Consider the following 228446-nt stretch of genomic DNA (forward strand, 5'->3'; position numbering starts at 1 on the left):
TTTGCGTGCGGTTTTCGCGGGTCTGCGCGGGTTCCCGGGCCAGGGCGTACGCCTGAGCCTCACCGGCCGCATTGAAGACGCGTAGATCGCTGAGATCGGTCTGTCGCGCTTTCAATTGCACGCCCAAGGGCAATTCCAGGCGATACCACGGGCCCTCGCCACTCACGGACAACGGCACCTGTGCGGCAAAGTCCGCCGGTTTCTCCTGAGCGCCGGCCGACAGCGTCACACCCAGCACCACAGCACCCCACCAGCCCAGGTTCAGCTTCTGACTCAAGATGACACTCCTTCGGTTTCAGGGGCCGGTTTTTCAGCTTCCGGCACAGCCTCGGTGCGCTTGGGTGGCAACGGGGCGAAATAGCCCACCACCAGCAGCAATACGCCAACGCCGATAAACGACACGATCCGCGCCAGCCCGCCGCGGTTACTCAATTCAACGAAGAACAACTTGGCAACCACCAGTGCGATCAACGCCGCGCCAATCAGCCAGACTTCGCGACGATGACGCAGATGCCCACCGATCATCAGACTCAAGGCCATCAGGGTCCAGACGATGGACAGGCCCGCCTGCACCAGCATCGATTCAAGCAGCAGATCCAGCGCGAACGGCACGCCGCCCCAATGGTGAGCCGCGCGCATCACCAGCGCGGTGAAGAAGGCGAACAGCGATACACCGGCAATCACTTGCGTGGCGTTATCGGCGTAATCCTTGCGGATCGCCAATTGCGTGACCGCGTTGCGGGACCACACGTACACCCCGAACAGGGCAAACAACAGACCCAGCTCCAGAGGGTTGATCAGCGGCACATACGGCAACGGCTCGGCGGTGCCGTCACTGGCGATGTTCGCCAGCCAGAACCAGCCGAGCATCAACAACGCCAGAGGCGCAGCGGCATAGACCCGGTACTCGCGGGAATAAGCCGACACCGGCCATGGCCACGCGCGCGGTGCAGCCATCAGCACCAGATACAGGCTCGGCAGAATCGCCCAGCCCAACCAGCGCCAGGCGTTGTACTGTTCCGACAACAGCAGCAAGCCGTAACGCAACTCCAGGGCCAGCACGCCGATCAACAGCCAGCTGCCGAGCACATGGGCGGTGCTCAGGGCGCTTGCAGGCAGCATCGGCGCCAGACGCCGCAGGGAGAAGAAATGCACGACGAACACCGCAGCCCAAACCAGCCAGCCGAAGTTGCCTGCCGGGTGATATCGCGAATGCCAAGCGGCGAGTAATACCAGACCGGCAGCGGGAATCAGCAAGGTGCAGAGCAAGCCCAGCGACGACCACTTCAGGCGCAGCGCCAATACCGCCCACAACGCAACACTCACGGCTGCGACTGCCAGCAACAACGTCGCTTGCAGATTCACCGGCGCAAAGCGCAGCACTTCGCTGACCCACGCCAGTGCCCACCAACCCGTGCCCCACACCAGCAACACTTCGGACAAGCGCTGCAAGCTCAACCTATCGAAGGCCGAAGCATGATTACCGAGCTGCAAACGCCAGGCGCCGACGAATGCGGCCAGACCCAGCACCAGCGGCGTCCAGAAACCGCTATGCGCCAGCGGTCGCAGCCCTTCGCTGAGCAGCGGCCCGAGCAAGTCCGGCCCGGCGAACAGGAACGCTACGCCGCCAATCACCTGCAACAGCAGACCAAAGACAAAACTCACGCGCTGCTTCAGGTACAGACTCAGCCAGATGATGAACAAACCACTGGCCGCCCATACCGCACTCGCGGTTTGCCACGGCAACACGAACAGCACGGCAAGGTTGATCAGTACCAGACCGGCCAGTAACACCACCGACAAGCCGCGCAGCAAGCGCACATCACTGCGCACCATTTCGTCCCGGGCTGCCAGCAACATACCGGCGATCAACGCCAGCCCGATCAGGGATGCGCTGAGCAAACCGCTCCAACCAGCGCTGAACACGGCGGCAGAATCACCGTTGGCCCCTTGCAGCCGCAACAGGAACAACACACCACCGAGCAACTGCACAGCGAACGCGGTGAACAGGAACGCCCGCGATTGCAGGCGCAGGCCAATGAACAGCGTCGCCAACCCGGCCAGCGCCCAACTGATCGCCGTGCCGTGGGTGAAGAAGAACAGCGGCGCCAGCAAATAGAGAAAAGTCAGCCCCAGGCAGGCCAGCACTGGCAACCCTTGGCGCTCCCACTTTGATGCCTGTTCGGGCAACGCTTTGCGCAATTGGTAGAAGCTGAACAACAGCGCCACGCCGAGCATCAACGCCCCCAGCGGCGCGCCATCGAGCAGGCTGCTCTCGCCGCTGCGCAGCTCACTGAGGAAGGCCAGGGCCGAGCCCAGTTGCAGCAGCAAGGCGAAGGCTCGCGCCAGCGGTCGCTGTTGACGCAGGCCGAGCCAGAAAATCCCCGCGCCTTCCACCGCCCAGGCTGCGGCGGTCCAACGTGCGTCGAGCCCCAAGGGGATCGCCAGGCTGGCGAAGATCACCCCCAGCGCCAGACAGGTTTCCGCCAACAACAGCGCTCGACCGCCCATCAACAACCGGGCCAGGCCCATGTAAATCATGCCCAGTGCCAAGGCGCTGAAGGCGGCGGCAAACTCCAGATGCTCCACCAACGCGAACTGCAAACCGAAGCCCACCAGCGGTGGCGCGAACAGCATCGTGCCATCGACGTAATCGCCCTTGCGCGCCGACCAGCGCAACAGTGCATCGCGGCTGTCGTCCTCGGGCGCGTCGCTCATTTCCAGCAGCTTGCGCCGGGCGAACAACAGGCCGATGGCCAGGTACATCAGGAAAAACAGAATCAGGAACGGCTCGGTGCTCCACAGCAATTCGGGCTTGTAGGAACGCAGGCCCCAAGCCAACCCGATGCCGAAGGTGCCGACAAAACCGATCAGGTTGAGTAGCCGCCAGGCCTTGAACCATGCGATGGCGAGGATGCCGGCGTTGAGCAGGGCGAAATAGCTGAACAGCGCGACATGATTGCCAGCCCCGGTGGAGGTCAGGATCGGCGCGGCGAAACCGCCGAGCGCGGCAGCGGCGGCCAGGCCCATCGCGTTTTGGGTAATGGCGAGAATCGCCGAGAACACCGTCACCACCACCAGCAAGCCCAGCGCCGCCGTGGGGTCGAGCAATGGATGCAGACGCATCGCGGCAAATACCGTGAGGTACAACACCGCAATCCCGGTGCCTTGCAGCATCAAGGCGTAATTGCTGTTGCGCAATCGCAGCCACCAGCCCAGAGCGAGCAAGCCCAAGGCCGTCGCCGCGACACCGGCGTAACGCAGCTCGACCGGCACCACCATGCCTTCAGTGGCATAGCGCAACAGGAAGGCCAGGCCGAGGAACAACAGCACCACGCCGACCCGCAGCACGGTATTGCCGCCGAACAACCAGTTGCGCGCGCCGCTGATGGCCCGCTCGATGAAGTTCGGACCGCGAGGCGCCGCCGGTTGCTGTGGTTCGCGGGCGATCGGTTCGGGTTTCCACGCATCATCGGGCAGAGGACGACTAGCTTCGGTAGCGGCCGCCGTGATGGGTTCGAGTTCGGGCGGTAGTTCCCAGATCAGCTCCGGGGCTACGACAGGGGCTTGCTCGAGAATGATTTCAGGGGACGGAACGGGCTCGCTGGTCGCAGGTTCACTGGTTTCGGGCGTTTTGACGCCAGACACCTCCAGCAACGCCAGACGTTGCTGCACCGCGTTCAGCGCAACCTGCGTCTGCTCCAGCAGAAGGTGCTGTTCGGCAGCTTTTGAACCCAAACGGGCAATGCCAATGGCCTGGCCAATACCTAACCCAAGCAACGCACCCAACAGCGCATCGCTGAACGACTCGTCGAGTATCCAGCCCAGCACCAGCCCAATCAGCATGAAAATCCATTGCATGGTCGATATCCCTAAGCGGCCCATTGCCTTGTGGCGCCTGCACGGACGTCATCGCGGGCAAGCCACGCTCCCACAGGATTTACATGCGCCGTAAGAACGACATATGACCTGTGGGAGCGTGGCTTGCCCGCGATGGCGTCCGTGAAGCGCTCACAGAAACTGGCGCTTAGTATATCGGTCCGGCCCAACAACCGTCGGGCCTGACTCGCAATTATTGCTAAAAGTTACTCCAACGCCTTCCAAATATCCGTGGCGTACTCGCGAATGGTCCGGTCGGACGAGAACCAGCCCATCCGCGCACTGCTCAATACCGCTGAGCGCCACCACTCTTTCGAGTCGTGCCAGTGGGCCTCGACCCGCATCTGCGCGTTCCAGTAAGCGTCGAAATCGGCGCAGACCAGGAAGCGGTCGTAGTCCACCAGCGAATCGATCAGAGCGGTGTAACGGGACGGATCGTCTGGCGAGAACACCCCGCCGCGAATCGCTTGCAGCACGTCGTTGAGTCGATGGGAGGCGGCAATGTCCGGCGCCGCGCTGAATTCATGGTTGCGCTTGCGCGCTTCCACTTGCTCGGCGCTGAGACCGAAGATGAACATGTGCTCTGCGCCGATGCGCTCGCACATTTCCACGTTGGCGCCGTCCAGGGTGCCAATGGTCAGCGCGCCGTTGAGGCCGAATTTCATGTTGCTGGTGCCCGAAGCTTCAAAGCCTGCGGTGGAAATCTGCTCCGACAAATCCGCCGCCGGAATGATGCTTTCGGCCAGGCTCACGTTGTAGTTGGGCAGGAACACCACTTTGAGCAAACCACGCACGGTCGGGTCGTTGTTGACCACCCGGGCGATGTCGTTGGTCAGTTTGATGATCAGCTTGGCCTGGTGATAACTGGCCGCCGCCTTGCCGGCGAAGATTTTCACCCGTGGTACCCAGTCGATTTCCGGTTCGGCACGAATCGCCTGATACAGTGCGACGGTGTGCAGCAGGTTGAGCAACTGACGTTTGTATTCGTGGATCCGCTTGACCTGCACGTCGAACATCGCCGCCGGGTTGATCGCGATCCCCAGCCGCTCATGAATCAGGTACGCCAGGGCTTTCTTGCTGTGCAGCCGCTGTTCGGCGAACTGTTTGTGGAATGCAGTCTTCTCGGCAAACGGCTCCAGAGCCAGCAAACGCTCCTCGGGGTTGTCCAGCACACCCTGGCCGAGGGCGTCGACCAGCATGGAGGTCAGCTCGGGGTTGGCCTGGTAGAGCCAGCGGCGGAAGGTAATGCCGTTGGTTTTGTTGTTGATCCGCTCCGGGTAGAGCTTGTGCAGTTCGGAGAACACCGTGCTGCGCATCAGTTGCGTGTGCAGACCGGACACACCATTGACGCTATGGGAGCCAAGGAATGCCAGGTTGCCCATACGCACACGACGACCGTTGTCTTCCTCGATCAGCGACACCGCACGCAGCACGTCAAAATCGTGAATGCCCTTGGCCCGCAGCGAGTCGATGTGCTGGGCGTTGATCAAATAAATGATCTGCATGTGCCGTGGCAGCATTCGCTCCATCAAACCGACCGGCCAGGTCTCCAGCGCTTCCGGCAACAGCGTGTGGTTGGTGTACGACAGCGTGTCGACGGTGACCTGCCACGCCGCATCCCACGCCACGTCATAGACGTCGACCAACTGACGCATCAGCTCGGCCACGGCAATCGAGGGATGGGTGTCGTTCAGTTGAATGGCCGCGTGATCACCCAGGGTCAGCACCGAGGTGTGCATGTTGCGATGGCGACGCAGCAAATCCTGCAGGGACGCGGCGACGAAGAAGTATTCCTGGCGCAAACGCAGTTCCTGGCCGGCCTCGGTGCTGTCCGCCGGGTAGAGCACCCGGGAGATACTTTCGGCCCGGGCCACTTCAGCTACCGCGCCCAGGTGGTCGCCAGCGTTGAAGCGTTCCAGGTGCAACTCTTCCATGGCCCGGGCACGCCACAGTCGCAGCGTGTTGACACTCGCACCTTTCCAACCGACCACCGGGGTGTCATAGGCAATGGCCCGCACGGTTTCCGCCGGGGACCAGACTTGCCTGGACTTGCCGCTTTCATCGGTCACGGTTTCAACACTGCCGCCAAAACCGATCGGGTAGGCGACCTCCGGCCGTTCGAACTCCCAGGGGTTGCCGAAATCCAGCCAGTGTTCGGTCTGCTCCTGCTGCCAACCATCGACGATGGCCTGGCGGAACAAACCGTGTTCGTAACGAATGCCGTAACCATGGCCGGCGATGCCCAGGGTCGACATGCTTTCCATGAAGCACGCCGCCAGACGCCCGAGGCCTCCGTTACCCAGTGCCGCATCGGGTTCCAGCAGACGGATGCGTTCCATGTCGACGCCAAGTTCGGTCATGGCCTCGCGGGCCACATCGAGCAGGCCGAGGTTGCTCAGGCTGTCGTAGAGCAAGCGGCCGATGAGGAATTCAAGGGAGAGGTAATAGACCCGTTTCTGGCCTTTGCGGTAAATCTGCCGGGTGTGGTCCATCCAGTGCTCGACCATGTGATCGCGCGCCGCCAGGGCAATGGCTTCGAACCAGTCGTGGTCGAAGGCGTGATCCGGGTCTTTGCCCACCGCGTAGGTGAGCTTGGTCAAGACGGCGTCGCGGAATGCGGCCACCTCTGCTTCGCGAACAAGTGGTTCTTGAGTCATCGATAGGACCTCGAGCGAGCGTGAAGTTGTCTGAGCCTAGTCGGTCTGACAGACCTTAGAGACTCTGGTTCGGCAGTTTTCCCTGTTAGTGCGAGATAGATCGACATTAGGTTATCGCGTGCCTGAAACAATGCAGGGGCCGTGCCGGACACAGTGCCTATTTTGCGACAAGCAAAAAAATCTGGCGAAAGGTTGTTCAAAAATCCACCAGTCCCGGTATGATCGCGCGCCCTGATGCACACGCTGGTAACAACCGATGATGAAGCCCAACCTGATTGCCGCCGCGGAGATCGATCGCCTCGATACCTGGGCCAAGTACTCTGCCCCGATGTGCGGCGCCTGCGTGTCCAGCTGCTGCACCTTGCCGGTCGAGGTCAAGATCAAGGATCTGATCCGTATCGGCATCGTCGACGAATTCGAGCGTGGCGACCCGCCGAAGAACATCGCCAAGCGTTTGCAAAAGGAAGGGATCGTCGAGCGCTATAACCAGAAGTCCGAGATCTTCACCCTCCAGCGCATGAGCAACAACGATTGCCTCTACCTGGATCGTAAAAGCCGTCTGTGCACTATTTATGATAAGCGCCCGGACACCTGCCGCAACCACCCGAAGATCGGACCGCGGCCGGGGTATTGCGCGTACAAGCCCAAAGAAGTGGTGCGCGAGAACAATCCGCGGACGCTGGACAAGTTCTGATCCAGAATCCCGCTGTCTGACGGGGCCTCATCGCGGGCAAGCCCGCTCCCACAGGGTTCGGCGCTGAACACAGATTATGTGAACACCACAAATCCCTGTGGGAGCGGGCTTGCCCGCGATGGGGCCCGAACTGACACCGCAAAAAAACCCAGACAAACAAAAACGCCCCCGACCTTGCGGTCGGGGGCGTTTTTTTAGCTGCTAACTAAGTCGAAACTCAGTTACCGCTTTTCTTGGCAGCGCGGGTACGCTCGCTTTCGCCCAGGATCTTCTTGCGAAGACGGATGGACTTAGGAGTGACTTCACACAGCTCGTCTTCCTGTACGAACTCCAGAGCTTGCTCCAGAGTGAACTTGACAGGCGGAACCAGAGCGATGGTTTCGTCTTTACCCGAAGCACGCATGTTGTCGAGCTTCTTGCCTTTAGTCGGGTTAACACCCAGGTCGTTGTCGCGGCTGTTCAGACCAACGATTTGACCTTCATAGATGTCCTGGCCGTGTTCTACGAACAGCTTGCCACGCGCCTGCAGGGTTTCCAGCGAGTAAGTCAGTGCCTTACCGGTCGCTACCGACACCAGTACACCGTTCTGACGGCCGGACATGTCGCCGGACTTCATCACGTCGTAACGGTCGAAGATCGAGGTCAGGATGCCGCCACCGGAAGTGAGGGTCAGGAACTCGTTACGGAAACCGATCAGGCCACGTGCCGGGATGTTGTACTCAAGGCGCACACGGCCCTTGCCATCCGGAACCATGTTGGTCAGGTCGCCTTTACGCAGGCCCATTTGCTCCATGATCGCGCCCTGGGATTCTTCTGGCAGGTCGATGGTCACGTTTTCGTACGGTTCGTGCTTGACGCCGTCAACCATGCGGATGATCACTTCCGGACGACCAACACCCATTTCGAAGCCTTCGCGACGCATGGTTTCGATCAGTACCGAGAGGTGCAGCTCACCACGGCCGGAGACTTTGAACTTGTCAGCCGAGTCGCCTTCTTCAACACGCAGAGCAACGTTGTACAGCAGCTCTTTGTCCAGACGTTCCTTGATGTTACGGCTGGTCACGAACTTGCCTTCTTTACCGCAGAAAGGCGAGTCGTTTACCTGGAAGGTCATGGAAACGGTTGGCTCGTCGACGGTCAACGGCTTCATCGCTTCAACGTTCAGTGGGTCGCACAGCGTGTCGGAGATGAACAGTTGCTCGAAGCCGCTGATGCAGACGATGTCGCCGGCAGCTGCTTCTTCAACGTCGATACGGTGCAGACCGTGGTGACCCATCAGCTTCAGGATACGACCGTTGCGTTTTTTGCCGTCGGCGTCGATAGCGACAACCGGAGTGTTCGGCTTGATGCGGCCACGAGCGATACGGCCAACACCGATAACACCCAGGAAGCTGTTGTAGTCCAGAGCGGAGATCTGCATCTGGAACGGACCGTCACGGTCAACAGCCGGAGCTGGAACGTTGTCGACGATCGACTGGTACAGCGGGGTCATGTCTTCAGCCATGTCGGTGTGGTCCAGACCGGCAATACCGTTCAGGGCCGAGGCGTAGACGACTTTGAAGTCCAGCTGTTCTTCGGTGGCACCCAGGTTGTCGAACAGGTCGAAGATCTGGTCCAGAACCCAGTCCGGACGCGCGCCTGGACGGTCAACCTTGTTGATCACCACGATTGGACGCAGGCCGGCTTCGAAAGCCTTCTTGGTCACGAAACGGGTTTGCGGCATAGGGCCGTCTTGAGCGTCAACCAGCAGCAGAACGGAGTCGACCATCGACATAACGCGTTCAACTTCGCCGCCGAAGTCGGCGTGGCCCGGGGTGTCCACGATGTTGATGTGGTAGCCGTTCCAGTTGATGGCGGTGTTTTTCGCCAGAATGGTAATACCGCGCTCTTTCTCCTGGTCGTTGGAGTCCATCACGCGCTCGTCGTTGAGCTCGTTGCGCTCCAGGGTGCCGGATTGACGCAAGAGTTTGTCTACCAGGGTGGTTTTACCATGGTCAACGTGAGCAATGATGGCGATGTTGCGTAGATTTTCGATCACTTGTGTATCTCGATCAGAGGATTCGGTGTGCTGACAAGTCTTGGCAGCGATTTACAGTAGAGTCAGGCCTTGCCGTTACAGCTTGACGGCAGAGTCGGGGGGCCGGTGACGCAGGCCACAGGCAAACAGCCCCGGGCTCTTAGCTCGGTCGATAAACGCGCACATTGGCATGCCCCTCACTGAGCAAATGGTGAGCATGCAGGCGACTCATCACGCCTTTGTCGCAATACAGCAGGTACTGGCGAGTAGGGTCCAGTTCCTTGAAACGAGCGTTCAGTGCATAAAACGGCATCGCTTGTACCTCGATGCCAGCAAGCACCAGCGGGTCGTCTTCGGCGGCATCCGGGTGACGGATGTCAATGATGATCTGGCCCGCCAGCGCTTCGCTGACTTCTTCAATCTGCAAGTCCTGGCCCAATTCGTCGATCACGCGATCGATCGGCACCAGCTTGGCGTTCTCGAGCGCACGCTCGAGCACCGCCATGTCGAACTCTTTCTCTTCATGCTCCACGCGCGGACGCTTGGCGTGGGTCTTGGGGTTCACCGAGATGACCCCGCAGTATTCCGGCATGTGCTTGGCAAAGTCGGCGGTGCCGATTTCGTTGGCCAGGTCGATGATGTCCTGCTTGTGACTGGCGATCAGCGGACGCAACACCAGCTTGTCGGTCACACAGTCGATCACGGACAGGTTCGGCAGTGTCTGGCTCGACACCTGGGAAATCGCTTCGCCGGTGACCAGCGCTTCGATGTCCAGCCGATCGGCAATACGGGAAGCAGCGCGCAACATCATACGCTTCAAAACTACACCCATATGACTGTTATCGACTTTCCCGAGAATTTCTCCCAGTACTTCCTCGAACGGCACACTGACAAATAACACGCGTTGGGAGCTGCCGTACTTCTTCCAGATGAAGTGCGCGACTTCCATCACGCCCAGTTCGTGGGCACGTCCGCCCAGATTGAAGAAGCAGAAATGGCTCATCAGCCCGCGGCGCATGATCTGGTAGGCGGCGACGGTGGAATCGAAGCCGCCGGACATCAGCACAAGTGTCTGCTCCAGGGCACCCAGCGGATAACCACCGATGCTGTTGTGCTGGCTGTGGATCACGAACAACCGTTTGTCGCGAATTTCGATGCGAACTTCGATTTCAGGCTCTTTCAGGGAGATTCCGGCGGCGCCGCACTGACGACGCAACTGGCTGCCGACGTATTTCTCCACGTCCATGGAGCTGAATTCGTGCTTGCCGGCGCGCTTGCAGCGCACCGAAAAAATCTTCCCGGCCAGCGCATCGCCGAAGTGCAGCTTGCACTTCTCGACGATGTCGTCGAAGTCGCCCAACGGGTATTCATCCACCTGCAGGAAATGCGCGATGCCCGGCATGCAGCTCAGGCGCTCGGTCATCTCCTTCAGGGCTTTCGGGTCGCTGACGCGGGTTTCCAGCTCGAGATTGTCCCACACACCGTTCACCACCACGGCCGGGTCCAGATCGCGGAGCACGGTGCGGATGTTTTTGGCCAACTGGCGGATGAAACGCATCCGTACCGGGCGGCTCTTGATGGTGATCTCGGGGAAGACTTTTACGATTAGTTTCATGAAAACAGCGCGCGCAGGGCCAGCCGAAAAAGGGGGGCGCGGATTATAGCGGAAATTGCTCAAGGTTTAACCAGTTAATGTGCAGAAGGTTTTGCTCGCACCAAAACAGGTCATTTACGGAGTTAGACGCTACATTACAGGGCGATATTTTGCGCTTTCTGGCGCCTTGCACCGTTATAAGCGCGATATAGGGGCAAAAAACCCATGGTGGGGCACTGGCATGCAATTTGCTCCCTTGTGAGGCAGGTTGCCATGGCAGAGTATTCGCGCCGGCATCACCCACATTCTAAGGGCATCCATTACTAAGCCCGAAGCCACCCGGAGGACACTATGTCGAAGTCGGTTCAACTCATCAAAGATCATGACGTCAAGTGGATTGATCTGCGCTTCACGGACACCAAAGGCACTCAGCACCACGTGACCATGCCGGCTCGCGATGCGCTGGATGAAGCTTTCTTCGAAGAAGGCAAAATGTTCGACGGTTCCTCCATCGCAGGCTGGAAAGGCATCGAAGCTTCCGACATGATCCTGATGCCGGACGACAGCACTGCCGTTCTCGACCCGTTCACCGAAGAGCCGACCCTGATCCTGGTTTGCGACGTGATCGAACCTTCGACCATGCAAGGCTACGACCGTGACCCACGTGCGATCGCCAAGCGTGCCGAGGAATACCTGAAGTCGACCGGTATTGGCGACACCGTATTTGTGGGCCCGGAGCCTGAGTTCTTCATCTTCGACGAAGTGAAGTTCAAGTCCGACATCTCCGGCTCGATGTTCAAAATCTACTCCGAACAAGGTTCGTGGATGTCCGACCAGGACGTGGAAGGCGGCAACAAAGGCCACCGTCCAGGCGTCAAAGGCGGCTACTTCCCTGTTCCGCCGTTCGATCACGACCACGAAATCCGTACCTCCATGTGCAACGCCATGGAAGAAATGGGCCTGACCATCGAAGTTCACCACCACGAAGTGGCGACTGCCGGTCAGAACGAAATCGGCGTGAAGTTCAACACCCTGGTTGCCAAGGCTGACGAAGTTCAGACCCTCAAGTACTGCGTACACAACGTTGCTGACGCCTACGGCCGCACCGCGACCTTCATGCCCAAGCCTCTGTACGGCGACAACGGCTCGGGTATGCACGTTCACCTGTCCATCGCCAAAGATGGCAAGAACACCTTCGCTGGCGAAGGCTATGCCGGCCTGTCCGACACCGCTCTGTACTTCATCGGCGGCATCATCAAGCACGGTAAGGCCCTGAACGGCTTCACCAACCCGTCGACCAACTCCTACAAGCGTCTGGTCCCAGGTTTCGAAGCGCCAGTGATGCTGGCCTACTCGGCTCGCAACCGTTCCGCTTCGATCCGTATTCCTTACGTGTCCAGCCCTCGCGCTCGCCGTATCGAAGCCCGCTTCCCGGATCCGGCAGCCAACCCGTACCTGGGCTTCGCTGCACTGCTGATGGCTGGCCTGGACGGCATCCAGAACAAGATCCACCCAGGCGACGCGGCTGACAAAAACCTGTACGACCTGCCGCCTGAAGAGGCGAAAGAGATCCCACAAGTTTGCGGCAGCCTGAAAGAAGCCCTGGAAGAGCTGGACAAAGGTCGTGCGTTCCTGACCAAAGGCGGCGTTTTCAGCGACGACTTCATCGACGCTTACATCGCCCTGAAAAGCGAAGAAGAAATCAAGGTTCGCACCTTCGTACACCCACTGGAATATGAGCTGTACTACAGCTGCTGATCCGGTAGCGCCGCGGTACGCGGCGTGACAAAAGAGAGGCCTCCTTCGGGAGGCCTTTTTTGTGGGCGAACGTCTGTCATCGGATACCCGGTTGCGTGCATCATGCCCTTCATCCGATAAAGCCGAGATCCCCCATGCGCCTACGCCCATGCCTTGCCTTGCTCACTGCCTTACTGACCAACAGCGCTTTTGCCGACCCGGCACCTGCCGCCCTCGCCCCATTACTTGGCACCATCGAGGAGCGCCTGGCGATTGCCGATCAGGTCGCGTTGAGCAAATGGGACAGCGGCAAACCCGTCGAGGACCGTCAGCGCGAGCGCGAGGTGATTGCCGGTGCCGTCACCCTGGCACCTGCCTATAAATTGAGCAACGAAGCTGTCGAGCAATTTTTCTCGGCGCAGATCGAGGCCAATAAACTGGTGCAGTACGCGCACCTGTCTGACTGGCATGCCCAAGGCAAGGCACCCGACGCCCCTCGCCCCGATCTCGTCGGGCAGATCCGCCCACAACTTGATCGGTTACAAAAACGCCTGCTGCAACAACTGGCCGACTTCAGCCCTTATCGCAACGACCCGCAGTGCCCCTCCTGGCTGGCCAAGGCCAATAAAACCGGCGCCCAAGTGTCGCTGCGCGAACTCGCCAAGGTGCGCGCCACCGCTGAGTTGTGCAGCACCAGCCGCTGAGCCGGCCTGCCGACATGCGCTGATGTGCTCTATGCTCAGCGCTTAGTCGCCATGAACGGAACAGGGCCGGACACTTGCCCAACGGCCAATGGAAGCCTGCAATGCGCTCATTGTTGTTATGCCTGCTCGTACTGATCGCCCTGCCCGCCGCCGCGCAGATCTATAAGTACACCGATGCCAACGGCAACACTGCCTACAGCAATCAACCGCCCGATGGCGTTAAAGCTCAACCGGTCGAATTGCCACCGCTCAACAGTGTCGAGCGTCAGTCGCCAAGCGAGCCGGTAGCACCTGTACAAGCCAGTAGCCGCGACCAGCCCCACAGCGCCTATCAAGTGTTGGAGCTGACTGGCCTGCCCACCGAAGAAGCCTTGCGCGCCAACAACGGCACGTTCACCGTCAGCGTATTGATCAATCCGCGCCTGCAAGGCTCTCACCGATTGAGGCTGTTACTGGACGATCAACCCTACGGCCAGCCGAGCAACGTACCGATTCTGCAATTGGTGAACATCGACCGCGGCGAACACCGCTTTGCGGTTCAGGTGATCGATGGGCAAAACGTCGTACAGCAGAGCCCCACCGTGACTCTCACCGTACAACGGGTGCATAAGCCTTGAGGGCCTGGTTGTTGGCCGCGTGCCTGATCAGCCTGCCGGCAATAGCCGAGGTCTTCACCTACATCGACGCCCAGGGCAATCGGGTCTTCACCGATCAACCGGGCACCCGTAACGCCAAGCGTGTGCCACTGGCAACGAGCAATCGAATGTCGGCCAACCCGAGCGGCGCGGTGCCCATGACCGCCGCGAAACAGAACCCGGCCAAACCACTGTTTCATTACGACATGCTCCGTGTGCTGGTGCCAGAGCCGGATGCCACGATCCGTAGCAATGCCGGTGAACTGATCGCCAGCGTTACCAGCGAACCCGCCCTGCAACGGGGCCATCGTTACCGTTTGCTGCTGGACGGCCAGCCCACCGCCGAACCCGGTCCGAGCCCGGTGTTCGCCCTGAGCAACATCGACCGTGGCACCCATAACCTGTCGGTGGAAATCCTCGACGAACAGGGCCGTATCGTCGAACGCACGGCCAATCAACCGTTCCACATGCTGCGCATTTCCCTGGCACAGAAACGCCAGGCCAAACCCTGCGTGCTCACCGACTACGGCCAACGGCCGGAATGCCCTCTCAAAGACAAACCCGAAGAAGAAAAGAGCTTCTTTTAACTTCGTTCAGGCTCACGCACTATATTGGTGCAAATATCCGCACCGCACTCATGCCTTCAACCCATTTTGGTTCGAAAGCACGTGCAAAAACTGGCAGAGCGCCACGCAAACGAGCGTAAAACGCCTATTTCAGGCTCTAAACGCTTCTTTTCGGAGCCTTGGTTTGGTTTTTGCATTTTCCTCGTATCAGCGCGTTATCCACGCGCATGCCCTGCTCCAAAAGAGGTCCTGATGACCATTAGCGACGCACTACACCGCTTGCTACTCGACAACCTGACCACCGCAACCATTTTGCTCGACGCCGAACTGCGCCTCGAGTACATGAACCCCGCGGCGGAGATGCTCTTGGCCATCAGCGGCCAGCGAAGCCATGGGCAGTTCATCAGTGAGTTGTTCACCGAATCCACAGAAGCGCTGAACTCCCTGCGCCAGGCGGTCGAGCAGGCGCATCCGTTCACCAAGCGCGAAGCGATGCTCACCGCCCTCACCGGCCAGACCCTGACCGTCGATTACGCGGTGACGCCGATCCTGAGCAATGGCGACACGATGCTGCTGCTGGAGGTTCACCCTCGTGACCGCTTGCTGCGAATCACCAAGGAAGAGGCGCAGCTGTCGAAGCAGGAAACCAGCAAGATGCTGGTGCGCGGCCTCGCTCACGAGATCAAGAACCCTCTCGGAGGGATTCGCGGCGCAGCTCAGTTGCTCGCCCGTGAATTGCCGGAAGAAAGCCTGCGCGATTACACCAACGTGATCATTGAAGAGGCCGACCGCCTGCGCAATCTGGTGGATCGCATGCTCGGCTCCAACAAACTGCCGTCGCTGGCCATGTGCAACGTCCACGAAGTGCTGGAGCGCGTCTGTCATCTGGTGGAGGCCGAAAGCCAGGGCTGCATCACTTTGGTGCGCGACTACGACCCAAGCATTCCCGACGTGTTGATCGACCGCGAACAAATGATTCAGGCGGTGCTGAACATTGTGCGCAACGCGATGCAGGCCATCAGCAGCCAGAACGAGCTGCGCCTTGGCCGCATCAGCCTGCGCACCCGCGCCATGCGCCAGTTCACCATCGGCCATGTGCGCCATCGCCTGGTGACCAAGATCGAAATCATCGACAACGGCCCGGGAATCCCCGCCGAGCTGCAGGAAACCATCTTCTTCCCCATGGTCAGCGGCCGCCCGGACGGTACCGGGCTGGGCCTGGCCATTACCCAGAACATCATCAGCCAGCACCAGGGCCTGATCGAATGTGACAGCCATCCAGGCCACACCACGTTCTCGATCTTTCTGCCACTGGAACAAGGAGCCACATCGACATGAGCCGTAGTGAAACCGTGTGGATCGTCGATGACGACCGTTCTATCCGTTGGGTCCTGGAAAAAGCCTTACAGCAGGAAGGCATGACCACGCAAAGCTTCGACAGCGCCGATGGCGTGATGAGCCGCCTGGCGCGCCAGCAGCCGGACGTGATCATCTCCGACATCCGCATGCCGGGTGCCAGCGGTCTGGACCTTCTGGCGCGGATTCGCGAACAACACCCACGGCTGCCGGTCATCATCATGACTGCCCACTCTGACCTGGATAGCGCTGTCGCGTCCTATCAGGGCGGCGCATTCGAATACCTGCCCAAGCCGTTCGATGTCGACGAGGCTGTGTCTCTGGTCAAGCGCGCCAACCAGCACGCTCAGGAACAGCAAGGCCTGGAAGTCGTCCCGACGCTGACCCGCACCCCGGAAATCATCGGCGAAGCGCCGGCGATGCAGGAAGTGTTTCGCGCTATCGGGCGTTTGAGTCACTCCAACATCACCGTGCTGATCAACGGCGAATCCGGTACCGGTAAAGAACTGGTAGCCCACGCCCTGCACCGCCACAGCCCACGGGCGGCGTCGCCGTTCATTGCGTTGAACATGGCAGCGATCCCCAAGGATCTGATGGAGTCCGAGCTGTTCGGCCATGAGAAAGGCGCGTTCACCGGCGCGGCCAACCTGCGTCGCGGGCGTTTTGAACAGGCCGACGGCGGCACGCTGTTCCTCGATGAAATCGGCGACATGCCGGCGGATACTCAGACGCGCTTGCTGCGGGTACTGGCGGACGGTGAGTTTTACCGCGTCGGCGGTCATACGCCGGTGAAAGTCGATGTGCGCATCATCGCAGCGACTCACCAGAACCTGGAAACCCTGGTCCATGCCGGAAAATTCCGTGAGGACTTGTTCCATCGCCTCAACGTGATCCGCATCCACATTCCACGGATGTCTGACCGTCGCGAAGACATCCCGACCCTGGCCAAGCACTTCCTCAGCCGCGCCGCGCAAGAACTGGCGGTGGAACCGAAGCTGCTGAAAAGCGAAACCGAGGAATACCTGAAAAACCTGCCGTGGCCGGGCAACGTGCGTCAGTTGGAGAACACCTGCCGCTGGATCACCGTAATGGCTTCGGGTCGCGAAGTGCACATCAGCGACCTGCCACCCGAGCTGCTGAGCCTGCCGCAGGATTCGGCACCGGTGACCAACTGGGAGCAAGCGCTACGTCAGTGGGCCGATCAGGCGTTGGCGCGCGGTCAATCGAGCCTGCTCGACAGCGCCGTGCCGGCCTTCGAGCGGATCATGATCGAAACCGCCCTCAAACACACCGCCGGCCGCCGCCGCGACGCCGCCGTGTTGCTGGGTTGGGGCCGTAATACCTTGACGCGCAAGATCAAGGAATTGGGGATGAAGGTAGATGGTGGGGATGATGATGAGGGGGATGAGGGTTAAACACCCTTTAGCTCTTCGTTGACCGCAAGATCCAATCGCGGGCAAGCCCGCTCCCACAGGATTTGTGCCAAGCCCATCTTTTGTGGCTGACCGAACCCATGTGGGAGCGGGCTTGCCCGCGATGCTTTTAAGGGCTGAATGCACCGCCGCAATGCACCATGACCCGCAATCGCGCACGACAACCGATCCAAAATTCGGCCTTCACCTGCAAAAAAAACATATCGCACAAACACCAAAGCCCCGGATCACGGGGCTTTCAGCGCTGCTCGACGGCTTTCTGTTGCAACTTGTTAAAAACTGGCACGCACCCTGCATCAGTCCAATCAGTGATTCGATTCACTACCCAGTTTCGGGGACCTTGGTACAGGCAGGCCGGGGATTCCCCTCTTTACACCGGGCTCATACCGCAACAGCGACGAGCCCATCCCGTTTTGGGGTCCTTGGTACAGGCAGGCCGGGGATTCCCTCTTTACACCGGGCTCACGACGCAATGCGCGAGCCCTCCCGTTTCGGGAACCTTGGTACAGGCAGGCCGGGGATTCCCTCTTTTATTGCTCTCGGAGATGGATCTCCAGCCGCCAGCGGTCATCGACCTCGCTACCGGCCCACTCGCCCTGCAGTGGCCGGGCCGCCACCACCGTCAGTAACAACCCCCCATCACTCAGCCGCGTTCGCCAGTTCACGTCCTTGCCGTTGAGCTTGAGCTGACCTTTCTGCGCACGGCCTTCAGCCTCGAACAACAGTGCGAGGCTACCGTCGACGAACTCGCCGTGGGTCTTGGGTTCGTTGTTGAACCACACCACCAGCCCGTTATTCGTCACCTCGACCTGCTGCAATTCGCTGGGGTCGGGGGTGGTCAGGCGACCGATCATCAGGCCCACCATCACCCCGACGATCGCCAATGAAGCCATCACCCGCGGGAATAGTTTCGAACGGGGGTCCGCTTGCGGCGTAGAATGCCCGTCATCTTTACCTTCGGAGCCGTGCATGTTTCACGTCATCCTTTTCCAACCAGAAATTCCGCCGAATACCGGCAACGTTATCAGGCTGTGCGCCAACAGTGGCTGCCACCTGCATTTGATCGAACCGCTGGGCTTCGAGATGGACGACAAGCGCCTGCGCCGGGCCGGCCTCGATTACCATGAGTATGCCACCCTGCAACGCCACGCAGACCTTGCCAGCTGCCTGGAAAGCCTCGGCCATCCTCGGCTGTTCGCCTTTACCACCAAGGGCTCGCGGCCATTTCACGAGGCCAGCTTCGCCGAAGGCGATGCGTTCCTGTTCGGCCCGGAAAGCCGTGGCTTGCCGGCCGAAGTGCTCGAGGCCCTGCCCGGCGAACAGCGTCTGCGCTTGCCGATGCGCGAAGGTTGCCGCAGCCTGAACCTGTCCAACACCGTGGCCATCGCCGTGTACGAAGCCTGGCGTCAGCTCGGGTTCAAGTAATCTCGAGACCTGATCGTTCCCACGCTCTGCGTGGGAACGATCACCCAAGAAAAAAGCGCCTGTTACGGCGCTTTTTTCGTTACTGCATCGAACACTTACTGAACAGTTGGAGTCTCGCCAGCCGCCTGCATGCGTTGCAGCTCTTGTGCGTACAGCGCGTCGAAGTTCACCGGGGCCAGCATCAGAGCCGGGAACGAACCGCGGGTGACCAGGCTGTCCAGGGTTTCGCGAGCGTACGGGAACAGGATGTTCGGGCAGAACGCGCCCAGGGTGTGGCTCATCGAAGCGTCATCCAGGTTCTTGATCAGGAAGATCCCGGCCTGTTGCACTTCAGCAATGAACGCCACTTCTTCACCGTTTTTCACGGTAACCGACAGGGTCAGCACGACTTCGTGGAAGTCGCCTTCCAGAGCCTTCTGGCGGGTGTTCAGATCCAGACCGACGCTCGGCTCCCACTGCTGGCGGAAGATCGCCGGGCTTTTCGGGGCCTCGAAGGACAAGTCACGTACGTAGATGCGCTGCAAGGAGAATTGCGGTGCGGTTTCTTCTTCGCTAGCTGCAGTGTTCTGTTGGTCAGTCATCTCAGATCCTTTCTGATCTCGGGTCTTGTAGGGTATGGCTATTTTCAAGTAAGGCAGTCAGGCCTTGAGCATGGCGTCGAGCTTACCGGCGCGCTCCAGGGCAAACAAATCATCACAGCCGCCAACGTGGGTGCTGCCGATCCAGATCTGCGGCACGGACGTACGCCCGGCCTTCTGAGCCATCGCGGCACGCACCTGCGGCTTGCCATCGACCTTGATCTCTTCGAAGGCTACGCCTTTGTTCTCGAGCAGGTACTTGGCTCGCGAGCAATAAGGGCAGTAATCGCTGGAATAGACGACGACGTTGTTCATGTCACTTCACCAGCGGCAGATTGTCGGCCTTCCAGCTGGAAATACCGCCGGACAGCTTGGCGGCGGTGAAACCGGATTTCATCAGTTCGCGGGCATGAGTGCCGGCAGTCTGGCCCATGGCGTCGACCAGGATAATGGTCTTGGCCTTGTGCTTTTCCAGTTCGCCGACGCGAGCGGTCAGTTTGTCCTGAGGAATGTTCAACGCGCCAACGATGTGACCGGCGGCAAAATCCTTGGTCGGACGAATGTCGACCACCACGCCTGCGTCCTTGTTGACCAGCCCGGTCAGTTCACCGGTGCTCAGGCTGCGGCCGCCGCCTTGCATCTGATAGGCCAATAGCAGGGCCGCCAGTACAACGAAGATACCCACGAGAATGTAGTGGTTGGTGGCGAATTGAATCAGGTGATCAACCATCGAAGGAGGTTCCAGGGCGTTAAAATGTCGGCCAGTATACACAGCCACTATGGTGGGCCAAACCCCGTCCGGCGGTGACGCGGTCGGAACTTCGCTTTAAACTGCCACTCCCTTTTCCATCGCCCTCTTTTTAACTCAGCCACGAGTGGAATCTATGACTACCACGCCTAAACCTTTGGTCCTGATGATTCTCGACGGCTTCGGTCACAGTGACAGCCAGGAATCCAACGCCATCTATGCGGCGAAGAAGCCCGTACTGGACCGCCTGTGGGCCACCGTGCCGAACGGCCTGATCTCGGGCAGCGGCATGGACGTCGGCTTGCCGGACGGCCAGATGGGTAACTCCGAAGTCGGCCACATGAACCTCGGCGCCGGCCGGGTGGTGTATCAGGACTTCACCCGCGTGACCAAAGCGATCCGCGACGGCGAGTTCTTCGAGAACCCGACCATCTGCGCCGCGGTGGATAAAGCCGTTGCTGCCGGCAAAGCCGTGCACTTCATGGGTTTGCTGTCCGATGGCGGCGTTCACAGCCACCAGGACCACCTGATCGCCATGGCTGAACTGGCCTACAAGCGCGGCGCCGAAAAAATCTACCTGCACGCCTTCCTCGACGGCCGCGACACGCCGCCGAAAAGCGCCCAGTCGTCGATCGAACTGCTGGACGCGACCTTCGAGGCCCTCGGCAAAGGCCGGATCGCCAGCATCATTGGCCGTTACTACGCCATGGACCGCGACAACCGTTGGGATCGTGTGTCCCAGGCCTACAACCTGATTGTCGATGGCGCCAGCGAATTCAACGCTGCCACCGCCCAGGAAGGCCTGCAAGCCGCTTATGAGCGGGGCGAGAGCGACGAATTTGTCAAAGCCACCAGCATCGGTGAGCCGGTCAAGGTTGAAGACGGCGACGCCGTGGTCTTCATGAACTTCCGCGCCGACCGGGCTCGCGAACTGACCCGCGTATTCGTCGAGGACGATTTCAAGGAATTCGAACGCGCTCGCAAGCCGAAGCTTGCCGGCTTCGTCATGCTGACCCAATACGCCGCCAGCATCCCCGCGCCGTCGGCCTTCGCCGCGGGCAGCCTGGACAACGTGCTGGGCGATTACCTGGCGAAAAACGGCAAGACGCAGCTGCGCATCGCCGAAACCGAGAAATACGCCCACGTGACTTTCTTCTTCTCCGGCGGTCGCGAAGAACCGTTCCCGGGCGAAGAACGCATCCTGATCCCGTCGCCGAAAGTCGCCACCTATGACTTGCAGCCCGAGATGAGTGCCCCGGAAGTCACCGACCGCATCGTCGACGCCATTGCAAACCAGCGTTACGACGTGATCGTGGTCAACTACGCCAACGGCGACATGGTCGGCCACAGCGGTGTGTTCGAGGCAGCAGTCAAAGCGGTCGAGTGCCTGGACCTGTGCGTCGGCCGCATCGTCGATGCGCTGGAAAAAGTCGGCGGCGAAGCGTTGATTACTGCCGACCATGGCAACGTCGAGCAAATGTCCGACGCCTCCACCGGCCAGGCCCACACTGCCCACACCACCGAGCCGGTGCCGTTCATCTATGTCGGCAAGCGTGACTTGAAGGTTCGCGAAGGCGGCGTGCTGGCCGACGTGGCGCCGACCATGCTGATGTTGTTGGGGCTTGAGAAGCCGGCCGAGATGACGGGCACTTCGATTCTGGTGTAACTCGGTTACCCTGAACACCGAAAAACCCTGTGGGAGCGAGCTTGCTCGCGATAGCAATCTGACAGCCAACATCCATGTTGAATGTCAGGACGCCATCGCGGGCAAGTCGAATCGTCGCACCGCCGCTCCCACAGTGGTTTGTGGTGGTTTCGAAGACTAATTGCCCCTGAACCCCACTCCAGTTATCACACAGCCCCAATTGGGCATTTTTTTTGCTGCGCATGGCGGGCATACTAGGCCGTCCCTTTCCCTGGTGTCGCCCGCCTCTATGCTTCGCGTCCTGATAGCCCTTGCCCTGACTTGCCTGCTCCAACCGGCCTTTGCCGACGAGCGCACGCAAACCCAACAACAGTTGGACGCCACGCGTCAGGACATTGCCGAGCTGAAAAAACTGCTGGGCAAGCTCCAGGAAGAAAAGTCCGGGGTGCAGAAAGATCTCAAAGGCACCGAAACCGAGATGGGCAAGCTCGAGAAGCAGGTCGAGGCGCTGCAAAAAGAGCTGAAGAAAAGCGAATCCGAGCTGCAGCGACTCGATGGTGAGAAAAAAAAACTCCAGAGCGCGCGCATTGAACAGCAACGACTGATCGCCATCCAGGCCCGCGCGGCCTATCAGAATGGCCGCCAGGAGTACCTGAAACTGCTGCTCAACCAGCAGAACCCGGAAAAATTCGCCCGCACCCTTACCTATTACGACTACCTGAGCCAGGCCCGCCTGGAGCAGCTGAAGAATTTCAACGAAACCCTGCGCCAACTGGCCAATGTCGAAAAAGACATCGGCCTGCAGCAAGCGCAATTGCTGGTGCAGAAAAGCAGCCTCGACAGCCAGCGCGACGAACTCGACAAGGTCCGCAAAGAGCGTCAGCAAGTCCTGGCCAAGCTCAACGACGACGTAAAGGCTCGCGATCAGAAACTGGCGACCCGCGAGCAGGATCAGGCAGACCTGTCTAAAGTCCTTAAAACCATTGAAGAAACCTTGGCCCGTCAGGCCCGAGAGGCAGAAGAAGCGCGGCAAAAAGCGCTGATCGCCCAGCAGGAAGCCGAAAAAAAGCGGTTACGTGAGGCTCAGGCTGAAGCAGATGCCACCGACGCCCCACGCAAACCCGCCAAATCGACACCCGGCGCACTGGTTTCAAGTTCAGGCGAGACCTTTGGCGGCCCCTTCGCTTCCACCCGCGGCAGACTTCCGTGGCCGGTTGATGGTCGACTGCTGGCGCGCTTCGGTGAAACCCGTGGCGACGATGCCCGCACCAAGTGGGATGGCGTGATGATCAGCGCCTCCGCCGGCAGCCAGGTGCATGCCGTTCACGGCGGCCGGGTAGTGTTTGCCGACTGGCTGCGTGGCGCCGGGTTGCTGGTGATTCTCGACCACGGCAACGGTTTTTTGAGCCTTTACGGTCACAACCAGACGCTGCTCAAGTCTGCGGGTGACGTGGTAAAAGCCGGTGAGTCCATCTCCACTGTCGGTAACAGTGGCGGGCAGGACACACCAGCGCTGTATTTCGCTATTCGTCAGCAGGGTCACCCGAGTGATCCAGCGCAATGGTGTCGTGCGCAAGGATAAGTACGCCATCTACTTCAGGAGTTCGTTCGACATGCTGTATTTGTCCCGCCTTACCTCGCTGGCCCTGACGATTGCCCTGGTGATCGGCGCGCCGCTGGCGTTTGCTGCTCAACCGACCCCGGCGGTCGCACCTGCCGGCACCGCCGCGACCACCAAGGCGCCATTGCCGCTGGACGAGTTGCGCACCTTTGCCGAGGTCATGGACCGGATCAAGGCAGCCTATGTAGAGCCGGTGGACGACAAGATCCTGCTGGAAAACGCTATCAAAGGCATGCTCAGCAACCTCGACCCGCACTCCGCCTACCTGGGCCCGGAAGACTTCGCTGAATTGCAGGAAAGCACCAGCGGCGAATTCGGCGGCCTGGGCATCGAAGTCGGCGCCGAAGACGGTTTCATCAAAGTGGTTTCGCCCATCGATGACACCCCGGCCTCCAAGGCTGGCATTCAGGCCGGCGACTTCATCGTCAAGATCAACGGCCAGCCGACTCGCGGCCAGAGCATGACCGAAGCCGTGGACAAGATGCGCGGCAAGATCGGCCAGAAAATCACCCTGACCCTGGTGCGCGACGGCGGCGCGCCGTTCGACGTGACCCTGGTCCGCGCCATCATTCAGGTGAAGAGCGTGAAGAGCCAACTGCTGGAGTCCGGCTACGGCTACATCCGCATCACCCAGTTCCAGGTCAAGACCGGCGAAGAAGTCTCCAAGGCCCTGGCCAAGTTGCGCAAGGACAACGGCAAGAAGCTCAGCGGCATCGTTCTCGACCTGCGTAACAACCCGGGCGGCGTGCTGCAATCGGCGGTGGAAGTGGTCGACCACTTCATCACCAAGGGCCTGATCGTCTACACCAAGGGCCGCATCGCCAACTCCGAACTGCGCTTCTCCGCCACCGGCAAGGACGAAAGCGAAGCCGTGCCAATGGTCGTGCTGATCAACGGTGGCAGCGCCTCGGCCTCGGAAATTGTCGCCGGCGCCCTGCAGGATCAGAAACGCGCGGTCGTCATGGGCACCACCAGTTTCGGCAAAGGCTCGGTCCAGACCGTGTTGCCACTGAACAACGAGCGCGCACTGAAAATCACCACGGCGCTGTACTACACGCCGAATGGCCGCTCGATTCAGGCTCAAGGCATCGTCCCGGACATCGAAGTGCGCAAGGCCAAGATCACCAACGAGCAGGACGGCGAGTACTTCAAGGAAGCCGACCTGCAAGGTCACCTGGGCAATGGCAACGGCGGCGCCGACAAACCGACTGGTTCTGCTGGCAAAGCCAAGGCCATGCCGCAGGATGACGATTACCAGTTGGCCCAGGCCCTGAGCCTACTCAAAGGACTGAGCATTACCCGCGGCCACTGAGATGCGCCTGCGGTTGCTCCTCGGTCTGTTGTGCAGCCTGGCGGGTGTTGCTCACGCGGCACCCTTCACGACAGCGACCACACCTCACAAGGCTTACCTGAGCCTGATCATCGATGACCTGGGGCAGAACCTGCCCCGGGATCGACGCGTACTGGCCCTGCCCGGCCCGGTCACCACGGCCATCATGCCGGATACGCCCCACGCCACCGAATTCGCCCGCGAAGCCCATCGTGCCGGCAAGACCGTCATCCTGCACATGCCCATGGACCCGGCCACCGGGCCGTTCGCCTGGCATCCCGAGTTGCCCATCGAAGAACTCGAAAAGCGCCTGAACGCGGCGTTCCAGGCTGTGCCGTATACCGCGGGCATCAACAACCACATGGGCAGCCGCATGACCGTTCAGCAACCGGCCATGGCCTGGCTGATGGCGGACTTGCAGCGGCGGCACAAGTTCTTTGTCGACAGTCGTACCAGCGCGCAAACCGTGGCAGCTGCCGAGGCGCAAAAAATTGGTCTGGCGAGCGTTTCGCGGGATGTGTTCCTGGATGACGAGCCCACTGAAGCCGCGATCTTCGCTCAGCTACAAACGGCTATCAGCCTGGCGCGCAAGCAGGGCTCGGCGGTGATGATCGGCCACCCTTATCCACAAACCCTGGCGGTGCTTGAGCGTGAATTGCCCAGGCTCAAGGCTCAAGGCATTGACTGGATCGATATCAAACAAATGATCAGCGTGCGCGGCAATCGTGCAACGGCAGCGCACGGCAAGGATGGCCAGTACCGCCTCCCGCTCGCCCGGTAATTCCTCGTAGCCCACTCCCTTTCGCGATAACTATTTATACCTGCCGGTACGCCGACCCGTGCCACGATATCGCTCACCCTGAATTTCATCACCAAGGAATGGATATGAAATACCTCAGCTTCTTTTGCTTCGCAGGCCTGATTGGCCTGCTGGCTATTTCCACAGTGCAGGCCCGCGACCTGGGCGAAGGCGCCGTCAACGACTCCCCTTCAAGAGCCCTGCAAAACAGTGAGCATCTTTATGAAATCTGGAGCGGTGTGGGACGACTCAGTCTCCAATCGGGCGAGACCTGCAGCGCCGTTCTACTGAATACGCGAAACAGGCAAGGCCGAGCCACTGGCCCTGCTTACCTGCTCACCAGCGGGCATTGCGTGTTCTTTCAGTACGGTTCGGCGCGGACCAATCTGCCTTTGAACGCCAGCGTCACCTTCCACTACTTTCATGACATGCCACAGCGTAAGCGCCGATACGCCATCCGCACTGCCCGATGGAGCAGCCTGGTCGGAACCGATCTTGCAGTACTGGAGGTCGACGCAACATTGGCGTCGCTGATACAGGCCGGGGTCAACCCGCTCAAGCTGGCGGCCCATCAAACCAACGAAAGTCATGATGCGCTTAACATTAGCGCGCCGAACGGCTTTACCGAACAAGGGCTTCGATTGAGCGCCTGCGCTGAACAAACCGCCGGAACGTTCATCGATCATCCCGGGGTGTTCCCTTTGGCCATGAAAAACAGCTGCGACCTTCACGCTGGCGGCTCCGGTAGCCCGATGCTGAACCGCCGCACCAATGAAATCACCGGCATCGTCAGTAAAATCGCGGTCTCGCGCAATACACCAGCGCCGCCCGACTGTGAGCACTCGACGTCTTGCAAGGCCGCCCGTTTCAACTACAGCTACTCAGCCAACTTTCTGCACAAGTGCTTTATAGACGGTGTATTCACCAGCAATGGATCGGACTGTTCGTTGGAGCCAGTCGAGCTGACTGTCACAGAGCCCTGGAAGCTCAAGTCATACGTTCATAGAACGCAAAACGCGGATGGACAAATCGTATTGCCTACGTGGGACTTCAGGTTCTCCCTCGAGGCGCCCTTCTATCGCTACAAAACGGTCCATAACGCCAGGGACTGCAAGGCTCCAAACAATTACAGTACCGCCATCAGCACTGAAGGTGCTTACATCAATACTGAAATCGGGCCACAAAGCGGCGCACATGCGCTCTGTATTATCGGTGTCGCCTCAGGGGAACAGCACCTGATAAGGGCGGCATTGAATAACGTATTTACAAGTGCCGTGTACTTGAGCGCGACACCGGACGCTACGCGTCAGACAACATTGAGGTAATTGCTACAAATAGCGCCCCATGATGTCGTCAACGACGCCTTCCTTGCGCAGTTGATCCAGCGCGGCTTGCAACTTGGCGACGGTTTCATCCGAAACGTCTTTATTCAACGCCAGGTACAACTCGGCGCTATTAAAGCGCAACACGGTCTTGAGCCCGTTCACGCCTTCCTGACGCGCCAGATAGCGACCTGCCGGGTCACCGGTGGCCCACAGGTCGATCTGGCCGTTAACCAGTTTTTTTGCGTTGTCCTGATCTCGCAGCACTACAATCGGTTTCAGCCCTTGCTTGGCCAGTGTCTCGGCAATTGCGTCGCCCTTGTAGGCACCAATCTTGTATTTGCGCGCCTGCGACAGCGACTCGAGGGTGATCTTGCTATCGGCCCTGGCCAGCATGATCCAGTCGTCTGGACCGATCGGACCGACCCACTTGAAGAGTTTCTCGCGGTCCGGCAACCGCGCCATCACGAACACGCCATAACCGGGGTTTTCCAGGGCGAGTTTGTAGATTCGCTCCCAAGGGAAGCGCAGCGTCAGGCTGTAAGTGATGTCGGCGCGCTTGAACATCTCGCGGACGATGTCCGCGGCAATGCCGTTGATGTTCTCGTCCTGAGCGAAGTTCTTGCCGTTTTTCGCCATGTTGTACGGCGGAAAATTTTCCGTCAGCAACACCAGGTCGGTGGCGGGACTTTCTTCGGCGCGGGCTCCATTGATGAGCAACAGAGAAGCGCTGGCGAGGACAAGAAGAAGAAGACGTTTAAGCATGTCGGGCTACCGGAATCCGTGGCGTGCTCAAGAGTGCCTTGAGCCCGCCATACTGTCCACTGGCCCGTACTGTTTAACGCATCACGATGCCGCGATGAGCCATGTAAGCCTTGGCTTCCTGCACGGTGTATTCGCCGAAGTGGAAAATACTCGCCGCCAACACCGCGCTGGCGTGGCCTTCGAGAATGCCGTCGGCCAAGTGCTGCAAGTTGCCGACACCGCCGGAAGCAATCACCGGAATCCCCAGCGCATCACTGATGGCGCGGGTGACGCCCAGGTCGAAGCCGTTTTTCATGCCGTCCTGGTCCATGCTGGTCAGCAGGATTTCACCGGCACCGAGGCCTTCCATCTTCTTTGCCCATTCAACAGCGTCGAGACCGGTAGGCTTGCGACCGCCATGGGTGAAGATTTCCCAGCGCGGTGGTTCGCCCGGACCAGAGACCTTCTTCGCGTCGATGGCGACGACGATGCACTGCGAGCCAAAATGCTGAGCCGCTTCGCCGACGAATTCCGGATTGAACACCGCAGCGGTGTTGATCGAGACCTTGTCCGCACCGGCATTGAGCAAGTTGCGAATATCCTGCACGGTACGCACGCCACCGCCCACGGTCAGCGGAATGAACACCTGGCTGGCCATGCGTTCGACGGTATGCAGCGTGGTGTCGCGGCCGTCGACGCTGGCGGTGATGTCGAGAAAGGTAATTTCGTCGGCACCCTGCTCGTCGTAACGACGGGCGATTTCCACCGGGTCGCCGGCGTCGCGAATGTTCTCGAACTTGACGCCCTTGACCACCCGGCCGTTATCCACGTCCAGGCAAGGGATGATGCGTTTGGCCAGCGCCATGGTCAGTCCTCAGCCTTTGTACGAATCGCAGAAAGCTTGCGCTTGCGCAACATCGAGGGTGCCTTCGTAAATCGCCCGCCCGGTGATCGCGCCGATGATGCCTGGCGCCTTGGCGTCGAGCAGCGACTTGATGTCACCCAGATTGTGGATACCGCCGGAAGCGATCACCGGGATCTTCGTCGCAGCGGCCAGGGCGGCGGTGTACGAAACGTTGCAGCCCTGCATCATGCCGTCTTTGGCGATGTCGGTATAAACGATCGCGGACACGCCGTCAGCTTCGAATTGCCTGGCCAGGTCGATCACCTGAACGGTGCTGATTTCAGCCCAGCCGTCGGTGGCGACAAAACCGTCTTTGGCGTCCAGACCGACAATAACCTTGCCCGGAAACGCACGGCAGGCTTCAGCCACGAAGGCCGGATCTTTCACGGCTTTGGTGCCGATGATCACGTAGCTCACGCCCGCTTTTACGTAGTGTTCAATGGTTTCCAGCGAGCGGATACCGCCGCCGATCTGAATCGGCAGGTTCGGGTAGCGTTTGGCGATGGCGGTGACCACTTCGCCGTTGACCGGCTGGCCTTCGAAGGCACCGTTCAGGTCGACCAGATGCAGACGGCGGCAACCGCCCTCCACCCACTTGGCAGCCATGCTCACCGGGTCATCGGAGAACACCGTGGAATCTTCCATGCGGCCCTGGCGCAGACGAACACAGGCACCGTCTTTGAGATCGATAGCGGGAATAATCAGCATCTGGCAAACCTTCAAATTCGAGTGTTCAGCTTCGCTCGGAAATCAGTTTTTCTCGAGCGCCCACAAGTCGCTTTCGATGCTTTCGAACCTCTCTTTGAGGTGCGTCTGCACATCGAAAATCGCCCTGTTGTAATAATGCGGAGCAATTTCGCGGGTAAACAGCTCAAGGATTTCAGCCGCTTCGAACGAACCCAGGTCCAGTTCGAAGCGGTCTTCCATGAAGCGTTTGATCTTGTGATTGGCCTCGCTCTCCTGTTCGGGAGTGAGGGTCAGGATCGGCGGCTTGCCCTTCTTGACGGCCATTTACCAGCGACCATCCCACGCGGCGAAGTTCTGCAGCAATTGCAGGCCATGGGTGTGGCTCTTCTCCGGGTGGAACTGCACGGCGAAACGCGAACCGTCGGCCAGCGCGGCGGCGAAATCGACCCCGTAGTGACCACTACCCACCACCTGCCGCGCATTGCCGGCAGCGATGTAGTAGCTGTGCACGAAGTAGAAACGCGCCAGGTCCGGAATGTTGTGCCACAGCGGGTGAGCCACCGTCTGCTTCACTTCGTTCCAGCCCATGTGCGGCACTTTCAGGTGCTCGCCGTCTTCGTGCAGATCCTTGCCAAAGAACTTCACCTGGCCTGGAAACAGGCCGATGCAATCGACGCCGTCGTTTTCTTCGCTGCTGTCGAGCAAGGCTTGCATGCCCACGCAAATGCCGAGGAACGGACGGTCCTGGCTGACTTCACGCACCAGCGAGTCGAAGCCCAGGCGACGGATCTCCGCCATGCAATCGCGAATCGCGCCGACGCCGGGGAATACCACCCGGTCGGCTTCGCGAATCACATCGGCATCGCTGGTGATCAGCACCTTGCCGGCACCGACGTGCTCGAGGGCCTTGGCCACCGAGTGCAGGTTGCCCATGCCGTAATCGATAACCGCGACCGTCTGCATTACAGAACGCCTTTGGTCGACGGCATCTGACCGGCCATGCGGTCATCCAGCTCTACCGCCATGCGCAGTGCGCGGCCGAAAGCCTTGAACACGGTTTCGATCTGGTGGTGAGTGTTGGTGCCGCGCAGGTTGTCGATGTGCAGGCTGACGAGCGCGTGGTTGACGAAGCCCTGGAAGAATTCCTGGAACAGGTCAACGTCGAAGCCGCCAACGGTGGCACGGGTGTAGGGGACGTGCATCTGCAGGCCAGGACGGCCGGAGAAGTCAATCACCACACGCGACAGCGCTTCATCGAGCGGCACGTAGGCGTGGCCGTAGCGACGGATGCCTTTCTTGTCGCCGATTGCTTTGGCGAAGGCTTGACCCAGGGTAATACCGACGTCTTCCACCGTGTGGTGGTCGTCGATATGCAGGTCGCCCTTGCTGACAATATCCAGGTCGATCAGCCCGTGACGGGCGATCTGGTCCAGCATGTGCTCAAGAAAAGGTACGCCGATATCAAATCGGGCCTTTCCGGTGCCATCCAGGTTGATCGAGGCTTTGATCTGGGTTTCCAGAGTGTCGCGCTCGACAGACGCCATACGTTCGGCCATCACCAGCTCCGCAAAATCATTGGGGCGAAAAAGGCAGCCATTATAGGGGCGCGGGCGCTAAACAGAAACATGAGAGGTGATATCACTGACGGAGTGAACCCCTGCTGTTGGGGATATACATGTCAGTACAAGCGTGCGAATCAAATTCTGCGGTCGCGGAAAACAAATGTGGGAGCGAGCCTGCTCGCGATAGGGCCATCACATTCAACATCTATGTTGACTGTCAGACCGCTATCGCGAGCAGGCTCGCTCCCACAGGGATGATGCGTTTACTTAATGAAACAGGACCGCTGTTTTCTGCAGGGTCACCCAAACACCCCACGCCAACGGAATACCCACCACCAGCCATGCCGCCACTGCCAAAGGCTTGGTGCCTGCATCCGCTTTCCACTCCAGCACGGTGCTAGCGTCAGCACCTTTGTCGTGGCCCAGCGCCTGTTCGGCAGCCAGTTCAGCGTCGGTCATGAAGTACTTGTCGGCCACCGGACGCACCAGCAGGTTGCAGATGAAACCCAGCACCAGCAGGCCCGCGAGGATGTACAAGGTGATGTCGTAAGCCGCTGCGCGCTCAACACCGATGCTCAGCTGATATTCTCGCAGGTAGTTCACCAACACCGGACCCAATACACCCGCTGCCGCCCAGGCCGTCAGCAGACGACCGTGGATCGCGCCGACCATTTGCGTACCGAACAGGTCCGCCAGATAAGCCGGCACCGTCGCAAAACCACCGCCGTACATCGACAGAATGATGCAGAACGCCGCCACGAACAGCGCAACGCTGCCCAAGTGACCGAGGTTCGGAATCAGCGAGTACAAGGCGAAACCCAGGGCGAAGAACACAAAGTAGGTGTTTTTGCGGCCCAGGTAGTCCGAGAACGAAGCCCAGAAGAACCGGCCACCGATGTTGAACAGGCTCAGCAAACCGGTGAAGCCGGCAGCGATTGCAGCGATCGAAGCCAGTTGCGAAGCGTCCAACTGACCGAACTTCAGGTCGTTGCCGAGCAGTTTACCGGCGAACACTTCCTGCAACAGCGGCGAAGCCATGCCGAGGATGCCGATACCTGCCGAAACGTTCAGGCACAGCACCAGCCACACCAGACGGAATTGCGGGGTCTTCCACGCCACATTCACATGGACGTGACGGTGAGTGATCATCGCGTTCGAGGCTTTTTTCGCCGGCGCCGTCCAGCCTTCAGGCTTCCAGCCGGTTGGCGGGACGCGGTAGGACAGCGCGCCACCGATCATGAACACGAAGTAGATCGCGGCCATCACCAGGAAGCTCTGCCATACGCCCACGCTGGTTGGCGAAGCGAAGTGGCCCATCAGTGCAGTAGCCAGCGGAGCACCGACCATCGCCCCGCCACCGAAACCCATGATTGCCATGCCGGTTGCCATGCCGCGCTTGTCCGGGAACCACTTGATCAGGGTCGAGACCGGCGAGATGTAACCCAGGCCCAGGCCGATACCGCCAATGACCCCGGAGCCGATCCACATCAGCCAGATCTGGTGGGTATAAACCCCCAGCGCTGAAATCAACAGACCGCCACACCAGCACAGAGCCGATACAACACCGGCCTTGCGAGGACCTGCGTGCTCCAGCCAGCCGCCCCAGATCGCTGCCGAGCAGCCGAGGAAGATGAAGAACAGAGTGTAGATCCAGCCGAGCATCGAGATCGGCCAGTCGCATTGAGACGAAAAGACCTGAGCGATAAAGCTCATGTCCGGCGCGCAAGTCACGGCTTTGGTGACGCCCAGGGCTTTGGACAGTGGCAACCAGAACACCGAAAATCCGTAGGCCATGCCGATGCACAGGTGGATGGCCAGAGCGGCCGGTGGAACCAGCCAACGGTTAAAACCGGGCTTGGCGATGATGCGTTCCTTGGACAGGAACGCGGGCTGGCCGGCAAAGCCGTCCGCCGTGATGCTCGTAGTCATGGTGTATCCCCCAATTTTTAGTATGGTTCGCCAGCCGCTCTTCGCCCCCAGCCTTTATGCACGCAGGCATGACTGTTTTTTAGGTGAAGCTCCATTTTGGTGCGACATCACGTCGCAGTAAGGACGGACGAACGGGCAGAGGTTACCATTTGCACGTGACAGAAAAACCAAAGTGATATCACCTTTTTGTAAGTCGTCTGTTCTCGTACAACTGCAACAATTTGTTTTCACGCGATTACTTTCAAGGGAGGCACCATGCCGATCATTGTCGAGCTGCTGAACCAGGCCACTTATCAGGATCAGCAAGATCTTCAGAAGATCTACCGCGACGCCCCGGACTGGCTGTTCGCGCCCTTCACAGGGGATACCGAGCTGATCGAAAGCTGCCTGCGGGACGGTTCGCTGATCGCCGGACGCTTCAACGATCGGTTGCTGGGCGCGGCACGTTTGCAACGGCACCACGACGTCTGGCATTTGTCCCAATTATGCGTACGAAAAATCACCCGTCGTCGTGGTGTTGCCGAGCGCCTGGTGAACGAAGCGCAAAAAATGGCGTCGCAATCGGGCGCGACGTTGCACCTGCTGGCACCCGCCGGGCACCTGGAAGCCCAAGCGCTGGCGGCTAAGCTGAACGTGCCGCTGGATGTGCTCCCAACGTGATCGCTGACCGGTCAGCCACTTCGGAGCGCTATACTCCCCGGCTAAATTTCGAATTCGACTAATACAAGGACTCGCCCATGAAAGCGTTCGGCAAAATCCTGGGTCTGGTACTTCTCGGGCTGTTGCTGATCATTGTGGCGCTGGGCTTTGCCCTGACCCACCTCTTCGATCCCAACGACTATAAAGACGAGATTCGCCAGATTGCCCGCGACAAGGCCCACATCGAGCTGACGCTCAATGGCGATATCGGCTGGAGCCTGTTTCCGTGGCTGGGCCTGGAATTGCACGAAGCCAGTGTGGCGACCCTCGCCAAGCCCACCGAACCGTTCGCAGACTTGCAGATGCTCGGCCTATCGGTTCGCGTGATTCCGCTGCTGCGCCGTGAAGTGCAGATGAGCGATGTACGCGTCGAAGGCCTTAACCTGCGCCTGAACCGTGACAAGGACGGCCACGGTAACTGGGAAGACATCGGCAAGATTCCGGCACCTGCCACTGCGACGACCTCAGCCACGCCAGGCGCCACTACCGGCGAACCTGCGCCAACGACTACCGCACAGGCAGAAAAGCCGACTCAGCCGATCCGCCTGGACATCGACAGCCTGACCGTCAACAACGCCCGCGTTGAATACAGTGACGAGAAAACCGGCAAGCAGTTCAGCGCCGAAAGTATCCAGCTGAGTACTGGCCCGGTACATGACTCGACCAACATCCCGATCAAACTCACCGCGTTTCTGGGCACCAACCAACCGGTTCTGCGGGTGCGGACCGAACTGGCCGGCGAGTTGCGTTTCGAGCGTGCGCTGCAGCGCTACAAATTCGAAGACATGAAACTCTCCGGTGAAGTCTCCGGCGATCCGCTGCAGGGCAAAACCATGACCTTCGCCGCTCAAGGTCAGCTGCTGCTGGACAAGGCTGCCAACGTCGCCGAATGGACCGGCATCAAGATCTCCGCCAACCAGCTGCGCGCCTTGGGTGAACTGAAGGCCAACGACCTCGACAAGATTCCGCAAATCAGCGGTGGCCTGTCGATTGCCCAATTCGATCTGGCGAAATTCGTCGACAGCATCGGCCAGAAACTCCCGGCGATGGCCGAGGGCAGCCTGAGCAAAGTCGAGCTGTCCAGCCATATCGCTGCCACGCCGACCAGTTTGTCGCTCGATAACATCAACCTGAAACTCGACGACAGCAACTTCAGCGGCCGTATCGCGGTTGAAGACTTTTCCAAGCAATCGCTGCGGGCAAACCTCAAGGCTGACACCTTCAATGTCGACCGTTACCTGCCGCCAAAATCCGCCGAAGCCAACAGCGCGACGCAGGTGCGCAAAGCCGAAGTGGCCAGCACCGAGGCCGATGCCCTGGCCGGCGCCGGCAGCACACCGCTGCCGCCATCACCGACCAAAGGCCCGTGGAGCACCGAACGCCTGTTGCCGGTTGAGCGCCTGAGCAAACTCGACGTGGACGTCGACCTGACCTTCGGCCAACTGACCCTCGACAAATTGCCGATTCAGAACGCAGTGCTGAAGGCTACTGGCCAGGACGGCCTGCTGACCCTGAAGAACCTGCGCGGCGATCTGTACGACGGCAACTTCGAAGCCAAGGGCACCCTGGACGTGCGCCAGCCAGTGCCGGCACTGAACATGCAGACACGCATCAGCAAAGTACCCTTGGAAAAAATCCTCGAAAGTCAGGGGAAAAATCCACCGGTCAAAGGCCTGGTTACGCTCGACAGCGCCCTGACAGGCAGCGGCAATAGCCAGAGCGCGCTGGTCGACAGCCTCAACGGCAACGCCAGTTTCGTCATCAGTAACGGCGTGTTGCTCAATGCCAACCTCGAACAGCAACTGTGCAAGGGTATCGCCACCCTGAATCGCAAAACCCTCAGCGGCGAACCGCGGGGCAAGGACACACCGTTCGAGGAGCTCAAGGGCAACCTGACGTTCCGCAACGGCGTGGCCAGCAACCCGGACCTGAAAGTGCGCATCCCGGGCATGACCGTCAACGGCAACGGCGACATCGACCTGCGGGTGCTGGGCATGGATTACCGCGTCGGCATCATCGTCGAAGGCGACAAGAGCGATATGCCGGACCCGGCCTGCCAGGTCGGCGAGCGCTACGTCGGCATCGAGTGGCCGCTGCGCTGCCGTGGCCCGCTGGAACTGGGCGCCAAGGCTTGCCGCCTCGACAACGAACGCATGGGACAAGTCGCCAGCAAACTGGCCGGCGAGCGGATCAGCGAAAAAATCGACGAGAAGCTTGGCGATAAAGTCAGCCCGGAACTGAAAAACGCGCTCAAGGGGCTGTTCAAGCGATGAGAGCCGAGCAGTTTTCAACGGCGGTGCTGGATTGGTACGACCGCCACGGTCGCCATGACTTACCGTGGCAACAGGGCATCACTCCCTACCGGGTGTGGGTCTCGGAAATCATGTTGCAGCAGACCCAGGTCAGCACTGTGCTGAACTACTTCGACCGCTTCATGGCCTCGCTGCCAACCGTCGAAGCCTTGGCCGCCGCGCCGGAAGACGAAGTGCTGCACTTGTGGACCGGCCTCGGTTACTACACCCGCGCGCGCAATTTGCAGAAGACCGCGAAGATTGTCGTCGCTGAATATGGCGGCGAGTTTCCCCGTGATGTGGAAAAACTCACCGATCTGCCGGGTATTGGCCTGTCCACGGCCGGCGCGATTGCCAGCCTGAGCATGGGCATCCGCGCACCGATCCTCGACGGCAACGTCAAACGGGTGCTGGCGCGCTTTACCGCACAAGAGGGTTATCCAGGCGAGCCGAAGGTCGCCAAACAGCTGTGGGCCAACGCTGAGCGCTTTACACCGTACGATCGGGTCAACGCCTACACCCAGGCGATGATGGACCTGGGCGCCACGCTCTGCACCCGCAGCAAACCGAGCTGCCTGCTCTGCCCACTGGAAAAGGGCTGCGAAGCGCACATGCTTGGCCTGGAAACCCGCTACCCGATCCCCAAGCCGCGCAAAGCCGTGCCACAGAAGCGCACGCTGATGCCGATGCTCGCCAATGGCGAAGGCGCGATTCTGCTTTACCGTCGCCCTTCCACGGGCCTGTGGGGCGGTCTCTGGAGCCTGCCGGAACTCGATGACCTCGACGACCTGCAACACCTGGCTTCGCAGCACTCGCTGGAACTGGGCAGCCAACAGGCGTTGCCGAGCCTGGTGCATACCTTCAGCCACTTTCAGTTATCCATCGAACCCTGGCTGGTCCAGGTCCAGGAGGTCGGCCATCACGTGGCCGAGGCCGACTGGCTCTGGTATAACCTCGCCACCCCGCCGCGCCTGGGCCTTGCCGCCCCGGTCAAAACCTTGCTCGAACGCGCGGCCGCCGTATTGAACGCAGGAGAGTCGTCATGACCCGCACCATCATGTGCCGCAAGTACAAAGAAGAATTGCCCGCCCTGGAGCGCGCTCCATTTCCGGGAGCAAAAGGTCAGGACATTTTTGACCACGTTTCGGCCAAGGCCTGGGCCGACTGGCAAAAACACCAGACCCTGCTGATCAACGAAAAACGCCTGAACATGATGAACGCCGAAGACCGCAAATATCTTCAGGGCGAGATGGACAAGTTCTTTTCCGGCGAGGAATACGCCAAGGCCGAAGGCTACGTTCCACCTGCTCAATAATTGATCAAAATCCGGGGTCGGCGCGTAAGCGACGGTAATAATTAAATATTTTTTGAAAACTTGCTTGACGACCCCCTGAAAAACCCGTTTAATGCGCCCCGTTGCCCAGATAGCTCAGTCGGTAGAGCAGGGGATTGAAAATCCCCGTGTCGGCGGTTCGATTCCGTCTCTGGGCACCAAATACCGAAAACCCTGAATCGCAAGATTCAGGGTTTTTTTATGCCTGCGATTTGATCAGACATCGCGCAAGCCACCTCTCCTGACTAGTTTTCGCCGCCCCAGTGGAAAACCAGGTTGCGAGCAGCACCACTGCCTACATCCGTTGTATCACGCCGCACCTCACCCTTGTGCGTGGCGACGACAGTGTACTTGCCGGCAGGCAGCTGAACGTATAACAACGGCCCAGCCCCACTCAGTGTCAGCACTGTTTGCCCTGCGGCTTTCTGGATGACCACTTCCACATCCGGGATGTATTCATCCTGAGGCCCGGTGGAGAAGGTCATGTGCAGGTTGTAACCCTTGGTTTGCTGAATGGCTTTAGCCTCGTCCTCTCCGATCCCACCGGATACGTAGGCAATCCCGTTTTGCTGTTGCTGCTGGACTTGCACGGCTGAGCTGTCGATCGGTTCAAGACTGGCGGCGTTAAGCACGGCTGGAAACATCAGTACGCCGACAGCGGCGATGGGCAGCATGAATGAATGGACGTACTTCATGGTGGCGACTCCCGGGTTGCACAGAACCCAATCGTTACTCCTTTTAGATTTGTTGCTGAATGCTCAAGTTTTAGATCGATTCGAACTTGGGCTCACTGCGAATCGGACTACACGATGTACTCCTCAAGCATGGGCAGCGGTCGGCCCGGTCCTGCAAGATGAGTCCGATATTTCCTTCCGGTTTACCAGCTGCGCCCGGCATCGCCGACTAATGCTCTCTTGCCATCCTCTTGCACCTGTTTCCTTCAGCCGCGGAAGATGTCATGAACCCTCTCAAACCCGATAACACCCAAGATCCACAAATAACTTCACTGCTCGGCAATCTTGGCGAGTTGATCCGTGAGGCACGTCAGAAGGTGCTGCGGGCGGTCGATACCGTTCAGGTGCAAACCTGCTGGCAGATCGGGCGGCATATTGTGGAGTTCGAGCAGGAAGGTGCTCGTCGGGCAGCTTATGGCAAGCAGCTGCTATCGACGCTGGCCAAAGTCCTTACTTCCGAATTTGGAAAAGGTTTTGATGAACGCAACCTGCGATACATGCGGGACTTTTATCAGACCTTTCCAATTTGGAACGCAGTGCGTTCCGAATTGAGCTGGACCCACTACCGCAGACTGCTGCGAGTCGACAACGAGAACGCTCGTCACTGGTACATGAACGAATCAGCTATTCAGAACTGGTCAAGCCGCGCCCTTGAGCGTCAGATCAACACCCTCTACTACGAACGCCTGCTGGCGAGCCGCGACCGGGCTGCCGTCAAGCAGGAAGCCGCCACCAACATCCAGCAAATGAACGCCAACCCTCGGGATTTCATCCGGGACCCCATGCTACTGGAGTTTCTCGGCCTGCCCAATGCAGGCCTGGTTCAGGAAAGCGAACTCGAACAAGCGCTGATTGATCAGCTTCAGGGCTTCCTGCTCGAACTGGGCAAAGGCTTCGCCTTCATCGCTCGCCAGCAACGCATCAGTACCGAGAGCAAAGACTTCTACATCGATCTGGTGTTCTACAACTACCTGCTCAAATGCTTCGTCATCTTCGACCTCAAGCGCGGCGTACTGACCCACCAGGATGTCGGCCAGATGGACATGTACGTGCGCATGTACGACGACCTCAAGCGCGGACCGGCGGATGGTCCCACCGTCGGCCTCATTCTCTGCGCGCAAAAAGATGAATCGGTGGTGCGCTATTCAGTGCTGCAAGGCAACGAACAACTGTTCGCCAGTACCTACAGACTGGTGCTGCCGAGCGAGGAGGAACTTCGCACAGAGCTGGATCGGGAATGGGCGGTGCTTGAGGAGCGGTTACTCAAGCAGAGGCCTCGATAAGCACGGGTGGATTGTTCATGAACGGCGTGAAGACTATGGTGGTTGGCTAGTCGCAAAGGTTCAAAGCCGATGAATTTGCAGGACATGCCCTCACTGGCCCCGACTCAACTCGAGTTGCCGTTACCCACCCGCACACCCGGTGAATCTTTCAAGGAGCCCGCCGCCGACGGCTTCCTCCTCGGCGGCTTCACCTGGCGGCATGTCCATCAAGACCCAACCCGTGCGGTGGTGATCATCAACGCCGCTACCTCAGTCCGCTGCCGGCATTACTCGCGCTTCGCCGATTACCTGTTCGCCAATGGCTTCGACGTGATCACTTATGACTACCGCGGCATCGGCGAGTCGCGTCCCGCATCGCTGAAAGGGCTTGAGGCCTCATGGTCCGACTGGGGCGCGCTGGATTTCGAGGCGATGCTGCAAAGGGCGCAACGCGAGTTTGCGGAACAACCCGTCGATGTTGTCGGCCACAGCTTCGGCGGTTGCGCGGCCGGGCTGGGAGCCTCTGGGCATGTGATCCGACGCCTGGTGACGGTGGGCGCGCAGTTCGCTTACTGGCGAGACTATGCCCCCGCCCATCGTTGGCGGATGTTTGCCAAGTGGCACGTGGCGATGCCGTTGATGACCATGATTTACGGCTACTTCCCCGGCAAACGTCTGGGCTGGCTCGAAGACACGCCAGCGGGTGTCGTCCGCGACTGGAGCATGCCCGCCGCCCGATATGAGAAACGCCCCAGCGGTCGCGTCATCCACGCCAAAAGCGGCCAGCTGCCGTTCGGGAATGTCACTGCACAAACCCTGGCCATCAGCCTCAGCGACGATCCCTATGGCACGATTGCGGCCATCGAACGCCTGCTCGACTACTTCACCGGCAGTACAAACACCCACCTGCGAATCGCCCCCGAAGACATCGGCGAAGAAGAAGTCGGACATTTCGCCTTTTTTCGCAGCGCATGCCAAGCCACACTATGGCCCATTGCATTGTCCTGGCTGCAAACCGGCGAGCTGGCCCCCGATACTCCCGGGCGGCGAGTGCCACGCAGTTGATTGATGCGCCCTCCCAACGAATTACGGAACGACGCCCATGGCCTCCGCCAACAAGCAGAACAAACGCGCCTCCCGCGCCAAAGCCAAGGCCAAGCAGAACCGCACCCAGCGGGCCGCCGCACCGGTCGAGCTGGACCCGAACGACGATCGCATCGACTTCGAATCGGTGGACCTGACCGAGCTGTTCAAAAAAATGATCGACGCCGAAAAAACCAGCCAGCAAGCGATGTGCGCAACCTTCCTCGAAGACCCGCTGCTGGAACTGGTGTATGAGCAGGAAGGCGAAGAAGGCGCGATGGACTTCATCCTCGCGGCACTGATCGAATACCGCCAATGGTCCACCGAGACCGACGAAGCCGGCGCCCTGGCGTGGATCGAATCCCCGGCCTTCCAGGCTGATTACGTGGCGGCGTCCGACGCCATCGCGGCCCAAACCCAACAGAAAACCAACTGAGCTCCCATGGCATCCCTGAACAAGCAACAGAAACGCGCCAAACGCGCAAAGGCCAAAGCCAAGCAAATCAATATCCACGGCAGAAAACCCGCCGCACTGGACGATGATCTGGGCGAACCCGGCGAGCCGATCCCGGAATACACCCTGGCGATGTTCAGCAAAATGCGGGACGCCGAAGCCACCAGCCGCAACGACATGCTGCTGACCCTGCTGTCGAACCTTGCCGGGATCATCAGCGACCACCCAGAACTGCTGGACATGGAAAACGCCGACAACGAAGCCATGGCCGCCACGCACCTGGCCGCCGACATGCTGATCGACTACCGCATGTGGGCCGATGGCATGGACCGCGACGCCGCCCAGGCCTGGCTGACCGATCCGCAATTCATCACCGACTTTGGCGATGCGCTGGACAGCTATCGTCAGTCGCTGGATGCGCAGGAAGAAAAGAGCGAGTAAACACCCCCTTCAGAAACAAAAACGGCCGCTTGTCATCACTGACAGCGGCCGTTTTGCGTCACGCGGTATGAATCAGTTCAGCACCACCGCGCCCACTTTCTGCAGCTTGCGACGGCGAGCCACAAACAACCCGGCAGCCACTACCAACACACTCAGCAAGCCAGTTGCGAGAATTTCCACGCGATGGGCGTCCTGGAACAGCATGATGGTCAGGGCCGCGACGATGAATACGATCACCGCATAGGTCAGGCCCGGGAACAGCCACATGCTGAAGGCGATTTTTTCACCGCGAGCCATACGCTGTTTGCGCATACGCAGCTGCGAAATCGCGATCACCAGGTACACCAGCAACGCGATGGCGCCGGAGCTGGCCAGCAGGAATTCGAATACAGCGGCCGGGGCCACGTAGTTGGCGAACACTGCAAGGAACGCAGCTGCGGTCGACAGCATCACGGCCCAGTAAGGTGTGCCGCTGCTGTTGGTGCGCTGGGAAACAGCCGGCGCATCGCCGCGTTTGCCCAACGAGAACATCATGCGCGAAGCGGTGTAGAGCGCCGAGTTCAAGCAGCTGGTTACCGCAACCAGAACCACGATATCGACGATCAGCTTGGCATTCGGGATGCCCATGCGCTCCAGCACAGTCTGGTAGGAACCGACGCTGGCAAGAATCGGGTCATTCCATGGCACCAAGGCCACAACGATGAAGATGGACACGAGGTAGAACAATCCAATCCGCCAGATGACCGAGTTGGTCGCCTTGGAAATCTGCTGGCCAGGGTTCTTCGATTCCGCGGCCGCGATGGTCACGATCTCGGTGCCCATGAAGGAAAACATGGTGGTCAGGATGGCACCCAACACCGCGCCCATGCCGTTTGGCAGGAAGCCTTGAGTGTCAAACAGGTGCGACACGCCGCTGACCTGGCTGGTTGGCAGCAAGCCAAAGATCGCCAGAATGCCAAGACCGATAAAGCCGATGATCGCCACGACTTTGACCAGGGCGAACCAGAACTCGAACTCTCCATAGTTCTTCACGCTGAACAGGTTGGTCACCGTTAGCAGCAACGTGATGACCAAGGTGAAAGCCCAGATCGCCACATTCGGGAACCAGGCATGCAGAATAGTCGCGGCGGCGTTAGCCTCCAGCGGAATGACCAAAACCCAGAACCACCAGTAAAGCCAGCCGATGGTGAAACCGGCCCAGTGACCGATCGCGCGATCGGCGTACGTCGAGAAGGAGCCGGTGTCTGGCGATGCAACAGCCATCTCGCCGAGCATTCGCATGACCAGAACTACCAAAGCACCGGCGGCGGCGTAGGCCAACAGCACAGCCGGGCCTGCAGCAGCGATGGCATGACCGGAGCCAACGAACAGCCCGGCGCCGATAACCCCGGCGATCGACAGCATGGTCACATGACGCGGTTTGAGCCCCTGTTCGAGGCCATTGGAGGAGCTTTGGCTACTACTCATTAAGACTACCTTTGCAAGGAAAGCGATGACGTCGGCCCGGTCTGACATTCCTTCTCGTAAAAAGAATCCAACAGGGCGTTTCTTATTCTGCACGCAATAATTGCGCCAAAATGTTTCATTCGCCCGGAAAACGGGGCCTGCGCATTGATCGAGCAGCCTTCGCAAGTCATTGAGATTAATGGCATTTCGCCAGAGCGTTACCCTGCCACCCACCTTAAGAACGAATCAGCACACCGGAAACACACCAAAAAATGCAGACACGCACAATAAAAGTGCAGATCAGGAACGTTTGGCCGGTTAGCGCTTCCAACACCCCGCCAAAGCTGGCAACATCGCGCCTTTTTTTACGCGACAGTCGCGCCAAAGCTTGTTCAAACGGCTGTTCGGTTGTTGATGGGGCGACAGTCTGCTGTACCGATGCGACAACCTGCCACAGGCCATCCGTTTACTGTCCGTAGCGCTGTTGGCTGCCATCCGAACGCTATGCTAGCTTGGCCGCCTCGCCAGGAAGGCCGCCAACAGCAGGAGCGCAACACACTATGAGGAACGCACATGGCCGAGGCCACGCCCGCGCTTGAAATCCGCAACTTGCACAAACGCTACGGACAGCTTGAGGTGCTCAAAGGCATCTCGTTGACCGCCCGCGACGGCGACGTGATCTCGATCCTGGGTTCCTCCGGTTCCGGCAAGTCCACGTTCCTGCGTTGCATCAACCTGTTGGAAAACCCGCATCAGGGTCAGATCCTGGTGGCCGGCGAAGAACTCAAACTCAAAGCCGCCAAGAATGGCGAACTGGTCGCTGCCGACGGCAAACAGATCAATCGCCTGCGCAGCGAGATCGGTTTTGTATTTCAAAACTTTAATCTCTGGCCGCACATGAGCGTGCTCGACAACATCATCGAAGCTCCGCGCCGCGTGCTCGGCCAGAGCAAGGCCGAAGCCATTGAAGTTGCCGAAGCCCTGCTGGCCAAGGTCGGCATCGCTGACAAGCGCCACGCCTACCCCGCGCAACTCTCCGGCGGCCAACAGCAGCGCGCGGCCATCGCCCGCACCCTGGCGATGCAGCCCAAGGTGATCCTGTTCGACGAGCCCACCTCCGCCCTTGACCCGGAAATGGTTCAGGAAGTACTTAATGTCATCCGCGCATTGGCCGAAGAAGGCCGCACCATGCTGCTCGTGACCCATGAAATGGGCTTCGCCCGTCAGGTTTCCAGCGAAGTGGTGTTCCTCCACCAGGGCCTGGTAGAAGAACAAGGATCGCCGCAGCAGGTGTTTGAAAACCCGCTTTCTGCGCGCTGCAAACAATTCATGTCCAGCAACCGCTAACGGAGCTACCCGCATGCAGAACTACAAAAAAATCTTCCTGGCCGCTGCTGTCACCCTGGCCTTCAGCGCCGGCGCCGTCGCCGAGACCTTGAAGATGGGCATCGAAGCGGCCTACCCGCCGTTCAACAACAAAGATGCCAGTGGCAATGTCGTCGGCTTCGACAAAGATATCGGCGATGCCCTGTGCGCCAAGATGAAAGTCGAGTGCAGCGTGGTTACGTCCGACTGGGACGGCATCATCCCGGCGCTGAACGCCAAGAAGTTCGACTTCCTGATCTCCTCGATGTCGATCACCGACGAGCGCAAGCAAGCGGTGGACTTCACCGCACCGTACTACTCCAACAAGCTGCAGTTCATCGCGCCGAAAAACGTCGACTTCAAAACCGACAAGGCTTCGTTGCAAGGCAAGGTGATCGGCGCCCAACGCGCGACCCTGGCCGGCACCTGGCTGGAAGACAACATGGAAGGCGTTGAAGTCAAACTCTACGACACCCAGGAAAACGCCTACCTGGACCTGACTTCAGGTCGTCTGGACGGCATCCTGGCCGACAAGTACGTCAACTATGAGTGGCTGAAAAGCGACGCCGGCCGGGCTTACGAATTCAAGGGCGACCCGGTGGAAGAAAGCGACAAGATCGGTATCGCCGTTCGCAAGAACGACCCTATCCGCGAGAAGCTGGACGCTGCGCTAAAAGAAATCGTCGCTGACGGCACCTACAAAAAGATCAACGACAAGTACTTCCCGTTCAGCATCTATTGATTCTGACCTGCCTGACCGGCGCCGTTCGCTGACGGCGCCAGTCCTTGGCATTGCCTGCCGCGATTTGAAAAGAAATCCATGATTATCGATCTCTACGGATTCGGCCCGGCGCTCGCCGCTGGTGCGCTGATGACTGTGAAACTGGCACTCTCGGCCTTGTGCCTGGGGCTGGTGCTCGGTCTGCTCGGCGCCTTGGCCAAGACTTCCCCGTACAAGCCGTTGCAATGGCTTGGCGGCACTTATTCAACGCTGGTTCGCGGTATCCCGGAATTGCTCTGGGTGCTGTTGATCTACTTCGGCACAGTCAACCTGATGCGTGCGCTGGGTGAGTTCTTCGGCAATCCCGACCTCGAACTCAACGCCTTCGCCGCCGGCGTGATTGCGCTGGGGCTGTGCTTCGGCGCCTACGCCACAGAAGTGTTTCGCGGTGCGATTCTGGCGATCCCCAAAGGTCATCGTGAAGCCGGCGTGGCCTTGGGTCTGTCGAAATTTCGCATCTTCACCCGGTTGATCATGCCGCAGATGTGGCGCATCGCCCTGCCCGGCTTGGGCAACCTGTTCATGATTCTGATGAAAGACACCGCGCTGGTGTCGGTCATCGGCCTGGAAGAAATCATGCGTCACGCGCAAATCGGCGTGACCGTGTCCAAGCAACCGTTCACCTTCTATATGGTGGCCGCCTTCATGTACCTGGGCCTGACCATTCTGGCCATGACCGGCATGCACTTTATGGAGCGACGCGCCGCTCGCGGCTTCGCAAGGAGCACCCAATGAACTGGGAAGTCATCATCAAGTGGCTGCCGAAACTGGCTCAGGGCGCGACGCTGACCCTGGAACTGGTGGCCATCGCCGTGATCGCCGGGTTGCTGCTGGCAATTCCGCTGGGCATCGCTCGCTCGTCGCGACTCTGGTACGTGCGAGCATTCCCCTACGGCTACATCTTCTTTTTCCGTGGCACGCCGTTGCTGGTTCAGCTGTTCCTGGTCTATTACGGCCTGGCGCAGTTCGACGCGGTGCGAAACAGCTCGATGTGGCCGTACCTGCGCGATCCGTTCTGGTGCGCCACCGCGACCATGACCCTGCACACCGCAGCCTACATCGCCGAGATCCTGCGCGGCGCGATCCAGGCGATTCCACCGGGCGAGATCGAAGCGGCCCGAGCGCTGGGCATGTCCAGGGCTAAAGCGCTGTTCTACATCATGCTGCCCCGTGCTGCGCGCATCGGCCTGCCGGCGTACAGCAACGAAGTGATCCTGATGCTCAAGGCCAGCGCCCTGGCCAGCACCGTGACCCTGCTGGAACTGACCGGCATGGCCCGCACCATCATTGCCCGCACCTACCTGCCGGTGGAGATTTTCTTCGCCGCGGGCATGTTCTATCTGTTGATGGCTTACGTGCTGGTACGCGGCTTCAAGCTGCTGGAACGCTGGCTGCGCGTCGATGCCTGCCAAGGGCGTTGATGCCTCCTACGTGCTGACGGGCGAGGCCCTGCCCGCCCGTTTCACTGCGCTGGATGCTTTTCTGACCGAGCATCAGGCGCTGTGGAAACCCCGACCGTTTACTCATCTGCAATTGCCCTGGGAAGCGTCCTACCCGGAATTGGCTCAATGGCTACGCGGGCGGTCGCTGGAGGATGCGGAAAACAGTCATAACCAACCGTGTTTGCTCGATGCGCCGGAGCCGTTTGCTTCATTGGCGGCGATGTCTCTTGAGCTGAGCGCAGTGGCTGAATTGCCGGCTCATGCACTCGAAGCGGCGGGCCATCGGTTGAATGTCGATGTACCAGGGCGCAAATGGCAGCAAATTGAAGCGTTTTCCGCTTGTTTGCAGTTTGCTCACGCGCCGACACATTGGCTGGATTGGTGTTCGGGCAAAGGCCATTTGGGGCGACGCCTGCTGCAAGCCGGGCAACAACTGACCTGCCTGGAATACGACCCGGCGCTGGTCGCCAGCGGCCAGGCACTCAGCCAGCGTCATCAGTTGCATGCACTGCATGTCGAGCAGGATGTACTCGCGCCTGGCGCAGCCTCTTTATTGAACGCCAATCACACGCCGGTCGCGCTGCACGCCTGCGGTGATCTGCATGTGCGGCTGATCCAGCTCGCCAGCGCCGTCGGTTGCAAACAACTGGCCATCGCACCGTGCTGCTACAACCGGATCAGTCTGAACACCTATCAGCCGCTTTCCGGTGCGGCTGAGCGCTCCGACCTACACCTTTCCCTCGATGATCTTGCGCTGCCAATGAGCGAAACCGTCACCGCCGGCGCTCGTGTCCGACGCCAGCGCGACACCTCCATGGCCCGGCGCCTGGCGTTCGACCTGCTGCAACGGCAACTGCGTGGCGTCGACGAATACCTGCCGACCCCTTCCCTGCCCAGCGCCTGGCTGGACAAACCTTTCGCCGATTACTGCTGCGATCTGGCCGCACTCAAAGACTTATCCACAGTCGGCACGCCAGATTGGGCCTCGCTGGAAGCCGCCGGGTGGCAGCGATTGGCCGAAGTACGCAATCTGGAGCTGCTGCGAGGCCTTTTCCGACGGCCGCTGGAGCTGTGGCTGGTACTTGATCGAGCACTTTTCCTCATTCAGCAGGGTTACACCGTTCGTCTCGGCACCTTCTGTGAAACTCCACTCACGCCGCGCAATTTCCTACTCCTTGCAGAACGTCCTTAAACAGCCACGACCTGTGGATAACTCTGTTGATGGAATTATCATGGATCCAATATCCACGCTGTTTTATGCCCTAAACACTGCTGGTCATTTTTTGTTCACACAAATAAAAAACCCGCAAAACAGGCATTTGCGGACAAATGAGAACGAGTCTACAAAATCGTAATGAACAGGTAGTCGCCCCTAGTCCATTGTGCATAAGCATTTCATCAAAACGACATAACCGCCGAATACCGGACACCCATAGCGGAAAATTGCGCCTTGTAGTGCGGCTATGAAAAAGAAAAATCTGACCAACAGGATCCGTGCAACCTGGACGACTTCCAGCTCTGCAAAGGCCACAACTTCAGCCACCCCATTACCAACACCCGAAAAACACCTCGCCACCGCCCTGCAACGCGCCGAACAAGCAGAAACGCAACTGCGAGCCATGCAAAACAGCCGAGCCTGACGCACCGCTCAGAAACTCAAGAAAGTGCTGGTTCGCGCCAGACCAAACGCCTGCGCAAAAATAGTCTGAATTCAGGGGTTTACAGAACCAACCCAATCGCTATAATCGTCGCCCAACACGCCGGTATAGCTCAGTTGGTAGAGCAACTGACTTGTAATCAGTAGGTCCCGGGTTCGACTCCTGGTGCCGGCACCACATTAGGCTCCATTGCATTCTACTGAATGCTCTGGAAGCCCCGAAAACCCGCCCTTTGGCGGGTTTTTTTCGTTCCAGGACCCTCTGTCGGGATCCAACAAAATCCCCCTTCCCCGAGGGTATGTTAGGGGTACTGCGATTTCCCGGTCAGGAGCGCGTACCCCTATGCCACGTCTTGCGATCCCTCTCAGCGACCTGCAATGCCGCACCGCCAAAACCCGCGAACGCGCCTACAAACTGTTCGACGGCGGAGGCATGTACCTTTTCGTCAAACCCAATGGCGTGAAGACCTGGCGCTTGAAGTACACCAAGCCCAGCGGCAAGGAAGGTACGCTCATCATCGGCAATTACCCCATCGTTACCCTTTCCGTCGCACGACGTAAGCGAGACGAAGCCAAGGCGTTGCTGCTCGACAACCTCGACCCAATGGAAGAAAAAAAGAAGGCCAAGATCGTAGCCCAGCGGGCGGCACTCCTTTTCGAAACCGTTGCCCTGGAGTGGCACGCCGACATGTCCCGTCGCTGGACCGAAGGCCATGCCAAAACCGTAATGAGCCGACTGCGCACCCACGTCTTCCCGCTAATCGGCCAACGACCCATCGCTGAACTCGATACCCATGACCTGCTAGAGATCACCCAGCGCATCAAGGAACGCGGCACCATGGATGTGGCGTTACGGGTACAGAACTACTTATCCACCATCATGCGCGGGGCCAAAAGGGCTCGGCAGATCACCATGAATCCTGCACTGGATCTGGCAGGCTCGATTCACGCGCCGCGCACAGTCCATCGCCCAGCCCTCTCCCCAAACCGCCTACCCGAACTGCTACACCGTATCGACAACTACAACGGCCGCGAGCTGACGCGCCTCGCCGTCCTGCTGACGTTGCATGTATTCGTCCGCTCCAGCGAACTGCGCTTCGCGCGATGGAGTGAGTTCGACCTCCAACGCGCCATGTGGGAAATCCCCGATACACGCGCACCGATTGAAGGGGTACGCAACTCCACACGAGGGACCAAGATGAACGGCGACATTCAAATGGTTCCGCTCTCGCCGCAGGTCATCGAAATACTGGAGCGCCTGCGCAGCCTCAGCCGCTTTTCAGAGTTGGTGCTACCGGGCGACCACAAGTACTGGAAACCCATGTCCGAGAACACGGTGAACACCATGCTCCGCAACGTCGGCTATGACACCAGCAAGGACGTGTGCGGCCACGGCTTCAGGACCATGGCCTGTAGCGCTCTGCTGGAGTCCGGGTTATGGACCGACGCTGCCATCGAAAGACAAATGAGCCACAAGGAACGCAACCGCGTGCGCGCCGCGTATATCCACAAGGCCGAATTCCTCGAACAGCGCAGGCTGATCATGGCGTGGTGGAGCAACTACATCGACGCCAACCGCCATGGGCATGTGACTCCCCACGAATTCGCTCACCCGGTCGGCGACAACATTACCGCCCTACAAAATAGCCATGGCGCATCCAAACGTGGGTAAGCCAATGAGATCACCGCAGTCCGCCCTTCAACGCGGGTCCATCCAAGCGGGGCTGCAAAGCCGCCCTGCTTGGACGGACCTCACTTAAAAAATCTAAAGCCCACGCAACTGTCTGTGGAAAACCACTGATTTCCACCGGTGGATAATTTCATCCACAGCCGCAGAACTCCCGAAAATTCGAGCCTTGACCCGAATTATCCACAGGCGTAGAAAAGATCGGGCAAAGCGCTGTCGTTGACAGCAACCCAGGTAGCCAGAACCTTTAAGGCTACGCCACACCGTGGTGGTTCTCCCAAAGTGCGATTAGCGTCCGGCGGCTCGCACGGTCACAGCGATGTGATGGATGCCTACTTCTACCAGAGTGCCACTGCGGCAACTCATACCCCTTTTTAGCTGCCCTGCAGCAACCTATCCGCTTGGCCATTTCCTTGCGCCAACCTGCGCCCGTCTCTTTCTTCCGGAAAGAGACGGGCGCTCCTACCGCTGCTGCAGCCCAGCTCGTACAAGGCTTTGCGGCATTCCCCCTCGTGACAATCGGCGTGACAAACACCGAAGTCACCATCAACAGCGATGCAGATGATGGTGCCGCAGCCCACGGAATGGACTGCACCTGACTGACAGTCAGGCACGCCCCGGTCATCGCTTCACTGCCTTCACCTGACTCAGGATCTCGCGGCGCCGGTCTCGTCAGCCAGCGCAGCCTCCACCCGCCCACTTCTTCGGAAGTGTTCAGGAGGCCAGATCATGAGATGCCCAAGCTCCCGGTCGTAAAGAGCCGCCAGTCCCGCGTTAGTGGACAGCCCTCACAGGTCGCAGGGGCCTTGATCCCTGATAACACTCAACATTCTTGGCGGGATGACGTGGGGAAGGTTTTAAAAGTTTTGGCTTCGAGAGGAGTTTGATCATGGCATTGGTCGGTAGACGGGATGGGCGGAATTTTGGCTATGGCCGGCAACTGAGTTATGCCGGACCGCAAGCGCTGCGCGACCTGTTTGGCGGCGGGCATTACGGCACGGTCAAGGCGCACAGTGATCGTTGGCAGGCGTTTGTACGCTGGTGTCGGTCGCAGGATGGACCAGGGTTTAACGATGCACGACAAATTGATCGGCAGACCTTGCTGGACTACGCCGGACATCTGCGTCAGCAAGTTGAACGTGGTGAGCTGGCCATCGCGACTGCGCAAAACCGGTTGTCCAGTGTGAATCGGACCATGGCCGCGCTTCGCGGTGATCAGTATGTGAAAGTGCCGAGCCCGAGCAAGGCACTGGGAATGCGGCGCACCAGTGTTCGTCGTTCAGTGCCGCAAGTCCAGGACCACGAACAGGTGAAGCGGATCGTAGAGGTGCTTTGCGAAGACCAGCAGCCACGCGCCGCGGCCATCGCTCAGTTAGCGCGAGCCACCGGTATGCGCTTGCGCGAGGCGATTTTGGCCGACCTTCCCCGTCTAAAACGTGAAGCCAAGCAATTCGGAAAGATCAACATCCAGGACGGCACCAAAGGTGGCCGTTCAGGCGTATCAGCACCTCGTTGGATTACGGTAAATGATCATATTCGTGACGCACTGAGGTTTGCCGAACAGGTCTCGCCCGACGGTAGCCGCAACCTACTTGCACCGAACGAACGCTACCTCGATTTCTTGCAGGGAATCGTCAGCCCCGCACGGAACATCATCCATAAGCACGACCTCAAAGGCTTCCACGAATTGCGGGCAGCCTATGCTTGCGAACGCTATGAGCAAATCACCCATCATCTCGCCCCCATCAACGGAGGCAATTGCTATCAACTCGACCGGCGCCTAGATCAGGATGCCCGAGTACAAATCAGCTATGAGCTGGGGCACGGCCGTATCGTCGTGGTGGCCGCTTACATTGGTGGTCGAGCGTGAGCACGGCATTCGATATGGATCTGTTCCTGGTGAGCGTCCTGACCGGGTCGTATACCACGCGTCAACGCCACCTGCGTCAGGCGAAGGCTATCCAAACAGCAATCGCTGAGCGCTGGCAACGCGACAATCCATGGACTTGGCAGAGAAAACACCTTGCGTGGTTTTTGAATCACCACCTAAACCAGCACACTGAATCGACGCGCTATTACTATTTGCTGACCATGCAATTACTCACTCATCGCTTAGGAAAACCCTGGCAGTTCAACCGCTAGACGAAGGTCAGAAAACAGCCAAAAGCAGCCTCTTTGGCGCGCCCACGCGCAGCCGAAAACACGTCAGTTCAATCAAGAATGGGACGAAGGAAACTGCGCTCGTAGCTCAGGATGAATTTTTGCTCGGTAGCCTGCGTCACCAATTGAACGCACTCAAGATCTACTCCGGCCTCCCTACGGTACTGCTCATAATCTGCCAGGCTGGAAAAGCTGAATAGACAGTAAGCGATGTTGTTGGCGCCTTCGGCTGGTAGAAAGTAGCCGTGGTGGTTTCCTCCCATACGGTTCACCACACGAATCCAATGACGAGAATAGCTTTCGAAAGCAGGGATCTGGTAGGGATCGATTACATACCTGACGTGGCAAGTGATCACTGGATCATTCCTTTGAAAATGAGGAAACCGCTATTCTACATATGCCATAAACTGAGTCGTCGATGGCAGTTTTGGGTCGATTTCAGCCCATATCAACAGGCAGCAATCGGCCCAGGAGCAGACCTACGGAATAATGTGCTGAACTCTGCACCACCCAGACTACAAATGCGAGAAAGCCTTGGAACCTAATTCAACGCCTGACCCGGTCGAAACGGCTGGACAACTAAGGGCACGTCGAGAGGCGATGCAAGCTGAGGCTGCATCGTTGCTCGGACAGATGCTCTTCGCGTTCTCGTGCGTCGATGTGAATTTAGGGCTCTGTTTGGCGTGGTTGGACAAGGGCACAAAATTGGAAACCTTATCGAATTCGATCGAAGGGCAGAGCATCCATACGAAACTCGAAATGCTTTCGACGCGAGTCGCAGAGAGCTTACCGGCCGACTCCAAACGCCGTGCGGCCTATGAACGCTGGATTGAGCGTGTGCATGCCGCTCGGGTACAGCGCAATCAGATGGTCCACGGTCGATGGGGCGTCGAGGCGCACCGTCACAAGATCGTCAATGTCATTGGACTTCCCTCCGGTGCGCAGCAATGCTTTGAATACAGCCTTGCGGAGTTGGCCGCGTTCAACAAAGAGTTGTGTGCATTAGAGCGAGAGCTAGCCAGGCTACGAACACACTGGCCCTTCTAGGCGGCTCGCCTGAAAGAGGCGGAATCACCGACTTCAATGTCTAGCGAAAACAGAGGATCCAGCACCAACACGGACACGTTAGCCACCGCCGAGTCTACAGGCTTTCTCAACGTCTGCTATCGGGATACAGCTACTTGCGCTTTGGGTCGAATGCGGTCATTGGCATGACCTTCGAGTAAAGCGAAGATAGGGATTCGAACCCCTTCCTACGTACGTCTAGCCCGCTTTATGCCAGAAAAATCGGCATTTTAGTTCTGTGTCGATGGCGTCTAGCGGACAACGGCGGCCTGGAATATGCCCTAATTTTGCCCTAAACGTCTCCGTGTGATTGGCGGCATTCGGCCGATCGTGACAGGCAGAAAACGGCCGATTCTGTTGAAAAAATCGGCCATGGTTTGCGCATCAAAAAAGTACGTGCCCGAGATTGAAATCTTTACTTTTGGCAGAGGCTTCCGGACTCGGATTTCACGTAGCTGCGTGCAAACAAGGCGTTTTCACCAGTCAATGATCAGGCCGTTTGGGCAGACCGACTTTTTCAACAGAATCGGCCAACAGCAGCCTCTCAAATGGGATCTACGAGGGTCGATTCACATCGTTGAGCCCAAGACGCCTAGTGATCTCGTCCAAGTTGCCTTCGGCCAGTAACATGTCATGGGCAAACTGAGCGGTTTGAGCCTTATATCGCTCCCATAGCTTCTGCTGCAGTGGTGTAGTCTGCTCGATTCCGGCCTCAATGAAGTCGATTGCCGTGGCTAGCTCCTCAAAAGCAACTGCACACCAAGCGGTGGACATTTTGCGCGGGAAGATCACTTCTGGTAACAGAGCAGCCTTACCAATCTTCGTCTCATTCATTTGCGTTTTCCTTAGTTTCAAAGCTGCATTGGTAAAGCCTTCAGTGAGTGCCCCGGCCAGTTTGACTGGGCAATGAACGCTTTCCGATTCAGCCCCGCAGGGCTGGTCGGATTGTCCGCGATCAGTCCGCCTTTTACCGGCTAGATGATCGGCCAACGGTCTGCTTCCGACCGAGGCTGTGTAAAAACGTTTTTGAGCGCGGCAGGTACTCAAAAACGGACTGGAAATCGCGACTTAACGTAGACGTGCACACTTCAATTTTGGCGAAGCGCTTTTACACACTCAGGACCAGAAGTGGACGCTCGCTACAGGTCAGAAGCAGAGCGGCCCACCTGTCACTCTTAACAAAATCACAAAACTATATCGCAACATTGGAGTCACACCTCCAGCATCAATTCCAAGCTTCTAATCCATTCATCGGATGCAGAGTATCTAGCGTAATAATCGCTTCTTTCAGCCGAAGTTAAATTTACAAAAAACGAAAAGAAATAATTGTCATTGTAGTAACCTTGGGCGCCCTGCATGTCACCTCCCCACCAAGATGGCTGGTAGCCTTCGAAGGCAATCCATGGTGGAGGTACTGCGAGTTTTTGTTTCTGCACCAGACTTAAAAACTCGATGCTGTTCGTGATCAGCCGAATCGTTGTGACATTAAATTCCTTGTATGATATTGAAGCTATGAGCGCTTCATCCTTAGGCTTGGCCTGATAACGCGTTGCGACGAGCTCATTGAAAATTTTTTCGTTAATAGCCGAAAATCTTTCATCGATGATTTTTTGAAACGCATCAACATCAGCCTTGTCTATAACGAACATAGAGTAATAAGCCGATATCCCAACAGAAGCTAATGATGTTGCAGTGGGGAAGCTGGGTATCTCGTGGGTAGCGTTATTTAAAGCCTTTACAAAAATTGATTTTAGTTCTGAAACGGAATACCCGACAATCTGTTCCTGTGGAGCAGGTTTAAGGAAGTCTTTCATGCGGCTAAATAAACTCATATCGTTCTCACTCTTGGAGATACTCAGTAAGCCAAGTGGCTCCTAAGTAACCTGCAGAGCCAAATATGATTCCGCCGACTGCACCACTCACAAAAGCACCTGGCCCCGTCTCTATTCCAACCGCGGCTCCGGCGACAAAACCTATCCTTGCCCCAGCCATCGCGCCCCCCCAACCGCCGGCCTGCTTGACAACCTCGACGGAAATAGGTTTCACGCTGTTCTGCTTAATTGATTCTTCTGCGGCCAATTTCAAATCGTATGCGGTAAAACCAATCGCAAAAACCCTTACGACTCTAGCGCCCTTAATCAATGTGTTGGTTGTTTGATAAGACTTCGGGGTAAATATTGCCCGGGCAGGGACTTTCTCAGCCTGAACCAATACTTCCTTGTCGATATCCTTCACCCAGCTTGCGATCTGGTCAATCCTGGTTGCGTTCTTTGGGGCTATTTTTTTGTAATCCTCTAGCGACTTAAGGATTTCTTCTGTCGTCACTAGTTTTGCACCGGCAGCTTTCGCTTTTTCTATATCAATATATACTACTTTTCCATCGAACCTAGGAGAGCCATTTGGAAATTCTGAGCTAGTAGAAAGATAACTTGATGGGTGTTTTCTACTACTAAAAACGTGTTCGGCCACTGTGGCGCTAGAGCTCGGAGCGACAGGACGCATGCCATATTTTTCGGGCCAGACTTCGTGTTTCATTTGGAATTCTGGTAAGTTTTTGGCGACCAGATGAGGGTTGTCCGGAGACGAATAAATTTTCCGTACTAAAAAACCATCCTTGCCTATTTCGTCCACAGCAACGAACATGTGAATATTTGCCGGCATTGCATAGCCCGGCACATTACTTACCGAACCGCTTTCCTTGTTTGTGGGTACTTTGCAAGAAAACTCTGTCACGCATCACCCCACTTTTCGAGCGCAGCAACACCCGTAGTAATTTCCAACGTTTCTTGCTTGCTCGTTGCAATTCTTGGTGTGCGTCCCGACTCATCTGAAAAGCCGGTATATACCATGCCCGACTCATCTTTGATGTGGTATGGAACATTAGCTAATGGCTGACCGTCACTGCCAACGATACGAAACTGTTCGTCGAATACCAACGCCCATAGTGGCATAGCGGACGGCGGTATGAATTCTGCGGGAGTATGTGAATTCCCTATGATTACAGTGCTGGAGCCACTGATGACATTGTTTCCGTGAGCGCCGGTGCTCCCAACAATTGCCGCAGACATACCATTGATAAGAACGGTAGAGGCTACGTCCCCCACAATAGGGCTGCCACAGGCACTCTTGTCGTTTTGACGCGCGGCAGCCAAGCCATCGAAAAAGACATCGGGAGAACCCGAAGCAATAGGATTGACACCATGGCCAGGTAGTGGGCAGGAAGTAGGATCGGTAACTCGAGCGGCAGGTTTGCCTGACATGTGGAACATCCTTGTAAAAGTAACATCTGGATGAAGTGTGACATAAAAGACCGGTCGCCAACTATGCAAGCCCGATCGAGCGCTCGCTCTGCCGGATGCCGATCGGGAGCAAACGTCCGCTTCTGGTCGAGGCTGTGTAAAACCGGTTTAGAGCAGGTTTGACAGTCAGAATCAGAACGAAAATCGCGTTCCTATGCAAATTTCAGGTCCGGCTGATTCACCAATCATTGGCAGATTTTACGTAGCGACGCAGACTTCAAAATAGTTTTTGCGTTTTTACACAGTCTGGGCCGTGGATTTCCAGACCTTTGTAATAGCCTCGGTCGGCCACCACCGTTAGCGATTCAGCCTCGATTTCTTCACGCGCTTGGTTCGCCATATTGCTCAGTTGCCCACGATCATTACCAACGTTGGTCACCTCATGGGCGATGATCAGATGGTGTTTGTCGTCGACCGCTGTTTGTACGTTGTAGCCAACCGTTCCGGTGCCTCGGCCGCTCGTGGCCATTGAGCGTGCATCTGGATCGGTAAGAGAGATCTGCTGATCTGGACTGTCGTGGAGCGGCGCCTCAATGTCCTTGAGTTTCTGCATCTGCTGTTTCAGTGTTTCGATTTTTTCTTTCAGTCGCTCGGCCTTGGCCTCGGCCACTTCTGGCGTTGCCCGATCCGCCGAATCCATCGCCGCAAGATAACGGTCAATGCTCTGCTCGATCTGTTGCATGCGCGCCTTCACTTTGCCCTGGGTGAAGTTACGGTCGCGGTTGTTGACGGCTTTGAATTTGCTGCCGTCGATGGCGATGATCGATTGGGAGAAGAGATTGAGGTTGCGGCAAAGCACTACGAACTGGCGGCAGACACTACGAATGGCTTTACCGTTGTCCTTGCGAAAGTCGGCAATGGTTCTAAAGTCCGGGGCCAAACGTCCCGTGAGCCACATCAGCTCGACGTTGCGCTCGGCTTCACGTTCAAGCCGGCGACTGGACTGAATCCGATTGAGATAGCCATAGATATAGATCTTCAGCAAGACCGCTGGGTGGTAGGCCGGACGACCCGTTGCAGCAGGATCGACACCCTCAAACCCAAGTACCCCGAGGTCGAGTTCATCGACGAAAACGTCGACCACTCGCACTGGATTTTCTTCGGCTACGTAATCGTCCAAGCACTCAGGCAGCAACGTAACTTGCGTCCGAGCCTCACCCTCAATAAATCGCTTCATGATCGCCCCCGATACGATCTAGACGATCAGAAGGTTAGACAATCACTGGCGTTTTCACACAGCCTGGGCCGAAAGCTGGCGGTAGCGACAGGATGCTATCCACCCGTGAAGCGGACACAAAACTCCTCTGAGACCGTGTCATGGCGTCCCGTTTCTTCCGTACAGGCGGTAGCCTGGTCGACGACTCAAGCGTTCGTAATAGTCGCTCACGGCAGGAAAGTCCGGATGAGCAAGCGGTGTTTCAAACCACCGATTAACTGACAGGCCGATCGGTATATCTGCGAGAGAAAACTCATCGCCGCTGACGTAGGCCCCGGTTGAATCGAGCTGTCGATTGAGGATCTCCATGTACCTCGACCAGTTGTTGCACGCGGCCGCCAACGCACGGCTGTCCTGATGCTCAGGCGAATGCCTGACCAGCGACATGAAGGCATAACTCCACGACTTGTTGAGATCTGACGCTTGCCAATCGATCCATTGATCCACCCGCGCTTTGGCTCTCGCTTCAGTCGGGTAAAGGTGAACGCCGTTGTAGCGCGACGCCAGGTAGCGAATGATCGAGTTTGACTCCCAAAGAATGAAGTCGTCGTCCTGGATGACCGGCACCATGGCATTGGGATTCAGCGCCAGGAATTCAGGTGTGTGCGTCGATCTGAAGCCAGAACCCCAATCCACCCGCTCAAAGGGAATTTCAATCTCGGCGCAGGCCCAGAGCACCTTTCGTACATTGATCGACGATGCCTTACCCAATATGCGCAACATTCCATGTCCTTATCGTTCGGGGTAGTTGGTCTGAACTACTGACTCTATCGCCGTGTGGAGCGGATTGTCCAGAGTCTGCTTTTGGCCGATTCTGTTGAAAAAGTCGGCCATGGTTTGCGCATCAAAAAAGTACGTGCCCGAGATTGAAATCTTTACTTTTGGCAGAGGCTTCCGGACTCGGATTTCACGTAGCAGCGTGCAAACAAGGCGTTTTCACCAGTCAATGATCAGGCCGTTTGGGCAGACCGACTTTTTCAACAGAATCGGCCGTCTGCTGCCTGTCGCCACGACAGCTTTTGGCGGATTTCTGCCTATTCTCTACGAAAGAGATGATTGACAACGTTCAAATTCAGGGGGGTTTACCATTCGTATGCGGCTCTGAATTACTTACAGACCGACAATGTGCTCACATCTAAAAAATCCCGGATTCGATTCCACCAAGCGCCATAACTAGCTGATTTATTTATAGTTACTAGTTGGGGTACGCCGAATTTTCCAGTGAACTCCAGACGCCCGAAAAACCTAGCCCCGCAGAAACATACCGTTCGTCTGGTGCCGGCACCATACAAAACAAAGCCCTCGCAGAAATGCGAGGGCTTTGTTGTTTCTGGTGTACGTGAAATCCGAATCCCGTTCACGCGTCGCAAGCACTAAGCATTTAGCTGTTTTATCCAGTCAAGACTCGCAACGGTAGAACCGGAAGGACGGTATTCACAACCGATCCATCCGGGATAGCCACGCTGCTCCAGCGCTGCGAACAAGGCAGCAAAGTCGATGTTCCCCGTTCCCGGCTCGTGACGACCCGGGCAGTCGGCAATTTGCACATGGACGGTTCTGTCATAAAACCGAGCCAGAACATCTGCTGCGTCTCCGGTCAGAATCTGGGCATGGTAAATATCGAGAATCAGCCCAACACTCGGGAAAGTCTCCAGCACCTGTTGCGCCTTGCTGAAGTCAGACATGTAGTAGCCCGGCATCGCCTGCGAACTGATCACTTCGATAAGCGGCCGCAAACCCTGATCTTCGAAATACTTGACTGCATATTCCAGGTTGCCCCCGAAGATGCGCCCAGCATCATCCTGCGTCGTAACGCCAGACATGATGTGGACATCCGAACACGCCAGCGCCTTTGCATAGCTGGCGGCCTGGAGCAACCCGCTGCGAAATTCCTCTTCCTTGCCCTGCAAGGCAGCGATGCCTTTGGTAACGCCAGCCGGTGCAGCGAACTGAATCAGCGGCAGACTGTATTGAGCCAGGTGGTCGGCCAGGAGACTTGCGTCGAATTCATAGGGCGACGGGAACTCCACCGCCCGAAAACCAGCTGCCGCGGCAGCTTCGATGCGTTGCAGAAAGGGCAACTCATTGAATTGGAAACCGAGATGAGCATTGAACTTGAGCATTGGTAAACATCCATGTAGTGATTTATGGCTTTTATATACATTGTAACTGCTTCATGAACCCCACATTCAAAGCACCTATCTGATCCCGAATGTTGTGTTCCCGATTCCATCGGGAGCCATCGACTCCTGGTGCCCGCACCATACAAAAACGAAGCCCTCGCAGAAATGCGAGGGCTTTGGTGTTTCTGGGCGTTGGAAAACCAGGTCTTAGTGCCCCGCACTCTGCCCACCATCGACATGCAAGATCTCGCCAGTGACAAAGTTGGCGCTATCCAGATAAACAACAGCCTGCGCAATATCGCTGACCTCCCCCATATGCCCAACCGGGTGCAAATTACCCAGTGCTTCGTGAGTTTCTTCGCTGTGCATCGGAGTCTTGATGATACCAGGGGAAACCGCGTTCACCCGAATCCCACGCTTGGCGTACTCAATGGCCAAGGATTTGGTCGCCGCATTCAAGCCACCCTTGGTCAACGACGCCAGTACCGACGGCACGCCGTCGATGGCGTGGTCCACCAGGCTGGTGGTGATGTTGACGACGTGGCCGCTGCCTTGTTTTTCCATCTCGGTGATCGCGAGTTGGGTGATGTAGAAGAAGCCATTCAGGTTCACCGACAGCACAGCGGCGTAGTCTTCTTGGGTGTAGGCGGCGAACGGTTTGGCGACGAAGATTCCGGCGTTGTTGACCAGGGTGTCGATGCGGCCGAAACGTGCGATCGCTTCACGGACGACTCGCTGGGCGATCGCCGGGTCGCCGATGTCGCCGGCAACGGTGAGGATGTCCGGATCGGTGGATGGCTGGATCGAACGCGAAGTGGCGACTACCCGGTAATCGAGATCACGGAAAGCCTTGACCATGCCTGCGCCGAGACCTTGGGAGGCGCCAGTAATAACGATGACTTTTTTCGAATTGCTCATGATGAACCTCAACTGATAAATGATGGTTTGAAAAGGTGATTAATCAGGCTTCAACAGGCGCCTGCGCCATTTGTCTCAACATCTGTTCGTAGTACTCGACCGATTGCGAACCGGACACCAGGTGACGACCGTTGAGCACCATGGCCGGAACCGAATTGATGCCGCGCTCGCGATAAAACGCCTCAGCTCACGCACTTCCCTGGCAAATGCTCCGGACACCAACACCTCACGCGCGCTCGCTGCATCCAACCCCACTTCCGCCGACAGTCGAACCAGCGTCTCGCGATCGTTCGGGTTCTGGCCGTCGGTGAAATAAGCACGCAGCAAGGCTTTCTAGAGTGCGACCTGCCGCCCTTCCTGCAATGCCCACAACAGCAACCGGTGAGCATCGAAGGTGTTATGGAAGTGGCTGCGCTTCTCCAGATCGAATTTGAACCCGATGGCCTCGCCTCGAGCGATTTGCATCGCTTTGCCGGCGGCAACTTCCTCGGCGCTGCGCCCGTATTTGCGCATCAAGTGCTCGATCGCGTTCTCGCCTTCCACCGGCATATCCGGGTTCAGCTCGAAAGGCTTGAAGGTCAGCTCGACCGAGACTTCACCCGCCACGTTCTCGATCGCTTGCTCCAGCGCCGTCGCGCCCAAGGCGCACCATGGGCACACCACGTCGGAGATGAAATCGATGGTGACGGACGCGGTCATGACTGCCCCTGCTCCTCAGCCAGTTGTTTTCGGTACTGGGTAGTGGTGATCCCGGCATAGCCCCAGTTATCGGTGTCGACTTCTTCGATCACGATGTGTGTCAGGTCCGGGCGTTTGTTGAGGACGCGTTCCAGGGTTTCAGTGATTTCAGCGATCACCTGAGCTTTCTGCTCTGAGGTAACGCCATCGCGGGTAATGCGTACACTTACGAAAGGCATGAGGAATCTCCAGTGACCTTCTCATCGGAATGATGGGGAGGCGTTGGAGAGGAATGTATGAGGTTGGGTCAGGGGGATAAAGGTGGGGGCGGGAACATCATTAGTTACTTGGTGTAATGACTACGTCGATATTGATTGGAGACGCCACCGGAAAATATGGCCTAACCGTAAGGTTCATCACCAGCGATCAAAACGGCTTCAATCCGTGCTGACAAACCTCATCGTATTTTCGAGGAACTTGTGGCGAGGGAGCTTGCTCCCGCTTGAGTGCGTAGCACTCACAAATATCGGCAATGGTTGTCAGATTTTTGGGGCCGCTACGCAGCCCAGCGCGAGCAAGCTCGCTCGCCACAAAGGTAAGCATGACTGAAGAGTCTCGCCTAAATGAACAGCATTACGAGTCAATCGGGGCTTCTTGTACTTCGTTGAGCTCACATCTCGCTGACTTCAAACACAAACGAAATCTTCCGACTGCTCGCACTCCACACATAGCGAATGTGCTTCCCTTGCCTCGGAATAGAAACGGCCGGCGGTCGAAACGCGGCAACACATTCATGGCCAGGCAGACGAACGCTGTTGTAGAGCAATCCCCAAGACAACGTTTCGCGCAGTTGTCGGGCAAAGGCCTGGGCCGGACCGTAGGCGTTGGGATCCGGGTCGTGCAGGTGCGGGTAGTCGCCTCGGATGTCGTGCAAGGGTTTGACCACCTGGTTGACGTAGGTACGCATGGTCAACTCAAGATCCGGTTCGTTGGTCGCGGCGAGGAATCGCTCCTGGTGATAACTCGTCTCGGCGATGGCCGCGGCCTGGCTGCTGGCGGCGTAGTAGACGCCGAAGGTGCCGTCGGTGAAGCGGCTGGTTTTGCCGATGTGGGTGAACGCGGCCATGACGGGTGTGGAGCCGGGGCCGGCGATGCGGTCCTCGGGGCGCACACGGGAGAGCACACCGGCTTCTTCCATCAACCGATCATTGGTCAGGGCTTCCAGGGCGTAGGCGGTGGGCAGGTCTTCGGGATCGAGCACGTCTTCGAACAACGAAATAGGCGGGAAGCAGCTGTTGACGATCCGGTAAGCCCGCGGCCATTGCGGGTCGGCCACCTCCGGCGCCATCAACCGCGTACTCCGTCGAGGTAGCGGCGCACGTCAGCGATGTCGACCACGCGGCCGGCCAGCATGTAGGACAGCGCCGACTGGCCATTGAACGGCGCGGCGGTGTTAGGGCTGCTGACCCAGGTGTAGGCGCGCTCGCGGCTGTTGCTGAAGATGATGCTCAGGGCTTTGTGGATGCCCATCAAATACGAGATGCGCTCCAGGGTGTCGTGGGGCAGGCGCACGTTGGGCGGCAGGTGTTTGTACTTGTAGAAGGTGGTATTGCCGACTTTGCCCAGAAGCGTGCGTTGCTGCTCGGCAGTGCAGCCCCAACGCTCCATGAGGTTGAAGAAAAACTTCAGCGCGACTCGACCGGCTTCGGGGGTATCGAGTTGTTGCTGTGGGCTTAAGGCAATGGATGAGGCAGGCATGGGGATGGCCTCCTGGGGTTTACGATGTCGTGATTTCAGACTAGTACAGATACGAACAATAATGAAATTTTAATTCGCAAACGTATTTATCTGTCCCTTCTTCGAAAAGAGCTTTCACGCCAGATTTTCCGCAGCCTGAAAAGATGCCGACACACGGTCCAACACGCACGTTGACACCCCCACAATAGGGGCAGAGAATTAAATCGAGAGCGCGAAACCGACTGCCTCCAAGTGGCAATAGTCGGCGTAGGAACCTCGTTGATGACTTGGAAATCGGCGCCTGGTGAGACCTCTTCTCCCCTGCTTGAGGGAGCACAATATCAAGCACCTTTTCATGAAAGCAGCCTGATCCAGGCTGCTTTTTTTTGCCTTGGGAAAAGGTTTCTTGATCAACCAACACTCAAAAAACGCCCACACCTCCCCCATCCGGGCCGTTTTTTTGACCCCGATCAGCCGCCCCCCCGCCAAAAAACCCGATCCTGTGTAAGCCTCCAGCCATCGGACGCGGAATCATTTCGCTACTAAACTCGGGACAAGCATGCTCAGCTGCAGGATCATAGCCAGCACGCGACCGACGCCCACCGGGCGGCAAGGTACACAACAATAGCCAGCCCACTTTAGAGGGCATTACCCAAATGGATAGCAGAACCTTACGCAACCTCATGCGCATCGTGCAGACCGGCTCATTGTCGGCGGCGGCAGAGCATTCCTGTTTGACGGTGCAGGCGTTGGCCGCGCAGTTGAACAAGGTCGAAGAGCAGTTCGGTTTTCGGTTGTTTCGTCGCTCCAACAAGGGGCTGACTCTGACAACGCAGGGCACGGAGCTCACGCCCTACATGGACAAGGTATTGGTCGCCACGCGGCAACTGGAAGAGAAAGTCGCCACGCTCAAAGTGCCTGGGCAGCGCACGCTCAAAGTTGCACTTAACACCACGCTCTCGGCCGACTTCAACCGGCGCATGATCGGACGCCTCATTGAGGTGTTTCCCGACTATCAACTGGAATTCAGCTACGCCGAGTCGATGGAAAACCTCAGCAAGTTGAAGAATGAGGACTTCGACCTGGCCGTGCTGATCGGGCCGCAACAACCGGGGTTACCCAGCATCGCCCTGCCCTATGTGCAGGTGCAGGTGGTCGGCGCTCATTGCGGTCAGGAAAACGACCCGCTGGTGCTGCTCGGCAACAAGTTTCAGGTTCGGCCGGCCGACGATTGTCCGTATTCCCACAGCTTCTTGCGCTTTCTCGACGCGGGCCTTGGCAACTACGAGTCAGGCAAACGGATGATCTATTCCTGCAGCGAGACCCTGACCCTGTCATTGATCACGCAAATGGACGGCCTGGGCATGGTTTCCCGTGAGGCGGCCCTGCGTAACGGCTTGACCATTTTCCCGGGTTTCGAGGACTCCCTCGAAGTGCGGCTCGCGATCAATAACCCAGAGTTGTCGGGCCAGGCCCTGAATGACGTGGTTGCTCTGCCGCTACATGAACGATCCGAGCGCGATGTACGCAACCGTTCCCACCGCTACGCTGAGAAAGAGGTTTTTGCTGAAATACGCACATAACAACGTCGGAATGGCTGCATAGAATTCCGGGCGATCGAGCTGCACATGCTGATCCTTGATCAACAGGGGCGTAAGGCTGATTGCAGCGACGATCGCCACCGGCAGAAACTCCAGCGCCCGGGCGACCAGGGGTGGCCAATGATCAGTGTTCACCTGCAGTGGCAACGCACGCGGCAGGAAGGTCACGGCCATCATCAGTGCGACGACCAGGATCAGGAACGTTTGGTCAGGCATACACCCACCCCGCAGCCCACGAATGTGGCGATGAAGACGTTGAAGGGTGAGTTGCCGATCAGGCTCAGAACACCCATGCAGGCAACCGCTGCCAGTGCGGCGATCAATTTTTTACGGGTGTTGCAGAGTGATACCAACACGTAGAGCATCATCGCCGTCAGCGCATAGTCGAGCTGGTACTTGATCAGGTGCGCTGCGTACTGGGCGCAAATCGCCCCCAGCAAACCGCCGATCACCCACGACGTATGGCAATACAGATTGAAGCCGATCAGGTAACGCACATTGACCGGTGCACCCTTGCCCAGTTTGACGCTGTGGAAAGCGAACGACTCATCGGTCAGCCCGCCGGCATAACACCAGCGCTCAAGGCGACTGAGCCCCAGCGCTTGCAGGGCCTTGGCCATGTAGACCGACATCAGCATATGCCGAGCATTGATCAGAAACGTGGTGAGGATGATGGTGGTCAGCGACGCACCACTGGAGATCAGCGCCAGAGCGGCGAACTGCGAGGCACCGGCGTAGACGAACAGGCACATCGCGACCGGCAGCCACACGGGCAACCCGGCATTGACGGCCATCAAACCAAACACAAACGACACCGTGAAGTAACCCGCCACTACCGGGCTGGCTTCAGCAAAGGTGCGCGAGGGCAGGGGCTCGACCATCAGCGGCTGGCTGCTGGACGTCTCATTCATAGGTCCCTCTCAAAGGTAGTTTCGCCGCGCGGCTCACAAAAGCCCTGGGCACTCCAAAAGCGTTTGCCGGCCAGATTAGCATCGTCGACGAACAGGAACATCCGCAGTACACCCACCCGTTTCATGTCTGCCGATGCCGCTTCCACCAGGCGTTGACCGACGCCCTGGCTGCGATACAACGGGCTCACCGCCAGGTGATTGATGGTGCCACGGCTGCCGAGCATGCCGCCCAACACCGCGCCGACCACTTCGCCACGGACATCGAGCGCGAGGAACGCGGTGGTGGTTTGCTGCACCAACACACCGCGCAGGCATTTGGCGTCCTGCCATTCACAGAACGACACTTCTTCGAATTGCCGAAAGAAGCGCTCCAGGCGTTGGGCGTCCTTGGCCGTCGCGCGCTGCAGCATCACTGGTGCAGAACACTCGGCGATGTTCATCATCGGGTCTAGCTGTTCAGCGAACAATGTCGAAAGCGGTCCCGGGCCGCGAGAAGGAAATGGCCAGAATCTGCCGATAGGCCATTTCGTGGGCATGGGTGTTGCGTGCCGGTGTCACGTAGTGACGCATGTCGCGATCGAGGAAGTAGGTGGTGTCGAGGATGTCCAGATAGGTCGTCGCCGCCAGCTGTTCCTCTTGGGCCGAATACAAACGGCTCTCCGCCCCCTCCACGTTGTTACGGCCCCAGAAATGCACACCGCTGAACGGATAACCGTCGCAATGAATCCCTTCCGGGGTGATTTCCAGTTGCTTGCCCGGCTTGATCTCGATGCGGATCTGATGGATCTGGCATTGCCAGATTTCGTCGTGCAACTCCGGCGGCAATACGTGTTTGTACACCTCGAAATCCGCATCGATGAGGCTGCGCATCACCGGCGAATTAATAACCTCATTGGAGAAGTCCTGAAAGTGCCGCTCCAGTCCGCCGACGTAGCTGTTGTTGGCCTTCGATTGTACGTAGGCGCGGTGCTCCAACTGCTTCAAATCGCGGGTGACCGGGTTGTATTCGAAATCGCTGTAACGACGGAAACGCATGCCCGCATCGGCCTGGCCGTAATAACTGTCCGGCTCCATGCTTTCCCAACTTTTGGTCAATCTGACGAAGTCGGAAAAATGACCGAAGAGATTGAAGTCGGCTCCCTGGACATTGACATACTTGTCGCGTCGTAGCGATTCGCCAACTTCTCTGTTCAAAACGATCATTACTAGGCCTCCGCTGCATTTAGCGGCCTAATCTAGTAGGCGCAGGATTGGCGGCCCATGAGAAAGAATTTCAGGCATATCAAGCGTTGCTTGAAACGCAGTATAAAATTGCTTCAATTCGACTTTTTACGATCGAAAACAGCCCTTTTCAGTGTTTTTCTACGGTCATGAGGCGAAAAAAATCCGAGCCTGTCGGTTTTTTTATCGAGTCTGAACAACTCAGCCGATCTTCAGAAGATGTTGATCGGGCCACTTTGCACGACGTACTTGAACGGGTAAACAGGCGAGAAACGTCTAAGAAATCACCTGTCAGCGATAGCCAATTGCACAGTGTGGCTGTCGACGAATTGTTCAAAATGCGTGACTTTTCCGTTGGCCAGAGTCCACAAATGAGCGACTCGGGCGTTCATCGCGCGGCCAGTGGTTTTGTAGACGCCGCTGTAATTGCCGTAGGCAAATACCTTGTCGCCCTGTGCGACGTAATTCTCGACCTTGAACTGAAAACCTTCCCACTCGGTGGCCAAACGCTTGAAGACGTTTTCGACGATAGCGTCGAAACCGACGTAGGTCCCGGCGTACGGAAATCCCGCCGCTTCGGTCCACTGGGCCTCATCGGCCAGCGCCGCGGCAGTGTTGCGCGCGTTCTCCTGGGAGTTGGCGCCTTCGTAGGTACTTTTGATCAGGCTCAGGTTATCCATGGTGACTCCAGGTGAGTTCAATGGGCGCAGCCGTCGAGGCCACAGACTTGAAACGCGGATGAAGACTCTTTTACCGCAAGCGACTGGCTCAACCATTGGACGAAGGCTTGCGGCTTGCCGAGCCAGGGACCGATATCGATCAGGGTGAACTGGCCATCCTGTTCCAGTGCAAAGGTCGGGAAACCCTGACCGCCGACGTTGGCCAAGAGTGTACGGCTGTCCTTGATATGGCGATCCGTGTCGGCTTTATTGAACGCCTGTTGGAAGGCCTCAAGTTCAAGACCTGTTTGTATGGCGAGTTCCAGCAGAACGGCTTCGTCAGCGATGCGTCGACCCTCCATGTAATGAGCCGTCTGCAAACGCCCCAGCAACTCCAGGCCGCGTCCAGCGATCTGCTCGGCCGCCAGCACAGCGGCAATCGGCGGCGTGGAATCGAACACCGCCGTCGAATCACGCAGCAACCCCTCAAAATACGCCTCGCCAAACGGCTGGCCGGTGTACTCGGCGATCCGTCGGTCATGGGGCATCACGTAGTTACGCAGCTGTGGCGAAACGCTCTGGCGGTTGGCACCGGTCATCATGCCGCCACCGTGGGCGATTACCGGCAACACGGCTTGGGCAGCCTGCACCAATGGTTTGGCGCCGTAGCACCAGCCGCATAACGGGTCGTAAATGTAGTGAAGGATCATAGGAAGGCTCCGGCAAAAAGGTAGGAAAACTCAATGCCGGCAGATTAATCCCCAGACTGTTTCGGAAAAACGCTGGAATGGCTTTCAGTCTGTTTCATGAATCGGTCGAATACTTTTGGTGTTCCTCCAGGTTATGGCCGACATGACCGGAACCTATATCTTCTAAACAATGCAAAACCTTGTGGGAGCGAGCCTGCTCGCGATGAGGCCATTACATTCAACATATTCGTTGATTGTAAGATCGCCATCGCGAGCAGGCTCGCTCCCACAGTTGATTTTCAGTGATTACAAAAAATCCTTCGCCCATAAAAAAGCGCCGCCTTCCCGGCAGCGCTTTTATCAATCCGTTGTTTTTCTTCTTATCCTTCCATCACATCCCACAATGCTTCCAGTTCCGCCTCGCTGAATAAACCAGCGGGGTAGCGCTCGATCATCATCCGGCGCGGATCAGGTTCTCTGATCTGACGCGTTCCATTGGACTTCAACCACTGCGCCAGGACCTGGAGCGATTCGCTGTTAACTGCCAGGGGATGCAGTGCCCGCTCGCTCACGACATTCATTTCGGCGTTCATCTCAGCGCTCTCTCCTGGTTTGTGAGCGGCTAACTTATCCAAGGTTTATGACAGAACATCGAAGTTCTCTCCCTCCCCGTCTTGCGCCATCGAAGATACAAGAGCTGTGCCAATGTTTTCGAAGTGTCGACAAGTGGATACAAAAAAGCCCGCAGTCCTGATGGGCTGCGGGCTTCGCGCGAAACGACGAGGCAAAATCGTTGCTAAATCGATTTTTCAATCAACTCAATCTGTTACGACCTCACTCACTCCTTGTGCGGAGCGGGCTGTTGTTGGGTAAGACAATGGATGTTACCGCCCCCAAGTAACAGTTCGCGACCTGGCACCATGACCACTTCGTGCTGCGGGAACAAGCTCTGCAAAATCTCTTTGGCCGGGCCGTCCAGCGGGTCGTCGAAGCTCGGCGCGATGATGCCGCCGTTGACGATCAGGAAGTTCACATAAGAGCCGGCCAGACGAACGGTTGGATTGCGCTCCTGAGTGCCGTCTACCGGATCCACGCCAGCGCACTCGTCTTCGGTCGCGTACAGCGGCCCCGGAATCGGCATTTTGTGCACCGTGAATGGGCGCCCCTTGGCATCGGTGCTGTTTTGCAGCACGTTCATTGCCGCCTGGCAGCGCGGGTAGTTCGGGTCCTGCGGGTCATCGGTCCAGGCCAACAGCACTTCACCGGGACGCACATAGCAGCAGAAGTTATCCACATGGCCGTCGGTTTCGTCGTTGAACAGACCGTCCGGCAGCCAGATGATTTTATCCACAGCCAGATTTGCGCTGAGCACCGCTTCGATTTGCGCACGGTTCATGTGCGGGTTGCGATTGCGGTTGAGCAGGCATTCTACGGTAGTGATCAGGGTGCCTTCGCCGTCGACGTGGATCGAACCGCCCTCAAGCACGAAGCCCTCGGTGCGGTAGCGCGGGCTGCGTTCGATTTCGAGGATCTTGCCCGCCACCTGCGAGTCACGGTTCCACGGCGAATACAGACCACCGTCGAAACCGCCCCAGGCATTGAAGTCCCAATCCACGCCACGGACTTCGCCGCGGTTGTTGATGACGAACGTCGGGCCGGTATCCCGAACCCAGGCGTCATCGCTGGACATCTCAACCACACGAATATTCGGCACATCGAGACGGGCACGGGCGTTTTCGTACTGGCCAGCGGAAACCGCCACGGTCACCGGTTCGAATCGGGCGATGGCCTTGGCCACCGCCACGTGGGCGGCCTGCGCCGGCTTGCCGCCCAGGCGCCAGTTGTCCGGACGCTCGGGCCAGACCATCCAGGTCTGGGTCTGTGGTGCCCATTCGGCTGGCATGTAAAAGCCGTCGGTGCGAGGGGTGCTGTTCAAAGTGGTCATGGTTCAGGACTCCAGGGAACCGTCGAGGGTTTTGATCGCGCCATACAGGTTCGGACGACGGTCACGGAACGAGCCCCAGGCGCTGCGGATGTGTTCCAGCTCATCGAGGTCGAAACTGTGAACCAGAATGCCTTCTTCGGTTTCGTTCAGCTCTTGGACTTTCTCGCCAAACTGGTTGGCGATGAACGACGAGCCGTAAAAGGTAATGTCGTAGCCGTCCTGCTCTTCGTTACCGATGCGGTTGCTGGCGATCAGCGGCATCAGGTTGGCGCCGGCATGGCCTTGTTGCACGCGCTGCCAGTGGTCGCGGGACGAAATGGTCTTGTCGTGTGGCTCGCTGCCGATGGCGGTCGGGTAGAACAGGATTTCCGCGCCTTGCAGCGCCATGCTACGGGCGCACTCAGGGAACCACTGATCCCAGCAGATGCCCACGCCGATTTTCGCGTAACGGGTGTTCCAGACTTTAAAGCCGGTATCGCCCGGGTTGAAGTAATACTTTTCGTGGTAGCCAGGGCCATCCGGGATGTGGCTTTTACGATAAATCCCGAGGTTGCTGCCGTCGGCATCGATGATCGCAATGCTGTTGAAACGCGCGCGGCCGGCCAGTTCGTAGAAGCTGATCGGCAAAACGACCTGCAGTTCTTTGGCGACTTTCTGGAAGTGCTTGATGGCGATGTTGTCTTCGACCGACGTGGCCAGTTGCAGGTAATCCGGGTTCGGCTTCTGGCAGAAGTACGGAGCTTCGAACAGTTCCTGAATCAGGATGATTTGTGCGCCTTTCGCCGCGGCCTCACGGACCAGCTTCTCAGCGGTTTCAATGTTGGCCTCAAGGTCCCAGGAACAGGCCATCTGGGTAGCGGCGACGGTAACGGTACGGCTCATGAATCGGCTCCTGGGCGAGCGCTTGAGGGTCGAGGGTGGCATCGACCGGTGACAGAAAGAGGCAGCACCAGGCGCGGTTCATCCACACCGTGGGCAGTGGCGACTTTATAGCCGATAAAAATCGGCTTTTAAAGCGATAAATACTAAATCCATCAAATACAACTCACTTAACACGGATAATAATCGAATTTAAATGCAATCCCTGTGGGAGCGAGCTTGCTCGCGATAGCGGTGGGTCAGTCGACATCAATATTGCATGTTCGACCGCTATCGCGAGCAAGCCCGCTCCCACAGGGGTATGTGTTTACAGACCTTCCTCGAGAACCTTCGATAGCATGTCGACAAAGAAATCCACGCTCTGACGCGACGTAACCATCGGCGGTTTGATCTTGAGGATGTTCAGGTAGTCGCCCGTCGGCTGCATGAAGATCCCCAACTCACGAAGGCGATCGCACAGCGCCGTGGTTTCTTCGGTCGCCGGTTCAAGGGTTTCTCGATTGCGGATCAACTCCACGCCCAGATAGAAGCCGGAACCATGCACCGCCCCCACCAACGGATGCCGGTCGATCAACGCTTCAAGACGCTCCTTGAAATACCCGCCAACGACCTGGGCGTTTTCCCAGAGCTTTTCTTCTTCCATCACATCCAGCACCGCCATGCCGATCCGGCAACTGACCGGGCTGCCGCCAGCGGACGAGAAGAAATAACCCTCGGCCTCCAGCGCTTCGGCGATTTCCCGGCGAGTGATCACCGCGCCCAATGGTTGGCCATTACCCATGCCTTTGGCCATGGTGATGATGTCCGGTACCACGCCCTGCTCTTCGAAGCCCCAGAAAAATTTGCCCATGCGGCCGTAACCGACCTGAACCTCGTCGGCGATGCACACCCCGCCCTGCGCGCGAACCAATGCATAGACGTGCTTCAGATAGCCCGGCGGCAGCGAGATACCGCCCGCATTGCCGTACACCGGCTCACAGATAAAGCCCGCCAGCTGGCGTTTCTGCCCGGCGATTTTCGCCAGGTTGTGTTCGACACTGCGCACGTAGTCCGGCGCGCTGTCCGGGCCGCGGAATTCGCCGCGATAGGTGTTCGGCGCCGTCACCGGATGCACCCAGTCGGGACGGCTGCTCAAGGCTTGGGGGTTGTCGGCAATCGAGGTCGAGACCGCATCCGCTGCCACCGACCAGCCGTGATACGCCTCCAGCACGCTGAGCATGTCGCGACCGCCGCTGTAGGCCCAGGCCAGGCGGATCGCCAGGTCATTGGCCTCGGTGCCGCTGTTGACCAGAAATACCCGGTCCATGTTGTCCGGTGCCAGCTTCAGCAAGCGTTCGGAAAACTCGGCAATCGCCGCATAGTGAAAGCGCGAGTTGGTGTTGAGCAACGACCACTGCCGGCCAGCGACGGCGGCCATGCGTGGATGACCATGACCGAGCACCGCGACGTTGTTGAGCATGTCGAGGTAGGAGCGGCCCTGCATGTCGATCAGGTGATTGCGCCAGCCACGCTCGATACGCGGCGGGTCGACGTAATAATGTTTTTGGGAGCGAGCGAAACTCGCATCCCGGCGGGCCAGCAACGTCTGCGGGTCGAGTTCCTCTTGTGCATCGCAGGCCAGGCCGAGTAACGCGGCGGGTGAAGGACACAACGCCTGCCAGGCTGCGGCGCGCGTAGGCGTGCAAAACAACGGTGCGTCGAGCTGAGCGCTTCGACACAACTGCACGCTCAACGGCCCGCTGACCGAACCCAGCACCTGGCCTTTGACCAACGCCGCACCACTGCGCACCGAGGGGGTTACACCCCACAACCGAACGCTGAGCTCTGGGCCGTCCAGTTGCAGCAAGTTCTCCCCCTGTATATGGATGACCCCGGCAAACGGCGCTTCGACCGCCGTGCCGTCAGGCACTTGCAACGCAACGTGCAGCGGGAAAGTGTCCGGTTCGCTGGCGCTGTCCGGTCGGGTTTGGGACAGACGATACTGGCCATATCGACTGGCCGCCAGACCGTGAGCGGCGGCGGCTTCCGTCAACAGGCGCAGATCGATCCCTTGCTGCTCCCAGTTACCCGCCTCGAAATGCGGACTGAGCACGCCCAAATCGATCAACGCAAATTCACGCCCCACCAGGCTCGGCAGTAAGGGCGCGAAGCCTTCACTGTCGATGCCCGGCAGGCTTTGACCGACCGTGGAAAGAATCGCCGCCTCCATCAACGCCAACGGCACCGATGTGGCAACGCGGAAAATCTCCCACTCATGGGTCAGGTTGTCGCGACTGTACTCATTGCCCGGATCGATGCTGACCTGCTGTTCGCCACTGAGCACCAACACCGCCGAGCGCGCAACGATCAGCGGCCAGAGCGCCAGCAACTCTTCATGCTGCAACGGATTGACCGCGTGATAAGCCCGAACCGCCGGCAAAATGTAGAACGGATCGCCATCGGCATGGTGCAGCAGCGCGGCACAGGTCACCGACAGATCGGTGATCCGCCAGGTTCGGACCAGATCGCCGAAATCGATCACCCCCTGCAATTGCCATTGGCGTTGCGCATCACGCTGCCAGACCACGTTGTCGTCGGTGACGTCCATGTGAATTGCCTGCACCGGCAGCTTATTCACCAAAGGCTGCAAATGGCGCTCGGCCTGTTCAGCCTTCTCAGCCATCCGTTTTCGTTGCTGGTCGTCCTTGATCACCGGCAGCAAATGCGCAATCAACGCGTTGGCGTGGCGAGCGTCCCACTGAAGGGTGCGCTCAAGGCCCGGATGATCGAAACCGGTCAGCGCCAGGTCCATTTCGCCGCAAAGCCGACCGAAACCGGCAACCACTGAATGGCTTAGATGATCGAGGTGCGTCAGCGATTGTCCATCGATGTAATCGAGCAGGCGTACATGCACCGCTTGACCGTCGACCTCAAGGGAGAGCAGGTCTGCGCCATTTTTGGCAGAAATCACTCGAGGCACCGGCACGCCGGAATGTTCAGCCAGATGCTTGAGCCCTGCGTGCTGAGCTTGCAGCTCCAGCGCCGAATAATCGCCACGGCAGATTTTCAGGACAAAACGCCCCTGATCACTGTCGACCCGATAGTTGAGATCCTGCTGGCTGCCCAAGGCCTGTAGCCGCCCGCTCAGCCCGTAATGCTCTTCCAGCAGCTCAAGTGCTTGCGCCGCAGACACCTGCGGGCTTGGCAGACTGGCGCGATGAATCAACGTGGCGAGCGGCATACAACGACCCCTGAAATTTTATTAGGCACTTATATCGCCACTGCTTGGGGCGATACGCAACCCCCTTCCTGGTTGGCGTGAATCAAATGCCCGCGCAACTCTCTTCACCGCACCACTCGCGCCAGCCGTCACTTTGCGTAAGAATGTCGGCCATTAACGCCTATTGCTGGAGAAACACTATGAATGTAGTCACCACCGACCTCCCCGGTGTTCTGATCATCGAACCCAAGGTATTTGGTGACGAGCGCGGCTTCTTCTATGAGAGCTTCAACGCCAAGGCTTTCGAAGAAGCAACCGGCCTGAACACCCAGTTCGTTCAGGACAACCATTCCCGCTCGCAAAAAGGCGTACTGCGCGGTTTGCACTACCAGCTGGAAAACACTCAGGGCAAACTGGTCCGCGTCACCGCCGGTGAAGTGCTGGACGTGGCAGTGGACATCCGCCGCAGCTCGCCGCATTTCGGCAAATGGGTCGCGGTGCGCCTGTCCGCCGACAACCATCGCCAACTCTGGGTGCCGGAAGGTTTTGCCCATGGTTTCGTGGTACTGAGTGATTTCGCCGAGTTCCTCTACAAAACCACCGACTACTACACCCCGTCGGCCGAGCGCAGCATTCGCTGGGACGACCCGGACCTGGGTATCGACTGGCAGCTGGACGAAGCACCGCAGTTGTCCGCCAAGGACCAGGCCGCCGCGTTCTTGAAGGACGCTGAAGTCTTTTCCTGAATTCCTGTCTGAATTTTCACCGCCAGCGCGCACTTGATCCAAGGTGCGCAGACTGCGCCCGCAAGCCTAGGCATAATGCGTCTATATCCATAGGCGCTTGATGCTCATGACTCCGACCCTCCCCCGCAGACCCCGCTGGCGCAGCCTGGCGCTACTCGCGCTGTGCCTGGCACCCTTGCTGTGGCCGCTGGAGCATCTGGCCGAGCGTTACTACCGCAGCGAACTGGCCGGGCAGAACCGTCAGACCCTCGACCTCTACGTCGCCAACCTGCTGGGTACCCTGCACCGGTATGAAGTGCTGCCGCAGATTCTCAGCGAACTGCCCGCCCTGCGCGCGACATTGGCCGCACCCGACGAGGGCGTGGTTCAAGGCAATGCCAATCGCCTGCTGAAAAACATCAGTGCCCAGACCGGCGCCGAAGTCATGTACCTGATGGACACCACTGGCAAGACGCTGGCGGCCTCCAACTGGGACAAACACGACAGTTTCGTTGGCCGCAATTTCGCCTTCCGCCCTTATTTCAGTGAAGCCATGGCCGGGCGCCTTGGGCGCTTCTTCGGCCTGGGCACCACCTCGGCCAAGCGCGGTTACTTCTTCGCCGCGGCGGTACGTGACCGCGAAAAAATCATCGGCGTGCTGGTGGTCAAGGTCGACCTCGACCACACCGAAAGCCTCTGGGGCAAAACCCCTGAACAACTGTTGGTCACCGACCACAACGGCGTGGTCATCCTCACGTCGCGGCCAGAGTGGCGTTTCCGTTCTACCCGTCCATTGAACGACGAAGAGCGTGAGGCCATCACCGCGGTTCAACCCTACCCGACCCGCGATCCCAAGCCATTGAATCTCGACCCCAATGCCTGGCTGACCCAAACCCGGCAGATCGAAGAAACCGGCTGGAGCGTCAGTATCCTTGCGCCGCGCACGCTGATCGACCGCCCGGTACGCACGGTCCTGGCCATCGGCGGTGCAACGCTGTTGGTATTAATGCTGCTGCTCGGCCTGATGATGCAGCGTCGACGCCATTACCTGGACCGGATCGCCTTCGAAGGTAAAGCCCGCCAGGAACTGGAAGGCCGGGTCGCCGAACGGACCAGCGACCTCGAGGGCCTCAACCGTCGATTGAAACAGGAAGTGCTGGAGCGCGAACACGCCCAGCAGGAACTGGTACGCGCCCAGGATGACCTGGTGCAAGCCGGCAAGCTCTCGGCGCTGGGGACGATGTCGGCGAGCATTAGCCATGAACTCAACCAACCGCTGGCGGCAATCCGCAGCTACGCGGAAAACGCCGAAGTGCTGCTCGACCATCAGCGCACCGAGGATGCTCGCGGCAACCTCAAGCTGATCAGCGAATTGACCGGGCGCATGGCCTCGATCATCGCCCACCTGCGCGCCTTTGCCCGGCGTGATCGCCACGCCCCGGAAAGCGTGGCCCTGCAACCGGCACTGGACGACGCGCTGGCGTTACTGGCCAAGCGTCGGCGCAGCATGGAAGTCGAACTGATCCGTGACCTGCCGGCCGCCACCCTGTGGGTCGAAGCCGGGGAAACCCGCTTGCGCCAGGTACTCGGCAATCTGCTGGCCAATGCCCTCGATGCCCTGACGGAAAAAGGCCCGCCGCGTAAACTCTGGTTGAGTGCCGAGTCCACCGCCAACGGCGTCAACCTGTACATTCGCGACAACGGCCCCGGGTTCTGCCTGGAAGCGCTGGGTCGTGCCGGTGAGCCCTTCTACACCACCAAGACCCGCACTCAGGGGCTTGGGCTGGGGCTGGCGATCTGCGACACCCTGATGCGCGCCTTCGGCGGTGAACTGTCGTTCTCCAACCACAAGGAAGGCGGCGCCCTGATTACCCTGAAGTTGCGCGCAGGCGCACCGGGCGTGAGCCTGCAACCGTCCGAGGACCGAAGTGCATGACCATCGACAACCGCATCCAGGTCGTGTTGATCGACGACGATCCCCATCTACGCCAAGCATTGAGCCAGACCCTGGACCTGGCCGGCCTGAAGATCCTGCCGCTCGCTGAAGCCAAGGGCCTGGCCGGGCAACTGGAACGCGACTGGCCGGGCGTGGTGGTCAGCGACATCCGCATGCCGGGCATGGACGGTATCGAACTGCTGACCGAACTCCACGCCCAGGACCCGGAACTGCCCGTGCTGCTGATCACCGGCCACGGCGACGTACCGCTGGCGGTACAAGCCATGCGCGCCGGGGCTTATGACTTTCTGGAAAAACCTTTCGCCAGCGACGCCTTGCTCGACAGCGTGCGCCGTGCCCTGGCCCTGCGCCGGCTAGTGCTGGACAACCGCAGCCTGCGCCTGGCCCTGAGCGACCGCAACGAGCTGAGCGCTCGACTGGTCGGACAATCGGCGCCGATGCTGCGCCTGCGTGAGCAGATCGGTGCACTGGCGGCGACCAAGGCCGATGTGCTGATCCTCGGCGAAACCGGTGCGGGCAAAGAAGTGGTGGCCCGCGCGCTGCACGACCTGTCGAGTCGGCGTAACGGCCCGTTCGTGGCAATCAACGCCGGGGCCCTGGCCGAGTCGGTGGTGGAAAGCGAGCTGTTCGGTCACGAGCCAGGCGCCTTCACCGGCGCGCAGAAACGTCGTATCGGCAAGTTCGAATTCGCCAATGGCGGAACATTGTTCCTCGATGAAATCGAAAGCATGAGCCTGGACGTGCAGGTGAAATTGCTGCGCTTGCTGCAAGAACGGGTCGTCGAGCGACTGGGCGGCAACCAACAGATCCCGCTGGATATCCGCATCATCGCCGCGACCAAGGAAGATCTGCGTCAATCCGCCGATCAGGGCCGCTTCCGCGCCGACTTGTATTACCGCCTGAACGTCGCGCCGCTACGCATTCCGCCGCTGCGCGAGCGCGGCGAAGATGCGCTGGTGCTGTTCCAGCATTTCGCCGATGAAGCCAGTGCCCGCCACGGCTTGCCGCCCCATGAATTGCAACCGGGGCACCGGGCGCTGCTGTTGCGCCATACCTGGCCAGGTAATGTGCGCGAACTGCAGAACGCCGCTGAACGTTTTGCCCTGGGCCTGGAACTGGCCCTGGACAACAGCGCGCCGGAGGGTGGCGTCGGCAGCACGATTGAAGTGGTCAGCGGCGGTTTGAGCGAGCAAGTGGAGAACTTCGAAAAGAGCCTGATTGCCGCCGAACTGGCGCGCTCCCACAGCTCCGTGCGCAGCCTCGCCGAAGCGCTTGGCATTCCGCGGAAAACCTTGCATGACAAACTGCGCAAGCATGGCCTGAACTTCGCCGACGGCGGCGCCGGTAACCCCACCGACGATGTCGATTGAGCTACCGTCAACTCATCATCTTCAAACAAGAGGCCTTTGAATGAACCGCGACTGTCGTCACCTGGAATCGATCCTCCACCACGACATCCCTCTCACGCGGGACATGGGCCTCAAGGTGCTCGACTGGCACGATCAACAACTGCGCCTGCACCTGCCGCTTGCGGCCAACGTCAATCACAAGAGCACCATGTTCGGCGGCAGCCTGTATTGCGGCGCAGTGCTGGCCGGCTGGGGCTGGCTGCATTTGCGCCTGCGCGAAGAAGGCATCGAAGACGGGCACATCGTGATTCAGGAAGGGCAGATCAACTATCCGCTGCCGGTCACCTCTGACGCGACGGCGATTTGCCTGGCGCCAAGTGCGGCCGTGTGGAGGAAGTTTCTGGCGATGTATCGACGCTATGGGCGGGCGCGGTTGACACTGCATTCGCGGATCGTGAATACCGGGAGCGAAGAGGATGCGGTGAGGTTTACCGGGCAGTACGTCCTTCACCGATGACTGATCGTTCCCACGCTCTGCGTGGGAATGCAGCCCGTGACGCTCCGCGTCACTGGACGCGGAGCGTCCCTGGAGGCATTCCCACGCAGAGCATGGGAACGATCTTAGTTGCGAGCCAAAGCCAACAACTTCTCCCGCCATACCGCCTTAGCCGGCAGCGCCAAAAAGAACTCATTCAACAACGACTCCCGCGCCGGATAACAGAACGGCTCACCATTCAAATCCAGTACCTCACCGCCCGCGCCTTCCAGCACACCTTGCGCCGCTGCGGTATCCCACTGCGAAGTCGGCGCCAACCGTGGATAACAATCCGCCGCCCCTTCCGCCAGCAGGCAAAACTTCAGCGAACTGCCGATGTTGGCCAATTGCAGCTCACCCAGGCTGTCGCTCAACCCCGCGAGTAACCGCTCCTGTTCAGGGCTCGAATGCCGACGACTGGCGACCACCGTGAAGGCTTCACCCACAGCCGGAACCTCACGAACCTGAATCGGCAACGGCTCGGCACCCTGATCGCCACGCCAGGCCCCGAACCCGGCACCGCCGACATAAAAACGCCCGTTGGTGGGCATCGACACCACGCCGAACACCACACGCCCCTGCTCGATCAGCGCAATGTTGACGGTGAACTCTTCGCTGCCGGAAATGAACTCCTTGGTCCCGTCCAACGGGTCGACCAGCCACCAGCGCTGCCAGCCGGCGCGCACGCTCTGGGGAATGTTGGCGTCCTCTTCGGACAACACCGGGATGCTCGGATCCAACGCCGTCAACCCGGCCAGAATCACATGGTGAGCGGCCATGTCGGCGGCCGTGACCGGGGAATCATCGGACTTTGCCGTCACGGCAACATTGACGCGCCAGAACGGCAGGATCGCCTCGCCTGCCTTTAAAGCCAGTTCAACGACCGGCGCCATCAACGGATGGGGAAAGTTCAACTTCATGGCAGGAATACCCCACGCTGAGTCAGCAGGTCACGGGCCAGATACAGCGCCGCCAAGGCACGGCCCTCAGTGAATCGCGGATTCTGCGCCAACGCCGACAATTCACGCAGGTTGATCTTGTCCACGCCCATCGGCTCGGGTTCGTCGCCCTCCAGGCGTTCTTCGTACAGATCGGTGGCCAGCACCACCTGAATCTTCTGGCTCATGTAGCCGGGTGACAACGACAACTCGGTCAGATGCTCCAGCTGCCCCGCGCCATACCCGGCCTCTTCCTTGAGCTCCCGCTCGGCCGCCGCCAGCACGTCTTCGCCCGGTTCGATCAAGCCTTTGGGCAGGGACAGTTCGTAGGCATCGGTGCCGCCGCAGTATTCCTCCACCAGCACCGCGTGGTCCGCGTCGAGCATCGCCACGATCATCACCGCGCCATAACCGGCGCCTTTGCCGACCAGGCGCTCGTAAGTACGTTCCACGCCGTTGGAAAAGCGCAACTTCAGCTCTTCGACACAGAATAGTCGGCTGGTGGCGACAATCTCGCGGGCGAGTACGGTGGGTTTCTGGCGCATAAGAGGCTCCTTGGCGTAAGCGGGTTACTATACCCGGCCTATCCTTAATGCTGGTCAGTTAAGCGCAATTCATGTGGGAGCGGGCTTGTGGCTAGGGGGCTTGAATGACTGGCATCAGGCCTATCCTGATTGTTTACCTCGGATATCTTTTTTACCGCTGGAGAAGTTTTTTATGTCCCTGCTGCCCTGGCGCGACATCGATACCGTTCTGCTGGATATGGACGGCACGCTGCTGGACCTGCACTACGACAACCATTTCTGGATGGAGCATCTGCCAAAGCGTTATGCCGAGCTGCACGGAGTGAGCCTGGCCATGGCGGAGCTGGAATTGCAGCCGCTGTTCGAACGCCATGCCGGTCAGTTGCAGTGGTACTGCCTGGACTTCTGGAGCGCCGAGCTGAAGCTGTCGGTGCGCGAGCTGAAACTGGAAACCGCACACCTGATTGCCCTGCGTCCGGATGCGGACACTTTTCTGGCGGCGATCAAACAGGCCGGCAAGCGTGTGGTGCTGATCACCAACGCCCACCGCGACTCGCTGTCATTGAAGCTGGAAAAAATTGAACTGGCGTCCTATTTCGAGCGGTTGATCAGCTCCCACGATTACGGTTTTGCCAAGGAAGACCCGCAGTTCTGGGATGCCTTGCAGGCCGACATCGGCTTCGACCCGGCGCACAGTCTGTTTATCGACGATACGTTGCCGATTCTGCGCAGTGCTCGCAATTTTGGCGTGGCACACCTGTTGGCCGTGAGCGAGCCAGACAGCCGCAAAGGGCCGAAGGACACTGCCGAGTTTGCGGCGGTGGGGGATTATCGGGAGCTCATTGCAGGGCTTTAGACCGAGTCGCCTGCATCGCGGGCAAGCCTCGCTCCCACAGGGTCTGTGTCGTTCGCATCCTTCGTTAACGACACAATTCCTGTGGGAGCGAGGCTTGCCCGCGAAAGCGATCTCAAGCCTTACTCAGGAATCCGCAACACCTGCCCCGGATAGATCTTGTCCGGGTGTGAAAGCATTGGTTTGTTGGCCTCGAAGATTTTGTTGTACTTGTTCGCGTCGCCGTATTCGGCCTTGGAAATCGCGCTGAGGGTGTCGCCCTTTTTGACGGTGACGAACCGCGCCGCCTGAGCAACCGGGCCGGTCACAGTAATCTGGTCATCCACACTACCGACACCGGCAATATTGCCCACGGCCAGCAGAATCTTTTCCTTCTCTTCCTGGCTTGCCACTTCGCCGGTGACAGTGACTTTGTCGCCATCAATGGTCGCCTGAACATTCGGGCTACCCAGGCCGACCTTGCTGATGTGTTCCTTCAACTGCTCGCTGGCGTTGGTATTGCCAGGCGTCAGCAGATCGATAAGTTTTTCGCCTGCTTCTTTCACAAAGCTAAAAATACTCATGGTGCACACTCCTTGGGATTCAGGTTCCAGACGCCCAAGACTAGACCAGTCTTCCGGAGCCCGGTTCCCGGCCGACCAATGACCCAACTCCGCGCAGGCGGTAGAATCGCGAACCTTGCCCGCGCCCTGGAGCGAAGATGGACATCAAGCAGCTCAAATTCCTCATCGCTCTCGACGAAACCCGGCACTTCGGCCAGGCCGCCGCGCGCTGTCACATCACCCAGCCGACCCTGTCCATGCGCCTGCGCAGCCTCGAAGAAGAGCTCGAACTGCCGCTGGTCAACCGCGGCCAACGCTTCGAAGGTTTCACCGCGCCGGGCGAGCGCGTGCTGGCGTGGGCACGTACGGTGCTGGCGGCTTACGACGGTTTGCAGGCCGAAGCGGCAGCCTGTCGTGGCAACCTCGTGGGTACGTTGCGTCTGGGCGTGGTGCCGCTGTCGAGCTTCGACCCGGTGCCACTGATGCAACGCCTGCATGCCGAGCATCCGAACCTGCGCTTCGAACTCTCGGCCCTGAGTTCCGAACAGATCCTCGAACAACTGGCGAACAACCGTCTCGACCTCGGCGTGTCGTACCTGGAGCGTCTGGATGGCGAGCGCTTCGATTCCCTGGCCTTCAACGAAACCCGCATGGGCCTGCTCTACGATCAACGCTTCTTCAGTTTCGGCGAGGCGCCACTGAGCTGGGAGTCGCTGATCGAACTGCCGATGGGCATGCTCACCAGCGGCATGCATTTTCGCCAGTCCATCGACCATAACTTCCACAGCCGTGGCCTGACCCCACAGCCGTTGCTGCAAACCGATGCGGTCCACCAATTGTTACAGGCGGTACACGGCGGCCTGTGTTGCGCGGTCATGCCGCTGAACGGCGGCCTTGAAAACCTCACCGATCACTTGCGTCTGCAACCTATCGAAAGCGCCCAGACCCTCGCCCGGCTGGGGCTGATCATGCGTCGCAGCGCTCCGCGTTCGGCCTTGGCAGAAGCCTGTTTTGCGATCTATCAGAAATCACTGACAGACACTTGATCGACGCCATCTATCGGTAGATCAGTAATAGCGATTAGACGCGACATGTTGACGCGCCTAGGCTTAAAGCTGACCAAACCGTCGGTGATGCCTAATGAACGCCAAGCGCCCCGGCTGCGCGGCGCCTGCTCTTGAAACGCCCGCGCCCACCGCAAGCCAGACATACAGTTACTGCAACCTTGAATACTCCGAATCGTCCAGCACCGCGCTGGCCGAGGAAGTTGCATTGGCGATCGCCTACAACGGCATCAGCCAGGCGGTCATGTTGGTGACGCCGACGGATCTTGAAGACTTCATCGTCGGCTTCAGCCTCGGCAGCGGCATCATCGAAGACGCTTCAGACATCTACGACTTGCAACTCAGCGGCTCGGGGTCGGCGCAATACGCACAAGTGACCATCGCCAACCGCGCCTTCTGGAACCTCAAGCAGCAGCGTCGGCAACTGGCCGGCACCAGCGGTTGCGGGCTCTGCGGCGTGGAAGCGGTGGAGCAAGCATTGCCCGATCTCAAAGTACTGCCCGGCGCCCCGCTGCCCCCGGCCGAATGGCTGGACGGTTTGCGCCATCGCATCGCTGAATTCCAGCCTTTGGGCCAGTATTGCGGCGCGGTGCATGCGGCGGTGTTCATGAATGGCAAAGGCGAATTGCTGCTGGGCCGTGAAGACATCGGCCGGCACAACGCCCTCGACAAGCTGATCGGCGGGTTGATCCGCCAGAAAATTCCGACCACCAATGGCCTGGCGATTGTCACCAGCCGTTGCAGCCTCGAATTGATCCAGAAAGTGTTACGCGCCGGCATCCAGACCCTGGTCAGCCTGTCGTCGCCCACGGGCCTGGCCGTGCAATGGGCCCGTCGACACAACCTCAACCTCATCCACCTGCCGCAGAAAAGTGCGCCGCGGGTCTACAGCCCCGCGACGGAGAATCAAGCGTGAACCAACACCAACAAGCCGACCAGAAACCCGCTCCACGTTACAAGCCCTATAAGGGAGCGGCCGGTGGCTGGGGCGCGCTGGCCAGCGTTGCCCGCGCCTGGTTGACCAGCGACAACGCGTTGAAAAATCTGCGCATGATGCTCAAGACCAACAAGAACGGCGGGTTCGACTGCCCCGGCTGCGCCTGGGGCGATTCTCAGGAAGGCGGCATGGTGATGTTCTGCGAGAACGGCGCCAAAGCAGTGAACTGGGAAGCGACCAAACGGAGTGTCGATGGCGCGTTTTTCGCCAAACACAGCGTTAGCTCGTTGCTGGAGCAAAGTGATTATTGGCTCGAGTACCAGGGCCGTCTGACCGAGCCGCTGAGCTACGACGCCGAAACCGATCGTTACAAACCGATCAGCTGGGAAGCGGCATTCTCCTTGATCGCCAAGCATTTGCAGGGCCTGTCGAGCCCGAATCAGGCCGAGTTCTACACCTCGGGCCGCGCCAGCAACGAAGCGGCGTTCCTCTATCAACTGTTCGTGCGCACCTACGGCACCAACAATTTCCCCGACTGCTCGAACATGTGTCACGAAGCCAGCGGTGTGGCATTGGCCCAAAGCGTCGGCGTCGGCAAAGGCACCGTGACCTTCGACGACTTCGAACACGCCGATGCGATTTTTGTCTGGGGCCAGAACCCTGGCACCAACCACCCGCGGATGCTCGAGCCACTGCGCGAAGCGGTGAAACGCGGTGCGCAGGTGGTGTGCATCAACCCGCTGAAAGAGCGCGGCCTGGAACGCTTCCAGCACCCGCAACACCCGATCGAAATGCTCACCAACGGCGACAAGCCGACCAACACCGCGTACTTCCGTCCGGCATTGGGCGGCGACATGGCGATCATGCGCGGCATGGCCAAGTTCCTGCTGCAATGGGAGCGCGATGCGCAGAAGGCTGGTGAGCCTGCGGTGTTCGACCACGACTTCCTCAACGAACACAGCGCCAACGTTCTGGAATACCTCGGCACCGTCGACGACACCCCATGGGAGCAGATCGTCGAGCAGTCCGGACTGACCCTGGTGGAGATCGAGCAAGCGGCGCGCATGTACGCCAAAGGCAAGAACGTGATCATGTGCTGGGCCATGGGCATCACCCAGCATCGCCATTCAGTGGCGACCATCCAGGAAATCGCCAACCTGATGCTGTTGCGCGGCAACATCGGCCGGCCGGGTGCCGGTCTGTGCCCGGTGCGTGGCCACAGTAACGTGCAGGGCGACCGGACGATGGGCATCAACGAACGTCCGCCGGTGGCGTTCCTCGACGCCCTGGAGCGGCGCTTCCAGTTCAAGGTACCCCGTGAAAACGGCCACAACGTGGTCGAGGCGATTCACGCCATGGCCGAAGGCCGTTCGAAAGTCTTCATCGGCCTGGGCGGCAACTTCGCCCAAGCCACCCCGGACAGCCCACGGACCTTCCAGGCCCTGCGCAACTGCGACCTGACCGTGCAGATCAGCACCAAGCTCAACCGCAGCCATCTGACCCACGGTAAAGACGCGCTGATCCTGCCGTGCCTGGGCCGTACCGACATCGATATCCAGACCGAAGGCGCCCAAGCGGTGACCGTGGAAGACTCGTTCAGCATGGTCCACGCCTCCAACGGTCAGTTGCAGCCGCTGTCGAACCAGATGCGCTCGGAACCTGCGATCATCGCCGGTATCGCCGCCGCGACCCTGGGCAGCAAACCGGTGGACTGGAACTGGCTGATAGCGGATTACAGCCGCATCCGCGACCTGATCGCCGACACCATCCCGGGCTTTCGGGACTTCAACGAGAAGATCCAGAACCCGGGCGGTTTCTACCTGGGCAACAGCGCCGGCGCTCGCCGCTGGAACACCCTGTCGGGCCGGGCCAACTTCCGTCCGAACATCCTGCCCAAATACCTGGTGCACGAACGCACCCGCGCCACCGGCGTATTGCCGGACCTGATCATGCAGTCGATGCGCTCCCATGATCAGTACAACACCACCATTTATGGTCTTGATGATCGTTATCGTGGGGTGAAAGGTCAGCGGGATGTGTTGTTCGTCAATGAAGCCGACATCATTCGCCTGGGGTTCAAACCGGGGCAGAAAGCTGACATCGTTTCGCTCTGGGATGATGGCCGTGTGCGGCGGGTGAAGGGCTTTACGCTGCTGGCGTTTGATATCCCTGCCGGGCAAGCGGCCGCTTACTACCCGGAAGTGAACCCGTTGGTGCCGCTGGAAAGCACTGGGGATGGCAGCCATACGCCGACGTCGAAGTTTGTGGCGATCCGCTTGGAAGCGGCGAGTGAAACGGGGTTGATCATGGCCAAGTCGGCTTGACGCGACAGCGGGCTTGCTCGCGAAAGCGGTGGATCATTCAAACAGCTTTTCCGATCCAGCACTTTCCAATCGCCCACAAAAAAGGCCATTTTTATATAAAAACGGCCTTTGCGAAGTAGCTAAAGACCGGCGAAAAATACTTAAGTTCCGCCCAAAAAACAGCAACTTATAGAATTGTGCTCAAGTCGTGTTATTCGTCGGATTTCTATTGTCACAACCCCGACACAGCCTCAGGATCGCGCCGTCATCCCCTTGAGGTTCCTCTATGAAGTTCTCCTCGATTCTCTTGTTGTCCCTTGGCCTGGTCAGTGGCTTCGCGTCTGCTGGCGGCACCACCGAAGCAGGTGTGGGCGGCGCATTGGGCGGGGTTCTGGGCTCGGTCGTCGGTCAATCGCTAGGCGGCAGTACAGGTTCAACCATTGGCGCGGCCCTGGGCGGCGCGGGTGGTAGCGCAGTGGGCGCAGACAGACGCAGCCGTGGCGAAGCCGCCATTGGCGGTGCCTTGGGCGCAGCTGGCGGTAACGTGGTCGGCCGCAGCATGGGCGGCACCACCGGTAGCCTGATCGGCTCCGCAGCAGGCGGCGGCGCCGGTGGCGCGCTGGGTAACTACATGGGCAACAAGAGCGATGACGACGATCGTCGTTCCTACCGTCGTGGTTATGACGATGATGATCGTCGCTACTACCGTGACGGCCATCCGGGTCGCGGCCATGCCTATGGCCATCGCAAGCATCACCATCGCTATCGCGACTGAGGCTTGAATCGCCTCGTTGACCGGTAGATCAAAAAATCGCAGCCCTCGGGCTGCGATTTTTTTGCCCTCAGATCGCCAGTCGCTCCAACGCCCCGCGCAACCCGGCAGGAATCGCCACCGGCTGATTCGACGCTCGATCCACGAATACATGCACGAAACGCCCCGCCGCGCAGGCTTCGTCTTCGCCAGCCTTGAACACCGCCAATTCGTATTGCACCGAGCTGTTACCCAGCTTGCCCACCCGCAGGCCGATTTCGATCCGATCCGGGAAGGCGATAGAAGCAAAGTAATCGCAGGCCGAACTCACCACAAAACCCACCACCTCGCCGTCATGGATATCCAGGCCGCCGACTTCGATCAGGTAGGTGTTCACCGCCGTGTCGAAAAAACTGTAGTAGGTGACGTTGTTGACGTGACCGTAGGCGTCATTGTCGTGCCAGCGGGTGGTGATGGGCTGGAAGTGCGGGTAGTCGGTGCGTTGGGGCATCGGGTTGGACATCAGCGTTGGTTCCTGGGGTTGGGTGGCTAGTTTAAGGTGAAACCGCGTCGTACCCCTTCGCGAGCAGGCTCGCGAAGGGGCCTTCACCGACGCCACATAAAATCACATCTCGGCAAACCCTTTACCCTGCGCCGCCAACTCCCCAATCAACCGCGCCGGCGCCCAGTGATCACCCTGCTTGGTCTCAAGCTGCAACAATCGCAGATGAATATCCGCCAACCCTTGCCGATCCGCCCAAGCCATCGGCCCGCCCTTGTCCGCCGGGAAACCATAACCATTGAGGTACACCAGGTCGATGTCATGCGCCGACGCCGCGATGCCTTCCTGAAGAATCTTCGCCCCTTCGTTGACCAGCGCCAGCAAACAGCGCTCCAGAACCTCTTCAGGGTCAATGTCGCGACGCTGGAACCCCAACCCCTCGCTGACTTCCAGCACCAACGCATCGACTTCCAGATCGTGCTCAGCCTGACGACTGCCCGGTTCGTAGTGATAATACCCATCGCCACTCTTCTGCCCGAAGCGCCCCAGCTCGCACAGTCGGTTGTCCACCTGAACCTGCGGCGCATCCTGGCCTTTGCCAGCCAGTTCCCGAGCGCGCCATTCCAGGTCGATGCCGACCACGTCATACATGCGGAACGGCCCCATGGCGAAACCAAAACCTTGCAGCGCTGCATCCACCTGATAAGGCAAAGCACCCTCCAGCAACATCTTGCGCGCTTCGAGCACGTACGGATGCAGCATGCGGTTGCCGATGAAACCGTGGCAATTGCCCGAGACCACGCTGACCTTGCCCATGCGCAGCCCCAGCGCCAGCGCCGCATCAAGCACCGCCGGCGCCGTCTGGGCACCGCGCACGATCTCCAGCAATTTCATGATGTGTGCCGGGCTGAAGAAATGCAGGCCCAGGACCTGATGCGGACGGCGAGTGGCAGCGGCGATCGCGTCGATATCCAGCGCCGAGGTATTGCTGGCCAGAATCGCTTCGGGTTTGAGCAGACCGTCTAGTTCGCGAAAGATGTTCTGCTTCAGCTCGAGATTTTCGTAGACCGCTTCGATAACCAGATCGACATCGCGAATCGCTGCGTAATCGGCAGCCGCCGTCACCCGTGCAATGCGCGCATCCGCCTCGGCCTGATCGATCCGCCCCTGACGCACGTTGTGCGCATAAGTCTCAGCCACGCTGGCGAGCGCCAACTCAAGCATCTGCGGATTGTTATCGACCCACTGCACCGGTACCCCGGCGTTGGCCAGGCACATGACAATGCCACGGCCCATGGTGCCCGCCCCGATCACGGCGGCGCGCTGAATATCGAACAGTGTCTGGCTCATGATTGTTCTCTTGTTGGCGATCCAAAGACAGTCCTCACCATAGTCAGCCCATGGGTGTTTTTGAAGTTTATTCCTGTGATGGGCGACATTCAGCGGATGGATGTGATGGCCTCTTCGCGAGCAAGCCCGCTCCCACATTGACCGTCTTTCAACTTGGCAAATGCGCTTCGGCCCACGCCCGAACCTCGGCATACGGATAATCCTCCAACGCCGCAAACCCCGGAATCGATCGCGCCTTGAGCTTGGTAAACAGCGGCACGCTGATCCCGCACAGAAACCGCGTCACGCGCTCTGCCGATGGAACACTCCCCGTGTGCAGCTCATGCCTGTGGATAAAATCACCGCACAGCGCCTCGAAGCTTTTATCCACAAGCGCCGGCAATTCCGGCGGCTCGGGTAGCCGCGCTACGTGGCCGTGACACACCGAACAATGCCCACACCGCTGCGGTGCGTTTTCGTCGCCGAAGTACTCCGCCAGGCGATAGCCCAGACAGTGGTCGGTGGCGAAGAGATCCAGCATGGCGTGAACCCGTGCAATCTCGGTGCGCTCGTGCTGGGTGAAGCAGGCGTGCAGTTCGGCGCTCAGGGCTTGGGAATCAAAGTCCGTTTTCAGCAGGCTGTAGACCTCGGTCATCTGCTTGCTTTCCAGCTCGACCCAGCCTTTTTCCTGAAAATAGTCCAGCGCCTTGACCACCCGACTGCGCTCGGCGGAATGCTGTTCATACAGTGCATCGAAATTCACCGTGGCCCAGGTCCGTGCGCGGCTGGAAGTCTTGATGATCGCCGAGACGAAGTCCCTGCGCTCACCTTCGAACCGGGCCAGCAACGCTTCGGGCTCCTGCAAATACTTGAAGCGGTATTCGGCGTAATAGGCATAGCGCGGAGCGATCAACCCCCGCAGCTCCAGCTGTACCAGCAAGGTCTTGAGCGGTAACTGGCGAATGTTGCTCTGATCGGCCAAAGGCCCCAGCAGAAACTCCCACTGCCCCTCGGGCGCGGCGGCTTGCAGCTCATCGAGCACGCAACGAATGCCGTCCAGCTCCGGCGTGTCGCCGTAGACGAAGTTTTCCAGCACGTTGAGGCTGTCACGGTTGGCCAATACAAGGCAGTCGGACGGCTGCCCGTCACGGCCGGCGCGGCCGATTTCCTGGCTGTAGTTTTCGATGGATTTGGGCAAGTCGAAATGCACCACATTGCGGATATCGCTTTTATCGATACCCATGCCGAAGGCGATGGTGGCGACGATGCAATTGGACTGCCCGCCCATGAACCGCTTCTGTATCCCTTCCCGTTGTTCGTGGGGCAAACCGGCGTGATAGGCCTCGGCCTGAATGCCATTCCTGCTCAAATGCTCGGCAATGTGCTCGGCGGTTTTCTGCAGGGTGACGTAGACGATGCTCGGCTGGTCGGGGCGCTGGCTCATCCATTCGACGAGACGTCGGCGCTTGTCCTGACCGCGTACCGGCTCCACCAACAAATTGAGGTTGGGTCGGTAGAAACCGGTGGTCACCACATCTTCAGGGGCGATGGCGAATCTGGCTTCCATGTCGGCGATCACCTTGGGTGTCGCGGTGGCGGTCAACAGCAGAGCCTGGGGAATGTTGAACTGGCGCTGATAGTCCGGCAGCTTGAGGTAGTCGGGGCGGAAGTTGTGGCCCCACTCGGAGATGCAGTGGGCCTCGTCCACCACCAGCAGCGAGATCGGCACCTGCTGCAAAAAATGGCGGAAGCGCTCGTTCTTCAAGCGCTCCACGGAAATCATCAGAATCTTCAATTCCCCGGACTTCGCGCGGGCCATCACATCGCTGGCGTCATCGCGGCTCTGGGCCGAATCGATACTGCCCGCCGCAATCCCGTGGCGCTGCAAGAACGCCAACTGATCCTGCATCAACGCCAGCAAAGGCGACACAACCAATGTCAGGTGCGGCAGCAACAAGGCCGGTAATTGATAGCAAAGAGACTTGCCCGAGCCGGTAGGGAAAATCGCCGCCGCCGAGCGTCCGGCCAGCACCGCGCTGACCGCCGCCTCCTGGCCGGGCCGAAACTGTGGATAACCGAAAACCTGTTCCAGGGTGTTGTGCATAAGCTGTCACTCCGTTGACCGCTGCGAAGCCCAAAGCCTAGCCGGCGAACGCAGCGAGTCGAGAAAAGGTCGGGGGCAAAAACGATACCGGATGATACAGCGGATAGTTCGGGGAGACTGCAAGGCTTGGAGAATGGGGCGGCTGGCAGATCGCTTTCGCGAGCAAGCCCGCTTGTATGGTAGGACTTGAAGGGAGGAGGAGGGACAAAGCCCGATTCTGACTGTTGACGCAGTACAGATCCGTGGGAGATTTCGCCCCTCCTCCTTTCACCCAAGCGCCGATAAAGAATGCATCTGGCTAGACCGACGATAGGAACAAGCCTGCGCCTCTGAGTGAGCCCTTCAAGTGTTCAAAACCATATCCCGGAGGAAATACAATGGCAATGCCGGTTTCTGTCACACAGCCGATCGTAGGCGTGGATGTCGCCAAGAACGAACTGGTGATCTATCGCGCCGAACTTGACCTGCTTGAAGAGATTCCCAACAACAAAGCAGCCATCAAGACGTGGTTGAAGGCCTTGCCAGGGACAGTCGCGGTAGCTATTGAATCGACCAATATCTATCACCTGGAGTTCGCTGATCTGGCCTATGAGGCCGGCTGCACGATTTACATGGTGGGTGGCTATGAGCTCAGCCATTACCGCAAAGGGGTGAATGTCCGTGCCAAAACCGACGCGCTGGATGCCAGGCTGCTCGCTCGCTATCTGAAGAACGAAGGTGATGATCTTCATCCATGGACCCCGCCATCACCGCTGTACCGCCAGCTCCTGAGCCTCTTCCGTCGTCGCGCAGCCTTGGTTCAGGCGCGGGTCGGCCTGGTGCAAAGCTGGGCGAATGAGCCACTGTTGAAGACAGCTTTTGCCGAGCAAGTGAAATCCATGCAGCAGCTTGAGGCGCTGGTCGAAAAGACGATTAATAATCATCTGAAGGAAGCCGGCTTGCTCGGTCAGTTGAAGCGTTGCGTGAAAGTTGAAGGCATTGGATTTTTGACCGGAGCCCGCTTGCTCACGGCGTTTCAGCGGGGCGACTTCAGAAACGCGGATGCCTTTATTGCCTTCCTGGGAATGGATCTGCGCGTGTCGAAGTCAGGACAAAAGGATGGTCGTCGGAGTCTGACCAAGCGAGGTGACCCGGAAGCCCGCCGGCTTTTGCACAATGCAGCCATGTCGGCCAGCCGTACGCCTGCCTGGAAAGGCTTTTACGAAGAGCAAAGAGCTCGGGGCTTCAGCACCACTCAGGCGCTGGTGATACTGGCTCGCAAGCTTGCTCGGATCGTATTCGCTCTGCTGAAAGGGCAGAGCGAATACCAACCAAAAGCCGGTTGAGGGCTTCCCCTCAACCATAGAATCTCCCACAGTTGACCGCGCTCTTACCTGGGGACCCGGTCTAATGTGGGAGCGGGCTTGCTCGCGAAGAGGCCAGCACAATCAGCGCCAAACCATCAGCGAACTCAAGGCATCAACACCGCCACCCGCAGTTGCTCATCCAGCGCCTGCTCATGAAACACCTGGCTCCTGCTCGCCCAAACGGCATGGGCCGGGCTGATTTCGCCGGTGAACGCCGCCGCCAGCTGACGCAAATCGGCGACACTGCGTACACGCGGGCAGAAGGGTTCATCGTCGCAGTTCTGACTGGCGCTGCGGTAGGTGACCAGCAACCGATCCCACAACCCGTCACGCACTTGCCTGACCGACTTCAGCTTCACAGCCTGCACGCCCAGTCGCTGTTTCAGCCCCTGTTCATCCAGCGCTTCGCTGGCCAGCAGCGCCTTGCCCACCATCAGCACCTCGGCACGGGACGCGGTGTCGACGTCTGCCTGGCTAGTCAGCGCATCCGGCCAACCGGTGCGGGCCATGTTGGCAAGGAGCACCGAATGACCGACGTCGGCAGCGCCCGCCATCCGACAAACACCGGCCCATAGCAATAAAATCGAGGCCATACGGAGCCACTGCATACCTAATTCCCTTTAGCGTGTAACGGACGCTTAGAAACGTCCTATAGATTCTGGCGCGCACCATACAGAGGTTTGCTGAGAAGCGCCTGACAATCCCGTAGGAATATCGACCTCTAGGGGAAAAGCTTAAAAAATAGTCGGGGTGTGCGTAGGAAAAGGGCGATAACGCCGGTAATCCCCCTACAAAACCTGTCCATTTTCAGCACCTTGCGGCGCCTCGGCGCGTCCCTCTATAGTTTTCGACGCGGCTGAAACACTGTGTCGGCCTGCCGGCGAGACTGCCCGACTTTCCACAGGACTGACTTCGATGAACACGCGCCACTCATTAACAGACCGCTATCGCCCGCTCAAAACCAGCTACAGCGACACCCCGGTGTTGGTCATCGACACCGAAGCCAGCCCGCACGAAATCCTTGACGCCGCCCGCCAACGCATCCGCGCCGCCAGCGACCTGCTCGAAACGCTCTATTGCCTGTGCTTTAAACAGGCCGACGTGAAAGACATTCCCAACATCGTCAACGCGCTGTACCTGCTGACCCAGGACGGCAACGAACTGCTCGAAATCGCCCGACAACGCCTGCCGAAAACCACAGCGGTTTGATGCAAAAAACAACCCCCAACTCCACCACAATCCCCCTGTGTGGGCTTGCTCGCGAAGAACGATAACGCGGTCCACCAGATGAGAAGCGAAACATCCGACACTCAACAACTCGACAAAACGGCCTGCGACGCATGGTTCAAAGCACAAGTACAAACCAGCCTCGACGCCCCTCGCCCCAGCATTCCAGATGAAGAAGTCACACACCTGATGGCAATCAAACGAGACAAATTGCTCAAGCGATGAGTCTGTAAGCAACGCCCTATCTAAGCTTCATCCCGGTCCTACAACCGAAGACACCTTGTCGCCTATCGCCACCCGGTGGCTCACACCTATAGTCGTGACTGTCGCTGCCAAATCAGCGGCTCGGGCTTGGTCACCCGATGGAATACATAAACGCGTCCGTTGTATGCTGCCGGCACTCAAGTGTCTGCACGCTATATGGTGGCTGTGTTTGGGACGCCTTAAGGCGTGCCGGCCTTTATGGATTCCACCGGTTGACCAACCCGAACACAGTCCGCCTCCATCGCTTGGTCACGATGGTGGTGGCTTCATCTGATGCATTTGAGAATACATAAAATGAATAAATGGAATCCGTCCACAAACAATCGCTACCTCCCGCTCCAAACCAATCTCACCGATTCGCCGCCCCTGATCATCGACACAGAGACCAACCCCCAAGACATCCTCGAAGCCGCCCTCCAACGCATCCGGGCCTCCAGTGATCTCCTCAAAACCCTGCACTGCACTTGCTTCAAAGACGGTGATGTCGAAGACATTCCCCACATCACCCACGCACTCTTCTTGCTAACCCAGGATGGCTGCGACCTGCTACAAGTCGCCCAACAACGCATGATGGGCTGGAAAGCGCCGGCCTGACGCTGAGTGAAGATCGTTCCCACGCTCCGCGTGAGAACGATCAAACATACCCCTTACGGACGACGCACCATGAACCTCGCTCCCAACTTCCCCGACGATCACACCATGCACCTGCTCATGCAGTTGCTGCACGAAGAACTCGGCCTGCCCGAACGCAAAACCATCAGTCTCACCACCTCGATCAACTTCGACCTGGGCTGCAACGGTGCTGATGCGCTGCATTTGATGGAAGCGTTGGAAGAACAGTTCGGGATCGATTTCGTGGACTACGATGCCTATCGCTACTTTCAGCCGGATGGTTTTGATGTGCATTTCAAGCGCAGGGCAAAGGGGCGCGGTGACAAAGTCCCCCTGACCATCGGCATGCTCTATCAAGCCATCAAGACCCAACGCTGGGATACACAGGAACTGGAAAGCCAATAAAGCAGATGCCGCGTCTGAAACAGCACGCACAACTGCAATTATTCTGGCTCTATCACCTCAGAAGTGAAGGCATATTAGCTTCATGGCTAGAAAAACAGCGCCACTGCTCCCGCGTATTGCACGACTGCTTACCGACCTCGGCGAACGCCTAAAACTGGCTCGTTTACGTCGAAGGCCGACAGCGAAACAAGTGGCAGAGCGAGCCGGTATGTCTGTCATGACATTGCGTTCTCTGGAGTCTGGTGGTGCGGGGGTGACAATGGGTGCTTATCTGTCGGTGATGCACGCATTGGGTCTGGAGCAAGACTTGAACAAGATAGGCGAATCCGATGAAACGGGACGTCGACTACAAGATGCTCAGTTAAGTCGAGCCCCAGGCCCAAAGGCTAAAAAACCAGGGCGCGAACCAAGCATAACCGCCACCAAAGCAAGCAAACCATCCGGCGCTCAGACAGGTAGCGTTATTCGTAAGTGGTCTCTCAGCGAGAGTGATCTTCGCGACTTCCCGCTGAATACCCACTCGCTGTCCGCTTTACTGACAAGAAAAAACAAGCCAGCCCCCAACACATAACGAGTGAGGCATATTCTGGCGCGCATGGCTCAAAGGCTGGAAAAACCTGCAGTCTAGAAGCTCCAAAGCATCAAAAATACCAACCTATTTGCCAAGTCGTTTGAGCCACACTTGAACATTGCACCCCCGCCGGTCGAACTACTTGGCGAGCTTGCGTCTTGAAGGCTTCGACACCACGCGTGCCGATGCCGAAAAGCCGCTCCCGACACGGGAATCGGTACTCAAAAAATATCGTCAGAATCCACGTTAATGGTGGATAAATACGGGGTCGGCCAAGACCCCTATTGTTACGCCGATAGCGACGTTCTGCATAACCTGCTCAACATCCAGGAAGCAGCTACAAAAAGCAGAGCGAGAACTCTCAGAAATTGCCGTCAGCAAACTTCGTCTCCTTCCCCCTCCGTACGACCTCTGCCTCCTGAAGCATATTCATAAGTCCCTGTTTTGTGACGTCTACGAATGGGCCGGATTGCTAAGAACAGTGAATATCCAGAAGGGCGACACGCTTTTTTGTACGGCAGAACGAATCATCCCGGAAGCCGAAAAGATCTTTCGTGCCATGGAATGCGCTGCCTGGTTCGTAGGCAGCAGTAAAGCTGAGCTAGTTGTTAACGTTGCTGAGACATACGGCGACCTAAACGTTATCCACCCCTTTCGTGAAGGAAACGGTCGAGCTCAACGCATTTTGTTTGAACAAATCATCATCAACGCAGGATTTGCAGTCGATTGGTGGCTTGTAAAAGACGCCGCGTGGATCCCGGCTAACATCGACGCCGTAACGTGCGACTACCGTGGGCTGGAAGCTATTTTCGAGCGTTGCATTGGTGACCCGTTGGACACGTCGATACCGTGTACCTCAAGCACCGGGCCAAGGGACGTGGCGACAAAGTCCCGCTAACCATTGGCATGCTCTATAAAGCAATCAAGAAGCAACGGTGGGACACGCGGGAAGTGGAAGAGACCTAGTGGTTCAAGACAGCAGAAGTGGAATTATTCTGGCTGTTTAGCGTGTTTACTGCGGGAATATTGCCAGTTCTGCTTCAAGGGAAATGAATCAGCGCCCACAAAAAAGCCGCCCCAAAGGGCGGCTTTCTCATTACATCAAACCAGCTCTTACAACTTCGGCCCAGCAGCCTTGATCGCGTCGCTCACATCAAACTTCTTGAAGTTCTCAACAAACAACCCAGCCAGCGCCTTGGCAGCCTCATCATAAGCAGCCTTGTCAGCCCAGGTGTTACGTGGGTTCAACAGGCCAGTCTCAACGCCCGGCACAGCCAATGGCACGTCAAGGTTGATGGTGTCCAAGTGCTCAGTCTCAGCACCGATCAACGCGCCGCTCTGGATCGCTGCGATCACGCCGCGGGTGGTCGGGATGTTGAAGCGTTTGCCGACGCCGTAGCCGCCGCCGGTCCAGCCGGTGTTGACCAGGTAGACCTTGGAGCCGAAGCCGCGGATGCGCTTGATCAGCAGTTCGGCGTATTCGCCAGCCGGACGCGGGAAGAACGGTGCGCCGAAGCAGGTGGAGAAGGTCGACTTGATGCCGCTGCCGGAACCCATTTCGGTTGAGCCCACCAGTGCGGTGTAGCCGGACAGGAAGTGGTAAGCGGCTTGTTCTTCATTGAGGATCGACACTGGCGGCAGCACGCCGGTCAGGTCGCAGGTCAGGAAGATCACTGCGTTCGGCTCGCCACCGAGGTTCTTCTCGGAACGCTTGGCAACGTGCTCAAGTGGGTAAGCAGCGCGGCTGTTCTGGGTCAGGCTGACATCGGTGTAGTCGGCGTGCTTGGCGTCGTCGATAACGACGTTTTCCAAGACTGCGCCGTGCTTGATGGCTTTCCAGATGACTGGCTCGTTCTTCTCGGACAGGTCGATGCACTTGGCATAGCAACCGCCTTCGATGTTGAACACCACGCCCTCGCCCCAGCCGTGTTCGTCGTCACCGATCAGGTAACGGCTTTCGTCGGCGGACAGGGTGGTCTTGCCGGTGCCGGACAGACCGAAGAACAGGGTCACGTCGCCCTCTTCGCCTATGTTGGCGGCGCAGTGCATTGGCAACACATCGGCGGCCGGCAGCAGGAAGTTCTGCACCGAGAACATGGCTTTCTTCATTTCGCCGGCGTAACGCATGCCCGCCAGCAGCACTTTCTTCTGGGCGAAGTTGATGATCACGCAGCCGTCGGAGTTGGTGCCGTCACGCTCTGGCACGCACTCGAAGTTGGCGACGTTGAGGACTTGCCACTCTTCACGACCGGCCGGGTTGTACTGGGCCGGATTGATGAACAGGCAACGACCGAACAGGTTCTGCCAAGCAGTCTGGGTGGTCATTTTCACGGCCAGGTAATGCTCTTCAGCCGAACCTACGTGCACGTGGGAAACGAAATGCTCTTGCGCGTTGTTGAACGCCTCGACGCGAGCCCACAGGGCATCGAACTTGTCGGCCGGGAACTTGCGGTTGATCGGGCCCCAGGCAATGGCGTCCTGGGTGGTCGGCTCTTCAACGATGAAACGATCGACTGGCGAACGGCCGGTACGGTGACCGGTGCGAACAACCAGCGCGCCGGTATCGGCAAGCTCGCCTTCACCGCGATTCAGGGCTTGTTTAACCAGATCATCAACACTTAGATCGGTGTACACGGCGTTATTGGCTTGCGTCATGAGGTTCCCCGTCGGCCAGTGGCCGAGTGCTCCAAACGTTTTGTAGTAGAAAGTCGTGCACTACTACCGCGAAAAAAGTGGGCCGGATTATGCCAGAAAAGCCCAAAAAGTGTAGGGCCCTCCCGTCAGAACGGCGTTATTCCGGCGTTAAGCAGTGAATTTACCTGCGCTGAAGCGTTTTAGTGCCGGGTATATGACGGCGTATCAACCCCTGCACCGGCGAATAATTGGGTGATATCGGCCGCATCGAACAGGTAGCGCTCATTGCAAAACTGGCAATCGATCTCGATGCTGCCGCCATGTTCAACCACCAGTTTCTGAGCATCTTCCAGACCCAGACTGACCAGCGCATTGCCCGAGCGTTCCCGAGAGCAGCTGCAACGGAAGCGTAGTTTCTGCACATCGAACAGGCGCACTTGCTCTTCATGGTAGAGGCGATGGAGCACGGTTTCGTTGTCCAGGCTCAGCAATTCATCGGCGGTCAGGGTGCCACCCAGCGCGGTGATGTGCTGCCAGCTGGCAGCACGCTCTTCTTCGTCTTTCAGACGATCGGCAGGCAATTGCTGCAGCAACAGACCACGGGCACGACGGCCGTCGGCGTACAGCCAGAAACGCGTACCAACCTGCTGCGACATGACGAAATAGTTGGTGAAGCATTCCGACAGGGTCGCACCGTCGAGGTCGACGATACCCTGGTAACGCTGACCCTGGGTCGGGTCGACGGTCAGCGCCAACACGCCATTGGGCATCAGGTCGGCGAGGGTCGCATCCGGCGCGATCTGCTCGGCGTGATAACGGGCCAGGCCGCGAATTTCGCGCTCGCTGGAGCACTCGATCATCAGCAACGGCACCGGACCTTCGGAACGGGCCTGAAGAATCAGCAAGCCATCGAACTTCAAGGTGCCAACCAGCAACGCTGCCGCGGCCATCAGCTCGCCCAGCAGTTGCGCGACCGGCTCCGGATAGGCGTGTTTGGCGAGGACTTCGGCATAGCTACGCTCCAACGCCACCAGTTCGCCGCGGGTGTCGCTGTCATCGAAGATGAAGCGTTGGGTGTAGTCGGTATCCGGTAGATCGGTCATAGGTCTGGGTATCTGAATTGGTGACAAAAAAAAGGTTACAAAAATGGAAGTCGCGCAATGGCAGCGCTTTTGAGTGCGCCAAGTTCAGCCATGGAGGCATTTTATGGACAATCCGGGGTTGTTCCAAGCAAGGCCAAACCTCGGTTTTCGACGAGCGGTATTTTCAACTGCTCAATGCGTCGCTGGCGAATACCCCCATATGGCTGCACAGGTGGGCGATTGCAAGTCTGCACCCGACGGCCGTCACTACTCGTCGTTGCTGCTGCCACGAAACTTGAACAGATCCCGGCGCTGCTTCTTGCTCGGCTTGCCGTCGGTGCTCACGCCCAACGCCCCGGCCTTGCGCATGGCCGCAGCCGCTTCGCGCTTGGCAACGCTGGCTTCGGTTTCGGCATACAGGGCCTGAGCCTGCGGCGCGCCACGGCGCACGATCGACAGCGCCTGGACCACCACCGTGCGCTCTTCGAAGCCCGTGCGGATCTGAAACTCGTCGCCGACCCTCGGCTCCTTGCCCGGCTTGCAGCGCTCGCCCCGGCAATGCACCTTGCCACTTTCAATCGCGGCCTTGGCCAAGGCACGTGTTTTATAAAAACGCGCGGCCCACAACCATTTATCGAGACGGACCTTGTCGTCCTCTTCGCTTTTTTGTGCCATGGAATGACCTCATTCTGAAATATCGATGAACTGTACTACCGTTTCTGTCGTGCCATGAATCACCACGCTGTGGATTAGAATGCAGGCATTCCCCCCCGTTTGAGGGATGAAAATCCGGGCAGTAGATATCTGTCGCCTTTTACCCATTATTCTGCGTGAATACCGCGAATTCGGCCGCACGCGGCCTGAGCGGTTTTTGCCGGTTGAGCACTTTTGAAGACATTTGACCATTTGACCGTTGTCGGTCTGCGCGAGTGGGTGGCGCTCCCGGATTTGGGAGTCGCGGGCCTTCGGGCAAAAATCGACACCGGCGCCAGCACCTCCAGCCTGCATGCCACCGACATCGAGCCGTTCGAGCGCGACGGCGAACAGTGGGTGCGCTTCACCGCGCACCTGGGCACGGTGGTGCAATTGCGGCACCGGCGCTGCGAAGCACCGCTGGTGACGATGAAAACCATTAAAAGCTCCAACGGCCACGCGCAGATGCGCTACGTGGTCAGCACCACCCTGGCCCTCGGTGATCGGGTCTGGCGGGTCGAGTTCACCCTCGCCTGCCGCAAGTCCATGCGTTATCGCCTGTTACTCGGCTCCAAAGCCCTGATCGACGGCCAGTTAGTGGTCAATCCGGGCATCAAATATGTACAAGACAAGCCGGTGTTCCCGGTATCTACCCTCTCCACAGGTGTTGCATGAAGATCGCTGTGCTGTCGCGGAACCCGCGTCTGTATTCCACCCGTCGTCTGGTCGAAGCCGGTATGGAGCGTGGCCATGAAATGGTGGTGATCGATACCCTGCGCGCCTACATGAACATTGCCAGTCACAAGCCGCAAATCCACTACCGCGGCAAACCGCTGGAAGGTTTCGATGCGGTGATCCCGCGGATCGGTGCATCGGTAACGTTTTATGGCTGCGCGGTGCTGCGCCAGTTCGAAATGATGGGGGTGTTTCCGCTCAACGAATCGGTGGCCATCGCCCGTTCGCGAGACAAACTGCGTTCGCTGCAATTGCTGTCGCGCCGAGGGATCGGTTTACCGGTCACCGGTTTTGCCCACTCCCCGGACGACATTCCCGACTTGATCGAGATGGTCAACGGCGCGCCGCTGGTGATCAAGGTGCTGGAAGGCACCCAGGGCATCGGCGTGGTGCTGTGTGAAACGGCGACGGCGGCAGAGTCAGTGATCGAGGCGTTCATGGGCCTGAAGCAGAACATCATGGTTCAGGAATACATCAAGGAAGCCGGCGGCGCGGACATTCGTTGTTTCGTGGTTGGCGACAAGGTGATTGCGGCGATGAAGCGCCAGGCCAAGCCGGGGGAGTTTCGCTCCAACCTGCATCGCGGTGGCAGTGCGAGCCTGATCAAGATCACCCCGGAGGAACGCATGACCGCATTGCGCGCGGCGAAGGTCATGGGTTTAGCTGTGGCGGGGGTGGATATCCTGCGCTCCAATCACGGGCCGCTGGTGATGGAAGTGAACTCGTCGCCGGGGCTGGAAGGGATTGAAACCACCACCGGGAAGAACGTGGCGGGGATCATCATTGAGCATCTGGAGAAGAATGGCGGGCCGAATATGACGCGGACCAAAGGGAAAGGTTGAAGCTTACTCGGTCCCTGTGGCGAGGGAGCTTGCTCCCGCTGGAGGCCGAAGGACTCCCGATTCCGGCAACCGTATTCTTTTATTGAAATACGGTTGCCGGGTTTTGCGGCTGCTGCGCAACCGAGCGGGAGCAAGCTCCCTCGCCACAGAGGTTGTGTACGGCGCTCAGACAGCATCCCGCGGCAACATCAACCCAAGCGGCAACCGCACCCGCGCTTCCAGCCCGCCACCGGACCGGTTGCGCAACTCGACATTGCCGCCATGCATCGAAGCGATCCGCTTCACGATCGCCAACCCCAACCCGGTCCCCTTCCCACCCCGGGCACGATCACCACGGGTGAACGGGTTGAAGATCGCCTCCAGTTCCGACGGATCGATCCCCGCCCCACGGTCCATGACACTCAGCACCACATACGGTGCGCTGGTATCCCCGGACACATAAGCCGCCACTTCCACTCCACTGCCGGCGTGATGCAAGGCATTCCCGATCAGGTTGTTCAGCAGCCGCTTCATCGACACCCGACGCAGCGGGAACGGCTGGATCGGCTCCAGGCGCAAGTGCACTTTCTCTTCGTTCTGGTTGTACGGCGCGGCGACTTCGCGAACCAGATCGCTCAGGTCCACTTCTTCCACCGACTCGTCACGTCCATCACGAATGAACGCCAGGAACTGGTCGAGAATCGCGTCCATGTCTTCGATGTCGCGGATCATGTCATCCGTCAGGTCGCTGTGGTCGCCCATCAGCTCCAGGGACAGCCGCAAACGGGTCAGAGGCGTGCGCAGGTCGTGGGACACCCCGGCCAGCATCAGCTCGCGCTCGCGACCAGCCTGTTCGACGTCTTCGGCCATCTGGTTGAAGGCGCGATAGACCTCGGTCATCTCGCTCGGTGTATCACTGATCGGCAGGCGCACGCTGCGGCCCTGACCGAGTTGCCTCGCGGCATAGACCAGACGTTTCAGTGGTTGATTGAGCTGGCTGACGAAAATCCACGCCGAGGCGGTCGACAGCAGACCAATGGCGAGGAACCAGCCGAGCACGTTCCAGATTTTCTGGCCGCGCAACGGATGCGGGTACAGCGGCACTTTCAGCCAGCCATCGCCCAGGCTGGGCGCCCGGACCCACAGCGCCGGCGGGGAATGCATGCGTAATCGGACTTCGGTGTCGGCACCCAGCTCCGCCTGCATCTGCCGCTGATAGATCTCGCTGTACGGCCAGTGTTGTTCGCCTTCCGGCACACCGGCGCCGACGACCCGAATCAGGGTCGCAGCATCGGCAATCCTGGCGCGGTTTTCTTCATCGGCAGCCCAATAGGCACGCAGTGTCAGGGCGACGCCGTGGCTGTATTGGCGGTCCACCAGCACGTCTTCGTTCATCAACAGATAAACCAGGGTCAGCGCCTTGGAGAACAGGACGACGATCAGCACCAGCCACAGGGTGCGGGAGAAGAAGCTCTGGGGGAACCAAACAGGGGTTTTCATGGATAACCGCTACACACTTGCAGGAGCGAGCGATGCTCGCATATTGCGGATCGCGAGTCTGCGGGCAAGGTCCTCTGACCCGCTGCCCACAAGACCCGCTCCTACAAATCGCCGATCACTTGGTGGCGGCGCCATCCGGAACGAACACGTAGCCCACGCCCCAGACAGTCTGGATGTAGCGCGGTTTGGACGGATCGGGCTCGATCATCCGGCGCAGACGGGAGATCTGCACGTCGATGGAACGCTCCAGGGCATCCCACTCGCGGCCACGGGCCAGGTTCATCAGTTTGTCGCGGGTCAGCGGCTGACGGGCATTCATGACCAGGGCCTTGAGCACCGCGAACTCACCGGTGGTGAGCATGTGCACTTCGTCACCGCGCTTGAGTTCGCGGGTGGCCAGGGACAGCACGTAATCACCGAAGGTCACGTTTTCGTCTTCGCTGCCCGGCGCGCCCGGCACCGGTGCCGCCTGGCGCCGCAGCACCGCTTTGACCCGGGCCATCAGCTCGTCCGGGTTGAACGGCTTGGCCAGGTAATCGTCGGCGCCCAGTTCCAGGCCCTTGATGCGGCTCAGCTCGTCGCCCTTGGCGGTGAGCATGATGATCGGAATCTGATTGTTCGCCGTGCGCAGGCGGCGGCAGGCGGTCAGGCCGTCTTCGCCGGGCAGCATCAGGTCGAGGACGACCAGGTTGAACACTTCACGCGCCAGCAGGCGGTCCATCTGTTCGGTGTTCGGTACGGCGCGGGCACGGTAGCCCTTGCTGACGAAAAAACGTTCCAGCAGGCTGCTCAGCCCCGGATCGTCGTCAACGATAAGAATTTTTTCGCCTTCAGCAGTTTGTGCAGTGCTGCTCATTGGATGCTCCTTTGATCTCGGTGCGCATTATGGCCTAGCTGCCGTTATACGCACCGTGTGCATTGTTAGCAGATTTTTCCTTCACCGCCAGAAAGCCGGGCATTGTGCCTACAGCCAGTGATGCCCCCGAATGTCAGAACGCTGGTTATAATGCGCGGCCTTTTGTGTCAGGCAACGTCTGATCGTTACTGCTGGTAGCCGCTCTTTTTTCATGGCGCTGGCAGTAATTGTTCGATTTCACGGGTCAACGGGAAGCCTGTTGATCCAGGTAGCGGCGCACGCCAGGCCGCTCAACCAGACTCGCCGAGCCTTTATTTTTGCGCCTGCGAGCCTGCTTTCACAATTTGTCAGGTGGTTTTATGGACAGCATCAACAGCCGCATCGCCGAGGAACTCGGCGTACGCCCACAACAGGTCGAAGCGGCCGTCGCGCTACTCGATGAAGGCTCCACGGTGCCCTTCATCGCCCGCTACCGGAAAGAAGTGACCGGCAGCCTCGATGACACGCAATTGCGTCATCTGGAAGAGCGTCTGCGCTACCTGCGAGAACTCGATGAACGGCGTATCAGCATCCTTGCCAGCATCGAAGAGCAAGGCAAGCTGACCCCGCAACTTGAGCGCGACATCAAACTCGCCGACACCAAGACCCGCCTCGAAGACTTGTACCTGCCGTACAAGCAGAAGCGCCGCACCAAGGGCCAGATCGCCCTGGAAGCCGGCCTCGGCGAGCTGGCCGACGGTTTGTTCAACGATCCGACCCTGAGCCCGGAAACCGAAGCCGCGCGCTTCATCGACGCCGAAAAGGGCGTGGCCGATGTGAAAGCCGCCCTGGAAGGCGCCAAGTACATCCTCATGGAGCGCTTCGCCGAAGACGCTGGCCTGCTGGACAAGTTGCGCAACTACCTCAAGCAGGAAGCCACCCTCAGTGCCCGCGTGATCGCCGGCAAGGAAGAGGAAGGCGCCAAATTCCGCGACTACTTCGAGCACGACGAACCGCTGAAAAGCATGCCATCGCACCGCGCGCTGGCGATTTTCCGTGGCCGCAACGAAGGCATTCTGAGCTCCGCGCTGAAAGTCGGCGACGAGCTGCCGGGCACCATGCACCCGTGCGAAGGCATGATCGGTCAGCAATTCGGCATCCAGAACCAGAACCGCGCCGCCGACAAATGGCTGGGCGAAGTGGTGCGCTGGACCTGGAAGGTCAAGCTCTACACGCACCTGGAAACCGACCTGCTGGGTGAGTTGCGCGATGGCGCGGAAACCGAAGCGATCAACGTGTTCGCCCACAACCTGCACGACTTGCTGCTGGCCGCGCCGGCCGGCCCCCGCGCAACGCTGGGCCTCGACCCGGGCCTGCGCACCGGTTGCAAGGTCGCCGTGGTCGACTCCACCGGCAAGCTGCTGGACCACGCCACGGTTTACCCCCACGTGCCGCACAACAAGTGGGACCAGACCCTCGCCGTGCTCGCCGCCCTGTGCGCCAAGCATTCGGTAGACCTGATCGCCATCGGCAACGGCACCGCCAGCCGCGAAACCGACAAGCTCGCCGCTGAGCTGATCAAAAAATACCCAGCCATGAAGATGACCAAAGTCATGGTCTCCGAGGCCGGTGCATCGGTGTACTCGGCGTCGGAACTGGCCTCCAAGGAATTCCCGGACCTGGACGTGTCGATCCGTGGCGCGGTGTCGATTGCCCGTCGCTTGCAGGATCCGCTGGCTGAACTGGTGAAGATCGATCCGAAATCCATCGGCGTCGGCCAATACCAGCACGACGTGTCGCAGCTGAAACTGGCGCGCGGCCTGGACGCAGTAGTCGAAGACTGCGTGAACGCCGTGGGTGTGGACGTCAACACCGCCTCCGTGGCGTTGCTGGCACGTATCTCCGGCCTCAACGCGACCCTGGCGCAGAACATCGTCAGCCACCGCGACGAGCACGGTGCGTTCAAAACCCGTGCGGCGTTGAAGAAAGTCGCCCGTCTGGGTGAAAAAACCTTCGAACAGGCCGCCGGTTTCCTGCGCGTGATGAACGGCGACAACCCGCTGGATTCATCCGCGGTTCACCCGGAAGCCTATCCGCTGGTGCAACGCATCGCCGCCGAAACCGACCGCGACATTCGCTCGCTGATCGGCGACGCCACGTTCCTCAAGCGCCTGGACCCGAAGAAGTACACCGACGAAACCTTCGGCCTGCCGACGGTCACCGACATTCTGCAAGAGCTGGAAAAACCCGGCCGCGACCCGCGTCCCGAGTTCAAGACCGCCGAGTTCCAGGAGGGCGTCGAAGACCTCAAGGACTTGCAACCGGGCATGATCCTCGAAGGCGTCGTCACCAACGTGACCAACTTCGGCGCGTTCGTCGACATCGGCGTGCATCAGGACGGTTTGGTGCATATCTCCGCGCTTTCGGAGAAGTTCATCAAGGATCCGCGCGAAGCGGTGAAGGCCGGTGACGTGGTCAAGGTGAAGGTCATGGAAGTCGACATCCCGCGCAAACGCGTTGGCTTGTCGATGCGCATGAGCGATACCCCGGGCGAGAAGATCGATGGCGCTCGCGGTGCACGTCCGGGTTCGGCACCGCGCCAATCCCAGAACAGCGCACCGCGCAAGGAAACCACCGCAGCGGCCCCTTCCAACAACGCCATGGCGTCGCTGTTCGCCAACGCCAAGCAGTTGAAGAAACGCTGATGGACATCCCGGCCGGCTTGACCGAAAGCGCGTTTTTCAAGCTGCTGGGCTGTCGCTTGCACAGCCTGGAAACCGGGGTGGCGCAAGTCGCCCTGGCGCTGGCACCGGAGCTGCGCAATCGCGGCGGCAAGCTGCACGGCGGGGCCTTGTTCAGTCTGGTGGACATTGCCATGGGGCTGGCCTGTTCCAGCACCCATGGCTTTGACCAGCAGAGCGCGACCATCGAGTGCAAGATCAACTACATCCGCGCCGTCGCTGACGGTGAAGTGATGTGCACGGCACGGGTAATCCACCCGGGCCGCCGCACGCTGGTGGTCGAAGCCGATGTGATGCAAGGCGACAAACTGGTCGCAAAAGCACAAGGCACGTTCGCAGTCCTGTAGCTCCCTGCCATCGATTTAGGTTAATTTCGGCGCTGTGACTGCAGCGCTGGAGTTTTCTGTGGGAGCGAGCCTGCTCGCGAAGGCGGTGTGCCAGGCGACTTTAATGTTGACCGACACTCCCTCTTCGCGAGCAGGCTCGCTCCCACAGGGATTGTGGCGTTCCAAAACCAGGCGAAAACGCCAGTTTCAACTTCACCCTTGTAGACCGTCTTGCCCACCCCCATATTGGGGCGAACGACGCGTGAAGGAATCCAACTTGAGCGAACTTCTCAACCGCCGCCTGGCTCTGCTCGGCGAGCGCGCTAACCTCTCTCTGCTCGAACAGTGCCTTCACGGCATCGAACGTGAATGCCTGCGCGTGACCGGCGATGGTCGCCTGGCGCAAACGCCGCACCCTGAAGAACTGGGTTCCGCGCTGACCAACGAAAAAATCACCACCGACTATTCCGAGTCGCTGCTGGAGTTCATCACGCCCGCCCTGCCCGACCCGGCGGACACCCTGGCGAGCCTCGACAGCATTCACCGTTTTGCCTACAGCAAGCTTGGCAACGAGTACCTGTGGAGTCCATCGATGCCGTGCCCGTTGCCGGCCGAGGAAGACATCCCGATCGCCTATTACGGCACCTCCAACATCGGTCAGCTCAAGTACGTCTATCGCAAGGGCCTGGCCCTGCGTTACGGCAAGACCATGCAGTGCATCGCCGGGATTCACTACAACTTTTCCCTGCCGGAAAAGCTCTGGCCACTGCTCAAAGAGGCTGAAGGCTTTGACGGCACCGATCGCGATTACCAATCGTCGGCCTACATCGCGCTGATCCGCAACTTCCGCCGCTACAGCTGGCTGCTGATGTACCTGTTCGGCGCCTCGCCTGCGCTGGACGCCGGTTTCCTGCGCGGTCGTTCGCACCAGTTGGAACAACTGGACCCGGACACCTTGTACCTGCCGTACGCCACCAGCCTGCGCATGAGCGATCTGGGTTACCAGAGCAACGCCCAGGCCGGTTTGACGCCGTGCTACAACGACCTGTCAAGCTACACCGACAGCCTGCGCAAAGCGGTGGCCACGCCTTACCCGCCGTACGTCGAGGTCGGTACACACCAGGACGGCGAGTGGGTTCAGCTCAACACCAACATCCTGCAGATCGAAAACGAGTATTACTCCAACATCCGCCCGAAACGCGTGACCTACACCGGCGAACGGCCGATTCAGGCGCTGGTGGCCCGTGGCATCCAGTACGTCGAAGTACGTTGCCTGGACATCAACCCGTTCCTGCCGATGGGCATCGACCTCACCGAATCGCGGTTCCTCGACGCGTTCCTGCTGTACTGCGCGCTGAACGACAGCCCGCTGTTGACCAGTACCAGTTGCGGCAACGCGACCTCGAACTTCCTCAGCGTGGTCAAGGAAGGTCGTCGTCCGGGCCTGCAATTGCAACGCGACGGGCACCCGGTAGACCTGAAGGAATGGGCCGGCGAACTGCTGGAAAAGATTGCGCCATTGGCGGCGTTGCTGGATCAGAGCCATGGCGGCGATGCCCACAGCAAGGCGCTGGACGCACAACGGGCCAAGGTCAAGGACTCGTCCCTGACGCCTTCGGCTCAGGTGCTGGCGGCGATGGCCGAGCACAAGGAAAGCTTTGCTCAGTTCTCCCTGCGTCAGAGCCAAGCGCATGCTGAGTTCTTCCGCAGCGAACCGCTTTCAAGCGAAGACCAGGCTAAATTTGAAGAACTGGCGCGCTCGTCGCTGGCTCAACAAGTGACGCTTGAACAGAACGAAGTCGGCGATTTCGATGTGTTTGTCGGGTCGTATCAGGCGAGCATTCTGGCGATCAGTAATTAGACGCAAACCTCTGTGGCGAGGGAGCTTGCTCCCGTTCGGCTGCGCAGCAGCCGTAAAATCTGCGACCGTGTTCGATCAGACACACCTTCGCTGTTTTTGGGAGTCCTTCGGCCTCCAGCGGGAGCAAGCTCCCTCGCCACAAAAACGATATACAACTATTCTCTCTTAGAATTTTCCGCTCATAAGGTAATTCGAAAAAGTTATTTATTTTCGGATTCTTATATCATTTAGTCTCCTTTTCACGCCGACTCTCGGTCGCCTGACAAGGAGCTTCCCGATGAAACTGACTTCCCCTCTTCGCCTTCTGGCCGCCGCGTTTCTGGCTTCAGCGAGTCTCCTGGCTCAGGCGGCAGACGTGACCGTCGCCTACCAGACCACCGTCGACCCGGCGAAAGTCGCCCAGGTCGACGGCGCCTACGAAAAAGCCACCAAAGCCAACATCGACTGGCGCAAATTCGACAACGGTGCCGACATCATTGCCGCCATCGCTTCCGGCGACGTGCAGATCGGCTACCTCGGTTCCAGCCCCCTGACGGCTGCAATCACCCGCAAAGTCCCGGTGGAAACCTTCCTCATCGCCACCCAGATCGGCGCCGCTGAAGCACTGGTCGCCCGCGACGGTTCCGGGATCAAGACCCCGCAAGACCTGATCGGCAAAAAAGTCGCCGTACCGTTTGTATCCACCGGCCACTACAGCCTGCTGGCCGCGCTGAAACACTGGAACATTGATCCCTCGAAAGTCACCGTCCTCAACCTCGCGCCACCCGCGATCATTGCTGCATGGAAACGCGGTGATATCGACGCCACCTACGTGTGGGACCCGGCCCTCGGCGTGGCCAAGGAAAACGGCAAAGTGCTGATCACCTCGGGCGAGTTGGCCAAGTTCGGCGCACCGACTTTCGATGCCTGGATCGTGCGTAAGGATTTCGCCGAGAAGCACCCGGAAATCGTCACCGCGTTCGCCAAAGTGACCCTCGATGCCTACGCCGACTACCGCAAAGACCCGAAAGCCTGGCTGGCCAATCAAAGCAATGTCGACAAACTGGTGAAACTCTCCGGCGCCAAGGCCAGCGACATTCCGTTGCTGCTGCAAGGCAACGTTTTCCCGCTGGCGGCTGATCAGGTGATCACCCTTGGCGCGCCGACCACCAAGGCCATCACCGACACCGCTGTGTTCCTCAAGGAACAGGGCAAGGTCGAGGCCGTGCTGCCGGACTACGCGCCGTACGTCAGCGCCAAGTACATCACCAACTGATCGGGAGTTAACCGCGATGGCTTTGCTACAGCTGGAACGCATCAGCGCACAGTACCCAGGCGCAGCGGAACCGGTGCTGGCGGATATTTCCCTGAGCCTTGGGCCCCAGCAGTTGCTGGTCGCCCTCGGCCCGTCCGGCAGTGGCAAGACCTCGCTGTTGAACCTGATTGCCGGTTTCGTCGAGCCCAGCGCCGGGCGCATCACCCTTGACGGCGTGCCGGTCAAAGGCCCGAGCGCCGAGCGCGGCGTGGTGTTCCAGGACGACGCCCTGCTGCCCTGGCAGGACGTGCTGGCCAACGTCGGTTTCGGCCTGGAACTGGCCGGCACTTCGCGGGAAAAACGTGAACAGCGCGCCCGGGAAATGCTCGCGCTGGTGGACCTTTGCGGTTTCGAAAACCGCCGGATCTGGCAACTCTCGGGCGGGCAGAAACAACGTGTCGGCCTGGCTCGCGCCCTCGCCGCCGACCCTCGGGTGTTGCTGATGGACGAACCCTTCGGCGCCCTTGACGCCTTCACCCGTGAACAGATGCAGGAGCTGTTGCTGCAAGTCTGGCAGCGCACCGCCAAACCAGTGTTCCTGATTACCCACGACATTGAAGAAGCAGTGTTCCTCGCCACCGACCTGATTCTGTTGGCGCCCAACCCCGGGCAAATCGTCGAGCGTCTGAGCCTGGATTTCGGTCAGCGTTACGCTACCGGCGAATCGGCGCGGGCGATCAAATCCGACCCGCGCTTTATCGAAACCCGCGAACACGTGCTCGCCAAAGTGTTCTCCCAACGCAGCGCCGTCCAGCGGCAGGAGCGCGCATGAGCACTTATGAAGTTCCCGCCGCCACGGTGAAACCAGGCTCAAAGGTGAAGAGCTCGGCGGTAATTGCGCTGCGTCGCAGTTTGAACACGCGCTGGATCAGCGTACTGACGTTGGTCGCCCTCGTTACCATTTGGTGGGCCGTCACGGCCACAGGTTTGATCGAACCGCTGTTCCTGCCGCCGCCGTCCGCCGTGCTGCAAAAAGGCTGGCTACTGATAACCACCGGCTACATGGATTCGACCTTGTGGCAGCACTTGGGCGCGAGCCTCAGCCGTATCGGCCTGGGCCTGGGCTTTGCGGTGCTGACCGCCGTGCCGGTAGGCATTGCCATCGGCCACAACCGCATCGCTCGCGGCATTCTCGATCCGCTGATCGAGTTCTATCGCCCGATCCCGCCCTTGGCTTATCTGCCACTGATCGTGATCTGGTGTGGCATCGGTGAGTTGTCGAAAGTCTTGCTGATTTACCTGGCGATCTTCGCCCCGATCGCCATCGCCACCGCCACCGGCGTGCGCACCGTCGACCCGGCCAAATTGCGCGCCGCGCAGTCGCTGGGCGCGACTCGGGCACAGTTGATTCGCCATGTGATTCTGCCCAGTGCCCTGCCGGACATTTTGACCGGCGTGCGCATTGGTCTGGGTGTGGGTTGGTCGACGCTGGTGGCTGCCGAGTTGATCGCCGCCACCAGCGGTTTGGGGTTCATGGTGCAGTCGGCCGCGCAGTTCCTGGTCACCGATGTGGTGGTGCTGGGGATTCTGGTGATCGCGCTGATCGCCTTCGCCATGGAAATGGGCCTGCGCGCGCTGCAACGCAAACTGGTGCCATGGCACGGCCAGGCTCACTAAGCCTTTTTTGAAGAGAACCATCATGAGCCACCCGACCATTGTCCCTTTAAGCTCCGCCCTCGGCGCGCAAATCAGCGGCATCGATATCAGCCAGCCGCTGAACGTTGAGCAACGCGACGCCATCGAACAAGCGCTGCTCAAACATCAAGTGCTGTTCTTCCGCGACCAGCCGATCGAGCCGCAACAGCAAGCGCGATTCGCCGCCTATTTCGGCGACCTGCACATTCACCCGATCTACCCGAACGTGCCGGAGCAGCCGGAAGTGCTGATCCTCGACACCGCTGTCACCGACGTGCGAGACAACGCGATTTGGCACACCGACGTGACCTTCCTGCCGACCCCGGCCATGGGCGCGGTGCTCAGCGCCAAACTGCTGCCGGAATTTGGCGGCGACACGCTGTGGGCCAGTGGTATTGCGGCGTATGAAGCACTGTCCGCACCGATGAAAACCTTGCTCGAAGGGCTGACCGCCACTCACGATTTCACCCGCTCGTTCCCGCTGGAGCGCTATGACAATACACCAGAAGCCTTGGTTCAGTGGGAAGAAGCCCGACGCAAGAACCCACCGCTGTCGCACCCGGTGATTCGTACCCATCCGGTAAGCGGGCGCCGGTCGTTGTTCGTCAATGAAGGGTTCACGTCGAAGATCAATGAGCTTTCGGAGACGGAAAGCGAAGTGATTCTGAAATTCTTGTTCGCCCACTCCACACGGCCAGAGTTCACCATCCGCTGGCGCTGGCAGAAAGACGACATCGCGTTTTGGGACAACCGCGTGACCCAGCACCACGCGGTCGATGATTACCGCCCGGCGCGGCGGGTGATGCAGCGGGCGACGGTGTTGGGGGATGTGCCGTTTTTTCGCTGATCCGATCGTTCCCACGCTCCGCGTGGGAATGCCTCAACGGACGCTCTGCGTTCGGCTCTGGATGGGACGCGGAGCGTCCCGGGCTGCATTCCCACGCGGAGCGTGGGAACGATCAGTACGGAGTTACTCAGCCGTCGAAGGCTTCTCCCAAAGATTGATCCCACCCTCTTGGGCAAACCGATCAATCTCCGCCAACTCTTCCACGCTAAAACTCAGGTTCTTCAACGCCCCGACGTTTTCGATAATCTGCTCCGGCCGGCTCGCGCCAATCAGCGCCGAGGTCACCCGTGAGTCGCGCAGGGTCCAGGCCAGCGCCAGTTGCGCCAGGCTCTGACCGCGGCGCTTGGCGATTTCATTGAGCGCCCGCACATGGGCGATGTTGGCTTCGGACAGGTGCGACGCCTGCAACGAACCACCGCCCGGACGATTGACCCGCGCGTCCGCTGGCACGCCATTGAGGTACTTGTCGGTCAACAGCCCCTGAGCCAAGGGCGTGAAGGCGATCACGCCGGTGCCGAGTTCATCGGTGGTGTCCAGCAGGTCTTTTTCCACCCAGCGATTGAGCAGGTTGTAGGCCGGTTGGTGGATCAACAGCGGGACTTTCCACTCTTTCAGCAACCCGGCGATTTCACGGGTTTTCACCCCGGAATAGGACGAGATACCGATATACAGCGCCTTGCCCTGCTGCACGGCGGTGGCCAGTGCGCTGGCGGTTTCTTCCAGCGGCGTGTCCGGGTCGAAGCGGTGGGAATAGAAGATGTCTACGTAGTCGAGGCCCAGGCGTTGCAGGCTCTGATCGAGGCTGGCCAGCACGTATTTGCGCGAACCACCGCCCTGACCGTAAGGACCGGCCCACATATCCCAACCGGCCTTGCTGGAGATGATCAACTCATCGCGGTACTGCTTGAAGTCTTCACGCAACAAACGACCGAAGTTGATTTCGGCGCTGCCATACGGCGGGCCGTAGTTGTTGGCCAGGTCGAAATGGTTGATGCCCAGATCGAATGCCGTGCGCAGCAACGAGCGCTGGGTATCGATCGGCGTGCTGTCGCCGAAGTTGTGCCACAAGCCCAGGGACAGCGCCGGTAGCACCAACCCGCTGCGGCCTACACGGCGGTAAGGGATGGAATCGTAGCGGTTTTCGGCTGCGGTGTAGGTCATCGAATCCTCTCTTGTCTGTCTTGAATGTGGTATCGACTGCTTTGCAAGTTGCCCAGCATACGCCCGGACAAACGCCGATAAACCTCGGACTCGAGAAAATGCTGAAACGTTTCACAGATTATTAAATCTGACCCACCGTATAGAACCGATACCTACTCCCAACGTTTACGCCGACAACTCACGCAACGCGGCAGCCGCCAAAAAACCAGATCTTGAGCTGTATCGCTGATCTCGTCTGACCGTCTGGTCGATACGCTCAAGCAATTGCTCAGGGAGCGTGGCATTGAAGCGCACCGACTTGCCGAAGTACGGCGTGATATCGAAGTCGCCCCCCCCACACACTGGCCTACAGCTTTGTCGTGCTATGGCTGGCGTTGACCTTGATCAACGGCGCGGTCGGCATGGTCAACGCCGGCCAGCCGTTGAGCACGGAACTGGTGGTGGGTAGCGCGGTGTTCGGCGTGCCGGTGGCGGCGCTGGTGTTGTTCATGGTGTTGAGCCCTGACGCCTGACAAGACGTCAGCGCCAACCCTCCTCCATCAACGCACCAGATGCAAAAACTGCATGTGCCGTTCGTACTGGTCGAGGATGTCGTTGATGACCTGCTCCTTGGTGTAGCCCACCAGATCGTAATCCTGACTGCCCTCTCTCAAATGCACTTCGGCGCGGTGGTAACGGCGATTGTTGAGTCGCTTGGAACCCATGCCGCCACGGGCGAAGGACGGCGTGAAGTAACCGCGCATCTGCACCTGATAGATGAACGGATGCAGTTCGCCGTGACCGATTTCCAGGCTGACGTTGTCATTGGCCGGATCAGGCTGAGCGACCACGTGCAGACCCTTCTCGACGAACACTGCGGTCACGTCCTCAATGGCCGGACGCACCGTGCTATCGAGGAAGCGATAGACCTCATCACGAGACGGGAAATGCACCGCCTGACTCAAACGTTGCCGCCAACCGCCGCGCCGTGATCCGGACACCGGTGCGAGGGAATGCAGTTGCGCGATCTGCTTCTGCGACTCCAGATAAAACGCCTTGTGCAGCCCCCACATCATCAGCAGCAAAATCATCGAAAACGGCAACGACGTCAGTACCACCGCTGACTTCAAGGCATCGATGCTGCCGGAGAACAACAGCGCGCTGGTCACCAGTGCCGTCATCGCGCCCCAGAACACCCGCAGCCATTTCGGTCCGTCTTCATCCGGGTTGCCACCCTTGGCAGACAAGGTCGACAGCACCACGGTGCCGGAGTCGGCGGAGGTCACGAAGAATACGAAGCTGATGAACACCGTGACCGCGATCACGGTTTTGCTCCATGGGTAGGTTTCCAGTAGCAGGTACAGGGTCATCGATGGGTTATCGATGGCCGACATGCCGAGCGCGCTCATGCCGTGGTTGAGGACTTGGTCGATGGCGCTGTTGCCAAAGATCGACATCCACGCCAGGGTGAAACCGAGCGGGATCAGCAGCACGCCGAAGACGAATTCGCGAATGGTCCGGCCACGGGAAATCCGCGCGATGAACAGGCCCACGAACGGCGACCATGCAATCCACCAGGCCCAATAGAACACCGTCCAGCCGCCCAGCCAGTCGCTGGGTTTATCGTAGGCGTAGAGATCGAAACTCTTCATCGGCAAGGCGCCGAGGTAGTCGCCGAGGTTCTGGATCAGCGTATTGAGCAAGTGCTGGGTGGGGCCGGCGAACAACACGAACAGCAGCAGCGCACAGGCCAGCAGCATGTTGATGTCGGACATCACCCGCACGCCTTTATCGACCCCGGACACCGCCACAATGATCGCCGCGCCCATCATCAGCGTGATCAGGCCGACCTGAATCCACTGGGTGTGGGCGATGCCGAACAGGTAGTCCAGGCCGGAGTTGAGGTGCAATACGCCAAAACCCATATCGGCGCCGAGGCCGAATACCGTGGCGATGATGCCGAAACCATCCACGGCGTAACCGATGGGGCCGTTGATGCGCTTGCCGATCAGCGGGTACAGCGCCGAACGCAGGGCCAGCGGCAGGTTATGCCGATAGGCGAAATAGGCCAGCGCCATGCCGACGAACGCGAACACGCCCCAACCGTGCAGGCCCCAGTGCAGAAACAGAATCTGCATCGCCTGACGCGCCGCATCCGCCGTGCCAGCCTCGCCTTGCGGCGGTTGCGCCAAGTGCGTCAGCGGTTCGGACACGCAAAAGAAAAACAGCGTGATGCTGATCCCGGCGGCGAACAGCATGCCGGCCCAGGACAGGTAGCTGAATTCGGGCTCGTCGTGGTCGGCACCGAGCTTGATCTTGCCGTAGCCAGACAAGGCGGTGACCACCACAAAGACCAGATACAGCGTCATCGCGAGCATGTAGTACCAGCCGACCGTGTTGGCCGCCCAGTTTTGCGCTTGCAACAACCAGGTACCGGCCTGCTCGGGCATCGCCATGACGACAACGGCGAACAACAGAATGAAGGTCGCCGCGAAATAAAAAACCGGCGGATTCATGCGGACCTGGCCGCTTGCGGGGGTGGACGATGCACTCATGAAAGGTGCACCTCAAGGGGGTGAAACAGGGCAATCAATAACGGACTCGGCAAAGGCAAGCCTCCTGTTGTGAGCGGGCAGCAAACCGGTGGTTTAACTTGAATGAGCGTTCAAGTTAAACATGGATAGGGGGCTAAGGACTAGTCGCAGGGTTCGGCGGTGCGTTTTGTACGCTAGCTCAAGGGAGGGTATGACGCGGGGTTTGCGGGATTCGTTCGGCGGGAAATTTGCTAAATGCCATTATTTCGGCCTGACCTGAAATCATCGCGGGCAAGCCCGCTCCCACAGGTTTTGGGTTGTTCACGGAATTACCGTTCGACACAAAACCTGTGGGAGCGTGGCTTGCCCGCGATGGCGTCAGAAAGACCACTGGAAATTTTTGACCCTACTTCTGCGTCCCATCATCATGCTGCAGATTCGCCTGGGTCAGGTTGCACCCCGCCGGCACGCTGCGGGTCAGCCAGACGTTGCCGCCGATGGTCGAGCCCTTGCCGATGGTGATCCGCCCCAGAATCGTCGCGCCGGCATAGATCACCACATCGTCCTCGACGATCGGATGCCGCGGATGGCCCTTCTGCAACTGGCCGTCTTCGTCCGACGGGAAGCGCTTGGCGCCCAGGGTCACTGCCTGATAAATCCGCACGCGCTCGCCAATGATCGCGGTCTCGCCGATCACCACGCCGGTCCCGTGATCGATGAAGAAACTGCGACCGATCTGCGCCCCCGGATGGATGTCGATGCCGGTGGCCGAGTGGGCGATTTCCGCGCTGATCCGCGCCAGCATCGGCAGCCCGGCGCGATACAAATGATGGGCCAGGCGATGGTGAATCACCGCCAGAATCCCCGGGTAGCAGAGCAACACTTCATCGACACTGCGAGCCGCCGGGTCGCCGTGATAGGCCGCCAGCACGTCGGTGTCCAACAGGCTGCGCAGCCCCGGCAAAGCGAGGGCGAATTCCTGAATGATCTGAATGGTTTTGGCCTCGACTTCAGTGTCGGCCTGGGCACTGTGGCGCGCGGCATAACGCAGTTCGAGCCGCGCCTGAGCGAGCAACGCGTTCAGTGCCACGTCGAGCGTGTGGCCAACGTAGAAGTCTTCACTCTCCTCGCGCAAATCCACCGGGCCCAGGCGCATCGGGAACAGCGCACCGCACAAGGCTTCGAGAATGTCCGCCATGGCCGCTCGGGATGGCAACTCGCGACCGCCCTGCTCGCCGCTGGCGCGGCCGTTTTGTGCGCGCCACTGGTCGCGCGCCGTACGCAGTTGGCTGACGATGGTCTGCAATTGCCAATGGCTGGAACGCTCACTCACGGTAAAAACTCCTCATGGGCGGCCGGACTGTCTGGCCACGTTAACGGCGATTACTTTACGGCAACGGCTTGCAAGCGAATTAAGAACCAATAGTGCTGTCGTCAACACTTTTGGCTATAAGCGATTGGCAGTTGCCCCGCTAAATACCCGTACCTATAGTCCGGACATCTTCCTCCGCCAGTACGGACCCATGATCAAACATCAGCTTGCCCGTTTTAACCGCCTCGATCTGCTCGGCCGCCCTACCCCCCTGGAAAAACTCGAGCGCCTGTCGACCTGGTTGGGCCGCGATGTGTATGTCAAACGCGATGACCTGACGCCATTGGCACTGGGTGGCAACAAGCTGCGCAAACTCGAATACCTGGCCGCCGATGCCCTGGCCCAGGGTGCCGATACATTGATCACTGCTGGCGCGATCCAGTCCAACCACGTGCGCCAGACCGCCGCCATTGCAGCCAAGCTTGGCCTGGGCTGCGTGGCGCTGCTGGAAAACCCTCTCGGCACCGACGACAGCAACTATGTCGGCAACGGCAATCGGCTGTTGCTGGACCTGTTCGATGCCAAGGTCGAGTTGGTGGAAAACCTCGACAATGCTGACGAGCAATTGCAAGCATTGGCCGCACGTCTGCGCAGCAACGGTAAAAAGCCGTATCTGGTGCCGATTGGTGGCTCCAATGCAGTGGGCGCTTTGGGTTATGTCCGTGCAGGCCTGGAACTGGCCGAACAGATCAAGGACACCGGGCTGCAATTCGCCGCGGTGGTCCTGGCGTCCGGCAGTGCCGGTACCCACAGCGGCCTGGCGCTGGCATTGAGCGAAGTACTGCCGGATTTGCCAGTCATCGGCGTGACCGTTTCCCGAAGCGATGAAGCTCAACGACCGAATGTCCAGGGCCTCGCCGAGCACACCGCAGAGCTGTTGGGCGTGAGCCTGCCGGCGAGTTTCAAAATTGAACTGTGGGACGAGTATTTCGGCCCGCGTTACGGCGAGCCGAATGCCGGGACACTGGCGGCGGTGAAGCTGTTGGCGAGTCAGGAAGGGTTGTTGCTGGATCCGGTGTATACCGGCAAGGCCATGGCCGGTTTGCTCGACGGTATCGGTCGCCAGCGCTTCGATGACGGCCCGATCATCTTCCTGCACACCGGCGGGGCACCGACGTTGTTTGGCTACACAAGCTTTTTGTAAGCATCAAAGATCGAAAGATCGCAGCCTGCGGCAGCTCCTACAGGGATCGGCGTTAACCCGAAATTCGCGGCGTGCATGATCCTTGGAGCTACCGCAGGCTGCGATCTTTTCGAAGGCGCCACATATCTCAAAAAAGAGTAACAAACATAATATTCAGTATTTTCCAATCTAAAGGTCACATCATATAGTCACGCCGCAGGCGAATTTGCAGCGAGACGCATAGGCTGCTTTAGGGCAGGATAATGCAGTCGTTCAAATCCCGAATTTGCCAACTTTCCTTAAGCGTCTTTCATAAGAAAACACAGGGGCTTGTCATGAATTTTTCCGCACTACGTCGAAATCTGCTGGTAGGCTCGCTGGGCCTGGCACTCGGCGCCGGCCTGTTGGGGCAAGCGGTTGCCGGTGAGCAACTGCAAAAAATCAAGGACGCGGGCGTGATCAACGTCGGTCTGGAAGGCACTTATCCACCGTTCAGTTTCGTCGATGCCGACGGCAAACTGACCGGTTTCGAAGTGGAGCTGTCCGAGGCGCTGGCCAAAGAGCTGGGCGTGAAGGTCAAGCTGCAGCCGACCAAATGGGACGGCCTCCTCGCGGCCCTGGAATCCAAGCGTCTGGACGCGGTGGTCAACCAGGTCACCATCTCCGAAGAGCGCAAGAAGAAGTATGACTTCTCCGAGCCCTACACCATCTCCGGCATTCAGGCCCTGACGCTGAAAAAGAACGAAGGCACCATCAAGACCGTCGCCGATCTGGCTGGCAAAAAAGTCGGTGTGGGCCTGGGCACCAACTACGAACAATGGCTCAAGGACAACGTCCCGAAAGCCATCATCAAGACCTACGACGATGATCCGACCAAGTATCAGGACCTGCGCGTAGGCCGCATCGACGCGATTCTGGTGGATCGTCTGGCGGCCCTGGAACTGACCGCCAAAGCCAAGGACACCGCCGTTGCCGGCGAACCGTTCTCCCGTCAGGAATCCGGTATTGCCCTGCGCAAAGGCGAGCCTGAACTGCTGGCAGCGGTGAACAAAGCGCTCGAGAAACTGCGCGCCGACGGCACCCTGGCCAAGATCTCGCAGAAATACTTCAACGCTGACGTCACTAAATAATGGAAGCAGCTTTCCAACTCGTACTGGAGTCCGTGCCCTTCCTGCTGAAGGGCGTGTACTTTACGGTCATCCTCAGCCTGGGCGGCATGTTCTTCGGCTTGCTGCTGGGCTTCGGCCTGGCGTTGATGCGCCTGTCGCGCCTCAAACTGGTGAGCTGGCTGGCCCGCATCTACGTGTCGTTCTTTCGCGGCACGCCGTTGCTGGTGCAGCTGTTCATGATCTATTTCGGCTTGCCGCAATTAGGTCTCGAACTGGATCCGATACCGGCAGCCCTGATCGGCCTCTCGCTGAACATGGCCGCTTATGCCTGTGAAACCCTCCGTTCCGCGATCAGTTCGATTGAACGCGGCCAGTGGGAAGCCGCTGCCAGTATCGGCATGACCCGCGCGCAAACCTTGCGCCGGGCCATTCTGCCGCAAGCGATGCGCACGGCCCTGCCACCGTTGGGCAACAGCTTCATCTCGCTGGTCAAGGACACTGCGCTGGCGGCCACCATTCAGGTGCCGGAGCTGTTCCGCCAGGCGCAGCTGATCACCGCCCGTACCTTCGAAATTTTCACCATGTATCTTGCCGCCGCGGTGATCTACTGGATTCTGGCAACGGTGCTGTCGCACTTCCAGAACCAGTTGGAAGCGCGGGTCAATCGGCACGACCAGGAGTCCTGACCCAATGATTGTCGTGGAAAAACTGACAAAGCAGTTCAAGGGTCAAGTGGTGCTCAACGGCATTGATCTGCAGGTGAAGGAAGGCGAGGTGGTGGCGATCATCGGCCCCAGCGGCTCGGGCAAGACCACCTTCCTGCGGTGCCTGAATTTTCTGGAAGAACCCACCAGCGGCCGGATCAAGGTCGGCGACATCGAGATCGATGGCAGCCGCCCCCTGAACCAGCAGCAGAGCCTGGTACGGCGCTTGCGCCAGCACGTGGGTTTCGTGTTCCAGAACTTCAACCTGTTCCCCCATCGCACCGCCCTGGAAAACGTCATTGAAGGTCCGTTGGTGGTGAAAAAAATCCCGCGCGCCGAAGCCGTCGCCCTGGGTAAAAAGCTGTTGGCCAAGGTCGGCCTGGCGGGCAAGGAAGACGCTTACCCGCGACGCCTGTCCGGCGGTCAGCAACAGCGTGTGGCGATTGCCCGGGCGCTGGCGATGGAACCGGAAGTGATCCTGTTCGATGAACCGACCTCGGCCCTGGACCCGGAACTGGTGGGTGAAGTGTTGGCGACCATCCGCGGCCTGGCCGAGGAGAAACGCACCATGGTGATCGTTACTCACGAAATGGGCTTTGCCCGGGACGTGGCCAACCGGGTGGTGTTTTTCGACAAGGGTGTGATTGTCGAACAGGGCGAAGCCAAGGCGCTGTTTGCCCATCCGAAAGAAGAACGGACCCAGCAGTTTCTCAGCAAGTTTCTTAATAACGCTTAGTGCTGTCCCACTCTAGAGTTGTCAACTTCCATGGACGGAAGTGACATTGACTCCACTCTGAGAGCAGCCGCCAACGATTACTTGATTCGCCCCAATCATAGATAACTTCCCGCCATCCCATGCGGTACATATATATGTCCTGCAACAGATTCACAACGCCTAAAATTCATAAACCCCTTCGCTATCCATCGTCAACGGTTTGCTGCCTCTCAGGCGTAAAACCCATCAAAAACCATACTAAATTCGACGGAGCAATGCGGTTTATTAACTACACTGCGTAGGAGATTTCTGAATAACTCAAGAACCAACCTTTAACCGAGCAACTCTCTTGACACCCATTCGAACGCACTCTTATCTAGTCTCCAACAGGCGTCAGCTATCGCCCGATCATTATTAAAACGCACAAATAGTGCATTGTTTTGTTGCCTGGTAATTCACGCCTTTCGAACTTTCAGAAACGGACTTCACGGCAAGGCTTCAAGGAGAGAAACCCCATGACAAGTACTTCGAACAAACCCGAACTTGCGACCCCGACCCTGGCGCAAAGCCACAAGGCCGGCATCAACATCACCTCGGCCGCTCATCTTATGATCGACGTGCCGCCCTACCCCGGCATGGACGAAGGCGACCTGATCGAGCTGTTCTGGAACAACTGCTACGTGGCCTCCAGCGTGCTGGGTGCCAACCATGACGGCAAAGCGGTGAGCCTGCGAGTGCCGGAGAGCTTCATTGCCAATGGTTCTGCGCGCATCCATTACAAGGTCATGCAGGTCGGGCAAGGGCCTGCGGTATCGCCGGCGGCGCGCGTCCAGATCAAACTGGATTGCCCGGGCGGCCTGTCCTCGCCCCGTTGCGATGAGGAAAACCAGAGCCTGGCGCCCGTGTTCATCCCCGAAACCATTCGCCGTCAGGGGGTCAATCCAAACCAGGTCAAGCGTGGCGTGCCGTTGACCATCGAACCGTACCTGAACATGGCCACCGACGACGAAATCACCCTGCGCTGGGGCGATGTACGCATGGACCTGCCCAAACTCAAGGCGTGCGATGTGGGTCAGCCGATTCAGGTCTGGGTGCCGCCGGCGATCATTCTCGAAGCCGGCGAGGACCTTCGACTGGAAGTGACCTACTGCATCCTCGACCGGGTAGGTAACAACTCGCGCTGGGCACCGGCACGCACACTGAAGATCGGCTGTGCCAATCCCTACCTGAAAGTGCCGCCGAAAGAAGCGCTCAGAGCCGCTGAACCCCGAAAGAAGTGAAGACCCTGTAGCAACACTCTTGTTGTGACATGAGGGCTTTTTGTGGCGAGGGAGCTTGCTCCCGCTGGGGTGCGAAGCGCCCCCAATCCCGGTACACGCGTTTTCGTAATTGAACCGTGGTGGCCGTTTTGCGACTGCTGCGTAGCCGAACGGGAGCAAGCTCCCTCGCCACAGGGGCTCTGACCAACCGGGCGATATCACCCTTCTATACATATTCCTAAAAGTTAGTTCATTAATTATTTATACGCGTTTAGGGTATATACACCGGACCACCGGACATTCGTGTTTTTCATTCGCCGCAACCCATGCGGCGCTTTCATGAGATGTGAGGTAGGTATGGTCCGGAACACAATCACCCCAGTGCAAATCGCCAGGGCATTGCGTGCAGCCAAGGAGCGGCACTGATGTCCAGTCTGGCAGATGCAATCGTCCAGAGTGACCTGGACATCGCCCCCTTGTTGTTGCCCGCGCAGGTCTTGCGCAACGACGCACAAGCCATCAAGGCTGCCCATGAGCTGGCGCACATCGCCCGCCTGCAAGCCGCCAAACGTGACCAGCAGCGCAAGTTGCCCTGGTCGGAAATCGAACAGTTCACCCGCAGCGGCCTGGGCAGCATTGCCATTCCGCGTGAGTACGGTGGCCCGCAGGTTTCATTCATCACCTTAGCCTCAGTCTTCGCGATCATTTCCGCGGCCGACCCGGCCTTGGGGCAGATCCCGCAGAACCAGTTCGGGATTCTCAACCTGATACTCGGCAGCGCCACCGAGTCGCAGAAAAAACAGCTGTTCAAAAGTGTGCTCGAAGGCTGGCGAATTGGTAACGCGGGACCAGAACGCGGGACCAAAAACACCCTGGAGCTCAAGGCGCGGATCACCGCCGACGGCGATGGCTTCGTCATCAACGGGCAGAAATTCTATTCCACCGGCGCCCTGTTCGCCCACTGGGTGGCCGTCAAGGCGCTGAACGACGACGGCAAGCAAGTGCTGGCCTTCATTCGTCGCGGCACACCGGGGCTGCGCATCGTCGATGACTGGTCGGGTTTCGGCCAGCGCACCACCGCCAGCGGCACCCTTTTGCTCAATAACGTGCGGGTCGACGCCGAGCTGGTGGTGGACAACTGGAAGATCAACGACAGCCCGAATACCCAGGGCGCCGTGTCGCAACTGATTCAAGCGGCCATCGACGCCGGCATCGCCCGGGGCGCCATCGATGACGCCATCGAGTTCGTGAAAACCCGTGCACGGCCATGGATCGACGCCAAGGTCGAACGGGCCAGCGACGACCTCTACGTGATCGCCGACATCGGCAAGCTGAAAATCGAACTGCACGCCGCCGAAGCGCTGCTGCGCAAGGCCGGGCAAGTGCTGGATCAGGTCAACGCCGCGCCGCTCACCGCCGAGTCCGCGGCACGCGCCTCGATTGCCGTGGCGGAAGCCAAAGTGCTGACCACCGAAATCTCGCTGCTGGCCAGCGAAAAACTCTTCGAACTGGCCGGCAGCCGCGCGACCCTCGCCGAATTCAATCTCGACCGCCACTGGCGCAACGCCCGGGTGCACACGCTGCACGACCCGGTGCGCTGGAAGTATCACGCCGTCGGCGCTTACCACCTCAACGGCACTCTGCCGGCTCGCCATTCCTGGATCTGACGACCAGAACCTTTTTGACCAGATCTCTGGAGAAACACATGACTCTTTCTCACCACGTCGCGGTCATCACCAGCGATGAGCAAGCTCTGATCGTCGCCAGTGACCTGGCCGACGATTTCAAACGCGACAGCGCCCTGCGCGACCGCGAACGTCGTTTGCCATACCCGGAACTGGAAGTGTTTTCCCGTTCGGGTCTTTGGGGCATCAGCGTGCCAAAAGAATACGGCGGCGCCGGAGTTTCCAACGTCACCCTGGCCAAGGTGATCGCGTTGATCGCCCAGGCCGACGGCTCCCTCGGACAGATTCCACAGAACCATTTCTACGCCCTCGAAGTGCTGCGCGTTAACGGCACTGACGAGCAGAAAAAACGCCTGTACGCAGAAGTGTTAGCCGGTCAGCGCTTTGGCAATGCACTCGCGGAGCTGGGTACCAAAACCGCCCATGACCGCGTCACCAGCCTGACCCGCGATGGAGACGGCTACCGCATCAACGGCCGCAAGTTCTACGCCACTGGCGCGATTTACGCCCAGCGCATCCCCACGTCAGCGGTGGACGAAAACGGTGTGCAGCAACTGGCGTTCGTCCCGCGCAACAGCAAAGGCCTGACGGTGATCGACGACTGGGGCGGCTTCGGCCAGCGCACCACCGGCAGCGGTTCGGTGGTGTTCGAGGATGTCTACGTCGCCGCCCAGGACGTAATCCCGTTTCAAAGCGCTTTCGAACGCCCGACCACCGTCGGCCCTTTGGCGCAGATTCTACACGCCGCCATCGACACCGGCATCGCCCGCGCCGCTTATGAGGATGCGCTGCATTTCGTGCGGACCAAAACCCGGCCGTGGATCGACGCCACTCATGAAAAAGCCACCGAAGACCCGCTGACCATCAAGAGTTTCGGCCACCTGGCTATTCGCCTGCACGCCACCGAAGCCCTGCTGGAACGCTCTGGAGAAATCCTCGACCAGGCCCAGGCCGACACCACTGCCGAGACCGTCGCCGCCGCGTCGATCGCCGTCGCCGAAGCCCGGGCCATCAGCACCGAAATTTCCCTCACCGCCGGCAGCACACTGTTCGAACTGGCCGGCAGCCAGGCGACCCTGGCCGAACACGGCCTGGATCGCCACTGGCGCAACGCCCGGGTGCACACCCTGCACGACCCGGTGCGCTGGAAGTATCACGCGGTGGGCAATTACTACCTCAATGATGAAAACCCGCCGCTGCGGGGGACGATCTAAATGTCCAAAAAGAAAATCCTGCTCAACGCGTTCAACATGAACTGCATCGGGCACATCAACCATGGCCTGTGGACCCATCCACGGGACACGTCGACCCAGTACAAGACCATCGAATACTGGACCGAACTGGCGCAGTTGCTCGAGCGCGGGCTGTTCGATGGCCTGTTCATCGCCGACATCGTCGGCGTGTACGACATCTACCAGAACTCGGTGGAGGTGCCGCTCAAAGAGTCGATCCAGTTGCCGGTCAACGACCCGCTGCTGCTGGTCTCGGCCATGGCCGCCGTCACCAAAAACCTCGGCTTCGGCCTGACCGCCAACCTGACCTACGAACCGCCGTATCTGTTCGCCCGGCGCCTGTCGACCCTCGATCATCTGAGCCGTGGGCGGGTCGGCTGGAACATCGTCACCGGTTATCTGGACAGTGCCGCCAAAGCCATGGGCCTGAGCGCGCAAGTCGAGCACGACCGCCGCTACGACCAGGCCGATGAATACCTGCAAGTGCTCTACAAACTCTGGGAAGGCAGCTGGGAAAACGGCGCGGTGCTCAATGACCGCGAACAGCGGATCTACGCCCAGCCAGACAAGGTGCATAAGGTCGAGCACAAGGGCGAGTTCTATCAGGTCGAGGGTTATCACCTCTGCGAGCCATCGCCGCAACGCACGCCGGTGCTGTTTCAGGCCGGCAGTTCCGATCGCGGTTTGCTGTTCGCCGGTCGGCATGCCGAGTGCGTGTTCATCAGCGGCCAGAACAAACCGGCGACCAAAGTTCAGGTGGACAAGGTTCGCGCCAGCGCCGTCGAGGCCGGGCGCAATCCCTGGGACATCAAGGTGTTCATGGGATTGAACGTGATCGTCGGTGAGACAGAAGAGCTGGCCTGGGCCAAGCACGCCGAGTACCTGAGCTACGCCAGCGCCGAGGCCGGTGTGGCGCACTTTTCGGCGTCGACCGGGATCGATTTTTCCGAGTACGAACTCGACGAACCGATCCAGTACGTGAAGAGCAACGCCATCCAGTCCGCCACCAAGAACCTGCAAAACAACGATTGGACCCGCCGCAAATTGCTGGAACAACACGCCCTCGGTGGCCGCTACATCACCGTGCTCGGCTCGCCGCAGCAGGTGGCCGACGAACTCGAATCCTGGATCGCCGAAACCGGTCTGGATGGCTTCAATCTGACGCGGATTGTCACGCCGGAAAGCTATGTGGATTTCATTGAGCTGGTGATTCCGGAGTTGCAACGCAGAGGGTCGTACAAGACCGCTTACGACAACGGCAGCCTGCGGGAAAAGCTGTTTCACGGCGAAGCGCATTTGCCCGAGCAACACACCGGATCGGCTTTTCGCCGCTAAAAGCATCGCGGGCAAGCCCGCTCCCACAGGGATTGTGTGAACACCCGAGAACACTGTGGGAGCGGGCTTGCCCGCGATGAGGTCCGAACAGACACCAAAATTTCAATGCACTGACTGGAAAACTCATCATGACCAAAAAACTATTCAACCACCCAGTCAAAGCACTGGCCCTGGCCCTCGGCCTCTTCAGCTCCATCACCTTCGCCGCCGACGCACCACTGAAAATCGGCACCACCGCCGCCTTCGCCATTCCCCTGGAAGCAGCCGTAGAGGAGGCAAAAAAACAGGGCCTGAAAGTCGAACTGGTGGAGTTCAGCGACTGGATCGCCCCCAACGTCAGCCTCGCCGCCGGCGACATCGATGTGAACTATTTCCAGCACATCCCGTTCCTGGAAAACGCCAAGGCCGCCGCCGGTTTTGACCTGGTGCCGTTCGCCCCGGGCATCATCAACAACGTCGGCCTCTACTCGAAAAAATACAAAAGCTTCGCCGAGTTACCCGAAGGCGCCAGCGTGGCCATCGCCAACGACCCGATCAACAGCGGTCGCGGCCTGCAACTGCTGGCCAAGGCCGGGCTGATCACCCTCAAACCGGGCGTCGGCTACAAAGCCACCGAAGAAGACATCATCGCCAACCCGAAGAAAATCAAAATCCTTCAGGTCGAAGCCGTGCAACTGGTGCGCGCCTACGACGACGCCGATCTGGTCCAGGGTTACCCGGCCTATATTCGTCTGGCGAAGACCTTCGATGCCGGCTCCGCCCTGTTGTTCGACGGTCTCGATCACAAGGAATACGTGATCCAGTTCGTGATCCAGCCAAAAAGCAAAACCGACCCGCGGCTGATCAAATTCATCGACATTTATCAGCACTCGCCTGCCGTTCGCGCGGCACTGGATAAGACCCACGGCAAGCTCTATCAAGCCGGTTGGGAAAGCTGAGCATGACGGCCGCTACCCGACTGCGACTGGAGATTCCAGAGCCTCATAAAGCTGAACAGACCGAACTGCATCCGGAGTTCAACCGCGCTCATGTGCGCTTCATCGGCCTGGGCAAAACCTACAACGGCCAGCAAGGTCCGGTGGCGGCCTTGCACGGCATCGACCTGGCGATCCAGCGCGGCGAAGTGTTCGGCATCATCGGTCGCAGCGGTGCCGGCAAGTCGTCGCTGATCCGCACCATCAACCGCCTCGAACAACCGAGCAGCGGGCGGGTGCTGATCGATCAGGTGGACATCGGCGAGTTCGATGAAGACCACTTGGTGGCGCTGCGGCGGCGGATCGGCATGATCTTCCAGCACTTCAATTTGATGTCGGCCAAAACGGTTTGGCAGAACGTCGAATTGCCGCTGAAAGTCGCCGGTGTGCCCAAGGAGCAGCGCGAGCGCAAAGTCCGCGAACTGCTGGAACTGGTCGGCCTGAAAGAGAAACACAAAGCCTACCCGGCGCAGCTTTCCGGCGGGCAGAAACAGCGCGTCGGCATCGCCCGCGCACTGGTACATGACCCGCAGATTCTGCTGTGTGACGAAGCCACTTCGGCGCTGGACCCGGAGACCACCCAATCGATCCTCGGCCTGCTGCGCGAGATCAATCAACGGCTGGGCCTGACCATTGTGCTGATCACCCACGAGATGGCGGTGATCCGCGATATCTGTGATCGGGTCGTGGTGCTGGAACACGGGCGAATCGTCGAGCAAGGGCCGGTCTGGGAAGTCTTCGGCAACCCGCAGCATGAAGTGAGCAAGACCTTGCTCGCACCGCTGCAACACGGCCTGCCGGACGAACTGCAAAGCCGCTTGCGTCCACAGCCGCAGTCTTCGGACGCCGCCGTGGTGCTGCGATTGCAATTCAACGGCAGCGCCAACGACGAACCAGACCTAGCGGCGCTGTTCAGCGCCCTCGGGGGTCGCGTGCGCTTGCTGCAAGGGGGTGTGGAACGGATTCAGGGGCATGCGCTCGGGCAATTGCTGCTGGCGGTGACCGGTTCGTCCCTCGGCGTCGAGGAACTACGTCAGCGCGCTGGCAACTGGGCGCAACAGGTAGAGGTGCTGGGTTATGTGGTTTGATCGGTTGCTACAAGGCTTCATCGACACCTTTCTGATGGTCGGCGTGTCGTCGTTAATTGCGCTGCTGGCGGGCATTCCGCTGGCGGTGATCCTGGTCACCAGCACCAAGGGCGGGATCTACGAAGCACCAGCGCTGAACCGCGCACTGGGCGCGTTCGTGAACCTGTTCCGCTCGATTCCGTTTCTGATTTTGATGGTGGCGTTGATTCCGTTCACCCGGCTGATCGTCGGCACCACGTATGGCGTTTGGGCAGCCGTGGTGCCGCTGACCATTGCGGCCACACCGTTCTTTGCGCGTATTGCCGAGGTCAGTTTGCGGGAAGTCGACCATGGTTTAATTGAAGCGGCGCAGGCGATGGGCTGCCGACGCTGGCACATCGTCTGGCATGTGCTGCTGCCTGAAGCGCTGCCGGGGATTGTCGGTGGTTTCACGATTACGTTGGTGACGATGATCAACTCGTCGGCCATGGCTGGAGCGATTGGGGCCGGTGGCTTGGGGGACATTGCTTACCGGTATGGGTATCAGCGGTTTGATAGCCAGATCATGTTGACGGTGATTGTGTTACTGGTGGTGTTAGTGGCGGTGATTCAGTTGGGTGGGGATCGGTTGGCGCGGGGTCTCAACAAGCGCTGAGAGCGGTGCGGTTGAAGGGCCTTTGTGGCGAGGGAGCTTGCTCCCGCTCGATTGCGCAGCAATCGCAAAACCATTCGATGAGGTTTATCTGACACTCCTCGTTGAATGGTTTTTGGGTCTGCTGCGCAGCCCAGCGGGAGCAAGCTCCCTCGCCACAGAAAAGCTCTCTCACCAGAAGTATTGTCTCTAGCTTCCGGGGAACATTTCGCACAGGAAAATCAGAGTGCCAGCAGGCCCGATCCCTTTCATTTGCAGGACGTTTCCTAGATCATTCCGCTCGCTTGCGCCTGCCAAATTCCGTGGCTAGTCTCGGTCCGTCACTGCTCATCAGTGATCGGGTTTAGTAGCCCGGAACAATAGGCGCATAGCGATTCCATGATCATGTCCGGCAATTTTTGCCGCATGCAAAATATGGTGGCTGTGCGTGGGGCACCTTCGGGTGCACCGGTTTTCCTATTGACCGGCCTACTAACCTGCGTACAGCCGCCACCCAATCGTTTAGTAGGCGATAAGTGATGGCTCCCATGAAGCAATAGGAGCAATACCCATGGAAAAATCTGTTCCCGACCCGCCCCCCGAAACATCCTCAAACAAAGCCGACGAACTGCTCAAGGACCGGTCCGCGCTTTACCGTGCGATCGATTTCCACCTCACTGGCAAGCAGCCTTCGGCCCCCGACGAACTGCGCTTCTACAACGTCAGCAAAGACGTGAGCTTCGAAGACGCCCAGCTCTATGTAGCGGATCTGCTGCGCTGCGCCTCGGTCACGGCGTATCAGTGTGGCGATCAACTCAAGGGGGCTGACCGTGCCATGGTGTTCTCCGTCTGGCATTTGCTGGAGATTGCCAAGGCGATGGTGGATCGGTCCATTGAATGTCTGGGGATGAAGCAGGGTTGAGTCTGGATTTAGTCATTGGTTGTCAGTGATACCGCCATCGCGAGCAAGCTCGCTCCCACAATGGATCGTGTCGAACACAGGTTGTGTGTTCACAGCAGATCAACTGTGGGAGCGAGCCTGCTCGCGAATGGCTGCGCAGCAGCCCCCGGCGTCATGGCGTATATTCGGCGAATCCCAATTGCCTGTGCAGCCAACCATGAAACAGACTCCCGACGACCTGGAGCAGATCACCTCCACCACCCTGGGCCATTACAACTCAGTGGCCGAAGACTTCCGTGAAGGCACTCGCGCTCACGATGTCAGCCAGAACATCGATGCCCTGCTACGGCATATTCAGGGTGAGGCGCCCTTCAGCATTCTCGACTTTGGCTGTGGGCCGGGGCGTGATTTGCAAACGTTCACGCGCATGGGCCACATCGCCGTCGGGCTCGACGGTTCGGAAAAGCTTGCGCAGATGGCCCGGGAGGACAGCGGTTGCGAGGTCTGGCAGCAGGACTTCCTGAAGCTCGATCTGCCGGCCGAGCGGTTTGACGGAATATTTGCCAATGCGGTGTTGTTCCACATCCCTAGTCAGGAATTGCCTCGGGTGTTGAAGCAGCTGCGCGAGGCGTTGAAGCCGGGTGGGGTGTTGTTCAGCTCCAATCCGCGTGGAGAGAATCAGGAAGGCTGGAACGGGCCGCGTTATGGGGCGTATTACGATCTTCAGGCCTGGCAAGAACTGCTGACTGAGGCGGGATTTGTGGAGCTGGAGCATTACTACCGGCCGGCGGGGCTGCCGCGGGAGCAGCAGCCTTGGTTGGCGAGTGTTTGGCGTCGAGTCGACTGATCGTTCCCATGCTCTGCGTGGGAACGATCATTAGGCAGACTTCGGTTCGCGGATTTTGTACCAGGCCACATACAGCGCCGGTAAAAACAGCAGCGTCAGCAACGTCGCGATGATAATCCCGCCAATCATCGCGTAGGCCATCGGCCCCCAGAACACTTCCCGGGCAATCGGGATCATCCCCAGGCTCGCCGCCGCCGCCGTCAACAAAATCGGTCGGCGCCGATGTTCCGTGGCCTGCACCACCGCATCCCACGGTGTGTAGCCATTCTTCTCGAAAGAGTCGATCTGAGTCACCAGAATCACCGAGTTGCGGATGATGATCCCGATCAACGCCAGAATCCCGAGGATCGCCACGAAGCCCATGGGCGTGCCCGTCGGGATCAACGCCAGTACCACGCCGATCAACCCGAGTGGCGCGACGCTGGCCACCAGGAACAGTTTCTGCACGCTGTGCAACTGGATCATCAGGAAGGTCGCCATCAAAAACAGCATCAACGGCACGACCTTGGCAATCGGCCCCTGAGCCTTGCCGCTTTCCTCCACGGTACCGCCGGTGGCGACTTTGTAGCCCACCGGCAAACCGGCGGCGAATTTATCGATGTCCGGTTGCAGCTGTTTCACCAGGTCGGTCGGCTGAATCTCATCGCGCACCGCGGCCTTGATGGTGATGGTCGGTTTGCGATCGCGACGCCACACCAGCGGCTGCTCGAGCTCATACCGCACCGTGGCAAACGCCAGCAGCGGAATCGACGTGCCGCCGGGGGTGACGATCTGCAGGTTTTGCAGCGTTTCCGGGCTACCGCGCTCGGCATCTTCAGCGCGGCCGACCACGTCGATCAGGTAGATATCGTCATCGACCTGCGTCACTGGCGAGCCGACGACGATGCTGTTCATCAGGTTCGCCACGTCTTCCGACGACAACCCAAGTTGCCGCGCCTTGTCTTGCGCGATGTCGATGCGCAGCACTTTGCCCGGCTCGTTCCAGTCGTAAATGATCTCGCCGATGTGCGTGTTCTTATCCAGTTCGGTGGCCAGGGCGATGGCGTGTTTGCGCACCTGATCGATGTCTTTGCCGCTGACCCGGTACTGGATCGGCCGCCCCACTGGCGGGCCCATTTCCAGGGCCTGGACGTAACTGCCGACACCGACGAACTCTTCACGCAGGCGCTTTTGCAAACGTGCAGTCAGCGCCGTGCGTGATTCCAGGCCTTTGCTGACGATCACCAGTTGCGCGTAGTAGGGGTTCTGCAATTGCTGGTCGAGGGGCAGGTAGAAACGGATCGCCCCTTCGCCGATGTAGGTGCTCCAGCGCACGATATCCGGGTCGTCCTTGAACGTCGCTTCAAGCTTATCCACCACCTTGCGGGTTTCGGCAATCGAGGCGTTTTGCGGCAGGTTCAGGTCGACGAGAATTTCCGGGCGGTCCGAAGACGGGAAGAACTGGTTCTGCACGAACTGCATGGAAAACACCGAGAGCACAAACAGCGCCACGGTGATGCCGATGGCCCACCAGCGATTGCGCATCGCCCAAAGCAGGCCGCCATTGAACGCCCGACCGATGCGCCCTGGCTCTGCGTCGTGAGGTTTCACCTTGGCGCTCAGAATGTGCACACCAAGCACCGGGGCGAACAGTACGGCGACGATCCACGACACCAGCATGGCCACCGCGATCACCGCGAACAGCGTGAAGGTGTACTCACCGGCGGAGCTCGCGTTCAAGCCGATCGGCACGAAACCGGCGACGGTGACCAACGTGCCGGTGAGCATCGGGAATGCCGTCGAGGTGTAGGCGAAAGTCGCCGCCTGCTCTTTGGTTTCGCCCATCTCCAGGCGCGTGACCATCATCTCCACCGTAATCATCGCGTCATCCACCAGCAGGCCGAGGGCGATGATCAGCGCACCGAGGGAAATCCGCTGCATGGTGATGCCGCTGTATTCCATGAAGAGAAAGACCATCGCCAACACCAACGGAATCGAACACGCCACCACCAACCCGGCGCGCACGCCAAGGCTGACGAAGCTGACGATCAGCACGATCACCACCGCTTCGAACAACGCACTGGTGAAGCCGCCGACGGCTTCTTCCACCACTTCGGCCTGGTCGGAAACGTTGTGCACGCCAACGCCCACCGGCAGGTCGGCCGTCAGCTCGTTCATGCGCAGGTGCAGTGCCTTGCCGAACACCTGAATGTTGCCGCCCTTCTTCATGGCGATCGCCAGGCCGATGGCCGGCTGGCCATTGAAGCGAAATTCCGGGGTGGCCGGGTCGACATAGCCACGGCTGATGTCGGCGATATCGGCCAGTCGGTAGAAGCGGTCGTTGAGCTTCAGGTTGACGTTGGCCAGGTCTTTCTCAGAGGCAAACTGCCCCGAGGTTCGCACCGAAATCCGCTCCGGACCGGCCTCGATCACTCCCGCCGGGGTCACGGCATTCTGCGATTGCAGGCTCTGCACCACCTGGCGCTGATCGATGCCGAGGGCGGCGAGTTTGCGGGTGGAGAAGTTCAGGTACAGCACTTCATCCTGCTCGCCAATCATTTCGACTTTGCCCAATCCCGGTACTTCGCGGATTTCGGCACGCACCTGTTCCACGTAATCGCGCAACTGGCGCATCGACAGGCCATCGGCGGTAAACGCATACACGGAACCGAAGACATCGCCGAACTCGTCGTTGAAGCCCGGCCCTTGCAGGCCTTGCGGGAAGTCTCCGCGAATGTCGTTGATCTTCTTGCGCACCTGGTACCAGATTTGCGGAATGTCCTCGGCGCTGGTGGTGTCGAGCAGGTTAACGAAAACCGTTGATTCGCCTGGGCGGGTGTAGCTTTTCACGTAGTCGAGGGAGTCGAGCTCTTCGAGTTTTTTCTCGATCCGGTCAGTCACCTGCTTGAGGGTTTCTTCCTGGGTCGCGCCAGGCCAGCGGGTCTGGATCACCATGGTTTTGATGGTGAACGACGGGTCTTCTTCGCGCCCCAGGTTCAGGTACGAAAACACGCCCATCAGCAGCGCGACGAACATCAAATACCAGACAAACGACTGATGCTTGAGGGCCCATTCGGATAAGTTGAAACTCCCTTTCATTGCGGGCTGCCCTCGTCAATTTTCACTTTCTGCCCCGGTTTGAGGCTGTTCACACCCGCACTGACCACCCGCTCGCCAGACTTCACGCCGTTGGCCAGGACCACTGTGGCATCGGTCCGGCTGATCAGGCTGACCTCCCGTGGGGAAACAGTTTGTGTTTGCGGGTCGACGACCCAGATCCGCAGTTTGCCGTCGACTTCCTGCAACGCACTCACCGGTAGTTCGAGCCGTGGTTTGATCGCGGAGCTGAGGGTCACGCTGATCGCCGTGCCAAGATGAAAGCCCGGCAGCGTATCGGTCAGGCTCAGGCGGGCGCGACGGGTACGGGTCGCGCTTTGGGCCTGGGGTTCGATTTCGCGCACGATGGCGGTGCTGGTGATGCTCGGGTCCAGTTGTGAGGCAACCTGGAACACCACGTCGGCCGGCAACTGATCGACCAGGGTGTCGGGCAAGTCGATCACCGCTTCCTTGATGTCCGGCTGCGCCAGGGTCACCACCTGTTGGCCGGCCGTCACCACTTGCCCGGCTTCGGCGTTCCACGCGGTGACAATGGCTTTGTGATCGGTGCGCAGCTCAACGTAGTTGAGTTGGTCCTTCGCCTGACTGACTGTGGCCCTGGCTTGATCGAGGGACGCCTGGGTGGTTTTCAGGTCTGTCTGGGCGATGTCCAGTTGTGCCTGGGCACCGACCCCGCGATTGAACAGTTCCTGCTGACGCCGGGCGTTGGCCTGAGCATTGATGAGCTGCGCCTGAACACGCGCCAGATCACCCTGAGCCGAGCGCAACTGGTTTTGCTGATCGGTGGGGTCGAGGGTGGCGAGCAAGGCGCCCTTCTGAACTTCGGCGCCGACATCGACGTTACGGCTGGCGATACGCCCCGGCACCCGGAAACCGACGTTGCTTTCGTAACGGGCCTGAATGCTGCCGGCAAACCGGCCGAGGTCTTCTTGATTGAGCGCTTTCACCTCCACGGACAACACCGGCCGAACCGGCTCGGGTGGCGCTTCCTCCTTGGAGCAGGCGACCAGCAGCACAGCGGCGGACAACAGCAACAGGCGCTTCATGGCTGGGCTCCTATCGCTGGGGTCTGGTAGGTGTTTTCGACGATATCCACCCGCACACCCGGATGCAGTAGTTGGCCGCCCGCGGTGACGACTTTTTCGCCACCGGTGAGGCCGGCACTGACAATGACTTTGCCGGTCAGGTAACGGCCGACAGTGACCGTGTGCAGCTGCGCCTTGCCCTCGGCATCCACCAGCCACACGGCCGGGTCGCTGAGTTTTTTGGTCAGGGCCGACCAAGGCAGTTCCACTGCGGTTTTGCCCACGGGCTTGGCGGTGGCGCTCACTACCGACCCCAGTTGCATGCCCTCAGGGAGACCGTCGAGGCTGACTTTGACTTGCACCGTGCCGGTCTGCGCGGACACCGCCGGCGTGACTTCGCGAACGGTGCCCGTGGTCTTGATCGTCGGGTTGTCGAGCAGGCTGACCACTATCGATCTGTCCGATGGCGGCTCGGCCAACAGCGATTCATAAACGTTGAACACCGCGTCACGCTCGCCATCCCGGGCCAGGCTGAAAATCGGCACCGTGGCTTGCACCACCTGGCCGACTTCAGCCTGACGTGCGGTAATCACCCCTGGCGCATCGGCAATCAGCGCTGTGTAGCTCAGTTGATCACGGGCGTTGGCCAATTGCGCTTGAGCAGCGCTCAGCGCGCTCTGACTGCTGCGCAAGGCGGCTTGGGCAGAGTCGTATTCGCTCTGGCTGGTGTAGCCCTTGGGCAGGAGTTTCTGCTGGCGAACGAAGGCGGCGGCGGTTTGTTTGACCCGGGCCTGTTCGGCCACGACCTGGGCCTGGGCCGAGTCGACATTGGTTTGCAGGTCTTTGGGGTCGAGCCTGGCCAGCACTTGTTTGGCCGAAACCCGGTCACCGACGTCGACCATGCGCTGGATGATCTTGCCCCCCACGCGGAACGACAACTCGGTTTGTACTCGCGCCTGGACATCGCCGGTGAGTGTCACCGAAGCGGCGTAATCGGTTGGCTTGACCTCTTGCACGAAGACTCGCGGACGGTCCTTTTCGACCTGTGCTTTTTCACCGCAGGCGGTCAGCAAGGCGACGAGGCTCAGGCCAACCATTAATTTCAATCCGGGACCCACCATGCAGACTCCTTTGCGTTGTACGGGCGTGCCAGTGTCGATACGACTGTGAGCTTAGAACAGGGTTCAACAGGTGCACGGGTTTGCTGCATTCCCTGTGGCTGAGGGGCTTGCCCCCGTTCGACTGCGCAGCAGTCGTAAGCCGGCTAACGCCGTGCTCCTGAAAGAAACGCGGTGACTGGTTTTAGGGCTGCCTCGCAACCCAACGGGGGCAAGCCCCCTCGCCACAGGCCGACAATAAGGCAGAATGACGAACCCTGCAGCAGGAAGCTACCCATGCTCAAAACCCTCGCGGTGGCCAATTACCGCTTCGCCGGAAGTCATGCAGCTGCGTGAGCTCATCCGCCGCTGGCGTTTCTACGATCACTTTCGCAGCGATGCCGATGCCCCGGCACGCCAACCGCAACTGGGCACCCGCACACCGGCGCTGCACCACGACGGTCGCGACCTCGCGGCGGCGTTACAGACCATCCACGAAACAGGCGATCCCGAAGCCTTGCAGGCGGCGATCAGCGATGCGTTCCCCGGCGCGACATTGAACATCGAACCGCTGCAGGGCGGACGGCTTGCGATCGAGTTTTATCAGGAAGGCTTGTTGCGGCCGTTATCCGCCGCCGAGTTGTCGGACGGGACATTGCGTTATCTGCTGCTGGTCGCGGCATTGCTGACACCCCGGCCGCCGACGCTGATGGTGCTGAACGAGCCGGAAACCAGTTTGCATCCGGATTTGTTGCCGGCATTGGCGCGGTTGATTATTCGAGCGTCCGAACAGTGTCAGGTATGGGTGGTGTCCCACGCGCGACGGTTGATTTCGGCGTTGCAGCAAGACCCGGAATGCAATTGCATCGTGCTGGAGAAAAATTTCGGCCAGACCGGGATGGTCGGACAGAGGATGCTGGATGAACCGGCGTGGTATTGGCCGGATTGATCGGCGCTTGAACAACCGAATCGCGAGCAGGCTCGCTCCCACTCTGGATCGGCGACTGACACAAAAGTTGTGTTCATCGAAGATCCCCCTGTGGGAGCGAGCCTGCTCGCGATGGCGATCGGAAAGTCACCGCATAGCTCAGAGACTCACCCCTGCCACTTCCCACCCTCGACAATCACGCTCTCAGGCCTGGTGTCATCGCTCAGCTCTTTACGCACGTACTGGTCGTACAGCTTGAGCAAAAACTTCTCCTCGCCCAACTTGGCCAACTCCGCATTCACCCAATCACGCAGTTCGATATTGCCCTTCTTCACCGCCGGCGCGATCGGTGCTTCGGCCCCCAGTTTTTCCTCCAGCACGCGGTAGCCCGGGTTCTGCTTGGCCCAGCTGAACAACACCAGATTGTCCTGCGCATAAGCATCGCCGCGACCATTGGCCAGGGCTTGCAGGGACTCGGAGTTTTTCTCGAACTTCAGCAGTTTCCAGTCCGGGTGGTTCTTGGTCAGCCAGATATCCGCCGTGGTGCCCGTGGTGACGATGGTGGTGCGGGTCGCCAGGTCATCGAGGCTCTTCACCGAGCTTGCCTGAGGCACCAACGCCTGAACCGCGACTTTCAAATTCGGATTGGTGAAGTCCACTGCTTCCTTGCGTTCCGGAGTAACGGTCATGTTGGCCAGGATCAGGTCGACCTTGTCGCTTTGCAGGAACGGTATCCGGCTCGCCGGCTCCACCGCCACGAACTCGACCTTGTTCTCATCGCCCAACAGATCCTTGGCGAATTGGCGGCCGATGTCGGTATCGAACCCCACGTAGCGCCCGGCTTCATCGACAAAACCGAACGGCGGTTTGTCGGTGAACACGCCGACAATCAGCTTGTCCCGGGCTTTGATTTTTTCCAGGTAACCGGCCGGTGCGGTGCTGACGCTGGCGACTTTCGGCTTCACCGGTTCTTCGGTTTTGTTGCAGCCGGCCAGCAGCGCCAGGCTGAACAGCGGGAGTAGCAGCAGAGAAGACTTGGCAGTTTTCATGGCAGTTCCAATTCCTTTGTTTGAGTCGTTTTAGGTAGTGCGGCGACGTAGGAGAACTTCTCCAGGAACTGCTGCGCTCGTGCGGTTTGCGGGTTCGTAAAGAAAATCTCGGGGGGGCGTTGCTCAAGAATGCGCCCGGCATCCATGAACACGATGCGATCAGCCACGGCGCGGGCGAAGGCCATTTCGTGGGTGACAATCAGCAGCGTCATGCCCTCGCGGGCCAGGCCCTGAATCACTTCGAGCACTTCCTTGACCATCTCCGGGTCGAGGGCGGCGGTGACTTCGTCAAAGAGCATGACCTTGGGGTTCATGCACAGCGAACGGACGACGGCGATACGTTGCTGTTGGCCGCCGGATAGCTGGCGCGGGAAGGCATCGCGCTTGTCCAGCAGGCCTACGCGTTCCAGCAAGGCTTCGGCCTGGGCACGGGCTTCACGGCGATCGCGTTTCTGCACCTTGAGCGGGCCGAGCAACAAGTTGTCGAGCACACTCATGTGCGGGAACAGGTGATAACTCTGGAACACCATGCCGATCTGCTGACGCACTTCGCGCCAGTCAGTGCCCTTGTCCAGCAACTCGCGCCCGGCAAAATTCAAGCTGCCGCCGTGGGCGACTTCCAGGCCGTTGAGGCAACGCAGCAAGGTGCTTTTGCCACAGCCGCTGGGGCCGAGGATGACGATCACTTCGCCCGGTTTCACCTTCAGGTCGATGCCATTGAGCACCTGCTGCTCGCCGAAAAACTTGTTGAAACCCTTGAACTCGATCAATGCACTCATGCTTGCGTCCAGCGCCGCTCCAGCACGCGCGAGGCGGCCGAGAGCGGGTAGCAGATGAAAAAGAAAAACAGGAAAAGCGTGCCGTATATCAGCACTGATTCGTAGGTGCGTTCGATGATCTGTTGGCCGACTTTGATCACGTCCACCACGCCGATCAGCACCGCCAGGGAGCTGGTCTTGATGATGCGCGTGTAGACGTTGATGGTCGGCGGCGTCATGCGCTTCAGGGCTTGCGGCAGCAGCACGTAGCCATAGAGTTGCGGGCCATCCAGCCCAATCGACAACCCCGCCTCACGCTGCCCGCGAGGCAACGAATGCAACGCACCGCGCACCACTTCCCCGACTTCGCTGGCGCCCCACAGCGACAACACCAGCACCGCGCACCAGAAGCTCGGAATGCTCAGCCCAAAAAAGATCGGCAAGCCGAAGAACAGCAAATATAGCCAGACCAGCACCGGGATCGCCCGGAACAGTTCCAGATAGACCCGCAGAAGCGCGTTCAGCCATTTCGAATTCAGCGTGCACAACACGCCGTAGAGCACGCCGCCGATGGTGCTGATGGCGATGCTCAGGAAAGAGATCGACAGGGTTTGCGCAGCGCCCTTGCCCAATTGCGGCAACGACACCCAGAGCAATTCAAGACCCGAACTGGCCATGCTGGAGCCTCCTTTCCAGACGGCTGAGCAGCAGCGACAACGGCAAAAACAGCAGCACGCAGATCAGCGTCAGCACGGCGAGCATTTCGTAGGTTTTGTAATAGAGCGCGATGTAGCTCTTGGTGGTGTAGAGAATCTCCGGCACCGCCACCGCCGAGACCACGGTGGTTTCCTTGAGCAGAAAAATGAAATTGGCGAACAGCGACGGCAGGCTGAGGATGCCGGCTTGCGGCAGGATCACGTAGCGCAGCAATTGCCCGTGGGACAAGCCGATGGAGCGGCCGGACTCGAGTTGCGCCTGGGGCACCGCATCCACGCCGGCGCGCAGCACTTCGGTGAGGTAGGCGCCGCCAAGGAAAGTCATGGTGATGATCGCCGCCGCGAAGCCCGAGACTTTGATGCCCAGGGCCGGCAAGGCGAAGTAGACGAAGAACAACTGGATCAGCAGGGGTGTGTTGCGTGCCAGCTCCACATACAGCCCGACCAGGCGCTGAAGGTAGGGCGTGCGAAACACCAGAATCGTCGCGTTGATCAGCGCCACCAGCAACGAAGTGCCGATGGCGATCAAGCCGACCTGCAGCGTCACGCCCACGGCTTTGAGAAATGCCGGCAGAGTGCTGAGGATAAAAGCGTAATCGAAAGTCATTGAACATCCCTGTACGCCGCTCGGTAAGCGACGATGGCGCAGTCCATGGGCAGTGGATAACCACCCGGCAGGCACCGACTTTAATGGTATAAAAAGAAGAATTTAAATACCGTTAAAGCATATTGATATCACGCAAAAAACTATCCCGTGGATTTGCGGCAGACGTGGAAGACGACTATTTTTCTTTGCGCTGTAGGAAGGATCTTTTTTTCAAAATGCCCCTCCAAGGACGGACAGCTTTTGGCCAGACTTCCCCGGCCGAACCATCACAAGGAAGAGAAAATGGCTGACGTAAAAGTGCCACAGCGGCTGGATCCGCAGGACATCGTGAAATTGCTGGTGGCGTTGCGCAAGGCGCTGAAAACCCGGGTGGCCTGACCGTAAAAAGCAAAAAGATCGCAGCCTTCGGCAGCTCCTACGGGGTTATGTGAACACCTGTAGGAGCTGCCGAAGGCTGCGATCTTTTGATTTCAAGCGCCATAAAAAACGCCGACGCTATCGAGAGCCGTCGGCGTTTGAAACCTTGAAGGGGTTCGAGACTGCGTTAAATCAGAACGCCGGCAGGACCGCGCCGCTGTATTTCTTCTCGATGAACGCCTTCACTTCCGGGCTGGTCAGGGCCTTGGCCAGTTTCTGGATGGCGACACTGTCCTTGTTGTCTGGACGAGCCACCAGGAAGTTCACGTAAGGCGAATCGGCACCCTCGATCACCAGCGCGTCTTTAGCCGGGTTCAGACCTGCGTCCAGCGCGTAGTTGGTGTTGATCATGTCCAGGTCGACCTGATCCAGAACACGCGGCAGCATGGCCGATTCCAGTTCCTTGAACTTGAAGTTATGCGGGTTCTTGGCGATGTCTTTCGGTGTGGCCACGGCGTTTTTCGGGTCTTTCAACTCGATCAGGCCAGCCTTCTGCAGCAGGATCAGGGCACGGCCACTGTTGCTGCCTTCGTTCGGGATGGCGATGGTTGCGCCGTCTTTCAGCTCAGCCAGGCTTTTGACTTTCTTCGAGTAACCGCCGAACGGTTCGACGTGTACACCGATCACGGTCACCAGATTAGTGCCTTTGCCTTCATTGAAGTTTTTCAGGTACGGCAGGGTCTGGAAGTAGTTGGCGTCCAGACGCTTCTGGTCGACCTGCACGTTCGGCTGAACGTAGTCGGTGAAGACTTTGATCTCCAGGTCCACGCCTTCTTTGGCGAGGGTTGGCTTGATCAGTTCAAGAATCTCGGCATGTGGAACCGGGGTCGCCGCCACCACCAGTTTCTCGCCAGCCTGGGCCAGGCCCGCAGTCAGGGCAGCCGCCAATGCGGTGAACAACAGAACCTTTTTCATGCAGTGTCCTTATCGAAAATCACGGTCGTCATCGACGACGGCTAAATAGTTAGGTGCCATTGAAGTGCTATCGCTGGCGTGACGCGGACAATACCGGGATTTTTTATTCCCGAACAATATCTTTTATTCACTTTCATATTCCATTTTGTTCATACAACCGCTACCACATGGATTGCGCTTCGCGCCTACAACAGTCCGGCGTCTTTGAGCAGTTGTTTCAAGGCCTCTCTCTCGGCGGCAGTGCCGTTGCCGAGAATGTGTTTGAGTTGCTGCTCGATCGTCACCAGCGACGCCGGCGCCTCAGGCAGATTCAAATGCTCCGGCAAAATCTCGTCGCCGGTACTCACCAGCAACGCAAAGTGAATGACGTTCTCCAGTTCCCGGGTATTGCCCGGCCAACTGTGCTGCTCCAACACCTGCTGCGCGGCTTCGCTGATCAATGGCACCGGCAGGTCGAGGCGTTGGCTGTAGATGCCGAGGAAGTATTCGGCCAGCGACAAAATATCGCCCACCCGCTCACGCAAGGCCGGCAGTTCGAGCTGGCCTTCGCTGAGGTAGTGATAGAGCCGCTCATGGAATTTCCCGGCAGCCACCGCCTGGGCCAGATCGATGCTGGTGGCCGCCACCAGACGTACGTCCACCGGGCTCGGCTGGTGAGCACCGACGCGGGTGACTTCGTGGTTTTCCAGGGCCGCAAGCAACTTGATCTGGATCGGCAACGGCAGGTCGCCGATCTCATCCAGGTACAAGGTGCCGCCGTTGGCCGAACCGAACCACCCGGCACGACTGCTGGCCGAACCGCTGTAACTGCCAGCGGCATAGCCGAACAGTTCAGCATCGGCGTAGGTCGGGCTGATCGCGCCGCAATTGACTGACACGAACAACCCGCCGCGATCACTGGCGCGATGGATGTGCCGGGCCAACAGTTCTTTACCGCTGCCGGTTTCACCGCGAATCAACACCGAGATCGAACGTGGCGCCAATTGTTCCAGTTCCTGGCGCAACTGCCGGGAACGCGGATCAACGAACACCAACGCTTTGGCGCGAATGCTCAGCGGGCTTTTTTCCGCGTCGGGAAAGGTCAGCAGCGGCTGACCGAAGGCTTCATGCAAACTCATGGCAGACTCCCGCCCAAACCGCCGGGAGGCGGGGGCCGATTCTAAAAAAAGGAAAAAAGAAAAGGTTCAAGCGCGGCGCAAGGCGTGCTGTTCCATGCGGTTTTGCAGACGATAGAGGTACGCAAAACCCTGCTCCCAGCGCCGGTGACCGGACTTCACATTGATGTGCCCGGCCCCCGATAAAATCCCCGCCTCGGCGCCCCACTGGCGCGCCAGTTCAAGCGCTCGTGGCGCGCTCACGGCGGCGTCGTTGTCAGAGCTGACGACCTGGCTCGGGAACGGCAATAAATGCGTCGGGATCGGCGCGAAGTTGCGCAAGGCCGGCGAGCAGGCCGGGCGCTCGACGTCCGCTGGCGCGACCAGCAAGGCACCGCGCACCTGACGCAAAAATTGCAACGGCGCAGTGGCCGCCCAATGGGCGACGGTGATGCAACCCAGGCTATGGGCGATCAGAATCACTGGCGTGCTGTCGGCGGTAATCGCCTCGGCCAACGCCGCGACCCAGTCTTCGCGACGAGGCGTCAGCCAATCGGCCTGCTCCACCCGTGCACTGTTGGGCAGGCTGTTCTGCCAATGGGTTTGCCAATGATCTTCTGGCGATCCTTGCCAGCCCGGCACAATCAGGTAGCGAATTGATTCGTTGTGCATGGGGGAGCTCTCCTGCTGCGTGTCTGTTCCTGACTGAGTATAGGGAGGTGAGTTATATTCGTTAAGGAATAAGAAGATATTTATTAAGATCAATATAGAATATAAAGCTGATCACCTGTGGGAGCGGGCTTGCCCGCGATAGCGATGTATCAGTCACTGATGATATTGACTGGCCTGACGCCATCGCGGGCAAGCCCGCTCCCACAGCTGCTCCCACAGGGATTTTGTGTCCACTTACCAAATCCCGGGCAAAAAAAGGGGCCGCACCCTGCCAAGGAGACGGCCCCGGAAACTCAAAATCGGTTAGCGCGAACCACATCGCTGGGATGTGAATGATTGGCTGAAACGGTTATCCGATAAAGGAATATTTAATTACTTTATTAGATCAAAAACACATATGCCAATCGTTACGATGCATCCAAGCCATCGCTGCTTGCGTCACAACGTAACGTTCCTTTGGGTCAAATTGATGACCAGCGTTTGAGTTTCCGGGCACATCGATCAAACCCGAGCGGCACGCACCTCCTGCGACCCTATGGCTTCCTTGCGAACAAACCGGTTCGCCCGCCCGAACGTCCCGAAATCATTGAGCCGCACCCCCATCTCACGCATCACCTCATGCGCAACCGGCACGGTCATCTGGCGGATGTAAAACGGCTCTTTCACCACAAAATGATGGATCCCGTGGCTGCTGCCGAAGTTGAAGCAGAACGCCTGCAATGGCCACATCCACCAAGGGTTCAGCACCTGGGTCTGCTGGAGCACATTGCCCGGCTCCACATCACCGTAGTAGTGCATGTTCGAGCTGACAAAGTGCAGGCAGAACGTGCGCAACACGTTCGGGCCGATGATCACCACCGCAGCGATGTCGATCACTTGCATCACCGCCAACGTAGTCGCCGACCATTCGATGGGCGTCCCCAACAGATATGCGATGCCGTTGGCGGCGTGAAAACCGAGAAACACGTACCACGCCCCCCAATGCACCAGCGCCAGCGGTGCGTAAACCTTCAGAGAACGCTTGAGGATGCTGAGCTTGTGCGCCCGGGTCTTGGCCCGCAGCATGCGGATGAATGCCGACATCACGTTATCGCCGACCATCAACAGGCGTGCGACTCCCCAAGGCTCACCGTTGGTGATCGCCCGCTCTTCCATGTCAGCTTCGGTGCCGGACACCTTGTGGTGGTTGAGGTGCAAATGGCGGCGGATCCACGGGTTGATCGTGCTCGGCCGCGCCAGCCAGACCAGGCCCATCATCAAGTTGTGCGGCACGCGTTGCTTGCGAAAGTACATGCTGTGGATCAGATCATGCTCCAGCTCGTGGGTCAGCGAGGCGAAAAACGCGTTGAGCAACAGGCATGCCCACCAGGCCATGTACCCGGTGATGTACAGCGCTGCCGAACCGATCATCCCGGCCAGGGCAAAGGCCAGAATGCCCGCGCCCAACGCGTCCTGATGGTTGAGAATCGGGTAGCGCCGACGCAATTCGACGCCCTTGGCCAGCACCACTTGGCGAATATGCGCTGATCGCTGTGCTGCATTCAGTCGCTGGGGACTTGCAGAAGTACCGTCCATGCTTCCATCCTCTGGTTATTGATGTTCGCATCCTGCCCTGTGATGCTTTACAGAGTGGTAGCCGTGAACGCCAACCTGTTGACCGGACGCGCCAACATGACTGAACCGACCTCACTCGCCAGCTGGACCCGCGCCCTGCGCAAGCAGCTCGATGCGCTGGGGCTCGACAGCACCGCCCTGTGCCGACAGGCGGGGCTCGACCCGCAGTTGATGGACGACCCGAACGCCCGTTACCCGTTGTCCGGCACCACGCGCCTGTGGGAAATCGCGGTGCAGGTCAGTGGCGACCCCGCGATTGGCTTGCGGGTGTCGCGTTTCGTCAGCCCCACCACCTTTCATGCGCTGGGTTATGCGTTGGTGGCCAGCGGCAGCCTGCGGGAAGTGTTCGAGCGCATCGTGCGTTATCACCAGGTGGTCAGCGATGCGCTGGACCTGGAGTTGACCCGAACCGAGGATCGCTACCGTTTCCGCCTGAAAATCCCCCAAGGCAACCCCGCGCCCGCCTTCGAAGCCATCGACGCCTTCGCGGCGATTTACGTGCGCACCTGCCGCAATCGCCTGGGCCGTGACTACGCGCCACTGGCGGTGTACCTGCGCCGCCCGGAACCTGCCGACCCGCATCAATGGCACAAAGTGTTCCGCTCGCCGGTGTATTTCGCCGCTGACGAAGACCGACTGGAATTCGCCCTGGTGGATTTCGACAGCCACCTGGACGACGCCAACCCGGAACTGGCCGAGCACAACGAAACCGTGCTCAAACGCACCCTGGCGCAACTCAAGCCTCTGACCTGGGAGCGCAAGGTTCGCGACGCCATTGAAGAGCAATTGCCCGAGGGCGAACCGTCGGCCGATTGCATCGCCCAAGCGCTGCACTTGAGTCTACGCAGCCTGCAACGGCACCTGGCGGATGAAGGTTGTCGGTTCGATACACTGCTCAATGAAAGCCGGGAGAACCTGGCGCTGCTGCACCTGCGCGACCCACAGTGTTCGTTGAGCGAGGTCAGTTACCTGCTGGGGTTCGCCGATACCAGCAGCTTCAGTCGTGCGTTCAAACGCTGGACCGGAATGACGCCGGGGCAGTTTCGGGATGGGTTGCGGTGATAGATCAGCAAGGTGTGCTGGGTTTTCCGGCCTCTTCGCGAGCAGGCTCGCTCCCACACTGGATCTTCATTGTTTATCGGTATTGTGTTCACCAAGGATCAAATGTGGGAGCGAGCCTGCTCGCGATGGCGATTGCTCAGACACCGCATAACCTTCAGCGCCCGCGATCGCGCCGCAACAGCTTGCGCACCCGCTTCACCAGCTCACTGACGGCAAACGGCTTGAGCAGATAATCATCCTCATGCAGCTCCAGCCCGCGCAGGCGATCCTCGATGCCGTCCGTGGTGGTGAGGAACAGCACCGGCGTATCGCCGAGCTTGCGTATCTGTTGCAGCAACTGCCAGCCGTTGAGGCCGGGAAGCATCACGTCGAGGATGATCAACTCGTATTCACCGGACTCGATAAAGCGCCGGCCGTCCATGCCATTGAGCGCCACATCCACCGAGTAACTCGCTTCGCTCAGGCCTTTGGCCAGGAGCCTGGCGGTCTCGGGTTCGTCTTCCACTAGCAATACACGCATGGCACACCTCGATTATCGTCGTCACAGGCTAGGCGCGTTCGCGGACAAAGCCCACCAATACCGTGGCGAACTTTTTTTCAAACCAACGCCAACGCCCGCAACCGCTGCGCATCCAGAATCTCGATCTCGCCATATTTCAGATTCAGAATCCCTTGCCCCTGCAAATCCTTGAGTATCTGGTTGGTGGTCTGGCGCGACAGTGACAGCATCGACGCCAGTTGCTCCTGGGGCAGTTGCAGAACACGGCGCGGCGGGTCGATTTCGCCATAGCCCTCGGCGATCATCAGCAAGCGATGGGCCAGGCGCGCCGGGGCCGGCATCAGACTCAGTTGCTCAAGGTTGATGAAGGTCAGGCGCAGTTTGTGGCTCATCAGCAACGCCAGTTGCCGCCAGTACACCGGGTGTTTGTCGAGCAAGGCCAGCAGCGCCGTTTGCGGGATATGCAACAGGATGCATTGGCCTGCTGCGAACGCATCATGGGTTCGCGGCTGGCCATCGAACAGGCAGATTTCACCGAACCAGTGCGGCGGTTCCACCAGGCTCAGCAACGCTTCCTTGCCCTGCTCGCTCACCGCGCCGATGCGCACCGAACCTTCGAGCACCGCGTACAACCCGCACGGGGGATCGCCGCGCTTGAACAACCGCTGCCCCGGCGACAACCGCCGCACTCGGGCGGCGGCCAGCAGACTATCCTGCAAGGGAACAGGTAAATGACTGAACCACTGCCCCGTCATCAGGCGCGAACGCCAAACCTGCATGTCCATGAAAACTCCTGGAGATTGTCGCCTGGCTGACAGAGCGAGAGATGAACCCGGGGCATCATCAATCACCCTACAGGAGGAATAACAATGAAAAGCCTCGTTGACCATCTCAGTCAATACGCCGCCTACCACCGTGACCCACGCAATATCGCCAGCCACTTCGTGGGTATTCCGCTGATCGTCGTGGCGGTCGCGGTGTTGCTGTCACGGCCTCAATGGGGCGGAGGCTGGGTTTCGCCGGCGGTGCTGGTCGCAATGGCATCGGCGTGGTTTTACCTGCGCCTGGAGGTGCGTCTTGGGGTGTTGATGACCGTGTTGCTCGGTCTGTGCATTTGGGCGGGTCAGGTTCTCGCGCAGCAAAGTACGCTGGTCTGGCTGGCCAGCGGCATCGGGATGTTTGTGGTGGGGTGGGCGATTCAGTTTGTCGGCCATCATTATGAGGGACGCAAACCGGCGTTTGTCGATGATGTGACGGGGTTGATTGTCGGCCCGCTGTTTGTGGTGGTTGAGTTGGCGTTTTTGCTCGGGATGCGGCATGAGCTGAAAGAGCAAATTGAAGCGCGGGTGGGGGGTGTGCGTTTGCGTCAGAAAAACGCAGCGGTGTAGGACGCCATCGCGGGCAAGCCCGCTCCCACAGTGATCTGTGTCGTTCACAAATCCCCTGTGGGAGCGGGCTTGCCCGCGATGCTTTTGCTTTATATGTTGGCGACTTTCTGCCAGACCTTCGGCTTGAAGAACAACGTCTCGCCCTTCGCCAATCCAACCAGGCTGTCGTGATCCTTCACCACTTCGGCTTCAATCAACTCGCTCTGGCCTTCGACCTTCAGCGTCACCCGCGTGGTGGCGCCCAACGGACGAATATCCCGCACTTCAGCGGCGTGGTGGTCTTCCAGTTCATGACGCGACAGTGACACTTCGTGTGGACGGAACAGAACGTGCCGGTCTTCACCCAAATGCAGACGGTTCGAATCGCCGAGGAAGTGATAGACGAAATCGCTGGCCGGGTTTTCGTAGACGTCGCCCGGTGAGCCGATCTGCTCGATCACGCCCTTGTTCATCACCACGATACGGTCGGCGACTTCCATCGCCTCTTCCTGGTCGTGGGTCACGAACACCGAGGTCAGGTTGATGTCTTCGTGCAGCCGCGCGAGCCAGCGACGCAGTTCTTTACGGACCTTGGCGTCGAGTGCGCCGAAAGGTTCGTCGAGCAGCAAAACCTTTGGCTCCACCGCCAAGGCGCGGGCCAACGCGATGCGCTGACGCTGGCCGCCGGAGAGTTGTTCCGGGTAGCGATCCGCCAACCAGTCCAGTTGCACCATGTTCAGCAGTTCGTGGACTTTCACCGCGATCTGGCTCTCGTTCGGACGCTGGTTTTTCGGCTTCATGCGCAGGCCGAACGCGACGTTGTCGAACACCGTCATGTGGCGGAACAGGGCGTAGTGCTGGAACACGAAACCGACGTTGCGATCACGCACGTCGTGGCCGGAGACGTCTTCGCCATGGAACACGATGCTGCCCTGATCCGGGGTTTCGAGGCCGGCGATGATTCGCAGCAACGTGGTCTTGCCGCAGCCGGACGGCCCCAGCAGCGCCACCAGCTCGCCGCTTTGAATGTCCAGGCTGATGTTGTCCAGCGCCTTGAACGCGTGGAAGTTCTTGCTGACGTTACGCACTTCGATCGACATGACTATTCCTCCGCGGCGCTGGCGCGCAGGCGGTTAATACGGTTTTCGCTCCACTGCTTGAGCAGCAGGATGAAGAGCGCCAGGATCAGCAACAGGCTCGCCACGGCGAACGCAGCCACGTGGTTGTATTCGTTGTAGAGAATCTCGACGTGCAGCGGCAGGGTATTGGTCACCCCGCGAATGTGCCCGGAAACCACCGACACCGCACCGAACTCACCCATGGCTCGGGCCGTACACAGCACCACGCCATAAATCAGGCCCCATTTGATATTGGGGACGGTAACGTGCCAGAACATCTGCCAGCCATTGGCGCCGAGCAGGCGCGCGGCCTCTTCTTCCTGGGTGCCTTGTTCCTGCATCAGCGGGATCAGCTCACGGGCCACGAACGGCACGGTAACGAAAATCGTCGCCAGCACGATACCCGGCAAGGCGAAGACGATCTGGATGTCGTGATCCTGCAACCACGGGCCGAACAGGCCCTGGGCGCCGAACATCAACACGTAGACCAGACCCGCGATCACCGGCGATACCGAGAACGGCAGGTCGATCAGGGTCACCAGCATGCTCTTGCCACGGAACGAGTATTTGCTCACGCACCACGCCGCGCTGACACCGAACACCAGGTTCAGCGGCACCGAGATCAGCACCGCAATCACAGTGAGTTTCAACGCCGACAAAGCGTCCGGCTCAAAAATCGCCGTGAAGAACGCCCCCAGGCCCAGTTTCAGACCCTGGGATACCACGATGAACAGCGGCAACAGCAAAAACAGCGCAAAAATCAGCCAGCCGAGGCCGATCAGGATTCGCCGCGACGAGGCACTGCCACGGCGGGCGGCGTTCGAGGAGGCCGCTGCAATAGACGATTGGGACATTTTTCGCGCCTCCTTATGGGGTTTCGATGCGCCGCTGCAACAAGTTGATCAGCAGTAACAGGACAAAGGAAACCACCAGCATCAGTACACCAATGGAGGTGGCGCCGGTGTAATCGTACTGGTCGAGTTTGACCATGATCAGCAGCGGCAGAATTTCGGTTTTCATTGGCATATTGCCGGCGATGAAAATCACCGAACCGTACTCGCCGACCCCGCGGGCGAAGGCCAAAGCGAAACCGGTGAGCCAGGCTGGCAGCAGCGCCGGCACCAGAATATGGCGAAAAACCTGTAACGGTTTCGCCCCGAGGCAAGCCGCCGCCTCCTCCACTTCACGCGGGATATCAGCCAGTACAGGCTGTACCGTACGTACCACGAATGGAAGCGTCACAAAAGTCAGCGCCAGGGTGATGCCGAGGGGGGTATACGCGATCTTGAAACCCAGGTCCGCCGCGAACTGCCCCACCAGCCCGGTGGGGGTGTACAGCGCGGTCAGCGCGATACCGGCCACCGCAGTGGGCAAAGCAAAGGGCAGGTCGATCATCGCGTCGATGACTTTGCGCCCCGGGAAGGTGTAGCGCACCAGCACCCAGGCCAGCAGCGTGCCGATCACGCCATTGATGATCGCGGCGTACAGCGCGGTGCCGAAGCTCAGCTTCAACGCCGCCAGCACCCGTGGCGCCGAGATGATCGCCCAGAACTGGTCCCAGGTAAGTTGAGCGGCATGCACAAACATCGCCGCCAGTGGAATGAGCACAATCAGGCTGAGGTACACCAAGGTGTAGCCCAGCGTCAGCCCGAAGCCGGGTATGACGGGGGAGATACGACGCGACATAAAAGTCCTTGGTTGAGAACGCGCTAAGCCCCGACAGTGAAATCGGGGCCTGTTGGCTAATGCCAGCCAGTTAAGGATTTGGACACCGCAGCCCCTGTGGGAGCGAGCCTGCTCGCGATAGCGGCGGGCCAACCAACATTTATGCTGAATGTACCGCCGTCATCGCGAGCAGGCTCGCTCCCACAGGTTCAGCACCTTAACTGACTGGAATCAGGTCCATTGACTAATCCATTTCAGGTTACTGCGCCTGATAAATCTGGTCGAACACGCCACCGTCATTGAAGAATTTCGGTTGCGCGGTTTTCCAGCCGCCGAAGTCCTTGTCGATGGTCACCAGCTCCAGTGCCGGGAACTGCTTGGCGTATTTGGCGGCTATGTCCTTGTCCCGTGGACGATAGAAGTTTTTCGCCGCAATTTCCTGGCCGGCCGGGCTGTACAGGTGCTTGAGGTACGCTTCGGCGAGCTCGCTGTTGCCCTTTTTCTCAGCGTTTTTATCGACCACGGCCACCGGTGGTTCGGCAAGAATCGACAGCGACGGTACAACGATGTCGAACTTGTCGGCGCCACCGTCTTCTTTCAAGGCCAGGAAGGCTTCGTTTTCCCAGGCCAGCAGCACGTCGCCCTGACCGTTGTTGACGAAGGTGATGGTCGAACCGCGAGCACCGGTGTCCAGCACAGGCACGTGTTTGAACAGGGTCTGTACGTACTCTTTGGCCTTGGCTTCGTTACCGCCGTTGGCTTTCAGGCCATAGGCCCAGGCCGCGAGGAAGTTCCAGCGCGCGCCGCCGGATGTTTTCGGGTTCGGAGTGATGACTTCCACGCCATTTTTGGTCAGGTCACCCCAGTCCTTGATACCTTTCGGGTTGCCCTTGCGCACCAGGAACACGATGGTCGAGGTGTAAGGTGTGCTCGCCTCCGGCAGACGCTTCTGCCAGTCAGCCGGCAGGCTCTTGCCGAGCTTGGCGACTTCGTCGATGTCACCGGCCAGGGCCAGGGTCACCACGTCGGCCCGCAGACCGTCGATTACGGCGCGAGCCTGTTTACCCGAACCACCGTGGGACTGCTGGATCTTCACGTTGTCGCCAGCGTGGTCTTTCTTCCAGAAGTTAATGAACTCGGCGTTGTAGTCCTGATACAGCTCACGGGTCGGGTCATACGACACGTTGAGCAATTCGTAATCCTTGGCAACCGCGGAACCCGCAAAAAGGGCACTGGCCAGGGCGGCCAAGGCAAAATGGCGAATCGACGACATGGTGAAAGCTCCTGGAATTCTTGGTGTGTTGGCTTTTCTTATGGATTTCTGGAATCGGGTTGCCTGTTTGAAAAGATCGCAGCCTGCGGCGGCGCCCACAGGCGCGTAGGAGCTGCCGAAGGCTGCGATCTTTTGATCTTTCGCTTCAGCTCGGTTTGTTGCCCGGATTCTGCAAACGGAATTTCTCTTTGCGTTCGATCTGAACCACCTGGGCGTTGTGCACGGTGATTTCCACTGCGCCAAAGCGCAGATCGCGCAAGGCACTCTGGATCTCACGCAAAATGGTGGCTTCGTCCTGCCCGTCAACACTACGTAGGGATGCGCTCATGGTGCTGCTCCTTTAATGAGATATGCCTGGCAGTGGCGGGCACTGCGTACGGCGTGAGAGCAATAGTAGATAGGTGCAGATATTCTTAAAAAGACTATTTAAGAATGTTTATATAACCAGAAGACATTATTTGATGAAGCAAGGATTTGCTGAGCATGAGTGGCTTGAAGATCAAAAGATCGCAGCCTTCGGCAGCTCCTACAGGTGTACGCCGATCCCTTGCAGGAGCCGCCGAAGGCTGCGATCTTTTCGCTTTCAGGAAATCACTGGCGCCCGAGCCCAATCCAACGCGGCCTCCGGTACTGGCCGCCCAAACCAATACCCCTGCCCCAGATCGCAGTCGTGCTCGAGCAGGAAACCCGCCTGCTCGATCTGCTCGATCCCCTCGGCATGCACTTGCATCCCCATGCTCTGCGCCAGGGCAATGATCACCCGCACGATCGCCGCGTCATCCTCATCACCCGGCAAGCCTGCGACAAATCCCTGATCGATCTTGAGCTTTTGCACCGGCAACCGCTTGAGTCGCAGCAACGACGAATAACCCGTGCCGAAGTCATCGATGGCCAGCCGCACGCCCAACTCACGCAAGCGATGCATCTGCTCCAGCGCCACTTCCGGGTCCTCCATCACCGCACTTTCGGTGACTTCCAGCTCCAGATACGCCGGATCCAGCCCGGTGTCGTGCAGCACCTGAGCCACCTGCTGATACAACTCGCGGCGGGCGAACAGGCGAGAAGAAACGTTCACCGCGACAAACGAAAGCAGCACGCCTGTCGCTTGCCACTGGCACATTTGCTGACAGGCCTGGCGCATGACCCAGGCATCGATCTCGGCAATCAGCCCGGTGCGTTCGGCAATGGGGATGAATTCAGCCGGCGACACCAGCCCGCGCTGCGGATGCTCCCAGCGCACCAGCGCCTCGACGCCGATCAGGCGACTGGTTTTGAGGTCATGCACGGGCTGGTAATAGACACGCAACTCCTGCTGCTCCAGCGCCCGGCGCAATTCGAACGCAATCTCGACGCGCTGCTGGGCATGCGTGGTCAATTCTTCGGTATAGAGGGCATAGCCGTCGCGACCGGCGCTCTTGGCCTTGAACAGCGCCGAGTCGGCGTTGCGCAACAGTTGCTCGGCGCTCAAGGCATCGCTGGGGAACAGACTGATGCCGATGCTGGCATTGATGAACAACGGATGCCCGTCGATCTGAAACGGCTCCTTGAGGCCATCGATGACCCGCTGAGCCAGCGCCGCGGCAGGCCCCGGTTGCGGGCAATCTTCAGCCAACACCGCAAATTCGTCGCCACTGAGCCGCGCCAGGGTGATGCCCGGGTCGAATGTGCCTTGCAGACGCTGGGCCACAGCTTTGAGCAGTTGGTCACCGACGTTGTGACCAAGGCTGTCGTTGATCAACTTGAAGTGATCCAGATCGATCATCAGCAACGCACAACCGCGCTTATGGGTCTGCGCCGAGGCCACGGCCTGCTCGGCACGGTCGGTAAACAGCAAGCGATTGGGCAGATCGGTCAGCGGATCGTGGTGGGCCAGGTGCGTCAGTTCATGCTCGGAGTCCTTGATCGCGCTGATGTCGGAAAACACCGCAACGTACTGACTGAGCCGCCCCTGATCGTCGGGAATGAGGCGAATCGTCTGCCATTGCGGGTAAATCTCGCCGCTTTTGCGACGATTCCAGATTTCCCCGCTCCACTCACCGAGGCTGTCGAGTGTCGCGAACATCGCCTGGTAGAAACCCGGCGGGTGATGGCCCGACTTGAACATGTTCGGTCGCTGACCCAACACTTCCTCGCACTGGTAACCGGTGATTTCCATGAACGCCCGGTTCACATGGACGATCAGCCCTTTGCTATTGGTGACCAGCACCCCTTCGCGGGTGCAATCGAACACCGCGGCCGCCTGACGCAAACGTTCCCGATCAGCTTTGCGCTCGCGCAATCTGGCGCCGACACCCAGGCAGCGAAACAATCGTGCCCGCGCCATAAAGATCAACCCGGCACTGAAGGCCACCCAGGCATAACCGTTGATCAGTTGCCAGCGCAGCAGGTCGGTGGAGTTATCGAAGAAACTGTTCAATAAATAACCACTAAACTGGAACCAGGCTACGGAAAGCACCAGATAGAGCAGCGCTGCACGCAAGGCATCGCGATATGTGGCTGGCATTAGAACGTCCATGTCCCTACAAAAAAGGTTGGAATTATAGATTAAAGAAACACCCGGCCACTCTTATCTGAAAGGGCGACTGGTTTTATCTGTGGGCTTAGTGATAATGCAAAGGCTGTTTTTTCTTTTTCGAGGGCCCTATAGCCTATGTGGTACGAAGGTTTTCTTGGCTTATCGCCCTGGTCACTGGTGGCAGTCACCCTGCTGATGACCCACGTGACGATCGTCGGCGTCACGGTCTATCTGCATCGTTATTCAGCCCATCGTTCCCTCGAGCTCAATGCCGGCCTGAAACATTTCTTCCGTTTCTGGCTGTGGCTGACCACGGCGCAGAACACCCGCGAGTGGACCGCTATCCACCGCAAGCATCACGCCAAATGCGAAACCGTCGATGACCCGCACAGCCCGGTCATCAAGGGGCTGTCCACGGTTCTGCGCAAAGGCGCCGAGCTGTACCGCGCCGAAGCGGAAAACCCCGAGACCCTGCGCATCTACGGCAAGAACTGCCCCGAAGACTGGATCGAACGCAACCTCTACAGCCGCTTCCCGCTGCTGGGCGTGGCGATCATGGGCGTCATCGACCTGCTGCTGTTCGGCACCATCGGCATCACCATCTGGGCCATCCAGATGATGTGGATCCCGGTGTGGGCCGCCGGCGTGGTCAATGGCCTGGGCCATGCCATCGGCTACCGCAATTTCGAATGCCGCGATGCGGCGACCAATCTGGTGCCCTGGGGCATCCTGATCGGCGGCGAAGAACTGCATAACAACCATCACACCTACCCTAACTCGGCCAAACTGTCGGTGAAGAAGTGGGAATTCGACCTCGGCTGGGCATGGATCCAGGTCTTCAGCTTCCTGCGCCTGGCCAAGGTCCAGCGGGTTGCGCCGATCGCCCACCGTGTCGAAGGCAAAGGCAGCCTGGACATGGACACCGCCATGGCGATCCTCAACAACCGCTTCCAGATCATGGCCCAGTACCGCAAATTGGTCATCGCACCACTGGTCAAACAAGAACTGGAAAAGGTCGATCACTCGGTCCGTCACCAGTTCCACCGGGCCAAGCGCCTGCTCTCGCGGGAAACCAGCCTGCTGGATGACAAGCACCATGTGCGCATCCAGACCATGCTCGAACACAGCCAGGCGCTGAAGGTAATTTACGAGAAACGCCTGGCCTTGCAGCAGATCTGGGTCAAGACCAGCTCAAATGGTCACGACATGCTGGCCGCCATCAAGGATTGGGTACACGAAGCCGAGGCCAGCGGGATTCAATCCCTGCGCGACTTCGCCGACCAGCTGAAAACCTACTCCCTGCGCCCTGCCGCTGCCTGACCTTGAATCAAGGGCCGCTCCTGTGGCGGGGGAGCTTGCTCCCGTTCGGCTGCGCAGCAGCCGCAATATCTGACGACGCGTTTTAACGGAAAAAACGCGTCGCCAGGACCACCCAGCGGGAGCAAGCGTGCCCTCGCCACAAAAAAAGCGGGAACTTCGCTCCAAATCCCCTATCTCAAAGACACTTCGCCATCCAGGCGGGCTTTGTGCTGGCCGCTGTCGAAATAGCGGCACGCCCTTTGAGATTTGTGCCGATGGTCAATAAAAACCTACAAGACTCATCCCTTCCACAGTGGCCCGAGGCCGCGCAAACCCTGATGGCGCTGATGCATGCGCAAGGCGAAGTGGCGCGCCTGAGCGAACGCGAACAGCTGTTCAGCTCGCTGCTGGTCAGCGTCAACGCAGTGCTTTGGGCATTCAACTGGGAAACCCGTCAGGTGCTCTACGTCAGCCCGGCCTATGACCGGATCTTCGGCCGCCCCGCCGGCCTGTTGCTGTCCGACTACAACCACTGGCGCGACAGTGTTTATCCCGACGACCTGGATTACGCCGAGCGCAGCCTGGCGCAAGTGCTGGTCAACGGCGCCGTTGAAGACCGCGAGTACCGCATCATCACCGCCGACGGCCAGGTGCGCTGGCTCAGCGACAAGTGCTTCATCAACCGTCAGGCCGAGCCGGGCCAACCGGTGATTATCGTCGGCATTGCCGAAGACATCACCGAAAAGAAGCAGATGGAAACCGAGCTACACCGCTTGGCCACCACCGACGTGCTGACCCAAAGCAGCAACCGCCGACACTTCTTCGAATGCGCCCATCGCGAATTCGACCAGGCACGACTACACGGTGCGCCGATGGCCTTCCTGCTGCTGGACATCGATAACTTCAAAGTGATCAACGACACCTACGGCCATCCGGAAGGCGACATGGTGCTGCAACGCATCGCCGAGAGCGGCCGCGCAGCCCTGCGGCGTGGTGATCTGTTCGGGCGGATTGGCGGTGAGGAATTCGCTGCGGTGTTCCCCGGCTGCGCACCGGACATGGCCATGCAAGTGGCCGAGCGCCTGCAACGGGAGATTCAGCGGTTGAGTTTCAGCCATGACGACCAGACGTTCGGCATCACCGTCAGCCAGGGCCTGACCAGCCTCACGCCCGAGGATGAAAACCTCGACAGCCTGTTCGCCCGCGCCGATGCAGCGATGTACGAAGCCAAGCGCCAGGGCAAGAACCGGATTATCTCCGACTGAGAACTATCTGGCGCTTATACCCACCTGTGGCGAGGGGGCTTGCCCCCGTTGGGCTGCGAAGCAGTCCTGAATTCTGCAACCTCGCTCTGACAGGAATACCGCGATCTCTGGCTTCACGGCTGCTGCGCAACCGAACGGAGGCAAGCCCCCTCGCCACAGTTCGCTCCCACAGGGTTTGGTGTCAGATTCACTTCTTGCGCAAACGCATCAGCTCAGGCAATCCGATCTTGAGCAACCGCGCCGTGCGGCTCTTGGACAACGCCTCGATCCCCTCATGCTCGGTCAGGCGCGCCAGTTGTGCGGCCATGTTCATCACCAGCGCCTCGCGGGAGTAAACCCCGCCACCGAGCTGGTAAACCGCCGCAATCAGCTCTCGCAGCTCCAGGGGCAGGCGCCAGCGGGTCCGTAGCGCCGAACCATAGGCCGCGCCAAATTCGGCCAGTGCGTCGCCGACTTCTTCCAGCTCATCCAGCTCACCGCCGGCTTGCTTCCACTCCTGCAAACACCGCAGCAACGCCAGGTCGCCGAGACGATGCAGCATGCCCGCGCTATAACAGCGCTCCTGATCCAGATCCAGCAAACGCGCCAACGTTCGCGCGTATTCGGCGGTGTGCAGGGACAACTCCCAATAACGCTCGGCATAATCGGCCAGGAACGGATCGCTGAGCCGGGCACTGCGCTTGAGGGCCAGCCCCAGAATCAGGTTCATGCTTTGCCCGGTGCCCAAGCGATGCAACGCCTGGGCCAGGGTTTGCACGGCGGCGCCATGATGCTGGGCCGCGCTGTTGGCGGCAGCGATCAAGACAGCGGTGATTTGCGGATCGGTGCGGATCTCGTCTTCCAGCCGCGTCAGATCAAGGCCATTGGGATTGAGACTACGTTTGATCGCCACCTGCACATCGGTCATCAACGGCGCACCGTCCGCCAGTTCGCGCCGCCGCTCCAGATACACCGACAAGGTCATGCCCGGCGCCAATGACGGCACCTCGCAGGACACCTCTTCACCAGCGTTCAGCAATAAATCCTGCAGGCGCTGGGTCAGGCTTTCCATGTTCAAGGGTTTGGTCAGGTACGCCGTGGGCGCCAGAGGCAAGGCTTCGCGCACGCTGGCGCTGTCGTTGCGGCTGCTCATCAGAATGAAGGGCAGCGGCGGATTACGTTTGCGCTGACGAACACTGCGCAAGACATTCAGGCCATCGACGCCGGGCAACTCCCAGTCGACGATCACCAGGTCATAAGGATTTTCCGCCAACAGCTGCAGGGCCTCCTGGCCGTCAGCACACAGGTCCAGCCGCGCGTCGCAGCGCACATTCAACAACACCTGCTTGAGCAGGTCACGGGGCCAAGGGTCGGCCTCGGCAATCAGCACACGCGGTACAGCGGGTAACACTACAGCAGTCATCTGCACACTCCAACGGCAATGCTTGCACCTTAGTCAATGCTGGCCATTCGATACAGCTCAATTGCCCTGATGTGTTCCAAGGGGCATAAAAAAACCCGCCGAAGCGGGTTTTTTGTCGATCAGTTCACAAATGAATCAGAGCTCGGCGAAGCACTCTTCCATGATCGCCAGGCCTCTATCCAGTTGCTCGTCCGGCGCGGTCAGCGGTACCAGCACGCGCAGAACGTTGCCATAGGTGCCGCACGACAGCAGGATCAGGCCCTTGTCGCGCGCCTTGGCCACAACCGATGCCACGGCAGCAGCGTTCGGCTTGTGGCTGTCGCCGTCGACGAACAGCTCGACCGCGATCATTGCGCCCAAGGCACGCACTTCGCCGATCACCGGATACTTGGCCTGGATAGCCTTCAGGCCAGTCACCAGACGCTCGCCAACCGCTTTGCAACGGTCCAGCAGGTGCTCTTCTTCAAACACTTCCATCACGGCCAGAGCCGCGGCGCAAGCGATCGGGCTACCGGCATAAGTGCCGCCCAGGCCGCCTGGAGCGATGGCGTCCATGTATTCGGCCTTGCCGCACACACCGGCCAGCGGGAAGCCGCCAGCGATGGATTTGGCGAAAGTGGTCAGGTCGGCGGCAACGCCCATCTGTTCCATGGCAAAGAAAGTGCCGGTACGGCCAGCGCCAGTCTGTACTTCGTCAGCGATCAACAGAATGCCGTGCTGGTCGCACAGGGCACGCAGGCGCTTCATGAACTCTTTAGGCGCGACGTAGAAACCGCCTTCGCCCTGCACCGGCTCGATGATGATGGCGGCGATGTCACGCGGCTCGGCGTCGTTCTTGAAGATGCGCTCGATGCTGGCGATCGAATCGTCGATGCTCACACCGTGCAGCTCGTTCGGGTACAACGCGCGGAAGATGCCGCCTGGCATCAGGCCCATGCCGGCCGAGTAAGGCACGACTTTACCGGTCAGGCCCAGGGTCATCATGGTGCGACCGTGGTAAGCGCCGGTGAACGCGATCACGCCGGCACGGCCAGTGGCGGCGCGGGCGATTTTCACGGCGTTTTCCACGGCTTCGGAACCCGTGGTCACCAACAGGGTTTTCTTGGCGAAATCACCTGGCACCTTGGCGTTGATTTTTTCGCACAGTTCCACGTACGGCTCGTAGGCCAGGACCTGGAAGCAGGTGTGGGTCAGCTTGTTCAGTTGAGCAGTCACGGCCGCAATGACTTTCGGGTGCAGGTGACCAGTGTTCAGCACGGCGATACCGCCGGCGAAGTCGATGAACTCGCGACCTTCAACGTCGGTCACGGTGGCGTTCTTCGCGTGGTCGGCGAAGATCGGGTGAATCTGGCCAACACCGCGCGGTACAGCGGCTTCGCGGCGTTTCATCAGGGATGCGTTAGTCTTGCTCATAGTGTCCTCATTCACCGCTCATCGGGCGGCGTGGTTCAAGGATTAAGCGGCGGGGAGGCAACTACGGCAGCATGCGATGATCGACTGCCACAGCTTTCCCGGCCACAGAGAAAATTCCGTTTGAAGCGGCGCAAAGGGCAGCGCTCTCGTGCCCTTTACGCTTGAAGCAATGCCTGCTTATGTTTTCCGAGCTTAGATACCCAGACAGAGGTATTTGATTTCCAGGTAATCCTCGATGCCGTACTTGGAGCCTTCACGGCCCAGGCCCGACGCCTTGATGCCGCCGAATGGCGCGACTTCGTTGGAGATCAACCCGGTGTTGACGCCGACCATGCCGTATTCCAAGGCTTCAGCCACGCGGAACACACGGCCCAGGTCGCGAGCATAGAAGTACGAGGCCAGGCCGAACTCAGTGTCGTTGGACATCGCGATCACGTCGGCTTCGTCTTTGAAGCGGAACAGTGGCGCCAATGGGCCGAAGGTTTCTTCCTTGGCCACGGCAGCGTTATTCGGCACGTTGGTCAGGATGGTCGGCTCGAAGAAGTTGCCTTCCATCACCTTGCCACCGGACAGCACGGTTGCACCTTTGCTCACGGCGTCAGCAATGTGCTCTTGAACCTTGGCCACGGCTTTTTCGTCGATCAGCGGGCCCGTGGTGGTGCCGTCTTCCAGACCGTTACCGATCTTGAGCTTGGCCACGGCCACTTTCAGTTTTTCGGCGAACGCGTCGTACACCGAATCCTGAATGTACAGGCGGTTGGCGCAGACGCAGGTCTGGCCGTTGTTGCGATACTTGGAAATGATCGCGCCTTCGACGGCCTTATCCAGGTCCGCGTCGTCGAACACGATGAACGGCGCGTTGCCGCCCAGTTCCAGCGAGACTTTCTTGATGTCCTTGGCGCACTCGGTCATCAACTGACGACCGATTTCAGTCGAGCCGGTGAACGACAGTTTGCGCACGATCGGGTTGCCGGTCAGCTCGCTGCCAATGTCGCCGGCGCTGCCGGTCACCACACTGAACACACCGTTCGGAATACCGGCACGCTGGGCCAGTTCAGCCAGGGCGAAAGCCGAGAACGGAGTTTGCGAAGCAGGCTTGAGCACCATGGTGCAACCGGCGGCCAGAGCCGGGCCGGCTTTACGGGTGATCATCGCGGCCGGGAAGTTCCACGGAGTAATCGCGGCGGTCACGCCGATCGGCTGCTTGATCACGATCAGGCGCTTGTCTGGCTGGTGGCCCGGAATCACGTCACCGTAGACGCGCTTGGCTTCTTCAGCGAACCACTCGATAAAGGAAGCGGCGTAAACGATCTCGCCCTTGGCTTCAGCCAATGGCTTGCCCTGCTCCAGAGTCATCAGGCGAGCCAGGTCGTCCTGGTTCTCGATGATCAGCTCGAACCAGCGACGCAGCTTGTTCGCACGATCCTTGGCGGTCAGTGCACGCCAGGCCGGCAGCGCTTTGTCAGCGGCTTCGATCGCACGGCGGGTTTCGGCAGCGCCCATTTTCGGCACAGTGCCCAGAATTTCGCCCGTTGCCGGGTTATTGACCTTGATCGTCTGACCGTTGTCCGCATCGACCCAAGCGCCATCGATAAAGGCTTGCTGGCGGAACAACTGGGTGTCTTTAAGCTGCATGTCGGCTTTCCTTAACAGCACCGCGGCACGCGCGGAGCGAATTATGATTGTAGAAAGGCGCCTTATAGGCTGCCGTCAGGGAAATCATTCACCGGGCTGAAGCACATAAATAGCGCACAAATCGAACTCGTGCGGTTCAGCACCCAGACAAGAGCGTTTGAAATCTCAAACGAATCCTAGGATCAAAGGGGGTAAAGGACAATAGGCTGTTCGAAAAAAAGAACGAAAACGCCGCATTTGCTTATTTTTTCTGATCAACGTAGCAAACGCAGGTTACGCTTGGGAAAAACGCAGGCGATTCAGCAGCATGGACGCCCGCAGCGCATATGAGTATCATGGCGCCCGCATTGCACCAGTAGCTCAGCTGGATAGAGTACTGCCCTCCGAAGGCAGGGGTCGTGGGTTCGAATCCCGCCTGGTGCACCATTTTCTTTCCCTTGTATTACAAGGGGATAGCGCTCCTGAAAGAAACCTGTCCTAGTCCTGAAAGTCGTTTTTGCCACAAATTTGCCACACTTGAACGTGGCAGGAATGGTCGAAATGGCAACAATCAGGAATCGCGGCGAGTATCAGTGGGAAGCGCAAATCCGCCTCAAAGGCTATCCAGCCCAAAGAAAAACCTTCGAAACCAAAGCCGATGCCCAAGCCTGGGCACGCATGATCGAAAGCGAAATCGACCGAGGCATTTTTGTCTCTCGCGTCGAGGCTGAACACACCGCCTTTCATCAACTCATTGATCGCTATATCTCCGAGATCGCTCCGAAGCACAAAGGCGCGTATTCGGAAATCAAGCGCCTGGAAGCGCTCAAGCGTCATCCGCTGGCGACACGCATCGTTGCCACCCTCTCCTCTTCAGATTTTGCCCGCTACCGTGACGAGCGCTTGAAAATCCGCAAGGGCAATACGGTGAAGCGTGAACTCGCATTGCTCCAATGCGTCTGTCGGCTGCGTCACCGCGCCAAGAATCTGTCTATGATCTCGCGAGCTAGAGGAGACAAGGTAAAAGCAGCCGAAGAAGCGCATTTTACGGGCTGTAAATGAGCATTCTGAGGCTGTTTTTAACACGGTATCGCCGACGCGCAGCAGGTCATAAACAGGTTTTTAGAAATCACTCGGCCGCCGGTTCCAAGACCGCCAATAGCTCCGATAGCCGCTCATCCAACTGCGCCAGCTGTGCCGCCGCTATAGGCGCCAGAATCCGCGCCTCGTTGGCGACATGGGCGGTCACTGCGCGGTCGATCAGCGCCAGCCCGGCCGGGGTCAATTGCACCAGCAGGCTGCGCGCGTCACTGGGGTTGGGCGTGCGGCTGACCCAGCCGGCGGCCTCCAGCTGCTGCAGCTGCCGGGTCATGGTGCCGGAGGTGATCATCAAGGACGAAAACAGCGTGGTCGGCGCCAGGCAGTGGGGCGCGCCGGCGCGACGCAGGGTGGCCAGCACATCGAACTCCCAGGCGTTCAGGCCGAAAGCGCTGAAGACCTTAGCCAGTTCACGCTGCAGCAGCACCGAGCAGCGCTTGACCCGGCCAATGGTGCCCATGGGGCTGACGTCCAGATCCGGACGCTCGCGGCGCCACTGCCGAAGAATCATGTCGACCGCATCGGCCTGTCGTTCGGTTGTCATGCTCCACTCCTCAAAATTTATCTTGAACTCAAGACAAAATACTACTAACTTCCATTTTATCTTGAATGCGAGATAAATACATGCACAAGTTAAGCACCCGCAGTTCCTGGCTGGACGTCCTGAGCACGGCGCTGGCCCCGGCCATCTGGGGCTCGACCTATATAGTCACCACCGAACTCTTGCCAGCGGATCGGCCCTTTACCGCCGCCTTGCTGCGCGCGTTGCCGGCCGGTCTGTTACTGGTCCTGTACAGCCGGCATCTGCCCAAACGCGCCGAATGGTTGCGCCTGCTGATACTGGCGGCGCTGAATATCGGCTTCTTCCAAGCCCTGCTGTTTGTCGCCGCCTACCGCTTGCCCGGAGGCCTGGCTGCCGTGGTCGGGGCCATCCAGCCGCTGCTGGTGATGGGCCTGGTATGGACACTGGACCGCCAATGCCCGTCTTATCTGGCGGCCGGCGCCAGCGTGCTGGGGATAGTCGGGATGGCCGCGCTGCTGCTGGCGCCGGGCGCCTCTTGGGACCCGATCGGCATAACCGCGGCCTTTATCGGCACCGCCTGCATGGCGGTCGGCACCTACCTGACACGGCGCTGGCAGCTAGCGATACCGCTGCGGGCCTTTACCGGCTGGCAGTTGCTGGTGGGCGGCCTGTTGCTGCTGCCGCTGGCCTGGCTGGTCGATCCGCCGCTGCCGAGCCTAAGCCTCAGCCAGTGGTTGGGTTACGCCTACCTGTCGCTGTTCGGCGCGCTGCTGGCCTATGTGCTGTGGTTTCGCGGGATTGCCCGGTTGGCGCCGGTGGCGGTGTCATCATTGGGCTTGCTCAGCCCGCTGGTGGCCGTACTACTGGGTTGGGCGCTGCTGGAACAGAGCATCACCGGCCTGGCGCTGCTGGGGCTGATCACAGTGCTGGGCAGCATCCTGGCGGTGCAATGGGCATCGACCTCCGGCTCGCCGGCCAGCCAAACGCACACTGATTTATCCACTCTAGAAAACCCTGTGCAACGGAGAATGCTATGAACACTGCCATCAAGGACCTTATCGAGTCGCGAGTTTCCACCACCCGTTATCAGGCCGGTCGCGATCTGCCCGAGTCGGTCATCCGCGAGCTGGTGCAGCTGGCCACCCGCGCGCCCTCGGCCTACAACCTGCAGAACTGGAAATTTGTCGCGGTGCGCTCGGACGCAGCCAAGGCCCGCTTGCATGCCGTGGCCTACCAGCAGCGCCAAGTGCTGGACGCCCCCGTGACCTTTATCATCTGTGGCACCCTGGCGGCCCACGAGACGCTGCCGCAGATGCTGCAGCCCTCGGTCGACGCCGGCATTCTGCCGCCCGCCACTCTCCAGGGCTGGGCGGCCATGGCCAGCGAATCCCACGCGGGCAATCCGCAGCTGCAACGCGACGAGGCGCTGCGTTCGGCCTCCCTCACCGCCATGACGCTGATGTTGGCGGCTCAAGGCATGGGCCTGGCCAGCGGGGCCATGAGCGGCTTCGATGCCGAGGGCGTGACGCGAGAGTTCGACCTAGGGGCTAATGAACTGCCGGTCATGCTGGTCACCGCCGGCTACCCGGCCGCCGGCAACTGGCCGCAAAAAGTGCGTCGGCCTTTGCATGAGGTGCTGGCATTCGCCTAAGAGACTGTTTGCGATCTTTTGAGCAGTAGAACGAGAAAGGCCAAATGGATGAACTGCAAACTGGTGTTGAGTCAGGGTAGTGGAATGGCGTGGGACGGGCACGGTGGTTGATGATGTGGTGAAAGTTTTGACGCGACCACCGCAGTCGACGACGCAACAAGCCGCAGAATAGCGGCAACTCACCCCAAAATTGCAGGCCCCGGTTTTTCAGGGCCTGCAATTTTTGAGTGAGTGTTTTCAAGGGCGGTTACGCTCTGCTTCAACCTCATCAATGAGCGCATCAAGCTCGGCAAATAGTGTTTCGGCAGGAATAGCCGGACGTGGGTTATTAAGGCTGGAGCCAATAGACTCACGTATTTCTGCGGCTCGTTGCTGATAGGCCGTGTGCGGCAAGGGTTGAGCAGCAGGATGGCTATGATCGAGAGCGGCAACGGGCCGCCGAAGCGGTTTTTTCATTCTGTCGTCCAGTCAAACTCGTCGTACTCATCATCGTCTTCTTCATCCTCGATCAACTCATCATCAAGGACATCTTCCTCAAGCGCTTCCTCTTCCTGCTTCGCCAGAAGAAACTCCTTACGACTCTCAGTCACTGCTCGCCGTAATTCCTCACCCTTCACCGGGCAGTTGAGCATTTGGGCGATGCGGTCGATTTTTTGGGCCACGGCATCCTCCAACGCATCGGCTATAGGCCGATAGTGCGCGCTTTCGGGTGTCGATGCCAAATTTGCCGACCGCTGTTCACCTCATTTTTTCCGCAAATCCTTGAGTCGGGCCGTGAGATTTTCCTTGGGAAAGCGCTTGTGCAATGTCGTCAGCAACGCCTCGGCGGCTTGGGTCTGACCGGTATCTTGCAGGCGTATCACTTCGCGCAATTGATCATCCAGTGACTTGGCCGGCGCGGCGGCGCGTTTGCTGAGTTTTGCTTCATCGGCCATTTCGCTGTTGATCGACTTACGCTGCATTGGTGCGGAAAAATCCGCCATGGGCGCAGCCGGTGCGGGCGCGGATATAACGCCGGCCGGTTCATCCTGGGAGCGCGCTGCGGCTTCCGGTTTGGCGAGCGGTGCGGACGCTTTCGGCGCAGGTGCGAAGTCGTAACTCGGCAGTTGTTCCGGTGTGCGTTGCACCAGTGCCAGCATCAGCGCAACGCCGACGAGGCTGGCGAATGCCACTTGCCAGCGGGGTTGCTGGCAGGCGTGGAGCCAGCGTTGCCACAGGTTTGGCTTCGGCTTGGGGGCTTCCCGGTGTGCGGTGGCGAGGATGAAGGCGTCGAGATGCGCCGGTGGTTCACCGTTGCTGTGATCGCGAAAATGCTTGATCACTTCATCGTCGGGCGATGACGGTGTTTGTTTGGCGTCAGTCATGTCAGTACCTCCTCGGCCAGCAGCCGACGCAGTTTTTGCTGGGCGTAGCGCAAGCGACTTTTAACGGTTTCCAGCGGGGTTTCGGTGAGTGTGGCGATTTGCGGCAGGTCGAGGTCGCCGTGGGCTCGCAGCAGGAACACTTCGCGCTGGTCGGCGGGTAGGGTTTGCAGGGCGGCTTCGAGGCGTTGACCGTCGCGGCTCAGGCTCAGCAGTTGTTCGGGGTCGGCCGCGTCATCGACCAGGGCGTGGGCTTGTTCGTCATAGCTGTCGTGCAAGGGGTTGTGGGTGCCGTGTTTGCGCCAGTGATCGATCAGTCGGTTGCGGGCAATCTGGTAGAGCCAGGTACGAAAATTTGCCCGGCCTTGTGGCTGACTGGTGCTGCGGATCAGGCTCAGCCAGGTTTCCTGGTACACCTCTTCGGCCAGTTCGGGTTTACCGCTGAGGCTGAGGAGGAATCGATAAAGGCCTTGGCGATGACGGGCGTACAAAACTTCGAACGCCGGCCCGTCGCCCGAGCGGTAGCGCGCCAGCAGCAATTCATCGCTGCTGGTGGCTGAGCTGATTTCAGAGTCGGACATATCAGCGCTGGCCTCTTTCACTCTATCCGGTTGTCGTTGGGCTGTTGATTCGAGGCGGTCGGGGTTCGCAGGCTCTGCGCCAACTCCACCAATTGCACGAATTCACCGCGCAGACCGAATTGATCATCGCCCCGTGCGCCACGGGCCAGGGCTTCGGTGTCCTTCAGGCTGAAATTACCGGTGTAACGCCCGTCCTTGAGCTGCTGGGAAAAGGCAGCGACGGCGGCGGCAAAGCGCAGGTCATCGCTAGCTGTCGAGAGTTTGCCGGCCTCACCCTTCAGGATTGGCCGCTCGATCAAGCGACTATTCCCGCCTTCCGGCAACTGATAACGCACTCGCAGCATCGCCAATTCTCCGGTTTTTGCGGAAACATCGGCCCCAGGATTGCCATAGCGCAACGGTTCCAGCCAGCCCTTCTCGCCCTTGGGCACAATTTCATACAACGCCGTCACCGTATGCCCTGCGCCGATTTCTCCGGCATCGACTTTGTCGTTGCTGAAATCCTCACGCTTCAAGGCGCGATTCTCATAGCCCAACAGCCGATATTCGCTGACTTGCGCAGGATTGAACTCCACCTGCAGCTTCACGTTTTTCGCTACTACTGCGAGGGTCGAGCCGAGTTGATCCACCAGCACCTTGCGCGCCTCGCGCAGGTTGTCGATGTAGGCGTAGTTACCGTCGCCAGCGTCGGCCAGTTGTTCCATCAGGTGTTCATTGTAGTTATCCACACCAAAACCCAAGGTGGTCAGGGACACGCCGGTTTTGCGTTTATCCACAGCCATTTGTTTGAGGCTGTCGAAGTCGCTGATGCCGACGTTGAAGTCGCCATCGGTGGCCAGCAGGATGCGGTTGATGCCTTTGGGGATAAAGGCCTGTTGCGCCATTTGATAAGCCAGTTCGATACCCGACGCGCCGGCGGTCGAGCCGCCCGCCGTCAATTGATCGATAGCGGTACGAATTTTCGCTTTTTCCCGTCCGGAAGTCGGCTCCAGCACCACACGGGATTCTCCGGCGTAGACCACCAGTGAAACCCGGTCCTGCTCGCGCAGTTGATCGACCAGCAATTTCAGGGTGCTTTTGACCATGGGCAAACCTTCGCGACGGTCCATCGAGCCGGACACGTCCACCAGAAACACCAGGTTTGCCGGGGCCAGTTCCGCCACCGCGCGGTCGGAGGCCTTGATGCCGATGCGCAGCAACCGGGTATGCGGGTTCCAGGGTGACGGCGCCAGCTCGGTGGTCACGCCGAACGGCGAGCCATCGGTGGGCAAGGCGTAATCGTAGGGGAAGTAATTGACCATTTCTTCCAGGCGCACCGCCCCTTCGGGAGGCAAACGCCCCTGATTGAGCAAGCGCCGGACGTTGGCGTAAGCGCCGGTATCGACGTCGGCACTGAAGGTCGAGACCGGCGCCTCAGTCACGCTGTGAATCGGGTTATCGGCCAGCGCCTGATACTGCTCCCGCTGTTCATCCCGATAGCCCTGTGGATAAGCTTCACCGGCCGGCATTGGCGCGAAAGCGACCAACGGTGCAGGTCGCGCACTGTGCTTGGCCAGCGCGGTGTCCGCCATGGCCGCCTCACGCACCAACGCCTCAGTTTTCAGCTCACCTTGAGCCGGGGGCGCAACCGTTACGGAGTCAGGTGTGGATGATGCACCGCAACCGGCAACGGCCAGCAACAACCCGGCGGCGAAACCCTGGGCGGCCGGGCGGAGGTAATGCAGAGGGAGGGACATGGGGGCTGACCTCAGGAGGAAATTGACTCATTCATCCTCTGAGACGGACAGCCCGATCAGTTCGGGTTAAGCCGAAGTGAAAAATCTTCAGCGGTGATAACGCCGCACCACGCTGCTGTTTTTCAGCACATGGCCTTTGATCTGCTCCATCAGCTGCGCGCGGGTCAGGCCGGCAGGCAAGGCCTCTGGCGCCAGGTCCAGGGCGTAGAGCTGGATGATGTAGTGATGGGAGCTGTCGCCGACAGGCGGGCAAGGGCCAATGTAGGTGGTGGTGCCTTTGATGTTGGTGCCGCCCACGCCTTCGAGGGTGGATTTGGTGCCGACGCCGGCCGGGATCTGACGGGTCGAGGCCTTGATGCCGTAACGAATCCAGTGATCGACGCCCAGGCCTTTCTGGCCGTCCGGGTCGTGCATGACGATGGCGTAGCTGAGGGTGCCTGGAGGGCCGGCGTTCCAGCTCAGGGCCGGAGACTGGTTCTTGCCGCCGCAACCGCTGGCATCGCTGGCCTCCGCCACCGTGAACAGCCGATTGTCCGAAACACCGGGAATACTGAGGGTGAAACGCTCCTGGGCCTGCGCTGGCAACTGCACGCAAAAGGCGACTGCAACGGCCGCCAGCCAAGGGTTCAAAGAGGTCAATCGGGTCATACCGGAGCACCTTGTGCGGGGTGGGGCCGTCGTCGGCTCGCAAACTATAGCCGGACCGTTCGTGTGGTGGCAGTGGGAATTGGCTGAACCTGGGAATAAGCGCCAAACTTCTAAGTGAAACACCTGCCTGGAGATCGATCATGGCACTGCACCGCGTCGCCCGTTTCGCCGATGTGCCCCTTGACCGTGGCCTTGAGGTCCGAATCGACAAGATGAAAATCGTCTTGCTACGGGTCGGCGATCAATTGCGCGCCTATCAGGGCAAATGCCCCCACGCCGGGGCTCCCTTGGCCAAAGGTGCGCTGTGCGAGGGACGGCTGATCTGCCCGTGGCACAAGGCGGCTTATCGGCTCGAAGACGGCGCGCTGTGCGAACCACCGTCTCTGGACAGTCTGCGGCGTTACCCGCTTGAAGTTCGCGATGACGAGGTCTGGGTCGATGACCAGCCGATGCCCAGCCCCAGCACACCGCCGGTGGACGATAAGCGGACCTTTGCGATCATCGGTGCCGGTGCCGCCGGTACGGCCTGCGCTGCGGCGCTGCGGGAGAAAGGCTTCGGCGGCCGGGTGCTGCTGATCGACCGTGAACCCGAGGCCGGTTACGACCGGACGGTATTGAGCAAGTTCGTGATTGCCGGGGAGATGCCGCCGGACGAAGTTCCGCCTCTGCGGGATGAAGATTTTTATCGTGAACAGCGCATTGAACGGATAAACAGCGATGTGATGGGCCTGGATGCACCGAACCGGACTCTGCGACTGGCCGACGGTCAATCGTTGAGCTACGACGCCGCCGTGATTGCCACCGGAGGCATACCAAAATCCCTGTCGCTGCCGGGCGCCGATCTACCGCAGGTATTCGTGCTGCGCTCGAAGGCGCAAGCGCAGCAGATTCTGAAGACGGCAAAACCCGGCCAACGGGCAGTGATTGTCGGCGACAGCTTCATTGGCCTGGAATCCGCTTCGTCCCTGCGTCAGTACGGCCTGGACGTCACCGTCCTGGCCCGCCATGCCATCCCCTTCAAGGCGCAATTCGGCGACGCCGTCGGCAAGGCGATTCGTGCCCTGCACGAGGCTAACGGCGTGGTGTTTCATACCGATGGTGAAGCCGCGAAGATCGAAGGCACAGGCAAGGTCGAAGCGGTGCTGCTGGACAACGGTCAACGCATTGCGGCGGACCTGGTGTTGGTCGGGATTGGTGTCACCCCGGCATCGGCCCCGTTTGCCGATCTGCCAAAAGAAAAAGACCAGTCATTGAAGGTCGACGGCGGCATGCGCGTGACCGACGGGCTCTGGGCCGTCGGCGACATCGCGACCTTCCCGCTCAACGGCCAGCCTCAACGGATCGAGCACTGGCGCCTGGCCCAACAACAGGCGCGGATTGCAGCGGCGAATATGCTCGGCGGCGACGAACGCTACCTCGACGTGCCGTATTTCTGGACCTGGCACTTCGGCAAAAACTACGACTACCTCGGACACGCCGAGGCCTGGGACGAGGTTGAATTCAAAGGCGACCCAGAACATCCGCCGTTTATTGGCCTGTTCGGCAAGAACGGCGTGGTAGCGGCCGCCGTTGCCTGCGATCAGGAACGGGCGATGGCGATGCTCGCCGAACGAATGAAACAGCCGCTGTCGGTGGATGAGGCGTGGCGCCTGGTTCGTGACCTGAGCTGACGGCGACTTTGTGGCGAGGGAGCTTGTCGGATCGCCGCACCGTCCCGTTCGTCTGCGAAGCAGACGCAAAATCGGCGACTGCGCTCTATCAGATACAGCGCGGTTAATGGCATCGGGAGTCCTTCGGCCTGGAGCGCCAGCCCGGTCCAGCGGGAGCAAGCTCCCTCGCCACAGATGAGCGAACGCCTAGAAATGGCTCATTGGCTCGCGGTTGTCGTCATCTTCGGCTGGCAGGCGGATCACCAGCGGATGCTCGAGCGGCGCCAAAGGCGGCGGTAGCTCGGCCGGGTCGACGGGGAAGACGTGCGTAATGACATGGCTGACATCGCCTTCCTGATCGTTGTGAATGGTCATCGAGCCCGGTGTGCGCAGCTTCTCCAGGCGGTCACCGGTGAGCTTGAAGCTTTGTCTCAGCCCCTGATCGTCCGCCACCGGCGCCGGCAAACGGCGTTGGGCGAAGCTCTTGCTTTTGCGCTGTTGATAACGCGCCCATGCGATCAGGATCACCGCGTTAAACGACGCCACCCACAGGTAAATCTGCAACGTGCCGAGGGCGTCGAAAAATGACGCATCGATACGCGGGCCGTCATGGGTATCGATCAATGGCCACAAACCCCGCGCCAGCAAATACAGCAGCCCGATCCACGCCAGTACGGTGAAGAAAACATCGATCACGACCAGAAAGGGTCGCTGCCGGGTTCTGATGATTTTCATTTGATGACCTCCTCTTCATCATCATTCAGCGGCTTGATGCCCCGGTCCGGACTGACCCAGCGCGCGCGCTTCTGATGTTGACCGAACAGCACTTTGGGGAAGCTGACCAGGGTGGTGAGCAGGCTGATGAGCCAGAACACCAGCGGATACCAGACCACCCAGAACATGGTCTTCCCGAGGCCCTTTTCGTAACGGCGGTCGATCAGGATGCTGACGGCGAATTGCACCAGGCAGACCACCGCCAACACCAGCCCGGTAAAGGCCGGTGGCATCAGGTGATCGACGGCAATGGCGGATGGCATGTCGACGAATTTGCCGACGCCCCAAAAGATCACCGACAGCAGAAAGGTGAAGGCCCAACCGGTGGACAGGCAGTATTCGAACAGCAGCGGCCACAGGTAACGATGGCGGTATTGCCAGATGCCGCGAATGTTCTTGAACAGCACCTCGGCGCCGCCCTGAGCCCAGCGCAGACGCTGTTTCCACAGGCCGCCGAGGGTTTCCGGCATCAGGATCCAGCACAGGGCGCGGGGCTCGTAGAAAATGCTCCAGTGATCCAGTTGCAGTTTCCAACTGATGTCGATGTCTTCGGTGATCATGTCCGGGCTCCAGTAGCCGACCCGATTCAGGGCCGTGCGACGGAAAGCGACGATCACCCCGGAGACGGTAAAGATCCGCCCGAATACCCGTTGGGTGCGTTTGATCAGGCCGATGATCGACGAGAACTCGCCGACCTGTACGCGGCCGACCAGGGTCGAACGGGTGCGGATTCGCGGGTTGCCGGTCACGGCGCCCAGTCGCGCATTGTCGAGCATCGGTGCTACCAGATACGCCGCGGTGTTCGGCGCCAGCAGCGCATCGCCGTCGATGCACACCAGATATTCGCTGCGCGCCGCGATGGCGCCCATGCGCAGGGCCACGGCCTTGCCCTGGTTTTCCGCCAGGTGCAGCACCCGCAGACGCGGATCCTGCGCCGCCAGTGCATCGAGCACCGCGGCGGTGTTGTCCTTGGAGCCGTCGTTGATCGCGATCACTTCGATGTTCGGGTAATGCTGGGCCAGCGCCGCGTGAATGGTATCGGCGGCGTTGTCGCCTTCGTTGTAGCAAGGGATCAGGATCGAGATCAGTGGTTCGCCGGCCAGCGGGGGCGGCAAGGTATCGTCCTGCCACGGCCAGTGCCGCTCCCAGTGCAGCCAGAAATACAGGCCGCCGGCGATCCACAGTCCCGACATGAACAGTGGATAGAAGAACACGAAGTCCATCAGGAATTGCCCGGTGAGCAGAAAGATCAGCCCGAGGGGAACCCCAAGGACGATCGCCAGAACCAGCAGGGCCAGAAGTCTATCCAGCATGTTATGGATTCCACTTGTTGGAGAGCGCGGGCCGCACGGTTTTCAGGTCCGGCTGGTTCTCGAGGAAGTTGTCCGGATAGTAGCCAAAACTGGTGGCGCCCTGACGCTTGAGGAGGCCCATCCAGCCGGCCAACTGCCCGCTGTCGATGTCGGTGTGTTTCGTCCAGTCGCGGGCCTGCAATTCGAACACTGTGCGGTTGAGTGCGCCGGGGCGCGATTTGACCGTCGCCACCAGCTTTTCGAGCCAGGGGCCGGATTGCTGTTGGCTCTGTTTTTCCATAAGCGGCATGGCCATCGGCGCCGTCCAGTCGTAGGCACGCAGGAAGTCGTCGAGGTTCTGCGCGAACCAGGCTTCGCTCTCGGGATTGAGCATTGGCTCGGCGAAAATATTGCGCGCTGTTTTGACTTGCGGACCGCGAATGGCGCGAACCTTGGCGGTCAATTCGCGAGTGAAATCGATCAGGTAGCGGCTCTTGAACCGCGCCCAGCGTTGCAAGGTCGCCGGATCGGCGCGCAGGGCGGCAATCGAACCGGGCAGACCGTTGGCGGCATACACTTTCAGGGCTTTAGGCCCGGCGTCTTCGAAGTCCGACAGCACTGCGTCATCGTGATAGAGGATGCCGTCGACCGAGGTCAGGCGTGCCACGTCTTCGTAGATTTCACCAATGATGCGCCGCACGTTCGGATCGAATGGCGACAAGCGCTTGTACTGATCCGGATCGATCGACGTGGTAGCGGTTTTCGGGTTCCAGCGAGTGACCCGTGGCAACTTCGAGTCCAGGGCAAAACTCAGCACCGGCATCCACGCGAAGACCTTGACGTTAGCCCGAGTACGCAACTGCCAGGCCACGCGGTCGAAGAGGTCGGCGCGCACCGGCAGGTGACGGTTGGGGAAGTACAGCGAATGCACCAGGCCATCGCCCGCAGGGTCAGCAAAGGCTTGCAGGAATACGGTGTTGGCACCCATGTCGGCCATGCGCTGGATCAGTTTGCCGAGGTTGATTTCCTGTTGGGCCGGGTCCGCGTCGTAGACGTTGTCCAGGTCCACATGCACCACGCGCATCGGCGATTCGGTCTGCACCGAGACCATGCTGTTGGCGAAGTGCTGGCCATCCGGGTCCGAGGCCACCAAAAAGCGCGGGCTGCTCATCAGGTCGTCGAGGGCATCGAGGCCGTCTTCCAGGGTCAGGGCCATCTGATACCCCTGTTCGTTGACCACTTGCAGCGAGGTGCCGTCCGCCGCGCCGTATGGCCAAACCCACACACGCGGTTTGTAACCGGTGACCTTGCGGATTTTCTCCGAGATGGCCGCCACGTCGGCGCGCATCCGGGCCTGGAATTGGGCTTCGGTTTCATAGCGCCCGGTAGCGGCGTCATAGCGCCGGGTCGCGGCCGCCGGTTGCAGGTTGCCTTGCGGGTTGGCCAGCACGCCTTTGTGACTGGCGTCGGTGTGGGCGGCGATTTCCACCAGGCCGGATCGGGAGACCTCGCGGATCTGCTCCCAGGTCAGGAAGTCCGAACGCTTGCGCGGCGTACCGGCGAAATCCACCGGCTGGTTCAGCGGCGTATCGATCCACACCCCGACCGGCGCCAGCAAGGCATGCCAGTTATAGGCGCGCAGCACTGGCAACACGCGGGTGTAGAAGCTCGAATAACCGTCGTCGAAACTCAGCACGATCGCCCGGGGCGGCAGCTCGGGGCCGCCGTTACGAGCGGCGATGATCTGGTCGATGGTGACCGGTTTGTAGTTGTTCTCCCGCAGCCACGCCAGTTGCTCGATCAGACGCTCGGTGCGCACGGCCACTACCGCCTGATCGGGGTCACGGTCTTCGACGTCGTGGTACACAATCCCCAGCACATGGTTTTTCGGCCATGGTTTTTCATTGGCCGCCACCGGGCGTTCGGACGGCGGTGCGAAGGCCGGGGCTTGCTGGGCGCAGGCGCTGATCAACAGCGTTCCCAGCAGAAGGATGAAACGCGAAATAAAAGGCATCTTCAAACTCTTCTAGAAGCGGTAAGTGAGGTCGACGAGCAGGCGCAGATCGGTTTCGCGGTCGCCGTCATACGGCCGGTTGATCACGCTCAGCAGACCGCCCACCTCGAATACGTCGTTCCAGCTGTAGCGCTGGCCGTAACCCAGCAGGGCGATACCGCCGGTGCCGTGATCGCGCTGGCTATAGGTACCCGCACCGGCCTGGAACTGTTGGCTCCAGGAGGTTTCGTAGCGGTGATAGAGCACATGATTGACGTTCACCGTCGGCAACACGCTGAAGTCGGATTTGGGGTTGAAGTACGGCACATCGTCGGACTTGGAGTTATGGCTGGTGCCGACTTCCAGGCCGAGGTCGACTTGCAGCCTCGGCGCACGGTAAACGCCCTCGCGACCGGTGAGCACGGCTTCGACACGGTTATTGCCGTCGCTGAAGTGCGAGGGGCTGACCGCCAGTTTCCACTCACGGCTTTCATTGGCGCGCCAACGGATGAAACCGCTGCCGCCATTGGCGGTGATGTCGCTGTTCAAGGCCCGCAACGGCGTTTGTGCCGACAGGTATTCGAAGCTGCCGCCGTACTGCCAGTGATCATCGATGTCTCGGGTGATTGCCAGGCGCGCGCCCTGTTTATCGCCGAAGCCGTAGGAATGGTTGGAGACTTCCGCTTCCAGGGACATGTCGCGGGTCCGGCGTTCGAGCCCGACACGCTGGAAACGGTGGTGGCCGGTGCCTTCCTGGAAATCGCCGGTGGCGTAACCGGCACCGGCGAACAGGCGCCAGTCTTCATCGATGGGCGGGCTGTACAGCGTGGTTTCGATGCCGAAATCGCGGCTGCCGTTGACGGCCCCGACATCGCCGTTGCCACCGCCATAACTCTTGCCGCCGTAGGCCTCCACTCGCAGCTCGGCCATGTCATGGACCTCACGCTGACGCTGCAAACGCTGCACTTGACGGTTGCCCGGAAAGCGCGCGACCACATCGTCGGTCAGTGCATCCAGCTGTCGCCATTCCTGCAGGTCCATGGCGGTATGGCCTTGAGCGACTTCCAGCCCGATATCCCGCGGGGCCACGCTCTCGGTTTCCTTGAGTTGACTCTCGGCGCGCCGTGGCCAGTCCCGGGCCAGGTACAGATCGGCCTGGGCCAGACGCAGGCCGAGGTTGCCCGGGGCCTGATCCACCAGCGTCTGCAAACGCTGCTCGCCCGAGGGCAGGTCGGCGCCGTAGGTGCCGGCCTGGGCGGCGAGTTGCTGCGCGTCTATCCATTCATCGTTGGGATTGCCCACCGGCAAGCCCTTGAGCTCGATCCGCGGCTTTTGGGTCTTGGCCTGGTCTTCGGCGACCTGGCGCGCTTCATCGGCCTTGTCGCTTTCAAGCAAGGCGTAATAGAGCGCGGTGCTGTCTTCCAGGCGATCGCCGATATCAGCATCCGGCGCCACCAGCACCTGACGATACAAATCGGTGGCGATTTCCGGCTGACGCTGGTCCAGATATGACGACGCCACCCAACGCAGGGCGTAGGTCGGAATCTTCACGCCTTCGGCGAGCAGTTTCTGGTATTCGGCGATGACATCGGCGGTGCGCGCACGGGCCTTGAGGGCACCCATGCGGTCGATTCGCCAGCGGGTGACGTCATCGTGGGCCGCTGGATCCGGCGTCCAGGTAGTCAGTAACTGGTCGTAATCGGCCAGGGCTCTATCGGCGATCACATACCGTTCTTTTTCGCTGCGAGTGGCCAGTTCGACCAGACGCACGCGTTCTGCCGCCAGATCACCTTCGAGATGGCGTTGCAAGACCGGATCAATCAACCCCGGCCGTTGACGCGCCAGGCGCAAGGCCGGTTCCGGCAAGCGGGCGCGTTGCAGGGCAATCACGTATTCCCGAGCGACTTCGGGCTTGCTGCCCGCGCGGATGAAGGCCTGGTCGTATTCGAACAGTGCCTCATAGGTGGCGCCGGCGCGGGTCAAGGCGTAGGCCAGGGACAGGCGACGGGAAGGATCATCCGGTTTCGCCGCCACCAACGCCCTGGTACGGGCAACGGCCTCGTCAGGTTTGCCGGCGTCGGCCTGGGTCATCGCCAGCCCAAGCTGCAGGTCGGCATTTTGCGGCGCAAGGGCCAGGGCCTTGTTGTACACCTGAGTCGCCGAATCCCAGCGCTTGAGGTTGCGATAGGCCCGCGCGGTGGCGATCAGGGCCTGGACCGGCAACGCCCGATTGTGTCCCTGGGTTTCATAGACCTGGACGACTTCGGCGTCCAGACCGGCCCAGCTGGCAATCTGCAAGTGATCGCTGATCTGGCCGGTGGTGGCCTGGTTCACCGGCACCTGGCGCAACACCGTCAGTGCAGGCGTGTAATTGCCGGCCCGCGCATCGCGAACCATTTGGTCGTAAGGGGTATCGGCGAGCGCGGGCACCGGCCACAGCAATTGGCCGCACAGCGCAACGCGAAACAAGGGGCGAAGCCCACGATGAATAAAAGGACCAGCAATACGCGGCATTCGTCAGCATCCTTACATGGCCAGCCGGGTCGCAATGTCCCTTGCCCATTCGTAACGGAAAGCCGGGTCGCAAGACCCAGCCAGGCTTTATCGAAGCAGTTTTGCATGCAAGCGTAGTCAATAATTCGGGGCACAATAATTATTCAGATTCGTTACATTCGGATCTCCTCTCAATGCCAGCCAGTCAAGCCCGCTCCCACAGTTCCGCACATTGGCTGACTGGCATCCGGGCCCCCTCCTCCCTCACCCGTTTTCGAAACTCCAGATAGCAAAACGCCCGGCGTCCGCGTGTTGCAGAGGCCGGGCGTTGCGCAGAAGCCTGCGGTTTTACTGGATCGTGGTAGTGCCGCCGATTTTGTTCATCACAAAACCGACAAACTCTTCAACGGTCATTTTCTGGCCGTTGAAGTCCACTTGATTGTTGGCGTAGTGCAGTTTGGTGACGACGTTGTTACCGTCCAGTTTCGCCAGTTGCGTGCCGACTGCCATGCTGCTGAACATGTCGGCGGTGGCGCCCGCTTGATCGGCGATGAGCTTGGCGTCGGTCTGGCCGTCAATTTGCGACTGCACGGTGAGCACGTCAACGAGCATTGGCTTGGACACCAGGACGTTGAACTCCAGCAACGCAATCAACTGCTTGACCAACTGGTCTGGCGGCAGGTCCATGGATTGTGGTTTGGTCAGGTCCAGCACCAGGTTGGCGCGGCTTTCGCCGTTGCTGGTGTTGAACGACAGGTTTTCCAGGGCCACCTGGGGACCTGCGGCCAGCAGTTTCTCCAGGCCGCTCTTGACCTGTGCTTCTTCGGCCGGGGTCAGGTTCAGCTGCGGCGCCGGTAGACCAGCGGCAGTGGCTTCGGCGGCGGCCCGCTCGTACGGTTGCAGTCTGGTCTGGTAGATCTGCATCAGCGACATCGTGGACGGGATGTCGAGGTTTTTCAGGCTCATGGCCAACTGCGCGGAGCCGACAACCTTGCCGTTCAAGGACACTTCACCGATCTTGTAATCAGCACGCCCCGAAGCGTTGGTGCCCGACTCCTCGGTCTGGTTCTTCATTTCAAAGTTCTTGAAGCCCAGTACCGACTGTTTGGGGCCGAAGGTGGTTTTGCTGTTGGTCAGCTCGAGGGTGTTTTCGCCGACGTAGTAGCCGTAGGTGCTTTTGTTCAGGTTACTGGCCAAGGTCAAGCCGTTGAGCTCGACCTGCACCGGGGTCTGATCTTCGGCCACGGTGGTCAGCTTCAGGCTGTCCATGTAACCGTCGGCCTTGACCTTTTGCGCCTGGGCGCTGGCGGCCACGTCGAGTTTCAACCCGGAGAACGTCAGGTTGGATTTGTCATCCAGTGCTGCTTCCAGAGGCAAAAACTCGAGGGTGCCCTTGGTGGAGTTGTCGTAGCCGATGTTGACCACGCCTTTGACCGGGGATTTGTCCTTGGCGGCGGCGAACCACTTCTCGGTCAGCGGTGTTTTTTCCAGCTCGTAGTGACTGGTGGCCAGGACCGGCAACCACTTCAACGACACCAGGCGCGAGAACGGCAGCGGGCCGTGTTCGATGCGGTCGACGAACAGCATCTCCATCGGCGTTTCACCAAACATCTCGCCCTCACCCTTGAGGCGGTAGTGCGCGGTGCTGCTGAACACATGACGCTCCAGCGACACCAGTTCCAGCGACGCCGTGCCGTTGGAACCTGCCAGCGTGGCTTGCAGCTCTTTGTTGGCGTCGGCGATCGAAGTATTCAGCACCCCATCGAGTTTGGAGCCGGTGTACCACGCACCGCCGGCGCTGATTGCACCGATGGCCACAACAATTCCCAAAAGCACGCCTGCTGATTTATTCATGAAATACCCGATTAATGTCCGTTGTTGAAAGTGTGGTCGTCTTCCCTGAACCCATGACGGGTGCGGTCACGACTGCGCTGAAAGTGGGGTGGAGATTAGCATTTGCGCCGCAGGACGGCCCAATGATTAAAGTTGAAAGAGTGTCTATGGAGGCTGCTGCCTGTGGACAACTGGCAGGGGTTGAGCGTTTCGGCGGTCATTCGATCACCTTCGCGAGCAAACCCGCTCTCACATTCGACCGCATTCTCATGTAAGAACGCGCTCCCACAGGTTGTGCAACAACCATAAAGGCACCGGAAAGATGCCTTTTGCATATCTGGAAACGGCAAACCTGCATTGCCCTGTGTCACTCAACGCACTCAGTCTGATAACGTGCGTCTATCGATTGCAGCCGGTATGCTTGGCCCGCAACTTCATGGACGCTTGCTATGACTCTGACAGAATTACGCTACATCGTTACCCTCGCCCAAGAGCAGCACTTCGGCCACGCGGCCGAGCGTTGCCACGTCAGCCAGCCGACCCTGTCGGTGGGCGTGAAGAAGCTTGAAGACGAACTCGGTGTGCTGATTTTCGAGCGCAGCAAGAGCGCCGTGCGCCTGACCCCGGTGGGCGAAGGCATTGTCGCCCAGGCGCAGAAAGTACTGGAACAGGCCCAAGGCATCCGCGAACTGGCCCAGGCCGGCAAGAACCAGCTGACCGCCCCGCTGAAAGTCGGCGCGATCTACACCGTCGGCCCGTACCTGTTCCCGCACCTGATTCCACAACTGCACCGGGTCGCCCCGCAGATGCCGTTGTACATTGAAGAAAACTTCACCCACGTGCTGCGCGACAAACTGCGCAACGGCGAGCTCGACGCGATCATCATCGCCCTGCCGTTCAACGAAGCCGACGTGCTGACCCTGCAGCTCTACGACGAACCGTTCTACGTCCTGATGCCGGCCCAGCACCCGTGGACGCAAAAAGAATCCATCGACGCCGCCCTGCTCAACGACAAGAGCCTGCTGCTGCTCGGCGAAGGCCACTGCTTCCGCGATCAAGTGCTGGAAGCCTGCCCGACCCTGGCCAAAGGCAACGACGGCGCCAAGCACACCACGGTGGAATCCAGCTCGCTGGAAACCATTCGCCACATGGTCGCCTCCGGCCTGGGCATTTCGATCCTGCCGCTGTCGGCGGTCGACAGCCACCACTACGCCCCCGGCGTGATCGAAGTGCGCCCACTGAGCGCGCCCGTGCCGTTCCGCACCGTGGCCATCGCCTGGCGCGCGAGCTTCCCGCGGCCCAAGGCGATTGAAATCCTCGCTGACTCCATTCGCCTGTGCTCGGTGGCCAAGCCGCCAGCGCCGGTAGTGGCCGGTTAAGTCGCGGTCATGACCGAGTTGTCGCAAGTGTCGGTGACGGCACTCAAGGGGGTCGGCGAAGCCATGGCCGAGAAACTGGCCAAGGTCGGCCTGGAGAACCTCCAGGACGTGCTGTTCCACCTGCCGTTGCGCTATCAGGACCGCACCCGTGTGGTCCCGATCGGCCATTTGCGACCCGGGCAAGACGCAGTCATCGAAGGCACCGTCAGCGGTGCCGACGTGGTCATGGGCCGGCGCCGCAGCCTGGTTGTCCGTCTGCAGGACGGCACCGGCGGGCTCAGCCTGCGCTTCTACCACTTCAGCAACGCCCAGAAAGAAGGCCTGAAACGCGGCACGCGCATTCGCTGCTACGGCGAAGCGCGGCCCGGTGCGTCGGGGCTGGAGATCTACCACCCGGAATACCGCGCCATCACCGGCGACGAACCGCCGCCGGTGGATGAAACCCTGACCCCGGTCTACCCGCTCACAGAAGGCCTGACCCAACAACGCTTGCGTCAGTTGTGCATGCAAACCCTGACCCTGCTCGGCCCCAGCAGCCTGCCCGACTGGCTGCCGACCGAACTGGCCCGGGACTACCAACTGGCACCGCTGGCCGATGCGATCCGCTACCTGCATCACCCGCCCGCCGATGCCGACGTCGACGAACTCGCCCTCGGTCATCACTGGGCCCAGCACCGTTTGGCCTTCGAAGAACTGCTGACCCATCAACTGTCCCAGCAGCGCCTGCGCGAGAGCATGCGTGCCTTGCGCGCGCCGGCCATGCCGAAAGCCACCAAGCTGCCCGCCCAGTATCTGGCCAACCTCGGCTTCACCCCAACCGGCGCCCAGCAACGGGTCGGCAACGAAATCGCTTACGACCTCAGCCAGCACGAACCGATGCTACGGCTGATTCAGGGCGACGTTGGCGCCGGCAAAACCGTGGTCGCCGCCCTCGCCGCGCTGCAAGCGCTGGAGGCCGGTTATCAAGTCGCACTGATGGCGCCCACCGAAATTCTCGCCGAGCAGCACTTCATCACCTTCAAGCGCTGGCTCGAACCGCTGGGCATCGAAGTCGCGTGGCTGGCCGGCAAGCTCAAGGGCAAAAACCGCGTCGCCGCGCTGGAGCAAATCGCCAGCGGTACGCCCATGGTGGTCGGCACCCACGCGCTGTTCCAGGACGAAGTGCAGTTCAAGAACCTGGCGCTGGCAATCATCGACGAACAACACCGCTTCGGCGTGCAACAGCGCCTGGCATTGCGGCAGAAAGGCGTCGGCGGGCGGATGTGTCCGCACCAGCTGATCATGACCGCCACGCCGATTCCCCGGACGCTGGCCATGAGCGCCTACGCCGACCTCGACACCTCGATCCTCGACGAACTGCCGCCCGGCCGCACCCCGGTCAACACGGTGCTGGTCACCGACACCCGGCGCGTCGAAGTGATCGAACGGGTGCGCGGCGCTTGTGCCGAAGGGCGACAGGCCTATTGGGTGTGCACGCTGATCGAAGAGTCTGAAGAGCTGACCTGTCAGGCCGCCGAAACCACGTATGAAGACCTCACCGCCGCCCTCGGCGAGTTGAAAGTCGGCTTGATCCACGGGCGCATGAAGCCCGCCGAGAAAGCTGCGGTGATGGCCGAGTTCAAGGCCGGCAACCTGCAACTGCTGGTCGCCACCACCGTGATCGAAGTCGGCGTCGATGTGCCCAACGCCAGCCTGATGATCATCGAAAACCCCGAGCGCCTCGGGCTCGCGCAGCTGCACCAACTGCGTGGCCGTGTCGGTCGGGGCAACGCCGTCAGCCATTGCGTGCTGCTTTACCATCCGCCGCTGTCGCAGATCGGCCGTCAGCGGCTGGGCATCATGCGCGAAACCAACGATGGTTTTGTCATCGCCGAAAAAGACCTCGAACTGCGCGGCCCCGGCGAAATGCTCGGTACGCGCCAGACCGGCCTGCTGCAATTCAAGGTCGCCGACCTGATGCGCGACGCCGACTTGCTGCCCGCCGTGCGCGACGCCGCCCAGGCCTTGCTCGAACGCTGGCCGGATCACGTCAGCCCGCTGCTCGACCGCTGGCTACGCCATGGGCAGCAATACGGCCAAGTGTGAGCACTGTCGCAGTTTCTGGACCCTGGCTTCAAACAAGCTGGTTATACTCCTGCAATTGTTTGCAAACGGATACAGACCATGACCGACGTTGCCCTCGCACCCGCCACCCCGCACGCTCCGTCGGTTATTCGGCTACTGCTTGGCAAGCTGGGCATCGCCTACGAAGAAGTCCTCGACCATCACGGCCTGAACACCGCGCGTAAAGTGCAGGCTGTTTTGCTGGATGACGCCGTGGGCGCGCTGATGGTGTTGTTCCCACAGAACCAACTGCTGGACCTCAACCGCCTCGCCGAACTCACCGGCCGCCGATTGACCGCCGTCTCCACCGAGCGCCTGGAAAAGATGCTCGGCAAACACAGCCTGAGCCTGCTGCCCGGCCTGCCGGCGCTCACCAGCTCGCCGTGCCTGTATGAAGAAAGCCTGCTGCGCGAACCGACGTTGCTGATCAACTCGGGCGAGCCGGGCGTGCTGCTGGAAATCACCAGCGACGATTTCAAAACCATGCTCACCAAGGCCAGCGCCGCCAACTTCGGCGAAGCCGTGAACAGCATCCGCCCGAACCTCGACCGCCCCGACGATGACCGCAAGGAAATCACCCAGGCCGTGCAAGCGTTCACCGCGCGGCGCATTCAGCAACGCCTGGAAGCGACCATCGAAATTCCGCCGCTGGCCGAAACCGCGCAGAAAATCATCAAACTGCGGGTCGACCCCAACGCCACCATCGACGACATCACCGGCGTGGTCGAAACCGACCCGGCCCTGGCCGCACAAGTCGTCAGCTGGGCAGCGTCGCCGTACTACGCCTCGCCGGGCAAGATTCGCTCAGTGGAAGACGCCATCGTGCGGGTGCTGGGTTTCGACCTGGTGATCAACCTGGCGCTGGGCCTGGCCCTGGGCAAAACCCTGAGCCTGCCCAAAGACCACCCGCAACACACCACGCCGTACTGGCAGCAATCGATCTACACCGCCGCCGTCATCGAAGGCCTGACCCGCGCCATGCCCCGCGCCCAGCGCCCGGAAGCCGGCCTGACCTACCTCGCCGGCCTGCTGCACAACTTCGGCTACCTGCTGTTGGCCCACGTATTTCCGCCGCACTTCTCGCTGATCTGCCGCCACCTGGAGGTCAACCCGCACCTGTGCCACAGCTACGTGGAACAACACCTGCTGGGCATCAGCCGCGAACAGATCGGCTCATGGCTGATGCGCTACTGGGACATGCCCGAAGAACTGGCCACCGCCCTGCGCTTCCAGCACGACCCAAGCTACGACGGCGACTACGCCGAATACCCGAACCTCGTGTGCCTGGCCGTACGCCTGCTGCGCAGCCGCGGCATCGGCTCCGGGCCGGATGAAGACATCCCCGATGCCCTGCTGGAACGCGTCGGCCTGACTCGTGACAAGGCCAACGACGTGGTCAGCAAAGTCCTCGAAGCCGAAGTGCTGCTGCGCGAACTGGCTTCGCAATTCAGCCAGGCCTAAAAGCATCGCGGGCAAGCCACGCTCCCACAGGATTTAGGCGATCCCTGTGGGAGCGGGCTTGCCCGCGATGAATTCCCCGCCGATCTACCTGATCACCACAACCCCTGTGGCGAGGGAGCTTGCTCCCGCTCGACTGCGCAGCAGTCGCAACCCAGCCAACGCGGTGTGTCAGATACAACCGAGGTCTCAGGCTTCAGGGCCGCTTCGCAGCCCAGCGGGAGCAAGCTCCCTCGCCACAGGATTAATCATCGACCTCAAGCCTCAGGCTTAGCCTTCTTCGGCTTCAAATACTTGGTCAACCCCTGAAACCAGATCACCAGCGCCGGGTTGCCCTTGATCTGAATCGACTTGTCCTGAATCCCCGTCATAAACGCCAACTGCTTGTTCTTTGCCTGCATCGTGGCAAAGCCATACGCCGCGTCCTTGAACGCAATCGCAAACGCCGGCTCCGCATACACCCCAGCCTTGCTGGTAATGCGCTGATCCTTCACCACGAAATGCCGAGCCACCTTCCCGTCCAGGGTCTGTAACTGAAACACCAACGCCTTATCACCCAACTGCTGCTGAAACGAAGGATTAGTCCGACTGGCCTTACCCATCAACAAACCCAGCATCCACAGAAGAAAACGAAATTTCATGCGCACAGCCTCAAAAGAAAAATGAACGGCCGGCGCAGTGTAGCCGCTTCAAGCCAGAACGCCACCATCGAGTTGCGTTAGAAGAAGATGAACCGCTTTTCCCGCATGATGACCGCCAAGTCACACGTTACCTCCTCCACCTTGATCGTTCCCACGCTCCCGCGTGGGAATGCATCCCGTGACGCTCCGCGTCACACCCAACACCCGCCCTACACCTGAAGAAACACATTTCTGTAGGAGCTGCCGAAGGCTGCGATCTTTTGATCTTGATGCCCTCAAACCTCTGGGAAATTTCCTTCAAAACGCCGGGCTGTCCATGAACTAGGCAGCCCTCACCTTCACCGATAACCTCTGTTCGTCACCGCAAAATCGGTGATTCGGACGTGCAAGTCCGGCCTGGTGCACAATCGTTTATGGCTATTCATCGAGTGTTTTCTTATGCTCGCGAATCGTTATGGCGACTGTGCGTGGGAGACCTTCGGGTCTGCCGGATACTCCGGGCCGGTCTTGCACACCTATGCACAGTTGCCACCTCTTTCGAAGTGCGAGCGAAACGGTGTCAGCTCCTATTACCGGAAGATACCTATGATCAAGCCAACACCGAATCCCCCAGAAAACCCAGCCACATCCCCCTACGAATCCTTCGATTCCAGAAAACTCCACGAAGCCGCCGAACGCGCCCTCGACCACCATTTCGCCCCGCCACCCAACGAAAAACCCAAGCGCAAAGGCAAGCTCTTCACCGTCTCCCCCGACATCGACACCGAAGCCCTCCTGGCCAACGCCTCAGAAGACCTGAAGTCCATCAGCGCCATCGCCGCCGACCTGGCTGATGACATCGACGGCACCCGCCGCTCAGTCGCCCTGGCGCTGAGCAGAATGGCCGATGGGGTGCAATTGTTAGTGGAGAGAGCACTGGATCACATTGATTCGCCGAATCCGGCGGAGCATCGGGCGAAGGCATAAAGGGACCACAGAAAGAAAAAGGGGACGTTGAGTCCCCTTTCTCAATGATCTCGACTCACCACTGACAGCCTGTCTCTGGTGACGCCTCCATGCTGATATCTTGATCGAACGAATACTTCTTGCCGGATTTGTAATTCGTGTAGGTCATCCCATAGATACGAGCCCCCTGACTGACCATCTCATACTCACCCGTCAGCGCCCCCTCGGAAACTTCCACCCAAGTTGTCGTGAATTCATAGGGCCGATCCTCTGCCAGGATTTCTTGCTCGGTGCTTCGATGGACTAGAGAAATGGCCTTCTTCGACTTGCTATACCTAACCCCCGCGCCGCCCCATTGGGTGACCGAGTCGTAATAGGTTCTGAATTCGAAATTGATGTTTTTGCCTTCCAGCGAACGGAAACAAGAGACCTGTGTTGTGATCTCACTGCGGGCCGTCAGCGGCAATACCAACAACAGCATTAAAAATAACCTCTTCACCAATCCCTCTGATCTCATTTTTTTGAAAACGATGACGTGCTCTCAGTAGCGCTTACCGCATGTCTAAAGTGAAAAATCCGAGACCTCTGCAAGCCGCCAACATTGCCCACGAACAAACCGGTACTCGAAGACATAATCGGTATTCGGCTTCTGCAGGATCGCCGTGGCGTTGTTGCCCCGCTCTTCCTTGACGGTCAACGTAAGACCATCGACCTCTCGTTTCACGCGATCCGGGATGATTGGAAACTTGATCTGATCGCCGCTGACACTGCGCTTTTCCATCTCAGGCTCGGGATCGCCGGCCACGGTGGTGACCATTTGCAGCGGCTGTTGTACGAATGCTTTTTGCACGTCTGTGCGCTCGGAGAAGGCTGCGAGGAACGTGGAAAATTCGGTTGAGGGACAAGTGACATTAGCCACGTCACCACCGGTTTTCAGAGGTTCTCGGATCAGGCCAAGTTGTTGTTTCTGATCCGCAATCATCTTTTCATCCTGGGCCGCCAGAAACTTCTTAATACTCGCAGCATCTTTGTATGCGCACTCCACGTCTATCCCTTTATCCAAATCGCGACCTTCGTAACAGTTCTGCAATTCCGGGGGATAGGCATTGCCGCGAAGAAACTCCAACGACAATCGGTCGCCATTCTTCACGAGGTGCAGCTCTTGGGTTGAATAGGAAACACCTTGGAATCCATTGTTCGACTCAGGTGTTTCCGTCAGAACAAACATGGACTTCCCCGCTCGCTCAGGGAATTTGCGCTCGAAGAAGAACACCGAGGCAATTTGTTCGCCTTCGACCTTCCACACATAATTCAGCGAAGGCTTCACCGCATTCATGGGTGCGTAGAAAATTTCAGCATCAGGCACATGCACGCCCCCAACCAGACCTTTAAGGTTGTTCTTCAAAAAGAACACCGTGATCTTTTGATCACCCAACGAAGCAACCACCGGCGGATGCAGCTCGCCGATGGTTTGTGGGTCACTTGCCGATGCCGGTTGAGCCGACAAACCGACCATGCATCCGAGCGCAGCAATAAAACTTAAGAGCCTGGCCAATTCCACCCACTTCCTTATTGATCAATCTTCAAATGTTTACGCTGATGGTTTCACGCTGCCTCAGGTGCGCCGCACTTCAGTTCTTTGATTTGCTCATTCTGAATCGGAATCACGCATGAGAGCTGCTTCTCTCCGTCCCCACGAAGCTCGAACAAGCTGAGCGTCAGGTGTAAACCATCGGCAGCAAATGCATGATCCTCAAACAAGGCACTGGCATAGCCATCCCAAAACGATTTGCCGTCAAAACTGCAAAACCGCTCGGAGGACAGCACTCTCCAGCCGCCGTTGGGCGCCAGAATCTGAACCGTCAAACAAGGGCTGCCAAAGGTGCTGACATAACGCGCCACGACATCGCCGAAGCGCTGGGAGCCGGACAGGAACACCTTGTTGAGATCAACCACATTACCCGGTTCATCCGCGACGATAGTGTCCAGATAAGCCGCACGCTCCAGGCTCATTCTGGCCATGCAGTTGTTGATAGTCGTAACATGCAGCGCCACACCGGGCTCGCTTTCCGTGGCTTCGAGCGGGCACGTGGTGTCGCGCAGCTTGATCCACGCGCGTTGGGCCTCTCTGGCCATCGCCATCAACGCCTTGCCCTGTTCAGGGTCGCGCCGCTGCTGAGACTCGAACCGCGCAAGCAGTTTCTTGTAACTAGCATTGAGCTGTGCGTCGGCTTCTTTGCGTGCCGCTTCCACGCACAGATCGATCTGCCAGCTCACGGTGGTCTCTTTGCATTCGTCCTTGGCCATCGCGATGGAGGCAAACAGGCATCCAAAGGAAAACGCGATAAACCGGATTAACATGTTCAATTTTTCAGTCCCTGATTTTCAGATCGCGCAGTTACGCGTTGCGGAATTTTCTGCGCCTTGCCTTCTGCGCTCATCGCGTCGCGGTACTGGCGGTAATAGCGCTGCGCTTCGTCCTTGCGACCAAGGCGCCACAGTGAATCAGCCATGTTCAACATCAACACCGTGCGCTTGCCGACCGCCTCGACGCCTCGATAAAACTTCAGTGCGAACTCATCGTTACCGCCCTCGGCCAGGTAAAAACCCAGGTCGTTGAACGCCTGAACATTTTGCGCCGGGGGATGACACGCCATGTAGGATTCCGGACTTAAAAAGCTCAGGCTCCATTCGATGGACTCTGCGCGGGACTGCGCCGGCTCGATGCCCGAGACATGTTTCAGCAGGTCCTTTGGGGACTGCGTCTCCAGGGCGGGATTGAGCACTTCGCCGTCTGCGGAAACCCACTGATTGCCCACCCATTTACCGACACAAAAGCTGGCAGAACGCTCAGCCAGCACGCAGCCGGTCTCCATCGAGATCACATCGCAATGCTGTTGCGATACCAGTTTTTCTTCACCACTCTCGACCGACAACATGCCGAAGCTCACCGGGTCGAGCAACAAGGTTTTCTTGTCAGGACTGAGCCAGTCGGAGTGCCCATCGGCGCCAACGTCGGAGCCGAAGAGTGGGAAGGTTTTGCCGTTTGCGGTGAACCAGGCGGTCGCCGACTCCACACCGGGCATCGTCCATTTTGTCGCTCGAAACGTCACTGTGCGCCCGTCGATACCGACTATTGGCGGATCTTCGGCAAAGGCACTGGCGGCGATGAACAGACTGCCGATCATCAGCACCCACTTAAGGCTGGCCATAGCCGATCCTTTTCACTGCAGGGCTTTCCGATTGCAGTTGTCTCTTCGTGACGCCATACACCTTGATCAGCTCTTCCCAGGAACCCTTCGAACCAAAAGAGCGCTGGTTATTATCGAAGCTGTATTGCTCCAGTCGCCCGGCTGTCGAGTAATAACCGCGCCACTCCGGGCAGGCACCGCAACCGCCGTAGCCGCCGATTGAAACAAGGCTGCCCTTGCTGCCTGTCACGCAATCCATCGCCACCACCACGTTGTTCAACATCTTCGTCTTCGTACCGTCGGACGTGAGTTGTAAAACTTTGCCAATATTACGCCGAAGTACTTTGCCGCCGATGTTGATGGTCTGGTCGGAACAGACCGGGATTACATGGGTTTCCGTGTCTTCCACCGTTACTGTTCGGCAAGACGAGACCAGCACCACTTCGACGCCGCCACACTGCATCACATCGCGCTGGGTATAAGCATCCGCTGGCGCAGCGAAAGCCGGGAACGAGAGCAGCAATGACAGGCCGCCGGCAAAAAAAAGCTGATTCATTGAGTATTCCTTGTCGCCGTCAACCGGCCTTGTTGTCCTGCCAGACACTTTGCGTAGCCGTCGGCGATACCGGCTCATCTCATCAGCCTTAATCAAGCGGCGGCGATTCTGCGTCAACCATCGTCAGCAGTCGAAACTCGTTGTCCACAAACTCGTAGTAACGGTCCCGGTTACGGCTTTCCAGCGCATTCCCCTGGGCGTCTTCTTCGCCGTCGAGCGTCAGGCCAGAAACGATGATCAAGCGGCTATCGGGCTGGTAGGACATGTCGAAAGTGCTGCCGTCGTAAGCATTTGGCAGCCCGCCGGTAACCTCTCCGGTGCGCGCGTCCAGCACTTCGCCGCAAATGGCGCCGCCGCCACAGCCGAGCCGGTGCAGGATGTAATGGCCGGCGAAGTTGACTTTGCCCTGGAGGGCTTTGGCTCGGGCGCTGTCCATCGCTGGACTGCTGTTTTCCTGCGGCACAAGTTCATGATGAGTGCCGGTGAAAACAGGTGTAACGCTGTATTCCTTGAAGCCTGGTTCGGCGGCGAACGCCAGGGATGTGGAAGCTGCCAAGAGGCTGGCAAATAGAATGGCAAATCCTTTCACGCTGTTACTCCATCGGTGTGATGCATCGCCGGCATGCTCATTGGAAAGCAATGCTGCGCACGGCGGTCTTGATTTGTTCGAACCCTTCGGTGCTTATCGCCAGTGGGGTGGCTGAACCTGATTCGGCTGAGCCGATCAGCACCTGCTCGCCTTGAGTCAGGCAGAAGGCGATACGGCTGAACTGAGGTTGTTGCTTGTGGTGGTAGCCGATGATGAACCCTGACGACTTCCCCTCCAGTGACACAAACGTATAAGTTTGCGGGTCTCCCGCCAACGGCGTTGGCAGCCAACCGTGATCGGTCAGGGTCGCCGGGCATTTGCGGTCGTTGCTCTCGCGCAGCAATTGCAGTTCGATCGCTTCATCCGATGGCGGCTTCTGAGTCGTCAGAGTGGAAAAGCTGCCGACGTTTTCACACATGACCCCGAACCACGTCTGGCTCAGGTTTGCCGACTTCGCGAAATTCCATTCATAGCCGCTCGACGTCTGCGCTTGCGACAAGTGAGGTGCGCGGGATGTTTCGGGCAGCTGTTTTGCCGCGACAAACACCAGATCGGGCGAGTTGAACTGCAGCCATTGATCTTGCGAAAGCGTCATCGAGAAACGGCAAGGCGTCATTTCGACCGAGGCTTCGACTGGCCCTTGAGCAACCGGCGATTGACCTGTCGCATTGCCGACCATCACGGTATCTGCGGCAACGGCGTGGCCCGTATGAGCAAGCGCGAACAAACCAGGCAGCAACCCGTGGAGGTATCGAGGTTTCACTTCATATCCTTCGAATTCATCAGTTCCAACTCACCATCCCGATACAACACCTCACACCCCAGCCACGCCGGATCAACCTGCGGCATCACCGCCGACGGTTTGCGCAGCTCCCGCAACAACGTCGAGCCATGCGACAAGCGCCCACCCATCCGCGCTATCACCGCCCGCGCCGCTTGGTAGTGCGCATGTCGCCCCGGATCGAGGGTGTCTTCGAGCAAAATGTCATCGCCAAGAATGCCCTGCACCTGCCCCGGATAAATCATGAACCCGGTCGCCTGTTCGGCGCCTTCGCGACCGTCCTGCCAGAAGCTGCCGTCGCGGGTACGGATGTCCGGGTGTGGCGCGAACCAGTGTTCGCGGTCGGCCAGCGGCATGGCGTGGTGCAGGCGGAAGAAGATTCGCATCAGGTTGTCGCGATACCACTCGCGCACTTGCAGGTAGTAACCGCGCAGGCCCGGCAGGCCGGTCGAATGGGCCACACGGATAAGCCCCGACCATTGCGGGAAGGCCTGTAACGGCAAGTCAGTCGGCGCCGGGCGTTGCGTGGCCGGATCGGTCTCCCACGGCAACCGATGAGGGCTGTTCTCGAGGTTGTCGTAAGCGGTCGGCGGACGCCCGAGCCAATCGCCGCCACTGCTGGCCAGCGCCGTGGCGATGCACAGGTTGCCTTGCACCACGAATACGTAAAACCGGGTGAACCAGTCCGCCAGTTGCTGGCCATCGGCACCTTGCGCGACGAGTTCGGCCAGCTCCTGATCGAAGCGCTGCAAGCCGTGTTCAAGGCTCAGCAAGTGCCCGCGTCCAATGCGCTGCATGCGCAAGAACAACGGCACCGAACGCAGCAGCCGCAACGGTTGCCATGGCAGATGCGGGGTCGCGCCACCGACTTCATCGGCGTAGTTGCTGGCGCTGATGCCCCAGTCGGCGAGTCGGGCGAGGAACAGATCGTTGTTGATGTAGGAGGCGCCACCAAACACCGCAGTAAACGGCTCGTTGTCCTGCAACACCCGCACATCCCAACGCGCCATGATCGCCGGAATACTCGCTGCCGCGCGGCGCTGGGCGTACTCCACCAGCACGCTCGGTTGCGGCGGCAGGATCTCGGCAATGTTGGCGGCGGTCAGGTGGCGGCGCCAGCCGTAATCGCTGATCGGCCGGTATTGCAGCAACCACAGTTGCGTACCGTCCCAGGCCCATTCGACGTCGCCGGGCACGTAGTGGAATACGCGTAGCACGTCTTGCAGAAAGCGCCACAGCAGCTCTTCGGTCAAACCGTGGGACGGCGTGAACGTGCCACTGCGCCAGGCATCGCCAACCCGCGACAGCGTTGCCCGCGAGGGGCTGACGTGACCATCGGCCAACGACTCCAGATGGCCTTCAACCCATTCGAGTTCTACCGACAGGTGTCGGACAAACGCGATGCCCGAGATCTGTGGTGTGATGAAGCGCTGCACCACCACTTCCTCGACACCCTCAGCCGTCAATTCAGCGATGCGTGTCGGCACGTTGGCGCTCGGTTCACGCAGGAAGGTCGTGCTCAGACCGGCATTCGCCGAATCGGCCTGATCTTCGCCATAACTGGAGGAGCGCACCGCCCAGGTCGCGTCGGGTTGGGCGGCGAGAAAGGCTGGCAGATGCGGGTCATTGCAATCGTTGAGGGTCAGCGCCACCGGCACCGGTTGCCGGGCCAACTCAGCCAAGCGCAAACGCCCGCCCTTGGTGTGCGCCACAAAACCACGCTCGCCGGATTCCAGCCACTGTGCGAACTGCGCCGGCGCGTCGATCCACGGGTAATGGCCCCAACCGGGTTTCAGGCTGATGGTCAGGTCGGCGCGGGCCAGAATCGCCGACCATGCGGCGGCTTGTTCAATGCCGAGCACGTTGTCCTGATCGCCCCAAATCAGCTCGACCGGATCGGTGATCCACTCCAACAGCGGCAACGCAGTATCAGCACGAATCAGATCCCAGTGCGGCACAAACGCGCGGCAGCGGGCATAGCCGTCGCCCATGCGTTGGTACTGCACGGGCGTCCAGATCTGGTTGGAGAACTTGCGCGCGAACAGTGTCGGTTTGTTCGCCAGCAACCAGTGAATGGTCTTGCGGATCGGCAGCGGCGACATCAGCGCCGGCAGCCGACGTTGCCAGAGAAATGCCCCCACCGGCGCCAACAAAACACTACGCGAAAAATGCCCAGGACGACGTTGCAGCGCGTGCAGCACCAATAGCGCATTGACCCCGACCGCCATGATCGCGCTGCCCTTTTGCGTCATCGCCAACAAGGTCTGCGCGTAGGCGGCAAGATCCTCGCAAGGTGGCTGCGGGTTGCTGCCAAAACCCGGCAGCTCCAGCGGCACCACGGTGTAGCGCTGAAAATGCGGCAACGCGTCATCCCACCAATCGGCGGCGCTGCCGTTGCCGGCCAGCAGATACATCAAGGGCTTGCTCATGGACAATCCTCAGGCCAGATCGCGCAGAGCCGCGTCGAGGGTCGGATAACGAAACGTGTAACCCGCCTCGCTCAAACGCTGGGGCACCACGCGCTGACCGTCGAAGAACAACTGCGCCATCTCCCCCGCCAGCGCGCGCACTGGCGCCGCAGGAACGTGGAACCACACCGGACGCTTGAGGACTTTGCCGACGTTCTCGGCAAACGCAGCCTGACTGACCGCCTCCGGCGCCACCAGGTTGTAAGTGCCGTGCAGACTTTCATCGTGGAAGGACCGAGCGATCACCTGAATCACATCATCGCGATGCACCCAACTCATGATCTGCTGACCATCGCCCATGCGCCCGCCGAACCCCAGACGAAACGGAATCAGCAACGGCAACAACGCGCCGCCCGGGCCGAACACCACGCCGAGGCGCAGCACTACCTGACGCACACCGAACTGCGTGGCCGGTTGCGCAGCCGCCTCCCAACGCGCGCAGAGTTCGGCCATGAAACCGTCGCCCTTGCTGGCCTGTTCATCGAGGCTTTCGCTGGCATCGCGCACACCGTAAAAACCAATGGCCGATGCCTGCACCCACAGCGCCGGTTTGTGCCGCGCATTCTTCAACCAGGTCATCAAGCTGTCGGTGGTGTTGACCCGGCTGGCGATCAATTGCGCCTGACGCTTGGGACTCCAGCGCGGCCCGGCGACTGGCGCCCCGGCCAGATTGATCACCACGTCGAAGGTTTCGTCGTAACCGAGTTTGCTCAGCGAACGCACGCAGCGCGCCCGGCCGTCGAACAGGTAAGCCGCCTTCAGCGGATCCCGCGCCAGCACGCTGACCGTGTGGCCGGCATCGAGCAATTGGTTGACCAGCGTTTCACCGATAAACCCGGTGCCGCCGGTCACCAGCACGCGCTTATAGGCCCCGCCCGCGAACGGGTTCGACGGTTTGCCTTCGCGTTGCATGCGCAGCGCCGCCAAGCCGTCGCGAATACCCGAGGCAGTGACCCCGATAGCGAACAGCGTCAGCAACCAGCCACGCCAGCCAAAATCAATCGCGCTCAACCCCGTCGGCAAGCTCGCCCACTGCGCCAGTTGCACGCCGTACAACGCAAAAAAAGCCCCGCCGTTCACCGCCAGCACGGTGTGCATGATCCGCTCGATAGCCGGCAGCTTGCGGCTCCGATCCTCGACCACGAAATCCCATAGCGTCAGGCAAATCTCCAGGGCAAACAGCAGCGCAATAACAATCGCCCACGTGCCCTGAAATGCCAGATGCGCCATGCCCAGAAACAGAATCCCGTAGAAACACGAACGCAACGCGTGGATAGACAGCTCAAGCCGCGCACTGTGTCGATAAGGCAGCGCGACGGTCAGTTCGTGGTGATACAGGGTATCCAGCGCCCCCAGAATGGCCTGGGCGATCAGCAATGTAACTGCCCAATCCAGGAGAGAAAAATCAGGCATGGCTGGCGTCACTCGATATGTGTGTTGAGGCGGAGGTGCGGCGGTCGTGGCGATAAAGCCAGAACAGCGGCGGCAGCAAAGTGAGCAGCGCGAAACTGTCGAACCACAGGTGCGACCAGACCTGCGCCTGGAGGGAAATCAACATGTCCTGCGGCGCCCAGAGCACGATGCCGGCAATCAACCAGCCCCATGCCATGGGGGTTTTGAGTCGATGGCCGAGGTGCACGAGGGCGAGCATGTAGAGGGAATAGCTTTGCAACGTGGCGCCGAACAAGGCGAGCCACCACACTTGTTGCTCGCGGGCGGCGCTCGGCACCACGTCCGTCCAGAAGGCGTATTCGATGGTTTGCAGGTAGCCGTCGAGCAATCCCGAATGGCCGGCCCAGGTCAGCAGGATGCTGACGAGCAGATGCACCAGTGCGGCGGCATATAGCCAAACGACCAGAGCTTTGCGAAGGGTGTTTGAAGGGACTGGCATTCCGTGTCCTGGGGGCTTCCTTGAGGGGCGCAGTCTAAAGGAAAACGGGGCATTGAGTGATTAATCACGGCGCCCGTTTCACCTCTGAAATTTCGAACGGACAATCGGCTAGCAACCATCGGCATCGTTGCATTGAACCCAGCCCCGAATTTCCTTTCCTTTGGGGGTTTTAAACATGATTTGCAGCCACCCGGCCTCAACCCCTTCCTGCAACACCGAGTCGCCCTTGATCAAATACATTTTCGTCATGTCCGCCAAAACGGGCGAACTGTGAATCGAGGTCTTTTTGTTAATCGTGAGCGTCACCCTGTCCCCCGCCGCCCAGCGTTTATACGCGGCGGAGTTGAGTTTGGCGGCGATGGCATCAGCGGTTTTATAGGGGAATGTGTAGATCAACTCCTCCGACTCGGGATCGCGGGCAATATCGCCGCCGTTCCCAAAATAGCTCGACAGCCGCTCATCTCTGACGTAACCCGCCGCCGTACGGGAATACGCATGAGTGGTGTAATACTCGCCCAAATAATTAACGCCCGTATCGGCTCTGATTCCAACCGCATGAATGACGAAAAGCATCGGCTCGGCGTCGGGTTTAGCCTGAGCAAAGAAAGCCGCTTGCACCCGCCCGGTGGCCGCTAAAAATGGCAGCCCGCCGATGTTCTTTTTTGTACCGTCGGCGCAATTTACGAAATCGACGCCAATGGCGACGTCGTCGGGGTCCTGGGATTCAGGCAGTTTGGCGTAGTTGAAAACAATAGAGCCCGAGTCTGTGTCGAGCGCTGGGAATACTTCACTTTTTGGGAGTTCGCAGGTGATCCTGGAAAGGAGCTTTTTCAGGCTTGATCTCTCACTTTCATAAAAAGTGTTGCACTGAGAAACAACGACAAAGCCCTTCGTGGTTTCTGCTTGAAGCGTGTTGCAGATCAATCCGAACCCTTCAACACCGCCCGGCCCAGGATAAATGACGTTTTTCATGTCCAACAGCTTCCAACCTCGCTGCTCCATCGACGCTTTTGCTGTCGCCGTAGCGTCCGAAAACTCAATGATTGATTCAGCATCAGGCAGTTGGATCATCTTGTTGTAGCGCTGCGCATTGTCGATTCCGACGACCGTCAAAATGTCCTGCAGGTTTTTCCCAGTGACAATGACGGTGGGGAGATTATCGAAGTTGTTGGCGTAGTCGGGTTGGTTACGCGACACAAGCTTGAGTATGTTCACGCCCCCTTCCTGAATACAGCTTGCGACCTTCAGTTCTGTTTGAGGCACATCGAACGGGCAAGGTTGATCTTCAGCGAATGCATCCGCGCCCCCAAGGAACAGGCTCAGAACAACGGCGCCCATCAGAGCCTTCGTGAAGCCGTATCCTTTTTTAAAAATACAATCCATGTTGATCACTCAAAAATTTTCGGTTTAACCGGCTCAGGCGTCGTGTTTAAAAACGCTCAATCATCCGCCTACGTAGACGTCGACACCATCGGACATTTCCTTCAACACGCCGGGCTGTTCATGAACTATCCAGCGATTGCGTTCACCGATAACCTCTGTACAAATCATCCTTGCTGTTTTTCAACACCCCCTTAAGAGGGAGTTATGGCGTATTCAGGTGTTTTTTCACGTAAGCCTTTATTGAGGCGGCGTCCTTATAAGCAAACGTCTGTGGCACACCGTCACTAAAGCCGTCAATCCCGCTTAAGTACCTATTAGCCTGAATCAACTGATTGGGGATCAACTTGCCATTGCTATGTCGCGCATAGGCATAAACTTGATACAGGGTACCGTAGGTACCAATGCCTCTACTATTAATTTCCCAAGAAACCAAAACAAAGACATTCTTTACATCCTGAACCGGATAAAAAAATATCGACTCGACCTTAGGTGGCGAACCAGCAACATCATATTTATCAACTAACTGTCTAGCCGATACTCCATCGATGTTTTTCACGTCGAGGACTAAAGACACGGGATACTCTGTATCTCCCGTTTCCAAAACCGACAATTCCGCATTTTCGACGACAGTTGTTTTATAGGGACCATTTATTACCACCCCTCGCAGATAGAGGCTATCATCCTGAGCCACGGCGACCCTACAGAACATAAATACCAACAATACAAAACAAAATTTACGCATCGTCTTTTTTGCCTCTCCTCGTTGTAAAAAACCAATTTTTGCTAGGCCTTATGGCCTCAAATGACGCCTTGATATCAGATAACTTAGGATCACTTCTCAGGTTAGACCTAGGTACACATGCAGAAAATTTAACCGTGGTACCTTTCACACCCTTCAACCCATAGAAACAGTCGAACCACAGGCCTGTTTTGTCTAACGAAAATTTGTTCTTGGCAGCAGCGATGTCTCCATCAGAGTTCCAAAGCATAAAAGGAGACATTGTTACTCGGACGGCAGCAGAACCCGATGCCGAGGAATGAACAAGATCTACCGAGCCCGCCTCAGACTCTTGATGTAATGCATCGTCAACGGCATAGCTGTATATATACTTACCATGGCTATCAAAACGGCCCGACGCACTCAAACTCTTCTCAAACTCAACCGGCTCCACAATGAAAACGTTCTCCTCAGTCAGTATATCTGGATTTAAACTAACGTTCGAAACCAAGTCCCCATAGCAAACCCCATTCTCAGCTCTCACGTTCAATTTAAAACCAGGAATCTCTGGAATTACAACTCCATACATATCCAGATACTTGGACTGAGCCACCGACGAAAGCGTAATGAAAGACAAGCCACCAAGCAACATGAACAACATGAACAACATGAACAACATGAACAACACTTTCATTATAACGATCTCTTACGAGAAAACGGGGACAACGGGAACAGACGACGTTTTCAGATCATTATTGAAACGTGGTCTGCCCACATTTCATTTTCCCACCCCCACAAACAAAATCACTTATTAAGCTTAGCAATACAATCCTTATATAGTTCCGCGTATTTTTTATCATACTTCAACTCAACAGGCTCATCCAAATCTGCCGATGCATTAAATAGCGCCTCATCTTGAACATAATACTTAACCCACCCAACAACACCCTCGCCAGAAGTTTTATAGAACAACTGAGCCAGTATGCGCTCACCATTATCATCATCAATCAACAGATTAATTTTTTCTTTCTTTGCATAACGAAATGGAAAGTCACTACTCCTAACCATCTCGGTCAGGTAGCCATAGCAGCCTTCACCCTCAGAGCGAGCATCAGCACCGTCTTGACCATCTGCGAAAACCAATCCTGTAATTAAAAAAAGTGCTGCCCCAATGCATGCTTTGAAGGCAATACTAGGAACAAAATTAAAATCTTCATTTACTCTCCTTTCTCCTAAAAAAGGACTGATTTATTTATCGAAAGCTAAAGGCACCTCATAAATAAATCAGTCTCCTTTTCGCTTCAGATTTATTTGCTCACAGCTAGTGTTGCCAAACAAAAAGGCAAACGGGGACAGACCAATTTTTTCAGATCATTATTAAAACGTGGTCTGTCCCCATTTTCACCTCAAACAAATCCACCCCTTCCTTAAAACTATTTACGTGAGGGTTTCGTGACGCATAAAGTCGGCACATTACCTTTATAGTACATGCTACGCAGAATTTTCTTTTCCTTATTCACCTTAAGATTGAGAAACTCGTCACCGCAAGCAGGCTTCAACTCTTTAAAGGACGAATTTTTCGGAGCATAAACAAAAATTCGATGAATAGAATACGTACCCATTCCATCATCGATATACCAAACTGAAAAATCCTGAAAGCCGTCAAAGTTATAATCTCCCACCTCAACATGCATAACTTTTTCTGTCTGAAACGATATCACATCCTTGGAACCATTCTTTGCTTGCACCGTAACAGTTAAGTCTGTCTTGTCAGGCACAAGCGTTACCGCCACTCCTTTCTCTGGTCCAAACTGTATAGACTCAGCAAACGCCATAGCACTCCAAAACGCAAAAACAAGTACCGCACAAAAATTTTTGCTTTTCATGCACATCACTCCGCGGGTAAAAAATTTGCTCAAACAGTATCTTTATCTGTAGCCTTAATACTTATTTGCAAAAAAAGCGACCACAAAATGGGACGGATTTATTTATCGATGGATACCTATCTAATAAATCCAACCCGCCCCTTAGGCGCACTACTTAACGGAACCGCAAACACCATCAGTAAGATCGGGCTGAATATCCTTTTTTCCATTTGCGCGCCAAGTAGCTAGCGATTTACTTTCGCAGAACTTTCTCTTCCCCGAGTCAAAATAAAATGCAACCAAGTCGTTAACACCGGTACCTAAATCTAAAGAGAACACATTAACTTTATAGTAAACGTCCGGCACGGCCGATTTCCTAGACCCATCGATTTCAGCTGCACCTTCAAACTCACACGGAGCGCCATCGTACGCTCCATATACTTCATCATTAGAATATGTGAAAATCGAACAATTTTTTATCTTGTCTTCAAATATAACAGCACTTACATAGACACCATTAAATCCAACTGTGCCGCCAGACAGGAAATGCACATCTTTAAGCTGCATTTCATTTTCCTTCGCAATTTGCAACCATACAACTTCAGGAAGCATTATAGCCTCTGGAATATCGCCAACACTCCCACCAAACGCAGCAACTGTACTAAAAATATACGAAACTAAAAATGCAATGAGATTTTTCATGACAGGCAACTCAAGAAAACGAAAAAAAACGGGGACGAAACACGTTTTTCAGATCTTTTTTATTGAACCGTGGTCTGTCCTCATTTCATGCAAGCCGGATCCACCTGCGGCATCACTGCCGAGGGTTTGTGCAGTTTACGAACAACAAACAGGACAGATCCATTTAAGCTCCCAATCAAGATCAAACTCGCCGAGAGCAACAAGTAAATCCGTCCCCCTTTGCTTTCCTTTGCTTTTAATATTACTCACCAGGCCCATAGCCACACTGCCCGTCGCTTAAATCCGGCGTATATTTCTTATCACTGTTCTGATACCAATCAGACAAAAAACGACTGAGGCAATATGTGGTTTTTTGCTCATCAAAATACAAAGCGATCATTTCATCCACCATTGCGCCGCGATTAGGAAGGTATAACTCAATCTTATACAAAACATCAGGCATGGAGGTATTTCTTGACTCATTTATCTCAGCCGCACCTTTGAACTCACAGGGAACTCCATCGAATAGCGAAAACAAAGTGTCATTAGAATATTTATATACCGAGCAAATTTTCTCGTCGCTTTTTGGAGAGATGAAAACCAAATACTCACTCCCCCAGTTCAAGGCACCCCCGCTTTCAACTTTTATTTTCTCGACGACCGAGTTATTTCTTTCCGATATAGCGCTCAGCACCACACTCGGAAGCTCAGTAACTATTGCAAGTTTTTCACCGGCATTGGCATAACCACTACCTGCAAAACTCAACAACACAAAAAGCAATATATTTTTCACGATGGCTTACTCATTGAATAGTTCATTATTACGGTCTGTCGCGGAGTTATAAAAGTTTCCGAGACTGTAGCTTCAAGCGAATCGCTCTAGAGAAAACGGGGACAGACCACGTTTTTCAGATCATTATTTTATTGAAACGTGGTCTGTCCCCATTTCACGTTCGGTGCGCCGTAGGGGCGATTTTTGAATGTTTGCAGGATGCGTATCTGCCCAGACATCTACGGCTATTGTCAGTATGAGAAGGCGCATCTAGTGTGTCCATGTTCAGGTCTACGTGCGCCAATGCTGCAAATTTTAGTGGCGTAGGGTTGGTGAGGCGGCAGATTTATCCAAGTCTCCCTTACGGAAAAATCTGCTCTATTTGCGCCCCCGGTTTCTGCTTTTACTTGCCAATCAGGCTGTCCATGCCCGGTTGCAGGCGGAAGCTTTTCAGGATGTTGAGGAAGTCTTCCTTGCTCTGCTCAAAGGACCTGACTTGTGTTGAAGCGTAATTCTCGGCTTTCAACACCATGCTCGGCTCCCAGCCTTTATTGGCCGTGCCTGCAGTCATGACGAAGCGTTCTGTGGAGGCGGTTTCGTCGCCTTGGGGATCAGTAGGTTTGTAATACTTGCCGCCCATGATTCCTGTGCGCGAACCGATCTGCACCTTCGAAGGACCGAAAGTTTGAATGACGCCGGCGCTTGGGAACGGGTTGCCCATAATCGGCGTGGTCAATATCGGTAGCAAATCAAACGCTTTGCCGATGTCATCGCTCAAACTCAGGCTGTACAGCAAGTTCGGGTTGTCGGTGGGATGCCAAGCCATGGTAATCGAGTAGTGGGCTTTGCCATCATCGGCGATGAAGCCGAAGGGCAGGCAGAAACCGGGCTCTTTGGGTATTTCAAATTCTGCACGCGTGCGGAACCGCGCAAGCAGGTCACGGGCGGCGGGAAGCAGTTTTTCGAACGAACTTCTGTGTTCGGAATAGTCGCTTTGTTGGCCGAATGCGAAGCGATAGATTCGGTCGTCACGCCACAAGAGCACGATGAGTTTGTCGGGATAGCGAGCGCCGTAGGCGTCTGGCATGCCGAAGTCGAAGGCGGACTGTTCGGCGTAGAGTTCATCTGTGGGGTAGGTGTCGAATTCTTTTTTGTAGGCTTCCAGTTCAATTTCAAAATGTTCGTAGGGACGGTTTTCTCTTTTAAATTGACTTATAAAGTCCGCCAGCACAACGAGTTCGGTGCTTACTTTTCTGATTCTGGTTAATGTTTTGCGTAGTTCGGATTGTTGTTTTTGCAGTGATTTATATTCTGCGGGGTCCGAACGCCACAAGTCTCCTGTCATTATTTTGTCGAGTTTGTCGATTTTGTTTTTTACTACTCGCTCTTTTGCCACTGTTATGTCCGGGCGATGGCTGCCAACCAAGTCATTAAAGGTTTCTATTTTGGTTTTAGGTGATACCTCTATAGTAACTAGCCCGTACGCATCATTTGTTGGATCACTGCCGTAACTAAGCTGCTTATCCGCCAAGCTTATATCCGGTGAGTAGGTGGTGAAATCGGTGCCATCAGTATAAGTCCATTGATCATTAAGCAAGTGCCACTTTATTTCTGGTTTTATGTCGAATACCGAACGCCCCAAGCACTCTGTTCTTGATTGTTGTGTGGCGGTGTTGGTTTCTGCTTGTGCAACTTGAGCTAAGAGAAAGCAACAAATGATCAGAGTGTGGATTGATTTAAAAGGGTGCATTAGGAGTTCTCCGTGACTTGATCGTTGGTTAAAGCTGCGATAGCTTTGTAATCATCGTCCTGCTTGTTGGGTTGAAAAAAACGGGGACAGACTAGGTTTTTCAGATCATTATTGAAACGTGGTCTGTCCCCATTTTCACCCAAATCTGTCTCCTTTTATTCGGCAGCATGCTAATTTCGATCTTTAGCGCGATATGCAATAATCCTTATTTTTTACCGATGCAGGTATACGTGAAGATTTACCAAGCGCATTCATCTTATTGACATAATTTTTGTAAAGCGGACAAGCATCGCCCTTCATACCTAAACCCCAATAAGCATCTGCCAGATTCAGTGTAGCAACCACTCTTTCAGGGTACTTTTGGTGAATTTTCTTCAAAAGCATTGCTGCCAAAGCGGTCTCTTTATTACGGTATAGATAATAAGCATAATCATTGATCGCTCCAACATTGTCATCTTCAACGATTAATGTCATTTCATATACCAAATCTTTCGGAATACTTATTCTCTCCCCACCTGTACCGGGCCGAAAAAACAGCGCCCCTTTCTCCCCTTCGGGCAACTTCTTCATTACATACTTGAAGTCTTTCTTAATTTCTGCAACCTTATTATCTTCACTCATATTTTTGACAACCGGCCCATTGCCAACAAACTGAGAAAACTTTACGCAACACTCAATGCGACGAACATCAAATACACGAGGAAATCTATCCTCGCTTGGCACACTCTCGCCGCCAATAGAATATTTTTCATCCCGATCCGGCTCCTCCCAACCCGACACTTTGTATAGCACAAAATCATTAAGATTCAGATCCCATCTGAAATCGTATTTCGTCATTAGGGTATTGCGAGGGTAATAGTCAATCAGCAGTGAAAAATCACCTGGCATATACCCACTAGAAAGCCCACCATCGCCGAGCTCAAAACTACCTTTTATTTTTTTATCACTACCACCAATGCCGATCGTAATATTTGAAAAAGTCTCGTCTTCATCGGAAGAAGACACAGAATATTGATCACATATCCCATCGACATTCAGATCGACTTCACACTGGGTGGCTGCCTGCACGGCGCCAAACACGGAAAAAAGAATAAAAACAAACAAAACCTTCATCAAAGCGACCCTCCAAGAGCAACTATTCGAGCTTCAGCGTGCTGTTTTGCGACAGAAGCGGTGCGGCTTGATGCGTAGTATTGCCACTCACAGACGAGTCTGAATTATATAGCTCAACAAAACACTTATTCCCTATTATCGCTTGATTTCGGTCTGCAGCTTTCCCACTAGTACCTCCTCCTGGATCGCTCCATAGCCCCCAAGCAAATGAAAACTTCGCATTTTTATATGCTCTGCTGTCAGCCAACTCATAGATGCCAAACCTATTAAGGTTGGCGCACCCTTGTACTTCTAATGTTTTAAGTGAAAAAACGGGAACAGACCACGTTTTTCAGATCATTATTAAAACGTGGTCTGTCCCCATTTTCACCAAACTTAGGAAAGTTCCAGTGTCCCCCCGCGACATGCCATTCAATGTCGCCCGACACTTCGAATTGCGTACGTCCGAGGCACTCGGTGCGCCATAGGTGCGATTTTTGAATATTTGCAGGATGTGTATCTACACAGACATCTACGGCTATTGTCAGTGTGAGTGGCAGGATGAGAAGGCGCATCTAGTGTGTCCATGTTTAGATTTACGTGCGCCAATGCTGCAAATTTTAGTGGCGTAGGGTTGGTGAGGCGGCAGATTTATCCAAGTCTCCCTTACGGAAAAATCTGCTCTATTTGCGCCCCCGGTTTCTGCTTTTACTTGCCAGTCAGGCTGTCCATACCCGGTTGCAGGCGGAAGCTTTTCAGGATGTTGAGGAAGTCTTCCTTGCTCTGTTCAAAGGACCTGACTTGTGTTGAAGCGTAATTCTCGGCTTTCAACACCATGCTCGGCTCCCAGCCTTTATTGGCCGCGCCTGCAGTCATGACGAAGCGCTCTGTGGAAGCGGTTTCGTCGCCTTGTGGATCAGTGGGTTTGTAATACTTGCCCCCCATGATTCCTTCGCGCGAACCGATCTGCACCTTTGAAGGACCGAAGGTTTGAATGACGCCGGCGCTTGGGAACGGGTTGCCCATGATTGGCGTGGTCAATATGGGTAGTAAATCAAAAGCCTTGCCGATGTCATCGCTCAAACTCAGGCTGTACAGCAAGTTCGGGTTGTCGGTGGGATGCCAAGCCATGGTAATCGAGTAGTGTGCTTTGCCATCATCTGCGATGAAGCCGAAGGGCAGGCAGAAACCGGGCTCTTTGGGTATTTCAAATTCTGCACGCGTGCGGAACCGCGCAAGCAGGTCACGGGCGGCGGGAAGCAGTTTTTCGAACGAACTTCCGTGTCTGGAATAGGCGCTTTGCTGGCCGAAAGCAAAACGATAGACGCGCTCGTCACGCCATAGCAGGACGATGAGCTTGTGGGGGTGACGAGCGCCGTAGGCGTCTGGCATGCCGAAGTCGAAAGAGGACTGTTCGGCATAGAGTTCGTCTGTGGGGTAGCTGTCGAATTCTTTTTGGTAGGCTTCAAGTTCAAGTTCGAGTTTTTCAGTCGGTTTTTTTTGCTCTTTAAATTGGGCGATTAAGGGTGGCAACCAAACACGCTCTATGGTTGCTCTACCCAATTTGTCCAATTTCTCCCTAAGCTCGTCTATTTCATCCTCTAAGGATTTGTATTGATCAGGATCCGAGCGCGATAAGTCGCCGGTCATGGCCACTGAAATTTCTTCTATTTTATTTTTTATAACTCGTTCTTTTGCCTCGACCACACTTGGACTATGTCTGTTGACTAATTTTTTAAATGTTTCGAAAGTCGTCTTTGGACTGACATCTATAGTGACGAGGCTGTAAGCATCATTTGTTGGGTCGCTGCCGTAATTGAGTTCTTTATCCTCCAGTCTTATGTCCGGAGAGTAGGTGGCAAAATCGAGGCGGTCGGTATAGTCCCACTGGTCGTTCAGTAAGTGCCATGTAGTATCTTGATTGATGTCAAATAGCGAGCGCCCTAAGCATTCTGTGTTGGTTCTTGTTGTGATGTTGGCGTTTTCTGCTTGTGCAGTTTGGGTTAAAAGAAAACAGCAGCTGAATAAAATGTAGATTGGTTTAATAGGGCGCATTATGAGTTTTCCGTGACTCGATTATTGTTTAAAGCTGCGACAGCTTTATAGTCACCGTCCTGTTTGTTGGGTTGTATTTGAGCAAGGATGGTCTTGCTGAAACCGGAGTCATTATTTTCATTTTTTGTCCAGTTAACAGGAAGTGCTGTTATAAATCCGAGGATTTCTCTTGGCATTCCGTTGGGCTTGTATTTTTTCCAGAATTCAGTTTCGAATGGCATTGGCTTTTCTTTTTTACCCGTCGACACGCCTGTATCTGTTTTTAGATCTTTTTTCCAAGTCGGCCAGATTGATATGTCGTCACCAGGGATAAATGAAAAGGCTTCTCTGTATGCATCAGAGTTTTTTTGCGCTTGTTTCTGAATCGCCTTCCAGGTTTCCGGGGACGCAGGCTCATCGATCAAACTGCCCAGCAGCGTAGCGGGCCGGACTTTGACGCTTTTATCGGTGGCGTCAAGCGCAAACAGCTTGCGCCACAGCTTGCTTCGTAACGCCTTGATCTCAGGACAGACAGGGTGTTGCTTTTTTCCATTCACTGGAGCCGGGGTCGAAACAGTCCCCGATACGATGACAGCCAACTCGGAGTCTCGATCACCCAACTGGCTGCGATCATTGATGTTTGCGCTGCCGAGTATCGCCACACGATCATCTGCAATAAGCAATTTACTGTGGACGTAAATCTGTTCCGTAACTGGCTGGTCGAGCAGTTCCCATGACCGAAGATTCAAGAGAGTCAGGTATTTCGACCATTTCATTTTTTCATAAACCTTGAGCTTGTCGGTTCCGTCTCCAGCGAACTCTATACCGGCCTTCGCGACCGCTTCCGATCTGCCTCTATCCATCTGCTCCTTCATCGCCATCGCCCGTTGCACTCGTTTTATCAGGCTCTGCTCGCCCAACGAAATGCTTTGCATCGTCAGGTGAACCTGAGTCATCAGGTTGATCGCGTTGAGCGGCCCTTCGGGGTGCACGGGCAGGACCATGTAGACATGGAAGTTCTCGCCCATTTCGATCGCGCGTTCAATTCGGTCGGCCAACGCTTCGCACAGCGGGTTTATCAAAGCTGCTTGTGGTGTTTGCAGGAGATTCAGGCTCTCGACGGTCCCCTGATTGCTCAAAACTTGCACGATGCCTTGAGTCAATGCTTCGGCTTCTTTGTTTCGTATCATCTCTGCCAGTGCGAAATAATTGATCTTGTGCAATTTTTTCGGGTCTTTGTCGACTTCATCCAGGCGCAGTCGCGTTTTATAAGTTTCAAAGTCCGGCAGCCCGGAGATGTTCATCAAGCTTTGCGTTGGCCCTTTGACCAGGTCGATCGAGGGCTTTGTGTCCTCGCCATACGCACTCTGAAAAAACTGATTCTCAATGTAAATGAAATGCTGGGCCCCCGAGATCGCTTGCAGCATGGCTTGCATGCAGTTTGCCTGAACGCCTGCCGGGGCTGAGGCTGGGGCCTTGGCGCCTGACTTGCTGGCGCCTTGGCGTTCTTCGGTTTGCATGCGCAGCGGAGCGCTTCGCAGTACTTGCATGCTCATTTTGCCCTTTGGGGCGACACGTTCGGGTTGTGCGAGGTAGTGCGGTTTGAACGGGACGGGCTCAAGGTTTTTGTCAGCGAACTTCAGCAGGCCGGTCAGCACGCTCGGCATCTTCTGCACTTTGCCGTCGAAGCGCGCCTGCAGACTGTTCCAGCGATCGATGAAGTTGCGCGACAGGTCATAAACCGAGCTGCCTTCCAGGCGCATGTGCACGTCATGCCAAGGCATGCGCGGTTGTTTGATGCTGTCGAGCATCATGCCGCCGGGTGGCAGCAGGCGAGTCGCGGGGTCGGCCAGATACGAATAGGGCTGGCCCGTTTGAGCATCGCTCAATCGGTCGAGAACCGAGTGCAGGTAGAGGACAAAAGGTGTGGAGATCTGTTCGAATTCCGTCATCGCCTTGGCGGTGATGATTGGCGAAGGCGTGTTGTTGATCCAGGCGTAGAAGGCGCCCAAACCTGTTTGTTGAATCCACAGGCTGGTGAGTTCGCTGCCCTCGTTCAACAGCTTCTCGCTGATTTGACCGCCGGACTTTATGACCTGGCCAGCCCAGGCCGACAAGTCTTGGTGAAGCTTGTCCGCCTGTGGGGCAGCGCGCTCTACCCAGGTCTGCACTTCACCCTTGAGGCGGGTGACCTGAGTTTGCAACTTGGCGCGACCCGGCTGAGTGACCGCGGTCACCGCAGGGATTTTCTGTTGCGCGCGCACCAGCCAGTTCTCGACGCGCTGCTGAATGGCCGAGGCTTGATCCGGTTTATTCAGCGCCACACCGATGGCCTCGCTGATGGATTTGGCTTCCTGGCGCAGTTCGGTCAGGGCACTGTCGGTTTTTTGCAGCGTCTGGACTTCATGATCAATGGTGCCGACGGCGCCATCGAGCGAGGTTTTCCATTGGCGCAAACTTTTCTTCCAGCCTTCCAGATTGTCCCCGGTCAACTGTTGCTGGATGAACTCGGCAATATAGATCACCCCGCCGGTGGAGTAGGCCGCTCCCGCGCCCAGCAAGCGCAAGCCGTCCTTGCCTTTGTCGGCGAACCACTCGCCGGCGCCTTTCTTGGCCTCGCGGAGCGCATTGAACATCTTGTTGTCACTGCCCCACGCCCACGCGCGCTGAGCCTTGCTGAGCGCGTCGCCTTCCATCAACGCGGCGCCGATCAACTCGACGGTGGTCATGTACGGGTATTGCTTGTGGGCTTCGATTTCCTTGATCGGCGGGATGCACGGGTTGTAAAACTCGTTGGCGGTTCGGCCTTCGGCGGCCAGCCGAAAGTTGTTGTCATCGCGGCGCCCGTAGGCGAGGTCGATGCCGCCGACGTAGGCGATTTCGTTGTCGATCACCACCATCTTCTGGTGATGGGAAAAGAACAGACCGAGGGTGCCCATGTCGCTTTGCTGGATCGCCGGCAGGCACCAGACCTTTTTCTTCGCGAGACCGGCATTCAGAACAAACGCGGCCACCATGGTTTCCAGATCACCGGTATCAACGGCGGCCTTCGGCGACAACCAGGGCATGAGGTAGATGTCCGGTGCCGCGCCTTTGTGCAACGCATGATGCAAGCAGTCCCACAGCCGGGTTTCGCCCTCCAGCCGCACTTCATAGTTGATCTGCCAACCGGAAATGAAGATGGACTTCTTGGCGTTTTTTATCGCATTGGCGACATCTTTGAAGTAGTCGCTGCCGGTGGTGAAAAACTTCACTTCGTTGCCCGGGCGCTCAGGCGAAAAGGCTTCGCCGTATTTGGCATTGCCTTTGATGAACCAGCCGGGAGCGGAAGTAGCGGTGTAGGCATCGCCGTCTTTTGAGTTGAGCTGGTTCAGTTGCTTGGGCTGAACGCCGTTCAAGTTGCTCATGCCTTAAATCCCTTTAATTTGTCGAATAGTGCAATGCCGTCGGTCAGTGACAAGTTTTCGAAGGCGCTGAGTTTGTCTGTGCCGGCTTGTTCGTGATGGGCGTTGGTATGGGGCTCGCTGCTGAAGTCCATACTTGCCAGTGCCAGCAGCTCACGCTGTTCTTCAGACCAGCCGGTGTCGGTATGTGCCTTGAGCGCAACGCACTGGCCCGGATACACCAGCCAGAACATCTCCGGATCCTGTGGATATTCGAGAGAAAGCTTTTTCTGAACGGCATCGGTAAGGGTGACTTTGCCTTCGTCATCGGTTTCGCCTTTGGCAATGACGTCGCTTTCCGGCACGCGGCCGATTTTCTTCCAGCTCGGCTCGCTCATTTTGATGATGCGCCACGGTGTATTCGCCAGCGCGAAGGCGCCTTCCCCCGGCCGGTCGGCCAGACGAATATCAAAGCGCAGGTTCTTCGGCTCGACCGGCGGGAATGTCACTCGCGCATTGCCCTGCGCGCGATCCATCAGGCTTCCGGCCTTGTCTTTATCCGCGAGCTCCGGTAGCACAGGCAGCAAGATAGCAATCCCCGAACCTGTTCCCGCAGAGCCCCCGGCATTGATCTTCACCACTGGCCCAACAACCGTAATCCCGCCGGCATCGAGCTTGATAAAGCTCCCACCCGCCTTCACGGTGAGCTCCATCCCGGCTTCGATAACAATCTTGTCCCCAGCCTTGAGATGTATTTCCTTCCCAGCACTGGTCAGCTGCGCAGTCCCAAGTTTGATGTGCTGGTTCTGCCCAATCGTCAGGTGGTCATCCACCCGCACTTCACTCTTGCGATCGGCTATGGTCGTGCGGTGTTCTTCTGCTTTGAGCTCGGTGTAGGTGTTCTTAACCACCGTGTCATGCCGCTCATTCCCCACACGAGTCTTCTGATCATGCTCAATGTTTTCATCCCAATCCCGCTGGGCATGAATAAAGATCTGCTCCGCCCCTTTCTTGTCTTCAATCCGCAGTTCATTAAACCCACCGCCCCCCGGTGAACTAAGGGTTTTGAACACGGTGCGTGTCTTGTTCGCCGGCAGGTCGTAGGGAACCTGGTTTTCCTTGTGGTACAGGCAACCCGTCACCAGCGGCTGATCGGGATCGCCTTCGAGAAAGGTGACGAGCACTTCCATGCCGATCCGCGGAATGGCGATGGCGCCATACCGATCCCCCGCCCAACTCGAAGAAACGCGCATCCAGCAGCTGGTTTTGTCATCCGCCAAACCTTCGCGGTCCCAGTGGAATTGCACTTTGATGCGGCCGTATTGGTCGCAGTGAATCTCTTCGCCTTTGGGCCCGGTGACCATAGCGGTCTGGCTGCCGAGCACGCGGGGTTTCGGGTGTTCCAGGGCCGGGCGGTAGAACACGTTCCAAGGGGTGGCGAGGAAGCGGTTGCGGTAGCCCTGGTGGAAGTCGTCTTTGTTGTCGGTGGTGTCGCTGGTCACCGCCTCTTCGAGCACTTGCGGCTGTTTGCCTTCGTGGACGACTTCGGTGAGCAGCCAGAGGTCGTTCCACTCGGTGCGCGGGTGGTCGGACATTTCCAGGAAGTGGCCGCTGACGAGGGTGGTCTGGTCGCCGTGGCCTTCGGCTTGCTGGTAGTCGGCGCGGTGGCGTTCGAGGGCGCGTTGGCTGAGGAATTTGCCGCGCGCGCGGTCGAGGAAGCGGCCGGGGTAGTCGTAGTCTTCCAGGTCCGGTTCGGTGCTTTTGCCGTCGGGTTTATAGCCGGCTTCAAGTTGCAGGCGCGGTTTTTCGAAGTCGTAGTCGCGGCGGGTGACCCGGCCGGTGCGGGTTTCCAGGCGCAGTTTGAAGCCTTTGATGACTGGTTCGTCCGCGACCATGCCGCTGCCTTGCACATAAGCGGTGGGCTGGCCGAGTTTCGGAAACACTGTTTGATCGTCACCGAATACCAGTAAATGACCTTTGGAGGTGTGCTGGAAGTGGTAGTGAATGCCTTCTTCTTCACACAGGCGCTGGACGAAGTGCAGGTCGGTTTCGTCGTATTGCACGCAGTAGTCGCGGTCCGGGCACGGCTGGCTCAACTGGAATTTGTAGGCGTTGCCTTTGATGCCGTGTTCTTCGAGGATCAGCGCGATGATTTTCGGCGCCGACATCTGCTGGTAGATGCGCTGGTTGGTGCGGTGATGCAGGTATTGCAGGTGCGGCACCAGGGAGATTTTGTAGCGGGTCAGGCGCTTGCCGGCATCGCCTTGGGCGACGCGGTAGATTTGGCCGTGGATGCCAGACCCCTTCGGGTCGAATGCGAGGAACGCCTGTTTGTGCAGGAGCTTTTCCAGGTCCAGATCCGGGTTTTCGCTGACCAGTTCCAGGTCGAAGCGATACGGCTGGCTGATGCCTTCGGTGCCGGCGAACGACAGCACTTGAAGGTCGCCGGCATAGTCTTCGACTGTGAGGCTGAAGTGCGTTTCGTTAGCTGAGTTGAACATTGCTTGCTCCCTGTTCGGTAGTCATCCGTTACGCCCGCAGTCGAAGGCGTTGCAGCAAAGACGAAGTGGCACCCATGGCGTCACGCAATTGGGCGGCGGTGATGGTGCGCTTGGCCGCATCGAAAGCCAGCGCTGTTCGCAGGGCCGGCCAGCAGTGTTTGGGTAGGTTTCGAGGTGCATGCAGCTCGCGGTCGAGGTGGCCGTCGCGGGCCTCGATCGAGGACAAACGGCGGAACGGGTGTTTGCCGCCCGCCAGTTCGTAGAGCACGCAGGCCACGCCGTACACGTCCGCGCTGGCCGAGAGTGGCTGGCCTTCAAGCAGTTCGGGGGCGGCGTAGCCGGGGGTCCAGGCGTTGAAGCGGTTGCGACTCAGGTGCGGCAGGCCGGGCAGGATGCCCTCTTCCGCCTGGCCGAGGCCGAAGTCGAACAGGCGCACGCCTTCTTCGCTGAGCATCACGTTGCTCGGTTTCAGGTCGCCGTGCAGTACGCCGCGCGCGTGGGCGTAGGCCAGTGCGTCGAGCAGCGGCAGCGCGATGTCGCGCAGCTCCTTCCACGGCAGGCCCAGGGGCCGCTCGCAGAGTAGTTTGTCCAGGGTCAGCCCACGCATCAGTTCCATGGTGATGAAGGCCCGCTGGCAGTGGGTGTCCACTTCGAAGGTGTGAAAACGCAGCACGTTGTCGTGGCGCAGTCGTCGGGTCAGGGCGAACTCGCTGTAGAGCAAGGCACTGGCGTCCGGCGATTCGGCAAATTCTTCGCTGAGGATTTTCAGCGCGATGTAAGGGTCAGGATCGCCGAACTGTTCGCTCAGCAAGTCCCGTGCACGGTAAACCGCGCCCATGCCACCGGCACCCAACAGGCGTTCGATGCGGTAACGCCCCGCCAGCACGTCAGGCAGTTCAGCGACGCTGGCCCGGGTCGGCGCCAGCGCAGGCTCGGCCTTGTGCGGCTTTCCGTTTAGAGGCTTGGCAAAGGCGAAGTAAGTCAGGTTATTGGCTTCTTCCTCGGTCACCAGCAGGTCGTCGATCGGTGGCATGAGTTCAGTCATTGGCGGATCACCACAGCAGTCAGGTTGTCCCGGGCCGAGCCACGCAGAGCGCCGTCGAACAGGCGCTCCAGTGCAACGTGCGGCGCGGTCAGGCTCAGGGCGTTGCCCAGGGCATCGCTAGTCAGCCCTTGATACAAACCGTCGCTGCACAACAGAAACGCATCGCCGGGATAGACTTCGAGTTCGAGCACGTCCAGGGTCAGTTGCTCGGCAGCGCCGACCGCACGGGTCAGGGCGTGGGCGGCAGGATGAGCCTTGGCTTGCTCGACGCTCATGTTCTGCTCGTCGATCAGTTGTTGTTGCAGCGAATGGTCCTTGGACAGCTGATACAAACGCTGGCCGCGCCACAGGTAGCAGCGGCTGTCGCCGGCCCAGATGCAGGCCGCGCGATTGCCTTCCACCAGCAGCGCCACCACGGTGCTGCCCATGATGCTGTCGTGGCGCCCGGCGGTGACGGTCAACTCCTGACCCAAGCGGCGGTTGAGCCAGTGCAAGCACTGGCGAATGCCTTTGAGTCGTTCGTCGAAGTCGTCCTGCACCGGCAATTCCGCCAGGCTGGCGACGATCAACTGGCTGGCGATGTCGCCACCCTGATGACCGCCCATGCCGTCCGCGACCACCCACAGCCCCTGCTGTGGACAGTCGAGGAAAGCATCTTCGTTGCGCGCCCGAACCTTGCCCGGATCGGTACGCGCAGCGCTGCGCCAGGGACTGGCAACCGGCATCAGAGCTGCACCGGCATACGGAAGGTGCGCAGTACGCCCATGTCGAACGGGTTCGGCGTGCGCTGGCTCGACAGCAAGTAGTTGGCGCGCAGGCCACCCACGTCAGCTTTCAGCACCAGCACGTCGCGACCGGTCAGGTACTCGGTCTGCATCAGGTCGAACAGACGGAACAGCGACCATGGGCCGGTGTTCTTCTCGATGCCGATCGGGCGGCCAGCCATTTTGTCGAGGACCAGGCTGGTGCGACCGTCTTCAGCGTCGGTCGGCCATTTGAACGACACCGGCACGATCGGGCCGTGGCGGTATTCGATGGTCTTGTCGCCAAACTTGAACTCGGAACGGCTGACGGCCGGGTCGAGGGTGTACGGCTCCAGTTTGAACTGCACTTGCGGCTCGGCCGGGTTGATGGCGAAGAAGCTCTGGCGAATCACTTGTGCCGCCGCCATCTGGTCGAGGTAGACCTTGGAGATCGGCATGCTGTGACCGTCGATGCTGCGCAGGCGATAGTTGCCTGGGTCGCCACTCACGAATGGACGCATGTAGGTATCAAAGAACCGATCGGCGATGCCCTGGGCCTTGAAGAACTCGCGGAAGTCGCTGATCGCGACGTCGCTGGTGCTGTGGGCGCTGAACGGGTAACGCTTGTTGATCGCCTTGCCGTAGAAGCTGTACAGCTCGCTCTGATAACGCTGGTTAAGGTACTGGTAGGAATCGTTGAGCACCAGACGCCAGGTGTCTTCGGCCAGCACGTTGAACCACACGCTCACCGGACGCGGCAGACGGTTCGACGCATTGCGCAGGCTGCTCAGCGCATCACGCTGGCCGCTCATGCGGGTCTTGGCCATTTCGAACGCTGCCTGCTCCGGCGCGCTGGCACGGGCCAGGCTCGACAGTTGCATTTGCAGGTCGTTGAGTGCTTGCAGGGCCGGAGTCAAATCAGCGGCCGGGCCGTTGTTGTCATCCAGCAAACGGTGCAGCGGTTCGAAGCGACGTTGCAGGGATTTCTTCGCGGTGTCGGGCAGGTTTTTGGTCGCGGCCATGTCAGACGCCGCATCCGATGCGGCCGACGCCAGTTTGCCCAACTTGCCGAGCTTGCCCTTCTGCTCGCCCAGTTTTGCAGCGGCATCGGCAGCCTCATCAACCGGCTCGGCTTCCGCCGGGAACCGGGTGTTCTCACGCACTTCCACCAGCAGTTGCAGCACCGGGGAGTTGGCCGACGTCAGGCCCGCCAGTTGCTCGGCGCCCTCACTGAAATCGCTGATCGCGGGCAGTGCCACCTGGCCCACGGCTTCGCTCCAGAAGTTGGCGTAGTCGCGGAAGTACAGTTGCTCCAGTTCGACCATCAGGCGACGCAAGTCCATGCCGCTGATGCCCGAGCCTTCCCCCAGTACCCAGTTGTCACGCAGGATATCGGTGACCAGCGCAGCGCCCTGGACCGAGAAGTACTGCTGATAGCCTTGCTGGGTGTAGAACCCCGGAATCACGTAATCGGTGCCGACAAACAACGAACCCTGCGGGCCGATGTGTTGGCTCAGGCGGTACTCCGGCAGGTTACGGGCCTGCTCGCGCAGCATCCGGTAAACCACGTTGGCCAGCGACTCGCTGCGTAGCACCTGACGCGCCTGCGCCACCAGTTGATCGTTGAGCGGGTAGATAAATGGCTGCTTGAGCAAGCGCTCGAAGTGCGTGTTCAAGCCGTTCTGCACTGCGGTGTTGCCGGCGTAGCGCAGGGACCAGTCAGTGGCGACCCAATCCTTGAGCCACGCCGCATCGCGGCGATCTTTCATATTCAGCATCAGGTACGCGCGCAGGCTGTTGAGCAGGCGTTCGCGGTCCTTCATGTTGGCGCGGATCTGCCCTTCCAGCAGGGTTGCCACCCGTGGCAGCAGTTGCGCTTCAAGCTCACGCTCGTAAGCGCTCTTGACCACTGGATTGGCGTCTTCACCCTGGTACAGGCCACCACGTTCGTGGTACGACACGTCACCTTTGTTCGGGAACACTTGAGTCGCCGCGTAGCTGGTGTCGAGGGTCTTGAGCACCGCCATGGAATCATCGCGCGCCGTCAGGGCCGAGCGTTGTTGCTTCCAGGTTTGGGCCAGCGAGCGCAGGTTTTCCAGACGCTCATAGTTGGCCGAGAAACCGCCGGCCCAGAGCATGCCGAACAGCGCCAGTGCCGCCAGTGCGCCCACGTACAGGGCACGTTGGCCCCAGTGGATGCGGCTGCGCTCGCGCTTGTCCAGACCGGCCAGATCGGCCTCGGGGAAAATCACCCGGCTGAGCAAATGGTGAATGAACCGCGAACGGCCGCTGCGCAGGGTCGGCAGCACGCCGGCGCTCATACCCAGACTGGCGCCGATGCCGGCGGTGGTCTGGTCCATCTCTTGAGTCAGGTGCGGTGCGCTGGTCAGGTAGAAACCGCGCAACTGGCTGACGCGCTGGTAACGGTTGCCGGTAAACGCCAGGTCGACGAACAGGCACAGGCGCTCGCCGATCTGCCCCAGTTGATGCGGGAAATCGAGGATGCGGCCACGGCGCTGGGTATCGCGCTCCTGGTGCATGCGCATGATCACCTGGCTGTTGAGGCGACGCAGCAGCTCTTCGAACTCGGCGCGCAGCACGGTCACATCAGTGCCGCTCTGCTCTTTGCGGAAGCTGGTGCCGAGGACCTGATCGCTTTCTTCGCGGGTCAGTTGGTCGAAGAATTCGTCGAACCCGAGCAGGCGATCGGCCTTGCTCAGCACCAGATAAATCGGCACATCGACGTGCAGTTTTTGATGCACGTCTTGCAGACGCGCACGTACCTGGCGGGCCAGGGTTTCGAGGTCTTGCTCGCTACCGCCCAGCAGGGTTTCCACCGGGATGGTCACCAGCACGCCGTTCAATGGACGATTGCGGCGACGCTTGCGCAGCAGCTCGAGCAAAGTGCTCCAGGCGCTGCCATCGACTTCGGCATCAGGCTGGGTCAGGTAACGCCCGGCGGTGTCGATCAGCACGCCGTGGTCGGCGAAGTACCAGTCGCAATGCCGCGTGCCGAGGGTGTCGCGGGTGAGTTTGCGGTCGATCTTGTTGATCGGAAACTCAAGGCCCGAAAAGTCCAGCAGGCTGGTCTTGCCGCTGCCCTGCGGGCCGATCAGCAAGTACCACGGCAAATCACTGCGCCAGCGCTCGCTGCGACCGCGATACAGGCTCGAGGTCTTCAGGGTTTTCAGGGCGTCCTTGAAACGCACCTTCAACTCTTTCTCTTCTTCGTCGATCAGCTCTTCACGGCGGATACGGTCCTGGCCGTCTTCGGTGGCTTCCACCGCTTTTTTGCGCACACCGGCGCGCCAGCTGACGAAGACCATGGTCAGGCCCCAGATCAGGAACAGCACACTGATGGTCAGCAGGCGGGAGGTCGAACCTTCCCAGAACTTGTAGTCATTGACCGCCAGCAGCGGTCCGACGAACCACACCAGCAGCGCGACGAACAGCACCAGCAGCAGGGTCCAGACCCAGGTCTGGCGCAGGAATGCGCCGACTTTCTTGAAAAACTTTTTCATCACACGTCCCTGTTTACGGCTGCGACTGCGGCTTAACCGCGGCCGGATCAAGCTGCTGATAAGGTTGCAGAACGGTTTCGCGTTGTTCGCCCAATACCCAGGCGAAGCCCGAATACATCACCACCAGGCAGACCACGGTGAACAGCACCACCATCCACGCCGGCACGATGCGCACCAGGCTGCGGCGCTGATCGTTCAAGCCTTCCCAATGCGGCGACAACTCGCGAGGCACGTCGCCGCGCAGTTGACGAATCTGCCGATACAAGGCGTCGCGGATGCCTTCGAGTTCGAGCATGCCGCGCGCTTGCACCCGGTACTTGCCTTCGAAACCGAGGGACAGGCACAGATACATCAGCTCCAGCATCGGCAAGTGCTTGACCGGATTTTTCGACAGGCGATCCAGCAGCTGGAAGAACTTCTCGCCACCGAACGTTTCGTTGTGGAAGCTGCTGAGCAGGCTCATCTGCGACCACTCGCTTTCGTTGCCCCACGGCGTGGTGACGACGGCTTCGTCAACCACGGTGCACAGCACGTAACGGGCGGCCATCACCTGGCTGCTTTCGGCGCCGTTGTGCAGCGCACGTACTTCAAACAGTTTCAGCCCGGCGGTCAGCCGCTCATTGAGCGCGTACAGGTCTTCGCGGGTGTCGCTGTGCTTGAGCCGCACCACTTCCGACAGCAGTTCGGAAGCCGCCGCCACCAGCGAGTTGAGGCTGATGTTGAACGCTTCGGCCGGGCGCAGGCGCGCGGCGTAGATCATCCGTTCTTCCAACTGTTCAAAACGCGGCGGTGCCGCGAAGTCAGTCAGCGGACTCGATGCCGGGCCGTGGCCCTGGCGGTCGAGCAGGACGGTTTTGTCGTCCTGGTGGTGTTCCATGTCCTTGATCATGTCGGTCAGTTCCTGATGGCCCAGAATTTCAGTTCAAGCTCGGCGAATTCGCCGGACACGTGGAACGCGAAGCCGCCGGAGCGCTCGAGTTGCGCCAGGTCTTCGGAACTGAGTTCGAGGATGAAATAAGTTTTGTTGGAGTGGAACGCGATCTGCCGTGGGGCCACCGGCAACGGTTTGACCTTGATACCAGGCAGATGCAGGTTGACCAGTTGGCGGATACGCTCCACCGGGCCGACCTTGAGGTGCGCCGGCAAGCGGTGGCGCAGCTCTTCGGAGTCGCAGTTGGCACTGGCCGCGAGCACGAACGAGGCCGAGCCCAGCAGTTTGTGGTCGTGCAACGGCGACACGATGATCCCGTACTGGCGCGCTTGCAGCACCAGTTCGATGGCATGCTGTTCGAGCACCATCGACAGCACCTGACGAATCGCTTCCATCAGTTTGCGGAAGCTCGCGCCCTGGTCGCTGTGCTGGTAGCGGCTGTCCAGACGCGGGCGTTTGCTGTCGCTGGAAAACGTCGCCAGATCGCCGAGCATGGTCAACAGCGTGCGGTACAACTCTTCCGGGTGAACCTGTTCCAGGCCCAGGTAATGGCGCAGCAACAGTTCGGTACGGTTGATCAGTTGCAGCATCATGAAATCGCCGACTTCCGCGCCGCCGACCTTGCCGTTGGAGCGAATCCGGTCGGCGATGGTGTCGCCCCGGTGGCCGAGCATGCTGATGACTTCTTTGAGGCACGACAGCAGGTAGCTGGACGAATGCGCCTGGATGTAGGTCGGCACGAAATCCGGGTCGAGGCTGATCACGCCGTCGGGCGTGGTGTCGAGCACTTCACAGATCTTCAGCTTCACGTAGGCCTGGTCGCTTTGCTGCTCGCCGAGCAACAATTTGAAGTCCGGGCGACCGCAGCTGACCTGACTGGCGGAGTCATCGCCGGCGTTGGAGTCGGCCACTTCCGCTTCGTACGCGGTGTAGCGCGCCAACACGTCGGATTGCTCCGGGCGGCGAGACTCGATGTGGTTACCGGTCACCAGTGGCAGCGCCAGATAGATCGGCGTGTTGCCCGTGTTCGGCGGCACGTCCAGGGCCAACGGCTCGGTGTTGCCGCCCAGTTCGAACAGGCTGCCGTCCGGCAGAATCCCCGAGGCCTGGCTGATCACCAGTTTGCCCATGTTGAGGAACTGCAAGTCGATTTCCAGGTTGAGGAAACCCCAGGTGTAACTGCCCAGCAACTGGGTGCGGGTCTTCATCTGGTGGTCGTAATAACGATCGTTGTGCTGGAAGTGCTGCGGTCGCAGCAGCATGCCTTCCTGCCAAATGACTTTATGGGCATTCATGTTCAGTCATCCGCCTTGACGAGCGTTTCGTGGGTGTTGCGGATGCCGGCCTGATCGAGGGTCAGGTCAGCCGCAGTGACTTGCACCGGAGTGATTTGCACCGTGTAGCGCCATTTGGTTTCCGGCAGGTCGCGGTAGGCCGCGAGTACGCCGACGTAACGGCTGCCCTCTTCCACACTGAGCTTGAGCTCGACGGTTTCACCCGGGCGCAGTTCCAGCTCTTCGCTGGCTACCAGGTCCGGGGCCAGGGATTCCTTGGCGCGCTCGTAGAGACTGAAGAAATCAGCGTTCTCGAAAGCCACTGGGTGCTTGAGCTCAAACAGGCGCACGACGATCGGCGACGGACGACCGTTAAGGTCCGGGTTCAGCTGATCGCTGGCGGTCAGCTTCAGGTTGAGTTTGGTCACGGTGGAATACGGCGACAGCGACGAGCAACCGGCCAGCAGCACCAGGGCGGTGAGCGCAGTCAGCGTCTTGAAAAAAGCGGTCGAGCAGCGAAACATGCGCATCATCCTTGGCGGTCGGTGTGAAGGGTGGAAATCAGGCGGATCTGTTCTTCGTAGGCCTGGGCGAAGTCGCGGGCCAACAGGCGTTCGCTCCAGTCATCGTCCAGACGCAGCGCCTGGTGATAACGCCCGTAAGCTCTCCAGCGACTGCCGGAGGTGGCGAGCAACGGCTTGTTGTCGCGCTCGAAACGCAAGGTCAGCTGTTGCGGCGAGAAGTGCTCCAGGGTGCCGCGAACGGCAGCGCGGCTGGCAGTCAGCAACGCCACCTGATGCGCCTGCAAATCGCGGAACGCACGGGAGATCGCTTGCTCGGCCGGCAATTGGCCCGGCTTGTTGCCCTGCAACAGAATGCCCAGCGCTTCACCGGCATCGACGGCGAATTTCAGTGGGTTCTTGTGGGTGCCTTGCACGGTGGTCTGGGCCAGGCGCAGTTCGTTTTTCAGCTCGCTGCGGGTGCGCAGGCTCTGCTGCAAACCACCGACGCTCTGCTTGAGCAGGCGCGCGGCGTTCAGGGCCAGGGCTTCGCGGGCGTCGTGGTCGAGGCCTTTGACGTCCACGCCCAACGCCGCACCGAAGTGCTCCCAGAAACCTTCGCTCTGACGCTCCACAGCCTTTGGTGGCGGAGCTGGCGCAGGTTCTGCCGGGGCGTCGATCAGCTCCGGCACCATCAGGCTTTCCATGTCGATGCGTGCGTAGTCGGCGCGTTGACGGGTGTCCTCAGGCACCGCGCGCGGGGCGATCAGTTCGTCGATTTCCGAGTACACGCGCTCTTGCTGATCGAGTGCGTTCAGCGGGTCGAGGTCGAGGAACGCATCGTCCGGAATGATGCTGCCCGCAGCCTGCGGACGGCCGACTTCGACGTCGAAGGTCGCCGGGTCGCGCACCAGTCGCGCGCGGATCTCGAAGTCGCCCAGCACATACACGCTGCCGTGCTCGATGCGCATCGGCTCGCCCTTGCGCAGGCGCGCACCGCTTTCGCTGTCCTGGATACCGTTGCTGCTGGTATCGGTCAGGAAAAACGTGCCTTCGCGGTAGCTGATCACCGCGTGGTGGTTGGACAGATGACGCTTGCGGTCGGGAATGATCCAGTCGCAATCCTCGCCCCGGCCGATCACGCCACCGGCCTGTTTAAAGGTCTTCTGGCACAAATCCGTGGGCACGAACTGCTTGGTGTTCAGCATTTCGAAAACCAGTTCCATAATGATGCTCCTTGCGGTCACTTGCCGCGATTGACCGCCTGCGGATCACCCAATGGGCGATAGGTGTTGTCGTTGTATTTGTAATTGCCGCTACAGCCGCCGAGGCCGCATAGAACGACGAGGGTCAGCAGGACGGCTTGCCAGTGACGAACAGGCATCAGAGGGTCTCCAGAGGTAGACAAAGCACAAAGCGCCAACCCTTTCGGGCGGCGCTGTTAGAAGTAAATGAGGTGGGTTCGAGCGCTCTAGCCATGGGGCCTGAGCGCTGCCTTTGTGGCGAGGGAGCTTGCTCCCGCTGGGCTGCGGAGCAGCCCCAAAACCGGTTGCCCCGTTTATTCAGGTAGACCGTGTTGGCTGGATTGCGCCTGCTGCGCAGTCGAGCGGGAGCAAGCTCCCTCGCCACAGGATTTCGCCGCTCAAAAATGGGGTTAACCATCGAAATCACCCAGGTTGATGTTCAGGCGCCCGAGGCGGTACAGCAGTGTGCGGCGCGGCAGGCCTAGTTCGCGGGCGGCGAGGGTCTGGTTGCCGTCGTTCTTGCGCAGGCAGTCGAGCAGCAAACTGCGTTCGACCTGCTCCAGGCGTTCGCGCAGGTTCAGGCTGCTGTCTTCCGGCATGGCTTCCATGCGCAGGGAGAAATGCTCGGTCAGCAACTCGCCGCCCTCGCACAGCAATACCGCGCGTTCGACCAAACCTTTGAGTTCGCGAACGTTGCCGGGGAAGGTATATCCGGACAGGTGATCCAGCGCCGCGTCGGACCAACGCACCGCATCCCGTTGCAAAAACGTGCAGGCCTTGTCGGCGAAGTGCCGCGCCAGGTCGAGGATGTCGCCTTCGCGCTGACGCAACGCCGGCAGCTCGATCGGGAATTGCGCGAGGCGGTAGTACAAGTCCTCGCGGAATTTGCCTTCGTTGACCAGCACCGACAAATCGCGGTGCGTCGCGGCGATGATGCGCACGTCGATCTTGTGGGTGTCGTTGGAACCCAACGGGCGGATCTCGCCTTCCTGCAATACGCGCAGCAATTTGGCTTGCAGGGACAACGGCATGTCGCCGATTTCGTCGAGCAACAAGGTGCCGCCATTGGCCGCGTCGAACAGCCCGGCACGGTCGCGATCGGCACCGGTGAAGGCGCCTTTGCGGTAGCCGAACAGCTCGCTTTCCAGCAGGTTCTCGGGGAACGCCGCGCAGTTCTGCACGATGAACGCCTGGGAACGGCGCGGGCCGCAGTCGTGAATCGCCCGCGCGACCACTTCCTTGCCAGTGCCGGTCTCGCCGCGCAACAGTACGGTGTAAGGGCTGTGCAGGACTTTGCTGATCAGCGAGTAGGTCTGGCGCATGGCCACGCTCTTGCCGATCAGGCCATAGCCGCTGGCGCTCGGGACGTTGAGCGGCGCCGGGCGTGTATCACCGGTCGGCTGACGCAAACGTTGCAACAAGTGCAGTTGGCCGAGCACGAACGAACCCAGTTGACCGAGGGAATCGGCAAAGCCTTGCAGGTCGACCTGCCGGTGACTGGCGCACAGCAGCAAACCTTCGACAGCCTTTTGCTGATTGACCAGCGGCACGCACAGCAGCGACTGCCAGGGCGTGGCCTGGGGCGGCAGGAAACTGGTTTCGTGCAGGCTGCCGCTCAGCTCGCTGAGGCACACCACGCGGTTCTGGCACAGGGCGAACTGCAGCAGTTGTTCACCGTTGTAATCCGCCGGCAGGCTCGCCCCTTCCCGGGGTTGCAGAATGCCGTTCAGGCACTCGGCGTTCATTCCCAGGCAGGTGTGGGTCGCGTCCAGCAGGTACAGCTGCGTCAGCTCGCAACCGCTGAGCTCGGCCAAGCCGCGCACGAAGTCACCCAGCAGCGCAGTGCCGTCCGCCGCCCGCGACAGGCTGGCGAACTGCGCCAGCAAGGTTTCGGCATAGACCAGCGGTTGCGGCACTTGAGTGAACATCACACCCACCTCAGGCGAACTCGCACGTCACGCTGGCGTCGCCGTCGAGCGTCGCATGCACGCGCTTGAGGCTTTCACCGGTGGCCATCGCATCGAGCAAACGGTCGGCCACCAGTGGCAGCACGTGCAGGTCGAGCAAGTGGTCGATCAGGCGCGCGCCGCTGTCGCTTTGGGTGCAGCGCTCGGCCAGGTGATCGACGAGGTCCTGGGAGTAAGTGAAATCCAGCTGACGACGGTTCAGGCGCTCGCCCAAGCGACCCAGTTTGATTTCGATCAGCTCGCGCAGCACCGGGCCGCCCACCGGGTAGTAAGGCACCACGCGCATGCGCGCCAGCAACGCCGGTTTGAAGTGTTTGCTGAGCACTGGGCGAATGGTTTCTTCAAGCACTTCGGCGGTCGGCCGCGCGCCGTTTTCGCAAAGATCGCTGATGCGGTCGCTGCCCAGGTTCGAGGTCATCAGGATCAGCGTGTTGCGGAAGTCGATCTCGCGCCCTTCCCCATCGTTGGCCACGCCTTTGTCGAAGATTTGGTAGAACAGGTTGAGCACGTCCGGGTCGGCTTTTTCGACTTCATCGAGCAGCACCACCGAGTACGGTTTCTGGCGCACGGCTTCGGTGAGCATGCCGCCCTCGCCGTAACCGACGTAGCCCGGCGGCGCACCGATCAGACGGGAGACGGTGTGCTTCTCCTGGAACTCGGACATGTTGATGGTGGTGATGAAACGGTCGCCGCCGTACAGCAAATCAGCGAGGGCCAGGGCGGTTTCGGTCTTGCCGACGCCGCTCGGGCCGACCAGCAGGAACACGCCGACCGGAGCATCAGGCTTGTTCAGGCCAGCAGCGGTGGCACGCATCGAGCGATCCAGTGCGTGAACGGCTTGCTCCTGACCACGAATGCGCGTGCGCAGGTCGGTGGCGAAACTGGCGACCTTGGCGTTGTGTTCGCGGGCCAGTTGCGCCAATGGCACACCGGTCCAGGCGCTGATCACTTCGGCCACCAGACGCGGGCAGACTTCGAAGCTCACCAGACGTTCTTTGACCTGGGCCTCGGTCAGGGCGCGGTGGGTTTCGTTCAGCGCAGCTTCCAGCGACTCGACGCTTTGCCCTTCGTCCACGGTTGCTTCAACGGTTTCGATCACGGTGCCTTCGGCGTCTTCCTCGACCGTGATGGTCGGTTCGACGGCAGCGGCCTCGCGGGCCTTGGCCAGTTGCTGACGCAGCTCCAGCAGGCGCTCGGCCAGCTCTTTCTGCTCGGCCCACAGCGTTTCCAGAGCGACCCTTTCGTCTTCGGCGTCGGCCAGACGATCTTCCAGAGCGTCCAGCGCTTCGTGATCGATCAGCAAACCGGCTTCGGCGTCGCGACGCAGGGCCTGACGCTGACGGCCACCTTCAGCCAGTTCGCCACGCAAGCGCTCCAGGCTTTCCGGGGCGGCGGCGAGGCTGATGCGCACGCGGGCGCAGGCGGTGTCGAGCACGTCGACGGCCTTGTCCGGCAGCTGACGACCGGCCAGGTAACGGGCGGACAACTCGGCTGCGGCAACCACCGCGTCATCGCGCAGGTAGATACCATGGCTCTTCTCGTAGACCTGGGCCAGGCCACGCAGGATGGTCACCGCTTCGCTGACGGTCGGTTCGTGCAATTGCACGGGTTGGAAACGACGGGCCAGGGCCGGGTCTTTCTCGAAATATTTCTTGTACTCCGCCCACGTGGTGGCGGCGATGGTGCGCAACTCGCCACGGGCCAAGGCTGGCTTGAGCAGGTTGGCCGCGTCGGAACCACCGGCATTGCCACCCGCGCCGATCAACGTGTGGGCTTCGTCGATGAACAGGATGATCGGTTTCGGCGAGGCTTTGACTTCGTCGATCACACCTTTGAGGCGACGTTCGAACTCGCCTTTGACGCTGGCGCCGGCCTGCAACAGGCCCATGTCCAGCGACAGCAGCTCCACGCCTTTCAAGACTTGCGGCACTTCACCGGCCGCGATGCGCGAGGCCAGGCCTTCGACGATCGCGGTTTTACCGACGCCAGCTTCACCGACCACGATCGGATTGTTTTTGCGGCGACGGGCGAGGATGTCGACCATCTGCCGGATCGCGCCATCACGGCACAGCACCGGGTCGAGTTTGCCGTCGCGGGCCTGTTGGGTCAGGTTGTGGGTGAAGCGCTCCAGCAGCGACTCACCGGGCACCGCCGGTTTGCCGGTGGCCGGTTGTTCTTTCTGCGACAGGGCGAATTCTTTCAGGCGCTCGATGTTCAGCTTTGCCAGCAACGACTGATAACGGCTGCCGGCATAGCGCATCGGGTTGCGCAGCAGCGCGAGGATCAACGCGGCTTGCTCGACCTGGCTCTGGCCCAGTTCGAGGTTGGCCACCAGCAACGCGTCTTGCAGCCACTGCACCAGTTCCGGGGCGAACACCGGGTTGCGCGAGGCGCTGTGCTCGACCCGCGATTGCAGCGCGGCGCTCAGTTCTCCGGCATCCACTTCGGCATCTTGCAACGCGCGGGCGAGCAGGCCTTGCGGGCGCTCCAGCAGGCCCAGCAGCAAGTCTTCGACGAGGATCTTGCTGCCGCCACGGGCGACGCAGCGTTCGGCAGAACTTTCCAGATCACGACGGGTTTCGGCGTCCAGCGCCTGGATAAGTTGTTGCAGGTCTACGTTGATCATGTGTCATCCATCCTTAATGAATTTTGCTGCCCAAGGTCACCACGCCGTCCGCTTTTTCGCGGCCGAGCCAACTGGTCCACCCCAGACGACAGGCGTTCTGCTCACCGATGCGCAGCTCGCGGATTTCTTCCTGGCGCAGCACCAGGCGAATGTCGTAATCGAGCGGGTCACGCAGGGTGAACCGCACCAGCGCGCACAGCGGCTGGTAGCCGAAGCCAATCGGCAGGAATTCGTGGAAGCGTTGCCAATCGAGCTCGCGGATGTGAATGCGGAATTTGCCGCTGCGGTCGCGCACGTGTTCGCCCAGCACCAGGTCTTCGCCGAGCAGGCTGTTGTCGCGGCCCAGGCGATTGCGCTGCTCGTCGAGGATTTCGACGCGACGCTCGATGCATTGCTCGATGGTCAGCTCGGCATGCTTGAAGTAGTAGCGCAGCACCGCTTCGATCAACGCCGCCGAGTGCGCGCGCAAGCTGAGCAAGCCGAGGTACGGCAGCAGGCGTTTCCAGTTCAGTTCCTGGGCCTTGCGGATCTCTTCGCCACCGAGGCCGATCAGGGCAAACAGCTGCGCCGAGAACGGGTCGAGCGCCCCGCTCTGGAAGCTGACGCGATAGCGGTATTTGCGCCAGATCGGCAGCATCAGCCGTTGCAGGCGATGGTGGAACAGGTCGAGGAAGTTGCGGGTCGGATTGCCGTCCTCGCTGTCGCCCAGGGCCTGTTCGCCATAGAACGCCGGCAGCGGCGAACCGGAACCGACCAGGCCGATCAGGTTGAAACGCAGGCGCGCACGCATCTGCCCGTGCTCTTTGAAAAACTCCACGCGATCGACGTCGCTGCCAGGGAAACCCAGGCTCGGGTTGGCCTGGAATTCCAGCTGGTCGTACAGGTCGTCTTCGCTCAGGTACGGGTGAGCATCGCGCAGCCGGTCAATCACCAGCAGCACGGCCTGAAACAGCGAGTACTCGCGTATTACCCGGGTCAGCCCGCTTAAAGCAGGGGCTGCAGGCCCATACGTGGTGTCCATTGGTACACCTCTCCCTGTGTGCTTTTTACTCGCAGCTCGTGGTACGAATTGAGACTGGCGTAAAGCGCGAAAAACTCGTTAAGAACCGAAGCGAAAACGAACAAGTCGCCCTCGCCGATGTACCCTTCCGGGTCGATGGTCAACTCGGTGCGCAACCCGCGCACCGGCAACCCTCGGTGCAATCTGTCGACATGCTGGTGCTTGATCGACTTGAGCCCGCCCAGCAGGCGCTTGCTGACTTTTTCTGCGTGTTGGTCGTAGTAGCGCGGCAGGTCGTAGGTTTCGAGAATCACCTTCAACGCGTTGACGTCGGCCAGCGACAGATAGTTGAGCGACATGTTGCTGATCAGCTTCCAGAGGAAGTCGCGGTTCAGCGGCGGCGCGAAACTCGACGAGGCCGGAGTGATGTTGCGGAAGCTCAAAAACTCCGGCGTCTCTTCACAGGCCACGCAGATGTCGCCGAGCTTGAGCTTGCGCGGCAGGTTCTGGTTGGTGCACATCAGCTCGATCGACAGGGTTTCATGGGCTTCGGTGTGGCGGATACCGAAGCTCAGGTAGGTGTCGAGGCCGTCGTGCAACAAGGACGAGCGCTGGCGGATGCTGTAATGCGGACGGCTGGTGGGCACGTCGAAACTCGGGTCGTGCTCGAAGGATTCGAACGGCACGTACTCCTGATAACCGAGGCCGCCAGGCTTCCAGCCGGTCACGGTTTCCACCGAGAACACGCCGCAGTTTTCCAGGTCGTATTCGGCCGGCAGCAGCAGGTATTCGTCCTGCTTGCCGTCGAGGCGAATCGGCAGCGCATCGTGCTCGAACAGGTTAACGATCGGCGTGCAGTAGAGCTTCACGTTGTCCAGGGTCGGACGCATGCGCATGATGCCGCTCTTGCGAATGTCGAAGCGCAATTCCAGGCCGCGCATCTGCTTGAGCGTGTCTTCCGGCAACGCCTTGAGCAGGTCGAGACCGTTGATGTCGACGAAGAGGAATTTGTCCTGGAAGGCGAAATATTCCTGCAGGTAGCGATAGCCGCGGAAGGTGTTCAGCGGATACGGGATCAACGCTTCTTCTTCGGCAAACCCCACCGGCTGCACGCGGTCGCCAGGCATCTTGAACGCCATCGCTTGGCCGTTCACACCGTTGATGGCCTTGCCGGCAGCATCCAGCGGGATCAGCTCGATGCCTTCGAGGTTGCGCAACAGGCTCAGGTACAGCATCTGGCTGATGTAGCGCTCACCGGCGAAGTGCAGACGCAGGCGACTCAGCTCCAACTCGCCCAAGTGACCATCAGCGCTCATCTCCAGACGCAGGCTCAACAGCGAACCGTCACCCTTCACCGAGTAATTCAGCGCGGCCAGATCCAGCGGCAACACCTCGGTCGGGTAGCACGTGCGGAAACGGCAGCGCACGTCATCGACCGGCACACTCTCCACCGGCGTATCACGCTCGACCCTCAACGCAGGCCCGGAACGCTTCAACGGGTCGAACTGCAAAATGCTGAACGCCGGCAGCGGCCGCATGTAGTTCGGCCACAGCAGCTGCATCAGCGAATGGCTGAGCTCCGGCAACTCGTCGTCGAGCTTCTGGCGCAGGCGACCGGTCAGGAACGCAAAGCCTTCCAGCAACCGTTCCACATCCGGATCCCGCCCGGCCTGACCCAGGAAAGGCGCCAACGCCGGGCTACGCTCGGCGAAACGACGACCTAACTGGCGAAGTGCGGTGAGTTCGCTTTGGTAGTAGTGGTTAAAGGACACGGGTTACCTGCCTGGTAGTGGAACTCATGAAAAAATTGTCCTGTAGAGCGCGACCGTCACGCCGGCACACACGTAACCGCCGATCAGGAGATAAGGCACAAGCATGATCAAGCCGAACGCCATGTAAGCGTCCTGAGACTGCCCGGCGATCAAACAACACACGCCATAAATCACCCATGGCACGATGTAAAAAGGGATGAACTTCACCGGCGCCCACCAGACCATTCGCAGCGCTTGTTGCTCGTTTCGGCTCTTCGCGGATCGGGACATCCACAGCGAAAATCCCAAAAGCCCAGGAATGCCCCACCACAACAGGTACTCCCAATGGGTGTGGGATGAGTCGTACGTCGTGTACTCGCCAATCCACAGCTGATAGGAAGAGATCGTCAGTACAGCAAGCAATGGCCACCACAAGGCGACCATGAAGAAACTCAGTTGCGCGCGGCTAAGCATGGTCGGCCCCCAACGCGAGCTTCGAGGCTTTGGCGCCTGCAAATTTGCGCTTGTACCAGCCATCCAACCCGGTGCTGAGAAGGATCGCCGTCAAGGTGAATGTCCCTTGGCCAATGCCATAGAGCAGCGCCCGCAACGGATGATCCGGCAGCATCCACAAGAGAATCAGCCCCACCCAGATCGCCCACAGGATCAACTTCACACGTAGCACAGGAATCAGCACCAGCACCGCGTTGAAGACGAGAAAGAACTCGTAGAGGAATTTGCTGGTAAGACGAATGTTCACGCCACGGGAGGTCAAGCCGCCGTAGGTCGAGATGTACCAGTCGGCCGCGAAGTTATTCAGAAACGTGTAACCCACACAGAAAACACTGTGGATCAACAGGCAGCAGATGATGCGCGCCGGCATGTTCATGCGGGAGGCACCGATGAGTAGCAACTGCCGGCGATTTCGATGGCCACCAACGAAATCAGGACCATGAAAGTCAGCGCGCGATGCAGCCATGACTGGCGCAGTCGCTTGCTGATCGCCGTGACAATCAGCAGAAAACTCAAGATCGCGATGCCGCCGAACAGATTGCTGTCGGCGATGAACATCAGGTACATGCGCATCTCGTCTGATACGTCAATCATGGGCAAAAGGCTCCATCCGCGCGAAGTTTCACTGAACACGCCCTCCCTTGCTCGCGGTGATCGGCACGAATGAATCGATGAACAGGTAATCGCTGTCGGCGCCGCTCACCCGATTCATCGTCAACGGCTTGTCGTCAGGGGTAGAGAAGCGAGTCCAGCCTTCTCTGAGGAGACTGCCGCTCTCGTACCGCACCTGGACGAAGTAATCCGGCGGCATCGACTGGGTGATCTCGATGAAGTAGCCGCCATCCTGCGCACCACGCCACACCGCGTCGGGGTGCTCGGGCAATACCGGCGTCGAGTTGCCCCGGCTCGAACCGATCCAGAACGTCACGACCACGATGACGGCCAACGCACCGATCAGGCTCAGCAGATGATTGAGCCATTTCCACACCCGCAGCCACGGCATCATGGTGTGCACCATGTACGCACA

Annotated in this window: 211 protein-coding genes, 3 tRNA genes and 8 pseudogenes (2 of these 222 only partly in view); 91 read left to right on the top strand and 131 right to left on the bottom strand. The window is 59.0% G+C overall.

Annotation, left to right across the window (positions count from 1 at the left end):
• The 3 genes from LOY38_RS27880 to LOY38_RS27890 form a co-directional block, all read right to left on the bottom strand.
• Positions 1 to 277 carry the start of a DUF3999 domain-containing protein gene (locus LOY38_RS27880; protein WP_258697977.1) on the bottom strand. It extends 1091 nt beyond the left edge of the window, so 277 of the gene's 1368 nt are visible here — the first part of the coding sequence; it begins with the start codon at positions 275 to 277; the stop codon falls past the left edge of the window.
• On the bottom strand, positions 274 to 3861 hold the full coding sequence (locus LOY38_RS27885) for a DUF2339 domain-containing protein (RefSeq protein ID WP_258697978.1): 3588 nt from the start codon (positions 3859 to 3861) through the stop codon (positions 274 to 276). Before LOY38_RS27885 ends, LOY38_RS27880 begins: the two co-directional genes overlap by 4 nt.
• Positions 3862 to 4085: 224 nt before the next feature.
• Positions 4086 to 6536, bottom strand: a complete 2451-nt coding sequence (locus LOY38_RS27890) for a glycogen/starch/alpha-glucan phosphorylase (RefSeq protein WP_258697979.1) — start codon at positions 6534 to 6536, stop codon at positions 4086 to 4088.
• A gap of 256 nt (positions 6537 to 6792) precedes the next feature.
• On the opposite strand from LOY38_RS27890, the gene LOY38_RS27895 reads away from it, so the two are divergent.
• A complete protein-coding gene (locus tag LOY38_RS27895) occupies positions 6793 to 7230 on the top strand; it encodes a YkgJ family cysteine cluster protein (RefSeq protein WP_258697980.1) in 438 nt (145 codons plus the stop codon).
• 217 nt (positions 7231 to 7447) lie between these two features.
• Here the strand turns inward: LOY38_RS27895 and typA are convergent, their stop codons facing one another.
• Positions 7448 to 9268 (bottom strand): translational GTPase TypA, encoded by a 1821-nt coding sequence (gene typA, locus LOY38_RS27900; protein WP_258697981.1) that lies wholly within the window; start codon positions 9266 to 9268, stop codon positions 7448 to 7450.
• Between the two features lie 139 nt (positions 9269 to 9407).
• The gene (gene thiI / locus LOY38_RS27905; RefSeq protein ID WP_258697982.1) at positions 9408 to 10862 is read right to left on the bottom strand and encodes a tRNA uracil 4-sulfurtransferase ThiI; all 1455 of its coding nucleotides are present in this window, start codon (positions 10860 to 10862) and stop codon (positions 9408 to 9410) included.
• Positions 10863 to 11192: 330 nt separating this feature from the next.
• On the opposite strand from thiI, the gene glnA reads away from it, so the two are divergent.
• From glnA to ntrC, 6 genes are all read left to right on the top strand, one after another.
• Entirely contained in the window at positions 11193 to 12599 is a 1407-nt protein-coding gene (gene glnA, locus LOY38_RS27910) for a glutamate--ammonia ligase (protein WP_258697983.1), read from the top strand.
• A 134-nt stretch (positions 12600 to 12733) separates the two neighbouring features.
• Positions 12734 to 13282: a chorismate mutase gene (locus LOY38_RS27915; protein ID WP_258697984.1), complete on the top strand. Its 549-nt coding sequence runs from the start codon at positions 12734 to 12736 to the stop codon at positions 13280 to 13282.
• Between the two features lie 101 nt (positions 13283 to 13383).
• Positions 13384 to 13899 carry a DUF4124 domain-containing protein gene (locus tag LOY38_RS27920; RefSeq protein ID WP_258697985.1) on the top strand — a complete coding sequence of 172 codons (516 nt, stop codon included), beginning with the start codon at positions 13384 to 13386 and terminating at the stop codon, positions 13897 to 13899.
• Positions 13896 to 14504 carry a DUF4124 domain-containing protein gene (locus tag LOY38_RS27925; protein WP_258697986.1) on the top strand — a complete coding sequence of 203 codons (609 nt, stop codon included), beginning with the start codon at positions 13896 to 13898 and terminating at the stop codon, positions 14502 to 14504. Before LOY38_RS27920 ends, LOY38_RS27925 begins: the two co-directional genes overlap by 4 nt.
• 231 nt (positions 14505 to 14735) lie before the next feature.
• A complete protein-coding gene (gene glnL / locus LOY38_RS27930) occupies positions 14736 to 15821 on the top strand; it encodes a nitrogen regulation protein NR(II) (protein ID WP_057712404.1) in 1086 nt (361 codons plus the stop codon).
• The gene (gene ntrC / locus LOY38_RS27935; protein WP_258697987.1) at positions 15818 to 17254 is read left to right on the top strand and encodes a nitrogen regulation protein NR(I); all 1437 of its coding nucleotides are present in this window, start codon (positions 15818 to 15820) and stop codon (positions 17252 to 17254) included. Before glnL ends, ntrC begins: the two co-directional genes overlap by 4 nt.
• A 548-nt stretch (positions 17255 to 17802) precedes the next feature.
• On the opposite strand, the gene LOY38_RS27940 is transcribed toward ntrC, so the two are convergent.
• Positions 17803 to 18243 (bottom strand): hypothetical protein, encoded by a 441-nt coding sequence (locus LOY38_RS27940; protein WP_258697988.1) that lies wholly within the window; start codon positions 18241 to 18243, stop codon positions 17803 to 17805.
• Here LOY38_RS27940 and trmL point away from each other — a divergent pair.
• Positions 18242 to 18697: a tRNA (uridine(34)/cytosine(34)/5-carboxymethylaminomethyluridine(34)-2'-O)-methyltransferase TrmL gene (trmL, locus tag LOY38_RS27945; RefSeq protein ID WP_258697989.1), complete on the top strand. Its 456-nt coding sequence runs from the start codon at positions 18242 to 18244 to the stop codon at positions 18695 to 18697. The two genes, LOY38_RS27940 and trmL, sit on opposite strands and share 2 nt — an antisense overlap.
• A 95-nt stretch (positions 18698 to 18792) precedes the next feature.
• On the opposite strand, the gene secB is transcribed toward trmL, so the two are convergent.
• The 3 genes from secB to LOY38_RS27960 are packed head-to-tail and all read right to left on the bottom strand — an operon-like array spanning position 18793 to position 20005.
• Positions 18793 to 19278, bottom strand: coding sequence for a protein-export chaperone SecB (secB, locus tag LOY38_RS27950; protein WP_007897410.1), 486 nt, complete (start codon positions 19276 to 19278; stop codon positions 18793 to 18795).
• 57 nt (positions 19279 to 19335) lie between these two features.
• A complete protein-coding gene (grxC, locus tag LOY38_RS27955; RefSeq protein ID WP_007939440.1) occupies positions 19336 to 19590 on the bottom strand; it encodes a glutaredoxin 3 in 255 nt (84 codons plus the stop codon).
• Between the two features lies 1 nt (position 19591).
• Positions 19592 to 20005, bottom strand: a complete 414-nt coding sequence (locus LOY38_RS27960) for a rhodanese-like domain-containing protein (protein ID WP_223488518.1) — start codon at positions 20003 to 20005, stop codon at positions 19592 to 19594.
• Positions 20006 to 20159: 154 nt separating this feature from the next.
• Between LOY38_RS27960 and gpmI the strand changes: the two genes are divergently transcribed.
• The 5 genes from gpmI to LOY38_RS27985 all read left to right on the top strand — a co-directional run bounded on the left by gpmI (position 20160) and on the right by LOY38_RS27985 (position 26743).
• A complete protein-coding gene (gene gpmI, locus LOY38_RS27965) occupies positions 20160 to 21689 on the top strand; it encodes a 2,3-bisphosphoglycerate-independent phosphoglycerate mutase (RefSeq protein ID WP_258697990.1) in 1530 nt (509 codons plus the stop codon).
• A 268-nt stretch (positions 21690 to 21957) separates the two neighbouring features.
• A complete protein-coding gene (locus LOY38_RS27970) occupies positions 21958 to 23250 on the top strand; it encodes a murein hydrolase activator EnvC (protein ID WP_258697991.1) in 1293 nt (430 codons plus the stop codon).
• 31 nt (positions 23251 to 23281) lie between these two features.
• Positions 23282 to 24601: a S41 family peptidase gene (locus LOY38_RS27975; RefSeq protein WP_258700804.1), complete on the top strand. Its 1320-nt coding sequence runs from the start codon at positions 23282 to 23284 to the stop codon at positions 24599 to 24601.
• 1 nt (position 24602) lies between these two features.
• Positions 24603 to 25400, top strand: coding sequence for a divergent polysaccharide deacetylase family protein (locus LOY38_RS27980; protein ID WP_258697992.1), 798 nt, complete (start codon positions 24603 to 24605; stop codon positions 25398 to 25400).
• Between the two features lie 104 nt (positions 25401 to 25504).
• Positions 25505 to 26743 carry a serine protease gene (locus tag LOY38_RS27985; RefSeq protein ID WP_258697993.1) on the top strand — a complete coding sequence of 413 codons (1239 nt, stop codon included), beginning with the start codon at positions 25505 to 25507 and terminating at the stop codon, positions 26741 to 26743.
• Positions 26744 to 26746: 3 nt separating this feature from the next.
• On the opposite strand, the gene LOY38_RS27990 is transcribed toward LOY38_RS27985, so the two are convergent.
• From LOY38_RS27990 to LOY38_RS28020, 7 genes are all read right to left on the bottom strand, one after another.
• Positions 26747 to 27505 carry an ABC transporter substrate-binding protein gene (locus tag LOY38_RS27990; RefSeq protein ID WP_258697994.1) on the bottom strand — a complete coding sequence of 253 codons (759 nt, stop codon included), beginning with the start codon at positions 27503 to 27505 and terminating at the stop codon, positions 26747 to 26749.
• A 73-nt stretch (positions 27506 to 27578) separates the two neighbouring features.
• Complete coding sequence (gene hisF, locus LOY38_RS27995) at positions 27579 to 28349, bottom strand: imidazole glycerol phosphate synthase subunit HisF (RefSeq protein WP_018929212.1); 771 nt, start codon at positions 28347 to 28349, stop codon at positions 27579 to 27581.
• Positions 28350 to 28358: 9 nt separating this feature from the next.
• On the bottom strand, positions 28359 to 29096 hold the full coding sequence (gene hisA / locus LOY38_RS28000; protein WP_223488524.1) for a 1-(5-phosphoribosyl)-5-[(5-phosphoribosylamino)methylideneamino]imidazole-4-carboxamide isomerase: 738 nt from the start codon (positions 29094 to 29096) through the stop codon (positions 28359 to 28361).
• 42 nt (positions 29097 to 29138) lie between these two features.
• A complete protein-coding gene (locus tag LOY38_RS28005; RefSeq protein ID WP_223488525.1) occupies positions 29139 to 29399 on the bottom strand; it encodes a DUF2164 domain-containing protein in 261 nt (86 codons plus the stop codon).
• Positions 29400 to 30038: an imidazole glycerol phosphate synthase subunit HisH gene (gene hisH, locus LOY38_RS28010; protein WP_258697995.1), complete on the bottom strand. Its 639-nt coding sequence runs from the start codon at positions 30036 to 30038 to the stop codon at positions 29400 to 29402.
• Positions 30038 to 30631, bottom strand: a complete 594-nt coding sequence (hisB, locus tag LOY38_RS28015; RefSeq protein ID WP_007897437.1) for an imidazoleglycerol-phosphate dehydratase HisB — start codon at positions 30629 to 30631, stop codon at positions 30038 to 30040. Before hisB ends, hisH begins: the two co-directional genes overlap by 1 nt.
• Before the next feature lie 273 nt (positions 30632 to 30904).
• Positions 30905 to 32566 (bottom strand): OFA family MFS transporter, encoded by a 1662-nt coding sequence (locus LOY38_RS28020; RefSeq protein ID WP_258697996.1) that lies wholly within the window; start codon positions 32564 to 32566, stop codon positions 30905 to 30907.
• Between the two features lie 255 nt (positions 32567 to 32821).
• Here LOY38_RS28020 and LOY38_RS28025 point away from each other — a divergent pair, with 255 nt between their 5' ends.
• The 5 genes from LOY38_RS28025 (at position 32822) to LOY38_RS28045 (ending at position 37050) form a co-directional block, all read left to right on the top strand.
• Positions 32822 to 33226: a PanM family protein gene (locus LOY38_RS28025; protein ID WP_258697997.1), complete on the top strand. Its 405-nt coding sequence runs from the start codon at positions 32822 to 32824 to the stop codon at positions 33224 to 33226.
• A gap of 77 nt (positions 33227 to 33303) precedes the next feature.
• Positions 33304 to 35538: an AsmA family protein gene (locus LOY38_RS28030; RefSeq protein ID WP_258697998.1), complete on the top strand. Its 2235-nt coding sequence runs from the start codon at positions 33304 to 33306 to the stop codon at positions 35536 to 35538.
• The gene (mutY, locus tag LOY38_RS28035; RefSeq protein ID WP_258697999.1) at positions 35535 to 36602 is read left to right on the top strand and encodes an A/G-specific adenine glycosylase; all 1068 of its coding nucleotides are present in this window, start codon (positions 35535 to 35537) and stop codon (positions 36600 to 36602) included. Before LOY38_RS28030 ends, mutY begins: the two co-directional genes overlap by 4 nt.
• Positions 36599 to 36871: an oxidative damage protection protein gene (locus tag LOY38_RS28040; RefSeq protein ID WP_007939458.1), complete on the top strand. Its 273-nt coding sequence runs from the start codon at positions 36599 to 36601 to the stop codon at positions 36869 to 36871. The genes mutY and LOY38_RS28040 overlap by 4 nt, the downstream gene beginning before the upstream one ends.
• Before the next feature lie 103 nt (positions 36872 to 36974).
• Positions 36975 to 37050 (top strand) — tRNA-Phe (locus LOY38_RS28045).
• Positions 37051 to 37134: 84 nt separating this feature from the next.
• On the opposite strand, the gene LOY38_RS28050 is transcribed toward LOY38_RS28045, so the two are convergent.
• Positions 37135 to 37584, bottom strand: a complete 450-nt coding sequence (locus LOY38_RS28050) for a carboxypeptidase regulatory-like domain-containing protein (protein WP_258698000.1) — start codon at positions 37582 to 37584, stop codon at positions 37135 to 37137.
• A 263-nt stretch (positions 37585 to 37847) separates the two neighbouring features.
• Between LOY38_RS28050 and LOY38_RS28055 the strand changes: the two genes are divergently transcribed.
• The 4 genes from LOY38_RS28055 (at position 37848) to LOY38_RS28070 (ending at position 40863) form a co-directional block, all read left to right on the top strand.
• Positions 37848 to 38906 carry a YhcG family protein gene (locus tag LOY38_RS28055; RefSeq protein WP_258698001.1) on the top strand — a complete coding sequence of 353 codons (1059 nt, stop codon included), beginning with the start codon at positions 37848 to 37850 and terminating at the stop codon, positions 38904 to 38906.
• A gap of 69 nt (positions 38907 to 38975) precedes the next feature.
• Positions 38976 to 39950, top strand: coding sequence for an alpha/beta fold hydrolase (locus LOY38_RS28060; RefSeq protein WP_258698002.1), 975 nt, complete (start codon positions 38976 to 38978; stop codon positions 39948 to 39950).
• A gap of 37 nt (positions 39951 to 39987) precedes the next feature.
• The gene (locus tag LOY38_RS28065; protein ID WP_258698003.1) at positions 39988 to 40404 is read left to right on the top strand and encodes a hypothetical protein; all 417 of its coding nucleotides are present in this window, start codon (positions 39988 to 39990) and stop codon (positions 40402 to 40404) included.
• Between the two features lie 6 nt (positions 40405 to 40410).
• Positions 40411 to 40863, top strand: a complete 453-nt coding sequence (locus tag LOY38_RS28070; protein WP_258698004.1) for a hypothetical protein — start codon at positions 40411 to 40413, stop codon at positions 40861 to 40863.
• Between the two features lie 72 nt (positions 40864 to 40935).
• Here the strand turns inward: LOY38_RS28070 and gabP are convergent, their stop codons facing one another.
• On the bottom strand, positions 40936 to 42330 hold the full coding sequence (gene gabP, locus LOY38_RS28075) for a GABA permease (protein ID WP_258698005.1): 1395 nt from the start codon (positions 42328 to 42330) through the stop codon (positions 40936 to 40938).
• Positions 42331 to 42882: 552 nt separating this feature from the next.
• On the opposite strand from gabP, the gene LOY38_RS28080 reads away from it, so the two are divergent.
• From LOY38_RS28080 to LOY38_RS28125, 10 genes and pseudogenes are all read left to right on the top strand, one after another.
• Positions 42883 to 43656, top strand: coding sequence for an ABC transporter ATP-binding protein (locus LOY38_RS28080; protein WP_007897462.1), 774 nt, complete (start codon positions 42883 to 42885; stop codon positions 43654 to 43656).
• 13 nt (positions 43657 to 43669) lie between these two features.
• The gene (locus tag LOY38_RS28085; protein ID WP_258698006.1) at positions 43670 to 44416 is read left to right on the top strand and encodes an ABC transporter substrate-binding protein; all 747 of its coding nucleotides are present in this window, start codon (positions 43670 to 43672) and stop codon (positions 44414 to 44416) included.
• A gap of 78 nt (positions 44417 to 44494) precedes the next feature.
• Positions 44495 to 45190 carry an ABC transporter permease gene (locus LOY38_RS28090; protein ID WP_223488539.1) on the top strand — a complete coding sequence of 232 codons (696 nt, stop codon included), beginning with the start codon at positions 44495 to 44497 and terminating at the stop codon, positions 45188 to 45190.
• Positions 45187 to 45876, top strand: coding sequence for an ABC transporter permease (locus LOY38_RS28095; RefSeq protein ID WP_007897471.1), 690 nt, complete (start codon positions 45187 to 45189; stop codon positions 45874 to 45876). Before LOY38_RS28090 ends, LOY38_RS28095 begins: the two co-directional genes overlap by 4 nt.
• Complete coding sequence (locus tag LOY38_RS28100) at positions 45857 to 47089, top strand: SAM-dependent methyltransferase (protein ID WP_258698007.1); 1233 nt, start codon at positions 45857 to 45859, stop codon at positions 47087 to 47089. Before LOY38_RS28095 ends, LOY38_RS28100 begins: the two co-directional genes overlap by 20 nt.
• 300 nt (positions 47090 to 47389) lie before the next feature.
• A pseudogene (locus tag LOY38_RS28105) lies at positions 47390 to 47537 on the top strand (FkbM family methyltransferase); the annotation flags it as partial.
• 119 nt (positions 47538 to 47656) lie between these two features.
• A tRNA-Thr gene (locus LOY38_RS28110) sits at positions 47657 to 47732 on the top strand.
• A 165-nt stretch (positions 47733 to 47897) separates the two neighbouring features.
• Positions 47898 to 49226, top strand: a complete 1329-nt coding sequence (locus LOY38_RS28115; RefSeq protein ID WP_258698008.1) for a phage integrase central domain-containing protein — start codon at positions 47898 to 47900, stop codon at positions 49224 to 49226.
• Between the two features lie 904 nt (positions 49227 to 50130).
• Complete coding sequence (locus LOY38_RS28120; RefSeq protein ID WP_258698009.1) at positions 50131 to 51111, top strand: integrase domain-containing protein; 981 nt, start codon at positions 50131 to 50133, stop codon at positions 51109 to 51111.
• Positions 51108 to 51383: a hypothetical protein gene (locus LOY38_RS28125; RefSeq protein WP_140894128.1), complete on the top strand. Its 276-nt coding sequence runs from the start codon at positions 51108 to 51110 to the stop codon at positions 51381 to 51383. The genes LOY38_RS28120 and LOY38_RS28125 overlap by 4 nt, the downstream gene beginning before the upstream one ends.
• A gap of 68 nt (positions 51384 to 51451) precedes the next feature.
• On the opposite strand, the gene LOY38_RS28130 is transcribed toward LOY38_RS28125, so the two are convergent.
• On the bottom strand, positions 51452 to 51757 hold the full coding sequence (locus LOY38_RS28130) for an NIPSNAP family protein (protein WP_258698010.1): 306 nt from the start codon (positions 51755 to 51757) through the stop codon (positions 51452 to 51454).
• Between the two features lie 244 nt (positions 51758 to 52001).
• Here LOY38_RS28130 and LOY38_RS28135 point away from each other — a divergent pair, with 244 nt between their 5' ends.
• Positions 52002 to 52448 carry a hypothetical protein gene (locus LOY38_RS28135; RefSeq protein WP_258698011.1) on the top strand — a complete coding sequence of 149 codons (447 nt, stop codon included), beginning with the start codon at positions 52002 to 52004 and terminating at the stop codon, positions 52446 to 52448.
• 573 nt (positions 52449 to 53021) lie between these two features.
• Here the strand turns inward: LOY38_RS28135 and LOY38_RS28140 are convergent.
• The 12 genes and pseudogenes from LOY38_RS28140 to LOY38_RS28195 all read right to left on the bottom strand — a co-directional run bounded on the left by LOY38_RS28140 (position 53022) and on the right by LOY38_RS28195 (position 62458).
• Positions 53022 to 53300 carry a hypothetical protein gene (locus LOY38_RS28140; protein WP_258698012.1) on the bottom strand — a complete coding sequence of 93 codons (279 nt, stop codon included), beginning with the start codon at positions 53298 to 53300 and terminating at the stop codon, positions 53022 to 53024.
• A gap of 377 nt (positions 53301 to 53677) precedes the next feature.
• Positions 53678 to 54298, bottom strand: a complete 621-nt coding sequence (locus tag LOY38_RS28145) for a hypothetical protein (protein WP_258698013.1) — start codon at positions 54296 to 54298, stop codon at positions 53678 to 53680.
• Between the two features lie 7 nt (positions 54299 to 54305).
• The gene (locus LOY38_RS28150; protein ID WP_258698014.1) at positions 54306 to 55199 is read right to left on the bottom strand and encodes a glycine zipper family protein; all 894 of its coding nucleotides are present in this window, start codon (positions 55197 to 55199) and stop codon (positions 54306 to 54308) included.
• A complete protein-coding gene (locus LOY38_RS28155) occupies positions 55196 to 55726 on the bottom strand; it encodes a PAAR domain-containing protein (protein ID WP_258698015.1) in 531 nt (176 codons plus the stop codon). The genes LOY38_RS28150 and LOY38_RS28155 overlap by 4 nt, the downstream gene beginning before the upstream one ends.
• A gap of 295 nt (positions 55727 to 56021) precedes the next feature.
• A pseudogene (locus tag LOY38_RS28160) lies at positions 56022 to 56942 on the bottom strand (IS1182 family transposase); the annotation flags it as partial.
• A gap of 138 nt (positions 56943 to 57080) precedes the next feature.
• A complete protein-coding gene (locus LOY38_RS28165) occupies positions 57081 to 57704 on the bottom strand; it encodes a glutathione S-transferase family protein (protein WP_095053261.1) in 624 nt (207 codons plus the stop codon).
• A 650-nt stretch (positions 57705 to 58354) separates the two neighbouring features.
• Positions 58355 to 59104, bottom strand: a complete 750-nt coding sequence (locus LOY38_RS28170) for a hydroxypyruvate isomerase family protein (RefSeq protein ID WP_258698016.1) — start codon at positions 59102 to 59104, stop codon at positions 58355 to 58357.
• 207 nt (positions 59105 to 59311) lie between these two features.
• Positions 59312 to 60022, bottom strand: coding sequence for an SDR family NAD(P)-dependent oxidoreductase (locus tag LOY38_RS28175; RefSeq protein WP_258698017.1), 711 nt, complete (start codon positions 60020 to 60022; stop codon positions 59312 to 59314).
• 43 nt (positions 60023 to 60065) lie between these two features.
• Positions 60066 to 60721, bottom strand: a pseudogene (locus LOY38_RS28180) (DsbA family oxidoreductase).
• Positions 60718 to 60939, bottom strand: a complete 222-nt coding sequence (locus LOY38_RS28185; RefSeq protein ID WP_123361089.1) for a 4-oxalocrotonate tautomerase family protein — start codon at positions 60937 to 60939, stop codon at positions 60718 to 60720. Before LOY38_RS28185 ends, LOY38_RS28180 begins: the two are co-directional and overlap by 4 nt.
• Before the next feature lie 431 nt (positions 60940 to 61370).
• On the bottom strand, positions 61371 to 62048 hold the full coding sequence (locus LOY38_RS28190) for an RES family NAD+ phosphorylase (RefSeq protein WP_258700805.1): 678 nt from the start codon (positions 62046 to 62048) through the stop codon (positions 61371 to 61373).
• Positions 62048 to 62458 carry an MbcA/ParS/Xre antitoxin family protein gene (locus tag LOY38_RS28195; RefSeq protein WP_258698018.1) on the bottom strand — a complete coding sequence of 137 codons (411 nt, stop codon included), beginning with the start codon at positions 62456 to 62458 and terminating at the stop codon, positions 62048 to 62050. The genes LOY38_RS28190 and LOY38_RS28195 overlap by 1 nt, the downstream gene beginning before the upstream one ends.
• Before the next feature lie 635 nt (positions 62459 to 63093).
• On the opposite strand from LOY38_RS28195, the gene LOY38_RS28200 reads away from it, so the two are divergent.
• Entirely contained in the window at positions 63094 to 64020 is a 927-nt protein-coding gene (locus LOY38_RS28200; protein ID WP_258698019.1) for a LysR family transcriptional regulator, read from the top strand.
• Here the strand turns inward: LOY38_RS28200 and LOY38_RS28205 are convergent.
• The 10 genes from LOY38_RS28205 to LOY38_RS28250 all read right to left on the bottom strand — a co-directional run bounded on the left by LOY38_RS28205 (position 63937) and on the right by LOY38_RS28250 (position 73562).
• Positions 63937 to 64254: an AzlD domain-containing protein gene (locus LOY38_RS28205; RefSeq protein WP_258698020.1), complete on the bottom strand. Its 318-nt coding sequence runs from the start codon at positions 64252 to 64254 to the stop codon at positions 63937 to 63939. The genes LOY38_RS28200 and LOY38_RS28205 overlap by 84 nt on opposite strands.
• The gene (locus LOY38_RS28210) at positions 64233 to 64949 is read right to left on the bottom strand and encodes an AzlC family ABC transporter permease (protein WP_258698021.1); all 717 of its coding nucleotides are present in this window, start codon (positions 64947 to 64949) and stop codon (positions 64233 to 64235) included. The genes LOY38_RS28205 and LOY38_RS28210 overlap by 22 nt, the downstream gene beginning before the upstream one ends.
• Positions 64946 to 65359 (bottom strand): GNAT family N-acetyltransferase, encoded by a 414-nt coding sequence (locus tag LOY38_RS28215; RefSeq protein WP_258700806.1) that lies wholly within the window; start codon positions 65357 to 65359, stop codon positions 64946 to 64948. The genes LOY38_RS28210 and LOY38_RS28215 overlap by 4 nt, the downstream gene beginning before the upstream one ends.
• A 46-nt stretch (positions 65360 to 65405) precedes the next feature.
• Positions 65406 to 66152 (bottom strand): 2OG-Fe dioxygenase family protein, encoded by a 747-nt coding sequence (locus LOY38_RS28220; RefSeq protein WP_258698022.1) that lies wholly within the window; start codon positions 66150 to 66152, stop codon positions 65406 to 65408.
• Between the two features lie 302 nt (positions 66153 to 66454).
• Positions 66455 to 66850: a nuclear transport factor 2 family protein gene (locus LOY38_RS28225; protein ID WP_258698023.1), complete on the bottom strand. Its 396-nt coding sequence runs from the start codon at positions 66848 to 66850 to the stop codon at positions 66455 to 66457.
• A gap of 17 nt (positions 66851 to 66867) precedes the next feature.
• On the bottom strand, positions 66868 to 67539 hold the full coding sequence (locus tag LOY38_RS28230; RefSeq protein WP_258698024.1) for a DsbA family protein: 672 nt from the start codon (positions 67537 to 67539) through the stop codon (positions 66868 to 66870).
• Positions 67540 to 67898: 359 nt separating this feature from the next.
• Positions 67899 to 68111: a hypothetical protein gene (locus LOY38_RS28235; RefSeq protein ID WP_030129326.1), complete on the bottom strand. Its 213-nt coding sequence runs from the start codon at positions 68109 to 68111 to the stop codon at positions 67899 to 67901.
• Between the two features lie 245 nt (positions 68112 to 68356).
• Positions 68357 to 69463 (bottom strand): agmatine deiminase, encoded by a 1107-nt coding sequence (gene aguA / locus LOY38_RS28240; RefSeq protein ID WP_258698025.1) that lies wholly within the window; start codon positions 69461 to 69463, stop codon positions 68357 to 68359.
• A gap of 3 nt (positions 69464 to 69466) precedes the next feature.
• Entirely contained in the window at positions 69467 to 70345 is an 879-nt protein-coding gene (gene aguB / locus LOY38_RS28245; RefSeq protein WP_258698026.1) for an N-carbamoylputrescine amidase, read from the bottom strand.
• Between the two features lie 304 nt (positions 70346 to 70649).
• The gene (locus LOY38_RS28250) at positions 70650 to 73562 is read right to left on the bottom strand and encodes an aminotransferase (RefSeq protein WP_258698027.1); all 2913 of its coding nucleotides are present in this window, start codon (positions 73560 to 73562) and stop codon (positions 70650 to 70652) included.
• A gap of 179 nt (positions 73563 to 73741) precedes the next feature.
• Here LOY38_RS28250 and rfbC point away from each other — a divergent pair, with 179 nt between their 5' ends.
• The 4 genes from rfbC (at position 73742) to LOY38_RS28270 (ending at position 78089) form a co-directional block, all read left to right on the top strand.
• The gene (rfbC, locus tag LOY38_RS28255; RefSeq protein ID WP_258698028.1) at positions 73742 to 74287 is read left to right on the top strand and encodes a dTDP-4-dehydrorhamnose 3,5-epimerase; all 546 of its coding nucleotides are present in this window, start codon (positions 73742 to 73744) and stop codon (positions 74285 to 74287) included.
• 106 nt (positions 74288 to 74393) lie between these two features.
• Positions 74394 to 76202, top strand: coding sequence for an ATP-binding protein (locus tag LOY38_RS28260; protein WP_258698029.1), 1809 nt, complete (start codon positions 74394 to 74396; stop codon positions 76200 to 76202).
• The gene (locus LOY38_RS28265; RefSeq protein ID WP_258698030.1) at positions 76199 to 77593 is read left to right on the top strand and encodes a sigma-54 dependent transcriptional regulator; all 1395 of its coding nucleotides are present in this window, start codon (positions 76199 to 76201) and stop codon (positions 77591 to 77593) included. The genes LOY38_RS28260 and LOY38_RS28265 overlap by 4 nt, the downstream gene beginning before the upstream one ends.
• Before the next feature lie 40 nt (positions 77594 to 77633).
• The gene (locus LOY38_RS28270) at positions 77634 to 78089 is read left to right on the top strand and encodes a thioesterase domain-containing protein (protein WP_258698031.1); all 456 of its coding nucleotides are present in this window, start codon (positions 77634 to 77636) and stop codon (positions 78087 to 78089) included.
• Positions 78090 to 78193: 104 nt separating this feature from the next.
• On the opposite strand, the gene cysQ is transcribed toward LOY38_RS28270, so the two are convergent.
• Together cysQ and nudE are read right to left on the bottom strand one after the other, a co-directional pair.
• Positions 78194 to 79027, bottom strand: a complete 834-nt coding sequence (cysQ, locus tag LOY38_RS28275; RefSeq protein ID WP_258698032.1) for a 3'(2'),5'-bisphosphate nucleotidase CysQ — start codon at positions 79025 to 79027, stop codon at positions 78194 to 78196.
• Positions 79024 to 79590: an ADP compounds hydrolase NudE gene (nudE, locus tag LOY38_RS28280; RefSeq protein ID WP_258698033.1), complete on the bottom strand. Its 567-nt coding sequence runs from the start codon at positions 79588 to 79590 to the stop codon at positions 79024 to 79026. The genes cysQ and nudE overlap by 4 nt, the downstream gene beginning before the upstream one ends.
• 172 nt (positions 79591 to 79762) lie before the next feature.
• On the opposite strand from nudE, the gene yrfG reads away from it, so the two are divergent.
• The gene (gene yrfG, locus LOY38_RS28285; protein ID WP_258698034.1) at positions 79763 to 80425 is read left to right on the top strand and encodes a GMP/IMP nucleotidase; all 663 of its coding nucleotides are present in this window, start codon (positions 79763 to 79765) and stop codon (positions 80423 to 80425) included.
• 119 nt (positions 80426 to 80544) lie between these two features.
• Here yrfG and lysM read toward each other — a convergent pair whose 3' ends face one another.
• Entirely contained in the window at positions 80545 to 80985 is a 441-nt protein-coding gene (gene lysM, locus LOY38_RS28290) for a peptidoglycan-binding protein LysM (protein ID WP_258698035.1), read from the bottom strand.
• 137 nt (positions 80986 to 81122) lie between these two features.
• Here lysM and LOY38_RS28295 point away from each other — a divergent pair, with 137 nt between their 5' ends.
• From LOY38_RS28295 to LOY38_RS28310, 4 genes are all read left to right on the top strand, one after another.
• Positions 81123 to 82010 carry a LysR family transcriptional regulator gene (locus tag LOY38_RS28295; protein WP_258698036.1) on the top strand — a complete coding sequence of 296 codons (888 nt, stop codon included), beginning with the start codon at positions 81123 to 81125 and terminating at the stop codon, positions 82008 to 82010.
• Positions 82011 to 82104: 94 nt separating this feature from the next.
• Positions 82105 to 82944 (top strand): formate dehydrogenase accessory sulfurtransferase FdhD, encoded by an 840-nt coding sequence (gene fdhD, locus LOY38_RS28300; RefSeq protein ID WP_258698037.1) that lies wholly within the window; start codon positions 82105 to 82107, stop codon positions 82942 to 82944.
• Entirely contained in the window at positions 82941 to 85289 is a 2349-nt protein-coding gene (locus LOY38_RS28305; protein WP_258698038.1) for an FdhF/YdeP family oxidoreductase, read from the top strand. Before fdhD ends, LOY38_RS28305 begins: the two co-directional genes overlap by 4 nt.
• A 265-nt stretch (positions 85290 to 85554) precedes the next feature.
• Complete coding sequence (locus tag LOY38_RS28310) at positions 85555 to 86043, top strand: glycine zipper domain-containing protein (RefSeq protein WP_258698039.1); 489 nt, start codon at positions 85555 to 85557, stop codon at positions 86041 to 86043.
• A 67-nt stretch (positions 86044 to 86110) separates the two neighbouring features.
• On the opposite strand, the gene LOY38_RS28315 is transcribed toward LOY38_RS28310, so the two are convergent.
• The 3 genes from LOY38_RS28315 to LOY38_RS28325 form a co-directional block, all read right to left on the bottom strand.
• Positions 86111 to 86542, bottom strand: a complete 432-nt coding sequence (locus LOY38_RS28315; RefSeq protein WP_258698040.1) for a thioesterase family protein — start codon at positions 86540 to 86542, stop codon at positions 86111 to 86113.
• Positions 86543 to 86644: 102 nt separating this feature from the next.
• Positions 86645 to 87871, bottom strand: coding sequence for a 3-hydroxyacyl-CoA dehydrogenase (locus LOY38_RS28320; RefSeq protein WP_258698041.1), 1227 nt, complete (start codon positions 87869 to 87871; stop codon positions 86645 to 86647).
• Positions 87872 to 88019: 148 nt separating this feature from the next.
• On the bottom strand, positions 88020 to 89954 hold the full coding sequence (locus tag LOY38_RS28325) for an ATP-dependent DNA helicase RecQ (RefSeq protein WP_258698042.1): 1935 nt from the start codon (positions 89952 to 89954) through the stop codon (positions 88020 to 88022).
• A 377-nt stretch (positions 89955 to 90331) separates the two neighbouring features.
• Between LOY38_RS28325 and LOY38_RS28330 the strand changes: the two genes are divergently transcribed.
• Complete coding sequence (locus tag LOY38_RS28330) at positions 90332 to 91279, top strand: transposase (RefSeq protein ID WP_258696476.1); 948 nt, start codon at positions 90332 to 90334, stop codon at positions 91277 to 91279.
• A 125-nt stretch (positions 91280 to 91404) separates the two neighbouring features.
• Here the strand turns inward: LOY38_RS28330 and LOY38_RS28335 are convergent, their stop codons facing one another.
• The gene (locus tag LOY38_RS28335) at positions 91405 to 91908 is read right to left on the bottom strand and encodes a polysaccharide deacetylase (RefSeq protein WP_258698043.1); all 504 of its coding nucleotides are present in this window, start codon (positions 91906 to 91908) and stop codon (positions 91405 to 91407) included.
• Positions 91909 to 92215: 307 nt separating this feature from the next.
• Between LOY38_RS28335 and LOY38_RS28340 the strand changes: the two genes are divergently transcribed.
• From LOY38_RS28340 to LOY38_RS28365, 7 genes and pseudogenes are all read left to right on the top strand, one after another.
• Positions 92216 to 92509, top strand: a complete 294-nt coding sequence (locus LOY38_RS28340; RefSeq protein WP_258698044.1) for a hypothetical protein — start codon at positions 92216 to 92218, stop codon at positions 92507 to 92509.
• Between the two features lie 78 nt (positions 92510 to 92587).
• Positions 92588 to 92752 (top strand): hypothetical protein, encoded by a 165-nt coding sequence (locus LOY38_RS30485; protein ID WP_339524638.1) that lies wholly within the window; start codon positions 92588 to 92590, stop codon positions 92750 to 92752.
• Between the two features lie 333 nt (positions 92753 to 93085).
• Entirely contained in the window at positions 93086 to 93385 is a 300-nt protein-coding gene (locus LOY38_RS28345) for a hypothetical protein (RefSeq protein ID WP_258698045.1), read from the top strand.
• 69 nt (positions 93386 to 93454) lie between these two features.
• Positions 93455 to 93808, top strand: a complete 354-nt coding sequence (locus tag LOY38_RS28350; protein ID WP_258698046.1) for a DUF1493 family protein — start codon at positions 93455 to 93457, stop codon at positions 93806 to 93808.
• 82 nt (positions 93809 to 93890) lie between these two features.
• Positions 93891 to 94379 (top strand): helix-turn-helix domain-containing protein, encoded by a 489-nt coding sequence (locus LOY38_RS28355; protein ID WP_258698047.1) that lies wholly within the window; start codon positions 93891 to 93893, stop codon positions 94377 to 94379.
• Positions 94380 to 94506: 127 nt separating this feature from the next.
• Positions 94507 to 94629: pseudogene (locus LOY38_RS28360) on the top strand (YhfG family protein); the annotation flags it as partial.
• Positions 94629 to 95277, top strand: a pseudogene (locus LOY38_RS28365) (Fic/DOC family protein). The pseudogenes LOY38_RS28360 and LOY38_RS28365, both read left to right, overlap by 1 nt.
• 215 nt (positions 95278 to 95492) lie before the next feature.
• Here the strand turns inward: LOY38_RS28365 and LOY38_RS28370 are convergent.
• Positions 95493 to 97034 carry a phosphoenolpyruvate carboxykinase gene (locus tag LOY38_RS28370; RefSeq protein ID WP_258698048.1) on the bottom strand — a complete coding sequence of 514 codons (1542 nt, stop codon included), beginning with the start codon at positions 97032 to 97034 and terminating at the stop codon, positions 95493 to 95495.
• Between the two features lie 179 nt (positions 97035 to 97213).
• The gene (hslO, locus tag LOY38_RS28375; RefSeq protein WP_258698049.1) at positions 97214 to 98116 is read right to left on the bottom strand and encodes an Hsp33 family molecular chaperone HslO; all 903 of its coding nucleotides are present in this window, start codon (positions 98114 to 98116) and stop codon (positions 97214 to 97216) included.
• A gap of 103 nt (positions 98117 to 98219) precedes the next feature.
• On the opposite strand from hslO, the pseudogene LOY38_RS28380 reads away from it, so the two are divergent.
• Positions 98220 to 98352 (top strand): annotated as a pseudogene (locus LOY38_RS28380) (phosphoesterase); the annotation flags it as partial.
• A 10-nt stretch (positions 98353 to 98362) separates the two neighbouring features.
• Here LOY38_RS28380 and LOY38_RS28385 read toward each other — a convergent pair.
• Positions 98363 to 98770 (bottom strand): RNA-binding S4 domain-containing protein, encoded by a 408-nt coding sequence (locus LOY38_RS28385; protein WP_258698050.1) that lies wholly within the window; start codon positions 98768 to 98770, stop codon positions 98363 to 98365.
• A 231-nt stretch (positions 98771 to 99001) separates the two neighbouring features.
• On the opposite strand from LOY38_RS28385, the gene LOY38_RS28390 reads away from it, so the two are divergent.
• Both LOY38_RS28390 and rimK read left to right on the top strand, forming a co-directional pair.
• Entirely contained in the window at positions 99002 to 99463 is a 462-nt protein-coding gene (locus LOY38_RS28390) for an ATP-dependent zinc protease (protein ID WP_172901254.1), read from the top strand.
• A complete protein-coding gene (gene rimK, locus LOY38_RS28395; protein ID WP_008005189.1) occupies positions 99460 to 100365 on the top strand; it encodes a 30S ribosomal protein S6--L-glutamate ligase in 906 nt (301 codons plus the stop codon). Before LOY38_RS28390 ends, rimK begins: the two co-directional genes overlap by 4 nt.
• Before the next feature lie 165 nt (positions 100366 to 100530).
• Here the strand turns inward: rimK and LOY38_RS28400 are convergent, their stop codons facing one another.
• Together LOY38_RS28400 and ompR are read right to left on the bottom strand one after the other, a co-directional pair.
• Positions 100531 to 101844 (bottom strand): ATP-binding protein, encoded by a 1314-nt coding sequence (locus LOY38_RS28400; protein ID WP_258698051.1) that lies wholly within the window; start codon positions 101842 to 101844, stop codon positions 100531 to 100533.
• Between the two features lie 115 nt (positions 101845 to 101959).
• Positions 101960 to 102700 carry a two-component system response regulator OmpR gene (gene ompR, locus LOY38_RS28405; protein WP_258698052.1) on the bottom strand — a complete coding sequence of 247 codons (741 nt, stop codon included), beginning with the start codon at positions 102698 to 102700 and terminating at the stop codon, positions 101960 to 101962.
• Between the two features lie 359 nt (positions 102701 to 103059).
• Here ompR and LOY38_RS28410 point away from each other — a divergent pair, with 359 nt between their 5' ends.
• The 7 genes from LOY38_RS28410 to tauD all read left to right on the top strand — a co-directional run bounded on the left by LOY38_RS28410 (position 103060) and on the right by tauD (position 111383).
• Positions 103060 to 105384 carry a Tex family protein gene (locus tag LOY38_RS28410; protein WP_258698053.1) on the top strand — a complete coding sequence of 775 codons (2325 nt, stop codon included), beginning with the start codon at positions 103060 to 103062 and terminating at the stop codon, positions 105382 to 105384.
• Positions 105384 to 105767 (top strand): PaaI family thioesterase, encoded by a 384-nt coding sequence (locus LOY38_RS28415; RefSeq protein WP_258698054.1) that lies wholly within the window; start codon positions 105384 to 105386, stop codon positions 105765 to 105767. Before LOY38_RS28410 ends, LOY38_RS28415 begins: the two co-directional genes overlap by 1 nt.
• Before the next feature lie 256 nt (positions 105768 to 106023).
• Complete coding sequence (gene gshA / locus LOY38_RS28420; protein WP_258698055.1) at positions 106024 to 107607, top strand: glutamate--cysteine ligase; 1584 nt, start codon at positions 106024 to 106026, stop codon at positions 107605 to 107607.
• Positions 107608 to 107884: 277 nt separating this feature from the next.
• Entirely contained in the window at positions 107885 to 108862 is a 978-nt protein-coding gene (gene tauA / locus LOY38_RS28425; protein WP_258698056.1) for a taurine ABC transporter substrate-binding protein, read from the top strand.
• 16 nt (positions 108863 to 108878) lie between these two features.
• Positions 108879 to 109673: a taurine ABC transporter ATP-binding subunit gene (tauB, locus tag LOY38_RS28430; RefSeq protein WP_258698057.1), complete on the top strand. Its 795-nt coding sequence runs from the start codon at positions 108879 to 108881 to the stop codon at positions 109671 to 109673.
• On the top strand, positions 109670 to 110518 hold the full coding sequence (tauC, locus tag LOY38_RS28435) for a taurine ABC transporter permease TauC (protein ID WP_258698058.1): 849 nt from the start codon (positions 109670 to 109672) through the stop codon (positions 110516 to 110518). The genes tauB and tauC overlap by 4 nt, the downstream gene beginning before the upstream one ends.
• Before the next feature lie 22 nt (positions 110519 to 110540).
• Positions 110541 to 111383 carry a taurine dioxygenase gene (tauD, locus tag LOY38_RS28440; RefSeq protein ID WP_258698059.1) on the top strand — a complete coding sequence of 281 codons (843 nt, stop codon included), beginning with the start codon at positions 110541 to 110543 and terminating at the stop codon, positions 111381 to 111383.
• A gap of 123 nt (positions 111384 to 111506) precedes the next feature.
• On the opposite strand, the gene mgrA is transcribed toward tauD, so the two are convergent.
• Together mgrA and LOY38_RS28450 are read right to left on the bottom strand one after the other, a co-directional pair.
• Positions 111507 to 112544, bottom strand: a complete 1038-nt coding sequence (mgrA, locus tag LOY38_RS28445; protein WP_258698060.1) for an L-glyceraldehyde 3-phosphate reductase — start codon at positions 112542 to 112544, stop codon at positions 111507 to 111509.
• Between the two features lie 165 nt (positions 112545 to 112709).
• Positions 112710 to 112886: pseudogene (locus tag LOY38_RS28450) on the bottom strand (type II toxin-antitoxin system HicB family antitoxin); the annotation flags it as partial.
• 38 nt (positions 112887 to 112924) lie between these two features.
• On the opposite strand from LOY38_RS28450, the gene LOY38_RS28455 reads away from it, so the two are divergent.
• Positions 112925 to 113056, top strand: coding sequence for a hypothetical protein (locus tag LOY38_RS28455; RefSeq protein ID WP_258698061.1), 132 nt, complete (start codon positions 112925 to 112927; stop codon positions 113054 to 113056).
• Positions 113057 to 113083: 27 nt separating this feature from the next.
• Here the strand turns inward: LOY38_RS28455 and betT are convergent, their stop codons facing one another.
• Together betT and epsC are read right to left on the bottom strand one after the other, a co-directional pair.
• Positions 113084 to 115039, bottom strand: coding sequence for a choline transporter BetT (gene betT, locus LOY38_RS28460; RefSeq protein WP_258700807.1), 1956 nt, complete (start codon positions 115037 to 115039; stop codon positions 113084 to 113086).
• A 424-nt stretch (positions 115040 to 115463) separates the two neighbouring features.
• Positions 115464 to 116390, bottom strand: coding sequence for a serine O-acetyltransferase EpsC (gene epsC, locus LOY38_RS28465; protein ID WP_258698062.1), 927 nt, complete (start codon positions 116388 to 116390; stop codon positions 115464 to 115466).
• Positions 116391 to 116580: 190 nt separating this feature from the next.
• On the opposite strand from epsC, the gene LOY38_RS28470 reads away from it, so the two are divergent.
• The 13 genes from LOY38_RS28470 to LOY38_RS28530 all read left to right on the top strand — a co-directional run bounded on the left by LOY38_RS28470 (position 116581) and on the right by LOY38_RS28530 (position 130011).
• Positions 116581 to 117573: a D-cysteine desulfhydrase gene (locus LOY38_RS28470; RefSeq protein WP_258698063.1), complete on the top strand. Its 993-nt coding sequence runs from the start codon at positions 116581 to 116583 to the stop codon at positions 117571 to 117573.
• Positions 117574 to 117887: 314 nt separating this feature from the next.
• Positions 117888 to 118682: a cystine ABC transporter substrate-binding protein gene (tcyJ, locus tag LOY38_RS28475; protein ID WP_258698064.1), complete on the top strand. Its 795-nt coding sequence runs from the start codon at positions 117888 to 117890 to the stop codon at positions 118680 to 118682.
• On the top strand, positions 118682 to 119347 hold the full coding sequence (tcyL, locus tag LOY38_RS28480; protein WP_258698065.1) for a cystine ABC transporter permease: 666 nt from the start codon (positions 118682 to 118684) through the stop codon (positions 119345 to 119347). Before tcyJ ends, tcyL begins: the two co-directional genes overlap by 1 nt.
• 4 nt (positions 119348 to 119351) lie before the next feature.
• Positions 119352 to 120101 (top strand): L-cystine ABC transporter ATP-binding protein TcyN, encoded by a 750-nt coding sequence (gene tcyN, locus LOY38_RS28485; protein WP_258698066.1) that lies wholly within the window; start codon positions 119352 to 119354, stop codon positions 120099 to 120101.
• Positions 120102 to 120595: 494 nt separating this feature from the next.
• Positions 120596 to 121360, top strand: coding sequence for a hypothetical protein (locus LOY38_RS28490; protein ID WP_258698067.1), 765 nt, complete (start codon positions 120596 to 120598; stop codon positions 121358 to 121360).
• Between the two features lie 404 nt (positions 121361 to 121764).
• Positions 121765 to 123006: an SfnB family sulfur acquisition oxidoreductase gene (locus tag LOY38_RS28495; RefSeq protein WP_258698068.1), complete on the top strand. Its 1242-nt coding sequence runs from the start codon at positions 121765 to 121767 to the stop codon at positions 123004 to 123006.
• Positions 123007 to 123044: 38 nt separating this feature from the next.
• On the top strand, positions 123045 to 124238 hold the full coding sequence (locus LOY38_RS28500) for an SfnB family sulfur acquisition oxidoreductase (RefSeq protein ID WP_258698069.1): 1194 nt from the start codon (positions 123045 to 123047) through the stop codon (positions 124236 to 124238).
• The gene (locus tag LOY38_RS28505; protein ID WP_258698070.1) at positions 124239 to 125591 is read left to right on the top strand and encodes an LLM class flavin-dependent oxidoreductase; all 1353 of its coding nucleotides are present in this window, start codon (positions 124239 to 124241) and stop codon (positions 125589 to 125591) included.
• Between the two features lie 128 nt (positions 125592 to 125719).
• A complete protein-coding gene (locus tag LOY38_RS28510) occupies positions 125720 to 126529 on the top strand; it encodes a MetQ/NlpA family ABC transporter substrate-binding protein (RefSeq protein ID WP_258698071.1) in 810 nt (269 codons plus the stop codon).
• 2 nt (positions 126530 to 126531) lie between these two features.
• Complete coding sequence (locus LOY38_RS28515; protein WP_258698072.1) at positions 126532 to 127653, top strand: methionine ABC transporter ATP-binding protein; 1122 nt, start codon at positions 126532 to 126534, stop codon at positions 127651 to 127653.
• Positions 127643 to 128287 (top strand): methionine ABC transporter permease, encoded by a 645-nt coding sequence (locus LOY38_RS28520; RefSeq protein WP_019581723.1) that lies wholly within the window; start codon positions 127643 to 127645, stop codon positions 128285 to 128287. Before LOY38_RS28515 ends, LOY38_RS28520 begins: the two co-directional genes overlap by 11 nt.
• Positions 128288 to 128834: 547 nt before the next feature.
• Entirely contained in the window at positions 128835 to 129185 is a 351-nt protein-coding gene (locus LOY38_RS28525) for a DUF6124 family protein (RefSeq protein WP_258698073.1), read from the top strand.
• A 196-nt stretch (positions 129186 to 129381) separates the two neighbouring features.
• Positions 129382 to 130011, top strand: coding sequence for a bifunctional 2-polyprenyl-6-hydroxyphenol methylase/3-demethylubiquinol 3-O-methyltransferase UbiG (locus LOY38_RS28530; protein ID WP_258698074.1), 630 nt, complete (start codon positions 129382 to 129384; stop codon positions 130009 to 130011).
• Positions 130012 to 130041: 30 nt separating this feature from the next.
• Here the strand turns inward: LOY38_RS28530 and LOY38_RS28535 are convergent, their stop codons facing one another.
• The 3 genes from LOY38_RS28535 to LOY38_RS28545 are packed head-to-tail and all read right to left on the bottom strand — an operon-like array spanning position 130042 to position 135253.
• Positions 130042 to 133089 (bottom strand): efflux RND transporter permease subunit, encoded by a 3048-nt coding sequence (locus LOY38_RS28535; RefSeq protein WP_258698075.1) that lies wholly within the window; start codon positions 133087 to 133089, stop codon positions 130042 to 130044.
• Positions 133086 to 134153 carry an efflux RND transporter periplasmic adaptor subunit gene (locus LOY38_RS28540; protein ID WP_258698076.1) on the bottom strand — a complete coding sequence of 356 codons (1068 nt, stop codon included), beginning with the start codon at positions 134151 to 134153 and terminating at the stop codon, positions 133086 to 133088. Before LOY38_RS28540 ends, LOY38_RS28535 begins: the two co-directional genes overlap by 4 nt.
• On the bottom strand, positions 134150 to 135253 hold the full coding sequence (locus LOY38_RS28545) for an efflux RND transporter periplasmic adaptor subunit (protein ID WP_258698077.1): 1104 nt from the start codon (positions 135251 to 135253) through the stop codon (positions 134150 to 134152). The genes LOY38_RS28540 and LOY38_RS28545 overlap by 4 nt, the downstream gene beginning before the upstream one ends.
• Positions 135254 to 135551: 298 nt before the next feature.
• On the opposite strand from LOY38_RS28545, the pseudogene LOY38_RS28550 reads away from it, so the two are divergent.
• Positions 135552 to 136178: pseudogene (locus tag LOY38_RS28550) on the top strand (AAA family ATPase); the annotation flags it as partial.
• A 146-nt stretch (positions 136179 to 136324) separates the two neighbouring features.
• Here the strand turns inward: LOY38_RS28550 and LOY38_RS28555 are convergent.
• The 8 genes from LOY38_RS28555 to LOY38_RS28590 all read right to left on the bottom strand — a co-directional run bounded on the left by LOY38_RS28555 (position 136325) and on the right by LOY38_RS28590 (position 143960).
• Positions 136325 to 137206, bottom strand: coding sequence for a transporter substrate-binding domain-containing protein (locus tag LOY38_RS28555; RefSeq protein ID WP_258698078.1), 882 nt, complete (start codon positions 137204 to 137206; stop codon positions 136325 to 136327).
• On the bottom strand, positions 137203 to 137985 hold the full coding sequence (locus tag LOY38_RS28560) for an amino acid ABC transporter ATP-binding protein (protein WP_258698079.1): 783 nt from the start codon (positions 137983 to 137985) through the stop codon (positions 137203 to 137205). The genes LOY38_RS28555 and LOY38_RS28560 overlap by 4 nt, the downstream gene beginning before the upstream one ends.
• Positions 137982 to 138641: an amino acid ABC transporter permease gene (locus LOY38_RS28565; RefSeq protein WP_258698080.1), complete on the bottom strand. Its 660-nt coding sequence runs from the start codon at positions 138639 to 138641 to the stop codon at positions 137982 to 137984. Before LOY38_RS28565 ends, LOY38_RS28560 begins: the two co-directional genes overlap by 4 nt.
• The gene (locus LOY38_RS28570) at positions 138622 to 139287 is read right to left on the bottom strand and encodes an amino acid ABC transporter permease (protein ID WP_258698081.1); all 666 of its coding nucleotides are present in this window, start codon (positions 139285 to 139287) and stop codon (positions 138622 to 138624) included. The genes LOY38_RS28565 and LOY38_RS28570 overlap by 20 nt, the downstream gene beginning before the upstream one ends.
• Before the next feature lie 549 nt (positions 139288 to 139836).
• Positions 139837 to 140619, bottom strand: a complete 783-nt coding sequence (locus LOY38_RS28575; RefSeq protein WP_258698082.1) for a MetQ/NlpA family ABC transporter substrate-binding protein — start codon at positions 140617 to 140619, stop codon at positions 139837 to 139839.
• Between the two features lie 185 nt (positions 140620 to 140804).
• A complete protein-coding gene (locus tag LOY38_RS28580) occupies positions 140805 to 141737 on the bottom strand; it encodes a sigma 54-interacting transcriptional regulator (protein WP_258698083.1) in 933 nt (310 codons plus the stop codon).
• Positions 141738 to 141803: 66 nt separating this feature from the next.
• Positions 141804 to 142385 carry an alpha/beta hydrolase gene (locus LOY38_RS28585; protein WP_258698084.1) on the bottom strand — a complete coding sequence of 194 codons (582 nt, stop codon included), beginning with the start codon at positions 142383 to 142385 and terminating at the stop codon, positions 141804 to 141806.
• Positions 142386 to 142886: 501 nt separating this feature from the next.
• Entirely contained in the window at positions 142887 to 143960 is a 1074-nt protein-coding gene (locus LOY38_RS28590) for a fatty acid desaturase (RefSeq protein WP_258698085.1), read from the bottom strand.
• Positions 143961 to 144056: 96 nt separating this feature from the next.
• On the opposite strand from LOY38_RS28590, the gene LOY38_RS28595 reads away from it, so the two are divergent.
• Positions 144057 to 145061, top strand: coding sequence for an AraC family transcriptional regulator (locus LOY38_RS28595; protein ID WP_258700808.1), 1005 nt, complete (start codon positions 144057 to 144059; stop codon positions 145059 to 145061).
• Between the two features lie 154 nt (positions 145062 to 145215).
• Here LOY38_RS28595 and LOY38_RS28600 read toward each other — a convergent pair whose 3' ends face one another.
• Complete coding sequence (locus LOY38_RS28600) at positions 145216 to 145581, bottom strand: response regulator (protein ID WP_258698086.1); 366 nt, start codon at positions 145579 to 145581, stop codon at positions 145216 to 145218.
• A 77-nt stretch (positions 145582 to 145658) separates the two neighbouring features.
• Positions 145659 to 146345 (bottom strand): Crp/Fnr family transcriptional regulator, encoded by a 687-nt coding sequence (locus tag LOY38_RS28605; protein WP_258698087.1) that lies wholly within the window; start codon positions 146343 to 146345, stop codon positions 145659 to 145661.
• 84 nt (positions 146346 to 146429) lie between these two features.
• On the opposite strand from LOY38_RS28605, the gene LOY38_RS28610 reads away from it, so the two are divergent.
• On the top strand, positions 146430 to 146948 hold the full coding sequence (locus LOY38_RS28610; RefSeq protein WP_258698088.1) for a DUF962 domain-containing protein: 519 nt from the start codon (positions 146430 to 146432) through the stop codon (positions 146946 to 146948).
• 89 nt (positions 146949 to 147037) lie between these two features.
• Here the strand turns inward: LOY38_RS28610 and LOY38_RS28615 are convergent, their stop codons facing one another.
• The 6 genes from LOY38_RS28615 to dibA form a co-directional block, all read right to left on the bottom strand.
• Complete coding sequence (locus LOY38_RS28615) at positions 147038 to 148027, bottom strand: sulfate/molybdate ABC transporter ATP-binding protein (RefSeq protein ID WP_038978455.1); 990 nt, start codon at positions 148025 to 148027, stop codon at positions 147038 to 147040.
• Positions 148028 to 148029: 2 nt separating this feature from the next.
• Complete coding sequence (gene cysW / locus LOY38_RS28620; RefSeq protein WP_258698089.1) at positions 148030 to 148899, bottom strand: sulfate ABC transporter permease subunit CysW; 870 nt, start codon at positions 148897 to 148899, stop codon at positions 148030 to 148032.
• A gap of 13 nt (positions 148900 to 148912) precedes the next feature.
• Entirely contained in the window at positions 148913 to 149731 is an 819-nt protein-coding gene (cysT, locus tag LOY38_RS28625; protein WP_258671906.1) for a sulfate ABC transporter permease subunit CysT, read from the bottom strand.
• A gap of 238 nt (positions 149732 to 149969) precedes the next feature.
• Entirely contained in the window at positions 149970 to 150983 is a 1014-nt protein-coding gene (locus tag LOY38_RS28630) for a sulfate ABC transporter substrate-binding protein (RefSeq protein ID WP_258698090.1), read from the bottom strand.
• A gap of 145 nt (positions 150984 to 151128) precedes the next feature.
• Positions 151129 to 151311, bottom strand: coding sequence for a sulfur starvation response protein OscA (gene oscA / locus LOY38_RS28635; protein WP_007941032.1), 183 nt, complete (start codon positions 151309 to 151311; stop codon positions 151129 to 151131).
• 255 nt (positions 151312 to 151566) lie between these two features.
• On the bottom strand, positions 151567 to 153486 hold the full coding sequence (gene dibA, locus LOY38_RS28640) for a phosphodiesterase DibA (protein ID WP_258698091.1): 1920 nt from the start codon (positions 153484 to 153486) through the stop codon (positions 151567 to 151569).
• 147 nt (positions 153487 to 153633) lie between these two features.
• On the opposite strand from dibA, the gene desA reads away from it, so the two are divergent.
• Both desA and LOY38_RS28650 read left to right on the top strand, forming a co-directional pair.
• On the top strand, positions 153634 to 154818 hold the full coding sequence (gene desA, locus LOY38_RS28645; protein WP_258698092.1) for a delta-9 fatty acid desaturase DesA: 1185 nt from the start codon (positions 153634 to 153636) through the stop codon (positions 154816 to 154818).
• Positions 154819 to 155072: 254 nt separating this feature from the next.
• Positions 155073 to 156062, top strand: a complete 990-nt coding sequence (locus LOY38_RS28650; RefSeq protein ID WP_258698093.1) for a sensor domain-containing diguanylate cyclase — start codon at positions 155073 to 155075, stop codon at positions 156060 to 156062.
• A gap of 187 nt (positions 156063 to 156249) precedes the next feature.
• Here LOY38_RS28650 and LOY38_RS28655 read toward each other — a convergent pair whose 3' ends face one another.
• From LOY38_RS28655 to gabD, 3 genes are all read right to left on the bottom strand, one after another.
• On the bottom strand, positions 156250 to 157464 hold the full coding sequence (locus tag LOY38_RS28655) for a response regulator (protein ID WP_258698094.1): 1215 nt from the start codon (positions 157462 to 157464) through the stop codon (positions 156250 to 156252).
• A 135-nt stretch (positions 157465 to 157599) separates the two neighbouring features.
• Positions 157600 to 158877 carry a 4-aminobutyrate--2-oxoglutarate transaminase gene (gabT, locus tag LOY38_RS28660; RefSeq protein ID WP_258698095.1) on the bottom strand — a complete coding sequence of 426 codons (1278 nt, stop codon included), beginning with the start codon at positions 158875 to 158877 and terminating at the stop codon, positions 157600 to 157602.
• Between the two features lie 192 nt (positions 158878 to 159069).
• Complete coding sequence (gabD, locus tag LOY38_RS28665) at positions 159070 to 160512, bottom strand: NADP-dependent succinate-semialdehyde dehydrogenase (protein ID WP_258698096.1); 1443 nt, start codon at positions 160510 to 160512, stop codon at positions 159070 to 159072.
• 349 nt (positions 160513 to 160861) lie between these two features.
• On the opposite strand from gabD, the gene LOY38_RS28670 reads away from it, so the two are divergent.
• Both LOY38_RS28670 and LOY38_RS28675 read left to right on the top strand, forming a co-directional pair.
• Positions 160862 to 160938: transfer RNA gene (locus LOY38_RS28670), tRNA-Arg, on the top strand.
• Positions 160939 to 161052: 114 nt separating this feature from the next.
• The gene (locus LOY38_RS28675) at positions 161053 to 161553 is read left to right on the top strand and encodes a Shufflon-specific DNA recombinase (RefSeq protein ID WP_258698097.1); all 501 of its coding nucleotides are present in this window, start codon (positions 161053 to 161055) and stop codon (positions 161551 to 161553) included.
• 67 nt (positions 161554 to 161620) lie between these two features.
• Here the strand turns inward: LOY38_RS28675 and LOY38_RS28680 are convergent, their stop codons facing one another.
• Positions 161621 to 162133: a MarR family winged helix-turn-helix transcriptional regulator gene (locus LOY38_RS28680; protein WP_258698098.1), complete on the bottom strand. Its 513-nt coding sequence runs from the start codon at positions 162131 to 162133 to the stop codon at positions 161621 to 161623.
• A gap of 80 nt (positions 162134 to 162213) precedes the next feature.
• On the opposite strand from LOY38_RS28680, the gene LOY38_RS28685 reads away from it, so the two are divergent.
• Together LOY38_RS28685 and LOY38_RS28690 are read left to right on the top strand one after the other, a co-directional pair.
• Positions 162214 to 163149: an EamA family transporter gene (locus LOY38_RS28685; protein ID WP_258698099.1), complete on the top strand. Its 936-nt coding sequence runs from the start codon at positions 162214 to 162216 to the stop codon at positions 163147 to 163149.
• Entirely contained in the window at positions 163146 to 163763 is a 618-nt protein-coding gene (locus tag LOY38_RS28690; protein WP_223486356.1) for a nitroreductase family protein, read from the top strand. Before LOY38_RS28685 ends, LOY38_RS28690 begins: the two co-directional genes overlap by 4 nt.
• A gap of 237 nt (positions 163764 to 164000) precedes the next feature.
• Here the strand turns inward: LOY38_RS28690 and LOY38_RS28695 are convergent, their stop codons facing one another.
• The 6 genes from LOY38_RS28695 to LOY38_RS28720 form a co-directional block, all read right to left on the bottom strand.
• Positions 164001 to 164219, bottom strand: a complete 219-nt coding sequence (locus LOY38_RS28695) for a hypothetical protein (RefSeq protein WP_258698100.1) — start codon at positions 164217 to 164219, stop codon at positions 164001 to 164003.
• Positions 164216 to 164485, bottom strand: a complete 270-nt coding sequence (locus LOY38_RS28700; protein WP_258698101.1) for a hypothetical protein — start codon at positions 164483 to 164485, stop codon at positions 164216 to 164218. The genes LOY38_RS28695 and LOY38_RS28700 overlap by 4 nt, the downstream gene beginning before the upstream one ends.
• 21 nt (positions 164486 to 164506) lie before the next feature.
• Positions 164507 to 165127, bottom strand: coding sequence for a hypothetical protein (locus LOY38_RS28705; RefSeq protein ID WP_258698102.1), 621 nt, complete (start codon positions 165125 to 165127; stop codon positions 164507 to 164509).
• Positions 165124 to 165705, bottom strand: a complete 582-nt coding sequence (locus tag LOY38_RS28710) for an RNA polymerase sigma factor (RefSeq protein ID WP_258698103.1) — start codon at positions 165703 to 165705, stop codon at positions 165124 to 165126. Before LOY38_RS28710 ends, LOY38_RS28705 begins: the two co-directional genes overlap by 4 nt.
• A gap of 17 nt (positions 165706 to 165722) precedes the next feature.
• On the bottom strand, positions 165723 to 167441 hold the full coding sequence (locus tag LOY38_RS28715; protein ID WP_258698104.1) for a VWA domain-containing protein: 1719 nt from the start codon (positions 167439 to 167441) through the stop codon (positions 165723 to 165725).
• An 87-nt stretch (positions 167442 to 167528) separates the two neighbouring features.
• Positions 167529 to 168089 carry a YbhB/YbcL family Raf kinase inhibitor-like protein gene (locus LOY38_RS28720; RefSeq protein WP_258698105.1) on the bottom strand — a complete coding sequence of 187 codons (561 nt, stop codon included), beginning with the start codon at positions 168087 to 168089 and terminating at the stop codon, positions 167529 to 167531.
• A 140-nt stretch (positions 168090 to 168229) separates the two neighbouring features.
• Between LOY38_RS28720 and LOY38_RS28725 the strand changes: the two genes are divergently transcribed.
• A complete protein-coding gene (locus tag LOY38_RS28725) occupies positions 168230 to 169759 on the top strand; it encodes an apoptosis inducing factor family protein (protein WP_258698106.1) in 1530 nt (509 codons plus the stop codon).
• A gap of 186 nt (positions 169760 to 169945) precedes the next feature.
• Here LOY38_RS28725 and pgaD read toward each other — a convergent pair whose 3' ends face one another.
• From pgaD to LOY38_RS28750, 5 genes are all read right to left on the bottom strand, one after another.
• Complete coding sequence (gene pgaD, locus LOY38_RS28730; protein ID WP_258698107.1) at positions 169946 to 170473, bottom strand: poly-beta-1,6-N-acetyl-D-glucosamine biosynthesis protein PgaD; 528 nt, start codon at positions 170471 to 170473, stop codon at positions 169946 to 169948.
• Positions 170470 to 171825, bottom strand: a complete 1356-nt coding sequence (pgaC, locus tag LOY38_RS28735) for a poly-beta-1,6-N-acetyl-D-glucosamine synthase (RefSeq protein ID WP_258698108.1) — start codon at positions 171823 to 171825, stop codon at positions 170470 to 170472. Before pgaC ends, pgaD begins: the two co-directional genes overlap by 4 nt.
• 1 nt (position 171826) lies before the next feature.
• On the bottom strand, positions 171827 to 173818 hold the full coding sequence (pgaB, locus tag LOY38_RS28740; protein ID WP_258698109.1) for a poly-beta-1,6-N-acetyl-D-glucosamine N-deacetylase PgaB: 1992 nt from the start codon (positions 173816 to 173818) through the stop codon (positions 171827 to 171829).
• Positions 173819 to 173830: 12 nt separating this feature from the next.
• Positions 173831 to 176311, bottom strand: a complete 2481-nt coding sequence (pgaA, locus tag LOY38_RS28745) for a poly-beta-1,6 N-acetyl-D-glucosamine export porin PgaA (protein ID WP_258698110.1) — start codon at positions 176309 to 176311, stop codon at positions 173831 to 173833.
• A gap of 327 nt (positions 176312 to 176638) precedes the next feature.
• Entirely contained in the window at positions 176639 to 178144 is a 1506-nt protein-coding gene (locus LOY38_RS28750) for a YdgA family protein (protein ID WP_258698111.1), read from the bottom strand.
• Positions 178145 to 178158: 14 nt separating this feature from the next.
• On the opposite strand from LOY38_RS28750, the gene LOY38_RS28755 reads away from it, so the two are divergent.
• The 4 genes from LOY38_RS28755 (at position 178159) to LOY38_RS28770 (ending at position 183066) form a co-directional block, all read left to right on the top strand.
• Entirely contained in the window at positions 178159 to 178398 is a 240-nt protein-coding gene (locus LOY38_RS28755; protein ID WP_258698112.1) for a hypothetical protein, read from the top strand.
• Positions 178399 to 178572: 174 nt separating this feature from the next.
• Complete coding sequence (locus tag LOY38_RS28760) at positions 178573 to 179502, top strand: hydrogen peroxide-inducible genes activator (RefSeq protein WP_008007618.1); 930 nt, start codon at positions 178573 to 178575, stop codon at positions 179500 to 179502.
• A 9-nt stretch (positions 179503 to 179511) separates the two neighbouring features.
• A complete protein-coding gene (gene recG, locus LOY38_RS28765; protein WP_258698113.1) occupies positions 179512 to 181587 on the top strand; it encodes an ATP-dependent DNA helicase RecG in 2076 nt (691 codons plus the stop codon).
• A gap of 78 nt (positions 181588 to 181665) precedes the next feature.
• Positions 181666 to 183066 (top strand): aminoacyl-tRNA deacylase and HDOD domain-containing protein, encoded by a 1401-nt coding sequence (locus LOY38_RS28770; RefSeq protein ID WP_258698114.1) that lies wholly within the window; start codon positions 181666 to 181668, stop codon positions 183064 to 183066.
• Between the two features lie 254 nt (positions 183067 to 183320).
• Here the strand turns inward: LOY38_RS28770 and LOY38_RS28775 are convergent, their stop codons facing one another.
• Complete coding sequence (locus LOY38_RS28775) at positions 183321 to 183704, bottom strand: helicase (RefSeq protein ID WP_258698115.1); 384 nt, start codon at positions 183702 to 183704, stop codon at positions 183321 to 183323.
• A 585-nt stretch (positions 183705 to 184289) separates the two neighbouring features.
• On the opposite strand from LOY38_RS28775, the gene LOY38_RS28780 reads away from it, so the two are divergent.
• Positions 184290 to 184670, top strand: a complete 381-nt coding sequence (locus tag LOY38_RS28780; RefSeq protein WP_258698116.1) for a DUF6124 family protein — start codon at positions 184290 to 184292, stop codon at positions 184668 to 184670.
• A 55-nt stretch (positions 184671 to 184725) separates the two neighbouring features.
• On the opposite strand, the gene LOY38_RS28785 is transcribed toward LOY38_RS28780, so the two are convergent.
• The 21 genes from LOY38_RS28785 to LOY38_RS28885 form a co-directional block, all read right to left on the bottom strand.
• Entirely contained in the window at positions 184726 to 185130 is a 405-nt protein-coding gene (locus LOY38_RS28785; RefSeq protein ID WP_258698117.1) for a hypothetical protein, read from the bottom strand.
• An 81-nt stretch (positions 185131 to 185211) separates the two neighbouring features.
• Positions 185212 to 186210 carry a hypothetical protein gene (locus LOY38_RS28790; RefSeq protein WP_408980547.1) on the bottom strand — a complete coding sequence of 333 codons (999 nt, stop codon included), beginning with the start codon at positions 186208 to 186210 and terminating at the stop codon, positions 185212 to 185214.
• A 44-nt stretch (positions 186211 to 186254) separates the two neighbouring features.
• Positions 186255 to 187010, bottom strand: coding sequence for a lysozyme inhibitor LprI family protein (locus LOY38_RS28795; protein ID WP_258700809.1), 756 nt, complete (start codon positions 187008 to 187010; stop codon positions 186255 to 186257).
• Between the two features lie 2 nt (positions 187011 to 187012).
• Complete coding sequence (locus tag LOY38_RS28800) at positions 187013 to 187861, bottom strand: type IV pilus biogenesis/stability protein PilW (RefSeq protein ID WP_258698119.1); 849 nt, start codon at positions 187859 to 187861, stop codon at positions 187013 to 187015.
• On the bottom strand, positions 187848 to 188396 hold the full coding sequence (locus LOY38_RS28805) for a hypothetical protein (protein ID WP_258698120.1): 549 nt from the start codon (positions 188394 to 188396) through the stop codon (positions 187848 to 187850). The genes LOY38_RS28800 and LOY38_RS28805 overlap by 14 nt, the downstream gene beginning before the upstream one ends.
• Positions 188397 to 188484: 88 nt before the next feature.
• On the bottom strand, positions 188485 to 188985 hold the full coding sequence (locus tag LOY38_RS28810) for a hypothetical protein (protein ID WP_258698121.1): 501 nt from the start codon (positions 188983 to 188985) through the stop codon (positions 188485 to 188487).
• A 37-nt stretch (positions 188986 to 189022) separates the two neighbouring features.
• On the bottom strand, positions 189023 to 189724 hold the full coding sequence (locus LOY38_RS28815; RefSeq protein WP_258698122.1) for a hypothetical protein: 702 nt from the start codon (positions 189722 to 189724) through the stop codon (positions 189023 to 189025).
• Positions 189725 to 189744: 20 nt separating this feature from the next.
• Complete coding sequence (locus LOY38_RS28820; RefSeq protein ID WP_258698123.1) at positions 189745 to 192195, bottom strand: alpha/beta fold hydrolase; 2451 nt, start codon at positions 192193 to 192195, stop codon at positions 189745 to 189747.
• 9 nt (positions 192196 to 192204) lie between these two features.
• Positions 192205 to 193647: a TIGR01777 family oxidoreductase gene (locus tag LOY38_RS28825; protein ID WP_258698124.1), complete on the bottom strand. Its 1443-nt coding sequence runs from the start codon at positions 193645 to 193647 to the stop codon at positions 192205 to 192207.
• The gene (locus LOY38_RS28830) at positions 193640 to 194125 is read right to left on the bottom strand and encodes a cell division protein (RefSeq protein ID WP_258698125.1); all 486 of its coding nucleotides are present in this window, start codon (positions 194123 to 194125) and stop codon (positions 193640 to 193642) included. Before LOY38_RS28830 ends, LOY38_RS28825 begins: the two co-directional genes overlap by 8 nt.
• 108 nt (positions 194126 to 194233) lie before the next feature.
• Positions 194234 to 195508: a hypothetical protein gene (locus tag LOY38_RS28835; RefSeq protein WP_258700810.1), complete on the bottom strand. Its 1275-nt coding sequence runs from the start codon at positions 195506 to 195508 to the stop codon at positions 194234 to 194236.
• Positions 195509 to 195710: 202 nt separating this feature from the next.
• Positions 195711 to 196199, bottom strand: a complete 489-nt coding sequence (locus LOY38_RS28840) for a hypothetical protein (RefSeq protein ID WP_258698126.1) — start codon at positions 196197 to 196199, stop codon at positions 195711 to 195713.
• 43 nt (positions 196200 to 196242) lie between these two features.
• A complete protein-coding gene (locus LOY38_RS28845) occupies positions 196243 to 196920 on the bottom strand; it encodes a hypothetical protein (RefSeq protein ID WP_258698127.1) in 678 nt (225 codons plus the stop codon).
• 110 nt (positions 196921 to 197030) lie between these two features.
• Positions 197031 to 197369 (bottom strand): hypothetical protein, encoded by a 339-nt coding sequence (locus tag LOY38_RS28850; protein ID WP_258698128.1) that lies wholly within the window; start codon positions 197367 to 197369, stop codon positions 197031 to 197033.
• A gap of 290 nt (positions 197370 to 197659) precedes the next feature.
• Positions 197660 to 198112 carry an XAC2610-related protein gene (locus LOY38_RS28855; RefSeq protein ID WP_258698129.1) on the bottom strand — a complete coding sequence of 151 codons (453 nt, stop codon included), beginning with the start codon at positions 198110 to 198112 and terminating at the stop codon, positions 197660 to 197662.
• Between the two features lie 150 nt (positions 198113 to 198262).
• The gene (locus tag LOY38_RS28860) at positions 198263 to 198793 is read right to left on the bottom strand and encodes a hypothetical protein (RefSeq protein WP_258698130.1); all 531 of its coding nucleotides are present in this window, start codon (positions 198791 to 198793) and stop codon (positions 198263 to 198265) included.
• A gap of 241 nt (positions 198794 to 199034) precedes the next feature.
• Complete coding sequence (locus tag LOY38_RS28865) at positions 199035 to 199565, bottom strand: hypothetical protein (protein ID WP_258698131.1); 531 nt, start codon at positions 199563 to 199565, stop codon at positions 199035 to 199037.
• Between the two features lie 382 nt (positions 199566 to 199947).
• A complete protein-coding gene (locus tag LOY38_RS28870; protein ID WP_258698132.1) occupies positions 199948 to 201294 on the bottom strand; it encodes a T6SS immunity protein Tli4 family protein in 1347 nt (448 codons plus the stop codon).
• Positions 201295 to 201477: 183 nt separating this feature from the next.
• On the bottom strand, positions 201478 to 202407 hold the full coding sequence (locus LOY38_RS28875) for a tetratricopeptide repeat protein (protein ID WP_258698133.1): 930 nt from the start codon (positions 202405 to 202407) through the stop codon (positions 201478 to 201480).
• Positions 202408 to 203094: 687 nt separating this feature from the next.
• On the bottom strand, positions 203095 to 204441 hold the full coding sequence (locus tag LOY38_RS28880; protein WP_258698134.1) for a T6SS immunity protein Tli4 family protein: 1347 nt from the start codon (positions 204439 to 204441) through the stop codon (positions 203095 to 203097).
• Positions 204441 to 207488: a hypothetical protein gene (locus LOY38_RS28885; protein ID WP_258698135.1), complete on the bottom strand. Its 3048-nt coding sequence runs from the start codon at positions 207486 to 207488 to the stop codon at positions 204441 to 204443. The genes LOY38_RS28880 and LOY38_RS28885 overlap by 1 nt, the downstream gene beginning before the upstream one ends.
• 36 nt (positions 207489 to 207524) lie before the next feature.
• On the opposite strand from LOY38_RS28885, the gene LOY38_RS28890 reads away from it, so the two are divergent.
• Positions 207525 to 207779, top strand: a complete 255-nt coding sequence (locus LOY38_RS28890) for a hypothetical protein (RefSeq protein WP_258698136.1) — start codon at positions 207525 to 207527, stop codon at positions 207777 to 207779.
• A gap of 44 nt (positions 207780 to 207823) precedes the next feature.
• On the opposite strand, the gene tssI is transcribed toward LOY38_RS28890, so the two are convergent.
• From tssI to LOY38_RS28980, 18 genes are all read right to left on the bottom strand, one after another.
• Positions 207824 to 210304 (bottom strand): type VI secretion system tip protein TssI/VgrG, encoded by a 2481-nt coding sequence (tssI, locus tag LOY38_RS28895; protein ID WP_258698137.1) that lies wholly within the window; start codon positions 210302 to 210304, stop codon positions 207824 to 207826.
• 28 nt (positions 210305 to 210332) lie between these two features.
• A complete protein-coding gene (locus tag LOY38_RS28900; protein WP_258698138.1) occupies positions 210333 to 211349 on the bottom strand; it encodes a serine/threonine-protein kinase in 1017 nt (338 codons plus the stop codon).
• Positions 211346 to 212074: a PP2C family serine/threonine-protein phosphatase gene (locus tag LOY38_RS28905; protein WP_258698139.1), complete on the bottom strand. Its 729-nt coding sequence runs from the start codon at positions 212072 to 212074 to the stop codon at positions 211346 to 211348. Before LOY38_RS28905 ends, LOY38_RS28900 begins: the two co-directional genes overlap by 4 nt.
• On the bottom strand, positions 212074 to 215613 hold the full coding sequence (gene tssM / locus LOY38_RS28910) for a type VI secretion system membrane subunit TssM (protein WP_258698140.1): 3540 nt from the start codon (positions 215611 to 215613) through the stop codon (positions 212074 to 212076). The genes LOY38_RS28905 and tssM overlap by 1 nt, the downstream gene beginning before the upstream one ends.
• Positions 215614 to 215626: 13 nt before the next feature.
• Positions 215627 to 216502 (bottom strand): type IVB secretion system protein IcmH/DotU, encoded by an 876-nt coding sequence (gene icmH / locus LOY38_RS28915; protein ID WP_258698141.1) that lies wholly within the window; start codon positions 216500 to 216502, stop codon positions 215627 to 215629.
• A gap of 5 nt (positions 216503 to 216507) precedes the next feature.
• The gene (tssK, locus tag LOY38_RS28920; RefSeq protein WP_258698142.1) at positions 216508 to 217839 is read right to left on the bottom strand and encodes a type VI secretion system baseplate subunit TssK; all 1332 of its coding nucleotides are present in this window, start codon (positions 217837 to 217839) and stop codon (positions 216508 to 216510) included.
• Positions 217840 to 217841: 2 nt separating this feature from the next.
• Positions 217842 to 218342 carry a type VI secretion system lipoprotein TssJ gene (tssJ, locus tag LOY38_RS28925; protein ID WP_258698143.1) on the bottom strand — a complete coding sequence of 167 codons (501 nt, stop codon included), beginning with the start codon at positions 218340 to 218342 and terminating at the stop codon, positions 217842 to 217844.
• Positions 218343 to 218347: 5 nt separating this feature from the next.
• The gene (gene tagH, locus LOY38_RS28930) at positions 218348 to 219544 is read right to left on the bottom strand and encodes a type VI secretion system-associated FHA domain protein TagH (RefSeq protein WP_258698144.1); all 1197 of its coding nucleotides are present in this window, start codon (positions 219542 to 219544) and stop codon (positions 218348 to 218350) included.
• Positions 219545 to 219561: 17 nt separating this feature from the next.
• Positions 219562 to 219702 (bottom strand): hypothetical protein, encoded by a 141-nt coding sequence (locus LOY38_RS28935; RefSeq protein WP_007894589.1) that lies wholly within the window; start codon positions 219700 to 219702, stop codon positions 219562 to 219564.
• A 270-nt stretch (positions 219703 to 219972) separates the two neighbouring features.
• Positions 219973 to 221490, bottom strand: a complete 1518-nt coding sequence (locus LOY38_RS28940) for a sigma-54-dependent Fis family transcriptional regulator (RefSeq protein ID WP_258698145.1) — start codon at positions 221488 to 221490, stop codon at positions 219973 to 219975.
• A 10-nt stretch (positions 221491 to 221500) separates the two neighbouring features.
• Positions 221501 to 224155, bottom strand: coding sequence for a type VI secretion system ATPase TssH (gene tssH, locus LOY38_RS28945; RefSeq protein WP_258698146.1), 2655 nt, complete (start codon positions 224153 to 224155; stop codon positions 221501 to 221503).
• A 13-nt stretch (positions 224156 to 224168) separates the two neighbouring features.
• Positions 224169 to 225176, bottom strand: a complete 1008-nt coding sequence (tssG, locus tag LOY38_RS28950) for a type VI secretion system baseplate subunit TssG (RefSeq protein ID WP_258698147.1) — start codon at positions 225174 to 225176, stop codon at positions 224169 to 224171.
• A complete protein-coding gene (gene tssF, locus LOY38_RS28955) occupies positions 225140 to 226927 on the bottom strand; it encodes a type VI secretion system baseplate subunit TssF (protein ID WP_258698148.1) in 1788 nt (595 codons plus the stop codon). The genes tssG and tssF overlap by 37 nt, the downstream gene beginning before the upstream one ends.
• Positions 226928 to 226951: 24 nt before the next feature.
• A complete protein-coding gene (locus tag LOY38_RS28960) occupies positions 226952 to 227380 on the bottom strand; it encodes a hypothetical protein (protein ID WP_258698149.1) in 429 nt (142 codons plus the stop codon).
• Positions 227373 to 227795, bottom strand: a complete 423-nt coding sequence (locus LOY38_RS28965) for a hypothetical protein (RefSeq protein ID WP_258698150.1) — start codon at positions 227793 to 227795, stop codon at positions 227373 to 227375. Before LOY38_RS28965 ends, LOY38_RS28960 begins: the two co-directional genes overlap by 8 nt.
• A complete protein-coding gene (locus LOY38_RS28970; RefSeq protein WP_258698151.1) occupies positions 227792 to 228013 on the bottom strand; it encodes a hypothetical protein in 222 nt (73 codons plus the stop codon). The genes LOY38_RS28965 and LOY38_RS28970 overlap by 4 nt, the downstream gene beginning before the upstream one ends.
• Positions 228014 to 228041: 28 nt before the next feature.
• Positions 228042 to 228425 carry a hypothetical protein gene (locus LOY38_RS28975; protein WP_258698152.1) on the bottom strand — a complete coding sequence of 128 codons (384 nt, stop codon included), beginning with the start codon at positions 228423 to 228425 and terminating at the stop codon, positions 228042 to 228044.
• A protein-coding gene (locus tag LOY38_RS28980) for a hypothetical protein (protein ID WP_258700811.1) crosses the window boundary here: on the bottom strand, positions 228422 to 228446 show its end. Its footprint extends 305 nt past the window's final position; the window shows 25 of its 330 coding nt (coding positions 306-330); the start codon falls outside the window, past its right edge; it ends in the stop codon at positions 228422 to 228424. The genes LOY38_RS28975 and LOY38_RS28980 overlap by 4 nt, the downstream gene beginning before the upstream one ends.

Source organism: Pseudomonas sp. B21-015 (genome assembly GCF_024749285.1).
Taxonomy (GTDB): domain Bacteria; phylum Pseudomonadota; class Gammaproteobacteria; order Pseudomonadales; family Pseudomonadaceae; genus Aquipseudomonas.

Bases quoted from the DNA above. Each gene is read 5' to 3' on its own strand.
- LOY38_RS28615 (WP_038978455.1), bottom strand. From the start codon at position 148,027: ATGTCGATCGAAGTGCGTAACGTCAGCAAGAACTTCCACGCGTTCAAG.
- LOY38_RS28350 (WP_258698046.1), top strand. From the start codon at position 93,455: ATGAACCTCGCTCCCAACTTCCCCGACGATCACACCATGCACCTGCTC.
- LOY38_RS28560 (WP_258698079.1), bottom strand. From the start codon at position 137,985: ATGAGTGCATTGATCGAGTTCAAGGGTTTCAACAAGTTTTTCGGCGAG.
- LOY38_RS28960 (WP_258698149.1), bottom strand. From the start codon at position 227,380: ATGCTTAGCCGCGCGCAACTGAGTTTCTTCATGGTCGCCTTGTGGTGG.
- recG (WP_258698113.1), top strand. From the start codon at position 179,512: ATGACCGAGTTGTCGCAAGTGTCGGTGACGGCACTCAAGGGGGTCGGC.
- LOY38_RS28330 (WP_258696476.1), top strand. From the start codon at position 90,332: ATGGCAATGCCGGTTTCTGTCACACAGCCGATCGTAGGCGTGGATGTC.
- LOY38_RS28190 (WP_258700805.1), bottom strand. From the start codon at position 62,048: ATGGCGCCGGAGGTGGCCGACCCGCAATGGCCGCGGGCTTACCGGATC.
- LOY38_RS28530 (WP_258698074.1), top strand. From the start codon at position 129,382: ATGAAACAGACTCCCGACGACCTGGAGCAGATCACCTCCACCACCCTG.
- LOY38_RS28905 (WP_258698139.1), bottom strand. From the start codon at position 212,074: ATGCCGGTTGCCAGTCCCTGGCGCAGCGCTGCGCGTACCGATCCGGGC.
- LOY38_RS28540 (WP_258698076.1), bottom strand. From the start codon at position 134,153: ATGAAGCGCCTGTTGCTGTTGTCCGCCGCTGTGCTGCTGGTCGCCTGC.
- tssM (WP_258698140.1), bottom strand. From the start codon at position 215,613: ATGAAAAAGTTTTTCAAGAAAGTCGGCGCATTCCTGCGCCAGACCTGG.
- LOY38_RS28525 (WP_258698073.1), top strand. From the start codon at position 128,835: ATGGAAAAATCTGTTCCCGACCCGCCCCCCGAAACATCCTCAAACAAA.
- LOY38_RS30485 (WP_339524638.1), top strand. From the start codon at position 92,588: ATGAGAAGCGAAACATCCGACACTCAACAACTCGACAAAACGGCCTGC.
- LOY38_RS28210 (WP_258698021.1), bottom strand. From the start codon at position 64,949: ATGAATGAGACGTCCAGCAGCCAGCCGCTGATGGTCGAGCCCCTGCCC.
- ntrC (WP_258697987.1), top strand. From the start codon at position 15,818: ATGAGCCGTAGTGAAACCGTGTGGATCGTCGATGACGACCGTTCTATC.
- LOY38_RS28100 (WP_258698007.1), top strand. From the start codon at position 45,857: ATGCCTGCCAAGGGCGTTGATGCCTCCTACGTGCTGACGGGCGAGGCC.
- LOY38_RS28170 (WP_258698016.1), bottom strand. From the start codon at position 59,104: ATGCTCAAGTTCAATGCTCATCTCGGTTTCCAATTCAATGAGTTGCCC.
- tssG (WP_258698147.1), bottom strand. From the start codon at position 225,176: ATGGACACCACGTATGGGCCTGCAGCCCCTGCTTTAAGCGGGCTGACC.
- tauD (WP_258698059.1), top strand. From the start codon at position 110,541: ATGAGCCACCCGACCATTGTCCCTTTAAGCTCCGCCCTCGGCGCGCAA.
- LOY38_RS28715 (WP_258698104.1), bottom strand. From the start codon at position 167,441: ATGTCCCTCCCTCTGCATTACCTCCGCCCGGCCGCCCAGGGTTTCGCC.
- dibA (WP_258698091.1), bottom strand. From the start codon at position 153,486: ATGCCAGCCACATATCGCGATGCCTTGCGTGCAGCGCTGCTCTATCTG.
- LOY38_RS28690 (WP_223486356.1), top strand. From the start codon at position 163,146: ATGAACACTGCCATCAAGGACCTTATCGAGTCGCGAGTTTCCACCACC.
- LOY38_RS27990 (WP_258697994.1), bottom strand. From the start codon at position 27,505: ATGCTTAAACGTCTTCTTCTTCTTGTCCTCGCCAGCGCTTCTCTGTTG.
- LOY38_RS28265 (WP_258698030.1), top strand. From the start codon at position 76,199: ATGACCATCGACAACCGCATCCAGGTCGTGTTGATCGACGACGATCCC.
- LOY38_RS28545 (WP_258698077.1), bottom strand. From the start codon at position 135,253: ATGGTGGGTCCCGGATTGAAATTAATGGTTGGCCTGAGCCTCGTCGCC.
- tauC (WP_258698058.1), top strand. From the start codon at position 109,670: ATGAGCACTTATGAAGTTCCCGCCGCCACGGTGAAACCAGGCTCAAAG.
- LOY38_RS28720 (WP_258698105.1), bottom strand. From the start codon at position 168,089: ATGACCCGATTGACCTCTTTGAACCCTTGGCTGGCGGCCGTTGCAGTC.
- thiI (WP_258697982.1), bottom strand. From the start codon at position 10,862: ATGAAACTAATCGTAAAAGTCTTCCCCGAGATCACCATCAAGAGCCGC.
- LOY38_RS28520 (WP_019581723.1), top strand. From the start codon at position 127,643: ATGTGGTTTGATCGGTTGCTACAAGGCTTCATCGACACCTTTCTGATG.
- tauA (WP_258698056.1), top strand. From the start codon at position 107,885: ATGAAACTGACTTCCCCTCTTCGCCTTCTGGCCGCCGCGTTTCTGGCT.
- gabP (WP_258698005.1), bottom strand. From the start codon at position 42,330: ATGAGTAGTAGCCAAAGCTCCTCCAATGGCCTCGAACAGGGGCTCAAA.
- LOY38_RS28115 (WP_258698008.1), top strand. From the start codon at position 47,898: ATGCCACGTCTTGCGATCCCTCTCAGCGACCTGCAATGCCGCACCGCC.
- LOY38_RS28510 (WP_258698071.1), top strand. From the start codon at position 125,720: ATGACCAAAAAACTATTCAACCACCCAGTCAAAGCACTGGCCCTGGCC.
- glnA (WP_258697983.1), top strand. From the start codon at position 11,193: ATGTCGAAGTCGGTTCAACTCATCAAAGATCATGACGTCAAGTGGATT.
- LOY38_RS27985 (WP_258697993.1), top strand. From the start codon at position 25,505: ATGAAATACCTCAGCTTCTTTTGCTTCGCAGGCCTGATTGGCCTGCTG.
- aguA (WP_258698025.1), bottom strand. From the start codon at position 69,463: ATGACCACTTTGAACAGCACCCCTCGCACCGACGGCTTTTACATGCCA.
- LOY38_RS28250 (WP_258698027.1), bottom strand. From the start codon at position 73,562: ATGCCGCTCGCCACGTTGATTCATCGCGCCAGTCTGCCAAGCCCGCAG.
- LOY38_RS28065 (WP_258698003.1), top strand. From the start codon at position 39,988: ATGGCCTCCGCCAACAAGCAGAACAAACGCGCCTCCCGCGCCAAAGCC.
- LOY38_RS27975 (WP_258700804.1), top strand. From the start codon at position 23,282: ATGCTGTATTTGTCCCGCCTTACCTCGCTGGCCCTGACGATTGCCCTG.
- LOY38_RS28830 (WP_258698125.1), bottom strand. From the start codon at position 194,125: ATGCCAGTCCCTTCAAACACCCTTCGCAAAGCTCTGGTCGTTTGGCTA.
- LOY38_RS28695 (WP_258698100.1), bottom strand. From the start codon at position 164,219: ATGAAAAAACCGCTTCGGCGGCCCGTTGCCGCTCTCGATCATAGCCAT.
- hisH (WP_258697995.1), bottom strand. From the start codon at position 30,038: ATGCAGACGGTCGCGGTTATCGATTACGGCATGGGCAACCTGCACTCG.
- LOY38_RS28270 (WP_258698031.1), top strand. From the start codon at position 77,634: ATGAACCGCGACTGTCGTCACCTGGAATCGATCCTCCACCACGACATC.
- oscA (WP_007941032.1), bottom strand. From the start codon at position 151,311: ATGAGCGCATCCCTACGTAGTGTTGACGGGCAGGACGAAGCCACCATT.
- LOY38_RS27915 (WP_258697984.1), top strand. From the start codon at position 12,734: ATGCGCCTACGCCCATGCCTTGCCTTGCTCACTGCCTTACTGACCAAC.
- LOY38_RS28025 (WP_258697997.1), top strand. From the start codon at position 32,822: ATGCCGATCATTGTCGAGCTGCTGAACCAGGCCACTTATCAGGATCAG.
- LOY38_RS28710 (WP_258698103.1), bottom strand. From the start codon at position 165,705: ATGTCCGACTCTGAAATCAGCTCAGCCACCAGCAGCGATGAATTGCTG.
- LOY38_RS28705 (WP_258698102.1), bottom strand. From the start codon at position 165,127: ATGACTGACGCCAAACAAACACCGTCATCGCCCGACGATGAAGTGATC.
- LOY38_RS28685 (WP_258698099.1), top strand. From the start codon at position 162,214: ATGCACAAGTTAAGCACCCGCAGTTCCTGGCTGGACGTCCTGAGCACG.
- LOY38_RS28650 (WP_258698093.1), top strand. From the start codon at position 155,073: ATGGTCAATAAAAACCTACAAGACTCATCCCTTCCACAGTGGCCCGAG.
- yrfG (WP_258698034.1), top strand. From the start codon at position 79,763: ATGTCCCTGCTGCCCTGGCGCGACATCGATACCGTTCTGCTGGATATG.
- LOY38_RS28400 (WP_258698051.1), bottom strand. From the start codon at position 101,844: ATGAAAACCCCTGTTTGGTTCCCCCAGAGCTTCTTCTCCCGCACCCTG.
- LOY38_RS28605 (WP_258698087.1), bottom strand. From the start codon at position 146,345: ATGGACATGCAGGTTTGGCGTTCGCGCCTGATGACGGGGCAGTGGTTC.
- nudE (WP_258698033.1), bottom strand. From the start codon at position 79,590: ATGCGCCAGAAACCCACCGTACTCGCCCGCGAGATTGTCGCCACCAGC.
- gabT (WP_258698095.1), bottom strand. From the start codon at position 158,877: ATGAGCAAGACTAACGCATCCCTGATGAAACGCCGCGAAGCCGCTGTA.
- LOY38_RS28415 (WP_258698054.1), top strand. From the start codon at position 105,384: ATGGACATCCCGGCCGGCTTGACCGAAAGCGCGTTTTTCAAGCTGCTG.
- rimK (WP_008005189.1), top strand. From the start codon at position 99,460: ATGAAGATCGCTGTGCTGTCGCGGAACCCGCGTCTGTATTCCACCCGT.
- LOY38_RS28470 (WP_258698063.1), top strand. From the start codon at position 116,581: ATGATCAAACATCAGCTTGCCCGTTTTAACCGCCTCGATCTGCTCGGC.
- LOY38_RS28855 (WP_258698129.1), bottom strand. From the start codon at position 198,112: ATGAAAAGCAAAAATTTTTGTGCGGTACTTGTTTTTGCGTTTTGGAGT.
- LOY38_RS28200 (WP_258698019.1), top strand. From the start codon at position 63,094: ATGGATAGCAGAACCTTACGCAACCTCATGCGCATCGTGCAGACCGGC.
- glnL (WP_057712404.1), top strand. From the start codon at position 14,736: ATGACCATTAGCGACGCACTACACCGCTTGCTACTCGACAACCTGACC.
- pgaA (WP_258698110.1), bottom strand. From the start codon at position 176,311: ATGCCGCGTATTGCTGGTCCTTTTATTCATCGTGGGCTTCGCCCCTTG.
- LOY38_RS28340 (WP_258698044.1), top strand. From the start codon at position 92,216: ATGAACACGCGCCACTCATTAACAGACCGCTATCGCCCGCTCAAAACC.
- hisF (WP_018929212.1), bottom strand. From the start codon at position 28,349: ATGGCGCTGGCCAAACGCATCATCCCTTGCCTGGACGTGGATAACGGC.
- LOY38_RS28575 (WP_258698082.1), bottom strand. From the start codon at position 140,619: ATGAAAAAGGTTCTGTTGTTCACCGCATTGGCGGCTGCCCTGACTGCG.
- LOY38_RS28135 (WP_258698011.1), top strand. From the start codon at position 52,002: ATGCAAGCTGAGGCTGCATCGTTGCTCGGACAGATGCTCTTCGCGTTC.
- LOY38_RS28680 (WP_258698098.1), bottom strand. From the start codon at position 162,133: ATGACAACCGAACGACAGGCCGATGCGGTCGACATGATTCTTCGGCAG.
- LOY38_RS28215 (WP_258700806.1), bottom strand. From the start codon at position 65,359: ATGCTGCAGCGCGCGACGGCCAAGGACGCCCAACGCCTGGAGCGCTTC.
- LOY38_RS28030 (WP_258697998.1), top strand. From the start codon at position 33,304: ATGAAAGCGTTCGGCAAAATCCTGGGTCTGGTACTTCTCGGGCTGTTG.
- LOY38_RS28310 (WP_258698039.1), top strand. From the start codon at position 85,555: ATGAAGTTCTCCTCGATTCTCTTGTTGTCCCTTGGCCTGGTCAGTGGC.
- LOY38_RS28610 (WP_258698088.1), top strand. From the start codon at position 146,430: ATGAAAAGCCTCGTTGACCATCTCAGTCAATACGCCGCCTACCACCGT.
- LOY38_RS28005 (WP_223488525.1), bottom strand. From the start codon at position 29,399: ATGGCCGTCAAGAAGGGCAAGCCGCCGATCCTGACCCTCACTCCCGAA.
- LOY38_RS28355 (WP_258698047.1), top strand. From the start codon at position 93,891: ATGGCTAGAAAAACAGCGCCACTGCTCCCGCGTATTGCACGACTGCTT.
- LOY38_RS28370 (WP_258698048.1), bottom strand. From the start codon at position 97,034: ATGACGCAAGCCAATAACGCCGTGTACACCGATCTAAGTGTTGATGAT.
- LOY38_RS28235 (WP_030129326.1), bottom strand. From the start codon at position 68,111: ATGAACGCCGAAATGAATGTCGTGAGCGAGCGGGCACTGCATCCCCTG.
- tcyL (WP_258698065.1), top strand. From the start codon at position 118,682: ATGGAAGCAGCTTTCCAACTCGTACTGGAGTCCGTGCCCTTCCTGCTG.
- tagH (WP_258698144.1), bottom strand. From the start codon at position 219,544: ATGGAACTGGTTTTCGAAATGCTGAACACCAAGCAGTTCGTGCCCACG.
- LOY38_RS28040 (WP_007939458.1), top strand. From the start codon at position 36,599: ATGACCCGCACCATCATGTGCCGCAAGTACAAAGAAGAATTGCCCGCC.
- LOY38_RS27970 (WP_258697991.1), top strand. From the start codon at position 21,958: ATGCTTCGCGTCCTGATAGCCCTTGCCCTGACTTGCCTGCTCCAACCG.
- LOY38_RS28060 (WP_258698002.1), top strand. From the start codon at position 38,976: ATGAATTTGCAGGACATGCCCTCACTGGCCCCGACTCAACTCGAGTTG.
- betT (WP_258700807.1), bottom strand. From the start codon at position 115,039: ATGAATCCGCCGGTTTTTTATTTCGCGGCGACCTTCATTCTGTTGTTC.
- LOY38_RS28775 (WP_258698115.1), bottom strand. From the start codon at position 183,704: ATGAAATTTCGTTTTCTTCTGTGGATGCTGGGTTTGTTGATGGGTAAG.
- LOY38_RS28800 (WP_258698119.1), bottom strand. From the start codon at position 187,861: ATGGCCAGCCTTAAGTGGGTGCTGATGATCGGCAGTCTGTTCATCGCC.
- LOY38_RS28535 (WP_258698075.1), bottom strand. From the start codon at position 133,089: ATGAAAGGGAGTTTCAACTTATCCGAATGGGCCCTCAAGCATCAGTCG.
- pgaC (WP_258698108.1), bottom strand. From the start codon at position 171,825: ATGCTGGATAGACTTCTGGCCCTGCTGGTTCTGGCGATCGTCCTTGGG.
- LOY38_RS28385 (WP_258698050.1), bottom strand. From the start codon at position 98,770: ATGGCACAAAAAAGCGAAGAGGACGACAAGGTCCGTCTCGATAAATGG.
- LOY38_RS28080 (WP_007897462.1), top strand. From the start codon at position 42,883: ATGGCCGAGGCCACGCCCGCGCTTGAAATCCGCAACTTGCACAAACGC.
- cysQ (WP_258698032.1), bottom strand. From the start codon at position 79,027: ATGAAGTTGAACTTTCCCCATCCGTTGATGGCGCCGGTCGTTGAACTG.
- LOY38_RS28565 (WP_258698080.1), bottom strand. From the start codon at position 138,641: ATGGCCAGTTCGGGTCTTGAATTGCTCTGGGTGTCGTTGCCGCAATTG.
- LOY38_RS27920 (WP_258697985.1), top strand. From the start codon at position 13,384: ATGCGCTCATTGTTGTTATGCCTGCTCGTACTGATCGCCCTGCCCGCC.
- LOY38_RS28490 (WP_258698067.1), top strand. From the start codon at position 120,596: ATGACAAGTACTTCGAACAAACCCGAACTTGCGACCCCGACCCTGGCG.
- gpmI (WP_258697990.1), top strand. From the start codon at position 20,160: ATGACTACCACGCCTAAACCTTTGGTCCTGATGATTCTCGACGGCTTC.
- LOY38_RS28090 (WP_223488539.1), top strand. From the start codon at position 44,495: ATGATTATCGATCTCTACGGATTCGGCCCGGCGCTCGCCGCTGGTGCG.
- LOY38_RS28320 (WP_258698041.1), bottom strand. From the start codon at position 87,871: ATGAGCCAGACACTGTTCGATATTCAGCGCGCCGCCGTGATCGGGGCG.
- LOY38_RS28760 (WP_008007618.1), top strand. From the start codon at position 178,573: ATGACTCTGACAGAATTACGCTACATCGTTACCCTCGCCCAAGAGCAG.
- tssI (WP_258698137.1), bottom strand. From the start codon at position 210,304: ATGTTCAACTCAGCTAACGAAACGCACTTCAGCCTCACAGTCGAAGAC.
- LOY38_RS28970 (WP_258698151.1), bottom strand. From the start codon at position 228,013: ATGATTGACGTATCAGACGAGATGCGCATGTACCTGATGTTCATCGCC.
- LOY38_RS28335 (WP_258698043.1), bottom strand. From the start codon at position 91,908: ATGCAGTGGCTCCGTATGGCCTCGATTTTATTGCTATGGGCCGGTGTT.
- LOY38_RS28935 (WP_007894589.1), bottom strand. From the start codon at position 219,702: ATGCCTGTTCGTCACTGGCAAGCCGTCCTGCTGACCCTCGTCGTTCTA.
- cysW (WP_258698089.1), bottom strand. From the start codon at position 148,899: ATGTCCCAATCGTCTATTGCAGCGGCCTCCTCGAACGCCGCCCGCCGT.
- LOY38_RS28770 (WP_258698114.1), top strand. From the start codon at position 181,666: ATGACCGACGTTGCCCTCGCACCCGCCACCCCGCACGCTCCGTCGGTT.
- LOY38_RS28020 (WP_258697996.1), bottom strand. From the start codon at position 32,566: ATGACTACGAGCATCACGGCGGACGGCTTTGCCGGCCAGCCCGCGTTC.
- LOY38_RS27940 (WP_258697988.1), bottom strand. From the start codon at position 18,243: ATGCACGGCTCCGAAGGTAAAGATGACGGGCATTCTACGCCGCAAGCG.
- LOY38_RS28500 (WP_258698069.1), top strand. From the start codon at position 123,045: ATGACTCTTTCTCACCACGTCGCGGTCATCACCAGCGATGAGCAAGCT.
- LOY38_RS28140 (WP_258698012.1), bottom strand. From the start codon at position 53,300: ATGAATGAGACGAAGATTGGTAAGGCTGCTCTGTTACCAGAAGTGATC.
- pgaD (WP_258698107.1), bottom strand. From the start codon at position 170,473: ATGAAAATCATCAGAACCCGGCAGCGACCCTTTCTGGTCGTGATCGAT.
- LOY38_RS28630 (WP_258698090.1), bottom strand. From the start codon at position 150,983: ATGTCGTCGATTCGCCATTTTGCCTTGGCCGCCCTGGCCAGTGCCCTT.
- LOY38_RS28205 (WP_258698020.1), bottom strand. From the start codon at position 64,254: ATGCCTGACCAAACGTTCCTGATCCTGGTCGTCGCACTGATGATGGCC.
- grxC (WP_007939440.1), bottom strand. From the start codon at position 19,590: ATGAACAACGTCGTCGTCTATTCCAGCGATTACTGCCCTTATTGCTCG.
- fdhD (WP_258698037.1), top strand. From the start codon at position 82,105: ATGAACGCCAAGCGCCCCGGCTGCGCGGCGCCTGCTCTTGAAACGCCC.
- LOY38_RS28225 (WP_258698023.1), bottom strand. From the start codon at position 66,850: ATGGATAACCTGAGCCTGATCAAAAGTACCTACGAAGGCGCCAACTCC.
- LOY38_RS28145 (WP_258698013.1), bottom strand. From the start codon at position 54,298: ATGAGTTTATTTAGCCGCATGAAAGACTTCCTTAAACCTGCTCCACAG.
- LOY38_RS28175 (WP_258698017.1), bottom strand. From the start codon at position 60,022: ATGAGCAATTCGAAAAAAGTCATCGTTATTACTGGCGCCTCCCAAGGT.
- LOY38_RS27895 (WP_258697980.1), top strand. From the start codon at position 6,793: ATGATGAAGCCCAACCTGATTGCCGCCGCGGAGATCGATCGCCTCGAT.
- trmL (WP_258697989.1), top strand. From the start codon at position 18,242: ATGTTTCACGTCATCCTTTTCCAACCAGAAATTCCGCCGAATACCGGC.
- aguB (WP_258698026.1), bottom strand. From the start codon at position 70,345: ATGAGCCGTACCGTTACCGTCGCCGCTACCCAGATGGCCTGTTCCTGG.
- LOY38_RS28055 (WP_258698001.1), top strand. From the start codon at position 37,848: ATGAACCCTCTCAAACCCGATAACACCCAAGATCCACAAATAACTTCA.
- LOY38_RS28070 (WP_258698004.1), top strand. From the start codon at position 40,411: ATGGCATCCCTGAACAAGCAACAGAAACGCGCCAAACGCGCAAAGGCC.
- LOY38_RS28785 (WP_258698117.1), bottom strand. From the start codon at position 185,130: ATGCTGTTGTTGGTATTGCCGCTGACGGCCCGCAGTGAGATCACAACA.
- LOY38_RS27960 (WP_223488518.1), bottom strand. From the start codon at position 20,005: ATGGTTGATCACCTGATTCAATTCGCCACCAACCACTACATTCTCGTG.
- LOY38_RS28890 (WP_258698136.1), top strand. From the start codon at position 207,525: ATGATGCAAGCAGTCCCACAGCCGGGTTTCGCCCTCCAGCCGCACTTC.
- desA (WP_258698092.1), top strand. From the start codon at position 153,634: ATGTGGTACGAAGGTTTTCTTGGCTTATCGCCCTGGTCACTGGTGGCA.
- secB (WP_007897410.1), bottom strand. From the start codon at position 19,278: ATGACTGACCAACAGAACACTGCAGCTAGCGAAGAAGAAACCGCACCG.
- hisB (WP_007897437.1), bottom strand. From the start codon at position 30,631: ATGGCCGAACGTATGGCGTCTGTCGAGCGCGACACTCTGGAAACCCAG.
- LOY38_RS28260 (WP_258698029.1), top strand. From the start codon at position 74,394: ATGACTCCGACCCTCCCCCGCAGACCCCGCTGGCGCAGCCTGGCGCTA.
- LOY38_RS27885 (WP_258697978.1), bottom strand. From the start codon at position 3,861: ATGCAATGGATTTTCATGCTGATTGGGCTGGTGCTGGGCTGGATACTC.
- LOY38_RS28880 (WP_258698134.1), bottom strand. From the start codon at position 204,441: ATGCGCCCTATTAAACCAATCTACATTTTATTCAGCTGCTGTTTTCTT.
- LOY38_RS28885 (WP_258698135.1), bottom strand. From the start codon at position 207,488: ATGCCCTGGTTGTCGCCGAAGGCCGCCGTTGATACCGGTGATCTGGAA.
- LOY38_RS28050 (WP_258698000.1), bottom strand. From the start codon at position 37,584: ATGAAGTACGTCCATTCATTCATGCTGCCCATCGCCGCTGTCGGCGTA.
- LOY38_RS28580 (WP_258698083.1), bottom strand. From the start codon at position 141,737: ATGAGTTTGCATGAAGCCTTCGGTCAGCCGCTGCTGACCTTTCCCGAC.
- lysM (WP_258698035.1), bottom strand. From the start codon at position 80,985: ATGAGTATTTTTAGCTTTGTGAAAGAAGCAGGCGAAAAACTTATCGAT.
- LOY38_RS28600 (WP_258698086.1), bottom strand. From the start codon at position 145,581: ATGCGTGTATTGCTAGTGGAAGACGAACCCGAGACCGCCAGGCTCCTG.
- hisA (WP_223488524.1), bottom strand. From the start codon at position 29,096: ATGCTGATTATTCCCGCTATCGATCTCAAAGACGGTGCCTGTGTTCGT.
- mutY (WP_258697999.1), top strand. From the start codon at position 35,535: ATGAGAGCCGAGCAGTTTTCAACGGCGGTGCTGGATTGGTACGACCGC.
- LOY38_RS28900 (WP_258698138.1), bottom strand. From the start codon at position 211,349: ATGACTGAACTCATGCCACCGATCGACGACCTGCTGGTGACCGAGGAA.
- LOY38_RS27890 (WP_258697979.1), bottom strand. From the start codon at position 6,536: ATGACTCAAGAACCACTTGTTCGCGAAGCAGAGGTGGCCGCATTCCGC.
- tssJ (WP_258698143.1), bottom strand. From the start codon at position 218,342: ATGTTTCGCTGCTCGACCGCTTTTTTCAAGACGCTGACTGCGCTCACC.
- LOY38_RS28725 (WP_258698106.1), top strand. From the start codon at position 168,230: ATGGCACTGCACCGCGTCGCCCGTTTCGCCGATGTGCCCCTTGACCGT.
- LOY38_RS27980 (WP_258697992.1), top strand. From the start codon at position 24,603: ATGCGCCTGCGGTTGCTCCTCGGTCTGTTGTGCAGCCTGGCGGGTGTT.
- LOY38_RS28585 (WP_258698084.1), bottom strand. From the start codon at position 142,385: ATGCACAACGAATCAATTCGCTACCTGATTGTGCCGGGCTGGCAAGGA.
- LOY38_RS28165 (WP_095053261.1), bottom strand. From the start codon at position 57,704: ATGTTGCGCATATTGGGTAAGGCATCGTCGATCAATGTACGAAAGGTG.
- hslO (WP_258698049.1), bottom strand. From the start codon at position 98,116: ATGACCGATCTACCGGATACCGACTACACCCAACGCTTCATCTTCGAT.
- LOY38_RS28590 (WP_258698085.1), bottom strand. From the start codon at position 143,960: ATGGACGGTACTTCTGCAAGTCCCCAGCGACTGAATGCAGCACAGCGA.
- LOY38_RS28295 (WP_258698036.1), top strand. From the start codon at position 81,123: ATGGACATCAAGCAGCTCAAATTCCTCATCGCTCTCGACGAAACCCGG.
- LOY38_RS28555 (WP_258698078.1), bottom strand. From the start codon at position 137,206: ATGAAAACTGCCAAGTCTTCTCTGCTGCTACTCCCGCTGTTCAGCCTG.
- LOY38_RS28940 (WP_258698145.1), bottom strand. From the start codon at position 221,490: ATGTTCACTCAAGTGCCGCAACCGCTGGTCTATGCCGAAACCTTGCTG.
- LOY38_RS28220 (WP_258698022.1), bottom strand. From the start codon at position 66,152: ATGATCGTTTTGAACAGAGAAGTTGGCGAATCGCTACGACGCGACAAG.
- LOY38_RS28965 (WP_258698150.1), bottom strand. From the start codon at position 227,795: ATGAACATGCCGGCGCGCATCATCTGCTGCCTGTTGATCCACAGTGTT.
- ompR (WP_258698052.1), bottom strand. From the start codon at position 102,700: ATGAGCAGCACTGCACAAACTGCTGAAGGCGAAAAAATTCTTATCGTT.
- LOY38_RS28805 (WP_258698120.1), bottom strand. From the start codon at position 188,396: ATGAATCAGCTTTTTTTTGCCGGCGGCCTGTCATTGCTGCTCTCGTTC.
- LOY38_RS28845 (WP_258698127.1), bottom strand. From the start codon at position 196,920: ATGAAAGTGTTGTTCATGTTGTTCATGTTGTTCATGTTGTTCATGTTG.
- tauB (WP_258698057.1), top strand. From the start codon at position 108,879: ATGGCTTTGCTACAGCTGGAACGCATCAGCGCACAGTACCCAGGCGCA.
- LOY38_RS28085 (WP_258698006.1), top strand. From the start codon at position 43,670: ATGCAGAACTACAAAAAAATCTTCCTGGCCGCTGCTGTCACCCTGGCC.
- LOY38_RS28325 (WP_258698042.1), bottom strand. From the start codon at position 89,954: ATGCACAACACCCTGGAACAGGTTTTCGGTTATCCACAGTTTCGGCCC.
- LOY38_RS28870 (WP_258698132.1), bottom strand. From the start codon at position 201,294: ATGCACCCTTTTAAATCAATCCACACTCTGATCATTTGTTGCTTTCTC.
- LOY38_RS28570 (WP_258698081.1), bottom strand. From the start codon at position 139,287: ATGACTTTCGATTACGCTTTTATCCTCAGCACTCTGCCGGCATTTCTC.
- mgrA (WP_258698060.1), bottom strand. From the start codon at position 112,544: ATGACCTACACCGCAGCCGAAAACCGCTACGATTCCATCCCTTACCGC.
- LOY38_RS28155 (WP_258698015.1), bottom strand. From the start codon at position 55,726: ATGTCAGGCAAACCTGCCGCTCGAGTTACCGATCCTACTTCCTGCCCA.
- LOY38_RS28860 (WP_258698130.1), bottom strand. From the start codon at position 198,793: ATGAAAAATCTCATTGCATTTTTAGTTTCGTATATTTTTAGTACAGTT.
- LOY38_RS28975 (WP_258698152.1), bottom strand. From the start codon at position 228,425: ATGATGCCGTGGCTGCGGGTGTGGAAATGGCTCAATCATCTGCTGAGC.
- tssK (WP_258698142.1), bottom strand. From the start codon at position 217,839: ATGAATGCCCATAAAGTCATTTGGCAGGAAGGCATGCTGCTGCGACCG.
- LOY38_RS28515 (WP_258698072.1), top strand. From the start codon at position 126,532: ATGACGGCCGCTACCCGACTGCGACTGGAGATTCCAGAGCCTCATAAA.
- cysT (WP_258671906.1), bottom strand. From the start codon at position 149,731: ATGTCGCGTCGTATCTCCCCCGTCATACCCGGCTTCGGGCTGACGCTG.
- pgaB (WP_258698109.1), bottom strand. From the start codon at position 173,818: ATGCCTTTTATTTCGCGTTTCATCCTTCTGCTGGGAACGCTGTTGATC.
- LOY38_RS28595 (WP_258700808.1), top strand. From the start codon at position 144,057: ATGACTGAACCGACCTCACTCGCCAGCTGGACCCGCGCCCTGCGCAAG.
- LOY38_RS28410 (WP_258698053.1), top strand. From the start codon at position 103,060: ATGGACAGCATCAACAGCCGCATCGCCGAGGAACTCGGCGTACGCCCA.
- LOY38_RS28795 (WP_258700809.1), bottom strand. From the start codon at position 187,010: ATGTTAATCCGGTTTATCGCGTTTTCCTTTGGATGCCTGTTTGCCTCC.
- LOY38_RS28505 (WP_258698070.1), top strand. From the start codon at position 124,239: ATGTCCAAAAAGAAAATCCTGCTCAACGCGTTCAACATGAACTGCATC.
- LOY38_RS28820 (WP_258698123.1), bottom strand. From the start codon at position 192,195: ATGAGCAAGCCCTTGATGTATCTGCTGGCCGGCAACGGCAGCGCCGCC.
- tcyJ (WP_258698064.1), top strand. From the start codon at position 117,888: ATGAATTTTTCCGCACTACGTCGAAATCTGCTGGTAGGCTCGCTGGGC.
- LOY38_RS28315 (WP_258698040.1), bottom strand. From the start codon at position 86,542: ATGTCCAACCCGATGCCCCAACGCACCGACTACCCGCACTTCCAGCCC.
- tcyN (WP_258698066.1), top strand. From the start codon at position 119,352: ATGATTGTCGTGGAAAAACTGACAAAGCAGTTCAAGGGTCAAGTGGTG.
- LOY38_RS28755 (WP_258698112.1), top strand. From the start codon at position 178,159: ATGTCCGTTGTTGAAAGTGTGGTCGTCTTCCCTGAACCCATGACGGGT.
- LOY38_RS28185 (WP_123361089.1), bottom strand. From the start codon at position 60,939: ATGCCTTTCGTAAGTGTACGCATTACCCGCGATGGCGTTACCTCAGAG.
- LOY38_RS28780 (WP_258698116.1), top strand. From the start codon at position 184,290: ATGATCAAGCCAACACCGAATCCCCCAGAAAACCCAGCCACATCCCCC.
- LOY38_RS28835 (WP_258700810.1), bottom strand. From the start codon at position 195,508: ATGGATTGTATTTTTAAAAAAGGATACGGCTTCACGAAGGCTCTGATG.
- tssH (WP_258698146.1), bottom strand. From the start codon at position 224,155: ATGATCAACGTAGACCTGCAACAACTTATCCAGGCGCTGGACGCCGAA.
- LOY38_RS28345 (WP_258698045.1), top strand. From the start codon at position 93,086: ATGAATAAATGGAATCCGTCCACAAACAATCGCTACCTCCCGCTCCAA.
- LOY38_RS28195 (WP_258698018.1), bottom strand. From the start codon at position 62,458: ATGCCTGCCTCATCCATTGCCTTAAGCCCACAGCAACAACTCGATACC.
- gabD (WP_258698096.1), bottom strand. From the start codon at position 160,512: ATGCAGCTTAAAGACACCCAGTTGTTCCGCCAGCAAGCCTTTATCGAT.
- LOY38_RS28875 (WP_258698133.1), bottom strand. From the start codon at position 202,407: ATGAAGGTTTTGTTTGTTTTTATTCTTTTTTCCGTGTTTGGCGCCGTG.
- icmH (WP_258698141.1), bottom strand. From the start codon at position 216,502: ATGATCAAGGACATGGAACACCACCAGGACGACAAAACCGTCCTGCTC.
- LOY38_RS28675 (WP_258698097.1), top strand. From the start codon at position 161,053: ATGGCAACAATCAGGAATCGCGGCGAGTATCAGTGGGAAGCGCAAATC.
- rfbC (WP_258698028.1), top strand. From the start codon at position 73,742: ATGAATGTAGTCACCACCGACCTCCCCGGTGTTCTGATCATCGAACCC.
- LOY38_RS28750 (WP_258698111.1), bottom strand. From the start codon at position 178,144: ATGAATAAATCAGCAGGCGTGCTTTTGGGAATTGTTGTGGCCATCGGT.
- LOY38_RS28120 (WP_258698009.1), top strand. From the start codon at position 50,131: ATGGCATTGGTCGGTAGACGGGATGGGCGGAATTTTGGCTATGGCCGG.
- LOY38_RS28655 (WP_258698094.1), bottom strand. From the start codon at position 157,464: ATGACTGCTGTAGTGTTACCCGCTGTACCGCGTGTGCTGATTGCCGAG.
- LOY38_RS28495 (WP_258698068.1), top strand. From the start codon at position 121,765: ATGTCCAGTCTGGCAGATGCAATCGTCCAGAGTGACCTGGACATCGCC.
- LOY38_RS28230 (WP_258698024.1), bottom strand. From the start codon at position 67,539: ATGATCCTTCACTACATTTACGACCCGTTATGCGGCTGGTGCTACGGC.
- LOY38_RS28095 (WP_007897471.1), top strand. From the start codon at position 45,187: ATGAACTGGGAAGTCATCATCAAGTGGCTGCCGAAACTGGCTCAGGGC.
- LOY38_RS28825 (WP_258698124.1), bottom strand. From the start codon at position 193,647: ATGCCTGATTTTTCTCTCCTGGATTGGGCAGTTACATTGCTGATCGCC.